Origin of the sequence: Flavobacterium sp. NRK1, assembly GCF_024054175.1 — a bacterium.
Taxonomy (GTDB): Bacteria; Bacteroidota; Bacteroidia; order Flavobacteriales; family Flavobacteriaceae; genus Flavobacterium.
Map to the genome: position 1 here is coordinate 406,108 of NZ_JAMXLA010000001.1, position 211,133 is coordinate 617,240.

198 protein-coding genes, 4 tRNA genes and 3 rRNA genes (1 of these 205 running past the window's edge) are annotated in these 211,133 nt (G+C 35.5%); 57 read left to right on the top strand and 148 right to left on the bottom strand.

Features of this window, described 5'->3' with window-relative positions:
* From NHE85_RS02015 to NHE85_RS02025, 3 genes are all read left to right on the top strand, one after another.
* Positions 1-743 carry the 3' end of a PDZ domain-containing protein gene (locus tag NHE85_RS02015; RefSeq protein ID WP_252809184.1) on the top strand. It extends 1,087 nt beyond the left edge of the window, so the window shows 743 of its 1,830 coding nt (coding positions 1,088-1,830); the start codon falls outside the window, past its left edge; its stop codon occupies positions 741-743.
* Positions 744-783: 40 nt separating this feature from the next.
* Positions 784-1,110 carry a hypothetical protein gene (locus NHE85_RS02020; RefSeq protein WP_252809186.1) on the top strand — a complete coding sequence of 109 codons (327 nt, stop codon included), beginning with the start codon at positions 784-786 and terminating at the stop codon, positions 1,108-1,110.
* 141 nt (positions 1,111-1,251) lie between these two features.
* On the top strand, positions 1,252-1,980 hold the full coding sequence (locus tag NHE85_RS02025) for a DUF4369 domain-containing protein (protein ID WP_252809187.1): 729 nt from the start codon (positions 1,252-1,254) through the stop codon (positions 1,978-1,980).
* Between the two features lie 60 nt (positions 1,981-2,040).
* Here the strand turns inward: NHE85_RS02025 and NHE85_RS02030 are convergent.
* The 5 genes from NHE85_RS02030 to idi form a co-directional block, all read right to left on the bottom strand.
* Positions 2,041-2,114, bottom strand: a tRNA-Thr gene (locus NHE85_RS02030).
* Positions 2,115-2,194: 80 nt separating this feature from the next.
* Complete coding sequence (locus NHE85_RS02035) at positions 2,195-2,461, bottom strand: hypothetical protein (RefSeq protein ID WP_252809189.1); 267 nt, start codon at positions 2,459-2,461, stop codon at positions 2,195-2,197.
* A 56-nt stretch (positions 2,462-2,517) separates the two neighbouring features.
* On the bottom strand, positions 2,518-3,489 hold the full coding sequence (locus NHE85_RS02040; RefSeq protein WP_252809191.1) for a type I phosphomannose isomerase catalytic subunit: 972 nt from the start codon (positions 3,487-3,489) through the stop codon (positions 2,518-2,520).
* A 17-nt stretch (positions 3,490-3,506) separates the two neighbouring features.
* Positions 3,507-3,917: a 6-carboxytetrahydropterin synthase gene (locus NHE85_RS02045; protein ID WP_252809193.1), complete on the bottom strand. Its 411-nt coding sequence runs from the start codon at positions 3,915-3,917 to the stop codon at positions 3,507-3,509.
* A gap of 57 nt (positions 3,918-3,974) precedes the next feature.
* A complete protein-coding gene (idi, locus tag NHE85_RS02050; RefSeq protein WP_252809195.1) occupies positions 3,975-4,502 on the bottom strand; it encodes an isopentenyl-diphosphate Delta-isomerase in 528 nt (175 codons plus the stop codon).
* A 118-nt stretch (positions 4,503-4,620) separates the two neighbouring features.
* Here idi and NHE85_RS02055 point away from each other — a divergent pair, with 118 nt between their 5' ends.
* The 4 genes from NHE85_RS02055 (at position 4,621) to NHE85_RS02070 (ending at position 7,591) form a co-directional block, all read left to right on the top strand.
* Positions 4,621-5,487: an AraC family transcriptional regulator gene (locus tag NHE85_RS02055; protein WP_252809197.1), complete on the top strand. Its 867-nt coding sequence runs from the start codon at positions 4,621-4,623 to the stop codon at positions 5,485-5,487.
* Positions 5,488-5,565: 78 nt separating this feature from the next.
* Positions 5,566-6,285 (top strand): siderophore-interacting protein, encoded by a 720-nt coding sequence (locus NHE85_RS02060; protein WP_252809199.1) that lies wholly within the window; start codon positions 5,566-5,568, stop codon positions 6,283-6,285.
* A gap of 60 nt (positions 6,286-6,345) precedes the next feature.
* Positions 6,346-7,116 carry an AraC family transcriptional regulator gene (locus NHE85_RS02065; RefSeq protein WP_252809201.1) on the top strand — a complete coding sequence of 257 codons (771 nt, stop codon included), beginning with the start codon at positions 6,346-6,348 and terminating at the stop codon, positions 7,114-7,116.
* An 82-nt stretch (positions 7,117-7,198) separates the two neighbouring features.
* Positions 7,199-7,591, top strand: coding sequence for a DUF1398 domain-containing protein (locus tag NHE85_RS02070; protein ID WP_252809203.1), 393 nt, complete (start codon positions 7,199-7,201; stop codon positions 7,589-7,591).
* A gap of 30 nt (positions 7,592-7,621) precedes the next feature.
* Here the strand turns inward: NHE85_RS02070 and NHE85_RS02075 are convergent, their stop codons facing one another.
* Together NHE85_RS02075 and NHE85_RS02080 are read right to left on the bottom strand one after the other, a co-directional pair.
* Complete coding sequence (locus NHE85_RS02075) at positions 7,622-8,929, bottom strand: AarF/ABC1/UbiB kinase family protein (protein ID WP_252809205.1); 1,308 nt, start codon at positions 8,927-8,929, stop codon at positions 7,622-7,624.
* Positions 8,930-8,932: 3 nt separating this feature from the next.
* The gene (locus NHE85_RS02080) at positions 8,933-9,592 is read right to left on the bottom strand and encodes a TetR family transcriptional regulator C-terminal domain-containing protein (RefSeq protein ID WP_252809207.1); all 660 of its coding nucleotides are present in this window, start codon (positions 9,590-9,592) and stop codon (positions 8,933-8,935) included.
* 220 nt (positions 9,593-9,812) lie between these two features.
* On the opposite strand from NHE85_RS02080, the gene NHE85_RS02085 reads away from it, so the two are divergent.
* Together NHE85_RS02085 and NHE85_RS02090 are read left to right on the top strand one after the other, a co-directional pair.
* Entirely contained in the window at positions 9,813-10,241 is a 429-nt protein-coding gene (locus NHE85_RS02085) for an antitoxin Xre-like helix-turn-helix domain-containing protein (protein ID WP_252809209.1), read from the top strand.
* Positions 10,238-10,699 (top strand): RES family NAD+ phosphorylase, encoded by a 462-nt coding sequence (locus tag NHE85_RS02090; protein ID WP_252809211.1) that lies wholly within the window; start codon positions 10,238-10,240, stop codon positions 10,697-10,699. The genes NHE85_RS02085 and NHE85_RS02090 overlap by 4 nt, the downstream gene beginning before the upstream one ends.
* On the opposite strand, the gene NHE85_RS02095 is transcribed toward NHE85_RS02090, so the two are convergent.
* From NHE85_RS02095 to NHE85_RS16825, 5 genes are all read right to left on the bottom strand, one after another.
* Positions 10,700-12,316 (bottom strand): serine hydrolase, encoded by a 1,617-nt coding sequence (locus tag NHE85_RS02095; RefSeq protein ID WP_252809213.1) that lies wholly within the window; start codon positions 12,314-12,316, stop codon positions 10,700-10,702.
* 89 nt (positions 12,317-12,405) lie between these two features.
* Positions 12,406-13,971 (bottom strand): NAD(P)/FAD-dependent oxidoreductase, encoded by a 1,566-nt coding sequence (locus NHE85_RS02100; protein ID WP_252809215.1) that lies wholly within the window; start codon positions 13,969-13,971, stop codon positions 12,406-12,408.
* A 54-nt stretch (positions 13,972-14,025) separates the two neighbouring features.
* Positions 14,026-15,099, bottom strand: a complete 1,074-nt coding sequence (locus NHE85_RS02105; RefSeq protein WP_252809217.1) for a DUF2891 domain-containing protein — start codon at positions 15,097-15,099, stop codon at positions 14,026-14,028.
* A gap of 112 nt (positions 15,100-15,211) precedes the next feature.
* Positions 15,212-17,377 carry a TIM-barrel domain-containing protein gene (locus NHE85_RS02110; RefSeq protein ID WP_252809219.1) on the bottom strand — a complete coding sequence of 722 codons (2,166 nt, stop codon included), beginning with the start codon at positions 17,375-17,377 and terminating at the stop codon, positions 15,212-15,214.
* Between the two features lie 139 nt (positions 17,378-17,516).
* Complete coding sequence (locus NHE85_RS16825; RefSeq protein WP_374676571.1) at positions 17,517-17,888, bottom strand: hypothetical protein; 372 nt, start codon at positions 17,886-17,888, stop codon at positions 17,517-17,519.
* 200 nt (positions 17,889-18,088) lie between these two features.
* On the opposite strand from NHE85_RS16825, the gene NHE85_RS02115 reads away from it, so the two are divergent.
* Positions 18,089-18,328, top strand: a complete 240-nt coding sequence (locus tag NHE85_RS02115; RefSeq protein ID WP_252813267.1) for a hypothetical protein — start codon at positions 18,089-18,091, stop codon at positions 18,326-18,328.
* Positions 18,329-18,550: 222 nt separating this feature from the next.
* Here the strand turns inward: NHE85_RS02115 and recQ are convergent, their stop codons facing one another.
* Positions 18,551-20,746 (bottom strand): DNA helicase RecQ, encoded by a 2,196-nt coding sequence (gene recQ / locus NHE85_RS02120; protein WP_252809221.1) that lies wholly within the window; start codon positions 20,744-20,746, stop codon positions 18,551-18,553.
* 88 nt (positions 20,747-20,834) lie between these two features.
* Here recQ and NHE85_RS02125 point away from each other — a divergent pair, with 88 nt between their 5' ends.
* From NHE85_RS02125 to NHE85_RS02145, 5 genes are read left to right on the top strand one after another with little or no spacing between them, the layout of a single operon-like run.
* On the top strand, positions 20,835-21,800 hold the full coding sequence (locus NHE85_RS02125; RefSeq protein ID WP_252809223.1) for an SIS domain-containing protein: 966 nt from the start codon (positions 20,835-20,837) through the stop codon (positions 21,798-21,800).
* 1 nt (position 21,801) lies between these two features.
* Positions 21,802-22,626 (top strand): twin-arginine translocase subunit TatC, encoded by an 825-nt coding sequence (tatC, locus tag NHE85_RS02130; protein ID WP_252809225.1) that lies wholly within the window; start codon positions 21,802-21,804, stop codon positions 22,624-22,626.
* Between the two features lie 3 nt (positions 22,627-22,629).
* Entirely contained in the window at positions 22,630-22,995 is a 366-nt protein-coding gene (locus NHE85_RS02135; RefSeq protein ID WP_252809227.1) for a carboxymuconolactone decarboxylase family protein, read from the top strand.
* 12 nt (positions 22,996-23,007) lie between these two features.
* Positions 23,008-23,793: an LPS export ABC transporter ATP-binding protein gene (gene lptB / locus NHE85_RS02140; RefSeq protein WP_252809230.1), complete on the top strand. Its 786-nt coding sequence runs from the start codon at positions 23,008-23,010 to the stop codon at positions 23,791-23,793.
* Positions 23,794-23,844: 51 nt separating this feature from the next.
* The gene (locus NHE85_RS02145) at positions 23,845-24,264 is read left to right on the top strand and encodes a GNAT family N-acetyltransferase (RefSeq protein WP_308219343.1); all 420 of its coding nucleotides are present in this window, start codon (positions 23,845-23,847) and stop codon (positions 24,262-24,264) included.
* A 164-nt stretch (positions 24,265-24,428) separates the two neighbouring features.
* Here the strand turns inward: NHE85_RS02145 and NHE85_RS02150 are convergent, their stop codons facing one another.
* Both NHE85_RS02150 and NHE85_RS02155 read right to left on the bottom strand, forming a co-directional pair.
* Positions 24,429-25,292 (bottom strand): glycoside hydrolase family 25 protein, encoded by an 864-nt coding sequence (locus tag NHE85_RS02150; RefSeq protein WP_252809232.1) that lies wholly within the window; start codon positions 25,290-25,292, stop codon positions 24,429-24,431.
* Positions 25,293-25,299: 7 nt separating this feature from the next.
* Positions 25,300-26,049 carry a phosphatidylcholine/phosphatidylserine synthase gene (locus NHE85_RS02155; protein WP_252809234.1) on the bottom strand — a complete coding sequence of 250 codons (750 nt, stop codon included), beginning with the start codon at positions 26,047-26,049 and terminating at the stop codon, positions 25,300-25,302.
* Between the two features lie 187 nt (positions 26,050-26,236).
* Here NHE85_RS02155 and NHE85_RS02160 point away from each other — a divergent pair, with 187 nt between their 5' ends.
* The 3 genes from NHE85_RS02160 to NHE85_RS02170 are packed head-to-tail and all read left to right on the top strand — an operon-like array spanning position 26,237 to position 29,136.
* The gene (locus NHE85_RS02160; protein WP_252813268.1) at positions 26,237-27,226 is read left to right on the top strand and encodes a PorV/PorQ family protein; all 990 of its coding nucleotides are present in this window, start codon (positions 26,237-26,239) and stop codon (positions 27,224-27,226) included.
* Between the two features lie 5 nt (positions 27,227-27,231).
* Positions 27,232-28,359 (top strand): DUF4105 domain-containing protein, encoded by a 1,128-nt coding sequence (locus NHE85_RS02165; RefSeq protein WP_252809236.1) that lies wholly within the window; start codon positions 27,232-27,234, stop codon positions 28,357-28,359.
* 39 nt (positions 28,360-28,398) lie between these two features.
* A complete protein-coding gene (locus NHE85_RS02170) occupies positions 28,399-29,136 on the top strand; it encodes a tyrosine-protein phosphatase (RefSeq protein ID WP_252809238.1) in 738 nt (245 codons plus the stop codon).
* 31 nt (positions 29,137-29,167) lie between these two features.
* Here the strand turns inward: NHE85_RS02170 and NHE85_RS02175 are convergent, their stop codons facing one another.
* The 28 genes from NHE85_RS02175 to recR form a co-directional block, all read right to left on the bottom strand.
* Positions 29,168-31,543: a polysaccharide biosynthesis tyrosine autokinase gene (locus NHE85_RS02175; protein ID WP_252809240.1), complete on the bottom strand. Its 2,376-nt coding sequence runs from the start codon at positions 31,541-31,543 to the stop codon at positions 29,168-29,170.
* Positions 31,544-31,547: 4 nt separating this feature from the next.
* Positions 31,548-32,324, bottom strand: coding sequence for a polysaccharide biosynthesis/export family protein (locus tag NHE85_RS02180; protein ID WP_252809242.1), 777 nt, complete (start codon positions 32,322-32,324; stop codon positions 31,548-31,550).
* A gap of 112 nt (positions 32,325-32,436) precedes the next feature.
* Positions 32,437-34,281: a polysaccharide biosynthesis protein gene (locus NHE85_RS02185; RefSeq protein WP_374676550.1), complete on the bottom strand. Its 1,845-nt coding sequence runs from the start codon at positions 34,279-34,281 to the stop codon at positions 32,437-32,439.
* Between the two features lie 219 nt (positions 34,282-34,500).
* Positions 34,501-35,334, bottom strand: a complete 834-nt coding sequence (locus tag NHE85_RS02190) for a formyltransferase family protein (protein WP_252809246.1) — start codon at positions 35,332-35,334, stop codon at positions 34,501-34,503.
* A 1-nt stretch (position 35,335) separates the two neighbouring features.
* On the bottom strand, positions 35,336-35,902 hold the full coding sequence (locus NHE85_RS02195) for a sugar transferase (protein WP_252809247.1): 567 nt from the start codon (positions 35,900-35,902) through the stop codon (positions 35,336-35,338).
* An 8-nt stretch (positions 35,903-35,910) separates the two neighbouring features.
* Positions 35,911-36,594 (bottom strand): PIG-L deacetylase family protein, encoded by a 684-nt coding sequence (locus NHE85_RS02200; RefSeq protein ID WP_252809250.1) that lies wholly within the window; start codon positions 36,592-36,594, stop codon positions 35,911-35,913.
* A 20-nt stretch (positions 36,595-36,614) separates the two neighbouring features.
* Positions 36,615-37,532: an NAD-dependent epimerase/dehydratase family protein gene (locus NHE85_RS02205; protein ID WP_252809252.1), complete on the bottom strand. Its 918-nt coding sequence runs from the start codon at positions 37,530-37,532 to the stop codon at positions 36,615-36,617.
* Positions 37,529-38,740 carry a glycosyltransferase family 4 protein gene (locus tag NHE85_RS02210; protein WP_252809253.1) on the bottom strand — a complete coding sequence of 404 codons (1,212 nt, stop codon included), beginning with the start codon at positions 38,738-38,740 and terminating at the stop codon, positions 37,529-37,531. The genes NHE85_RS02205 and NHE85_RS02210 overlap by 4 nt, the downstream gene beginning before the upstream one ends.
* A gap of 1 nt (position 38,741) precedes the next feature.
* The gene (wecB, locus tag NHE85_RS02215; protein WP_252809255.1) at positions 38,742-39,878 is read right to left on the bottom strand and encodes a non-hydrolyzing UDP-N-acetylglucosamine 2-epimerase; all 1,137 of its coding nucleotides are present in this window, start codon (positions 39,876-39,878) and stop codon (positions 38,742-38,744) included.
* A 40-nt stretch (positions 39,879-39,918) separates the two neighbouring features.
* Positions 39,919-41,037, bottom strand: coding sequence for an NAD-dependent epimerase/dehydratase family protein (locus tag NHE85_RS02220; protein ID WP_252809257.1), 1,119 nt, complete (start codon positions 41,035-41,037; stop codon positions 39,919-39,921).
* Positions 41,038-41,048: 11 nt separating this feature from the next.
* A complete protein-coding gene (locus NHE85_RS02225) occupies positions 41,049-41,465 on the bottom strand; it encodes a WxcM-like domain-containing protein (RefSeq protein WP_252809259.1) in 417 nt (138 codons plus the stop codon).
* Between the two features lie 6 nt (positions 41,466-41,471).
* Entirely contained in the window at positions 41,472-42,509 is a 1,038-nt protein-coding gene (locus NHE85_RS02230) for a polysaccharide biosynthesis protein (protein WP_252809261.1), read from the bottom strand.
* Between the two features lies 1 nt (position 42,510).
* Positions 42,511-43,371 (bottom strand): glycosyltransferase family 2 protein, encoded by an 861-nt coding sequence (locus NHE85_RS02235; RefSeq protein WP_252809262.1) that lies wholly within the window; start codon positions 43,369-43,371, stop codon positions 42,511-42,513.
* On the bottom strand, positions 43,372-44,631 hold the full coding sequence (locus NHE85_RS02240) for a hypothetical protein (RefSeq protein WP_252809264.1): 1,260 nt from the start codon (positions 44,629-44,631) through the stop codon (positions 43,372-43,374).
* Entirely contained in the window at positions 44,631-45,833 is a 1,203-nt protein-coding gene (locus tag NHE85_RS02245; protein ID WP_252809267.1) for an O-antigen ligase family protein, read from the bottom strand. The genes NHE85_RS02240 and NHE85_RS02245 overlap by 1 nt, the downstream gene beginning before the upstream one ends.
* A 139-nt stretch (positions 45,834-45,972) precedes the next feature.
* Complete coding sequence (locus NHE85_RS02250; RefSeq protein ID WP_252809271.1) at positions 45,973-47,169, bottom strand: glycosyltransferase family 4 protein; 1,197 nt, start codon at positions 47,167-47,169, stop codon at positions 45,973-45,975.
* Positions 47,170-47,177: 8 nt separating this feature from the next.
* Positions 47,178-48,350 (bottom strand): polysaccharide pyruvyl transferase family protein, encoded by a 1,173-nt coding sequence (locus NHE85_RS02255; RefSeq protein ID WP_252809273.1) that lies wholly within the window; start codon positions 48,348-48,350, stop codon positions 47,178-47,180.
* Between the two features lie 2 nt (positions 48,351-48,352).
* Complete coding sequence (locus NHE85_RS02260; protein WP_252809275.1) at positions 48,353-49,747, bottom strand: lipopolysaccharide biosynthesis protein; 1,395 nt, start codon at positions 49,745-49,747, stop codon at positions 48,353-48,355.
* An 85-nt stretch (positions 49,748-49,832) separates the two neighbouring features.
* Positions 49,833-50,339, bottom strand: a complete 507-nt coding sequence (locus tag NHE85_RS02265) for an ArsR family transcriptional regulator (RefSeq protein ID WP_252809277.1) — start codon at positions 50,337-50,339, stop codon at positions 49,833-49,835.
* Between the two features lie 97 nt (positions 50,340-50,436).
* Positions 50,437-51,306, bottom strand: coding sequence for a glucose-1-phosphate thymidylyltransferase RfbA (rfbA, locus tag NHE85_RS02270; RefSeq protein ID WP_252809279.1), 870 nt, complete (start codon positions 51,304-51,306; stop codon positions 50,437-50,439).
* The gene (rfbD, locus tag NHE85_RS02275) at positions 51,303-52,169 is read right to left on the bottom strand and encodes a dTDP-4-dehydrorhamnose reductase (RefSeq protein ID WP_252809281.1); all 867 of its coding nucleotides are present in this window, start codon (positions 52,167-52,169) and stop codon (positions 51,303-51,305) included. The genes rfbA and rfbD overlap by 4 nt, the downstream gene beginning before the upstream one ends.
* Complete coding sequence (gene rfbC / locus NHE85_RS02280; protein WP_252809283.1) at positions 52,170-52,718, bottom strand: dTDP-4-dehydrorhamnose 3,5-epimerase; 549 nt, start codon at positions 52,716-52,718, stop codon at positions 52,170-52,172.
* Complete coding sequence (gene rfbB / locus NHE85_RS02285; RefSeq protein ID WP_252809285.1) at positions 52,718-53,773, bottom strand: dTDP-glucose 4,6-dehydratase; 1,056 nt, start codon at positions 53,771-53,773, stop codon at positions 52,718-52,720. The genes rfbC and rfbB overlap by 1 nt, the downstream gene beginning before the upstream one ends.
* An 18-nt stretch (positions 53,774-53,791) precedes the next feature.
* On the bottom strand, positions 53,792-54,799 hold the full coding sequence (locus tag NHE85_RS02290; RefSeq protein WP_252809287.1) for an NAD-dependent epimerase: 1,008 nt from the start codon (positions 54,797-54,799) through the stop codon (positions 53,792-53,794).
* A gap of 7 nt (positions 54,800-54,806) precedes the next feature.
* Positions 54,807-56,201, bottom strand: a complete 1,395-nt coding sequence (locus NHE85_RS02295; RefSeq protein ID WP_254004408.1) for a UDP-glucose 6-dehydrogenase — start codon at positions 56,199-56,201, stop codon at positions 54,807-54,809.
* Between the two features lie 137 nt (positions 56,202-56,338).
* A complete protein-coding gene (locus NHE85_RS02300) occupies positions 56,339-57,610 on the bottom strand; it encodes a nucleotide sugar dehydrogenase (protein WP_252809289.1) in 1,272 nt (423 codons plus the stop codon).
* Positions 57,611-57,628: 18 nt separating this feature from the next.
* Positions 57,629-58,618, bottom strand: coding sequence for an SDR family oxidoreductase (locus tag NHE85_RS02305; protein ID WP_252809291.1), 990 nt, complete (start codon positions 58,616-58,618; stop codon positions 57,629-57,631).
* A 104-nt stretch (positions 58,619-58,722) separates the two neighbouring features.
* Positions 58,723-59,343 (bottom strand): recombination mediator RecR, encoded by a 621-nt coding sequence (recR, locus tag NHE85_RS02310; protein WP_252809293.1) that lies wholly within the window; start codon positions 59,341-59,343, stop codon positions 58,723-58,725.
* 114 nt (positions 59,344-59,457) lie between these two features.
* Between recR and NHE85_RS02315 the strand changes: the two genes are divergently transcribed.
* The gene (locus tag NHE85_RS02315; RefSeq protein WP_252809295.1) at positions 59,458-60,963 is read left to right on the top strand and encodes a sodium:solute symporter; all 1,506 of its coding nucleotides are present in this window, start codon (positions 59,458-59,460) and stop codon (positions 60,961-60,963) included.
* On the opposite strand, the gene NHE85_RS02320 is transcribed toward NHE85_RS02315, so the two are convergent.
* A complete protein-coding gene (locus NHE85_RS02320; RefSeq protein WP_252809297.1) occupies positions 60,950-61,318 on the bottom strand; it encodes a CoA-binding protein in 369 nt (122 codons plus the stop codon). The genes NHE85_RS02315 and NHE85_RS02320 overlap by 14 nt on opposite strands.
* 187 nt (positions 61,319-61,505) lie before the next feature.
* Positions 61,506-61,964: a gliding motility lipoprotein GldH gene (locus tag NHE85_RS02325; RefSeq protein ID WP_252809299.1), complete on the bottom strand. Its 459-nt coding sequence runs from the start codon at positions 61,962-61,964 to the stop codon at positions 61,506-61,508.
* Positions 61,965-62,177: 213 nt separating this feature from the next.
* On the opposite strand from NHE85_RS02325, the gene NHE85_RS02330 reads away from it, so the two are divergent.
* Positions 62,178-62,810 (top strand): MarC family NAAT transporter, encoded by a 633-nt coding sequence (locus tag NHE85_RS02330; RefSeq protein ID WP_252809301.1) that lies wholly within the window; start codon positions 62,178-62,180, stop codon positions 62,808-62,810.
* Positions 62,811-62,870: 60 nt separating this feature from the next.
* Here the strand turns inward: NHE85_RS02330 and NHE85_RS02335 are convergent, their stop codons facing one another.
* The 46 genes from NHE85_RS02335 to rpsL form a co-directional block, all read right to left on the bottom strand.
* Positions 62,871-64,112: a sulfate adenylyltransferase subunit 1 gene (locus NHE85_RS02335; RefSeq protein WP_252809303.1), complete on the bottom strand. Its 1,242-nt coding sequence runs from the start codon at positions 64,110-64,112 to the stop codon at positions 62,871-62,873.
* A gap of 2 nt (positions 64,113-64,114) precedes the next feature.
* Positions 64,115-65,020: a sulfate adenylyltransferase subunit CysD gene (gene cysD / locus NHE85_RS02340; RefSeq protein ID WP_252809305.1), complete on the bottom strand. Its 906-nt coding sequence runs from the start codon at positions 65,018-65,020 to the stop codon at positions 64,115-64,117.
* Between the two features lie 3 nt (positions 65,021-65,023).
* Positions 65,024-65,743, bottom strand: a complete 720-nt coding sequence (locus NHE85_RS02345; protein ID WP_252809307.1) for a phosphoadenylyl-sulfate reductase — start codon at positions 65,741-65,743, stop codon at positions 65,024-65,026.
* Positions 65,712-65,975 carry a DUF2061 domain-containing protein gene (locus NHE85_RS02350; RefSeq protein WP_252809309.1) on the bottom strand — a complete coding sequence of 88 codons (264 nt, stop codon included), beginning with the start codon at positions 65,973-65,975 and terminating at the stop codon, positions 65,712-65,714. Before NHE85_RS02350 ends, NHE85_RS02345 begins: the two co-directional genes overlap by 32 nt.
* A gap of 78 nt (positions 65,976-66,053) precedes the next feature.
* Positions 66,054-66,467, bottom strand: a complete 414-nt coding sequence (locus NHE85_RS02355; protein WP_252809311.1) for an Rrf2 family transcriptional regulator — start codon at positions 66,465-66,467, stop codon at positions 66,054-66,056.
* 1 nt (position 66,468) lies between these two features.
* Entirely contained in the window at positions 66,469-67,404 is a 936-nt protein-coding gene (ctlX, locus tag NHE85_RS02360) for a citrulline utilization hydrolase CtlX (RefSeq protein ID WP_252809313.1), read from the bottom strand.
* A gap of 13 nt (positions 67,405-67,417) precedes the next feature.
* The gene (locus tag NHE85_RS02365; protein WP_252809315.1) at positions 67,418-68,332 is read right to left on the bottom strand and encodes a dimethylarginine dimethylaminohydrolase family protein; all 915 of its coding nucleotides are present in this window, start codon (positions 68,330-68,332) and stop codon (positions 67,418-67,420) included.
* Positions 68,333-68,486: 154 nt separating this feature from the next.
* A complete protein-coding gene (locus NHE85_RS02370; protein ID WP_252809317.1) occupies positions 68,487-69,770 on the bottom strand; it encodes a citrate synthase in 1,284 nt (427 codons plus the stop codon).
* A gap of 174 nt (positions 69,771-69,944) precedes the next feature.
* A complete protein-coding gene (locus NHE85_RS02375; protein WP_252809319.1) occupies positions 69,945-71,054 on the bottom strand; it encodes a T9SS type A sorting domain-containing protein in 1,110 nt (369 codons plus the stop codon).
* A 143-nt stretch (positions 71,055-71,197) separates the two neighbouring features.
* Positions 71,198-73,387, bottom strand: a complete 2,190-nt coding sequence (locus tag NHE85_RS02380; protein WP_252809321.1) for a T9SS type A sorting domain-containing protein — start codon at positions 73,385-73,387, stop codon at positions 71,198-71,200.
* Positions 73,388-73,488: 101 nt separating this feature from the next.
* Positions 73,489-74,250 (bottom strand): LytTR family DNA-binding domain-containing protein, encoded by a 762-nt coding sequence (locus NHE85_RS02385; RefSeq protein ID WP_252809323.1) that lies wholly within the window; start codon positions 74,248-74,250, stop codon positions 73,489-73,491.
* A 3-nt stretch (positions 74,251-74,253) separates the two neighbouring features.
* Entirely contained in the window at positions 74,254-76,233 is a 1,980-nt protein-coding gene (locus tag NHE85_RS02390) for a tetratricopeptide repeat protein (RefSeq protein ID WP_252809325.1), read from the bottom strand.
* A gap of 191 nt (positions 76,234-76,424) precedes the next feature.
* Positions 76,425-77,720, bottom strand: a complete 1,296-nt coding sequence (gene eno, locus NHE85_RS02395; protein ID WP_252809326.1) for a phosphopyruvate hydratase — start codon at positions 77,718-77,720, stop codon at positions 76,425-76,427.
* 195 nt (positions 77,721-77,915) lie between these two features.
* Complete coding sequence (gene carA / locus NHE85_RS02400; RefSeq protein ID WP_252809328.1) at positions 77,916-79,025, bottom strand: glutamine-hydrolyzing carbamoyl-phosphate synthase small subunit; 1,110 nt, start codon at positions 79,023-79,025, stop codon at positions 77,916-77,918.
* A gap of 169 nt (positions 79,026-79,194) precedes the next feature.
* Complete coding sequence (rplQ, locus tag NHE85_RS02405) at positions 79,195-79,692, bottom strand: 50S ribosomal protein L17 (protein WP_252809330.1); 498 nt, start codon at positions 79,690-79,692, stop codon at positions 79,195-79,197.
* A 33-nt stretch (positions 79,693-79,725) separates the two neighbouring features.
* Positions 79,726-80,718 (bottom strand): DNA-directed RNA polymerase subunit alpha, encoded by a 993-nt coding sequence (locus tag NHE85_RS02410; protein ID WP_057671691.1) that lies wholly within the window; start codon positions 80,716-80,718, stop codon positions 79,726-79,728.
* A gap of 21 nt (positions 80,719-80,739) precedes the next feature.
* Positions 80,740-81,345 (bottom strand): 30S ribosomal protein S4, encoded by a 606-nt coding sequence (gene rpsD, locus NHE85_RS02415; protein ID WP_252809332.1) that lies wholly within the window; start codon positions 81,343-81,345, stop codon positions 80,740-80,742.
* A gap of 89 nt (positions 81,346-81,434) precedes the next feature.
* A complete protein-coding gene (gene rpsK, locus NHE85_RS02420; protein WP_252809334.1) occupies positions 81,435-81,818 on the bottom strand; it encodes a 30S ribosomal protein S11 in 384 nt (127 codons plus the stop codon).
* Positions 81,819-81,826: 8 nt separating this feature from the next.
* Positions 81,827-82,201, bottom strand: a complete 375-nt coding sequence (gene rpsM / locus NHE85_RS02425) for a 30S ribosomal protein S13 (protein WP_252809336.1) — start codon at positions 82,199-82,201, stop codon at positions 81,827-81,829.
* Positions 82,202-82,203: 2 nt separating this feature from the next.
* Complete coding sequence (gene ykgO, locus NHE85_RS02430) at positions 82,204-82,320, bottom strand: type B 50S ribosomal protein L36 (RefSeq protein ID WP_002987490.1); 117 nt, start codon at positions 82,318-82,320, stop codon at positions 82,204-82,206.
* 11 nt (positions 82,321-82,331) lie between these two features.
* Positions 82,332-82,547, bottom strand: coding sequence for a translation initiation factor IF-1 (gene infA / locus NHE85_RS02435; RefSeq protein ID WP_007136545.1), 216 nt, complete (start codon positions 82,545-82,547; stop codon positions 82,332-82,334).
* A gap of 8 nt (positions 82,548-82,555) precedes the next feature.
* Positions 82,556-83,899: a preprotein translocase subunit SecY gene (secY, locus tag NHE85_RS02440; protein ID WP_252809338.1), complete on the bottom strand. Its 1,344-nt coding sequence runs from the start codon at positions 83,897-83,899 to the stop codon at positions 82,556-82,558.
* A 14-nt stretch (positions 83,900-83,913) separates the two neighbouring features.
* Positions 83,914-84,366, bottom strand: coding sequence for a 50S ribosomal protein L15 (gene rplO / locus NHE85_RS02445; protein ID WP_252809341.1), 453 nt, complete (start codon positions 84,364-84,366; stop codon positions 83,914-83,916).
* Positions 84,367-84,378: 12 nt separating this feature from the next.
* Entirely contained in the window at positions 84,379-84,561 is a 183-nt protein-coding gene (rpmD, locus tag NHE85_RS02450; protein WP_252809343.1) for a 50S ribosomal protein L30, read from the bottom strand.
* A 14-nt stretch (positions 84,562-84,575) separates the two neighbouring features.
* Positions 84,576-85,100 carry a 30S ribosomal protein S5 gene (gene rpsE, locus NHE85_RS02455; RefSeq protein WP_128388607.1) on the bottom strand — a complete coding sequence of 175 codons (525 nt, stop codon included), beginning with the start codon at positions 85,098-85,100 and terminating at the stop codon, positions 84,576-84,578.
* Positions 85,101-85,106: 6 nt separating this feature from the next.
* A complete protein-coding gene (gene rplR, locus NHE85_RS02460) occupies positions 85,107-85,457 on the bottom strand; it encodes a 50S ribosomal protein L18 (RefSeq protein WP_252809345.1) in 351 nt (116 codons plus the stop codon).
* 11 nt (positions 85,458-85,468) lie between these two features.
* Positions 85,469-86,011 (bottom strand): 50S ribosomal protein L6, encoded by a 543-nt coding sequence (gene rplF / locus NHE85_RS02465; protein WP_252809347.1) that lies wholly within the window; start codon positions 86,009-86,011, stop codon positions 85,469-85,471.
* Positions 86,012-86,028: 17 nt separating this feature from the next.
* On the bottom strand, positions 86,029-86,427 hold the full coding sequence (rpsH, locus tag NHE85_RS02470) for a 30S ribosomal protein S8 (RefSeq protein ID WP_252809349.1): 399 nt from the start codon (positions 86,425-86,427) through the stop codon (positions 86,029-86,031).
* Between the two features lie 70 nt (positions 86,428-86,497).
* Complete coding sequence (gene rpsN, locus NHE85_RS02475; RefSeq protein ID WP_114757457.1) at positions 86,498-86,767, bottom strand: 30S ribosomal protein S14; 270 nt, start codon at positions 86,765-86,767, stop codon at positions 86,498-86,500.
* Between the two features lie 3 nt (positions 86,768-86,770).
* Positions 86,771-87,322, bottom strand: a complete 552-nt coding sequence (gene rplE / locus NHE85_RS02480) for a 50S ribosomal protein L5 (protein ID WP_252809351.1) — start codon at positions 87,320-87,322, stop codon at positions 86,771-86,773.
* A 2-nt stretch (positions 87,323-87,324) separates the two neighbouring features.
* On the bottom strand, positions 87,325-87,639 hold the full coding sequence (gene rplX / locus NHE85_RS02485; protein ID WP_252809352.1) for a 50S ribosomal protein L24: 315 nt from the start codon (positions 87,637-87,639) through the stop codon (positions 87,325-87,327).
* A gap of 11 nt (positions 87,640-87,650) precedes the next feature.
* A complete protein-coding gene (gene rplN, locus NHE85_RS02490) occupies positions 87,651-88,019 on the bottom strand; it encodes a 50S ribosomal protein L14 (protein WP_007803649.1) in 369 nt (122 codons plus the stop codon).
* 2 nt (positions 88,020-88,021) lie between these two features.
* Positions 88,022-88,279, bottom strand: coding sequence for a 30S ribosomal protein S17 (rpsQ, locus tag NHE85_RS02495; protein ID WP_252809353.1), 258 nt, complete (start codon positions 88,277-88,279; stop codon positions 88,022-88,024).
* A 17-nt stretch (positions 88,280-88,296) separates the two neighbouring features.
* Positions 88,297-88,488, bottom strand: coding sequence for a 50S ribosomal protein L29 (gene rpmC / locus NHE85_RS02500; RefSeq protein ID WP_057671662.1), 192 nt, complete (start codon positions 88,486-88,488; stop codon positions 88,297-88,299).
* Between the two features lie 12 nt (positions 88,489-88,500).
* Entirely contained in the window at positions 88,501-88,920 is a 420-nt protein-coding gene (rplP, locus tag NHE85_RS02505; RefSeq protein WP_128388599.1) for a 50S ribosomal protein L16, read from the bottom strand.
* A gap of 20 nt (positions 88,921-88,940) precedes the next feature.
* The gene (gene rpsC, locus NHE85_RS02510) at positions 88,941-89,696 is read right to left on the bottom strand and encodes a 30S ribosomal protein S3 (RefSeq protein WP_252809355.1); all 756 of its coding nucleotides are present in this window, start codon (positions 89,694-89,696) and stop codon (positions 88,941-88,943) included.
* 5 nt (positions 89,697-89,701) lie between these two features.
* On the bottom strand, positions 89,702-90,115 hold the full coding sequence (gene rplV, locus NHE85_RS02515; RefSeq protein ID WP_252809357.1) for a 50S ribosomal protein L22: 414 nt from the start codon (positions 90,113-90,115) through the stop codon (positions 89,702-89,704).
* A 9-nt stretch (positions 90,116-90,124) separates the two neighbouring features.
* Positions 90,125-90,403, bottom strand: coding sequence for a 30S ribosomal protein S19 (gene rpsS, locus NHE85_RS02520; RefSeq protein ID WP_014085019.1), 279 nt, complete (start codon positions 90,401-90,403; stop codon positions 90,125-90,127).
* Between the two features lie 10 nt (positions 90,404-90,413).
* Entirely contained in the window at positions 90,414-91,238 is an 825-nt protein-coding gene (rplB, locus tag NHE85_RS02525; protein WP_252809359.1) for a 50S ribosomal protein L2, read from the bottom strand.
* A gap of 6 nt (positions 91,239-91,244) precedes the next feature.
* A complete protein-coding gene (gene rplW, locus NHE85_RS02530) occupies positions 91,245-91,535 on the bottom strand; it encodes a 50S ribosomal protein L23 (RefSeq protein ID WP_252809361.1) in 291 nt (96 codons plus the stop codon).
* Between the two features lie 7 nt (positions 91,536-91,542).
* The gene (gene rplD, locus NHE85_RS02535) at positions 91,543-92,172 is read right to left on the bottom strand and encodes a 50S ribosomal protein L4 (RefSeq protein WP_252809362.1); all 630 of its coding nucleotides are present in this window, start codon (positions 92,170-92,172) and stop codon (positions 91,543-91,545) included.
* The gene (gene rplC, locus NHE85_RS02540; protein ID WP_252809363.1) at positions 92,172-92,789 is read right to left on the bottom strand and encodes a 50S ribosomal protein L3; all 618 of its coding nucleotides are present in this window, start codon (positions 92,787-92,789) and stop codon (positions 92,172-92,174) included. Before rplC ends, rplD begins: the two co-directional genes overlap by 1 nt.
* 112 nt (positions 92,790-92,901) lie before the next feature.
* The gene (rpsJ, locus tag NHE85_RS02545) at positions 92,902-93,207 is read right to left on the bottom strand and encodes a 30S ribosomal protein S10 (RefSeq protein WP_020213633.1); all 306 of its coding nucleotides are present in this window, start codon (positions 93,205-93,207) and stop codon (positions 92,902-92,904) included.
* 11 nt (positions 93,208-93,218) lie between these two features.
* Entirely contained in the window at positions 93,219-95,342 is a 2,124-nt protein-coding gene (gene fusA, locus NHE85_RS02550) for an elongation factor G (RefSeq protein WP_252809365.1), read from the bottom strand.
* 20 nt (positions 95,343-95,362) lie between these two features.
* Positions 95,363-95,839, bottom strand: coding sequence for a 30S ribosomal protein S7 (rpsG, locus tag NHE85_RS02555; RefSeq protein ID WP_252809368.1), 477 nt, complete (start codon positions 95,837-95,839; stop codon positions 95,363-95,365).
* 27 nt (positions 95,840-95,866) lie between these two features.
* The gene (rpsL, locus tag NHE85_RS02560) at positions 95,867-96,247 is read right to left on the bottom strand and encodes a 30S ribosomal protein S12 (RefSeq protein WP_057671645.1); all 381 of its coding nucleotides are present in this window, start codon (positions 96,245-96,247) and stop codon (positions 95,867-95,869) included.
* A gap of 179 nt (positions 96,248-96,426) precedes the next feature.
* Between rpsL and NHE85_RS02565 the strand changes: the two genes are divergently transcribed.
* The 4 genes from NHE85_RS02565 to NHE85_RS02580 all read left to right on the top strand — a co-directional run bounded on the left by NHE85_RS02565 (position 96,427) and on the right by NHE85_RS02580 (position 103,970).
* On the top strand, positions 96,427-98,091 hold the full coding sequence (locus NHE85_RS02565; protein ID WP_252809370.1) for a hypothetical protein: 1,665 nt from the start codon (positions 96,427-96,429) through the stop codon (positions 98,089-98,091).
* Between the two features lie 116 nt (positions 98,092-98,207).
* A complete protein-coding gene (locus NHE85_RS02570) occupies positions 98,208-101,357 on the top strand; it encodes a SusC/RagA family TonB-linked outer membrane protein (RefSeq protein WP_252809372.1) in 3,150 nt (1,049 codons plus the stop codon).
* A gap of 11 nt (positions 101,358-101,368) precedes the next feature.
* Positions 101,369-103,057 carry a SusD/RagB family nutrient-binding outer membrane lipoprotein gene (locus NHE85_RS02575; RefSeq protein ID WP_252809374.1) on the top strand — a complete coding sequence of 563 codons (1,689 nt, stop codon included), beginning with the start codon at positions 101,369-101,371 and terminating at the stop codon, positions 103,055-103,057.
* Between the two features lie 10 nt (positions 103,058-103,067).
* Positions 103,068-103,970: a hypothetical protein gene (locus NHE85_RS02580; RefSeq protein ID WP_252809376.1), complete on the top strand. Its 903-nt coding sequence runs from the start codon at positions 103,068-103,070 to the stop codon at positions 103,968-103,970.
* Between the two features lie 115 nt (positions 103,971-104,085).
* Here NHE85_RS02580 and NHE85_RS02585 read toward each other — a convergent pair whose 3' ends face one another.
* Positions 104,086-106,827, bottom strand: a complete 2,742-nt coding sequence (locus NHE85_RS02585; RefSeq protein ID WP_252809378.1) for a fibronectin type III domain-containing protein — start codon at positions 106,825-106,827, stop codon at positions 104,086-104,088.
* A 181-nt stretch (positions 106,828-107,008) separates the two neighbouring features.
* On the opposite strand from NHE85_RS02585, the gene rlmB reads away from it, so the two are divergent.
* Positions 107,009-107,743 (top strand): 23S rRNA (guanosine(2251)-2'-O)-methyltransferase RlmB, encoded by a 735-nt coding sequence (rlmB, locus tag NHE85_RS02590; RefSeq protein WP_252809380.1) that lies wholly within the window; start codon positions 107,009-107,011, stop codon positions 107,741-107,743.
* 23 nt (positions 107,744-107,766) lie between these two features.
* Here the strand turns inward: rlmB and NHE85_RS02595 are convergent, their stop codons facing one another.
* Complete coding sequence (locus NHE85_RS02595) at positions 107,767-108,576, bottom strand: rhomboid family intramembrane serine protease (RefSeq protein ID WP_252809383.1); 810 nt, start codon at positions 108,574-108,576, stop codon at positions 107,767-107,769.
* A 163-nt stretch (positions 108,577-108,739) separates the two neighbouring features.
* Here NHE85_RS02595 and NHE85_RS02600 point away from each other — a divergent pair, with 163 nt between their 5' ends.
* On the top strand, positions 108,740-110,014 hold the full coding sequence (locus tag NHE85_RS02600; protein WP_252809385.1) for a replication-associated recombination protein A: 1,275 nt from the start codon (positions 108,740-108,742) through the stop codon (positions 110,012-110,014).
* Positions 110,015-110,073: 59 nt separating this feature from the next.
* Here the strand turns inward: NHE85_RS02600 and NHE85_RS02605 are convergent, their stop codons facing one another.
* From NHE85_RS02605 to NHE85_RS02630, 6 genes are all read right to left on the bottom strand, one after another.
* A complete protein-coding gene (locus NHE85_RS02605) occupies positions 110,074-110,787 on the bottom strand; it encodes a hypothetical protein (RefSeq protein ID WP_252809387.1) in 714 nt (237 codons plus the stop codon).
* 5 nt (positions 110,788-110,792) lie between these two features.
* The gene (locus NHE85_RS02610) at positions 110,793-111,482 is read right to left on the bottom strand and encodes a YjjG family noncanonical pyrimidine nucleotidase (protein ID WP_252809389.1); all 690 of its coding nucleotides are present in this window, start codon (positions 111,480-111,482) and stop codon (positions 110,793-110,795) included.
* Positions 111,482-111,976, bottom strand: coding sequence for a hypothetical protein (locus NHE85_RS02615; protein ID WP_252809390.1), 495 nt, complete (start codon positions 111,974-111,976; stop codon positions 111,482-111,484). Before NHE85_RS02615 ends, NHE85_RS02610 begins: the two co-directional genes overlap by 1 nt.
* Positions 111,969-113,258: an FtsX-like permease family protein gene (locus tag NHE85_RS02620; protein WP_252809392.1), complete on the bottom strand. Its 1,290-nt coding sequence runs from the start codon at positions 113,256-113,258 to the stop codon at positions 111,969-111,971. The genes NHE85_RS02615 and NHE85_RS02620 overlap by 8 nt, the downstream gene beginning before the upstream one ends.
* Complete coding sequence (locus NHE85_RS02625) at positions 113,255-113,884, bottom strand: ABC transporter ATP-binding protein (protein WP_252809394.1); 630 nt, start codon at positions 113,882-113,884, stop codon at positions 113,255-113,257. Before NHE85_RS02625 ends, NHE85_RS02620 begins: the two co-directional genes overlap by 4 nt.
* A gap of 69 nt (positions 113,885-113,953) precedes the next feature.
* Complete coding sequence (locus tag NHE85_RS02630; RefSeq protein WP_252809396.1) at positions 113,954-114,346, bottom strand: hypothetical protein; 393 nt, start codon at positions 114,344-114,346, stop codon at positions 113,954-113,956.
* 230 nt (positions 114,347-114,576) lie between these two features.
* On the opposite strand from NHE85_RS02630, the gene NHE85_RS02635 reads away from it, so the two are divergent.
* A complete protein-coding gene (locus NHE85_RS02635) occupies positions 114,577-115,221 on the top strand; it encodes an NAD(P)-dependent oxidoreductase (protein ID WP_252809399.1) in 645 nt (214 codons plus the stop codon).
* A gap of 98 nt (positions 115,222-115,319) precedes the next feature.
* Here NHE85_RS02635 and NHE85_RS02640 read toward each other — a convergent pair whose 3' ends face one another.
* Both NHE85_RS02640 and radC read right to left on the bottom strand, forming a co-directional pair.
* Complete coding sequence (locus tag NHE85_RS02640) at positions 115,320-115,694, bottom strand: hypothetical protein (protein ID WP_252809401.1); 375 nt, start codon at positions 115,692-115,694, stop codon at positions 115,320-115,322.
* 83 nt (positions 115,695-115,777) lie between these two features.
* On the bottom strand, positions 115,778-116,476 hold the full coding sequence (gene radC, locus NHE85_RS02645; RefSeq protein ID WP_252809403.1) for a DNA repair protein RadC: 699 nt from the start codon (positions 116,474-116,476) through the stop codon (positions 115,778-115,780).
* A 94-nt stretch (positions 116,477-116,570) separates the two neighbouring features.
* Here radC and NHE85_RS02650 point away from each other — a divergent pair, with 94 nt between their 5' ends.
* Entirely contained in the window at positions 116,571-117,176 is a 606-nt protein-coding gene (locus NHE85_RS02650) for a DUF1287 domain-containing protein (RefSeq protein ID WP_252809405.1), read from the top strand.
* 690 nt (positions 117,177-117,866) lie between these two features.
* On the opposite strand, the gene murC is transcribed toward NHE85_RS02650, so the two are convergent.
* Both murC and NHE85_RS02660 read right to left on the bottom strand, forming a co-directional pair.
* On the bottom strand, positions 117,867-119,225 hold the full coding sequence (gene murC / locus NHE85_RS02655; protein ID WP_252809407.1) for a UDP-N-acetylmuramate--L-alanine ligase: 1,359 nt from the start codon (positions 119,223-119,225) through the stop codon (positions 117,867-117,869).
* Between the two features lie 123 nt (positions 119,226-119,348).
* Positions 119,349-121,493, bottom strand: coding sequence for a S46 family peptidase (locus NHE85_RS02660; RefSeq protein WP_252809410.1), 2,145 nt, complete (start codon positions 121,491-121,493; stop codon positions 119,349-119,351).
* A 211-nt stretch (positions 121,494-121,704) separates the two neighbouring features.
* On the opposite strand from NHE85_RS02660, the gene NHE85_RS02665 reads away from it, so the two are divergent.
* Positions 121,705-122,454, top strand: a complete 750-nt coding sequence (locus tag NHE85_RS02665) for a nucleotidyltransferase domain-containing protein (protein WP_252809412.1) — start codon at positions 121,705-121,707, stop codon at positions 122,452-122,454.
* A 4-nt stretch (positions 122,455-122,458) separates the two neighbouring features.
* Entirely contained in the window at positions 122,459-123,517 is a 1,059-nt protein-coding gene (locus NHE85_RS02670) for a DNA polymerase beta superfamily protein (protein WP_252809414.1), read from the top strand.
* A 21-nt stretch (positions 123,518-123,538) separates the two neighbouring features.
* Here NHE85_RS02670 and NHE85_RS02675 read toward each other — a convergent pair whose 3' ends face one another.
* Positions 123,539-125,545, bottom strand: a complete 2,007-nt coding sequence (locus NHE85_RS02675; RefSeq protein ID WP_252809417.1) for an LTA synthase family protein — start codon at positions 125,543-125,545, stop codon at positions 123,539-123,541.
* Positions 125,546-125,764: 219 nt separating this feature from the next.
* Positions 125,765-126,775 (bottom strand): GTPase ObgE, encoded by a 1,011-nt coding sequence (obgE, locus tag NHE85_RS02680; protein WP_252809419.1) that lies wholly within the window; start codon positions 126,773-126,775, stop codon positions 125,765-125,767.
* Positions 126,776-126,918: 143 nt separating this feature from the next.
* Between obgE and NHE85_RS02685 the strand changes: the two genes are divergently transcribed.
* Positions 126,919-127,653 (top strand): MBL fold metallo-hydrolase, encoded by a 735-nt coding sequence (locus NHE85_RS02685; protein ID WP_252809422.1) that lies wholly within the window; start codon positions 126,919-126,921, stop codon positions 127,651-127,653.
* A gap of 55 nt (positions 127,654-127,708) precedes the next feature.
* Here the strand turns inward: NHE85_RS02685 and NHE85_RS02690 are convergent, their stop codons facing one another.
* The 4 genes from NHE85_RS02690 to hpt all read right to left on the bottom strand — a co-directional run bounded on the left by NHE85_RS02690 (position 127,709) and on the right by hpt (position 130,815).
* On the bottom strand, positions 127,709-128,128 hold the full coding sequence (locus NHE85_RS02690) for a hypothetical protein (RefSeq protein WP_252809424.1): 420 nt from the start codon (positions 128,126-128,128) through the stop codon (positions 127,709-127,711).
* A gap of 268 nt (positions 128,129-128,396) precedes the next feature.
* Positions 128,397-129,674 (bottom strand): hemolysin family protein, encoded by a 1,278-nt coding sequence (locus NHE85_RS02695; protein WP_256474493.1) that lies wholly within the window; start codon positions 129,672-129,674, stop codon positions 128,397-128,399.
* A 15-nt stretch (positions 129,675-129,689) separates the two neighbouring features.
* A complete protein-coding gene (locus tag NHE85_RS02700; protein WP_252809426.1) occupies positions 129,690-130,262 on the bottom strand; it encodes an adenylate kinase in 573 nt (190 codons plus the stop codon).
* Between the two features lie 25 nt (positions 130,263-130,287).
* Positions 130,288-130,815 (bottom strand): hypoxanthine phosphoribosyltransferase, encoded by a 528-nt coding sequence (gene hpt / locus NHE85_RS02705; RefSeq protein WP_252809427.1) that lies wholly within the window; start codon positions 130,813-130,815, stop codon positions 130,288-130,290.
* 188 nt (positions 130,816-131,003) lie between these two features.
* Here hpt and NHE85_RS02710 point away from each other — a divergent pair, with 188 nt between their 5' ends.
* Both NHE85_RS02710 and NHE85_RS02715 read left to right on the top strand, forming a co-directional pair.
* Complete coding sequence (locus NHE85_RS02710; RefSeq protein ID WP_252809429.1) at positions 131,004-132,278, top strand: sorbosone dehydrogenase family protein; 1,275 nt, start codon at positions 131,004-131,006, stop codon at positions 132,276-132,278.
* Between the two features lie 77 nt (positions 132,279-132,355).
* Positions 132,356-134,434 carry a TonB-dependent receptor gene (locus NHE85_RS02715; RefSeq protein ID WP_252809431.1) on the top strand — a complete coding sequence of 693 codons (2,079 nt, stop codon included), beginning with the start codon at positions 132,356-132,358 and terminating at the stop codon, positions 134,432-134,434.
* A 4-nt stretch (positions 134,435-134,438) separates the two neighbouring features.
* On the opposite strand, the gene NHE85_RS02720 is transcribed toward NHE85_RS02715, so the two are convergent.
* Complete coding sequence (locus NHE85_RS02720; RefSeq protein WP_252809433.1) at positions 134,439-135,053, bottom strand: acyloxyacyl hydrolase; 615 nt, start codon at positions 135,051-135,053, stop codon at positions 134,439-134,441.
* 235 nt (positions 135,054-135,288) lie between these two features.
* On the opposite strand from NHE85_RS02720, the gene NHE85_RS02725 reads away from it, so the two are divergent.
* From NHE85_RS02725 to NHE85_RS02735, 3 genes are all read left to right on the top strand, one after another.
* Positions 135,289-136,731, top strand: coding sequence for a T9SS type A sorting domain-containing protein (locus NHE85_RS02725; protein WP_252809435.1), 1,443 nt, complete (start codon positions 135,289-135,291; stop codon positions 136,729-136,731).
* 238 nt (positions 136,732-136,969) lie between these two features.
* A complete protein-coding gene (locus NHE85_RS02730) occupies positions 136,970-137,356 on the top strand; it encodes a hypothetical protein (RefSeq protein WP_252809437.1) in 387 nt (128 codons plus the stop codon).
* A 42-nt stretch (positions 137,357-137,398) separates the two neighbouring features.
* The gene (locus tag NHE85_RS02735; RefSeq protein ID WP_252809439.1) at positions 137,399-138,643 is read left to right on the top strand and encodes a cation:dicarboxylate symporter family transporter; all 1,245 of its coding nucleotides are present in this window, start codon (positions 137,399-137,401) and stop codon (positions 138,641-138,643) included.
* A gap of 2 nt (positions 138,644-138,645) precedes the next feature.
* On the opposite strand, the gene NHE85_RS02740 is transcribed toward NHE85_RS02735, so the two are convergent.
* Entirely contained in the window at positions 138,646-139,929 is a 1,284-nt protein-coding gene (locus NHE85_RS02740) for an MFS transporter (protein ID WP_252809441.1), read from the bottom strand.
* A gap of 83 nt (positions 139,930-140,012) precedes the next feature.
* Positions 140,013-141,476, bottom strand: coding sequence for a glycoside hydrolase family 130 protein (locus NHE85_RS02745; RefSeq protein WP_252809443.1), 1,464 nt, complete (start codon positions 141,474-141,476; stop codon positions 140,013-140,015).
* 189 nt (positions 141,477-141,665) lie between these two features.
* Here NHE85_RS02745 and NHE85_RS02750 point away from each other — a divergent pair, with 189 nt between their 5' ends.
* The 3 genes from NHE85_RS02750 to NHE85_RS02760 all read left to right on the top strand — a co-directional run bounded on the left by NHE85_RS02750 (position 141,666) and on the right by NHE85_RS02760 (position 145,521).
* A complete protein-coding gene (locus NHE85_RS02750; RefSeq protein WP_252809445.1) occupies positions 141,666-142,820 on the top strand; it encodes a 5-(carboxyamino)imidazole ribonucleotide synthase in 1,155 nt (384 codons plus the stop codon).
* A gap of 44 nt (positions 142,821-142,864) precedes the next feature.
* Positions 142,865-143,353 carry a 5-(carboxyamino)imidazole ribonucleotide mutase gene (purE, locus tag NHE85_RS02755; protein ID WP_252809446.1) on the top strand — a complete coding sequence of 163 codons (489 nt, stop codon included), beginning with the start codon at positions 142,865-142,867 and terminating at the stop codon, positions 143,351-143,353.
* A 140-nt stretch (positions 143,354-143,493) separates the two neighbouring features.
* Positions 143,494-145,521 carry a M3 family metallopeptidase gene (locus NHE85_RS02760; protein WP_252809449.1) on the top strand — a complete coding sequence of 676 codons (2,028 nt, stop codon included), beginning with the start codon at positions 143,494-143,496 and terminating at the stop codon, positions 145,519-145,521.
* Positions 145,522-145,582: 61 nt separating this feature from the next.
* Here NHE85_RS02760 and NHE85_RS02765 read toward each other — a convergent pair whose 3' ends face one another.
* From NHE85_RS02765 to NHE85_RS02775, 3 genes are all read right to left on the bottom strand, one after another.
* On the bottom strand, positions 145,583-146,098 hold the full coding sequence (locus NHE85_RS02765; RefSeq protein ID WP_252809451.1) for a hypothetical protein: 516 nt from the start codon (positions 146,096-146,098) through the stop codon (positions 145,583-145,585).
* A gap of 100 nt (positions 146,099-146,198) precedes the next feature.
* Positions 146,199-148,172, bottom strand: coding sequence for a hypothetical protein (locus NHE85_RS02770; protein WP_252809452.1), 1,974 nt, complete (start codon positions 148,170-148,172; stop codon positions 146,199-146,201).
* 242 nt (positions 148,173-148,414) lie between these two features.
* Positions 148,415-149,077 (bottom strand): hypothetical protein, encoded by a 663-nt coding sequence (locus NHE85_RS02775; protein WP_252809454.1) that lies wholly within the window; start codon positions 149,075-149,077, stop codon positions 148,415-148,417.
* 314 nt (positions 149,078-149,391) lie between these two features.
* On the opposite strand from NHE85_RS02775, the gene NHE85_RS02780 reads away from it, so the two are divergent.
* Positions 149,392-150,039, top strand: coding sequence for a hypothetical protein (locus NHE85_RS02780; RefSeq protein ID WP_252809456.1), 648 nt, complete (start codon positions 149,392-149,394; stop codon positions 150,037-150,039).
* Between the two features lie 69 nt (positions 150,040-150,108).
* Positions 150,109-150,993, top strand: coding sequence for a hypothetical protein (locus NHE85_RS02785; protein WP_252809458.1), 885 nt, complete (start codon positions 150,109-150,111; stop codon positions 150,991-150,993).
* Between the two features lies 1 nt (position 150,994).
* Here the strand turns inward: NHE85_RS02785 and NHE85_RS02790 are convergent, their stop codons facing one another.
* Complete coding sequence (locus NHE85_RS02790; RefSeq protein ID WP_252809460.1) at positions 150,995-151,813, bottom strand: hypothetical protein; 819 nt, start codon at positions 151,811-151,813, stop codon at positions 150,995-150,997.
* A gap of 134 nt (positions 151,814-151,947) precedes the next feature.
* On the opposite strand from NHE85_RS02790, the gene gcvP reads away from it, so the two are divergent.
* The 3 genes from gcvP (at position 151,948) to NHE85_RS02805 (ending at position 156,458) form a co-directional block, all read left to right on the top strand.
* Positions 151,948-154,797 (top strand): aminomethyl-transferring glycine dehydrogenase, encoded by a 2,850-nt coding sequence (gene gcvP, locus NHE85_RS02795; protein ID WP_252809461.1) that lies wholly within the window; start codon positions 151,948-151,950, stop codon positions 154,795-154,797.
* A 105-nt stretch (positions 154,798-154,902) separates the two neighbouring features.
* Complete coding sequence (locus NHE85_RS02800) at positions 154,903-155,274, top strand: group III truncated hemoglobin (protein WP_252809463.1); 372 nt, start codon at positions 154,903-154,905, stop codon at positions 155,272-155,274.
* Positions 155,275-155,399: 125 nt separating this feature from the next.
* On the top strand, positions 155,400-156,458 hold the full coding sequence (locus tag NHE85_RS02805) for a 3-oxoacyl-ACP synthase III family protein (protein ID WP_252809465.1): 1,059 nt from the start codon (positions 155,400-155,402) through the stop codon (positions 156,456-156,458).
* Positions 156,459-156,531: 73 nt separating this feature from the next.
* On the opposite strand, the gene NHE85_RS02810 is transcribed toward NHE85_RS02805, so the two are convergent.
* Both NHE85_RS02810 and NHE85_RS02815 read right to left on the bottom strand, forming a co-directional pair.
* Positions 156,532-157,995: a lipopolysaccharide biosynthesis protein gene (locus NHE85_RS02810; protein ID WP_252809467.1), complete on the bottom strand. Its 1,464-nt coding sequence runs from the start codon at positions 157,993-157,995 to the stop codon at positions 156,532-156,534.
* Positions 157,995-158,867, bottom strand: a complete 873-nt coding sequence (locus NHE85_RS02815; protein ID WP_252809468.1) for a glycosyltransferase family 2 protein — start codon at positions 158,865-158,867, stop codon at positions 157,995-157,997. Before NHE85_RS02815 ends, NHE85_RS02810 begins: the two co-directional genes overlap by 1 nt.
* A gap of 60 nt (positions 158,868-158,927) precedes the next feature.
* Here NHE85_RS02815 and NHE85_RS02820 point away from each other — a divergent pair, with 60 nt between their 5' ends.
* The 3 genes from NHE85_RS02820 to NHE85_RS02830 are packed head-to-tail and all read left to right on the top strand — an operon-like array spanning position 158,928 to position 161,412.
* The gene (locus tag NHE85_RS02820; protein ID WP_252809472.1) at positions 158,928-159,803 is read left to right on the top strand and encodes a glycosyltransferase family 2 protein; all 876 of its coding nucleotides are present in this window, start codon (positions 158,928-158,930) and stop codon (positions 159,801-159,803) included.
* 56 nt (positions 159,804-159,859) lie between these two features.
* Positions 159,860-160,600 (top strand): ABC transporter permease, encoded by a 741-nt coding sequence (locus NHE85_RS02825; RefSeq protein ID WP_252809474.1) that lies wholly within the window; start codon positions 159,860-159,862, stop codon positions 160,598-160,600.
* Positions 160,600-161,412: an ABC transporter ATP-binding protein gene (locus tag NHE85_RS02830; RefSeq protein ID WP_252809476.1), complete on the top strand. Its 813-nt coding sequence runs from the start codon at positions 160,600-160,602 to the stop codon at positions 161,410-161,412. The genes NHE85_RS02825 and NHE85_RS02830 overlap by 1 nt, the downstream gene beginning before the upstream one ends.
* Positions 161,413-161,464: 52 nt before the next feature.
* Here the strand turns inward: NHE85_RS02830 and NHE85_RS02835 are convergent, their stop codons facing one another.
* The 9 genes from NHE85_RS02835 to porU all read right to left on the bottom strand — a co-directional run bounded on the left by NHE85_RS02835 (position 161,465) and on the right by porU (position 177,363).
* Entirely contained in the window at positions 161,465-165,697 is a 4,233-nt protein-coding gene (locus NHE85_RS02835) for a gliding motility-associated C-terminal domain-containing protein (RefSeq protein WP_252809479.1), read from the bottom strand.
* An 87-nt stretch (positions 165,698-165,784) separates the two neighbouring features.
* Entirely contained in the window at positions 165,785-166,858 is a 1,074-nt protein-coding gene (locus NHE85_RS02840) for a mannose-1-phosphate guanylyltransferase (RefSeq protein WP_252809480.1), read from the bottom strand.
* A 78-nt stretch (positions 166,859-166,936) separates the two neighbouring features.
* Positions 166,937-167,533: a SprT-like domain-containing protein gene (locus tag NHE85_RS02845; protein WP_252809482.1), complete on the bottom strand. Its 597-nt coding sequence runs from the start codon at positions 167,531-167,533 to the stop codon at positions 166,937-166,939.
* Between the two features lie 11 nt (positions 167,534-167,544).
* Positions 167,545-168,222, bottom strand: coding sequence for an SDR family oxidoreductase (locus tag NHE85_RS02850; RefSeq protein ID WP_252809483.1), 678 nt, complete (start codon positions 168,220-168,222; stop codon positions 167,545-167,547).
* The gene (locus tag NHE85_RS02855) at positions 168,223-169,179 is read right to left on the bottom strand and encodes a M20/M25/M40 family metallo-hydrolase (protein WP_252809486.1); all 957 of its coding nucleotides are present in this window, start codon (positions 169,177-169,179) and stop codon (positions 168,223-168,225) included. It abuts the gene before it with no gap.
* A 189-nt stretch (positions 169,180-169,368) separates the two neighbouring features.
* Positions 169,369-171,012 (bottom strand): pyruvate dehydrogenase complex dihydrolipoamide acetyltransferase, encoded by a 1,644-nt coding sequence (locus NHE85_RS02860; protein ID WP_252809488.1) that lies wholly within the window; start codon positions 171,010-171,012, stop codon positions 169,369-169,371.
* A gap of 3 nt (positions 171,013-171,015) precedes the next feature.
* On the bottom strand, positions 171,016-172,017 hold the full coding sequence (gene pdhA / locus NHE85_RS02865; RefSeq protein ID WP_252809490.1) for a pyruvate dehydrogenase (acetyl-transferring) E1 component subunit alpha: 1,002 nt from the start codon (positions 172,015-172,017) through the stop codon (positions 171,016-171,018).
* Positions 172,018-172,238: 221 nt separating this feature from the next.
* A complete protein-coding gene (gene porV, locus NHE85_RS02870; protein WP_252809491.1) occupies positions 172,239-173,468 on the bottom strand; it encodes a type IX secretion system outer membrane channel protein PorV in 1,230 nt (409 codons plus the stop codon).
* A gap of 40 nt (positions 173,469-173,508) precedes the next feature.
* Entirely contained in the window at positions 173,509-177,363 is a 3,855-nt protein-coding gene (porU, locus tag NHE85_RS02875; RefSeq protein ID WP_308219344.1) for a type IX secretion system sortase PorU, read from the bottom strand.
* A 203-nt stretch (positions 177,364-177,566) separates the two neighbouring features.
* Between porU and gldJ the strand changes: the two genes are divergently transcribed.
* Positions 177,567-179,237: a gliding motility lipoprotein GldJ gene (gene gldJ, locus NHE85_RS02880; protein ID WP_252809493.1), complete on the top strand. Its 1,671-nt coding sequence runs from the start codon at positions 177,567-177,569 to the stop codon at positions 179,235-179,237.
* Positions 179,238-179,303: 66 nt separating this feature from the next.
* The gene (murF, locus tag NHE85_RS02885) at positions 179,304-180,593 is read left to right on the top strand and encodes a UDP-N-acetylmuramoyl-tripeptide--D-alanyl-D-alanine ligase (RefSeq protein ID WP_252809495.1); all 1,290 of its coding nucleotides are present in this window, start codon (positions 179,304-179,306) and stop codon (positions 180,591-180,593) included.
* Between the two features lie 63 nt (positions 180,594-180,656).
* Here the strand turns inward: murF and NHE85_RS02890 are convergent, their stop codons facing one another.
* Together NHE85_RS02890 and NHE85_RS02895 are read right to left on the bottom strand one after the other, a co-directional pair.
* A complete protein-coding gene (locus NHE85_RS02890) occupies positions 180,657-181,031 on the bottom strand; it encodes a YegP family protein (protein ID WP_252809497.1) in 375 nt (124 codons plus the stop codon).
* A 146-nt stretch (positions 181,032-181,177) separates the two neighbouring features.
* The gene (locus NHE85_RS02895) at positions 181,178-181,735 is read right to left on the bottom strand and encodes a DUF6642 family protein (RefSeq protein WP_252809499.1); all 558 of its coding nucleotides are present in this window, start codon (positions 181,733-181,735) and stop codon (positions 181,178-181,180) included.
* A gap of 162 nt (positions 181,736-181,897) precedes the next feature.
* Between NHE85_RS02895 and NHE85_RS02900 the strand changes: the two genes are divergently transcribed.
* From NHE85_RS02900 to NHE85_RS02915, 4 genes are all read left to right on the top strand, one after another.
* Entirely contained in the window at positions 181,898-183,586 is a 1,689-nt protein-coding gene (locus tag NHE85_RS02900) for an RluA family pseudouridine synthase (RefSeq protein WP_252809501.1), read from the top strand.
* 50 nt (positions 183,587-183,636) lie between these two features.
* The gene (locus tag NHE85_RS02905; RefSeq protein ID WP_252809503.1) at positions 183,637-184,215 is read left to right on the top strand and encodes a Crp/Fnr family transcriptional regulator; all 579 of its coding nucleotides are present in this window, start codon (positions 183,637-183,639) and stop codon (positions 184,213-184,215) included.
* Positions 184,216-184,290: 75 nt separating this feature from the next.
* On the top strand, positions 184,291-185,172 hold the full coding sequence (locus NHE85_RS02910; RefSeq protein ID WP_252809505.1) for an SDR family oxidoreductase: 882 nt from the start codon (positions 184,291-184,293) through the stop codon (positions 185,170-185,172).
* 211 nt (positions 185,173-185,383) lie between these two features.
* Positions 185,384-186,583: a low temperature requirement protein A gene (locus tag NHE85_RS02915; protein ID WP_252809507.1), complete on the top strand. Its 1,200-nt coding sequence runs from the start codon at positions 185,384-185,386 to the stop codon at positions 186,581-186,583.
* Between the two features lie 328 nt (positions 186,584-186,911).
* Here NHE85_RS02915 and NHE85_RS02920 read toward each other — a convergent pair whose 3' ends face one another.
* The 9 genes from NHE85_RS02920 to NHE85_RS16790 all read right to left on the bottom strand — a co-directional run bounded on the left by NHE85_RS02920 (position 186,912) and on the right by NHE85_RS16790 (position 196,709).
* Positions 186,912-187,826, bottom strand: a complete 915-nt coding sequence (locus NHE85_RS02920) for an oxidoreductase (protein WP_252809509.1) — start codon at positions 187,824-187,826, stop codon at positions 186,912-186,914.
* Positions 187,827-188,065: 239 nt separating this feature from the next.
* Positions 188,066-188,518, bottom strand: a complete 453-nt coding sequence (locus NHE85_RS02925; protein WP_252809511.1) for a carboxymuconolactone decarboxylase family protein — start codon at positions 188,516-188,518, stop codon at positions 188,066-188,068.
* A 67-nt stretch (positions 188,519-188,585) separates the two neighbouring features.
* Entirely contained in the window at positions 188,586-189,161 is a 576-nt protein-coding gene (locus tag NHE85_RS02930) for a Crp/Fnr family transcriptional regulator (protein ID WP_252809513.1), read from the bottom strand.
* Positions 189,162-189,351: 190 nt separating this feature from the next.
* Positions 189,352-189,426, bottom strand: a tRNA-Val gene (locus NHE85_RS02935).
* A 198-nt stretch (positions 189,427-189,624) separates the two neighbouring features.
* Positions 189,625-190,707: an aldose epimerase family protein gene (locus tag NHE85_RS02940; RefSeq protein ID WP_252809515.1), complete on the bottom strand. Its 1,083-nt coding sequence runs from the start codon at positions 190,705-190,707 to the stop codon at positions 189,625-189,627.
* A 103-nt stretch (positions 190,708-190,810) separates the two neighbouring features.
* Positions 190,811-192,025: a folylpolyglutamate synthase/dihydrofolate synthase family protein gene (locus NHE85_RS02945; RefSeq protein ID WP_252809517.1), complete on the bottom strand. Its 1,215-nt coding sequence runs from the start codon at positions 192,023-192,025 to the stop codon at positions 190,811-190,813.
* A gap of 60 nt (positions 192,026-192,085) precedes the next feature.
* Positions 192,086-193,312, bottom strand: coding sequence for a Glu/Leu/Phe/Val dehydrogenase dimerization domain-containing protein (locus NHE85_RS02950; protein WP_252809518.1), 1,227 nt, complete (start codon positions 193,310-193,312; stop codon positions 192,086-192,088).
* A gap of 73 nt (positions 193,313-193,385) precedes the next feature.
* On the bottom strand, positions 193,386-195,428 hold the full coding sequence (locus NHE85_RS02955) for an ATP-binding protein (protein ID WP_252809519.1): 2,043 nt from the start codon (positions 195,426-195,428) through the stop codon (positions 193,386-193,388).
* A 555-nt stretch (positions 195,429-195,983) separates the two neighbouring features.
* On the bottom strand, positions 195,984-196,709 hold the full coding sequence (locus NHE85_RS16790; RefSeq protein WP_252809520.1) for a LytTR family DNA-binding domain-containing protein: 726 nt from the start codon (positions 196,707-196,709) through the stop codon (positions 195,984-195,986).
* Positions 196,710-196,811: 102 nt separating this feature from the next.
* Between NHE85_RS16790 and NHE85_RS02965 the strand changes: the two genes are divergently transcribed.
* Positions 196,812-197,489, top strand: coding sequence for a response regulator transcription factor (locus NHE85_RS02965; protein WP_252809521.1), 678 nt, complete (start codon positions 196,812-196,814; stop codon positions 197,487-197,489).
* On the opposite strand, the gene NHE85_RS02970 is transcribed toward NHE85_RS02965, so the two are convergent.
* Positions 197,486-198,553 carry an anhydro-N-acetylmuramic acid kinase gene (locus tag NHE85_RS02970; protein WP_252809523.1) on the bottom strand — a complete coding sequence of 356 codons (1,068 nt, stop codon included), beginning with the start codon at positions 198,551-198,553 and terminating at the stop codon, positions 197,486-197,488. The genes NHE85_RS02965 and NHE85_RS02970 overlap by 4 nt on opposite strands.
* Positions 198,554-198,644: 91 nt before the next feature.
* Here NHE85_RS02970 and NHE85_RS02975 point away from each other — a divergent pair, with 91 nt between their 5' ends.
* Positions 198,645-199,787, top strand: coding sequence for an acyl-CoA dehydrogenase (locus tag NHE85_RS02975; RefSeq protein ID WP_252809525.1), 1,143 nt, complete (start codon positions 198,645-198,647; stop codon positions 199,785-199,787).
* Positions 199,788-199,813: 26 nt separating this feature from the next.
* Here the strand turns inward: NHE85_RS02975 and NHE85_RS02980 are convergent, their stop codons facing one another.
* Positions 199,814-200,152: a hypothetical protein gene (locus NHE85_RS02980; protein ID WP_252809527.1), complete on the bottom strand. Its 339-nt coding sequence runs from the start codon at positions 200,150-200,152 to the stop codon at positions 199,814-199,816.
* 378 nt (positions 200,153-200,530) lie between these two features.
* Between NHE85_RS02980 and NHE85_RS02985 the strand changes: the two genes are divergently transcribed.
* On the top strand, positions 200,531-200,872 hold the full coding sequence (locus tag NHE85_RS02985) for a helix-turn-helix domain-containing protein (protein WP_252809529.1): 342 nt from the start codon (positions 200,531-200,533) through the stop codon (positions 200,870-200,872).
* Between the two features lie 70 nt (positions 200,873-200,942).
* Positions 200,943-203,375: an ATP-binding protein gene (locus NHE85_RS02990; RefSeq protein WP_252809531.1), complete on the top strand. Its 2,433-nt coding sequence runs from the start codon at positions 200,943-200,945 to the stop codon at positions 203,373-203,375.
* Here the strand turns inward: NHE85_RS02990 and NHE85_RS02995 are convergent.
* The 8 genes from NHE85_RS02995 to NHE85_RS03030 form a co-directional block, all read right to left on the bottom strand.
* A complete protein-coding gene (locus NHE85_RS02995) occupies positions 203,372-204,709 on the bottom strand; it encodes a sigma-54 dependent transcriptional regulator (protein ID WP_252809533.1) in 1,338 nt (445 codons plus the stop codon). The genes NHE85_RS02990 and NHE85_RS02995 overlap by 4 nt on opposite strands.
* Positions 204,710-204,839: 130 nt before the next feature.
* The gene (locus tag NHE85_RS03000) at positions 204,840-205,154 is read right to left on the bottom strand and encodes a hypothetical protein (protein ID WP_252809535.1); all 315 of its coding nucleotides are present in this window, start codon (positions 205,152-205,154) and stop codon (positions 204,840-204,842) included.
* A gap of 325 nt (positions 205,155-205,479) precedes the next feature.
* A 5S ribosomal RNA gene (rrf, locus tag NHE85_RS03005) occupies positions 205,480-205,588 on the bottom strand.
* Between the two features lie 164 nt (positions 205,589-205,752).
* A 23S ribosomal RNA gene (locus NHE85_RS03010) occupies positions 205,753-208,631 on the bottom strand.
* A 171-nt stretch (positions 208,632-208,802) separates the two neighbouring features.
* Positions 208,803-208,876 (bottom strand) — tRNA-Ala (locus tag NHE85_RS03015).
* Between the two features lie 114 nt (positions 208,877-208,990).
* Positions 208,991-209,064: transfer RNA gene (locus NHE85_RS03020), tRNA-Ile, on the bottom strand.
* A gap of 96 nt (positions 209,065-209,160) precedes the next feature.
* Positions 209,161-210,676 (bottom strand): 16S ribosomal RNA (locus tag NHE85_RS03025).
* Together the 16S, 23S and 5S rRNA genes with 2 tRNA genes alongside form the textbook arrangement of a ribosomal RNA operon.
* Positions 210,677-210,926: 250 nt before the next feature.
* Positions 210,927-211,133 (bottom strand): hypothetical protein (locus NHE85_RS03030; RefSeq protein WP_252809537.1); only part of this gene is annotated, 207 nt, incomplete at its 5' end.

The following is a 211,133-nucleotide window of genomic DNA, read 5'->3' on the forward strand; positions in this document are numbered from 1 at the left end:
AAAGAATTGCCGATAAAATAAGGCAGTCTAAAGGTTTTGACGATACTATGGATTTTACCAATATGAGTAAAAACATATTGAAGCAGCCTTACAAAGATGCTTATTATAATGTATATCTTAAAGGAGCGCTTATAGCAATGTGCATTGATATACAAATGCGTGAAAGCAGTAACGGACAAAGAGGTATTCTAAGCCTTATGCAGGATCTATCTAAAGAATACGGCAGTAATAAACCTTTTAATGACGAAGACCTGTTTGCTACAATAACCAGGCTTACATATCCTGAAATTGGCGAATTCCTTAAAAAATATGTTTCCGGCACAACACCAATACCTTATGACACTTATTTTGCTAAAATGGGCGTAACCAAAGCTACTGTTAAAATTCCGGGTAACCCATTCCTTAAAAATAATCAGGTACCATTAATTACGGTAAATCCTTCTAAAGAAATTGTTATCCTGCCTAATATTACGCCTAATGAGTTTATGACTAATCTGGGTATAAAAAATGGTGATGTTATACTGGCTATAAACGGTACTGCTTATAATCTTGATAATATTTATGATCTTATAGGCGCTACCGAAACATGGAAGGAAGGCGATACTATTACTGTTACCATCAAACGTGACGGCAAAGAAGAAACTATTAAAGGCACTGTTAAACTGCCTATGGAAGATAGCGAAGGCTATCATGCAACAGATAATTCTAAAACTAAATTAAGAGAGGCATGGCTTAAGGGATAATCTATACCAACAATCTATTACGCAACAAAAACCACCAACTATGAAACAATTATTAACCTTATTATTACTTGTATTTGGCACAGCTGCTTTTGCAAATACAGATGAACCTGTAAGCCCGCCATCAGCTGAAGGACACGAAACTACCGTTACTTCGTGCCATAAAACAGCTGCCAAAACTGTAAAAACACAGGAAACCGCAACATCATCATCGGTTAAGGATGCAAATATTGAAAAAGAAAAACCAAGAAGAGCCGGAACGACTAAAACATGTACTACAGTAGAAAGGACTTCATTAGGCATAAGCGGTTTATTTGTAAACTTTGTACACAAAACCAATGTAAAACTTGTAAATCTTTTACTGGAATAACATCTGCGTATTATAACCAAAGGCTTCCTTATTACAGGAAGCTTTTTTTTTGGAATGCTGATAATTTCTTAAAATTGCCTCAGCATTAAGTGTAATATTTTCATTACTTTGCGGGAAATTTTTAAAAAGCTTTCTACATATATGAAAAGAACTATTCTTGCCCTTATAGCAGTGGCAATGCTGGTTTCCTGCAACAAAGAAGATCATGGCGATGCCAATCTTCACCTTACTGGAAATATTAAAGGACTAAAAAAGGGAACCCTATATATACAAAAGGTTGTAGATACTTCGCTTGTGGCTATAGATACTATTGTAATAAACGGAAAATCAACTTTTGAGAGCTACCTAAAAATAGATTCTCCTGAAATGCTTTATCTTTTCCTGGATCGCGGACAAACCAATTCGGTAGATAAAAGTCTTCCATTTTTTGCCGAACCTGGCGAAATGAGAATAGAAACTTCTAATGAAGAGTTTTTTCACAGGGCTAAAATAACAGGTTCTGAAAATCAAAAACTATATGAAGAGTTCGAAAAAATAAAGGCAAAGTTTACAAGCGACAACCTTGATCTTGTAGCTAAAAATCTTGAAGCGACTAAAAACAGTAATGTAAAACAACTTGACAGTATAGCAGCAAAATCTGAGCAGCTTATTAAAAGGAGATATCTTTATACCGCCAATTTTGCACTTAACCATGCTAAAAATGAGATAGGCCCGTATTTGGCCCTTTCTGAAATTGCAGACATTAACATCAAGTACCTTGATACTATTCAAAAAAGTATGTCACCAAAAGTAGCTAAATCGCTTTATGGAAAAATGCTTACGAAGTACTTAGCTGAAAGAAAGAGTGCTGAAACTGCTGAAGTAAAGTAGGTTTCTAGACGCCAACATAAACACAAAAACCGCTTAGGAAACTAAGCGGTTTTTTTATTGAGCCGATAGAGGGACTCGAACCCACGACCTGCTGATTACAAATCAGCTGCTCTAGCCAGCTGAGCTACACCGGCGTTCTCAATACGGGTGCAAATATATATTGCGTTTTTTACTTTTGCAACTATTTACAGGCACTTTTATTGATTTTTTTTGCTTACAGCGCGTTGATTTTTTCAACTAATTGTGTAGCAGATTCTTCCAATTGCTTGTTAATAGCTCTGAAGTGTTCTTTTTTATTTTCTACGTTTTTAGCATTTAATTTAGCTATAAGGCTGTCAAAAGTAACAATTGCCTCATCTATAAGCGCTTCTGATTTTTCAGTTGGCTTGCCTCCTGAAGTTATTTCCCACATGTAAACTGCTTCAATAATGTCTCCTAATACGAAATTGATGTCTTTCTTTAAGTTTCTAACGCTTGCCATCCCTATTTTGATTTTTAAATTCTTTGCAAAATTACAATTATTCTTTCACTCTTTTGTTAAGAAATACCTATTTCTAAAAGTGTAGCCTCTCCTGAAAGTATATAAACCTTAAGTGAAGCCGGTATTAGTACTGTATCACCTTTCTTAAAACTATATGCTTCTCCATTTGCATTTATTTCAAATTCTCCTTCTGTGCAAATGTAAACCGTAAAACTGCTCCCTTCTTTATTTATAGCACAACTGCCTTTAAGTGGTAAATAACTGGTGGTAAAATATGGGCAGTCTACCATTACATTACTTGTATTTTCTACAGTAGTATAATGCTTCTGGGTATCTGTAGTATTATAGTTCATAGCATCAAGAGCAAGATCTATATGCAACTCTCTTGAATTGCCATTGGCATCTACCCTGTCCCAGTCATATATTCTATATGTTATATCAGACGTTTGCTGTATTTCTGCAATTACTATACCTGCACCAATAGCATGAATAGTACCTGTTTCAAGAAAAAATACATCTCCTTTTTTTACAGGAACCTCATTAAGTATCTTGATCAGGTTTTTATTTTCTAAATGTTCCAGATACTCTTCCGGACTCGATTTTTCCTTAAACCCAACAATAATTCGTGCTCCTTCATCAGCCTGCATAACATACCACATTTCTGTTTTACCGAAAGAATTATGACGTTTTTTTGCCAGCTCATCATTAGGATGCACCTGTATTGAAAGATCATCCTTAGCATCAAGAAATTTAAACAATAAAGGAAATTCTTTACCATACTTTTCATGCACTTTATATCCAAGTACTTCTGCCGGATATTCCTCAAGCAGATCAGTCAAAGTTTTACCTTTATACTCACCATTAGCTACAACGCTAACGTTGCCTTTAACATCGCTAAGTTCCCAGCTTTCACCTGTAGTTTCGGTTGGCAGATTAGTTTTACCTAAGTCGGTTTTTAGTTTAGTGCCCCCCCAGATTCTATCCTGCAGTATTGGTTCAAAAACCAATGGGTATAATTTCATGCTCATATTGTTTTTTGGTTGAATTAATTTCCTTTGTAGGTTACAAAATTTCGTGGTGTTTCATAAAGTACTACTTCAATATCCATAGTGCTTTCAATACGTCTTCTTATCCTGTTCCATATCACAACCACTATGTTTTCGGCTGTGGGATTAAGATCTGCAAATTCAGGCACATCCAGGTTCAGGTTTTTATGATCAAAAGGTACTTCTACCTCATCGGCAATAATATCTTTCAGTATTTTAATATCTATAACATAGCCTGTTTGCGGATCTATATCCCCCGTAACACTTACTATGAGTTCATAATTATGCCCATGAAAATTAGGGTTATTGCATTTGCCGAAAACAGTATTGTTCTGCTCATCGGTCCAATCTTTACGATACAGTCGGTGGGCAGCATTAAAATGGGCGCTTCTGCTTACGGTTACTCTCATTGCTTTAATTGTTTGTTACCGGCTTACTGTATATTAAAATAAGTACCAGTTATTAAACTATAATTTATGGTCTTCTAAAAAATGATAAAACTCATCAAAAATTATCCTGAACCATACAGTATATGATTCCGGATGATTCTGCATATCTTCTTTCACAGCATCTATACTCATCCACTTCCAGCTCTCGGCTTCTTCTGTATTTATATTAGGTTCTTCATTATAATAACCAATCATAACATGATCAAGCTCATGCTCTGTAAGTCCGTTATCAAATGGTGCTTTATAAATAAACGAGAAAAGTTCTTTAAGCTCTGTTTCAAAACCCATTTCTTCTCTAAGCCTACGGGTACCGGCCTGGATATTACTTTCGCCTTCACGCTGATGGCTGCATGTAGTATTCGTCCATAAAAGGGGCGAATGATATTTTTGAGCTGCACGCTGCTGCAGCATGATCTCGTTTTTGGAATTAAGAATAAAAACGGAGAAAGCGCGATGCAATAAAGCTTTTTCGTGTGCTTCCATTTTGGGCATAAGCCCTATCTGCTCATCCTTCTCGTTTACAAGTATTACTTTTTCTTCTGTCATAACATCCTAATAGCTTCCAAAAATAATAAAAACTTCGCGGATTAAAGAGCGTTTAACGTTTTGATAGCGGTATAGCGATTTAAAAAAAGTAATACATTTATACTTTGACTTATAAATAATGAAAACACTTAAAAATATACCAATAAACAAACAGGATGCACGAGCTGTAGGCGGAATTGATATGCATTATATTTCGTTAAATTCACAAAAGAAAAAAGAAAAACCAGAGGACCACATGCAGGAACATATGGATGATCATTATGTCTTTTTTATAGCACAAAAGGGGTCGGCTATTTTTCATTGTGACATGGAAGAAATGAATCTTTCGGCAAAGGGATTTATGACTGTAAAGCCATATCAGGTACATGCTCCTAAAAAAGTAAGTGATGATTTTAAAGGCTATTTTATGGCTGTAGAGTCTTTTCTGATACCCAATCATTGTAGTGAAATGCTTAAAAACCTTTCGGCACAGCAGCAATATTTACAGTTGGAAAGCGATGAAGATTACGATCTGGAAGAAACTGCCGCATTGCTGTATCGTACATTTACAACCGAAAACCCTTATAAATCATTTATTCTTAATGGCCTCCTAACCGCTTTCATTAATCAGGCCTGTTCTTTATACCTTAAAAAAGGGAACGTAAAACCTCAGCCAAAAAGTCAGGCCGCTATTATTACATCTAAATTTAAAAATCTGTTAGACCAATATTCGTTTTTACATCTGCCTTCGTTTTACGCTAAAAAACTAAACATAACAACTTCTCATCTTAATCATTGTTTAAATATGGCTACAGGGTTATCTGTAACACACTGGCTGCAGGATACCATGATTACTGAAGCCAAAAAGCAAATTTATTATACTAACAACGATATAAAAGAGATAGCTTTTACACTTGGCTACGAAGATCACGCCTATTTTTCAAGGCTTTTTAAAAAAATAACAGGAGAAACCCCTCTTTCATTCAGAAAACGATTCCGCGAATAGTCCAATTATTTAATTGTTTTGTAAAATTAAAATAAAGGAGTTTTAAAAGTACTTTGCATCAGTAAAAATAACTGAACAATGAGTATTATAAAAACTATCATCAATAAGACATGTCATAGCGCGGTGGTGATACATAAAGAACAAATCACACCTTCAACATATCATGTGCGCATAAAAATTAACGGTAACAGCTTCAAAAACTATATTCCGGGACAACAATTACGCATTTTTGTAGGCATTGAAAATATTATATCATTAAATGATCTTGTACGCACATATTCTATATGGAACTACGATGAATTTAGAAATGAGGCAGATCTTGCCATCTGTACTTTTTCTAACGGGCAGGGGGCTAAATGGGTAAAAAACCTTGAACCCGGCAATATAATTTACTTTAGGGGACCGGAAGGAAAGTTCACTATAAACCCAGATGCAGACAACCATCTTTTTTTTGGAGATATTTCTTCTCTGGCACATCTTTACGAGCTTAACCGACATACAGGATTAAGCAAAACAGCATCCGGTATTGTGTATTCTTCTTCAAAAACGCATTATTTTGATGATATTTACCCTAAACGTAATTTTGGTTTTATAACAGCATCAGACAATATTACTGATGATATTATTGCTGAAATTACATGGAATGGCATCCCTAAAGGAAATACTACCGTTTATATTGCCGGAGAAACAGCTTTTTGTGTAACGCTGCATAACTATTTTAAAAAAGAACATAACTTTTCTGCTAAACAAATTAAAACAAAACCTTTTTGGCATCCTGATAAAAAAGGTCTCGAATAAAACAAATACATCTTTTAAACAGTAAAATGATTTTGTTTTTACTTTTAAGTACCTTTGGTTATGCGGTTTGAAAAACACATACCATGTCAGGCTTTACAGCCCTATATAAAGTACTTCGTAATTTCTGAAATTACCGAAGCCGATGAATATAAGGTATTACCGGGCACATCAGTAGTCATAGGATTTCAATATCGTGGCTCGCTGCAAAAAACAAAAGGCGCCGGTGAAGGCAGACTGGCTTCTGCCGGTATAACAGGACTCCAGGATTCTTATCAGGTATTTAAAAATTCAGCTGACATTGGAACTGTTTTAGTGTTCTTTACGGAAACAGGCGCTTCCCATTTTTTTAAAATTCCGCTTAATGAAATTTTTACCCAAAGTCTTTCGCTGGACATATTTATTCCTCGATCTATTATTGAAATTATTGAAGAGCAGATGTCCGAAGCCAAAACTGATAACCGTAGAATTCATATTATTGAAACTTTCCTGCTTTCACAACTACAACAACGTGAAACCGATAATCTGGTTTCGCATGCCATAGACCTCATCATAAATTCAAATGGTACCCTGAGAATTGGTGAACTCTCACAACGCCTGTATATCAGTCAGAGTCCATTAGAAAAACGCTTCAGAAAAATAGTAGGTGCAACACCTAAAAAGTATTCTTCTATTATCCGCATTAACTCTGTCATAAATAATCCTGTGGCAGACAAAAGCCTTACCGAATTAGGGTATGCTTCAGGTTATTTTGATCAGTCGCATTTTATAAAAGACTTTAAAACATTTACCGGGCAAACACCCGAACAATTCTTTTCTTCCAAAAATCAATAAAAACGATTTTTTACAATTTCAGGTTTAATATGTTTTGAATATTTGCAGAGTTAAAATTTATCAACTTTAAATACTTTAAAATATGTTTACTATTGAAGAAATTAAATCTGCGCATTCTAAAGTTAAATCAGGATCCGATTTTCCCCAGTATATTCAGGACATTGCAAAATTGGGAGTGCATTCTTATAGCACTTTTGTGACCGACGGACACAGTATATATTGTGGAGGCGATAATTATATGACCCAGACTCCGGCAAAATACCCGTTAATGGCAATTGAAAAAAACAGTAATAAAGAATCTCTTGCAGATGCACTTAAAATTCATCAGGCCGGAGAAACAGACTACATGACATTTTGCAGACAATCGGCAAAAGCCGGCGTAGAAAAATGGGTAGTAGATATAGAGCGCATGACCTGTACTTATTATAATCTGGTTGGCGACCCTCTTATTGTAGAACAAATACCGCAGCCCTAAAAATAAAAAAATCCCCTATTGGGGATTTTTTTATTTTACATACCTGTCATAAGTAAAAATATCTATCTGGGCTTTTAGGTCAAATAGTAAACTATACAATCCGAAAAAGGTTCTGTTTACATAAATAAAATGTTTAGAACCTCTGTTACCATCCATTTTACGAAGGGTTTTGTCATTGGCAAACTTTTCGCTTAACTGCGCAATGGCATCACTGAATGAAGTGTCTGAAAAATCAAATCGTTCCTGCTGATAAGGTCTTGTAAATACAGTAAGCAGATCATGGAACAGTGTAGAGAAAAATTCAATCTCTTTTTGCGAATCATTTTCCTTTAGGATTTCAAGCTCATAAAGCTTTTGGTTAAAGAAAACGCTATCATCCAGGTTCTCTTTTTTTGCAAGGTCAAAATACGGAAAATAAAAATCGTCCGGTATGCTTTTCATACAGCCAAAATCAATCGCCATAAGGTTAGCATCTTCATCGACCAAAAAGTTACCCGGATGTGGATCGGCATGGAATTTCTTTAAAACATGTATCTGGTACATGTAAAAGTCCCATAGTGCCTGACCTACTTTATTGCGTTTTTCCTGAGAAGGTTCAGTTTTACAAAACTCAGACAGGTGAATACCCTTCATCCAGTCCATAGTGATTATTTTTTCACAGGACAGTTCAGGATAATATGTTGGAAATTTTATATTCTGAAGGTGTGCACAAGCCTTACGTATGGTTTCGCTCTGCTGCAATTCCAGCACATAATCTGTTTCTTCGATCAGCTTATTTTCTACTTCTTTAAAATACTCATCAGATGCTCCCTGTAAATTAAACATTCGTACAGCTATAGGCTTTACCAAAGCTATATCGGTACCAATGCTCTCTCTTACGCCCGGATACTGAATTTTAACCGCAAGGTCTTTACCATCTTTTTTAGCACGGTGCACCTGCCCTATACTTGCTGCATTTATAGACTCTGCACTAAACATATCAAAAAGCATATGCGGCTCTTTACCAAAATAGCTTTTAAAGGTTTTCATAACCAAAGGAGCTGAAAGTGGCGGTACCGAAAACTGGCTCAAAGAAAACTTTTCTACATACGACTGTGGCAGCAGATTTTTCTCCATACTGAGCATTTGGGCAACCTTAAGCGCGCTTCCTTTAAGCTCTTTAAGGCTGTCATAAATATCTTCAGCGTTATCTTTATGCAGGGCATCTTTAGTCAGATCAGGATTTACCATTTTCTGTCCATAATATTTCAGGTAATTCCCTCCTATTTTTACACCTGTAGTTACCAGTTTGGTAACCCTGTCAATCTTATTTGTGGGAATTGAATCTAATCTGTTCATAGCTTATGCGGTAAATTTTTCTTTCCACACAAACTTGCCCAGATCTAATAGACTGCTTAGCGGGCTGTTATACACAAGATCTGTAGAAGCCTTAACCGATTTTTCTATAAACACATCTGTCTTTTCAAATCCCGGTGAAGTATCCTGCATCCAGAATTTAAATATAGAAAGAAACTGAAGCCATGCTCCTTCACGCAATGCTTCGCCCTGTAATTTATCGGCACGTGCATTTTCTATATGTACAGGTTTTTCAAGTACTGTTTCTGCAAACTGAATAAATTCAGTTCTAAGCGCTTTAAGCTTCATAAGGTTTTTAAGTCCGCGCCCTCCTTCTTCCATAGTGTATATAATGTAGCTTCTGTTGGCTGTTGCCATTTCGAAGAAAGTAAAATAGAAGGCTGAAAGCTTCTCTATCCCATTATATTCTGCATACGCAGGAGATTTTTGTAATGCTTCAAGTGTATAAGTAAACATTTCTACAAAGTAAAAATGCTCTAGTGAATCAAATGATGTAAAGAATTTATAAAATTCGGCTTCTTCAAAACCATTGTCTTTAGAAAATTTATAAACCGATGCAGGTTTATGACCGTTCATAAGGCAATAATCTGCATATTTATCTATAATCTCAGATTTAGAAAGCTGTATTGTTTTTTTAACTGCCATGACAAATAATTTAGTACAACAAATTTACTCACTAATCAATTATAAACCTGCTGAACAATTGTTAATACTTTTATATACAGCTATGTTATCAAATACTGTGCTACAGGTTCAAATTAAAAAATGAATATTATTTTTTTTCTTAGAAAGAAAAAATTAACGACATTTGTCGTAAAATTAAAGACAAGTTTCGTAAATTTGTATTATCAAAACACGATGATGTATGGAAGCGATTGATTTGTTTAGTTCAAACCTAAGTTATGGTGCCATAGACGACCAAAATATCATGTCACTAATATCATTGGTCAGGCAGGGAATAAAATTTCCTGTGTTTGTAAACTTTATGGAAAAAAGCCCTTTTGACCTTACCGAATGGTCAGGGTTTCTTCATGTGTCCGAACGTACCATGCAACGCTATAAAAAAGAAGAGCGTACTTTTGACGCGCTTCAGTCTGAAAAAATACTTGAAATAGCATTGCTTTATAAAAAAGGAATTGAGGTTTTTGGCAACACTCAAAACTTTAATACCTGGCTAAACACCCAAAACCTTGCCCTTGGAAAAATAAAACCTAAAGAACTTTTTGACAGTTCTTTTGGGATAAGCCTTTTAAAAGATGAGCTTACAAGGATAGAACATGGTATATTGGCATGATAGTTTTTCGTTTAAGCAAATCACTATATGCTAACGATCTTTCAGGTCGTGGTGCCGAAAAAGCAGGAGGAAGATGGAATAGCAAAGGCATACCTATGGTATATACCAGTGAGTCGAGGGCACTATGCACTACAGAAATTGCTGTACATACACCCTTAGGGATATTACCCTTAGACTATGTTATTATTGCTATAGAAATACCAAATTCGGTAGCGATACAATATATAAAACCTGAAGCAATACCTAATGACTGGAAGCTATTGCCCCATTCGCATTCTACACAGGAAATGGGTGATGCTTTTATAAATGATAACGCTTTTGCAGTTATGAAGGTACCTTCTGCCGTTGTGCAGGGCGAATATAATTACCTGCTTAACCCTGCACATAAAGACTTTAAAAAAATAAAAGTAAAGCTTATAGAACCTTTTGAATTTGATGAAAGGCTGTTTATTAAATAGCTATATTTTCACAAATTCCAGATTTTTTACTCTTTCATGGTTTAATGTAAAACCGCTTAAGGTACCATCAGGATTACGATGAAAAGTTACCTCTCCTCTATCAATAACAAGAATATCTTTATCGAGAGGACCAATTGATAAATCTTTTCCCCCATTTATATTATAAAACATTTTTCCATCTTTAACAAAAAAGGTATATTCTGCATTGAGGGATTCACAACTGAAACGTCCGGTATATTTACTATAATCCGGTAAGTTATATTTTTCAATCCTTTTAAAGCTTATTTTCTGTCCTGACTGTGTAATCTGCATAACCTGAGCCTTGCCATTAGTTATTTCATCAAATAAAAAACTGGCTCCTGCTTCTGAAAAAGTAAACAGGTTATCCTTTACAGGCTGAAGACTATATACTGAATTATCCCACACCTGCAATATATTTAAAGTATTATCTTTTGCTGTAATCTCAAATACCATTTGCTCAGCTTCATATAAGCCTGTATATTTATAAAGTACTTCTTCAGATAATTTTGCCGATTGTGAACTTCCAGCTCCCGCAGGCCATTTGAATTTATAACCTAAAAATTCGCTTGCTATGGCACTGTGCATACGATGAACATTAAAATCTCCCCTATTTGTAAAAACAATAATATCAAGATCTTCTTCAGGGAAATAACTCATTATAGAATGGTAGCCATCCAGGTCTCCCCCATGAGATATCCTGTTTTTGCCTGAATAAGTGCTAAATTCCAAGCCATTTGAATAAAATAAATTTTCCTGAATTTCATATCGTTTGCCGTTAAACATACCATTCCAAAAAGCAGTACCCAGTACCTTTTTAGTATTCATTTCACTAAGCCATTTCAACATATCATCAGCTGCAGATAAAATACCACTCCCACCAAAAACACCATTATCGGTATCACAAACTTCATATTTGCCATCCTCTAAATTATAACCAATAGCAACATTTTTCAACTTGGTTATATCACGCACAAAGTGTGTATTATTCATTTTTAAAGGTTTAAATATTTCCTTTTCTGCAAATTCTGCAAGTGGCATTTTTGAAACCTGTTCTACTATTTGCCCTAAAAACCAATAATTAGAATTACTATAGCTGAATTCTGTTCCAGGCTCAAAGTTAACATCATTCATAGCCAGATATTTTCTTATATCTTTATCTAAAAGATATTCTTCATCCCTGCCTGCTATCCATACAAGCGTCCGATAATCTTTTAAACCAGTAGTGTGGTAAAGTAAATCCTGAATAGTAATTTTATTAGCATATTCGGGAAAATCAGGAAAGTATTTTGATAACTTATCGTCAAATTTCAGTTTTCCTTTTTGCTCAAGCATAACTATACAGGCAGCAGTAAATTGTTTGGTGTCGGATGCAATATTAAACAGCGTTTTTTCATTTATAGTTTCCCCAGCAGCTATATTGGCATAACCACCTTTATTATTATAAACAACCTTTCCGTTTTTGCATGCTAATACATATACTCCCGGAGAACCCGGTTTGTTGAATGTTGCAAGTACAGAATCTGCTACTTTGAAATTGTACTGTGGATAAACCACTAATGATATGGTGAGGAGGAAAAAGACAAATAATCTCTTCATTTTAAGATATTATAAGAAAAATAAACAGGTCACGAATATAGAAAATTATATCTCAGACATAAAATTAAACTAATCTAAAGTATGCTCGGTTATGCCAAACTTTCTGCACATTTAATGGCACATTTTTCTCCATCAATTGCCGCAGAAATAATTCCTCCCGCATAGCCCGCACCTTCACCACAAGGGTATAATCCTTTTATCTGCAAATGCTCCAGTGAATAATTATCTCTGGGTATGCGTACCGGCGATGATGTTCTTGATTCCGGAGCATGCAATATAGCTTCATTGGTTAAATATCCGCGCATTGATTTACCAAAATCAACAAATCCCTGACGCAAAACCTGAGTTATGAATCCCGGAAATACCTGCCCTAACTCTACAGGCGTTGTACCCGGAACATAAGAGGTTTTAGGAATATCTGCAGATACTTTACTTTGCGTAAAATCTATCATTCGCTGTGCCGGAACACGCTGTGTTTCGCCCGCAAGATGCCATGCTTTTTGCTCTATAGCTTTTTGAAATTCCATACCTGCCAATGCACCATGTTTCGCGAACGGTTTAAAATCTTCTAATTTTAATTCTACTACTATACCTGAATTCGCCGTTTCCTGATCACGTTTTGATGGCGACCATCCATTAGTTACCACCTCTCCCGGACTGGTAGCACAGGGAGCTATTACACCGCCCGGACACATACAGAATGAATACATTCCCCTGCCGTTTACTTGTTTAACAATGGAGTACGGAGCAGGTGGAAGGTATTCACCTCTTCCTGTATTATAATCACAACTGTATTGTATGCTGTCTATAAGACTTTGCGGATGTTCTGCCCTTACACCAAGTGCGAAAGGTTTGGCTTCAATAAATATTTTTTTACGATCTAAAAGTTCAAAAATATCTCTTGCCGAATGCCCCGTTGCTAATATTATTTTAGATGCTTTTATAACATCATCATTTTGGGTTACTACACCCTCAACTTCGTCGTTTTTTACCAGAATATCAGTAACACGGGTATTGAAAAGTACCTGTCCGCCAAACTCAATAATCTTGTCTCTCATGGCTTTGATTATCTTAGGAAGTTTATTTGTACCAATATGCGGATGAGCTTCTACTAATATTTCTTCACTTGCACCAAAACCAACAAATAATTCAAGAATACGATCTACATCTCCCCTTTTCTTTGAACGAGTGTAAAGTTTACCATCAGAATAAGTTCCTGCACCACCCTCGCCATAACAATAATTAGAATCTTCATTGACAACATGGTCGCGATTAATAGCTTTAAGGTCACGACGGCGTTCCTGCACATCTTTACCTCTTTCTAAAACTATTGGTTTTAATCCCAGTTCAATTAACTGAAGTGCAGCAAAAAGTCCTGCCGGGCCTGCACCTATAATAATAACTTCCTGCTTACCTGAAACATCTTTATAATTAGGCAGTTGGGTTTTAGGTTCGTTATAGTCTTCATTCCAGTACACCACCACTTTAAGGTTAATCTTAACTGCTTTCTGGCGAGCATCTATAGAACGCTTAATAATAGCAATATGCCTAATCTCAGCAGGGTTTACCTGCATAAGTTTAGCAATATGGTTAATTAGTAATGGTTGCTGTGCTGCCACTTCGGGCGCTACCTGTAATTGAAGTTCTCTTGGCATGGCGCAAAATTAATGAATATTTTCTATTCATTATTCTATTATGTATAAAGCCTGTTATCTCTTTTCCAGCATATCCTGCCTTTGTTCAAAAGCATATAACGCAAAAGATGCCAGCCAATGTTCGCCTTCATAATTACCATCGGTAATGGCAGGCAGCGAATGTTTAAAATGAGTATCTGCTAATGGTTTTAAATGCCCCAGTTCTTTAGGATATTGCTTCACCAATGCATATAGATTCCATGTACGACTAAAATTAAGCCCATCAAGATGCACAAGGTGCCCATCGGTACGGTCTGATACCATTCCCGGTTCCCAGGTAAATTTTTTATCAAATAAATCAGGGGCAAAATCTTTAAGCCATTTTAAAAATTCAGGTTTAGGCATAACGCGCTGTATAATACCTATTTCTTCCATACAAGGCGAAAGAAAATCGGTCCCGCTTGGTTCCCATGCAAACGGACAGTCTATGTCATTTTTAAATAATCGTAATGCATTATCTTTAATACTTTTTTGCAATGGTAAGTTTTTAGCATAAACAGCATAATCCCAGGCAAGATTAAGTCCGAATGCAGTACTTGTATGCGTACCTACACGCGCCGGATAATTAAGTTTAGGTAAAAATTCAATATAGCGTTCTACAAGAACATTAGTTAAAGGTTGTAAATTAACCGCCAGTTCTTTTGCAAATGGCTCATTAAAACTGTCCAGTTCATGTTGCAGCTTTAGCAGCCATGCCCAGCCATAAGTACGCTCATACGATTTTTCGTGTTTTTTATTAAGATAAGCTACCTCTTGCGCTATATTTTCTTTTGAAAGATTAATTTTCAGTTTATTGATAATTTCATCCCTGCCTTCAATATCCGGAAATCTTTTAAGCAGATATACCAAACTCCAGTGCCCATGTACCGATGAATGCCAGTCGAAACAACCATAAAACGCAGGGTGTAGCTGTTTAGGCGATTGTATTTCAGAAGCATCTGCCAATAACTGGCTCAATTTATTAGGGTACTCCTGCTGAAGACACTTTATCGGCAATTTTGCAAGAGCATTTGCCTGTTGGAGGTTAAGTTCCTGTGCCGATGATAATGTAATAGTAAATAGTAAAGTGACTGCGTATAGGTATTTCATTAGATTGGTGTTTTCTGTAGGTTATCTGTAAAGGATAAATATATAAAGTTTACAACAAACAATACCCAACAGCTTTTAAAAACCTTCACATTGAAAACATATACCATTATATTTATTTTATCCTTACCTTAATTACACCTTTTGAAGTACCGTTACCTTTATATTTTTTACCGTTAATAATCACTTCCGCAGTTATCTTGTTTAAATCTTTTTCAAAATTCCTCTTTCCTTTTTTATCCGATATTTTTATAAGAACGTCATTACCCTGTTTCTCGGCAACAAACGTAAGAAGACTATAATCATCTTTTTTATAATCCCATCCGTCACCATCATCTAAATATAGTTTTCCTTCTGCTTTGCCTTTTTCGTCAAGACATATAATCAATGTTAACGGATCAAATGAATTTTCTCCTGTATTCTGAATTATTTTTCCAACCGGAATAATACTTCCCCCTTTTATTTTTAGTTTGGCCTGATAAGCATCATTAGTATCGCCATCTACTAAACTAATATCTTCCCAGATACCTGAAGGTAATGTAGGCTTATTGGCAAATGCAGGAATAACCAAAAGGTTTTCACCTACCAGAAAAATCTGTTCTTCATTTCTTAAATCAGGGTCTTTAGTATCAGCAAAAAAAGCAGGACACATTACAGGCAAACCTGTAACAGATGTATTATGAAAAACCGTGTATAAGTAAGGCAGTAATCGATATCTGCGTTCTAATGCGATTTTTGACGTTTTTTCTATTGCCTCGCCATATGCCCAGGGTTCTTTGTTATTAGTCCCATTACAGGCATGTCCACGGGCAAAAGGCATAAATGCACCAAAGCCTAACCAGTTTGCCCATAAATCGCCACTTGTGTTGCCTAAAAACCCTCCAATGTCAGGGCCGTTAAATGGCTGCCCGGAAAGGCCAAGTGTAATTGACATAGGAACAGAAAGTTTTAAATGTTCCATGCTGGCATAGTTATCCCCTGTCCACGTAGCCGCGTATCGCTGACCTCCTAAAATATTAGCCCTTGTAAGCAGAAATGGTCTTTTATCAGGATTAGCGTTTAAGATTCCTTTATAAGATGCTTCAACCATCAGCCTTCCATAAGCATTATGGTACAGCAAATGAGGCCCTTCCGGCAAATTATCTCCACCTCTGTGAGGCGTGTCATACGGCATTGTACCTAAACGTTGGTTTTCCGGCAGGTCACCATCAAAAATTGCAGGTTCATTCATGTCATTCCAAACACCATCTATGCCTGTAGCAAGGAAATCCTTGTAAAGTCCTGCCCACCAATTCCTTGTTCTCGGCATCGTAAAATCGGGAAAAGTACAGTAGCCCGGCCATACTTTACCATGATAATCCGTCCCATCAGGATTTTTTACCCAAATATCATTTTTACTACCCGATTGATAAACACTGTAATTTTCATCAAATTTCACTCCCGGATCAACCATATATACAGCCCGAAAACCTTTATCATGAAGATCTTTATTCAGTTTTTTAGGATTAGGGAACTGATTCTTATCAAATGTAAATATCCTGTATTCATCCATGTAATCAATATCCATCCATATCACATCACAAGGAATATTTTTAGTCCTGAATGTATCAGCTATTTCACGAACGCGCTGTTCTGTGGCATAGGAAAATCGGCATTGGTGATACCCTAATGTCCATCGGGCCGGTAATTTAATTGTTCCTGTTAACTCAGCTAGTCCCATCAGTACTTCCTGCGGAGACTGCCTGTCTATTATATAGATTCTGAAAAGTGCACCTTCCGTATTAAAAACAATTTCATCTGAGTTTGTATGAAGTTCTGCCTTCCAGGAACTGTCAAACAGAATACCAAAAGCAGTACCGTTGTCTCTTACTCCCATTACCCACGGGTGGCTTTGATATAATCTTTTACCACCCTCAACGCTGTAAGCCCCGGTATCGGTATTCCATAATTTTATCGACTGCCCGTTACGAAGTAATGGCCCTGTTACCTCACCACCGCCGTATAAACTAATATTACCTGTTAATTTTAAAGAAGCACCTGCCTTGCCTTCTTTCACTATAAATTCAGGTATTAGCTTCCAGCTTCCGGGTAGCTCACCTATTTGAACAGGTTCTTGTGCTAAGATTAATGAGGGTGTTAGATTTTTATCAAACCCTGTAGGGATAAACTCGGCTATTCCGTTGCCTACCAAAGATTTTTTTTGCACCGAAACTTTCTGTGCATTTATACCTGAAGTAAAAAATAATATCAAAAAAGAGAAAAAGATGTTTTTTAAGGTCATTTTATTGAATTTTAGCTTTACTAAATCGTATTAGTAAAGCTAAAATAGTTCAAAAATTGAAATAATATTAAATTATTTTGAAGATTTATTTTTTTTAAGATTATAAGACTTCATCGCACAATTTAATCTGTATTACATCCTAATAATTTTTATATGAATAACAAACTAAATACCAATTACCGCTGATGATATTAAACTTATAATTAATATTATATCCCGAATCTTCTATATATCGTCTATAGAAAACCAATGAGTCAGATTTTGTTATATGCTCTTTTATATTGATAGATATCTGTTTTTTAAAGTCCTCTTCCGCATAAAAATTAAAATCTTCCTTAGACCATACATATAATGTATCTCTGGAATCGATCTCTTTTTCGTCGGAGTTATAGCCATCTAAGGGGAATTTAGTTCTGGACAATCTAAATGAAGAATCAGAACGAAACTTACTAAAAAAATTATCAAAATTCTCCCGCTCCTCTTTGTGTTTTGTAATTTCCTGATGTGAAATTTCATCATTTACTGTTTTTTTTCTCTACATTATTACAACTCAGGTGCAGTAATAATAAAACTACAACTTTTTTACAATTCATTTATTTAAATGTATTTATCAAAAATGCACTTAATACATTATTGTTCTTGCCATTACTTAATCTCCAACTATAATCAAAAATAGTACAAACTTTGTAACTTTGCTACTTTGCATTTTACATTATGAGAAAAATCAAATTAATATGGGATTTTCGTGGGGAAGCGGGCGCTAAAACAGCCGAACATCACGAAAAACACCTTAAAGAATATATTGCAATAGAAAAATTACCACTTAACATTACAGGCTTTCAGGTTATTAATAACATGCATGCTATTGCCTGGATGGTAGTTACGGATGAACACATGATACAGGTACGCGATGCCTTAAAGCCACACAGAGGAGAACTGTATGAAGGCTAGTGTTTAGTGTTTAGTGTTCAGTGTCAGTGTTCAGTGTTCAGTGTTCAGTGTTCAGTGTTCAGTGTTCAGTGTTCAGTGTTCAGTGTTCAGTGTTCAGTGTTCAGTGGAAAACATGATTATAAAACCTATATTGCGTAAAAACAGAAAAATCCTGAATTGCTTCAGGATTTTTTTTATTTTTTTCAGCTCGCGAAAACTGTCAACTAACAAAACAACCAGAAACTAATTCGCTACTTCGCTGATAAATTTAATTCTCATTAGCCTTAGCTCTTCGGTATCATAATCGCCATCAAATTCTTTCAGGGCATCTTTAATGCTGTCTGATTCTGATTCCATGTAGTAATCATGAATCTCTTCCTGTTGGTCTTCATCCAGTATTTCATCTATCCAGTACTTAATATTCAATTTAGTTCCGGAATAAACGATCTGCTCCATTTCTTTAAGCAGCGCTTCCATATCAAGGCCTTTTGCTTTAGCAATATCATTGAGCGAAAGTTTCCTGTCTATATTCTGGATGATATATAGCTTAAGAGCTGAATTAGCTCCGGTAGATTTTACAACAAGGTCATCAGGCCTCATAATATCATTATCTTCTACATAACGGGCTATAAGCTCAACAAAATCTTTACCGTACTTTTTTGCCTTCCCTTCACCTACCCCATGTACATTGCCAAGCTCTTCAAGGCTTATAGGGTATTTAAGCGCCATATCTTCAAGCGATGGATCCTGGAATACTACAAAAGGCGGAACTCCAAGCTTTTTGGCTACTTTTTTACGAAGGTCACGCAGCATACCCATAAGCACTTCATCAGAAGTACCTGAAGATTTAGATGCTGTAACGGTAGTCTCATCATCACTCTCATTGTAGTCATGATCTTCGCTCATCATAAACGATTTAGGATTCTTAATAAACTCAGCTCCTTTTTCGGTAAGCCTAAGCACCCCGTACGTTTCAATATCCTTAGCAAGATAGCCCTCAACCAAAACCTGTCTTATAAGTGCCATCCAATGTTTTTCATCAAAGCCTGCTCCAATGCCAAAAAATTTCTGTGCATCAGTTTTATGTGCTTTTATCACTGCATTTATTTTACCTATAAGCGTAAATATGATTTCTTTAGACTTATACAGTTGTTTAGTATCTCTTACAACTTCCAGTAAAGTTACCACCTGGTCTTTGGCTTCGGTTTTCTTTTTAGGATTACGTACATTATCATCCATATCTGCACCTTCTCCATTCACATCGTCAAATTCCTCACCAAAGTAATGCAGCAGGAACTTTCTTCGCGACATAGATGTTTCAGCATAAGCAACAACCTCCTGAAGCAGTGCATACCCTATTTCCTGTTCTGCTACAGGCTTGCCTGACATAAATTTCTCAAGCTTTTCAATATCCTTATAAGAGTAGTAGGCAAGACAGTACCCTTCGCCTCCATCACGCCCGGCTCGCCCGGTTTCCTGATAGTAACTCTCTAATGATTTTGGAATGTCGTGATGAATAACAAAACGAACATCGGGCTTATCTATACCCATACCAAAGGCTATAGTAGCAACAACCACATCTACATCTTCCATAAGGAACATATCCTGGTGTTTGGCCCTGGTTTTGGCATCAAGTCCTGCATGATACGGAACGGCACTAATGCCGTTTACCTGCAGCACCTGTGCAATTTCTTCAACTTTTTTACGGCTCAGGCAGTAAATAACACCTGATTTACCTTTATGCTGACGTATAAAACGGATAATATCCGATTCTACATTTTTAGTTTTTGTACGAACCTCATAATACAGGTTTGGCCTGTTAAAAGATGCCTTAAAAGTATTGGCATCTACCATATCAAGGTTTTTAAGTATATCCTCCTGTACCTTAGGTGTAGCAGTAGCAGTAAGCCCTATTACTGGCACATCTCCTAACTGTTTAATAATATTTCTCAGGTTACGGTATTCCGGCCTGAAATCGTGTCCCCATTCTGATATACAGTGAGCCTCATCTATCGCTACAAATGAAAGCGGAACACTTTTAAGGAAATTCACATATTCTTCTTTAGTAAGCGATTCTGGTGCCACATACAGCAACTTAGTCAAACCGGATGTTATATCCTTTTTAACCTGATTAATTTCTGTTTTTGTAAGTGAGGAATTTAAAACGTGAGCTATACCGGACTCTGAAGACAGGCTGCGAATAGCATCCACCTGATTTTTCATAAGCGCGATTAGGGGTGAAACTACAATTGCAGTTCCGTCGAGTGCCAGCGCAGGCAATTGGTAACAAAGAGATTTACCGCCACCTGTAGGCATAATAACAAATGTGTTGTGGCCGGAAATTATACTCTTTACAACATCTTCCTGAAGGCCTTTGAATTTGTTAAAACCAAAATATTTTTTTAACTCTTTGTGTAAGTCAATTTCGGTCGATTTCATTATTTATTAATAGTAATTTACATAAATTTGCAGAACATAAAGATACAAAAATCTTTAATACGCACAACTTTTTAAACATTTCACAAAATTGATAAATAGAGACGCAATACTGGCATCTGCCAAAAAAACTATACTTTCTGAAAGTGAGAGCATTGCTAATCTGGTGCAATACCTTGATAACGATTTTGCCGAGGCAGCAGAAATAATTTATAAAAGCCAGGGCCGCCTGGTAGTTACCGGAATAGGCAAAAGCGCCATTATTGCTCAGAAAATTGTTGCTACACTTAATTCTACAGGAACACCTTCACTTTTTCTTCATGCCGCCGAAGCCATTCATGGCGATTTAGGCATGGTACAGCCTGGTGATGTAATTATCTGTATATCAAAAAGCGGCAACAGCCCCGAAATAAAAGTGCTTGCACCCTTACTGAAACGTTATGGCAATATTCTTATTGCTATGACTGCAAATAAATCTTCTTTTTTAGGAAAGGAATCTGATTACGTACTTAATGCGTATGTAGAGTCTGAAGCCTGCCCAAACAACCTGGCGCCTACCAACAGTACAACGGCACAGCTTGCTTTAGGTGATGCACTTGCGGTATGCCTTATGGAAATGCGTGACTTTAAAAGCGAAGATTTCGCTAAATATCATCCCGGCGGAGCCTTAGGTAAAAAACTGCTGCTGCGCGTAGGAGATATGCTTGACGGAACACATAAACCACAAGTTAGCCCGGATTGCAGCATTAAAAAAGCTATTGTTGAGATTTCTGAAAAGAGGCTCGGTGTTACAGCGGTTATAGAAAACAATAAAATTATAGGCATAATTACTGATGGAGACATCAGGCGAATGCTTAATGACAGGGACAATATTGCAGGCGTAACTGCTGCTGATATAATGACCCGAAACCCAAAAACAATTAAAAGCACCGAAATGGCTGCAGATGCCCTTAATACTATGGAAAACTTTGCTATAACACAACTTGTTGTAGCCGATGAAGGTGAGTATAAAGGTATATTACATTTACATGACATCTTAAAAGAAGGAATAGTATAACATGGCAAGAAAAAAAACTCCCGGAGGCGAAATGTCTTTTCTGGATCACCTGGAAGAACTACGATGGTTATTAGTAAGAAGCTGTATAGCTATTTTGGTTGGCGCATGCGTAGCCTTTGCTTTTAGCGGATTTATTTTTGATGAGATCATCTTTGCTCCGCAAAGCGGTGATTTTATTACCTATCGCTTTTTTTGCGACCTTGCAAATAAGTATGATCTCGACAAAAGCTTCTGTATCAAAGAGCTTCCTTTTGAAATTCAGAGCCGCTCTATGGACGGGCAGTTTTCTACCGATATATGGACCTCCATAACTGCCGGTTTTATAATTGCATTTCCTTTTATACTATGGGAGTTCTGGAAATTTATAAGCCCTGCACTATATGACAAAGAGAAAAAATATGCTGCAGCATTTATTGTTTTCACTTCATTATTATTTTTCGCCGGCGTATTCTTTGGGCATTACCTTATAACACCGCTGTCATTAAACTTTTTAGCAAACTACAGAATAAGTGACGTGGTGAAAAATGATATTGACCTCGACTCTTACCTAAGTCTTGTAAAAACAACGGCTATATCGTGCGGACTGGTTTTTGAGCTGCCGATAGTAATGTACTTTCTTTCTAAGGTTGGGTTAGTTTCGGCGAAATTCCTTAGAAACTATAGAAGGTATGCCTATGTAATAATACTTATTATTGCAGCTATAGTTACACCTCCGGATGTAGTGAGCCAGACCATTGTAACCATACCACTTGCAATATTATATGAAACCAGTATATTTATAGCAGCAAGAATGGATAAAAAAAGGGCTAAACAACAAAACGCATAACCAATGGCTGATATAGTAAACGAATTTAACGGGTACCGCCAAAAGATGAATGAGAAGCTTTTGGCTGATAACAACAAGGTTATAAAACGTATTTTTAACCTTGACACCAATGCCTATATGGAAGGTGCCCTGGATGTAAAAACTAAAGAGCTTTTAGGATTAGTAGCATCTGTAGTATTGCGTTGTGATGATTGTGTAAAGTACCATCTTGAAACCTGCTACAAAGAAGGCCTCACTAAAGAACAGGTAATGGAAGCTTTAAGTATAGGAACGCTGGTTGGCGGAACTATTGTTATTCCTCATCTTCGCCGGGCTTATGAGTTCTGGGAAGCCCTGGAAGAAAACACCAACAACACTACAACTGTTTAAAACAGATATCTTATGAAATTAAGAGCAGAAAATTTAATTAAAACATACAAAGGCCGTAGTGTTGTAAAAGGGATATCGGTAGAAGTTAATCAGGGTGAAATTGTAGGATTATTAGGGCCGAACGGTGCCGGTAAAACCACATCTTTCTATATGATAGTAGGATTGGTAAAACCAAACAGCGGAAAGATTTTTCTTGACAAGACTGAAATTACCAATTTTCCAATGTACAAAAGGGCACAGCATGGTATTGGCTATCTGGCGCAGGAAGCTTCTGTTTTTAGAAAATTAAGTATAGAAGATAATATTTTAAGTGTATTACAGCTTACTAATCTTTCTAAAAAAGAACAGGAAGCAAAAATGGAAGCCCTGATTGATGAGTTTTCCTTACAACATATCCGTACTAACCGTGGCGACCTTTTATCGGGTGGTGAGCGACGTCGTACTGAAATTGCACGTGCACTGGCTACTGACCCTAAATTTATCCTTCTTGATGAACCCTTTGCAGGGGTTGACCCTGTAGCGGTTGAAGATATACAGCGAATTGTAGCCCAATTAAAAAATAAAAATATCGGAATTCTTATTACCGACCACAATGTGCAGGAAACTCTTGCAATTACAGACAAGACATACCTTATGTTTGAAGGAGGAATACTTAAAGCCGGTGTACCCGAAGAGCTGGTACAGGATGAAATTGTACGTAAGGTGTATCTTGGGCAGAACTTTGAGCTCCGCAAAAAGAAAATTGATTTTCACTCACCAAAGGGTGGCCACGAAGTACCGGAACAGGAAAACTTTTAAATTATAGAAGCGCGGAAATATTTCCGCGCTTTTTTATTCTAATTAAATGAAATGATGATACACTTATTACGAACAGATTCTAATAATAAAGATTTTCAGTATCTGGTAAATTTATTAGATAAACATCTACACATTTTAAATGGTAATAAAAATGTTTTTTTTGCACAGTATAACAAAATTGATGCTCTTAAACATACTATAGTTGCATATCAGAATAATATACCTGTTGGCTGCGGCGCTATTAAAGAATATGAATATGGAATTGCCGAGATAAAAAGAATGTATGTCCTGGAAGATAAAAGAGGGCTGGGTATTGCCACCAAAGTATTAATGGAACTTGAAAAATGGGCTGCAGAACTTAGTTATACTAAATGTATTTTAGAAACCAGTATTCATTTAGCAGTGCTGTTGCTTTATATAAAAGCAATAATTACAGATCTATACCAAATTACGGACAATATAAAGGAATAAAAAACAGCATATGTTTTGAAAAGGTTTTAAAGCAATGATGCCGGATTTTTTAAAAATACCCATTATTAGGTATTTTTTCAGGACAGGTTGTGCCCTATTTTTGAACCACAAACCAACAACCAATCTTAACTAAAAGCATCCTTATTTCCATTGGGGGTGCTTTTTTATTTTGCAAGCATTTTTAGTTCTTCAAAACTGCCATTATAAATATCTACATCAACGCTGGTATCTATTCCTTCCAGTATTGCCTTATCAGTAAATTGCCAGAAAAGCCATTCTTTTCTTATCCTGTCTTCAAAAAAACTGTAATTAGCTATCCAAAGATCGTAACCCTCAAATTCTTTTTTAAGAAAATCAGTATAAAAGCTCTCTCCACTATAAACAACAGGCTTTACGCCGTAATACTTTTCAACTTTTGTAAGCCAGCGCTTTAAACCCATTTTAAGGCTGTCAAGGTTTTGTCTGTTTGGTATTTTTTCTATATCCAGTACAGGGGGAAGATCACCTTTCTTAAGTTTTACATTCTTAATAAAATTATCAGCTTGTTTCAGCGAATTTTCATCCGGTCTGTAATAATGGTAGGCCCCTCTTAAATAACCGCTAACTTTAGCGCCTTTCCAGTTATTTTTAAATTCACTGTCAAGACCGTCTCTTCCGGCAGTTGCACGTACAAACACAAATCCTAACGGAAAATCTATATTATCATTTTTTACAGCTTCCCAGTCAATCTTACCCTGATAGTGCGATACATCAATACCAAAAACTTTATCTTTATGCCTTGCTATAATTTCATAAGTCCGCAGATCGGCAATTTTTCGCTCTTCTTTATATAAAGCTTCAATACGTTTATTTGTTTTAAAACCCAGCCAATACAGAACGCCATGCCTGTACTGATAAACCATGGCTATCATAAAAGCCAGCAACAGCAAAAGGAGAGAATATTTTAATATTTTCCCCTGAGTAATTGATTTATTATTTTTTTTTGATCTTGCTCTTCTTGCAGCTGGTTTAGGCGGCTGGCGTTTCATAGATTATTTAAACAGCAGCAGTTTTATTAAACTTATTGTTTATAGCCGAAAGCAGTACATATAAAAATATAATAAGCGGTATGCCTAAGTATTGAAAGAAAAATAATAATAGTACTGAAAGTATTAAAAATACAACCTGTATTTTATTTGTTTCCCAGTTAAAATATTTAACCTTAAGCGAAAACAAAGGAATTTCGGCATTAAGCATATAAGCACTTACAATGCTTATCCCTACCAATACGAAAGGATTGCTTAACATATCAAACACAAAACCTGTACCGTCAGAATGTGCCTGTATAACCGGAAGGCTTAATATAAATAAGGCATTTGCTGGTGTTGGCAAACCAATAAATGAGTCGGTCTGGCGGGTATCTACATTAAACTTAGCAAGCCTGTAACATGAAGCCAATGTAATAATAAATCCTGCAAAAGGCAGCATACCTAAATAGAAATTGTCTGCGCTAAGATTGTATTCTTCCTGATTATCGGCAATACCAGAAAGCATCTGAAACATGATAAGCCCCGGCACAACACCACTTGTTACCATATCCGCTAATGAATCCAATTGTAGCCCTATCGGACTCTGCGCTTTAAGGATACGGGCAAAGAAGCCATCCCAAAAATCAAAAAATATACCTATACAAACCCAAACAAAAGCCATTTGGTAATGTGTATTAAACGCATACATAAGGGCAATAAGCCCCGATGAAAGATTACATAATGTAATTAGGTTTGGAATATGTTTCTTAAATGGCATAGGTCGTTTAATTTTTTATATGCACAAAGTTAACACAATAAGTTAATAGAATTGGAGTTTAGTAATTGAGAATTTTATATCATATTTGCACAAAATAACAGCATTGAGAAAGATATTTTTTATTTTATCCTTTTTATCCACCTTTTTAACTTATAGCCAGTCAGTTAGAAAATACTCCAATGAATTTATGAATATTGGGGTAGATGCTGCCGCACTGGGTATGAGCAATGCTGTTACCGGCCATACAGCAGATGTAAATTCAGGATACTGGAATCCCGCAGGGCTTATTAATGTTCAGGACAAACAACTTGCCCTTATGCATGCCAGTTACTTTGCTAATATTGCACAATATGACTATGCCGCTTTTGCAATGCCGATAGACGACAGGAGTGCTTTTGGAATTTCGGTAATCCGTTTTGGGGTCGATGACATATTAAACACAACACAACTAATAGATAGTCAGGGTAATATTGACTACAATAGGATAAGTCTTTTTTCTGCCGCAGATTACGGAGTAACTGTTTCCTATGCCCGAAAACTTCCTCTTGACGGTTTTAACTATGGTATTAATGCGAAAGTCATTCGCAGAAATATAGGTAAATTTGCCAACTCATGGGGCTTCGGTTTTGATTTTGGAATTCAGTATGAAACCAAAAACGAATGGAAAGTTGGCTTAATGCTCCGCGATATTACTACCACTTATAATGTTTGGCAGATAGATGAAGACGAGTATAACACTATTAAAGACGCTGTACCCGGACAAAATCAGGAACTACCTGAAACAACAGAAATCACACTTCCAAAAGCTCAATTAGGTATAGCAAAAAAATTTATAATACACTACGACTATAGTATATTAGCAGCAGCCAATTTAAATATGCAGTTTGCCCAGACTAATGATATTATTTCTACCGAAGTTGTAAGTATAGATCCCGCTATAGGCTTTGAGTTTGGATATATAGATTTAGTATATCTTAGAGGTGGTGTGGGAAACTTTCAGAATGTAAAAGAAATAGATAATTCTACATCCTTAAGTTTTCAGCCTAATATAGGATTAGGTTTTAAATATAAGGGAATACAGGTAGATTATGCCTTAACAGATATTGGAGATCAAAGTGCAGCACTATATTCAAATATCTTTTCTTTAAAAGTAGATTTAGGAATTTTCAGAAACTAATAACCATGCAAAAAATTAAAATTTTTACTGCATTACTCTTAGTACTATTTTCAGTTCCCACTAAAACCTTTGCACAGATTCCATTATCAGATGAATCAAAAATCAGCCTGTTAACCTGTGGTCCGGGAAAAGAACTATATTCCGTTTTTGGCCATACAGCTATAAGGGTTTATGATCCTGCTACCCGGTTTGATGTTGTTTACAATTTTGGCACATTCGATTTTGATACACCTAATTTTTATGCAAAATTTGTAAAAGGCGATCTTCAGTATTTTGTATCTGCAAGCTCTTATAACGATTTCGTTTTCACCTACCAATACTATAACAGAGATGTTTTTGAACAGGTATTAAATCTTACCCAACAACAAAAGCAGGGCATTGCCAATGAACTGGCAACAACTCTGATTAGTGATAAACGTTTTTATACCTATAAATTTATTCACCGCAACTGTACCACTATGGTAGCAGATATATTAAACAGATACATACCGGGAAAAATTTCACTTAAGAATGAAGATTTGGGTATGACATACAGAGAAATCATACACAGTAAGCTTAACGGTCATTTTTTTGAAGATTTAGGAATAAACCTGACTTTTGGAATGCCTACTGATAAAACATCTGAAAAATTATTCCTCCCTGAAGAATTAATGCAGGGAGTAGCCAATACAACTACACCATTAGGTCCGCTTACCAATGGTACTATAGAAGTTTATAAGGCAACTCCGGAAAAAACAGGTTTTTCTTTAAATAACTTTTATGTTTTTGCTTTGTTCATATTACTATTAGCAGCATTAAGCGGTAAAAAATTAATGCAGAGATCATTTTTGGCTATCGCAGGATTATTAGGTGTATTCTTTTGTTTTGTAGGCTTATATTCTTCTCACACTGAATTAATATGGAATTATAACATTCTTATGCTAAATCCTTTCTATTTACTACTACTCTATTTTAGCTTTAAGAATAACTTCAAAGGCATTTTAATAACCAGCTATATCTGTATAGGCTTTCTTGCACTATATTCAATTATAATGCTTAATAAGCCACATTTAGCAATAACATCTCCATTATTATTACTAACTATTATTGTAGTACTGCGCAATAGCTTCACTGCTAAGAAAAAATTAGCCTGAATTGGTTATTTTTGTATTTCTAACTTAAAATAAAATATTTTGTTTTTATTTAATAAACCCAAACCCAGCCTGGCAGATTTAATTCCGGAGGGATATATTGATATTCATTCTCATTTACTGCCAGATATAGATGATGGTGCTAAAAATGAGGAGCATTCCTTAAAATTAATAAATAGCTTAAGGGAATACGGTTTCAGCGAATTTATAACTACTCCACACGTCCTTACCGGCGTTTGGAACAATACAAAAGAAGGAATAATATCTACAGAAACGAGAGCTAAAAAATTTTTAAAAGAGCAAAGCATACAAAATCCATTTAAGGCAGCTGCCGAATACATAATGGACGAAACGTTTTCTAATCTTTTTAAATCAGAACCATTACTTACTTTAAAAGATAATTTTGTATTGGTGGAAATGTCATACATCAACGCACCAATTCAGCTTTATGATATTATTTATGACCTTCAGGTGGCAGGATACAAACCTGTATTAGCTCATCCAGAACGTTATTTATTCTATCATAAACGATTTGAAGAATATGCTAAACTAAAAAAATCGGGATGCAAATTTCAAATTAATCTGCTATCGGTAGTTGGATATTACGGTAAAGAAGTATTAGAAACTGCTCAAAAACTGTTAGATGATGATATGATAGATTTTGCCGGATCTGACACACATCATGAACGCCATACAGACGCTTATAAAAATAAAGTTCAAATAAAGAAAACAGATAAACTGTTAACAGCACTAAAAAACAATTCCCTTTTTAAAAATTAAAAAGGGAATTGTTTTTATAATCATTTTGCTTTTATCTTTTTCCAAATATTTTTTCTTTCCAAGATGACTCTTTTTGAATGTCGGCACCATAACCATAACCGTAGCCATAGCCATAGCCATAGCCTTTTTCACTAGTAGTATCATTAAGAAGCATTGCCATATTAGGAAGTTTACCTTCAGTATATAAAGTATGAGGAACAGCAAGCATACGCTTATCTAAGTATCCTGCACGGCTTACATAAACAAAGGCATCAGCCATATTAGCAACAATAAGAGTATCTGTAACAAGACTCACAGGAGCAGTATCCACTAATATATAATCATACTCAGACTTTAACTTTTCGAAAAGATCTACAAGTTTAGGTCCCATAAGAAGTTCGGCAGGATTTGGAGGTATTATACCCGGAGGCATAATATAAAATTGTTCAAATCCCTCATATTTAACTATGTAATTATCATAATCAGAGCCCGGAGAAGACAAATAGTTTGTCAATCCTTTGGAAGGAACATTTAAATATTCATCCAGCTTTGGATTACGAATATCCATACCAATCAATAAAATCTTTTTACCAGTAAGCGCAATAGTTGTAGCCAGATTTACTGATATGAAAGTCTTACCTTCTTTTGGTACAGTAGAAGTTACAAATATTGTTTTGGCATGGCCCGGCTGAACCTGAGACAGCATAAACTCAATATTAGTACGAACAATTCTTAATGCTTCAGCAGTTCCTGAACGGCTATGAAGATTAACAAGCTCATTATTAGTTTCAGATCGTGGAACATCGCCTAAATAAGGCAGAGCCAGTTTTTCAATATCTTTATAATTATGAATTTTAGTATCCAGTAAATCTAAAATATAAATAATAACTACCGGTATAATAATACCTAAAATAAGCGCTGCTAATAAAATAAGACTTCTTTTAGGAGAAACAGGTATGTCATCGCCATAGGCGCGATCAATTATATTAGCATTAGGTGCCGTTACTGCAAGAGAAATCGCATTCTCTTCTCTCTTCTGCAATAAATAAAGATAAAGAGCCTCTTTAACCTTTTGCTGACGGTCTATTTCACGGAATTGTCTTTCCTGCCTTGGCACCTCACCAATTTTTCCACTAAGAAAGGATTCCTGCCTTTGTAGATTTTTTTGAGTTATAACCAAAGATGACTTAAGTGTATTAAGGCTTTTCGTAATGCTTGATTTTAAACCTTCGATCTGTACATCATATACTTCAACCCTGGGATTAATATCTGTTCCACCCCTTAACATTCTGTCTCTTCCAAGAATTAATTTATTATACTCTTCAATAAGTGACGCTGCATCAGCATTATCAGGGATTAAGTTAGAAGGAATAATGTCATTTGCTGATGATTTTTTTAAAAAATCCAACATATAATTAACAACATTCAATTGATTGTTTGTTGTAATTACCTCTTTTTCATATTCACTTGCAGTTTTTATAAATAATTGTGCGTCAGAGATAATATCAGTAAGTCCGTTTTTCTTTTTAAAAGATTCGGCACTGGATTCAACTACTGACAATTCTTTTGTTAAAGAGTCAATACGCTGATTTATAAATAGGTCAGTATTTTTTGCGACAAGGTTTTTATCTTCAATTGCATCATCATTATATCTTCTAATAAGAGTATTTAAAAAGTCAATACCTTTTTGTTCAACTTCGTCAGTTATAGATAAAGCTATAACACTTGTCTGTTTATTAGTAGTAGCAGCCTGAAATTTCAATCTGTAAGATTCTGCTACTTTATGCAATGGAATAATTTTTACAATAACATCTTCAATAGTATTCTTTTTAGAAACTGGAACGCTATCAACAGTATGAGTTATAACCATGTTTCCCCAAGGATTTTTCACAGTCTGCCCAAAAGAAAATTTACCCTGGCTTACTTCATCTGCATCCAGCAATTCATATTTTGTTGATGAAATGCATTTAACATGAAAAACAGTGTCTGTTTTATAAAACTTTTTATCCTTATTTAAAAATGAAACATGGACAGGAGATTTTTTATAAATTTCACCTGTTTTGACATTCCCTTTATTAAAATAGCGAACATTAAATTCAAGCTCCTTAACAGTATTGTATGTTGCAGTTCTAGATTTTAAAACTTCAATTTCGTTATCAACGTTACTTTTTACACCAGCCATAAAACCTAAGTCGGAAAAAGCAGATAACTCATTTGCCAATCCACCTTTTTTATCATCTTTAATTAAAATAGCGGCCGAAATTTTATATATAGGTGTAGAATATCTTAAATATAAAAGCGCAGCAGATAAGCAAAAGACAATAGCTAAGACAAACCATTTCCAGTGAGTAAGGTAGACTTCTATTTTTTCTTTAATATTAAAAGTTACTTCGTTTTCGTTATTTTGAATAGGAAAATTATTCTGCATGTTTTTAACGTATTGCTAATGCTATGATAGTAATAACTAATGATAAAGCGGAAATTGCTACAGTTACATTAGGGCCTATAACCGAAGAATTTACTTTAGTTTTATTTGGTTCAATATAAATTACATCATTTTGAGTAAGATAATAAAATGGGGAATTTATAAAATCTGAACTGGTTAAATCAACATAATTATGAGTCTTTTTCCCTTCTATCTCCCTTATTATTAAAACTTTTTTTCTATTCCCATAAATAGTCATATCTCCAGCCATAGCAAGAGCCTCCGGCAGGGTTATTCTTTCCGAATTTATGGTAAATGTACCTGGACGGGTCAATTCTCCTAATAAAGAAACCTTAAAATTTAAAATTCTTAAATTCACAATAGGCTCCTTAACGTAAGCTTTTAGTTCTTTTAATAATTTTTCAATAGCTTCAGCACGTGTGAGCCCACCGAGTTTCACAGTTCCTAATACAGGAAAGTTAATATTTCCTGAATGATCAATAAGATAGGTTTGATATTGTAATTGAGAACTAGCAATATTCATATTACTAACTGATGGATTCATAAGTGGTATTGCTGCAAGATTAAAATCTTTCACTACCTCAGGATCCGGAGCAGAAACTATTATCATTAATTGATCATCAGCCTTTAATCTAGGCTCATAATTTACAGAACCCCCATCTGGAAGATTAGAGATATTCTGAAAATAAATGATGTTTTTTTTAGAAACACAAGAACTGAATACTAAAGCTATAGCTATAAAAAATAATAGTCTGTTTATCATATACTTTTTAAAATTACAAACATAATCCCTAATATTTTATAGGTATTAAATTTCCGCAAAGATAATTTTTTATCTTAAAGAACATGATAAATTTACTATAAATACTACAATATTATTTCTTGTCCAGTAAAGCAAAATCTGAATTCATACTTTTAAATTCAGGCACAATTTCTTTCATTTTTGCTACAACATCATCACCAGAATGCTTGTTAGCTGATGCTATTAATTCTTCAAGCAACCCATAGAGAGGAATAGCCTCATTATAAATTTCCTGGGCAATCATAATTTTCTCATGATGTGTAGGCAACGTCTTAGAACTATCATTTAATAATTCTTCATAAAGTTTTTCACCCGGCCTTAAACCTACAATTTTAATTTCTATGTCTTTATCGGGCACAAATCCGGCCAACATAATCATTTTTCTTGCCAGATCAATAATTTTCACAGGCTTACCCATGTCAAAAATATAAATCTCTCCACCCTGTCCCATAGCTCCTGCCTCCAGTACTAATTGACAAGCTTCTGGTATAGTCATAAAGTACCTTATAATATCAGGGTGTGTAAGAGTTATAGGACCGCCATTTTCAATTTGTTTAGAAAAAAGAGGAACAACAGAACCATTAGATCCTAATACATTTCCGAAACGGGTAGTAATAAACTTTGTTTTACAAAACCCATTTTGTATTAGCATGTTATTATGAAGAGACTGTACAAATTTTTCAGCTATACGCTTACTTGCTCCCATAACATTGCTCGGATTTACAGCTTTATCTGTTGAAACCATAACAAAACTATCAACACCATATTCCAAAGCGAGTTCAGCTATATTTTTGGTTCCCTGCACATTAACAAAAATAGCCTGAGATGGATTTTCTTCCATTAAAGGAACATGTTTATAGGCAGCAGCATGGTATACTACCTCAGGTCTGTATTTATTAAAAACATTATTTACTGCAACTCTGTCTCTTACATCAGCTATGATACTGCAAACTTTAGAGTTAATCTCCATTTTACTAATTTCAAGTCCTAAATGGTGTAAAGGAGTTTCTGCCTGATCAAGCATAACGATGTTTTTAGGATCAAACTGAATAACCTGTCTTACAATTTCGCTGCCTATCGAACCTGCCGCACCTGTTATTAAAACAGTTTTACCTTTCAACTGATTCGATATAGATTTATTATCTAAAACAATAGGCTTTCTTTCAAGTAAATCCTGAATCTGGAAGTTTTTAATTTTTTTAGAAATTTCCTTCTGATCTTCCCAATCCGAAATAAGAGGAACGGTATAAACTTTATAATTGAACTCCAGGCATTCATCAACAATACTTAGTTTCTCTTCTTTTGACAGACTTTTATCCGCAATTACTAATGCTTCAGCATTAAATATTCTCATCAACACTGATACTTTTTTCTTATGTTGAAGAATAGGAAGCCCTAAGATCATTTTTGAACGGTTATGACTCGATTTATCGATAAAGCCTACTATTTTAAACCTAGCAGGCATTTCAGATTTTAAAGCATTTGCAACCGCAATAGCATTCGCATCTGAACCGTAAATAATTGATCTTGATAATTTATGTCCCTGATTATTACTAAAATAAATCTCAAAAACCTGTTTAACAAGCACTCTGTATAAAAACAAACAGCTAAAAGAAAAAACAGCATTAATTAATATAACTATATTGAGATACAGAAGATTACCTGTAATATTCCAATAAAGGCTGTTGATAGCTAATAAAGAAAATGCAGTGGTAAATTGTGCGAAAAAAATCTTTACTGCATCTATATAAGATGAATGCCTTATTATGCCTGCATAAGTTCTGAATATCCTAAAAGAAAATAGACTGACAAATATATATATAGGTATTTTTAAGCCGTATATTTCTTCCTCAAGAAAAACGCCTGTGCGTCTTATAAGCAAATAGGATAATACTCCTGTAAACAGAATTACCGACAAATCAATTAAAACGATAATCCACCTAGGCAGATAACTGAGCCTGTGCAAAAAACCCCAAATTCGTAATGCCTTTATTTTCTCATCATTAGCCATGTCAAAAAGTATTTAAACTCCTCCTAAGGTCTCAAATTATATAGTTGTAAAGTAAAAAACTATATTTAAATCGGGATTATAAAATCGTATTAGGGTTAGTATAAATTAAAAATAGTGTTGGGATTATTAATAATTAATTTCAAACTCATCAGCATAAAAATAACCATCTTTTAATTTTATTTCATAAAGTCTATCAGAATTTAACTTATCAAAAGATTTCATTCCTTTCCAAATAATAACTTTTTTTTCTCCTTCCATTACAAAAGCTCCGGGATAGGGTCTGGTTGTAGCCCTCACAAGACGATCGACTTCCTGAATGGTCATCTCATTAAATATCTGACCATCCTTCGGAGTTCTTCCCTCCCATACAGTTGCTTTTGACTCGTCCTGTACTTGCCCTGTTACTTTATTATCTTTAAGCTTAAAATACATTTTTTTTATTAAGGTTTCATGAGCTTTATTAACCTTTTCATATAGTTGAGTAGCCGTTTCTTCTTCATTTAGAGGAATTTCTTCCTGACCTAATATTAAACCAGTATCAACACCTTCATCCATTTTAAAGAAAGTAACTCCTGTCTTATCAAGCCCCTTTATAATTGCCCATGGAATTGCAGCTCTGCCTCTCCCATCCGGAAGTAAAGTTGGATGTGCACCAATGACTCCGGATTTTGGAGTATCCAACAGTTCTTTCGAAGCTATTTGCGACCAGCCAATTATAAAAAGCCAGTCTATCTCATAGTCTTTTATGGCATCTATAGCCACTTGATCATTAATATGATTTACCTTTACTACTGGTATATTATTGATTTCGGCAAATTTATCTACATAGATCCTCCCCGACTTTGATTTTGCTTTATCGTCAGAAAGGGTAATTATTAAATCCAGTTTACCATTTACTGAATAAATGGCTTCCATACAACTTAATCCGATTTGTACACAGGTTACGAATGCAAATTTCATACTAATATGTTGGTGGTTTTTTTGTTAAATATACAAAAGTACGCAGAACTATCTTCACATCCTGTAAAAAAGTAAGATTGCCTGCATAAATCCCATCCCATTTGGCTTTTTCCGTTTCAGGCATGTTATCATATGAATTTACCTGAGCAAGTCCCGTTAAACCCGGTCTGCATGAATAAGCATTTTTTTCGCGCCTCATTAATACAAGTTCTGTTTGTGATGGTAAAGCCGGACGTGGCCCAACAATACTCATCTCACCCAAAAAAATATTGAACAATTGAGGCAGCTCATCAAGATTAGATCTTCTTATAAACTTTCCAAATGGTGTAATTTTTATTTTAGCAACTTCATTTGACGGTACATTTGCTGTATTAACAGGCATACTTCTAAACTTCATAAGAACAAATTGCTTTTCATATAACCCTACCCTGCTTTGCCTAAAAAACGGATTACCTCTATCCTGTAAATAAATAATTAGCCCTACAATAAAAAACAAAGGGGCAAATATAATTATACAAATTAATGATGCTGTAATATCTATTAACCTCTTAAAAAAAGTTCTGTACATATTAGTATTTATAATATTTGAAATATTGCCTGGAAAGCTTCTGCATATATTTTACCAGACTGTCCACCTCTTAAAGCAGCAAGGCCGGTTATTGCTTCATCGGACCTTGGATGCGGATACGGGCGCATAACACCCTCATAAGCATATAATGCTTCAATCTTTTTATCGACACCTTCTTTTCCAACTTCTATAAACGTATTAGGAAGAAAAGGAGAAACATTAGTCGGAAATGCCCAGTCAGTAGACGAAGGAATCTCCATAAAATATAATCCTTTTATAGGTTTTACATCTTTTCTTCTCTGAAAAAGCCTGGCAGCAGCCTGGCAAGCGCGGGAAGTACATAAATGATCATCATTAAGATCAGACGGATGATGAGTAAATATAAAATCCGGCTGAATTTTTTCAATAATTCTTTCTATATATTGAACCAGTTCTAAATGAGGTACTGTATTAAAACGGATATTAGGAAAATCTCCCATAATTGGCGGCTCGGCACCTACAATTTTTTGTGCATTATCGCAATGCAGGTATAATTTCTCTAATTCAGGCCTGTGCTGTCTTGCCTCAACATTCCCAGATAAAATACAATTATATACTTTATGTCCTTTTTGTGTTAATATGTGTGTACTGGCACCAAAACCAAGTATTTCGTCATCTGGATGCGCTGTTACTGTTAAATATATATCACTCATAGTCAACTTATCTATTATAATTATTTAAAAAAAGCTATTGTCCTTTCAATGCCACTTTTTGCACTCATTGGCAATTCTTTACCCATAGCCTTTTTAATTTTGGCATTTGAAACACAATAATTCTGAGTAAGCTTGCTTATCCTTTCAGTATTAACAGGAAGGGGTAAAATGTCGCCAATCTTTCCAATAATATTAATTATAGATTTATTAATTGAAAGTATTTTTATAGGTTTATTTATCACTTTACCTATTATCTTCACAAGTTCTACTGAGGACAAAGCCTCATCATCAGCAACATTATAAATACCTGAATGAATATCTTTATTTGACAAAAGTTCACTTATAATAAAACAAAGATTATCAATTGAAACAAAAGATCTTTTATTATCATACTTTCCAAAAGGATAAGGAACACCTTTAGACACAAAATTATAAAGTACATTAAGATTACCTTTATTCATTGGCCCGTGTATCATACATGGACGAAGTATATAAACTCTTTTACCTGTAGGTATCTTTGCTTTTTGTATATATTCTTCTGCTGCCAGTTTTGATTTACCATAAGCAGTCACAGGTGATGGCAAAATATTTTCATCTAAATATCCTTCAACTTCATCTGCAGCAGCCTTTACAGAACTTAAATAAATAAATACAGTACATTGTGAATCAAGAAAATCATCAAATAACTTTTTTGTTAACTCGGTATTTATTTCAAAATATTCACTTTCGTTAGTTATATTTTTTAAGTCATGAGCCTTTCCTGCACAATGTATAAAAGCATAATAATCATTTAAAACATCTGCATTAATATCAGAATATGAAATTTCATCTTCGTTAGGCGTGCGGGAAACTCCGGTTATACTAAAATCACTGTTTTTAAAATATAATCCCAGGTTGGCACCAACAAATCCCGAAATCCCTGTAACTATTACATTCATATTTTTTTGTTTAAAATGTCCTCTAAATTATCCATGCATTTCTCAAGTTTAAAATATTGTTGATAATAATTAAATCCACGCTGCCCCATTACCCTTCTCTCAGTTTCACTCATATTGTACAAAATAAGTATATTTTCAACCAGTTGCATATAATTACTTGCGGAAGCAGCTAAACCACAACCAGCCTCTTTTACTAACTCCGCACCTTCACCGTTAAGCATTGCTAAAATAGGCTTACCGGAACTCATATATGCCTGCATTTTGGCAGGAACTGTCAAATTAAAATTTAGCTCATTACGTAATGAAACCAGTAATCCATCAGCTTCTGAAAAAAAAGAAGCCATAGCTTCGACAGGATATTTACCCAATAAAAAAACTGTCTTTTCAAGTCCATTTTGGGCAACAAATTCTTCAACATAAGGCCTGCTTCGTCCATCTCCCAGAAAAATAAATTTAATGTCAATTTTGCTTTTTAGCTCAAGAGCAGCCCCAAGAATACTTTCCATATCCTGTGACATGCCTATATTGCCTGCAAAAATAATTTTAAATCCAGGAGGCAAAGATGGAATAGGGTAATTTTCATTTCCACCTGAAATTACATCTTCAGCCCAATTTGGGAAATAAACAATCTTATCGTGATAATCTCCTTTTTCCTCTATAGATTTTCTAAACCCTTTTGAACTGATTAGAATTTTATCAGAATTATTATAAATATACTGTACAACAGCCTTAAAAAAATTTAATATGTATTTATTATTTATTCCTCCTGCGGAAGAAAGGCTTTCAGGCCATAAATCTAAAACCCAAAAATATATCGGAATTTTTTTTAATTTTTTTACAACAATAGCCGGAAAACCCTGAGTAATTGGAGATGGCTCATGAACAATGATTGCGTCAAATTTTTCTGTTAAAGCCAATTTAAGCGCTGAGAAAGATGCAAAAAATGCCCAGCTAAAATAATTAAGAAATAATCTTATTCCGCCCCCTTTGCCTCTTGGAATCAATAAAGAACGTATTACTTTTACACCATTAATATTTTGTTTCCTGTTTTTAAAAAATCCATAGCCGGTATATACCCTGCCTTCAGGATAATTAGGCAAGCCTGTTAAAACAGTGACCTCATGCCCTCTCTTTGATAATTCAAAAGCTATATCATTACTTTTAAAGTTTTCCGGAAAAAAATACTGTGTAATTAATAATATTTTCATTCTATTCTTTCCAAACAGTTTTCTTTATATAATCTACATAGCTTAAAATTATTCTAACAACCTTATCAGAAACATTTGGCATAGAATAGTCTGCAACTCGTCTGAAATTACGTTCAGAATCTACCTTTTGATATTGCAACTGGGTTAATCCCTGCATAATTCTTTCAGGATTAAGTCCTACCATCATTACCGAAGCTTCTTCCATAGCTTCAGGCCTTTCATGTGCTTCACGTATATTAAGTGCTCTAAAGTTTAATATTGAAGATTCTTCTGAAATAGTACCACTATCAGACAGCACCGCAAAAGATTTCATTTGTAATGCATTATAATCATTAAAACCCAACGGTTTCAAAAATCTTACATTAGAATGCATTGTTATATTTTTCTTTTCAATCATATTACGGGTACGGGGATGTGTACTTACAATTACTGGATACTGATACTTTTCTGCAATCAGATTAAGACTTTCCATTAAACCTGCAAAATTTTTATCACTATTAATGTTTTCCTCACGGTGTGAAGAAACAACAAAAAACTTACCTTCTTCAAGTTCCAGTCTTTGCAGCACATCTGATGATTTTATATCAGACAGATAATGATTAAGGACTTCAAACATTGGTGAACCGGTTTTAATAATCCTATCTGCAGGAAGTCCTTCTCTTAAAAGATATTCTCTTGCAATATCACTGTAAGTGAGGTTAATATCAGAAACATGGTCCACAATCTTACGATTAGTTTCTTCAGGAACCCTTTGGTCAAAACAACGGTTCCCCGCTTCCATATGGAAAATAGGAATATGTCTTTTTTTAGCTGGTATAGCACATAAACAGCTATTAGTATCTCCTAAAACCAAAAAAGCATCAGGTTTTTCAGATTCAAGAACCGGATCAATTTTTATAAGAATCTGGCCTACTGTTTCAGTTGCTGTCGCCCCGGCTGCATTAAGAAAATGATCGGGCTTGCGGATACCTAAGTCTTCGAAAAATATCTGATTGAGCTCATAATCATAATTTTGACCTGTATGCACAATTATATGTTCAATAGCATCAGAAGAATCTAGGGCTGACATTACTCTTGATAATCTGATAATTTCAGGACGGGTACCAACCACCGTCATTACTTTTAATTTTTGTTTCATATTTATTAGGCAAATAATGCCATTTTTAGATTATGATTTTTTAAACATTTTCAAAATAGGTATCGGGGTCATCAGGATTATAAAATTCATTAATCCAAAAATTAGTATATAATACATCCTCGCCTATATTTTTTATATTGTGTGTATACCAAACAGGCATATCAACATACGAAGGCTCATTACCATCGAGATAAAAATCTAAAACTTCATCTGTACCTATCCTTCGTAACTGAATCAAAGCAGTTCCTTTAATAACCGCGAATCTTTCTATTTTACGCGTATGGTAGTGGTTACCCCTCGTAACACCAGGAACAGTTGTGGAAAACGAAACCTGTCCACTTACTCCAAGTCTTATAATCTCTACAAATGCACCTCTATTATCTGTATGTTGTGTGAATTTTACAGGAAAATAATTTTTAATATCCATATAACAACGATACGTATTGAAAAGATTAAGTTCAAAAGTATTATCTATTACCGGTATTTCACCTTTATCCTGATAGATTTCTTTGTAAAACTGAATTTTTGCAAGAATTTCAGAAACTTTTGCTTCAGAAGTATGAGGTACCTGATAGATAGGAATATTTTCGCTATTTACTATCCTAGTAATAATTTCTTCAACTAATTCCCCTACATATATTAATTTTAAATCGCCGTCAATTTGTATTTGTGGCGTTTCACCGTTAGCCACCTGATGGCAAAATGTAGCAATTACAGAATTGTAATAAGGATGACCAAATGGACCGAATACATTAGGAATTATCATTCCTGTGAAAACAGTATTATTTTTTGCAGCCCATTGCACTAATAACTCTCTTCCTTCTTTTTTAGATTTGCCATACAAATTATCTCTTTCCTCCTGAGAAGACGAAGACATAATTACATGTGCTTTACTAGAAGTTCGTTCAAGAGAAGCTATTAATTTTTTTACCAGCCCAATATTTACTTCATAAATAACTTCCGGATCATTATGTCTGTTCATCGCCGCTAAATGTACAATCACATCACATTGCGAAACAAAAGCATCCATAGCTGCCTCATTGTCGAAGTAGTTCTTTTCAAAGTGTATACACTTAAATTTCTCAGGATCTGTCATAAGGGTATTGTACAAATGCGTACCCACAAACCCTGCCTGTCCTGTAATTCCTACTTTAAACATTTATAAGTTTTTTAATTTTTAAAATGATTTATATCATATCTGTATTCATCCTGTATTTCTCCAATTTTATAATCTGCCATTACAAGTAATTTAGAGTTATCATCCAGCGCTTTTATACTACTCACATAGCCCGCAGGTATATGGAGCACTTTTAAATTATTCGAATCAAGCAAAAAAACATATGGTTTTAATTCTTGTGAAGGATTTTGCCAGTCATCGATTTTAATCAGCTTAATCTCAAAATTTCCTGCTAATGCAGAAAACCATCGTTGCTCGATTTTATGTCCCTGCCATCCGCGTATAAGAGAAGTATCTTTATTTTCTATAATATATATTCTTTTTACTTCAGTAGCATCAAAGGCATTATTATAACGTAAATCGCCTCTCTGATCTGAATGAATATTTCCTTCAATAATTTGGGGCTTCATATCAAATTATCCAGGATATTGCATTATATCTTCACCTAAAACTTCTTTACGTATAAGCGGCAGTTTTAGTAGTAGTTTTTTCATACCTTCAACCCCTTGCTGTTCTGTATTATGAGAATGGTAATCTTCAATAAGAGAAATATCTTTCTCTCCTTCTGAAAAATATTGAGCATAATTTAAGTCACGATTATCAGCAGGAATACGATAAAAATCTCCCATATCCTCTGCTTTGATCATTTCTTCCCTTGTACAAAGCGTTTCATAAAGTTTTTCTCCATGTCTGGTTCCTATTACTTTAACAGGATTATCTGCATTACAAAGCTCTTTTAGGGCTTGCGCTAAATCGCCAATTGTTCCGGCCGGTGCTTTATTAACAAATAAATCGCCCTGATTGCCATTTTCAAATGCGAAAAGAACAAGTTCAACAGCTTCATCCAGAGACATTAAAAATCTTGTCATATTAGGATCTGTAATGGTTAATTCATTACCTTCTTTTATTTGTTTTAAAAACAAAGGAATGACTGATCCTCTGGAAGCCATAACATTACCATATCTGGTAAGGCAAACAGTAGTCTTATCATTTGAGATTGCACGGGATGCTGCAACTGCAACTTTTTCCATTAATGCTTTAGATATACCCATTGCATTTATAGGATAAGCTGCCTTATCAGTACTTAGACATATAACTTTAGTTACATTATTTACAACAGCAGCATCAATAACATTCTGTGTTCCAAAAACATTCGTTTTAGTTGCCTCTAAAGGAAAAAATTCACATGATGGCACTTGTTTAAGCGCTGCAGCGTGAAAAACATAATCAACCCCATGCATAGCTTTTTCAACACTGTGAAAATCGCGGACATCTCCAATATAAAATTTTAATTTATCGCTTTTAAGCTGATTACGCATATCATCCTGCTTTTTCTCGTCACGTGAAAAAATACGTATTTCCTTAAAGTGATCCGTATTAAGGAAACGATGCAGAACCGCATGACCAAAAGAGCCTGTTCCCCCTGTTATGAGTAATGTTTTATTTTTCAACATGTTAATATAAGTTATATTTATTTTTATAATTTTCTAAAAATTTTAAATCTGATTCTGAAATTTTGACTGTATTATTTATATCTCTGTATGCTACACTTTTTAAATATATAGAAGGAAAGATAAGAAGAATTCTCAGTGCTATCTTCTTTAGAATAAGCCCTATATTAATGATAAATTTTTCTTTTAATGATAGGTTTATAATCTTTTGTTTAAATATTCTCTTTATGCTTATCATATGACTATCATGCATAAATATTGATTTTCTTAAATTAATCTCCCTATCTTCGAAATACAGCATCAATATTTTATCTGAATAAAATCCTTTAAAATTATTAGAAAGAGTTACCATAGGCAATAGATCTTCGCCAGCCCTCATAGTTTCATCATATCCAACATTGGTAGACTTTTTAAAAGCTAAGGTGGGATGTACGAATGATTTATAAAGTTTATTCTTGTAAAAGCTTCTTACTCCTTTTATTTCAAAATTATTGCGTACGACTAGCGCACATGATGCAAAAAAATCATAATTCTCAACTACCAAAGAGTTATAAATTAAATACAATCTTTCCGGAAGATATAAATCATCTATATCCCAAATAACAACAATATCAGTATTACAGTTTTTTAAACCTAAATTTCTTGCATATCCTCTGCCCATATTTATTTCATAAGAAATAATTTTAATTCGTGGGTCATCTATTGCGTTTAAAATCTCTAAAGAATTATCAGAAGAGCCATCATCTACAACTATCCATTCCCAATCAGTAAATAACTGATTAGAAAGACAATCATAACTTCTTGTAATATAATCACTACAATTATATGTAGGTGAAAGTACTGATAGGATGGGCTTTCTATTCATCTATTTTAACATATTATAATATCTTGTAGATACGTTTTTTATATTGTATTGTTCTAAAATTTCAATAATGCAATTTTGTAATGCATTGTCATCGACTATATTTTCATTTCTTATAAACTCAATTAATTTATCATAAATATAATCTTTATCAATATCATCTCTGAACACATTAAAATTTAGAGGATATTGCTGAAGAATATTTAATGAACTATCATTATTTATACTACATATATTAATAATCTTATGTTTTGACTGAATATAATCCAGTAATTTGCTAGGTTCTTGATAAGGATTATTATTACCTATATTTATCAAAACATCTGCATTAAATATCTCTTCCATCGCAACTTTTTTTGATACCAAACCATGTAGAAATAACTTATTTTTAAGTTCAGTATATTCTTCAAAAATATTTTGACATGAAATCATATTTCCATAAAAATGGAATTCAAAATTATTGTCAGGATATTTTTTATTTAATCTTGAAAAAAAAGACAATGCTAAATCTGGTCTTCTAACATTAAGATTAAGAGTACCAATAAAAACAAATTTAAAATTATATTTGATAGTATTTTCAACAACTAAAGGTACTGGCACATAAATATTAGGATTAATAACAATCTTAGAATCAAAATCGTCAAAACACTTAATATATTTATTTTTAACATTACTAGTCAAAACTGAAATGCTATTTGCCTTTTTAAAAACTTTTCTTTCTATATAGCGATTTAATAAGCCATAAATTTTATAATTATTAACTGCTTTGGAATAACAGAAAGGATCAATTGTATCAGCTATCCAGTTAAAATCATTTTTCATCCTTAAAGAATATGCTATTAAATGATCTGTAAAAGGCCAAGACACAGAGATGACATTTGAAATTTTATATTTATCTATTATTTTCTGAGCTAAGTGTCTCCCTGAAAAAAACCATAAAAAAGCAAAATCTGGCCAATATAATTTTGATAAAATATACTTATTTATAAAATGTAATAATTTTAATTTAGTTTTTTTTATATCGGTTACACTATTAGTAGAATTCTGATTTTTAACCTTTAAGCTCGCACTCATTGGTGTTCTGTGAATATGAATATCATCTATCACTTCATATTCAGATTCAAAATTTCTTGAAGGTGTAACCACATGAATTTCGCAATTATACTCTTTTTGCCAATAATCTAAAACGTTTTGCCACCGGTAAGTATTAGGACTTATATATGGAACAAAATCATAAGTTATAATTAAAATTTTTTTTTTCATTACTGAATTTCATTATATGAATTACGAAATCTATTATTAATATTAAGTCCATAAAATAAAAGTATGGAAAACAAAATTGAGTACCGCAAATCTTCATTACTAAACATTAACAAGAAAACTAATAAAGTACCTAACCGAACTACAATATTGGAAGAAAATATTTTAGTAAGTCTTAAAAAACCAGTTACCACTGCTGTAAACATAAAAATACCATATGTTGCTAAAATATTGAAAAGAGTATTTGTAGAAAGGCCGTCGGCTCTCATAGAGTACCCATATAGCATTCTGGAATGATTTAAATAGTTTTCATTATAAGAGGATAAGCCAACGCCGAAAAAAGGCGATTGCAAAAAAATTGACCATGGAACTTGAACTGAAGCATATCTGGCCATAGCACTCTCATGATTTTCTGAAGCAGAATCAAATTTGTTTAAGGTAGCTTGAAATAATTCATAATTAAAAGATACATATAAACCTATTACAACAAATAATAGAGTAATATAAAAAAAGGATTTAAAATTTCTGTTTTTTAGAGTATATAATAACATTATAATAGAACATATGAGAAATCCAGCAGTAGATAAAGTTGTAAGTAAAGTTATTACATATATAAAAAGATATTTTTTATTTGGTATATTTTTATATAAAAGTTCTACCAAAATACCAATATTTATAAAAATCATAAAAACACCTGGTTCTCGAAATATTCCCGTATTCCTACCCGTATTTAAATAATGACTGTAAAAAATTAAGTTAATGTACTCTGTTCCTTCACTATTTGATAATACCGGAAAGTAATAAAGTAAACCTGGATTGATTACAAACAGTAAAAACAAACAAACACATGATATACATAAGTAGTACAAAAACTCATTATATATCTTCATAAGTAATGCTAAATCTACCCTGCTTGCTACAACATATCCAAACATTAAAGCTAGAAGTTGTACAACATATCCTAGCGAAAAATCAAAATTATATATTATTGTTAATAAAATAAATATAGTCAAAGTTACTATCCATACTTTCCACTTAAGAGGAGAAAATAAAGGTTTATATTTTAAAGAAAAATATATCATAAAAAAGATATAGATTGCCTGAATGATTCCCAATAAAAAATTATTAGCAGCGGCAAATGTAATTGCATCAATGTTTATATAGAAAATTAAAAACACTATAATATAAACTATCTTATGCCTCATCCAATTATATCTTATTTTTTAAACATTTATACATATTATGCTTATTATGACGCTATTTGTTATAATTAACCCTAGCCAATCGTTGATAAATCCTCATCATTTGTTCTAAATTCAAAATCTTATTATGTCTTTAACATAATTAATAAAATTCATGTAACAATTCATTAATGATAAATGTAATGCTTCTTTGTTTTTTTCTTAAAACAGAATAAGTTTCATAACTTCCAAACACTAAATTATCGTACAACTCTCTAGGCATTTTTGCCATTTGATTTATCTGGTATGCCAATGACTGAGAATTTCCATTGAGAAAAGTAAGACCATTATTCTCATTAACAAATTCTGCCATTCCCACAACATCAGATGCTATGACTGGAACTTTTAATGAAAATGCTTCTAAAATAGGTAAGGCCGCATGAGGTTTTGAAAAAGGGCAAATTAAAGCAATACTTTTTTTATAAAAATAAAATACATTATCTGTCATTCCTATATCTATAATTTTATCAGAGGCATTAAGTTTTATTTTCAAGTCTTTAATTCTATTAAAGTATGGATCAAATATTCTTCTTAAGAGTTGCTTAATAAAATTAGAGCTATAAATTACTTTACCGCCAAGAAAAAAAATTTTAATATTTTCATCAATAAAAGGTAATGAATTAACTAATTGTTCAAATCCTTTAATTCTATATTCACCACCTAAATAGATAAAGTATTTAGTATTATTATCAATTAAAATGTCCAATTTTTCATCCCTTCTATTTAAAACAACCGGATCATAAATTATTTCTGTTTTATAAAACAAGTTAACTCTATTAGCATTATCTTTTGTTATTGCTACTATTTGATCACAATTTTTTTTTATTGTATTTCTTATAATATTATATCTAATTTTAGTTTTACCATAAGAAAGTGGCTCCCTTACATGAATAAGAGTTTTAATATTAAGTTTTTTTGCTGCATATGCCCAATCAGATAAAAAAGTAGAATTTAAGTAAATTAAATCTTTATTTTTACTGAATAATCTCAACTCCTTCACAGAGAAATAATATTTACTTAGTAAAAATGTTATTAATGATTTTAAATTTAATAATCCTTCAATAACATTAAAATAACTTGCATCACTATGCACAAACAGCGAATAGTGCTTTTTATAAAATTTACTTTTTGAAACAATTACTTTTATGCCTTTATCTTTTAAATAATCAACAGCTACACTATCAAAAACTGCAAATACTTCAACTTCAAATTTTTCTTTAAGTTCATCAATGATACCTAATAACGCAATTAAACCCCCTCCTAAACCTGTTCCATGATGTATTATTAAAATTTTTTTCATGCCTAAGCTTATAATAAATTACCTTTAAATACGGTATATTTTAATTCTAGATTTTTCTTTTGCATATTGCTTAACATATGTAAATCAGTAGATTCATTAAAAATAATTTCACAAACTTTTTCAGTATTTTTAGAAAATTCTTTCATAGAAAACATTTTATATTCAGAATTAGTGACCTTTCCAAAACCTAAAATTTTATTTTGCCACTGAATACCTAAAAATGGCAACAATCTATTTTGTGCTAATATCATTGAATGCATTCTACCTCCAACAAGAAAATTAATTCTATCATACAACATTACTAATTCATCTATGGAGGATATATGTTCTACCTTAACATTATCAGACTTAATATTATCATTAACAATACTAATTGATTCATAATCCATTAATTCAGTCGAAAATAAAATTATATTTGTGTTTTTTTTCTTAATAAGTAATTTAATAAGTCTTTCCACACCTTTCAAGTAGACATTGAAATCTTGCTTGTTATTAAAGCACATAGATCCTAAAACACAAATACCAATTTGTAAAGGAATGATGCTCTTAATTCTACTTATTTTTTCAATACCATTTAAAAAAACTGGATCTACAGTCAATTTTATCTTTTCTTCATCAACAAATTTCGACGCAATTTGCTTTGAAATTTCATCTCTTACAGATATCCCTTTGACATTTTTAAAACTTTTTTTTAAAATTTTTATACTTTCTCTATATTTTAAAGGTCCTACTCCCACATACATAAAATAAAAGCTTTTATCATAATGACTAATTAAGTCGATATACTTCTTAATAATATAAGGCCATGTAATTGATAAATCCATTATCATATTACCTCCGGCAAAAATAACAACATCTGAATTGCTTAAATCAGATTTAAATTCTTCATTGTTTGACCAATTTTTTTCAATTTTAAATTTCCAAATCAATAATTCATAATACTTATCCCCTATCAACTTTCTAAATATATTCTTAAACAACGATATTTTCTTTTTTCCTACAGCATTTAGCAGCGTTATTTGTTTTGGATCTTTTGTTTTAACGATCCTTTTGCAAGTTGTAAAATTGTATTTAAGTATATTATATCCTTTTGCTTCAACTAACTTATCTATACAAGAACTTAATTCAATATCTCCTAAATTACCACTTTCGTAAAAACTTATAACAATAGCTTTTTTCATAATTAACTGGTTAACGATTTCAAATACATTATAGACTTTAAAAGTAAATCTTTATTAATTATAAGAAGTAAAGTTATAACGAAAAAAAGATTGGCAGTCACAATAGTGAAATTAAAATAATTGAGTATAGACGTAAAAACGAATAATATTAAATATCTTAAAAAAGATTTCATCGGAAATTTAAATGTAAAAATGTTTTTTGTATGATATAATCTTATCATCATTACAGTAAAATATCCTATGCAAATTGCCAGACCGGAACCATGTAATCCAAATTGTGGAATTAATATAAATGAGGATCCAACAGTCACGACTCCTCCAAAAACACTACTGAAAAAAGCTCCTGAAGTTTTTTTTGAAGTAAGATAACCTGCTCCATAGAAGCTTGCTAATGAGCTAAAAATAACACTTAAAAGTAAAACCGGTGTATATTCCCAAGCTGAAAAAAATTCTTCACTTACAATTCGGGATAATAAAATTTTATTTAAGGAAACAATAAGTATTGATATAGAAAATAATATTCGGATGTACTTATCTAAAACAACTTTATAATAAGTATTTCTATCATCGTCTTGATGAGTTGTTATAGCTCTTTCCTGCCATGCCAAAAAAAATATATTAACAAATATAATTAAGATTGAAGGCAGCTTATAGGCAATGGCAAAAACACCATTTGCCGCAGCTCCTAAGTACAACAATATTATATATCTATTAGCTGAAGAAATAGCCCACCAATTTAATGAGTTAGGAACAAGAGGTAAAGAATAACGAAGCAAATCTTTCGCAAAAACCAAACTTATTTTCTCGTTATCATAATACTTATAAAGTCCATTCCCAAAAAGCAATATCAAAGTTGAAATGAATAGTGCAATTATATTTGCATAAATCAGCCCTACTATCTTTAATTTGATAACCGTTAAAAAAAATATACCTAAACCTATATAAAGGCCCGTATTTATTACTCCATTTAATACATAAGATTTATTATCACCTTTACCTCTTATACATTGTAAAAAAAACAGATTAAAGGATTGAAGAAAAACCAGTATATAGATATATAAAATATTATTAGTCGGTATGAAATAATTATATAAGAATATAATTATTGAAAAACATAAAAGCGATATTAGTATAATTACAGATATTGTAGAAAAAATTTTTGAAATATTTTCTACAGACTGATCATTAAGCAACCATCGCAATGCAGAATCTGACAACTGAAATGAAACAAATGGGGTAAGTAAGTTTATCGCTATTAAAAGTAAATCAAACTCTCCTAATTCTTGCGTTGTAAGATAAAATGTCACAAAGAATACCAATACAAAACTCATTACCTTTGATGATAAATTACCTACGGCATATAACAAAGTGAGGCTTGCTAAACTTTTCTTTTTCAATTTCTCTTATTATTAAACATTATCTTAAATATAAAAAGCAGTTTTATATTTAATTATGAATTTTCGTCTTTAGTTTTATTTATTTTTAAGTTCTTCCAAAAACTATTAAACCTTGTTCTATTTCTTTATTAGATGAGGCAAATAATACTTCCCTATTAATTATCTTTTCTATTTTTATAGCTAAATTTTCCAAATAACTATTATCCAAATTATCCCCTACTACTACAACTTCAATTTTGCCTGTATCAATTCCGTTAGCATAGTCGCCTATAAGTACTATTTGTCTTACATTCCCCATACGCCCCAAAACTTCTTCCACAATCGTATCTAAACCTAAATACTTTCTAACAATATTTTGTAGTGGTAAAAATAACGGATGGCTTTTATTTGCTCTATACCTAATTTTATTACTTACATTTTCTTTTTCAAGATAACCGGCATCACTAAGATTATTAAGCTCTTTTCTAATAGCATTGGTGGACTCATTAAATTCATTTGCCAACCCTCTTAAATGCCCTTCATTGGCGGCATTTATAAAAAATTTCACCAAGAGTCTTAATCTGGTTTTAGAAGTAATAATTGAATCAAGCATTAATAAACTTTTCAAATCGCGCCACAAAAGTACTCATTAATTTCAATCCTGCAACCAGATTTTGTAGGGAAGTACGCTAAATTTAAGTTAATATATTTTAAGAAATATTATTTTCTAAATCCTGTAAATTAATGCCATAACCACTTTTTATTAATGGTTGTGTTATTTTTATCAATTTTTCCTTAGTTATAAATCCCATTTCATAAGCAACACCTTCAATAGCGCCTATTTTTAATCCCTGTCTTTCTTCAATAGCTTCAACAAACTGTGATGCCTGCATTAAAGACTGGAATGTTCCTGTGTCAAGCCATGCAGTTCCTTTATCCAAAATGCTGACACTCAATTTTCCCTGCTCCAGATATTTTTTATTTATATCTGTAATTTCCAATTCACCCCTACTGCTTGGAACAATATTTTTAGCTATTTCAATCACATCATTGTTATAAAAATAGATTCCCGGAACCGCATAGTTAGATTTGGGTGAGACTGGCTTTTCTTCAATGGAAACAGCTAACTTTTTTTCATTAAATTCAACAACGCCATATCTTTCAGGATCCTTAACGTGGTAAGCAAAGATCACCCCTCCGTCCGGATTATTATTCGACTGCAATAAAGCTGCTAAACCCGTACCATAAAAAATGTTATCACCTAATATAAGAGCAACCTTATCCTTTCCAATAAAATTCTCTCCAATAATAAATGCTTCTGCTAAACCTTTAGGTTCTTCCTGTATAGCATATTCAAAACTACATCCTAAACGGCTACCATCACCTAAAAGTCTCTTAAAGGCGGGCTGATCATGAGGGGTTGTAATTATAAGTATTTCTCTTATACCCGCAAGCATCAGAACTGATAACGGATAATAAATCATCGGTTTATCATATACCGGAAGTAATTGTTTACTTACTGATATAGTCAAAGGATATAATCTTGTTCCAGATCCTCCTGCGAGTATAATTCCTTTCATAAGTTTATTTTTTTAATACATTTTTCAAGACTAGTTGTCCAATGTGGTATCTCTATTCCAAAAGTATTTTTAATTTTTGCCTTACTCATTACCGAATATGCCGGCCGTTTAACAGGGGTAGGATAATAGTCAGAAGTTATAGGTCTTAAATCTATTTTAATATTACTTAATCTAAATATTTCAAACGCAAAATCATACCATGAAGATACACCTTCGTTACTGTAATGATAAATACCATATTTATCAGAATCAGATTTTATAATACAAAAAATTGTTTCAGCAAGATCTCCGGCATAAGTTGGAGTACCAACCTGATCGTAAACTACAGATAACTCATCTCTTTCAGCTCCTAACCTAAGCATTGTTTTAAGAAAATTATTCTGGTATTCAGAATAAAGCCAACTGGTTCGCAGAATAAAATAATTTTGCATTTTTTGCTTTACCAATTTTTCGCCTTCTAATTTAGATTTTCCATAAACACCTGTTGGTACCGTTTCTTCTTCTTCAGTTAAAGGAACGGGAATTATACCTTCAAAAACAAAATCAGTAGAAATATGTATTAAAGTTATATTTCTTTCGCTACACATAGCTGCGATATTTCCAACAGCCCTGGCATTGACTGCAAATGTATTTTCGCTATCAGTTTCTGCCTTATCAACTGCAGTGTAAGCTGCACAATTTACGATATAATGTGGTTGATAATGATCACATACTTTTTTGAGATTTGACTCATTCGTTATATCGAGATCTGTCGAACTTAAATATGTATATATGTGGCCGCCGCCATAGTGATGTTCAAGAGCTTTTATACAATTACTTAACTGCCCATTCCCCCCTGTAACTAATATCTTTTTTACCATCATCTATTTATTGTATGCCTCTGCTAAAGTAGGTAAGAGTATATCCTTATCTGAAAGATTCAGCTTTTCATCAGCTAGTAACCAGTCGATACCTAAAGCCGGATCATTGTAAATAACACCTTTTTCAGATTCCTTATTGTAATAATTATCACACTTATAAAAAAACTCAGCAGTTTCAGAAAGAACAACAAAACCATGCAAAAATCCACGGGGAATAAATAATTGTAAATTATTTTCGGCACTTAATTTAACCGCAACATGTTTCCCGAATGTTGGTGAATTCAATCTAACATCAACGGCAACATCAAGAACTTCTCCTTTTAACACTCTCACAAGTTTAGCCTGTGCGTGATTACCGGTCTGCGCATGTAAACCTCTTAAAACTCCATAAGAAGAATAAGACTGATTATCCTGTACAAACCTTGTTTTTGTCCCTGTCAGTTCCTGAAATCCTGCCTCATTAAAACTTTCAAAAAAGTAGCCCCTTTCATCATGAAATTTACGGGGCTTAATAATAAAACATCCCTCAATATCTGTCTTTTCAATTTCCATTATTTAGTAACATCGTATTGATTATTATAATACTTTTGATACTCTCCTGTGGTTACACTATTTAACCATTCCTGATTAGATAAAAACCAGTCAATAGTTCTTTCAAGTCCTTGCTCAAAAGTAACTGATGGTTTCCACCCTAATTCTTTATTAATTTTAGCAGCATCTATGGCATACCTTAAATCATGACCGGGACGATCTTTAACATAAGTAATTAGTTTTTCAGAAGTACCTGCTTCCCTGCCTAATTTCTTATCCATAATACTGCAAAGCAATTTTACTAGGTCTATATTTTGCCATTCATTAAAACCACCAATATTGTAAGTCTCATGGTTCTTTCCTTTGTGAAAAACTAAGTCTATTGCTACAGCATGGTCTTCAACAAACAGCCAGTCGCGGGTGTATTTACCATCCCCATAAACAGGAAGTGGCTTATTATTAATAATATTATTAATAAATAACGGAATTAATTTTTCAGGAAAATGATAAGGACCATAATTGTTTGAGCAATTAGTTAAAACATAAGGTAAACCATATGTTTCACCGTAAGCCCTTACAAAATGATCAGATGCTGCCTTCGATGCAGAATATGGAGAGTTAGGATTATAGGGTGTAGTTTCCGTAAATAAACCTTCAGCCCCCAGTGTTCCATAGACCTCATCCGTGCTAATGTGATAAAAACGCCTGTCAGTAAAATTATCTTTCCATAAAGAGATAAATGCATTCAATAAATTCATTGTACCCATTACATTTGTTTTCACAAAGGCAAGAGGATCTTTAATTGAACGGTCTACATGTGATTCTGCTGCTAAATGAAGTACACCTTCAAATCTATGCTCTTCAAACAAACTATTAATATGCTCTGCATCTGTAATATCTGCTTTTATAAAAGTATAATTAGGCTCATTTTCAATATCTTTAATATTTTCTAAATTACCTGCATAAGTAAGTGCATCCAAATTATAGATATGTTTATCAGGATAATTTTTTACAAATCGTCTTACAACATGAGAACCTATAAATCCGGCACCGCCGGTAATAAGAATTTTTTTCATTTTCTTTTTTTACAAGAATTATACTTTATAATATCCTCTATACCAATCTATAAAATTATGAACTCCGGTTGTTATATCTGTAAGTGATCTATAACCGAAATCTTTTTCAAGAGCGGAAACATCAGCCCATGTTTTTTCAACATCGCCAGGCTGCATAGGCAGCATATTTTTTATAGCAGTTTTATCTGTATATTTTTCTATTTCGGTAATAAAATCAAGTAATCTCACAGGTTTACTGTTTCCTATATTATAAATTTTAAATAATGATTCTTTATCTTCTTTATTATTTAATAAAGTTGCAGTTACTCCTGTAATTATATCGTCGATATAAGTGAAATCTCTGGATAAATTACCTTCATTAAACACTTTAATAGGCTTATCGTGTAAAATTGCATCAGTAAAAAGAAACATAGCCATATCTGGCCTTCCCCATGGACCGTAAACCGTAAAAAATCGTAATCCTGTAGTTTGTATTCCAAACAGATGGCTATAAGTGTGAGCCATCAGTTCATTGCTCTTTTTTGTAGCAGCATAGATACTTATAGGGCTATCTACATTATCTTCCACTGAAAAAGGTATCTTCTCATTTAACCCATATACACTTGAGCTGCTGGCATAAACCAGTTTTTTCACATTATATGTACGGCAATTTTCAAGAACATTTAAAAATCCTACTATATTACTCTCTACATATGCAAAAGGATTTTCAATGCTGTATCTTACACCTGCCTGAGCAGCAAGATTACATACAGCATCAAGGTTATTTTCTTTAAATACTTCAGAAAGTGCTTCGCGGTTTTCTAAATTAATTTTTATGAATTTAAAATTCTCATTAATTTGACTTTTAACAAGAACTCCTTCTTTTACATCAAAAACCCCTAACTGTTTAAGCCGGTCAAGCTTAAGATTAATATCGTAATAATTATTGATATTATCAAGCCCTATCACTGTGTGCCCTAAAGCCAAAAGCTTTTCACATAAATGATAACCAATAAAGCCTGCCGCGCCAGTTACTAATATATTCATAAGCCTATTATTTCCCTATTTGCTGAAAAATAAATCCAATATTTTTTAATTTATCAGCATCCAGAATATTCCTGCCATCAAATACAAAAGCAGGTTTTTTCATATTATTATAAATTTTTTGCCAGTCATACGTTTTAAACTCGTCCCATTCTGTTAAAACAGCTATGGCATGAGCATCTTTACAAGCATTATAAGGATCATTTAAAACTTCAATCCCTTGCTTGTTTTCTTCAGCAGCTCTTGTACCAAGATAATTTATATCTCTATAAATTATCGACTCTTCTACTTTAGGATCGTAAACCGCAATATTTGCCTGTTCATTCAATAAATCATCAGCAACATAAATTGCCGCAGATTCTCTTGTATCATTGGTGTCCTTTTTAAATGCCCAGCCTAAAAATGCTATTTTTTTACCTGAAACTGTATTATATAATGTTTTTACAATATTTGTTGCAAAACGCTTTTTTTGATGATCGTTCATTATTACTACCTGCTCCCAATAATCTGCCACCTCTTTTAAACCATAAGACTTGGCAATATAAACAAGATTTAAAATATCTTTCTGAAAACAAGAGCCTCCAAACCCTACTGAAGATTTAAGGAATTTAGAGCCGATACGACTATCCATGCCTATAGCGCGTGCCACTTCATTTACATCTGCACCCGTTTTTTCACAAAGCTCAGACATAGCATTAATTGAAGATACTCTCTGGGCTAAAAAAGCGTTAGCTGTTAGTTTAGAAAGTTCGGAAGACCATACATTAGTTGTAAGTATTTTTTCTTTAGGCACCCAGTTAGAATAAACATTAACAAGCGCCTCTATCGCTTTCTGTCCTTCTTCATCTGTATCACCACCTATAAGTACTCTGTCAGGATTTATCAAATCGTCTATGGCAGTACCTTCAGCAAGAAATTCCGGATTGGACAGTATTTGAAATCTTGCTCCGTTACCCGTGTTATCAAGTATATTTTTTATTGCCTCTGCAGTTCTTACTGGCAATGTAGATTTTTCTACAACAATTTTATTGCTTTTTGCAACTGTTGCAATCTGGCGGGCACAAAGTTCAATATATTTAAGATCTGCAGCCATACCTTTACCAACACCATAAGTTTTGGTTGGAGTATTTACAGATATAAAAATCATTTCGGCCTCATCAATTGCTTTTTCTACTTCTGTAGAAAAAAATAAATTTTTGCCTCTTGCAGATTTCACAATTTCAGCGAGCCCCGGTTCATAAATAGGAATATTATTTACATCCTCATCATTCCACGCAGCTATCCTCTCTGCATTTAAATCTACAATAGTAACCTTTATATCCGGACATTTATGAGCAATAACAGCCATTGTAGGTCCCCCCACATATCCTGCCCCAATACAACATATATTTTTAACGCTAATCATTGATTTCCAATTTCACTATATTAGAATTACCTTTAATAATTAAAAAAGATATTTTCTTTCAATTATTAAATCTACAAACTTACAATCTTTTTAACCTTACTTATTTAAGAATACAATTTTATTTTGTTTCGCAGAAACTATAATTTCCCATCGGCTAAATCTCCTAACACGCCTTTAACATCATACAAAACACTATTTCTGCTTCTTAGTTTATTATAATCCAGTGATGTAAATTCTTTATGCGCAACCGCAAGTACAACCCCGTCATATTCTGTATTAGGTAAAGTATTTACTGTTACTAAGCCATATTCATGCATAACCTCTTCCGGGTTTGCCCAGGGATCAAAGATTGTTACAATAATGCCATAATCTGCTAAGGCATTTATTACATCTACAATCCTCGTGTTACGTACGTCAGGGCAATTTTCTTTGAAAGTTATTCCTAAAACAAGTACTTCGGCCCCTTTTATTTCAACACCTTTCTTTATCATGAGCTTAATAAACTGAGAGGCTATATATTCTCCCATGCTATCATTCAGGCGTCTCCCTGCAAGTATGATTTCAGGATGATATCCAACCTGTTGGGCTTTTTGTGCCAGGTAATAAGGATCTACCCCAATACAATGTCCACCAACCAGCCCAGGTTTAAACGGAAGAAAATTCCATTTTGTAGCAGCGGCCTCTAAAACTGCATAAGTATCAATTCCTAAACAATTAAATATCTTTGACAGCTCATTTACAAATGCAATGTTAATATCGCGCTGCGAATTTTCAATAACCTTAGCCGCTTCTGCCACTTTTATTGAAGGTGCTAAATAAGTACCCGCAACAATTACAGATTTATAAAGGTTATTTACTTTTATTGCTGTTTCGGGTGTTGAACCGGATGTAACTTTAAGTATTTTTTCAACTGTATGCTCCTTATCTCCGGGATTTATTCTTTCAGGGGAATATCCTGCAAAAAAGTCCTCATTAAATTTAAGTCCGCTAACACGTTCTAAAACGGGAACACATTCTTCTTCCGTAGCCCCGGGAAATACGGTAGATTCATAAATAACAATGTCGCCTTTTTTAAGCACTTTGCCCACTGTTTCACTGGCTTTGTAAAGCGCTGTTAAGTCAGGTTTATTATTTTTATCTACAGGTGTAGGTACTGTTACAATATAATATACAGAGTCTTTTATATTCTCTATTTCATTTGTACAATATAAACCTTTATCTATAGGCATTTCAGTTACAGCAACATCCTTCAAAGCTTCCTTAGAGATTTCAAGAGTTACATCTCTATGCTCTTTAAGTTCCTCTATCCGGGCCTGATTTATATCAAAACCAATTACAGGATGCTTTTTAGCCATGGCTACTGCAAGGGGTAAGCCTACATAGCCTAAACCAATAATTGTTATCTTCATTTTCTTAGTATAGTTTATTTAGGCTTCTTTTAAATTATCCCAATACCAAACCACAGCTTCTTTTAATCCTTCTTTAATAGAAAATTGCGGATTATAATTCAACAAATCTTTGGCTTTACTTATACTCGCTAAAGAGTGAGGTATATCTCCCATTCTTTCAGTTCCATATAGTACCTCAACGCCTTTAATTGCTTTATCATACTCTGTCAAATATTGCTTTAGGTATCCTATAAGCTCTTTTAAGGTCGTCCTTTCCCCAAAAGCGGTATTATAAACTGTGTTTACTGCGCTATTATTCTCAGTCAGCATTGCCAGCTCGTTCATATGTACAACATTATCAATATAGGTGAAATCACGTGAGTAACTACCATCGCCATTTATAACAGGGCTTTCATATTTCATAAACTGCATTACAAATTTAGGTATTACAGCAGCATAAGCACCTTCAGGGTTCTGTCTTCTGCCAAAAACATTAAAATAGCGTAAACCAACAGTTTCTATACCATATGTTTTACTAAAAACATCAGCATAAAGCTCATTTACATATTTTGTAACGGCATAAGGGGAAAGAGGTTTCCCGATTTTATCCTCCACTTTTGGCAAAGCTTCAGAATCTCCGTAAGTAGAGGAACTGGCGGCATAAACAAATCTCTTAACACCTGCATCCCTGCTGGCAGTAAGCATATTTAAAAACCCGCCTACATTTACATCATTACTCGTTATGGGATCTTTAATTGAACGGGGAACAGAACCTAATGCAGCCTGGTGCAATACATAAGTAACTCCTTCAACTGCTTTTCTGCAATCCTCAAAATTTCTTATATCGCCTTCTATAAGTGTAAAATCGGGATTTGATAAATGATGCTCAATATTTTTTCTGAAACCAGTTGCAAAGTTATCAAGACATATCACTTCGTATCCTTTAGAAAGAAAATAATCGCATAAGTTTGAACCTATAAACCCTGCTCCTCCTGTGATAAGAATCTTTACTTTTGAACTGATACTCATTAAATTATAATTAATTCTTAAAATTTATGGTGCAAATATAGATACTATATTTATTTAATCTATACTTAACAGGGGGTATATTAACAGGAATTTCACACTGTACTCTAAGTGTTTTTTAAAGAATTTTCAAACGGAACACGATGAAGTATGCTTCTGCCTAAAGTTACCTCATCAGCAAACTCAAGCTCATCTCCTACTGCAATTCCTCTTGCAATGGCCGATGTAATAATACTGTAGTCTTTTATCTGTTTATAAATATAAAAATTAGTGGTATCACCCTCCATTGTAGAACTCAATGCAAATATGAGCTCTTTTACAGCACCGGTTTTTACTTTTTCTACAAGGGTAACAATATTAAGCTGTCCTGGGCCAATACCATCTATAGGCGATATTTTTCCTCCGAGTACATGGTACACACCCCTAAAAAGATTTGTGTTCTCTATAGCCATAACATCCCTGATATCCTCCACAACACAAATAACAGAATGATCTCTGGAGGTATTGGCACATATCTGGCAAACCTCAACATCACTTATATTATGGCATTGCCTGCAAAATTGTATTTCATCACGCATTTTTTGCAGTGCCGAAGCCAGCAACTGTGTTTGTTCTGACGGCTGCTTTAATAAATGAAGAGCCAGCCGAAGAGCCGTTCTTTTTCCTATACCCGGTAATTGGGATATTTCGGCCACAGCCCTTTCTAATAGTTTTGAAGACATTTCCATAGTACAGCAAAGGTAATAAACAAGCAGGAAATTGCATTTTATAACTATACAAATTTAGGTGACTATAGCTTTTTGTAATATTTTTTAGTTGCTTTGTAATTCAATCCTTTTATTATGCAACCAATAACCATTCTATCTATAATAATAGTCTATTTCGGAATACTTATTCTTATTTCAAGAATGGTAAGTAAAAAAGACAGCAGTAACGATACGTTTTTTAAGGCAAACAAAAACTCCAAATGGTACCTGGTTGCATTTGGCATGATAGGCACCGCACTTTCGGGAGTAACATTTATTTCAGTTCCGGGAGAAGTAGGCTCACCAAATGGAGAGCAATTTAAATATTTCCAGTTTATTCTGGGTAATGCTATAGGTTTCATAATTATTGCTAAAGTATTACTGCCCCTTTACTACAGACTCAATTTAACTTCTATTTACGGTTATATTGAAGAAAGGCTTGGCTATTACAGCTATAAAACATCTGCTATGATATTCCTTATTAGCCGAACTATAGGTTCTGCATTCAGGCTATATCTTGTTGTAATTGTTTTGCAGCGTTATGTATTCGATTCTTTTGGAATACCTTTCTGGGTTACTGTACTAATTTCTTTATTGCTAATTTTTGCTTATACCTATAAAGGAGGATTAAAAACCATTATAATTACCGACACTCTACAAACCTTCTTCTTAGTATCTTCAGTATTTTTCACCATTTACTTTATTTGTGATAGTCTCGGTCTTAGTTTACCGCAGGCATTTGAAACTGTTAAAGAAAGCGGTTACTCTAAAATATTTTTCTTTGAAGATTTTATTGGCAGCAGATTTCATTTTGTAAAACAAATACTAGGGGGAATTTTTGTTACAATAGCCATGGTTGGGCTCGATCAGGACTTAATGCAAAAAAACCTAAGCTGTAAAAATATAGGCGAAGCCCAAAAAAACATGTTTACGTTTACAGGCATATTTGTTATAATAAACCTTTTCTTCCTGGGTGTTGGGGCTTTACTGTACATTTATGCTAACAAAAATGGAATAAGTGTGCCTACAGATCCGCCGGGTAATCCGAGAACAGACCTGCTGTTTCCTGAAATAGCTTTTAATTATCTCACCCTTATACCATCGGTTATATTTTTATTAGGGTTAACCGCAGCTACCTTTGCAACTACCGATTCTGCACTAACAGCTCTTACTACATCATTTTGCGTAGATTTTTTAGGAATGGATAAAGAAGTAAATTCCGGAAAAACCAATATGGTAAGAACAAGGCACATGGTACACGTAGCTTTTTCTATATTAATGTTTTTGGTAATTATAGTTTTTAATGCTTTAAATGATGCTTCTGTGGTTAGTATGATATTTAGAATTGCATCTTATACCTACGGTCCTTTATTAGGCTTATACAGCTTTGGATTATTTATGAAAAGCTATAGCATAAAAGATAAGTTCGTGCCTTTTATATGCATAGCATCTCCATTAATAACGCTATTCATTAGCCTGAATTCGTCTAAATTTTTAGGCAATTATGTTTTCGATAATGAGTTGATTATCGTAAATGGGTTAATCACTTTTGTATTGTTACTATGTGTAAGCAGTAAAAAGCAATTAATTAAAATTGATTAGTAGAAAGCATAACTAGTGTACACGCTACTTCTATTTCAATATCATTCTTTTTTAGAAGATCATATAATTCAGGATTTTCAGTTCCCGGATTAAAAATAACACGATCAGGCTTAATGTTTACAATATAATCATAGTATTCCTTTTGATTCATAGGATTAAGGTATAGCGTAACCGTATCAACATTTTCAGAAGCAGGCTTTTCCTTTGTTATGACAACGCCATCAAGTTCTTCTTCTTTCCTGCCAACGGCTACAACCGGATGCCCGAATCGCTGCAGCATTTTTATTGCTTTATAAGAATATCTTGCCGGATTAGTAGATGCGCCCAGCACCAATGTTTTTTTCTGACTGCTCATAACTTAGTTTTTTATCAAATTTATTCAAAAAAGAATAATTATACCCGTTCTTTATATTTACCCTAACATTTAAACAACTATTTGTTTAATTGGCAAAAGTCCGTTACAATAAACACAGTACGAAAAATCGTTTAAATATGAAAAATCCCGCTCTACGCGGGATATATTATTATTATTTCATGTTTTTTTAATCTTCATGCTCTACACTTATCCCAACACCTAAAACATTAGCCAGGTAAGCGTATGCAAATTTATTTTCTACCGAAACTTTATAAGTCCCTTTTGGCAGCCTCACTCCTTGCTTAAGGTCTGTATACAAGTCACAAATATCTCCTGAACATTCTGAAAGATCATTACCATCTTCATCCTTAAGCTGTAAATTCATATATATATTTTCTTTTTCCCCGGAAGGATTTTCTATAGTTACAGAAACAGGAACAGTGCTATACTGAGGTTCATACACATGAGAAAACAAGAGTTTAATATCTCCCGATTCTATATCCTTTTTTAGTGTAAATTCAAATTTCTTAATATCAGTTGCCTGCCATTGCTTTTCCATAAAATCCTGATTGACTTCTTTAAAAACTACTGTTTTTTGGCAGGAAAGAACGATAAACATTAAAAATAAGAGTAATACTTTTTTCATAATTAATGATTTTAAATTAATTGTTGTTTATCCAGTATAAATAACTAATACTGATTATATTACTAATTTAATTAAAATTTTAACATAAATATATATACTACTTAACAAAATTATTTTTTAATTCCTATTTCGCTAATAACAGCTGAATTTAATGATTTAGAAAAACCAGCAAGATATTAAAACTATACCTTTGCCCTATATACCAGACAGTTTATGGAATTATTTATTTACATTTTTGCAGCACTATTTTCAGTTATAAACCCATTAGGAGCCGTTCCTATTTTTGTTGGTCTAACTATGGATGACAGTATGGGCGAACGCTCGCGCATATCATTTTGGGCCGCTATAAATGTTTTTATAATACTTATAATATCTTTTTTTATAGGTCAGTATGTACTAGCATTTTTTGGCATTAGCATAGATGCCTTAAGAATAGCAGGAGGGTTTATTATTGTAAATTCAGGTTTTTCACTTTTAAGTGGTAAGTTTAAAAAAACCAGGGGTGTAAACAAAAAAGTAGAAAACGATGCCCAAAACAGGAATGATATTGCCCTTACCCCACTGGCAATACCTATGCTTGCCGGGCCAGGCTCAATATCTTTACTTATTGCAATGTATCAGGACTATAAAGCGCTGGATCAACAAATTATTGCCTGCCTGGCTATGTTTGCCGTAGCTCTTGTAATATTTTTAATGCTTCGCAGTGCTCATTACCTTTCAAGAATATTAGGAGCTTCAGGTATTGTAGCAATCTCAAGAATTATAGGATTTATTGTTATTGCTATTGGCGTGCAATACATAAGCAGTTCTGTTGTAAATATTCTTAAAACTATACCTTTTAATTAAAAAAGGCTGCACTATGGGTAGTACTGCCTTACAACAAACTATATAAATATCTAATGAAATTTATTCTGTAAATCCTACGGCTACAGTATTATTAGACTGCGCGTCGATCAGGATAAAAACACCATTTAACCTGTTTTTACTAAAAGCATCTAAAAAAGCCGGGACTGCAGTTTTTAATTGTACTCTGGCAATATCATTAAGTCGTAAATTATCAGTATCAATAATTTCTTTCGGATTTTCAGGCGGAATAATGCCTTCTATTTGCTGAAGTTTACAAGGTACTGTTCTTGTGCCAGCCTGTAATATATACCTGCCTGATGGTATGGCTGCTTTTTCATCCATCCATACAAGTGTGGCTGTAATATCTTTGGAAAGAAGTTTTTTATCTTCTTCTTTTACAAGCATCACACCCCGGCTTATATCAACATCATCTTTCAGTCTTAATTGTATGGAAGCTCCTGTTTGTGCTGAAACTAGTGTCTCTGTAAATTTCCTGATTTCTGTAACAATGCTTTTTTGTCCCGACGGCAATACAGTTAGTTCATCTCCTACGGCAACAGCTCCGCTTATTATCCTACCGGCATATGCACGATAATCTGTAAACTCTGTGTTTTGCACATGCAATACCTGTTGAATGTCTATTCTGAAATCTTTAGTTTCTGTACCGGACGGTATAATTTTATGAAGTATACCAGATAGCGTATCTCCTTTATACCATTCGGTATTTTTAGAAGCCTCAACTACATTATCGCCCTTAAGGGAACTTATAGGCAAAACATGCACATCGGGTTTATACGTAAATTGCTCCGTCATTTTATTGATACCCGAAGCAATAGAAAGAAATACATCCTCACTGTAACCCACAAGATCCATTTTATTAATACAGAACACCACCGTTTTTAAGCGTAACAGGCTGCTAATAAAGTAGTGTCTGAAAGTTTGTTCCAGTAAGCCTTTACGGGCATCTATAAGTATTATAGATACTTCCGAATTTGAAGCTCCTGTAACCATATTTCGTGTATATTCCACATGGCCGGGGCTATCGGCAATAATAAATTTTCTTTCGGCAGTAGAAAAATAAATATGAGCAACATCTATAGTTATCCCCTGTTCTCTTTCTGCTATGAGTCCATCTGTAATTACCGAAAAATCAAGATCCTCAAGTCCTTTTTCTTTTGTCTTTCTAACTATCAGTTCTTCCTGCTCTATGGTAAGTGCATGACTATCGTTAAGAAATCGTCCTATCAGCGTGCTTTTGCCGTCGTCAACACTACCGGCAGTATTAATTCGTAGTAAATCCATAATTAGAAGTATCCTCCTTTCTTTCTTTGTTCCAGTGCCGCTTCCGATCGTTTATCATCAATTCGTGCCCCGCGTTCAGAAGATTTAGAAGATTTATTTTCATATATAATATCATTAATTGTTGATGCTTCCGAAATAAAAGCTGCTGTACAGGTCATATCTCCCACAGTTCTGAAACGCACGGTAGTTTCAAAAAATTCATCGGTATCAACCAGGTTAAGGTATTCTGAATGAGCCAGAAAAGCCCCATCCCTTTTTACCAGTTTACGCTGATGCGCAAAATAAATTGTTGGCAGGCCAATGCCTTCCTGAGCTATATAATTCCACACATCTTCTTCTGTCCAGTTACTTATCGGAAAAGCCCTTACATTTTCGCCAAAGTGTATTTTACCATTTAAAATATTAAACAGTTCAGGCCTTTGTTTTTTTGCATCCCACTGGCCAAAATCATCGCGTACAGAAAATATACGCTCCTTTGCCCTCGATTTCTCTTCATCACGTCTGGCACCTCCCATGCAGGCATCAAAACCAAACTCTTCAATAGCATCTAAAAGTGTAACTGTTTGCAAAGCATTACGACTTGCATGTTTACCGGTTTCTTCCTGAACCTTTTTTTGGTCTATACTGTCCTGAACATAACGTACTATAAGCTCAACATCCAACTCTTCAACCAACTGATCTCTAAATGCTATAGTTTCCGGAAAGTTATGCCCAGTATCTATATGCAGAAACGGAAAAGGTATCTTTGCCGGATAAAATGCTTTTTGCGCCAGACGTGCCAGTGTAATAGAGTCTTTTCCTCCTGAAAATAACAGTACCGGTTTTTGAAACTGAGCTACCACTTCGCGTATTATATATATGCTTTCATCTTCCAGCATTTGCAAATGTGTTTGTATGTGCTGTGTCATTTATTAATAATTTTTATCAGAATGTATATGTAAGCCGCACTCTTTTTTTCCGTTTTCCCACCACCAGCGTCCGGCTCTGAAATTTTCACCTTCGGCAAGCGCCCTTGTACACGGTGCACAGCCTATGCTTAAATACCCTTTTTTATACAGGCTGTTAATGGGAATATTATGGATATGTGTAATATGTTCTATTTCTTTAAGTGTATAATTAAGTAAGGGGTTAAACTTTACCAATTGGTTAGTTTTATCCCATTCCAGAAACTGCATTCCTTCACGATTTTGCGACTGTTCTGCCCTAAGTCCGGTAATCCATAACGATGCCCCTTCAATCGCTTTCTGAAGTGGCTTAACTTTACGTATGTGGCAACATTCCTTACGATTTTCAATGCTGCTATAAAATCCATTAATCCCGCGGTTGCTCACATAAGCAGCTATGTCTTGTTCATCAGGAAAAAAAGTATTAATTTTTAATAAAGGATATTTATTCTGCGTACGTTGAAAAACCTCATAGGTTTCATTAAACTGCCTGCCCGTATCGAGGGTAAATACCTCAACATTGTTTGCATGCGGAGCAATAAAATGTGTTATAACCTGGTCTTCTATGCCAAAAGATGTAGAAAATACTTTTTTGCCTTCAATAGCAGTTATTACTAACGCCAAAGCTTCGGCAATTGGCAGATCAAGCAATATTTTATTTAGATACTCTAACTTCTGTTTCTCCATCTTTTCTTGTTATTCTGGCCCACGCCCTTTCATGTAAAAAATACAGGAACATCTTAGAGAATACCTCAAAACCGCCAATTGATACAGCAATTTTTACATTGCCAGTCAGTAAAAATGATATTATCATTGTATCTATAGTTCCCACCATACGCCATGTAACTGCTTTAATGGCAGATATCTTAGGGCTATCTTTAAGTGAGAAACCTTTTTTGGGCTTTAGTAAATCAATCATGATACTGTATTGATATTAAATTTTTCAAATATACTATTAGTCTATAGAAATAATAGACTAATAAGGTAAAAAAAATCGCTACAATAATGTTAAATCATGTAAAGTCTTTTGTTGCAATATATTAAGAGTAGTATCCCGGACATCCGCCATAAATCTATTAAGCGAACATTTATCTTCGTGCGGACAGTCTTCGCATTTTTCATAATAATTAAGGCTTACACAAGGCAGCATAGCAATAGGCCCGTCCAGTACACGAATAAGTGTAGCAGCAGTTACTGTTTTAGGATCTTTCATCAGATAGTATCCTCCGCCTTTCCCTTTCTTAGAACCCAGTATACCAAATTTTTTAAGGTCAAGTAAAATAGCCTCCAAGAACTTTTTAGGTATCTGTTCTTTTTCAGATATATCAGATATAAGCACAGGCGCCGATCCTTCCTGCTTTGCAATGAAGATCAGCGCCTTTAAGCCATATTTAGTTTTTTTTGAAAGCATATTATTGTTTAAGCAAAAATACTTCAGCCATCATACAGCGGGCGCTTCCGCCACCGCAAGCTTCTATAGTATCCAGATTTGCACTCAGTATTTCCGTATGTTTTTCAATTTTTGTAATTTGGTCTTTAGTCAGTATTTGTTTGGCAGACTCACTCATTACAAGGTAGCTTTTATCGTCTCCTCCTTTTACCTGCAGCATATTGCCTGCAAAGTTATTAAGCTGTGCCTCTGTAAGCAGAATCACTTCTTTGCCATCTTCCTTCAGATTTTCCAGAACCATTTTACGTTCTTTTTTATCATCTATACAATCGGCACAGATAACAGCAAATGTTTCACCTATACACATCATAACATTAGTATGGTATATGTGTTTGCGCTCACCATTTACAGTCTGATACGCTTCAAATATTACCGGAGTATATTCAAAATCTTCACAGTACTCAATAAAAAGCTCTTCATCAGCACGTGGAGACAATGCACAGTATGCCTTGCGGTTTACCCTGTCTAAAACAATACTTCCTGTTCCCTCAAGAAAAATATCGTCTTCTTCTGCAGAAGTATAATCAACAATATTTTCAATAGTAAATCCTTTATCTTCCAAAAGGTCAAATATATCTTCTCTGCGCTCATTACGCCTGTTTTCAGCAAACATAGGATATAGTGCTATATCGCCGTTTTCATGAAAAGATACCCAGTTGTTTGGAAAAACAGAATCTGGTGTATCAGTATCGGTAGTATCATCCACTACAACCACATTTACACCTGCTGCTCTAAGCTTTTCTACAAATGCATCAAATTCCTGCTGCGCCTTTGCATTAACAGTTTCCGGCAAAAGGCTGTCTATTACTTTTTGATAATAGTTGTTCACAGCAGTTTGCTCATTCATTCGGAAAGCAACCGGGCGAATCATTAATATTGTATCGGTAATTTGTTTCATATCAAAATATAAATTAATCTCTAATTAAAGGCAGAGTTGAGCATCTTAACAAGCCTTCCTGTTTTGCAATTTCAGCATAAGGCACTTCTTCCACAATAAAATCATGGCTTAAAAGCCAGTTTTTTAGCCTGTGGAAATTTTTCTCTATCACTACAACATTCGTATCTATAGAAAAGAAATTTGATGTCATGTTATACATTTCTTCTCTTTCAATATGAAACAGGTTATCCATACCAAATATGTCTACAAGATACAAATAATCTGCCTCTTCCCTAAATCCGCTTTTATAAATTACGCCTTTATCTTTTCCCACCGGCTGAAAACAGCAGTCAAGATGCAAAGCATTATCGCGTGGTTCTATTCTCGATTTTACAAGGTCAAACTCCTTAACAATTTTATTCGGAAATAATTCTTTAATATAATTTACACCCTGCATATTTGTTCGGGCAGTAATAAAATCTTTATAATCGCTTCCTTTATAAGTTCCAATAAATATATGATCATTCCAGGGCATCACATCACCCCCCTCTATATGCACTTCTTCAGGCGGGCGTACCACTTTTAAAGGATCTATCTGATCTATTACATACTGAATCGCATCCAGCTCGCGCTCACGATCCGGTAATATATTGGCTTTAATAAATACATCGTCTATTACAAAACCAATATCACGACTAAAAATCTGATTGTAGTTCTCTATAATTTCGGGCCTGAAAACCTTTACATCATATTTTTCAAAAACTTTAGCCAGGGCATCCATTTCTTTAACCATATCTGCTTCTACAGGATAAGTTCCGGCTTTTATATGTTCTAATGATTTCGGATCATAGGCTTCATGCTCCAGCGGAGTGGGCCCGTTACTTGTGGCTGTACCTAATATTACGGCGCGAAGCCGCGAGGTTTCGTTTTTTACGTTGAGTTGCAACATGTTTTTTAGCTTTTGCGCAAATATAGAAAATGAACTGCTGATTGTAAACATTTATAATGATATTGATAATTTTTTCATGTTTTAATTATAACATCATCAGGTATAGAATAAAAAAAGCCACCGTAAAGGTGGCTTACTATATAACAGTAAAAAATTACCTGTTTTCTTTATCTACAAAATCTCTTAGTGGAGACCCTGTATAAACTTGTCTTGGACGACCTATCGGCTCTTTATTTACACGCATTTCTTTCCACTGAGCAATCCAGCCCGGTAAACGACCTATTGCAAATAAGACTGTAAACATTTCTGTTGGTATACCTAAAGCCCTGTAAATGATTCCTGAATAGAAATCTACGTTAGGATAAAGGTTTCTTGATTTAAAGTATTCATCCTGCAATGCAGCTTCCTCAAGCTTTTTGGCAATGGTAAGAACAGGATCATCTACACCAAGAGTTGATAATACTTCATCAGCTGCTTTTTTAATGATCTTAGCTCTCGGATCAAAGTTTTTATATACTCTGTGACCAAAGCCCATTAAACGGAAAGGATCATCTTTATCTTTTGCTTTTGCAAGATATTTATCTGCATCTCCACCATTTTTTTGTATTTCTTCAAGCATTTCAAGCACAGCCTGGTTAGCACCACCGTGAAGCGGGCCCCAAAGTGCAGAAACACCGGCAGATATTGATGCAAATAGACCTGCATGAGATGAGCCTACCATTCTTACTGTAGATGTAGAACAGTTTTGCTCATGGTCGGCATGAAGGATAAATAATTTATCCAATGCTGCAACTACTGTAGGATTCATTTTGTATGGGCCAGTAGGTAATTCAAACATTAAACGTAAAAAATTCTCCACATACCCTTTAGTATTGTCATAATAATTTAAAGGGTAGCCCATATTTTTTCTGTATGTCCATGTAGCAATAACCAAAAATTTAGCCATGGTTTTGCAAACAGCTTCATACATTTCCTTATCATTGGTAACATCAACCGATTTTGGGTTGAATGCCGTAAGCGCACTTGTAAGAGAAGCAAGCACTCCCATAGGGTGTGCATTTTTAGGAAACCCATCAATGATGTTTTTCATTTCTTCATTAACAAGCGTATATTTCCTTATGTCGTTTTCAAATTTTTCCAGCTCGGCAGCCTTAGGAAGCTCGCCAAAAATAAGAAGGTAAGAAACTTCCAGAAAGTTAGATTTTCCTGCAAGGTCTTCTATAGAATATCCTCTGTAGCGAAGAATACCCTTTTCACCATCTAAGAAAGTAATTTCACTTTTGCATGATCCTGAGTTTTTATATCCCGGATCTATTGTGATAGCGCCTGTTAAACCGCGCAGTTTATCAATATCAATGGCCGTCTCATTTTCAGTTCCTGTAATTACGGGAAACTCATACTTTTGACCATCAATTTCTAATATTGCAGTATTTGACATGATTTGTAGTGTGAATTATGGTTTTGAAAAATATATTCCTGCGAATTTAATAAATTACAATTTATTTATAAAGAAAATTACTTATTAAAATCGTTAAATATGCATGTAAAAAACAAAAGTCAATACTTTGAAGCATTGACTTTTGATAATTATGTAAAATTTAAAGCTTTGAAACTATTTCTTCATAAGTTTCTCAACTTTAATTCCATCCTCAGTATTAATTTTAAGCAAATACATACCTGCTGCTCTGTTGGTAAGTTCTAATTCAGCAGAAAAATCATTCGCAAATGCAGTTTGTATAAGCCTGCCTGATAAATCATACAGTTCAATCTTAGAGATAACAAATTCGGAATCAACTTTGACTTTATCATTAGCAGGATTAGGATACATCCTAACGGAGCTATTTACTATCAATGTATCAGATGTGCCCAGACTACAGGTAGAACTCATTGGGGGCGGACCTAATTCACCCCAGTTAGAATCCGTTACCAAATCCTGCTCCCCTTCATCTACACAGATAAAATTCAGGTTCGGGTTATTTTCAAAACTACATTCAAAAGGATCTAACATTAAGCCTCCGTTATGAAGATTAATTGTTTCTAATAAAAGATTATCAGTACACGAAATATAGGTAATAAGCGGGTTATTACTCAGATCAAGATTAGTTAATGAAGATCCATTAACAGCCAGCGTTTTTAGATTAATATTATCCTGAAAATTAAGTGATGTAAATGGAGTACCTTCAATACTTATAAATTCTTCCAAAGCGGAAAGTCCTGAAAGATCAAGCGTAGTTAAAGAGTTTCCTGAACACCTTATGTTCTTAAGAGCATTTAAACCTGACACATTTAAAGATGTAAGATTGGAATATTCACATTCCAGACTCTCCAGATGTGTAAACCCCGTTACATCAAGTGTTGCCAACGGATTATTACTACACATTAAATTTTTCAGATTAGGAAAGAATGAAGCATCAAATGAAGCAATCTGGTTATTGCCAAACTGTATCCATTCTACATTTACAAAAGCTTCAAGTCCTGTGAGATCAGCTATATTTGCTCCGGAAATATTAAGCCCATACACTGCTTCGGCTTCTGCAATTTCAATTTCACCATTGTTATTAGAATCTATCTGTAAAGCCTGACCATTCTGATCCCAGCAAGAAGCCGGCACTACCATTGTTTCTAACAGCTTTGATTTCAGGTTTACATCAGTAAAATTAATTACCTGAGCGCTTGCTATGCCTCCAAAGAGCAATACTGCAAAGAGTAAAGATTTTTTCATAGGTTTAAAAATTAGTATTTATGATTAGTTTAAGTTTACATATATAATATCTCCCCCGACTCTCTTCTGCATCTTCTTTTCAGCTTGCCGATAAAAAAAGGCCAACACCTTGGTGCTGACCTTTATATAACAGTTAATTAATTTTATTCCCTAATTAGTTTTTCAACTTTTATTCCTTTTTCAGTATTTATTTTAAGAAAATATATTCCTGATGCCCTGTTTGTTATATCAAATAAAACTGATGTTTCATTTACAACTCCTATTTGCAGCAGCCTTCCCTGAATATCATACAATTGTACAGACTTAATTACGCTGTCTGCCTCAATTTTTACAACATCTTTGGAAGGATTTGGATATACAATAACAGAATTGTCCTTTTCAAAATCTTCTGTACTTAGTACATCAAAAGTTGTTGTTGCCGAATTTGTAGCCACAGGGAAATTATAATCGAAATAAATATTGGCTTTGCCTGAAACCATATCTCCTGATGTAAGATTGTGTTTACTTTTTATTTTGTAAAGTATGTTACCGTGGTCAGCAACTCCAAGATTAATATTATCAAACCTGAATTCAATTCTGTTTTCAATAGTCCTGGTAGTTACGCCGTGTGAGTTATTAATCAATCTAAGAGAAGCAATATCAAACTCATCAGGATTTATATCCTGCTGTACCACTATAAAACTTGCTTCAGATGTACCTGTATTTTCAAAATTCACAATATAATGCAGGTAATCACCTATTGCATCAGGAGATATATTGCTTCCTTCTATACATATTATATTATTAGGATCATATGAGCCGGTAACAATCTGGTTAAATTCAAAAGAATTATCCTGAGGCTCATCATCCGTTTCCGGATTAATTTCTACACCAAAATGCAGTTCGTCGCCAATATTTACAGAAGGTGTATCAGTAGGAGTGTTCACATTTAGTGTCATACTAATCTCCCTGCTTTCAAAAGGTTTCAGACTGGTGTAATTCCATGTATAAATATCAGTTCCAATAATATCAGCTACCGGCTGCATATTAACATATTCAAGTCTTGAGCTATCCCAATAACATGTAATATCTCCTGCATCTATAACCTGATTCCCTTTATTTTTATATACCATTTTATAAACAGCATCAAACCCAGGCTGAGCATTTGTTACAGGTGCAATTAGTACTTCAACGTCATTATGCACACCATTTGCCATTATACAGAAGTTTCTAGTTTCTGTTGCTCCATTAACTGTTTCAAAAGAGGTATAACCTGTAGATGGTGAAGCATAAAAATAAGTGTTTTCAAATTCAGGTGTTACCGTATAACTACCAGCTCCTACATAAAAAGTATAAGTACCATCTGGTTTGGTAAAAACTGAATCCTCATACCCACCTGACGTTATAGTAAGTTTAAATGATGGAATTGCATAGTCGGCAGCATCACAACCATTATTTTCCGAATCAAACCTTACAGTACCTGTTATACGGTTATAAATACCTCCCGGCTCATAGGAACAATAGGAATTGACCTGAACATTATCCGGAAAAGATTCACTCGCCAAAATAGATGCTATCTGAGACTCGTCTGCACATATATACTCCAGATCTGGATTTTCCATCCAGTTGGCTGGATCAAAACTTTCATTTTTCCCATTTTTAATAAACAACGTAACCAAATTATTAGAAAAACAAGTTAATGACTCAAGATTTATATTACTGCTAAGATCAAGAGTAGTTAATTGGTTATTGGAACAATTAAGTGAAGTAAGATTAACTAATGAAGAAACATTAAGTTCAGAAAGATTATTGCTATCACAATTCAAATCCTCTAAATATTCAAGGTCTGACAGATCTAATGCATTAAGAGCATTAATATAAGTATTAAGGTTTTTAAGACTATCCAGGCCGTCTAAATTTAAAGACGCAATATTATTAACACTACAATCTAATAATTCAAGATGGGTAAGCCCTGCTGCATTAAGTGTTATCATGGTGTTATTAGTACATCTCAGTTCTCTAAGATCTTCAAGCGATGTTACATCCAGATTAACTATTGTGTTATGGCTGCAATCCAATACCCTTAGGTTTGAAAAATAGGCAATGCCTGTTAAAGAATAAATTTCAGAAGAAGCAACATTAAGCTCCCTTACATCTTCCGCTTCTTCCTCTGTTATAACCCCATTTCCATTAGCATCAACCGCTATTGCATCTCCACTGCTGTTTTTAGCAATGTTATTAATAGCTGAGGCTTCAAGCAGTTTTGCTTTGAAAGCAGCATCAGGCACTACTATTTCCTGGGCAAGAAGTCCACCCGAAAAAAGAAGCAGCAAATAAAGTAAAGTATTTCTCATAACACCTTGTTTAGTTCTTGTTTAGTTTTTCAAATATAATTTTTTAAAACAACCATCATCCTTGTCATTTAGAATTCGGTATGATTCATTTAGAATTCGTATTATAAAGACTTCAGCAATTCCTGCAAGCGTTCTTTTTTACGTTGAGAAATTGGCAAATGACTGTTATCGGCCATTACGGCATATCCCCCGTCTTTTTTAATATAAGACTTTAAATAGGCTAAATTTATCAGGTGCGACTGATGAATCCTCTCAAACCCATGTTCAAAAAGCATATCCTCATATTCTTTAAGAGTTTTTGCTATAAGAACCGGCTTATTATCTTTTATATAAAACTTTGTATAATTATCCTGCGATTCAAGCCTAATAATATCACTAACTTCAAACAAATGGATACCGTCAGATGTAGAGAGTGCTATACGCTTAAACTTATCTACTTTCTTTCGTATATTTTCAAGCAATAAATCTATATGGGCATAATTATCATTCGTAGTAAGCACTTTTTTAATCTTTTCTATAACATTCTGTAAATCTTCCGGATCTACAGGTTTAAGTAAATAGTCAAGAGCACTAAATCTAAATGCTTTTAAAGCATACTCTTCATGAGCCGTAATAAATACTACATGCGATTTAAGCCGGCCGCTTTTTTGCTGAAATTGCTCCAGAATGTCAAAACCGGTACCATCACCTAATTGTATATCAAGAAAAATCACATCCGGCTGATGATTTTCAATTGCAGCTATTCCGGATTTAACACTATCCGCCTCACCAAGTATTTGTATATCGGTAGCATACATGGCTAAAAGCCCCTTCATCCCGTTCCTTAAATTGCTGTCGTCGTCTATTAATAATGCCGTAATCATATGTTAATCAGATGAATATTGTATAGGTAAATTTAATATAATTTTTGTTCCTGCCGGTTCGCCATTGGCATCAGTAAGTTCTTTTATTTCAACCTGAGACGTTTTAGATGTGAAAGCCTGAATTACTTCCAGTCGTTTTTTAGTAATCTCCAGCGCCATAGATTTATGTACTGTAACCGAATTTTCTTTTAGCTTTTTCGATCTGTTATATCCGATCCCATCATCAGTTATAGTACATACCAGTTTATCTTTTTCAAGCACAAAATCTACACTTATAAAGCCTTTTTTCTTTTTAGGCACAAGGCCGTGAATTATAGCATTTTCAACAAAAGGCTGTAACAATAAAGGCGGTATTGCCATATCATCTTCTATTGAAGGGTCTTTAGATATTGAAAAGTCAAACACTTTATTAAAACGGAGCTGTTCCAGTTCCAGGTAATTTTGTAGCCCTTCTATCTCTTTATCAATTGGTATAAGCGATTCTTTAGAATATTCAAGCGTGAGACGCATTAATTTTGAAAACTTAGACAGGTATTTAATAGCCGAATCAGTGCCGTTTTGCACAATAAAACTGGATATAGAACCCAGACAGTTAAATACAAAATGCGGGTTCATTTGTAAATGAAGGGCCTTTTGCTCATATTCTGCAAGATCGCGCTGTAATGTGAGCGTTTTTTTTAGCTGCAGCCTGTTGTATATTAAAAAAGCCAAACCAAACAATAGTACTGTAAACAATGCAGCAAACAACATTTGCTGCCTGTGCCTTTTTGCCTGCTCATCAAACATTAGCTGGCGTTTTTCATTTTCAAGCTTCTGCAATGCTTCCTTACGCTCAAATTCATAATTCATCTCTTCACGAACCATGCTTTTAATACTTTCAGCAGTATTTATATTTTCTTTGGCAGCAATATATTTTTTATAATGGTTTAAAGCTTCGGCAGTTTTACCTGATTTTTCATAGAGATCGCTTAATGCTTTTTCCGATTCCCTAACCTGCTCCATAACGCCAATCTCATCAGCCATTGAAGATGAACGCATCAGATAATTTAAAGCTTCTTTATTTTTATGCTGCGTTGCATATACAGTCCCCAGATAACCTAATGACGCCGATGCACCATATTTTTCCCCGGTTTCTTCAAATATTTTAAGTGCTTCCAGATAGCTTTTTTCAGCTTTAGCATAATCTCCGGTTTTTACATAGTAATTACCAAAATTATTATATAGCTCAGCCAATCCCCTTTTGTTCTTAAAAGAAGTCAGTATTTTTTCAGCTTCTTTAAAAGATGCATAAGCCTTATCGGACTCATTATTCAGCAGGTAAACAGCACCGATATTAGTAATAGTAATTGCAGCGGTATCATCACCCAATTTCTTCTGCAGCCAAAGTGCTTTATTATAATACTCTAATGCTTTATTGTATTCTTTTTGCGATTTATAAACTATACCAATATTATTATAGGTATGGGCCATATAAACTTCCTCTTTCGTTTCATCATGAAGCTTTAAAGCTTTAAAATAATACTCCAGAGCCTTCGCGTAGTTATTTTGTTCAGAACAAACAACCCCTATGCTTCCATAGGTAATTGCTAACCGGTCTTTAATATCATTAATCTCTTTTTCAGGAACAGTTTTAAGTAGTTCTTCAAATACAGTCTGAGAGTTGCTGTAACTCTTAAGTGCTTCTGTGTAATGGCTAAGCATTATATTAGCATTACCAATATTAAACCAGGAGTTTGCTTCCTGTTTTTTCAGTTTTTTCTGTTGCGAAAGTACAAGTGCTTTTTTAGCATATTGCATCATCTTTGCAGGATCATTCTCAATATACTCACTGGAAATATCATTAAGAATCTGTATTTTCTCAGTATCAGAAACCGGATTCTTTAATTTATTTAAAAGACTGTCCAATACTCTGGTTTGAGACGAAGCACATATAGAATATAAAAGTGTAAGGCTGGTTATCAGGAGAATTCTAAAAATTTTCATAAGCCATATTTAGTAAAACAAATTTATCATTTCAATTTGATAAAAAACCATCCGTTTAGAATTTGAAGCCTTCCATTTAGAATTTGCATAAATATATCCTTAAGTAATAGGAATTTTATAATTATCACGCACAAATCTAACTAAAAAAGGCTACCATAACGGTAGCCTTTTATATAGTACAAATAATTTATTTATTGCTTTACTTTAAATGCTTTTTCACCGGGAAAATAAGCTACATCAGCAAGTTCTTCCTCAATTCTAAGCAATTGGTTATATTTTGCCATACGGTCACTTCTTGAAGCTGAACCTGTCTTAATTTGGCCACAGTTTAATGCTACTGCAAGATCAGCAATAGTATTATCTTCAGTTTCACCTGAACGGTGAGACATTACTGAAGTATAACCTGCATTGTGTGCCATGTTAACAGCAGCAATAGTTTCAGTTAGCGTACCGATCTGGTTTACTTTAACAAGAATAGAGTTAGCAGTATCGCTGGCAATACCTTTTGCAAGACGCTCAACGTTGGTAACAAATAAGTCGTCTCCTACTAATTGTACTTTATCACCTATCTTTTCAGTAAGGTATTTCCATCCGTCCCAGTCATTTTCCTGCATACCATCTTCAATAGAGATAATTGGGTATTTTGTAGCCAGTTCAGCAAGATAATCTGCCTGCTCCTGAGAAGTTCTTATTTTACCTGTTTCGCCTTCAAATTTAGTATAGTCATATTTACCGTTTACATAAAACTCAGATGCAGCACAGTCAAGGGCAAGCTTAACATCACCCCCAAAAGTATAACCAGCATTTTCAACAGCTTTTTTTATTGTTTCAATAGCATCTTCAGTACCACCTTCAAAGTTAGGGGCAAATCCGCCTTCATCACCTACAGCAGTACTAAGACCTCTGTCGTGAAGTACTTTTTTAAGATTATGAAAAACCTCAGTACCTATTTGCATTGCCTGAGTAAAATTGGCAGCTTTAACCGGCATAATCATAAATTCCTGAAATGCGATAGGCGCGTCAGAGTGAGAACCACCATTAATAATATTCATCATAGGTACAGGAAGCGTATTAGCAGAAACACCACCAATATAACGGTATAATGGTAAGCCAAGCTCATTAGCTGCCGCCTTAGCTACTGCTAAAGAAACACCAAGGATAGCATTAGCTCCAAGGTTAGATTTATTATCAGTACCGTCAAGGGCAATCATCGCTTTATCTACTGCATTTTGTTCAAAAACAGACATACCTACTATTTCGCTGGCAATAGTTGTGTTTACATTCTCAACTGCTTTAGATACGCCTTTACCCATGTAGGCTTTACCACCGTCACGCAATTCAACTGCTTCATGTTCTCCTGTAGATGCTCCCGAAGGCACTGCTGCCCTTCCAAGAATACCATTTTCTGTTATAACATCTACTTCTACAGTAGGATTACCGCGAGAGTCCAATATTTGTCTTGCGTGTACTTTAATAATAATGCTCATTATATAGTTTTTTGTTGTTATATACTTATTTGTGAAACCTAACAAATTTAAACATTTTGAAAAATGAAATTGTCTAATTTATAAAAACTTATAAACGCAAACGTTTTAGCTTCATCACTTTAAAAAAAAACACATTTACAATTTGCCAAAAAATAAATTTGGGCTAATTATTCATTAGCCCAAATTGCGGTTTTATTAGTTTTTACTTTTCTCTATATTAGCTATAAACTGATCGAAAAGATATGAAGCATCATGCGGTCCAGGACTTGCCTCCGGGTGGTATTGCACAGAGAAGCAATTTTTGCTTTTCATTCTCATACCCGCAACGGTACCATCGTTTATGTGTTCATGGGTAATTTCAAAATCAGGATGTTTTTCCAATTCTTCCCTTACAACAGCAAAACCATGGTTTTGAGAAGTAATTTCTCCTTCACCAGTCAGCAGATTCTTAACCGGATGATTAATTCCTCTGTGGCCATTAAACATCTTATATGTTGAAATGCCATTTGCAAGAGCCAGAACCTGGTGACCTAAACAAATACCAAATACCGGTTCATTTTTGTCTAAAATATTTTTTGCTGTTTCCTGAGCTGTGTATAATGGATCCGGATCGCCAGGGCCATTAGAAAGGAAATAACCGTCCGGATTAAAGCTCTTCATGTCCTCATAACTTGCATCATAAGGAAATACTTTAATGTAACAATCCCTCTTTGCAAGATTTCTAAGTATGTTTTTCTTTATACCAAGATCCAGCGCTGATATTTTATATTTGGCATCAGGATTACCTATAAAATAAGGTTCTTTGGTTGAAACCTTAGACGAAAGTTCCAAACCTTCCATATTAGGCACATCAGCAAGTTGTTTTTTCAGTTCTTCTATAGATGTCCCGTCTGTAGATATAGCAGCATTCATGGCACCGTTGTCGCGAATATAACTTACAAGTGCTCTGGTATCAACATCTGATATAGCTACAAGGTTTTGTTCTGTAAAATAATCCATCAGGCTCTTATCAGAATTTACCCTTGAAGGATTAAAACTAAAGTTTTTACATACAAGGCCCGAAATCATAATTTTATCAGCCTCTATTTCCTCTGCATTTGTACCATAATTACCTATATGGGCATTAGATGCCACCATGATCTGTCCAAAATAAGACGGATCGGTAAAAATTTCCTGGTATCCGGTCATTCCGGTATTAAAGCATACTTCTCCAAAAGTTGTTCCTTCGATACCGATTGATTTACCATAAAACACAGTACCGTCAGCTAGAAGGAGAATTGCCTGATTACGATTTGAATATTTCATTTACTAATTTTATTTTCGTCTCGGTTGCAAATTTACTTCAAAAAATTGGCTTTCTAAAACGTTCATTACACTTGGTTTATATAAAAACGATTAAGTGGGGTAAAAAAAAAGGACAAACTATAAAGTTTATCCTTTTTTTAATATTATTGAACAATCAGTTGTTTCATGATTATTCAGTAGCTTCTTTGTTTTCTTCTGTATCAACAGCAGGAGCTTCAGCAACAGGAGCAGCAGCAACGTCAGCTTTTTTAGCAGTACGGCTTCTACGTGTAGTTTTCTTAGCTTCTTTTTTAGTAGCGTTATACAGTTCGTTAAAGTCTACAAGCTCAATCATAGCCATATCAGCGTTGTCGCCAAGACGGTTACCAAGCTTAATGATACGGGTATATCCACCTGGACGATCGCCAACTTTAGCAGCTACTTCCCTGAAAAGTTCAGTAACAGCATATTTATTACGTAAGTAAGCGAAAACGATACGTCTGTTGTGAGTTGTATCTTCTTTTGATTTAGTAACTAGAGGCTCAACAAATTGTTTAAGCGCTTTAGCTTTGGCAACAGTCGTATTAATACGCTTGTGCTCTATAAGTGAGCAAGCCATGTTAGCAAGCATAGATTTCCTATGCCCTGCCTGCCTGCCTAAATGATTTACTTTTTTTCCGTGTCTCATTGCTGTTGTAATTTAAACCCTATAGGGTTCAGATTATTCTTTATCTAATTTATATTTCGTTAAGTCCATTCCGAAGTGTAAATTTTTAGAAGCAACAAGTTCGTCAAGCTCTGTTAACGATTTCTTACCAAAATTACGGAATTTCATTAAGTCATTTTTGTTGAACGATACTAAGTCTCCTAATGTATCAACTTCAGCCGCTTTTAAACAATTTAATGCCCTTACAGAAAGATCCATATCAACAAGCTTGGTTTTAAGAAGCTGTCTCATATGTAATGATTCTTCATCATAAGATTCTGTTTGTGCTATTTCATCGGCCTCAAGTGTTATTCTTTCATCAGAGAACAGCATAAAGTGGTGAATCAGAGTTTTTGCTGCCTCTGTAAGCGCTTCTTTAGGATGAATAGAACCATCAGTTATGATTTCAAAAACCAATTTTTCGTAGTCGGTTTTTTGCTCAACACGAAAGTTTTCTATCGCATATTTTACATTCTTTACAGGAGTAAAGATTGAATCTGTAAAAATTGTTCCTATAGCAGCGTTTTGCTTTTTGTTCTCTTCTGCAGGTACATAACCTCTACCTTTTTCAATGGTAAGTTCAAGATTAATGTTTATTTTGCTGTCCATGTTAAAGATAACAAAGTCAGGGTTTAACACCTGGAATCCTGAAATGAACTTTTGGAAATCACCAGCTGTAAGCTGATCTTTTCCTGTAAAAGATACAGAAACCGATTCATTATCGATGTCTTCTATCTGACGTTTAAAACGTACTTGTTTTAAGTTCAGGATTATTTCAGTAACATCTTCAACTACCCCTGCTATTGTAGAGAACTCATGGTCAACTCCTTCAATTCGAACTGAAGTAATTGCATAACCTTCCAATGAAGAAAGTAAAACTCTTCTAAGTGCGTTACCAACAGTCAGTCCATATCCCGGTTCCAAAGGTCTAAATTCAAATTTACCTTGGAAATCGGTAGAATCGATCATGATAACTTTATCGGGCTTTTGAAAATTAAATATTGCCATATTTTCGACTAATGTCAATTATTATTTGTTATACAACTCTACGATTAGTTGTTCTTTAATGTTTTCCGGGATTTGGATCCTGGCAGGTACTGAAACAAAAGTACCTTCTTTTGTATCGTTGTTCCAAGTTATCCACTCATATACCTGAGAAGAATTAGATAAAGAACGGTCTATAGCTTCAAGAGATTTAGATTTCTCACGAACAGCTACTTTATCGCCGGCTTTAAGGTGGTAAGATGGAATGTTTACCAATTCACCGTTAACGGTAATATGCCTGTGAGATACAATTTGTCTTGCTGCCCTTCTTGAAGGTGCAATACCCATTCTGTATACCACGTTGTCTAATCTTGCTTCACAAAGTTGTAAAAGGATCTCACCAGTTACACCTTTAGAGGCAGCAGCTTTTTCATACAGGTTCCTGAATTGTTTTTCAAGGATACCGTAAGTGTACTTAGCTTTTTGCTTTTCCATTAGCTGAACAGCATATTCAGATTTTTTACCTCTTCTTTTAGCTAAACCATGTTGCCCAGGAGGGTAATTTCTTTTTTCGAAAGATTTATCATCTCCGAAGATCGCCTCACCAAATTTACGGGCGATTTTTGTTTGTGGACCAGTATATCTTGCCATTTCAAAAAATTAATAAACAGGGGATTATGAATTCAGGTCGTATCCTCCGATAATCCGTATTCCTGTTTTGTTTATACTATAAAATAAAATTAAACTCTTCTTCTTTTAGGAGGACGACATCCGTTATGCGGTAGTGGAGTTACATCAATGATTTCTGTAACTTCTATTCCTCCATTGTGAAGTGACCTGATAGCAGATTCTCTACCATTTCCAGGACCTTTAACGTAAACTTTCACTTTCTTAAGACCTGCCTCAAGAGCTACTTTACTACAATCTTCTGCTGCCATCTGAGCTGCATACGGAGTATTCTTTTTAGAACCTCTGAAGCCCATCTTACCTGCAGATGACCAAGAAATAACCTCACCTTTTTTGTTAGTCAAAGAAATGATGATGTTATTGAAAGTAGCACTGATATGAGCTTCACCTGTAGATTCTACAATAACTTTACGTTTTTTTGTATTCGCTTTAGCCATACTACTTATTATTTAGTTGCTTTTTTCTTGTTAGCAACAGTTTTTCTCTTACCTTTTCTAGTTCTTGAGTTATTCTTAGTGCGTTGTCCTCTAAGTGGAAGACCAGCTCTGTGACGGATACCTCTGTAACAACCGATATCCATTAAACGTTTAATGTTTAATTGGATCTCAGAACGAAGCTCTCCTTCAATTTTGAAATAAGAAACAGCTTCACGAATTCCGCTGATCTCATCATCATTCCAGTCCTGAACTTTTTTATCTTCGCTAACGTTCGCTTTTTCAAGTATCTCTTTAGCCCTGCTTCTACCAATTCCGAAGATATAAGTTAAAGCAATAACTCCTCTTTTGTTTTTAGGTATGTCTACCCCTGCAATTCTTGCCATAATTATCCTTGTCTTTGTTTAAATCTAGGATTCTTTTTGTTAATAACATATAATCTGCCTTTTCTACGCACAATAATGCACTCGGCACTTCTTTTCTTAACTGATGCTCTTACTTTCATTATTAATAGCTTTAGTATCTATAAGTAATTCTTGCTTTGGACAAATCGTAAGGGCTCATTTCCAGTTTCACTTTGTCACCAGGTAACAATTTGATATAGTGCATACGCATTTTTCCTGAAATGTGAGCAATTACTATGTGCCCGTTTTCTAATTCAACACGGAACATAGCATTTGATAATGCTTCAATTATAGATCCGTCCTGTTCTATTGCTGATTGTTTTGCCATAAAAATTTTTAAGCTACTGCTTTTCTATTCTTACCACTTTTCATCAAACCGTCGTAATGCTTATTCAATAAATAAGAATTTATTTGCTGAATAGTATCGATCGCAACCCCGACCATAATTAACAGTGATGTACCTCCGTAAAACAACGCCCACTGCTGCTGAACTCCAAAGTTAAACACTACAGCCGGGAACACGGCAATAAGCGCTAAGAACAATGAGCCAGGGAAAGTGATTAACGACATGATCTTATCAAGATAGTCTCCGGTTTCAACACCCGGCCTGATACCAGGTATAAATCCTCCACTTCTTTTAAGGTCGTCAGCCATCTTATTAGTAGGCACCGTAATCGCGGTGTAAAAGTACGTAAAAATTATAATTAATAAAGCAAAAACTACATTGTAGGCTAAACCAAACACATTCTGGAATTGAGAAGTGATAGTTTGCGCCATGTCAGACTTGGAAAGCCCTGCTAATGCGGCAGGTATGAACATAATAGCCTGGGCAAAGATTATAGGCATAACTCCCGAAGCGTTTAGCTTTAACGGTATCCACTGCCTGTTTCCGTCCAACATATCTTGTTCAAAATCGCCAGAAGCAGTTCTTCTTGCATATTGTACAGGTATTTTTCTAACCGCCATAACCATAAGGATACAAGCAATAATGACAACTAACCATACAACAACTTCAAGAAGTAATTTTAAAGGACCTCCGTTATTCTCAGTAACCACCGAAGTAAATTCCTGAATGAAAGCCTGTGGCATTCTTGCTATGATACCCACTAATATTAGTAACGATATACCATTTCCTATACCTTTATCTGTTATTTTTTCACCAAGCCACATCGCAAAGATGGTTCCGGTAGCAAGTATAACAACAGATGAGAAAAGGAATGCAAAAGATGATGAAGGTAATAAGAAAGCTTCCTGAGGAAGGGTTCTGTAAAGGTTATAGATATAACCAGGACCCTGAACAAGAGTAATAAGGATAGTTAACCAACGCGTAATCTGGTTGATTTTTTTCCTTCCGCTTTCACCTTCTTTTTGCAATTTCTGAAGGTAAGGTACAGCGATACCCATTAGCTGTACAACAATCGAAGCAGAAATGTAAGGCATGATACCTAATGCAAATACAGATGCCTGCGAAAACGCACCACCTGTAAATACATCGATAAGCCAGCCAATACCTCCCTGGGTTTGATCTGTTAATTTGTTTAATTGTGTAGCATCAATACCGGGTAAGGTTACATGTGCACCAAAACGGTACACTAGTAACAATCCCAAAGTAACTAAAATTCTGTTTTTTAGTTCTTCTATTTTCCAGACATTGGCAAACGCTTCGAAAAATTTCTTCATTTGAATTATAAAGATTATAAAGTTACAGCTTCTCCACCAGCAGCCTCAATAGCAGCTTTTGCAGTCGCAGTAAATTTGTGAGCAGTTACTTTTAGTTTTGCTTTAAGCTCTCCTCTTCCTAATATCTTTACCATTTCATTTTTAGTAGCTAAACGGTTTTCTACAAACACTGTAAAATCTACAGTATCGGTAACAATTCCATTATCCACTAGAGCTTGAAGCGTGTCAAGGTTTACACCTTCGTATTCTTTTCTGTTTATGTTTTTAAAACCAAACTTAGGAACACGTCTTTGTAATGGCATCTGACCACCCTCAAAACCAATTTTCTTAGAGTAACCAGAACGAGATTTAGCTCCTTTATGACCACGTGCGGCAGTACCGCCTTTGCCAGAACCTTCTCCTCTACCAACTCTTTTGTTTTTATTGTGAACTGAACCTTCAGCAGGTTGTAAGTTACTTAAATCCATGAGTGTATTTTGTTAGTTAGCTTCTTCTACAGAAACTAAGTGTTTAACTTTGTTTACCATTCCAAGGATAGCAGGAGTTGCATCGTGTTCAACAACTTGTCCTAATTTACGAAGACCTAAAGACTCAAGTGTTCTCTTTTGTGTAAGAGGACAGTTGATTTTGCTCTTTACTTGTTTTACTTTTATTTTTCCCATGATTTCCTTGTGAATTAACCTTTGAATACTTTTTCTAATGAAACACCTCTTTGTTTTGCAACAGTAACAGCGCTTCTCATTTGAAGTAAAGCATCAAAAGTAGCTTTAACAACATTGTGAGGGTTAGATGAACCCTGAGATTTTGATAATACATCGTGAATACCAACTGACTCAAGAACTGAACGAACAGCACCACCGGCAATAACTCCGGTACCATGAGAAGCAGGCATTAATAGTACACGTGCACCACCAAATTTACCTTTTTGCTCGTGTGGAACAGACTGTCCTGAAAGTGGAATTCTCACAAGGTTTTTCTTAGCATCTTCCACTGCTTTAGCAATAGCTTCAGATACATCTTTAGATTTACCAAGACCGTGACCAACCACTCCATTCTCGTCACCTACAACTACAATTGCAGAAAAGCCGAAAGCTCTACCACCTTTTGTAACTTTAGTAACACGATTTACACTTACCAAACGATCTTTAAGTTCAAGACCGCTTGGTTTTACAAGTTCTACGTTTTTATAATTATGATACATAATTTCTTAGAATTTAAGTCCGGCTTCTCTTGCGCCTTCAGCTAATGATTTAACACGTCCGTGGTAAAGGTAACCACCTCTATCAAAAGAGATTGTTTCAATACCAGCTTTTAAAGCTTTCTCTGCAATTGCTTTACCAACAGCTGCAGCAGTTTCAATGTTAGTACCTTTAGTGATGCCCGCTTCTCTTGAAGAAGCAGCCGCAAGGGTTACACCGTTTACATCATCTATGATTTGTGCATAGATCTCTTTATTGCTCCTGAATACAGAAAGTCTAGGTTGAGCAGCAGTTCCGCTTACAATCTTTCTGATTCTGAACTTAATTCTTTGTCTTCTTTCAGATTTGTTTAATGACATAGTCTTAGTTTTTAAGCTGATTTACCTGCTTTTCTTCTTAATACTTCACCCACAAATTTAACTCCTTTTCCTTTGTAAGGTTCAGGTTTACGGAAAGATCTGATCTTTGCCGCCACCTGGCCTAAAAGTTGCTTATCATGAGAAGCTAATTTAATAATTGGGTTTTTACCTTTTTCTGATACAGTCTCAACAGTAACTTCCGGCACAACTTCAAGAACGATGTTGTGAGAGAAACCAAGAGCAATATCTAATTTCTGTCCCTGGTTAGAAGCTCTGTAACCTACTCCTACCAGTTCCAGCTCTTTAGTAAAGCCTTCAGCCACACCAACAATCATATTATTGATAAGTGACCTGTATAAACCGTGCTTAGATCTTTCATCTTTATGATCAGAAGATCTTTCAACTAAAACCTGACCATCTTCAACTTTAACAGAAACATCTGAAAAGTCCTGCGTAAGCTGGCCTTTTTTACCTTTAACTGATACAACGTTGCCGTTAACTTCTACAGTTACACCAGCAGGTATTGTAATTGGATTTTTACCTATTCTTGACATCGTATAAGTCTTTTAAATTAGTATACGTAACAGATTACCTCACCACCTACATTTAGCTGTTTCGCCTGCTTGCCAGTCATAAGACCTTTAGAAGTAGAAACGATAGCTATACCTAATCCGTTAAGGATTCTTGGAAGGTTAGTTGCTCCTGCATATTTACGTAAACCTGGTTTACTAATTCTTTGGATATCTTTAATTACAGGCTCTTTAGTTTCTTTATCATACTTAAGAGCTATTTTGATGGTGCCTTGTACAGCGTTATCATCAAATTTGTAGCTAAGGATATACCCCTGATCGAATAAAATCTTAGTGATTTCTTTTTTCAAGTTAGATGCAGGAATCTCAACCACTTTGTGATTAGCTCTAACTGCATTTCTGATTCTTGTTAAGAAATCAGCAATTGGATCTGTATACATATTTAGTAATTTGCGGTAACGGTTTTCGGCCAGTTAAGGCCGAACCTGAAACCAATTTATAATTCTGATTTTACCAGCTTGCTTTTTTAACTCCTGGTATTAAGCCATTGTTAGCCATTTCACGGAAAGTTACACGTGAAATACCGAACTGACGCATATAACCTCTAGGCCTTCCTGTAAGTTTGCAACGATTGTGCATACGTACCGGAGAAGCATTTTTAGGTAGTTTTTGTAGGCCTTCATAATCTCCAGCTTCTAATAAAGCTTTCCTTTTTTCAGCATACTTTGCTACTAACGCCGCTCTTTTTACCTCACGGGCTTTCATTGATTCTTTAGCCATAATTTAATTCTTTTTAAAAGGTAAACCTAATTCTGCTAATAATGACTTCGCTTCTTTATCGGTTTGTGCAGAAGTTACAAATGTAATATCTAAACCTGATATTTTGTTAACTTTATCAATATCAATTTCAGGGAAAATGATTTGTTCAGTTACACCCAGGTTATAGTTACCTCTACCGTCAAAACCTGTAGCCTTAATTCCACCAAAATCCCTTACACGTGGTAGTGCAGAAGTAATAAGTCTGTCTAAAAACTCATACATTCTTTCACCGCGTAAAGTTACTTTAGCACCAATTGGCATACCTTTTCTAAGTTTGAAAGACGCAACGTCTTTCTTAGAAATAGTAGATACAGCTTTCTGGCCGGTAATTTTTGTTAATTCATCTACTGCATAGTCGATAAGTTTTTTATCAGACACAGCTGCACCAACTCCACGGCTTAAAACGATTTTTTCAAGTTTAGGAACCATCATTACGTTTTTATAACCGAACTCTTCTGTAAGAGCAGAGACAACTCTACTCTTATATTCTTCTTTTAATCTTGGTATGTAAGCCATCACTATAATACTTGATTAGATTTTTTTGAAAATCTCACGTTCTTATCTCCTTCTTTTCTAACACCAGTTTTTGTAGTCTCTTTAGTTTTAGAATCTACAAGGGCAATGTTAGAGATATGGATAGGAGCTTCTTTCTTCACGATACCTCCCTGAGGGTTTTTAGCGCTTGGCTTAGTGTGTTTAGACACCATGTTTACACCCTCAACTACCGCTTTGTTTTTCTCACGAAGAACACGTAGTACTTTACCTTCAGAACCTTTATGGTCTCCGGCAATTACTCTTACTGTGTCTCCAGATTTTATCTTTAGCTTTATCATCTTTAAAACAATTAAAGCACTTCTGGTGCTAATGATACAATTTTCATGAATTGTTTTTCACGAAGTTCTCTTGCAACCGGACCAAAAACACGAGTTCCCCTCATTTCACCAGCAGCATTTAACAAAACACAAGCGTTATCGTCAAATCTGATGTATGAACCATCGGCTCTTCTCACTTCTTTTTTGGTACGTACAACAACTGCAGTTGAAACAGCACCTTTTTTAACGTTACCGTTAGGCGTTGCATCTTTAATAGAAACTACAATTTTATCTCCAACAGAGGCATAACGTCTTTTCGTTCCTCCTAGAACACGGATAGTTAAAACTTCTTTAGCTCCCGTGTTATCTGCTACTTTTAGTCTAGATTCCTGTTGTACCATAATTACTTCGCTCTTTCAATGATTTCAACTAACCTCCAACATTTAGATTTACTCAAAGGACGTGTTTCCATAATCCTTACTGTATCACCTATGTTACAGTCGTTTGTTTCGTCGTGTGCAACAAATTTCTTAGTTTTTAACACGAACTTACCGTATAATGGGTGTTTTACTTTCGTAGTTTGGGAAACCACAATCGATTTCTCCATTTTATTACTGGTAACTACACCAATTCTCTCTTTTCTTAAATTTCTTTTTTCCATCTTTCAGCAGACTACAATTATTGTAACTCTCTTTTGCTTAGCTCTGTTGCTACTCTAGCGATAGATCTTCTTACAGTTCTGATCTGTAAAGGATTCTCTATAGGAGATATAGCGTGAGCTGTTTTTAGGTCGGCATATGTTTTCTTCAATTCACCAAGTTTACCTTGTAACTCAGCTGCAGATAGATCTTTTATTTCAGATTGTTTCATAATAAATTTTGATTACGCTTCGAAATCTCTGGCAACAATAAACTTAGTTTTTACAGGAAGCTTTTGGGCAGCAAGGCGTAATGCCTCTTTTGCTACTGATAAAGGAACTCCTCCTACTTCAAACATGATTCTTCCTGGTTTAACAACTGCAGCCCAAAATTCAACTGCACCTTTACCTTTACCCATACGTACCTCTAGAGGTTTTTTGGTTATCGGTTTGTCCGGGAAAATTTTTATCCACAATTGACCTTCCCTTTTCATGAAACGTGTTGCCGCAATACGGGCAGCTTCAATTTGACGGGAAGTAATAAAAGACGAATCTAAAGATTTGATACCAAACATTCCATTAGAAAGCTCGTGACCTCTTTGAGACACGCCCTTCATCTTACCTTTCTGTACCTTACGGTATTTTGTTCTTTTAGGCTGTAACATTTTTACTTCTTTAGTTTAAATTACTTTCTTTTGCGTTGGTTAGGTTTACCACCATCCGGACGACCACCTGGTCTTCCTTGTGATCTGTCCTGAGATCCTGAAGATTTAGACTGTTTTTTGTCCATACCTACTAACGGAGAAAGATCTCTTTTACCGTAAACCTCACCTTTCATGATCCACACTTTGATACCCATTCTACCATAAGTAGTGTGAGCTTCAGCTAGTGAATAATCAATGTCTGCTCTGAAAGTTGATAGAGGAATCCTTCCTTCTTTGAACATTTCTGAACGTGCCATCTCAGCACCGTTTAAACGGCCGGAGATCATCACTTTAATACCTTCTGCGTTCATACGCATAGCAGCAGCGATAGCCATTTTGATAGCCCTTCTATACGAAATACGGCTTTCAATCTGACGGGCAATACTTGTACCTACTAAGTAAGCATCAAGCTCAGGTCTTTTAATTTCAAAGATGTTGATTTGAACCTCTTTGTCAGTAATTTTCTTAAGTTCTTCTTTCAACTTGTCTACTTCCTGACCACCTTTTCCGATAATGATACCAGGACGGGCAGTAGTAATAGTAACGGTTACAAGTTTAAGCGTTCTCTCAATAATTACTTTAGACACACTAGCTTTAGATAAACGGGCATGGATATATTTCCTGATTTTGTGATCTTCGGCAAGTTTATCACCGTAGTCATTTCCACCATACCAGTTAGAATCCCAACCCCTGATAATACCAAGGCGATTTCCTATTGGATTTGTTTTTTGTCCCATTTCTATTAGTTGCTTTGTGTGTTATTGTTAATAGCTCCAAGCACGATAGTAACGTGATTAGAACGTTTTCTTATCCTGTGTGCACGACCCTGTGGAGCCGGTCTTAGCCTTTTAAGCATCATACCGCCATCAACTCTGATCTCTTTTACAAATAAGCCTGCATTCTCCAAACTCTCTTCAGCGTTCTTTTGCTGCCAGTTATTAATAGCAGAAAGTAACAATTTTTCAAGTTTACGAGAAGCCTCTTTTGAACTGAATCTTAATATATTAAGAGCTAATTCTACTTTCTGACCTCTTACCAAATCCGCAACAAGGCGCATTTTTCTGGGTGAAGTAGGGCAGTTATTAAGCTTAGCAAATGCAATTTGCTTATTTGCTTCTTTAGTCTGCTCTGCTCTTTCTCTTTTACGAACTCCCATAGCTTCTTATTATTTTTTACCTTTATTTTTTGCCCCAGCATGACCTCTAAAAGATCTTGTAGGTGAAAATTCTCCTAATTTATGACCTACCATATTCTCTGTAACGTAAACCGGTACGAATTGACGACCGTTGTGTACTGCGATAGTTTGTCCAACAAAATCCGGGGTAATCATAGAAGCTCTAGACCAAGTCTTAACAACTCCTTTGTTTCCTTTTTCGATATTTTCCTGAACTTTCTTATCCAACTTATAGTGAACGAAAGGTCCTTTCTTTAATGAACGTGCCATATCTTACTTATTATTTCTTTCTACGTTCTACGATATACTTATTACTCGGGTTAACTTTAGAACGAGTCCTGTAACCTTTAGCCGGAAGACCTTTTCTAGAACGTGGGTGACCTCCAGAAGAACGTCCTTCACCACCACCCATTGGGTGATCAACAGGGTTCATCGCTACCGGTCTTGTTCTTGGTCTTCTGCCTAACCATCTTGATCTACCTGCTTTACCAGAAACGATCAACTGGTGGTCAGAGTTAGAAACAGCTCCAATTGTTGCAGAACAAGTTAAAAGGATCAACCTTGTTTCACCTGAAGGCATTTTAATTGTAGCATATTTTCCATCTCTTGCCATTAACTGCGCAAAAGTACCGGCACTACGAGCTATAACAGCTCCCTGGCCCGGACGTAGCTCGATGCAAGATATAACAGTTCCAAGAGGAATTTTACTTAAAGGTAAAGAGTTACCGATTTCCGGTGCTGCTTCAGCTCCTGAAACTACGGTTTGACCTACCTGAAGTCCGTTTTGTGCAATGATATACGTTTTTTCTCCGTCAACATACGATAATAGGGAAATGAATGCTGAACGGTTTGGATCATACTCGATAGTTTTAACTGTAGCAGGAATACCTGCTTTAGTTCTTTTAAAATCGATAATACGATACCTTTGTTTGTGACCACCGCCTGTATAACGCATGGTCATCTTTCCTTGACTATTTCTACCTCCAGAGTTTTTTTTCGGTGCGATCAAAGAACGCTCCGGCTTATCAGTTGTAATAGTGTCAAAGCTATTAACAACTCTAAAACGCTGACCCGGGGTAATAGGTTTTAATTTTCTAACTGACATTTTCTATTAGATATTATTGTAAAAATCTATTGTTTCTCCTTCTTGTACTTGTACAATTGCTTTTTTGTAAGCATTTGTCTTTCCACTGATTAAACCACTCTTAGTGTATTTAACCGATCTATCAGCCCTGTAATTCATAGTGTTAACTTCAACAACAGAAACTCCATAAGCAGCCTCAACCGCTTTTTTGATCTGAATCTTGTTTGCTTTCTTGTCAACAACAAAACCAAAACGGTTAAAAATTTCACCGTCTTTAGTTATTTTTTCAGTAATGATAGGTTTAATTATGATACTCATAGCCCTATTATTTGCTTAAATTTTCTTCAATTCCTTCTAACGAACCCTCTAAAAGAACTAAACTATTTGAATGTAAAACATTATAAGTGTTTAATTCTGAAGCAGTTACAACATTAGAAGCTTTTAAATTGCGTGACGACAAATATACATTTTTATTTGTATCACCCAACACAAATAGAGATTTTTTATTTTCTAACCCTAAAGCTTTCAAAACGTTAATGAAATTTTTAGTGTTTGGCGCTTCAAATTCGAAGTTCTCTACCACTATTAAATTTGATTCTTTCGCTTTAAGAGCAAGAGCAGATTTTCTTGCTAAACGTTTAAGATTTTTGTTAAGCTTGAAAGAGTAGCTTCTTGGCCTTGGACCGAAAACTCTACCTCCACCTTTAAACAATGGGTTTTTAATACTACCTGCACGGGCTGTACCTGTACCTTTTTGTTTTTTAATTTTGCGTGTACTTCCGGTAACCTCAGCTCTTTCTTTAGCTTTGTGGGTTCCTTGCCTTTGGTTAGCAAGATATTGCTTAACATCTAGGTATACAGCATGCTTATTAGGCTCAATTGCGAATACTGAATCAGAAAGGGTAACCGTTCTGCCAGTTTCTTTTCCGTTGATATCTAATACTTTTACTTCCATTACTTCTGAATGATTACATAAGAGTTTTTGTGTCCAGGAATAGCCCCTTTAACAACAAGCAGGTTCTTTTCAGCCACTACTTTTAAAACTCTAAGGTTTTGAACTGTTACATTATCTCCTCCTGTTCTTCCTGCCATGCGCATTCCCTTGAATACACGTGAAGGATATGATGATGCTCCTACAGAACCCGGCGCCCTTAAACGGTTATGCTGACCGTGAGTAGCTTGTCCAACACCACCAAAACCGTGACGTTTTACAACACCCTGGAAACCTTTACCTTTAGATACACCCTGCACATCAACAAATTCGCCTTCTTCAAAAAGATCTACAGTGATTACATCACCTAATTTGTGCTCGTTAACAAAATCCTGGAATTCAACGACTTTCTTTTTAGCAACTGTACCTGCTTTCTTAAAGTGGCCTTCTGCCGCTTTAGTAGCATGTCTTTCTGCTTTGTCATCGAAACCAAGTTGTAACGCTTCATACCCGTCAACCTCGTTGGTTCTGACTTGGGTAACAACGCATGGACCTGCTTCAATTACTGTACACGGAATGTTTTTTCCGTTTTCATCGAAAATACTGGTCATGCCGATTTTTTTACCAATTAACCCAGACATATTAAACTAATTATTAATTACTATTTATTAAATTCTTTCTCTTATATAAGAAATAAGCATTAAGTATCAGAACAGAGTTCCGATACTTAACACTTTACTCTTTATACTATTATCACACTTTTATTTCAACCTCTACACCACTTGGAAGCTCTAATTTCATTAGCGCATCAATAGTTTTAGAAGAAGAACTGTAAATATCAAGAAGTCTTTTGTAAGAGCTTACCTCAAACTGCTCCCTTGATTTTTTGTTAACGTGTGGAGAACGTAGTACAGTAAATATTTTTTTGTGAGTAGGTAACGGAATAGGACCAGTTACAACCGCACCTGTACTTTTTACAGTTTTTACGATTTTTTCAGCAGACTTGTCTACAAGGCTGTGATCGTAAGATTTTAATTTTATTCTGATTTTTTGACTCATTTTCTTTAGAATTAAGCGTTGCCTTTAGCTTTTTTAATAACCTCTTCTGATATGTTAGAAGGTGTCTCAGCATAGTGAGAAAACTCCATTGTTGATGTAGCTCTACCTGAAGATAATGTTCTTAAAGTAGTAACATAACCAAACATTTCTGATAAAGGAACATTTGCTTTGATAGTTTTAGCACCTGCCCTGTCACCCATGTCATTAACCTGACCTCTACGACGGTTGATATCACCTACGATATCACCCATGTTTTCTTCAGGAGTAATAACTTCCATTTTCATTATCGGCTCAAGGATAACAGCACCGGCAGCACGGCCAGACTCTTTGTAACCCATTTTAGCAGCTAACTCAAAAGAAAGCGCATCAGAATCCACAGGGTGGAAAGATCCGTCAAGAAGAGTTACTTTTAAGCTATCAACTTCATATCCTGCAAGAGGACCTTGTTTCATAGCCATTTTGAAACCTTTCTCTACAGACGGGATATATTCTTTAGGAACGTTACCACCTTTTACTTCGTTTATAAACTGAAGACCTACAAAACCTTCGTCAGCCGGCTCAATTCTGAAAACGATATCAGCAAATTTACCACGCCCACCAGATTGTTTCTTATAAACCTCTCTGTGTTGTGCAGCTTTAGTAAATGCCTCTTTATATTCAACCTGAGGTTCACCCTGGTTAACTTCTACTTTAAACTCCCTTTTCATACGATCTACAAGGATATCAAGGTGAAGCTCACCCATACCAGAGATAATCGTTTGACCAGAAGCCTCATCAGTTTTAACCTGGAAAGTCGGATCTTCTTCAGCAAGTTTTGCCAAAGCCATACCCATCTTATCAACATCAGCTTTTGTTTTAGGCTCAATAGCAATACCAATTACCGGAGCAGGGAAATCCATAGACTCAAGTACAATTGGGTTTTTCTCATCACAAAGTGTATCACCTGTTTTGATATCTTTAAATCCTACAGCAGCTCCAATATCACCAGCCTCGATATATTCGATTGGGTTTTGCTTGTTAGCATGCATCTGGTAGATACGGGAGATACGCTCTTTGTTTCCTGAGCGCGTATTAAGAACGTAAGAACCTGCATCAAGACGACCTGAATAAGCTCTGAAGAATGCAAGACGACCTACGTAAGGGTCAGTAGCAATTTTAAATGCAAGAGCAGCAAATGGCTCTTTTACATCCGGCTTACGAAGAATTTCTTCTTCCGTATCAGGATTTGTACCTGTAATACCTTCTTTATCCATTGGAGACGGAAGATATTTACATACAGCATCAAGCATGAACTGAACACCTTTATTTTTGAATGAAGATCCACAAATCATCGGTATGATAGCCATATCGATAGTTGCTTTTCTTAATGCATTATTGATTTCATCCTCAGTGATTGAGTTTTCATCTTCCATATATTTTTCAAGAAGATTCTCATCATAAGCAGCAACTTCTTCAATAAGCTTACTCCTTAATTCTTTAGCTTCTTCAACTAAGTCTTCAGGAATAGGAATAATATCAAAAGTAGCTCCCTGAGTAGCATCATGCCACAGGATAGCCTGGTTTTTTACTAAATCCACAACACCTTTAAAATCTTCTTCTTCACCAATTGGCAAAGTGATTGCAACTGCGTTAGATTTTAGCATATCTCTTACCTGCTGACAAACAGCAAGGAAGTTAGATCCCTGACGGTCCATTTTATTAACAAAGCCCATACGAGGAACTCTGTAGTTATCAGCAAGCCTCCAGTTAGTTTCAGACTGAGGCTCAACACCATCAACTGCACTAAAAAGGAAAACAAGACCATCAAGTACCCTAAGAGATCGGTTTACCTCTACAGTAAAGTCAACGTGTCCCGGAGTATCGATGATATTAAAGTGATAACCTTGTGATTCAGGTAAAATTTTACCTTGATCAGTAGGGAAATTCCATGTACATGTAGTCGCTGCAGAAGTAATGGTAATACCTCTTTCCTGCTCTTGCGCCATCCAGTCCATAGTAGCTGCACCATCGTGAACCTCACCTATTTTGTGTGATTTACCTGTGTAAAATAAAATACGCTCAGTAGTTGTCGTTTTACCAGCATCAATGTGAGCAGCAATTCCTATATTTCTTGTAAATTTTAAATCTCTAGCCATTTCTAATTTTTCTTTATCAATTAAAATCTAAAGTGAGAGAATGCTTTATTAGCTTCTGCCATTTTATGAGTATCCATTCTCTTTTTAACAGCAGCACCTTCTTCTTTAGCCGCAGCTAAGATTTCAGAAGCCAGTCTCTGAGCCATAGATTTCTCATTTCTTCTTCTTGCATAAAGAATCATCCATTTCATTGCCATGGATATTTTTCTGTCCGGACGAATCTGCATTGGTATCTGGAATGTAGCACCACCTACCCTACGGCTTCTCACTTCAACGTGAGGCATAACGTTAGTTAGAGCATCTTTCCAAGTTTCCAGTGCTGATTTTTCAGCATCTTGCTTTTTAGACTCAACGATATCAATAGCATCGTAGAATACTTTAAAAGCAGTTGATTTTTTACCATCCCACATTAAGTTATTTACAAAACGCGTTACTAATTGGTCATTAAACCTTGGATCTGGTAAAAGAGGTCTTTTTTTGGCCTGTCTTTTTCTCATGTCTTTACTTTAAAAGTTTTTTTAAAATTACTTTTTGTCTTTAGGGCGTTTAGCACCGTATTTAGATCTCCTTTGTGTTCTTCCGCTAACACCTGCAGTGTCAAGCGCTCCGCGCACAATGTGATACCTAACTCCCGGTAAATCTTTTACCCTTCCGCCTCTAACTAATACTATCGAGTGCTCTTGCAGATTATGTCCCTCTCCGGGAATGTAAGCATTCACCTCATTACCGTTTGTTAAACGAACCCTAGCAACTTTACGCATTGCAGAATTCGGTTTCTTAGGTGTAGTAGTGTAAACACGTGTACAAACCCCTCTTCTTTGAGGGCAAGAATCTAAAGCAGCCGATTTACTCTTCTTAGTTATCTGGGCTCTCCCTGTTCTTACTAATTGCTGAATTGTTGGCATAATTAATATAAAAAATTCTAATTATTAAAAAACCCGCTTTTTACGGGGTTGCAAATGTAGAAATTAAAATTAATAAAACAAATCATAAATCATTAATTTTCAAACGAATTGTGAACCAAAAACCCTCTGCATATTTTTTCTGCATTTTTTGCGTTATTTTTACGGCTAACAATTTTCCGTTGAAAAGATTTCTCTTCATATTCATTTTATTTCTTGCCCCTTTTACTTTAAAAGCACAAACTCTTTACTTAAAGATAGAAGGACGTATTGATGCTGAAACAAAAATAATAGACTCCATATCCTATAATAAGATTCATGAAAATGTAAAATCAATTAATGAAGAAACTGCCCTTTTATCAAATAAGCTTTTAAAAGTAGGTTATCTTGAAAATACGATACTAACAAATATCAAAACGAACGACAGTACTTTTATTTATAAGTTTTCCGTTGGCCCCAAAACAAAAAGCATACATATATATACAGCCCAAATTTCTCCGGAAACAAAAGATTTGCTATCAATATCCAAAGACACTCTTATAATGTCTTTAGCTGATGTTGAGAATTTCATGAATACAGGCGTAGCATCTCTTGAACAAAAAGGTTATTCTTTAAATTCGCTGCAGCTGACAGATTATTACCCTAGTGGAAATGTGCTGAATGCTACCCTAAATGTAAAAACCGAAAAGAAACGCACTCTTGACGATATAGTTCTAGAAGGGTATAAAAAATTTCCGGAAGGAATAAGAAGAAATATAGTAAGACAATATAGAGGCAAAATCTTCAACCAGGATAATCTGCAAAGAATATACAAGGATTTTAATGCTTTACGCTTTGTCAGCCAGGTGCGCTATCCCGAAATACTGTTCAAACAAGACACAACTAAAGTATATGTATATATAGAGAAGGCAAAACCAAACAGCTTTGATGGTTTTATAGGATTTTCTAATAATGATCAAAACAAAATAATGTTTAACGGCTATGTAGACCTTATATTAAATAACGTATTAAATACAGGAGAAAAGTTTAATTTATTCTGGAAGAATGACGGAAATAAACAAACTACATTCAACACTTCCTTAGAACTTCCTTATATTTTTAAGTCACCTATCGGACTAAAGGGCAGCCTTAGAATTTTTAAACAGGACAGTACTTTTCAAAACACAATAACTGATATTAATATTGGATATTATTTTAGCTACAATTCTAAATTATTCATTGGAAGACAGCAATCGCAATCTATAGATATTCAAAATCTAAACAATAGCACACTAAGCGATTTTTCCAATTCTTTCTGGACATCAACTTACGAATTCACACGTTACAATCCTGATGATTTTCTCTTTCCAGAAAAAACATACTTATTTATTAAAGGCGGCACAGGTAAGCGTGAAGCCAAAACAGGCAATTCAAGCCAGTATTTTGCCCAAATTAATTTTTCTCATAACCTCTATTTAAACAAAAGGAATATAATAAATATTAAAAGCCAGAATTATTATTTAAACAGTAACTCATATATAATAAATGAACTATACCGTTTTGGAGGCATTAATTCAATCAGGGGATTTAATGAGAATAGCCTTCAGGCAAACCTTGTTACTTCAATAATGGCAGAGTACAGATATGTGCTTTCCTCCAATTTATACATACATTCAATTACTGATTATGGCTATTTTCAGGATAAATCATCAAATATTAACAATAATTTATTAGGAATAGGGTTTGGATTCGGCTTATTTACAAAAAACGGATTATTCAATATAATCTACGCTAACGGAAGTACTAAAGACCAGCAAATAAAGCTATCCAACTCCATTATTCACCTTAGCTTCAAAACAGAATTTTAACATTTATACTTACGGAAAACCATAAAATATTACAAAAAATCAAAATTTTATCATAAAAAACTTGCATATGACGATGCTACGTCAGAAATTTGGGATACTAACTCAAATCTATTTCAATGAAGACAAGGCTACGCGTTTTGTTAACGCTCCTCATGGCGTTAATGATGCAAATTACGTTTGCACAGCAAAGAGCTGTATCTGGAACAGTTACAGACGAAGGTGGTTTCCCTATTCCGGGAGTAAATGTCCTTATTAAAGGAACAACCACAGGAACCCAAACCGACATCGACGGTAAATTTACAATTCAGGCCGCGCCTACTGACGTGCTGGTATTTAGTTACATTGGTATGAAAACGCGCGAAACTCTGGCTGCTACAACATCGATGAATATTACAATGGCCGATGACGCTATTGAACTTGAAGGTGTTGTTGTAACGGCTTTTGGTATTAAAAGAAATCCTAAAGATTTAGGATATTCAGTAAGCACCGTAAAAAATACAGACCTTACTGAAAACTCTGAGCCAGATCTTATCCGTTCCTTAAACGGTAAAGTTCCAGGAGTAAACGTTAACGTATCTACAGGTGTTGCCGGGGCAGCAAATCAGATTACAATAAGGGGTACAAGCAGCCTTACAGGTAATACTCAACCACTTATTATTGTAGATGGGGTTGCCTATAACAATACTGAGGTACAAACATCAAGTCAGGTAACAGGTGGTGGTGGCTATGAAAATGGTTTATCATCTTTAGATCCTAACGACATCGCATCAATGAACGTATTAAAAGGAGCCGCAGCTTCAGCTCTTTACGGTTCTAGGGCTATGAATGGTGTAATTGTAATAACAACTAAATCCGGTTCACCGGGCAATAATACCAACAAAAAACTTGGTGTTACTTTTAGTAATGGAACTTATTTTGAAAATATTGCAAACCTGCCGGATTATCAAAACACCTATGGTGCAGGAGCTAATTTTTTATATAGTAATGCAAACGGTTCATGGGGGCCTCGCTTTGACTCCTTAGAAACTATACCAACATGGCCAAATCTTGCTAATGCATTTCCTGGTCAATTCGGTCCAACTGTACCTTATGTTGCTAAACCTAATAACGTAAAAGATCTATTCCGTACCGGTACTGTACTTGAGAACTCTCTAAACCTGAATTATTCTGGTGAGGATGGCAATTTTAACCTTACCTTATCAGACTTAAATCAGGATGGATATATACCCTATAATACGTATGACAGGACATCTATTTCAACAGGAGGAAGTTTTAAATTAAAAAACGGAATTACATTAGGCTCTAATTTAAGTTATGCCCAAACTAAACAAGTAGGTGGTTTCTTTGGAGAAAATCAGTATGATGGTGCATCATCCTCATTTGCAAGAACGTTATTCTTAGCAAGGAACTGGGATTTTAATTTACCGTATGAAGATCCTGTTACAGGAGCAAGTGTAGTGCCAAATGCAGGATACGATCATCCTTTATGGTCTTGGAAACATGATAAAATTACCACTCAGACACAAAGAACAGTTGCCAGCTTTAATGTTGGATATAGTTTTAATGATCACATTTCAACCAGCTATCGTTTGGGTATCAACAAATACGACCTTGCCAGGAGACAAATTCGTGACCTGAATTCCCGTGCCGATACAGGTGTAGGATCTATAACAATTGACAATTTTACCAATGAAGATATAGAATCGACCTTATTATTTAATTTCGATTATAAAATTTCAGATAAAATAGGTTTTACAGGAATTTTAGGTAATAATATTTTCCAGAACTCACAAACACGTGAAGCATACTATGGAAGAGATTTTGCTGTGCCGGATGTGTATAGTTTAAAAAATACTAAAGAAGTATCCAATTTAGCTGACAATACTAACAGAAAAAGAACATTGGGCTTTTTTGCTGATGCCACTTTCTCTTACAACAATTTCCTTTTCCTTAATGGTACGGCGAGAAATGACATTACTTCATCATTAAATCCCGGACACAGGTCTTATTTCTATCCATCAGGAAGTTTATCTTTCATCCTTACGGAAGCATTAAAAATGGATAGCAAAGTATTAACATTTGCCAAATTAAGAACCAGCTATGCTAAAGTTGGACGTGATACTTCGGCTGAACAATTAAGCCTTACTTATGTACTAAATAATACATTTAATGGCCAGCCCACAATTGGTAATCCTACAACTTTCCCAAACCAAAATATGGAACCTGAGTTTGCAAGAGAGTTTGAAATAGGTACAGATCTCGAATTTTTCAACAGAAGAATAACACTGGATTTCACCTATTACAATAAAGATGCTTACAATCTTATATTCCCAGTACAAGTACCTTCAAGTAGCGGGTATGGATTCTACGCAACCAATGGAGGAGCTATGACAAATAAAGGTCTTGAAATCGGACTTACTTTAGTTCCTGTTCAAACAGAAAACTTTAAATGGACATGGACTACCAATTTCACAAAAAACAAAAATAATGTTTATGAGCTAAGTAATGGTTTGGAAAGAACACAACTCGACCCTAATGAAGTTGCTTATGCAATACCAGGCCAGCCATTTGGCGTATTTTACGGAACTAAGTTTGCTAGAGATGATCAGGGTAATTATTTAATAAATCCCGCCGGTGGTGGTATCATTCAGGATCCTGAACTAGGAATAATAGGTGATCCTAATCCTGATTTTAAAATGAACTTTATCAATAGTTTTAGCTATAAAGGCATAACTCTAAGAGCGCAAATTGACTGGAGACAGGGTGGTGATGTTTCATCATCAACTATAGAATCATTATTAGGCCGTGGTGTGACTAAAGATACAGAAGACAGAGAGCATACGTTTATTATACCAGGTTACTATGGTAATAATGATGGTACTCCTATTCTGGATGCCAGTGGAAATAAAATACCTAATACTACTCAGTTAAGTATGAATGAACTTTATTTCTCACCTGCAGGAGGTAATACTTTTGCGATTAACAGTGTAGATGAAGCAAGAATATATGACGGAACTGTATATAGACTGCGAGAATTAAGCCTTATATATGACTTGCCTCAGAAATTTATTGAGAAAACACCGTTTGGCAGGGTAAGTTTTGGTTTTATAGCAAACAACCTTTGGTATTGGGCACCTAATGTACCGAAGTACACTAATTTTGATCCGGAAACTACCAGTTATGGTTCTTCAAACCTTCAGGGTATTGAAGTATCAGCTGCCCCAACTGCAAAACGTTACGGTTTCAGGCTTAATGTATCATTCTAAAAAAAATAAAGATGAAAATATTTAAAAATACAAAATACGGAATTGCTGTATTGTTTACCGCAATGCTCTTTACCGGATGTGATGATTATCTTGATGTAAATCAGGATAAGGATGCACCAACTGTAGCTCCGCTAAATGCCCTATTAACCAATACACAAGTAGCAGTAGGTGCCACCGGAGACTTTCAGTTTTATACCGGCGAAATACTTCAGGTATACACACACCAAATGGTGGTAAGAGAAGAAATGGATCAATACGGTACTAAAGTTGATAATATTAACCTTAACAATGAATGGGATAATACTTATTTAACATTAACCGATATTGAAACCCTAATTGCCCAGGGTACTGATGAAGGGTCAATGGCCTATGTAGGTATAGCCCAAATGGAAAAGGCTTTTTTAATGGCTTGTGCAGTAGATATATGGGGTGATGTGCCTTATACAGAGGCAACAAGTCTTATTGATAATATAATTTCTCCAAAATTTGATGATCAGGTTGAGATATATGCATCTGTTCTGGAACTTATAGAAACTGCTAAAACCAATATGGCAAGTACTGGTGGTTTAATGCCTGGCAGTGATGATTTATTTTATGGTGGTGATATGGATAAATGGATTCGTTTTGCTAATACCTTTAAATTAAAATTATACAATCAGATACGTAGTACTTCATTATTTAATGCTGCAGATTTCGCTGCTCTAGTAGCTGAAGATAATTTCTTTCAGTCAAGCGATGATGATTTTGAATTCAAGCATACTACCAATACTTCACCATCAGATGAAAGAAACAGGTTTTATGTAGAATCTTATGGAAGCACACAGTTTTCTACCTACATGAGTCCTTGGTTCTATGAAATTCTTAAAGGCATGAATCCTGATATTCATACAGGTAATGCAGACCCACGTATTCCTTATTATTTCTTTAACCAGCTTACAGCAGGGCAATTTCCTCCTGATCAGGGAGATCCTGAGACAGGAAATCCTAAAGCCGATTATTGGGATGCTTCAACTGGTTTCTTTAGTATACGCTTTGGTAGTACAGGCCCGTGGAGGGATTCCAGCGCTGAAAATTCATATACATATCCCGGAATATTCCCTTGTGGCGGACGTTATGATGATGGTGAAGGCGGAATTATGGACATTAACGGAGGTACGGGACTTGCTCCTAAGAGGATACTTACCTATGACGAATTTTTATATATTAAAGCTGAATTAATGCTTGCAGGCACAATGGGCGGAGACGCTGGTGCCCAACTTGAAGAGGCTATGAATGCAAGTTTTGCTAAAGTTGATGATGTTGTTGCAAAAAGTGAAACATCACAGGATGTACCTGCTCTTTCAGGCACAGCGGAAGTAGCTGATTTTATTGCAAATATAATGGCTGAATACAATGCAGGAGATGGTACTAAAAAACTTGAAGTTATTATGACTCAAAAATGGGTAGCTACCTTTGGGGATCCAATGGATCAGTATACAGACTATAGAAGAACAGGTTTCCCTGTACTTGCAAATCCACTTGGACCATCTCCTGAATATCAGCTTAATAATAATGATGGATTCCCTCTTATTGATTCACAGACAGTACAAAATAATCCATTCCAGGTATCCTTATACTGGCCTCAGACTGAACTTAACGTAAATGTTAATGCACCAGCTCAGAAAAATGCTGCTACTTATAAAATATTCTGGGATAATTAAAAAAAAAGTTATGAAGAAAATAAAACTAATATTTGCATCATTTATTGCTTTAGCAATGACGCTAGCATGCAATGATGACGGAGGAGACTCTGTACGTAAATTACAAGAAGGCGCAGTACCTGACATACAAAAAACGGATGGCACCGACTCTTTTATTAATCTTAATGAACTGGAAGCCGGTAATGATATTGCACTATCTTTTAGTGTAGATAAAGCTTTTGGAGATCCGGCATCAATGGACGTAGTAGCATTTTATATAAAAGCAGATGGAACTGCCGAAAAAGCAATTTTAGCAGATGATGTAACAAATTTTCCTGTTACAATAAATGTTACAAAAGAAACATTAATAAATGCTTTTGAAGTATTAACTTCTGCTGATGATTTTGAATTGGGAGACCAATTAAAAATATCAACTGATCTTACTTTAAAAGATGGAACTATTGTTAAGCTTTTAAAAGATGATACTGGTGCGCAAAATTATGGCCAGGATATTGCTAACTCAACAGTATTTAGTGTAGTTCAGATATATAATGTATCCTGTCCTTCCGACCTTGGAGGTACATATAGTGTGGTAAGTAGTGGTTCTTCTACTGATCCAGGTCCTACGCCTGACGAAAACCCTATTACTGATTATCCTTACACCACTACAATAACAGATAATGGCGGTGGTAGTTACACTATGTCTGATGCTTTTGGAGGCCTTTATATCCTATGGTACGACATCTACGGGTTAGATTTTGAAGTTGAAGGAAATTTTACCGATGTATGTGGTAATTTAAACGGATCGTTTACAGACCCATTTGGTGGCGCAGTAACTATAACAGGAACAGTAAATCCTGATGGTACTTTATCGATACATTGGGATAATGAATTTGGTGATACAGGAGATTCTGTTTACACTAAAGTCGAATAAGATAAGTTAGTTAAAAATTGATTTTCAGAGGATGGTATTTGCCATCCTCTTTTTTTGTAAAAAACAATAATAGCTGCCCATAACTGGACAGCTATTTTTTTTAAACTAAAACTATTTACTCTACTATTACTTTTACTGTATATACTTTATTAGAGTGTACTTTTAAAACATATACACCTGTTGGAAGGCTCTGATTAATTAATGAGAAATTATAATCATTAATATTTTTTGATGAATAGAACAGGTTACCTGTCATATCAAACATATCGATCTGATCGATGGGATATTTAGATTTTATATAAGTTCTTTCTCCGCTTTTTGCCGGATTAGGATAAACCATGACCCCGTTTTGAGAAGAATTTTCATTCAATCCTGCTGTGGGTCCTTCCACAACAAATGATACTCTGTTGGAAACTTCATTATAAGAATCATTTGTAAACATTACAATAAAGTAATCTCCCGGTTCTGCCGGTAATTTATCATCAGGAATTGTAGATGTGCCTTCCGGCTGACCGTCAAAATAAGTATAACTTACCAGCTCATCCACATTAGGGTCATCGCCCTCATGGTAAATACCTAACCAGTCTTTTATAATACCCGGAGCATCTGTCCACGTTGCAATGATATTTTCATTAAGGTTATAAATCGTTTTGTTTATACCTAATTGCGTAATATGGTCTCCCACCTGAAAGAATACTTTATTGCCAATGCTTTGGTAACCATCCAATAAAAAATATTGCGCATAATAGTATCCTTTCTGAAGTCCTTCAAAAGTAAAACTACCTTCTGTAGTAGTTACATAATTCCATTGTGTAGAGCCTATATTACCCGGAGTCTGTCCTACTTTATAAATACCTATCCAGTCATTGGTCATTTGCGGACCATTTTCAAAGCTGATTGTTACAGGATCTCCTTCTTCATATATTTCTGCATCTGCTGCTAATGCGACAAAAGAACCAACATAAAAAGGAACTCTGTCAACAATTTCAGTATAACCGTCATTTTCTAAAAGAGTAGCATAATACATTCCCTGTTCAGCTACCCCATTTAAAGTAATACTGCCGCTTATCTGACCGTTAGTATATCCCCAAACCTGAGATGGGGTTGCACTGCCCGGTGTCTGACCTTCTTTATAAATACCTATCCAGTCTGTTGCATTACCCGGAGTATCCGTAAATGAAACAGTAATTGGCGCATTTACCGCGTAAGCAAGTGTATCCAGCTGAATAAGCGTATTAGCATAACTACTGTTAATAATATTAAATGACTTTACTTCACTCCATTCAGACCAGCTTAAGTTACGATCTCTATGACGCACTTTTACAAAATACTGCCCATTTGGTATTTCATTTTCTGCAAGTGTAAGTTTTGTAATATCTACTCCCAGATTAACATTAGCCGTTGTATCAACCTGAGTACCAACAGGGCCGAAAAGGTCTTCAAAATCTCTGTAAACATCTTTTTCAATTATATCAAAAGTTGGTGTTTTACCTATCATAAACTGAGTAGAATTCATTTCTTCTTCAGTTGTTGTGTTATAAGCAGTACTCTCAATAGTAAGCGGTAGTTCAACATCATTCCCAGTAAAAGCATTGGTTATTTCAGGTTTTTCCGGAGAAGTAAGTCCTTTATAATGATGAAACTCATCCATTAACTGGTTGTTTTTCCAATTATAAACACTTCCTATAGAATAAGCCTCCACATCAAAAGTTCCATTATTAACATCAATATCAATAATCTGGTAAATCCAGTTTGAAATTGTTTTCTGCACATCTTCAAAATCCTGTTCCACAGCCATACCCCAGTACTGATCCCACGCTACTCCACCGGAGATAATCTGATAAGTAGGCGTGTTTTTAAGCTGACCTCTATGATACAAATGGTGATGAGCTCCTATATGCAATATATGTTTAGGGGATGTAACTAATATAGGCATAGCCGAATTACGTATCCATGTTGAAATATCACCCACATATTGTTCTGCCTGGTAAGGTCTGTGCCCTAAAGATATAATCCATTCTACAGTATCATCATCATTGGCAGCAGCAACAACCTGAGATAACCAACCCAATTGCTGAACACTTGTATGTTCGGTATCCATTGCAATAAACAATGTATTACCTACCTGATTGGCATAATAATTTTCTGTACCGGAAGATATTCCCTGATATGACATCCCGTCAAGAATATAATGTTCATAATACGCCTGCATAGCAAGTGTACCGTAGGTTTCATGATTACCAACCAGTGTTTGTATAGGTAAATAACCTGAAAGTGCTTTATTCTTTTTAAAGTGAACATTTTCATAATGATCTAATGTACCAACATCTACCTGGTCACCAACCATTACAGTTAATGCTATATTATCGGCAGGATCTGCAGTTGCTCCCCATTTCTCTGCAATTTTACGCTTAGCAGCAGATACAAGAGAGTCAAACCTTGGCTCATTCCGCATCTGATTATCTCCTAATACAAGGAAACGCAGATGCCCATCTGCTGTTGCAGCCTGCCCTGCTTCAGGCAGGGTTTTAAAAGAATATACATCAGAAGTTAGTGAACCTGTTTTAATTCTGTAATAATATTTAGTATTAGCTGTAAGTTCCTCAATTTTTACAGTATGATAAAAATAGTTATTGGCATAACCTGTATCTGTAAAAATCTGATTTGTTCCTGTAACAGTATTAGTTAATGAAGATGGCGTATTACCATATTCAACTACAGATTCCGGATTGCTTTCAGTTTTCCAGTTTACATAAATTGAGTTTTGAGAAGGCGCCTGCAGGTACGGATAAAGACTTTGTGCATAATTGCACAGCCCCGTAAATAACAGCAGCAATAACAAGTAATTTTTTTTCATGATGTAGTGCTTAATTTTCTTATTTAATAATGAGGTCAAAATTATAGCTACTATATCTCTGAGAGGTCACAATAAGTTTAAATTAGCTTCAAGAAACCATTATGTGTTATTAGCATATATTACCTTAAGTTTATCTGAATGAGAAAGTTTAAATCTTAAATCAATATCCTATCTTTGCAGCATGGAAAAAGAACACCAGATATTCGGGATAAGGGCTATTATAGAAGCCATACACGCAGGTAAAGAAATTGATAAGGTTTTTATTCAGAAGGATGCACAGGGCGATCTTATGAAAGACCTTATGAAAGCCATGAAGGCAAACAACGTTAATTTTAGCTATGTTCCTGTAGAAAAACTTAATCGTTTAACGCCCAATAACCATCAGGGCGCTGTGGCTACCATTGCCCCTATTTCTTTTTACAATCTTGAAGATCTGGTTGAAAAAGTATCTGAAAGCGGAAAAACACCGCTCTTTCTAATTCTGGACCAACTATCAGATGCCCGTAATTTCGGAGCAATAATCCGTACAGCAGAATGTACAGGTGTTGATGGCATTATTGTTCAGAAACAAGGTTCTGCACCCGTTAACGGAGATACTGTAAAAACATCTGCAGGTGCAGTATTTAATGTACCTATCTGTAAAGTAGAGCATATTAAAGATGCTATTTTCCACCTTCAGGGTTCCGGAATTAAAACTGTTGCTGCTACTGAAAAAACAGACAATACTATATATGACCTTACATTAAATGAGCCGTTAGCCATTATAATGGGGTCTGAAGACAGAGGAATAAACCCATCTGTTTTAAAAATTGTTGATGAAAAAGCTAAACTGCCTATGTTTGGAACCATATCATCGCTAAATGTTTCTGTTGCATGCGGGGCATTTTTATATGAAACAGTTAGGCAAAGAAGCTAAAAACACTCCTTGTTTACAATATATTATTGGGCAGTTTGATCTTCAGACTGTCCATTTTTATTATCATCAGTTCCCGATACATAATTATAAACTATTCTTATTGACGGAAATTGGGCTTGTGGTGATATAATCTCTGGATCTACAACTTCTATATCTTCCGGTTTAGGAGGGTTTACAAAATTACCATGCACATCAAACCGCTTCATAAACGGATCTTTCTTAGGATCGAAATCGGCTCTTTGCCAGTCATATACTATTTCTTTAGTATATTCAGGAGTTTTATATATTCTGGAAAACAAAAATCCGCTTATAAGTCCGCCCAAATGCCCTTCCCACGATATATTCTCTTCCACACCCGGAAAAACATACCATATTATACCTCCATATAGTATTATAATAGTAAGTGACAATGCTACCAGTCTGTAGTATCGTGTCTGAATACCTTTAAAAAAGATAAAACTTACCAACACATATATAAGCCCGCTAGCGCCTATATGATAAGATTCACGACCTATAAGCCATGTAATGAATCCAGACAGCAACACTCCGTAAACAATAACTTTTAACGCCTGATCGCGATAAAAATACCGCAGTGCAGCTATAAGTAACACTAAAGGCAAAGAATTATTATAAAGATGCTCCAAGCTTCCGTGAAGAAACGGGCTTAAAATAATACCACGAAGACCTTTAAACGTTCTCGGCAATATTCCATAGTCATTTAGGTATATATTATATTTCACTTCTACCCAATAAACAAGCCATAGCGTGAGCACAAAGTACAAGGGCCAGGCAAGTACAGAAGGTGAAAATTTAAATTCGTTTGTATCGGTCATAATAAATTAACGAGTCAAAAATGTAACCAAATCGGTTTTATGTTATTTTGTCAGAGCTTTATCTGTCTGCGTAGGTCATACTGACATAATTATTATGAAGATATTAATTTGTTTTAGCATTTTTTGAACTCCTGATTAAAACATAAATATGTAATTTTACACTATGGAAGCACCTTTGGCAGAACGCATACGCCCTCAGCACTTATCAGAATATATAAGCCAGCAGCATCTTGTTGGCCCTAATGGCTCGCTTACCCACCAGATAGCGCGGGGAATAATTCCCTCTTTAATTTTATGGGGCCCTCCCGGTACAGGAAAAACAACGCTGGCGCAAATAATGGCGCAGGAAAGCAACCGCCCTTTTTATGTACTGAGCGCAATTAATGCCGGTGTAAAAGATGTGCGTGAAGTTATAGATAAAGCCAAACAAAGCGGAGGTTTATTTACTTCTAAAAATCCCATATTGTTTATTGATGAGATTCATCGTTTCAGTAAATCACAACAGGATTCGCTACTGGCTGCCGTAGAAAAAGGATGGGTAACACTTATAGGCGCCACAACTGAAAATCCAAGTTTTGAAGTAATACCGGCCCTTCTTTCCCGTTGCCAGGTATATGTTTTGAATGCATTTACAAAAGAAGATCTTGAAGCATTACTGCATCGTGCCATTGCTACTGACAGTATATTAAAAACAAAAAATATTGACCTCAAAGAAACTGAGGCTTTGCTACGCCTTTCCGGTGGGGATGGCAGAAAGCTTCTGAATATTTTTGAGCTTGTGATCAATGCTTCCGAAGGAGATTCTGTTGAGATAACAAATGAAAAGGTTATGCAGTTAGCACAAAAAAACACTGTACTGTATGACAAAACCGGAGAACAGCATTACGATATTATATCTGCTTTTATAAAATCTATGAGAGGCAGTGACCCTAATGGAGCTGTTTATTGGCTGGCACGTATGATTGAAGGCGGCGAAGACCTGAAGTTTATTGCCAGGCGTATGCTTATACTCGCCTCTGAAGATATTGGCAATGCCAATCCTACGGCACTTATAATGGCAAATAATACGTTTCAGGCTGTATCAACTATTGGCTATCCGGAATCAAGAATACTTTTAAGCCAGTGTGCTATTTATCTGGCTACATCGCCAAAAAGCAACGCAAGTTATATGGCTATTGGTAAAGCACAGCAAATAGTAAAACAAACAGGCGATTTACCGGTGCCTCTGCATCTTAGAAATGCCCCTACAAAATTAATGAAAGAGCTGGGCTATGGTGAAGAGTATAAATATGCCCATGACTACGATAATAATTTTGCAGATCAGGAATTCCTGCCTGACGAAATTAAAAACACGGCTTTTTATGAACCGGGCAATAATGCAAGAGAGAATTCTACAAGGGATTTTTTAAAAAACCGATGGAAGAAATACGGTTATTAAAGCAACAAAGTTTCAAAGCCTAAATATAGAACTTTGAAACTTTGTGAAATTTTATAAAATTAAAACTTGATGTTTAATTTTTCTGAAACTAACTGATCGTTTTTATAATATTCAAAAACCCAATCGTTTCCTTTTTTAAATACAACCCCGTTCTTATCTTCAGACACCGCAGTATAAGAATCCTGTTGTGAAGTTTTATAAATTTTTAGAATTACTTTCGGAGTACTGTCTACCAACTGATAGCCATTGGCTATTGGCTGGGCAAAAAGCTGATTATCATTATTTACTGTCACCGGAGTAGCCGCTTTTTGTGCTGTTGGTATTGTAGTGGCTACAGTACTGTTTTTACCCGAATATTTGTAGTTTAACTGATTTACAGACTGAGATGCTTCACGCATAGCCTCATAATAAGCTTTCTGATAACTTTTTTCTTTACTCTTACCTTTCTGTGAGGTAAATACAGTTTTTCCCTGACAATCTTTTAATGTAATTATAAGTGATGTCATTAAAAGGTTGGAGTCATTTTCTACATCGCCGTATAATGCTTTGCATTTATCAAGTGCGAGTTCATCCGGCAATTTTTCATCCGCATAAAACACCTGCCAGCCCTGTTTTTCGAACATCATTTTAGTTAACGAGTTCAGGTTGTATTTATTTTCTTCTTTCAGCCATTCAAACTTTTTAGGCACAATCACATATTTGTAATCGTTAATGCTTTGCGCAAAACCTATTGCGGAAAAAAGCAAAGTGAATAGTAATAACGTCTTTTTCATAGTATTTATAGTATATTTTTTAAATCAAGAAGATGATTAACCTGTTTTATTGAAGTATGAGCCTCCTGCCCGTGTTCATTAAAAAAGATGGCATCCAATCCGCAGTCAAGGGCTCCCTGTACATCAGCTTCAATACAATCTCCAATCATAATGCTGGAAACTTTATCAGTATTTGCGGCTTTTAGTGCATATTCAAAAATTCCGGCATGAGGCTTTTTACATCCCGCAAGATCGGAGTTTGTAATGGTTTCAAAATAGTGCTGTATGTTAGCGTTTTTAAGTTTTCTTTCCTGTACAGCATCAGGGCCATTAGTGATAATATGAAGGTTATATTTGGGTTTTAAATATTCTAAAATCTCTATAGCTCCTTCATGAAGATGGCTATTAACAGGTAATAGGTTTATATACTCTTCAGATATAGCATAAAGCAGATCCTCATCTGCTTCAAAGCCCAGAATATTAAATGTATCTGTTAATCTACCATAGCGCAATTCCTGTTGTGTAATTGAACCGTCCCTGTAAAGTTTCCAGTATTTTGCATTGATAGGAGAATAATACCTGTTAAAGTCAGTATGTGAAACACCTATCCTGTATTTCTCAAGAATAACCTGAAAAGCAAGTGCAGAATTTTTCTCGAAATCCCAAAGTGTATGGTCGAGATCGAAAAAAATATCTTTTTTACCGGTTATTTTCATTAGTTGCCTTTTGTTATCACAGCATTGTCAACATGATATATCCAGTCGTCAACGTCAGTATCATTATACCTGAAATCTCCCTGAATAGTTACATACTGATCTGTTTTCAGTTTCATATTAGGATTCTTGAAATGTAATCCCATTATTGTTTCAGGCCCCGCCTGGCCACAAAAAAAACATGATGCAAAAACATTTTTGCTCAATGCATAATTCTTATTGTCTATAGGTATAATAAAACCACTCATTGTTACCTGTTTCCTGTTTTTAGCCTTTAGCGTAGGATTTATTACAGGATACATAACTCCTTCCGGATAATCTTTACTTGGTTTTTTAAGATATTTAATCTGTGCAAGCAGTTTCCAGGTAAGTGTATCGGAAACCGGAGTATATACAACTTCATGACTTCCCTGGTTTTTAATAGACGCAGGTGAAGCAACAGACATTAAAACAAATCCTGTTAGTAACAGGGTAAAAAATAAATAAGCCTTACGCATTTGCAAGAGTTTTTGAAATATTTAAACTATAAGCTTTTACAGCAGGTATTACAGCTGCCAGAATCCCTACAAAGATAGTGAGCAGGAACAAATATCCTTCCTTTTCCCACACAAACTCAAAAGGATTAAATGACATTTTAAATTCGTCTTCGGAAGAACCGGATATAAACATCAATGCTATCCTACCAACAATCGTTCCAAACACATAACCCGTAATGCATAATAAAAGACTTTCTATAAGCACAAGAGACAATAATTGTAATCGGCTGGCACCATTAACGCGCAATAATGCAAATTCGTATTTTCTCTCTTTTAAAGTATTAAATAAAGCTATAAAGATACTAATTCCGGATATAAGCATTATGCCGTAAGCAAGGTATTTTAAAGCATCAAGCCCAATACCGAAAAGCGAAAACAGCCTGTTTATCTCTATAGCAGGAGATGCAGCCTGCATTTTTGTATTCTGGGCAATAATTCTTGGCCAGGTTACAATACCCATCTTACTTCTAAATTTCACTAATACAGCCGTAATTTCTTTACCTTCTTCAGTAATGTCAGCTTCATCATGTTCGTGATGGCCTTCTTCAGCATGGTCATGTTCATGATCTTCATGAACATTTGCTGTTACTGAATGCTCATGGTCATCTGCTTCAGCGCCTTCTTCATGTTCATGATCATGCATTGCCCAAACGCTTTGTATGTTGCAAAGTATAAGATTATCTATTACTTTTCCTGTTTTTGAAGCTATGCCGGTAACAATATAAGCATGGTTTTCATGTACTTCTCCTTCTTCTGCATCACCGTGAGAACCAAAAAATTTATCCCCTATTTTAAGACTCATTTTTTCAGCTATTTCGCTACCTACAACAACTTCAAAATTATTGGCAAATATTTTACCTTCTTTAACTTCTGCACCATATTTAATAAGATAATCGGGTGTAGTACCCACAATTCGAAATCCTCTGTAATTATCTCCAAATGCTAATGGAATGGCCGTTTGCACAAATGGGTGCTTCATCCACTTTTTTGCCTCTGTATAGTCTATATTTCCTGTTGGGGCATCTACCTGATACACCGAAGATAATATAAGCTGTAAAGGACTCCCCTGCGCACCAAGCACTATATCTATACCGTCGATATTATCACTGAATTTTTTCTCGAATTGTTCCTGCAATAGAATTAGCAGGGTTATTATAGCAACACTTGCCGTTAAAAGAATTATGCTGAGCGCTGTATTTAATGGCTTAAACCAAATATTTTTCCAGGCTATTTTGGTAATCATGATAAAGAAATTTGGTTAGGAAAACGGTCTTTCAGTCGTTGGTCATGCGTTACAATTACTAATGCTGTACCGTATTGTTTTGCCAGATGCAAAAGCATATCTGCAACTTTAAATGCATTTTCATCGTCAAGACTTGATGTGGGTTCATCTGCCAAAAGAAGTTTTGGCTCATTAATAAGTGCGCGGGCAATGGACACCCTTTGCTGCTGACCGATACTTAACTGTGACGGCAGTTTATGCAAATGATCTTTAAGGTCAAGCTGTTCTAAAAGCTGTTTTGCTTTTTCAGCTGCCTGCTTACCCGTTGCCAGCCATGAAGCTAGCACAACATTTTCCAGAACATTAAGCGACGCAACAAAGTAAGACTGCTGTAAAACCAATCCTATATTTTTACCGCGGAAATGATCGAGTTTCTTTTCTGAAAGTGCACCTATGTTTGTGTTCTCTATTAAAACTTCACCACTTTTAGGGCGTTGCAGCCCACCTAAAAGATGCAACAGCGTAGTTTTTCCTTTTCCTGATCCGCCTGTTATTAAAAGGCTTTCACCTGATGAGGCAGTAATGTCCGGGAATCGGAAATCTGTACCTTTACCGTAGGAAAAGTGTATATTTTTAGTTTGTATCATGCCAATTTTAATTGACCTGCAATTTAGGGAAATTAGGCCGAGTATAAAACATAATTAAGGAGATTATACCTATGTGTTATTCCCTTCTTTATTTTCAAAAACAATAATACTTTGCAGCATTCCGTTTTTTTTATCATCATTTTCGAAAGCATATTCAAGTACTACTTCGTTATCCTGCAGAGCCTTTAAACAGCGAGCATATATAGCTTCCCTGTTTTTCATATCCGCTATTGTAAGGTCAAGCTTTATTTCTAAGACCGACCGGTGCAAAAACGGATCATCAATATATACTTTGGCATATTCGCGATCATAATTTTGGGTAAGGTTAAAATCTACAAGTTCAAATTCATGCTTTTCCAATTTTTCCAAAACCATTCCTGACACTTCTTTTTTCCTCGACTCTTCATCATCGGGCAGATCAAACTCCCCGTCATACTTAAAGGTCATTGTATAATTATGCATAGCTTTTTTATTTAAAGGTAGCAGTTATATAATAATAAAAACAACGAATTAACAGATTGATAGGATTAAAAAAAACTTAAAATAAAGATTGTATAAATTAAATATACTTTAATTTTACGCTATCAGAATGTCTTTATAAAATATAATAACAAGTAAAAGCCTTGCTTTTATACCTGCAGTCAAAGTAGAACTTAGCGGGAAATAATTATTATGAATTTTATAAAGAATATATGGAAACTACTATAAAAATAGCCGTAATAGGCGGTACCGGAAAATCAGGGAAATTTTTAATAAAGCAATTAGCCTCACAAAACATTGCTTATAAAGCCCTCGTCAGAAATCCGGAAGATTTCGAAACCTACGGCAGTAAACCCGAAATTATTAAAGGCAGTGTAACAGACTATCAATTGGTATTGATGTTATTAAAAGATTGTGATGCTGTAGTAAGCATGCTTGGTATGGGTATTTATCCTAATCCCACCAACATTTTTAGCGCTTCTACAAAAAACATTATCAGGGCAATGTACGAACTTGGTATTAAAAAATATATAGTAACTACAGGGCTCAGTGTAAATACACCTTTTGACAACAAAGGGGTAAAATCTAAAACGGCTACTGAATATATGTTAACTCATTATCCCGAAACTACACTTGATAAGCAGGAAGAATATGCAATACTTGCCAAAAGTGATATTGACTGGACTATGATTAGATTACCAATGATACAATTAACGGGCGAAGAAATCCCTATTGATATCAGCCTTGAAGATTGTCCCGGTGATAACATTAGCGCAGCTTCACTGGCGTTGTTTGTTATAGAACAGCTACAAGAAGATACTTTTATAAAAAAAACGCCTTTTATAGCTAATATTTAAAACAAAACTGTGAACCTTTTGGTTCACAGTTTCTATTTTGATTGATGATTATTCTAAAACTATAATTTCCTGTTTAGGATTTTTCATTCTTATTTTAACTAGACTATAATGCCATTCACCTCTGATTTTGTCAGCAATAACATCCATTTCCCTTTACCTTTTTTACCATTTACTCTTACAGACAGCTTTACTTTCTGGTTATTATTTCTATAATCAACAGTACTTTCCAGTATAGCCATTTTATCTACATCCGAAAGCCGGCCTAATACTTTTTGTACCTGTTCATTATCATTACATTTTTCTATAGCTTTTTTATAAAGAACCTCATCTTTAAAAGCCGTTGCAAAATTTGAAGCATTACCAGCAGATCCCAATAGTAATACAGCCAATAATACTAGTAAAAAACTAAAAGGAACAAACCATTTCCAGTTACGTTTCAGCCAGCTTTTATCTTCAGATGTTTCGTTACTCATAATATCCCTTTTAAAAATAACGACTGAACGCAGATTTTGTTACAGGAAATAGTAAAACAAATCTTATATAGAAGATTAATCTTTTAAAGCATTCCTTCATCAGCAAAACTTAAGTACCCCGTTTCGGTTACAATAACATGATCCAGTACATTAATACTTAATGCCTGTCCTGCAGATTTTAGCTGTCGGGTTATTTGTTTATCGGGTTCACTTGCCTGTAATGCTCCTGAAGGATGGTTGTGCACTAATATAATTCCTGTTGCATTTTGTTCTAAAGCGGTTTTGAATACAATACGAACATCTACTACAGTGCCTGTAATTCCGCCTTTGCTCAACTGTGCCTTGTAAGTAACCTTATTAGAATTATTAAGGTATAATATCCAGAATTCCTCATGCGGGAGTTCGCCAATTAAAGGCTGCATAATTTCAAATACTGCACGGCTGGAAGTAATACGCTTAAGATCAACTCCTGCCTCATCGCGCCTTCTTCTACCCAATTCCATTGCAGCGGCAATAGTAATAGCCTTAGCTTCTCCTATACCTTTAAAATCCATAAGCTGTTGCAGACTTTGTTTACCTAATGCATTGAGATTGTTATCTACACTGGCCAATATACGCTTACTTAATTCTACTGCACTTTCGTTGCGGCTGCCGGAACCAATAAGTATAGCTATAAGTTCGGCGTCACTAAGCGCTGATTTCCCTTTAAGCATAAGCTTTTCACGTGGCTTATCATCTTCAGCCCAGTATTTAATTGAGAAAGTTCCCTGGTTCCCCTCCATAATAAAGATTGTATGCTACTAATGTAATAAAAAGGCTACTTACAGATATACTATAACTAATAATTATTTCGTTTTCCTATTAAACCACCTCATTATGAAACACTTATTATTACTACTATCTTTAGTTTTTCACCCTCCTCTCCATTATGAGAAAAAAGTGATTACTAAACCATCCGTTCAAAAAGATTTTTATGAAAAACTCTGTGATGCTGCGGTAGCATTAACCAAAGATAATGTAGAATACGATCCGGCTTATTATGCTATCCCTTATCCTAACGGTGATGTACCAAATGACAAAGGTGTTTGTACTGATGTAGTAATAAGAGCATATAGAAAACTTAGAATAGACCTTCAAAAAGAAGTGCACCTTGACATGAAGCAGCATTTTGAAGTATATCCTAAAACCTGGGGTTTAAAAACGACTGATACTAATATAGATCACAGAAGGGTACCTAACCTTGAAGTTTTCTTTAAGCGAAAAGGAGAAGAAAAAGCAATAACCCAAAATGCAGCAGATTATCAGCCCGGTGATATTGTGACATGGCGTCTTAATGGAAAATTACCCCATATAGGTATTGTAATAAATAAAAAATCAATATCAGGCAGATATAAAATAGTACATAACATTGGCTACGGACAGGTAATAGATGATTGCCTGTTTGACTATCCTATTCAAGGGCATTACCGGTATAAAAAATAAAAATCAGGCTGCTTAACCTACAGCCTGATAAAAAAAACGATGATAACCATGTTCCACGATCATAAGGTAAAGTAATAAACTCTTTTACTATGCCCTGACCAGGCATATCATAAAGAAATCATAGCAATTTCTCCCATTCGAAAATAGTATTCATTACAAACCATAACCGGAAAAATCACCGAAAAAAAATGCTTTAAATAAAACAGGGCTATAAAGATATTAATGTAATACCCTAAATTCACCCATAATCTTTATGCACCTGTTTTAAAAATTTTATAATTATAAAAAAGGAAAAGGGCTGCTTAAACTATGCTAAACCTAATATTACAATAATATGCAGACGCACTACTTTCTGCATATCTAAAAGCAGCCCAAATCCTAATTTCTTTCACTAACATGTGGCATCATTAGTTTTAACAGTCATACTTTAAACTATGGTAACTGATCTTAACCTTAGTATTTCCCTCTCGGTTATTTTCCGCAAGATTAGCTAATATTTTATTTAGAATTTATAGCTTCACGCAGAAAACAATTGGAAAAAAAGTGACAAAACACTGGTTTTTAAGCGACATACAGCTAATAAATATTTGATTATCAAAAAAATAAGCCACCAATTATTCATTACCGCAATGCAATAAAAAAAGCCCCGTTACATAATTGCAACAGGGCTTTTTAAAAGTGATTTCCTTATTAAATAAGTGTTTTAACTTCGTCAAAATTGAGTCCTCCATAATTTCCGGAACTCATAAGCAATAAAGCTACGCCTTCTGTCCCATATTTAAGTTCATAGAGATATTCTTTAAACGCTGCCGGGTTGGTATAGATAATTAAATCCTCACGATTAAAAGCTTTCGCTATCTGTTCATAAGTAACTTCTTCAAGCTGTTTTATCTTTACTGCATCGGGCGAATAAAAAACTACAGCAACATCTGCATTATCCAGAGCGCCTTCGTACTCCTTTAAAAACTCTGCATTAAGACTGCTGTAAGTATGCAGTTCAAGGCAGGCAATAAGTGTTTTTTCAGGATACTGTTCTTTCACTGCTTTTGTAGTAGCAACCACTTTGCTTGGTGAGTGCGCAAAATCTTTATAAGCTACATTTTTACCATTTTCAGCAATTTTTTCAAGGCGTTTGCTTGCACCTTTAAAGCTGGCTATAGCTTCATAAAAATCGGCTTCATCTACACCCATATTCTGACAGATCCATTTCGCTCCTGCAAGATTATTAAGGTTATGTGCTCCAAAAACTTCGATAGGCATAGCACCCTCCGGTGTTTCAAGATAGGTAACTCCATTCTGCACAGTATAATCAGGAGTATGATAAGGCAGTTTACGTATAGGATTTGTAGCTGCTTCTGCCACACGTTTTACTTCAGGATCATTTTCGTTATATACTAAAATACCTCCGTTTGTAATTTTTTCAATAAAAATTTCAAACTGTTCAACATAGTTTTCATAAGTCGGGAATACATTGATATGGTCCCAGGCAATACCGCTTATCAAAGCTATATTTGGCTGGTACAGATGAAATTTAGGCCTGCGATCCATAGGTGAAGATAGGTATTCATCACCCTCAAGCACAATAAAGTCGTTATCTTCAGTAAGATGAACCATCGTATCAAAACCTTCAAGCAGGGCACCTACCATATAATCTACATCTATATTATGATAATGCATAACATGCAATATCATACTTGTAATAGTAGTTTTACCATGAGAACCACCTATTACCACCCGGGTTTTATTTTTAGACTGTTCGTAAAGAAATTCAGGATACGAATAAATTTTAAGTCCCAGTTCCTGAGCCTTCAGCAATTCAGGATTATCTGCTTTGGCGTGCATTCCTAATATTACAGCCTCAATATCGGCAGTTATTTTTTCAGGAAACCACCCCATCTCAGCAGGTAATAATCCTTTCTTTTGAAGTCGGGAAAGAGAAGGTTCAAAAATGGCATCATCGCTGCCTGTTACCTGATATCCTTTTGAGTGAAGTGCCAGTGCAAGATTGTGCATGGCAGCACCGCCTATAGCTATAAAATGTGTACGCATTCTTATTATTTCTTAAGATGTCAAATGTAGCCAAAATGATAGAATTAATTACTGCTAAACAAAAAAATCCGCCCCTCAGTGAGGAACGGATCTTTCAATATGAACTTAATTATATAATCGAAATTATTTCACGATTGTCATTTCGTCAACTATGTGTTTTGCATTTGAGTACTTGTCTATAATCCAAAGTACGTAACGAATATCTACATTTATAGTTCTTTGCAGGTCTTTGTCAAAAATAACATCTCCAGCCATAGCTTCAATGTTACCGTCAAAAGCAAGACCTATAAGCTCACCTTTACCGTTAAGTACCGGAGAACCTGAGTTACCACCTGTAATATCATTATCTGTAAGGAAGTTTACAGGCATATAACCTGCTTTATCTGCATACTGACCGAAATCTTTTTGCTCATAAAGATCTAATAATCTTTTTGGCAGGTCAAATTCTTCATCATTTGGTTTGTATTTTGCTACTTCACCTTTCATAGTAGTATAGTAGTTTTTCTTAGCGTCATTTCTCTTATCTTTAGGAAGCGCTCTAACTTTACCATATGTTAAACGAAGCGTACTGTTAGCATCAGGATAGTATTTAGCATCCGGATTTGCCTCTCTCATACCCTCTACAAGTAAACGGAATGCTTTAGAATATTCTGCATCAAGTTTTTGCTGCTCTTCAGACTTAGCCCTGTATTGATTTAAAAGATCTGTTGACAGTAAATATAAAGGGTCGTTTTTCAATACCTCTATATTAGGATTAGCCATATAAGCCTCTAAAGTTTCTTTTGAAGCAAATATACTTTTTGCAAACGCATCGTTGATATATGCTGTATAATCGTAATTATTTTCCTTACCTATTTTTGCAACAAGAGGTGCTATTTCATATCCGGTAGATTTTGTTGCATATAAATGTAATTGTGCAGCAAGAACATCTTTTTCTATTGGCTCATACATTGTACCATATGCCTCATCAATATAAGCTTCAAGGTCTTCTTTCATAGCTGCCCTTCCAGGCTCGTTAGCATTTGTATATTGTTCAAGACCCCGGCCTAAACTATAAGGTGTTACTGCAAAAGCACTTGTTCTAAGCATACCTATAAGATAATTATCCTGACGTGCCTTTTCATTAGTTTTAGCATAATAATTGTTTATTGTCGCAATTACATCACCATATTTAGCTTTATTTTCAGGTTTATTAGCCCATTTATTAAAATCAGCTTCTGCTTTGGCTTTTGTAGCTGCGGTTTTATGTTTAGTAAGCGCATCTATCATTCCCTGACGGTTTTTCCAGTAGTTAGCTACCTGAGCATATTTTGAAGCATAGTTAAGGCGCACTTTGTCGCTCTTATCCATGTACACTTTCATTTTATCCATTCCCAGTTTAGACGACTCAACCCATGCAGGATAAGCAAACTTAACATTTTGCTCTATACCGGCAGCCGGCATCCAGCGGTTAGTACGGCCGGGGTAACCAAGAATCATGGCAAAATCGTTTTCCTGAACACCTTTTAAACTTACCGGAAGGTAATGTTTAGGTTTAAGCGGAACATTGTTTGGGGAATATTCTGCAGGACTACCATCTGGATTTGCATATACGCGAAACATAGAGAAATCACCTGTATGACGAGGCCATTCCCAGTTGTCTGTATCTCCACCAAATTTACCAATACTTTCAGGAGGATTACCTACTAAACGAACATCGTTATAATCCTGATAAACAAAATAATAGTATTCATTACCCTGAAAGAAAGGACGAACAGAAACTACATATTTACCGTTTTCGCTATTTTCTTTTTCAATAACAGCACTTTCCTGTTGTATTGCTTTTTCTCTTTCGGCTTCTGTCATAGAAGGATTTACTTTCCCAAGTATTCTTTTTGACACATCATCCATTCTTACAAAGAAACGGACAGAAAGACTTTTTGGTTTAAGCTCTCCCTCTCGGTTAGCAGCCCAAAATCCATTTTTAAGCCAGTTTGCTTCAGGACTGGAAAGTTCAGCAATAGCTTCATAACCACAGTGGTGATTAGTAAGCACAAGACCATCTTTAGATATGATCTCTGCAGTACAGCCTCCGTCAAACTGAACGATAGCATCTTTTAAACTATGGTTGTTAATGCTGTAAATCTCTTCAGAGGTTAACTGCAGTCCCATTTTTTCCATATCCCTGTGGTTAAGACGCTCAATAAACATCAGGAACCACATTCCCTCGTCCGCTCTTACAGGAAGAACCATAAGCGACATGGTAAGGAATAAAATTAATTTTTTCATTTGTTGTGGATAAAGTTAATAGTTGTAGTTAATAGTCACTACAAGTTCATTATTGTTACAGTGAATGATTAACTATTTTAAGTTTAGTGGTGCGAATATACTTTATTTTGCGAATTTGGTAAAATTATACGCTGATAAATCAAGAATACCATAGTTTATATGCAATGAGTAATCTAAAAAATATTGGTAAATTCGTCAAAATTTAAACTAAATGAGCCAACTTATAACTGATAAATTGAGATTTACTGCAGAGGAAAACAAAATAACTATATTACATGCTGTGGAATCAGGCAGCAGGGCCTGGGGCTTTGCTTCTCCTGATAGTGACTATGATATACGGTTTATTTATAAAAATGAGCCTTCGTGGTATTTATCACTATGGGAGAAAGCAGATGTAATCGAATTCATGACTGATCAGGATCTTGATGGCTCAGGTTGGGATCTTGCCAAAGCATTAAAGCTTCTTGCGAAATCTAATGCCCCACTAATTGAATGGTTATATTCGCCTATAGTTTATTATAGTAATGATTCATTCGTAAAACAGATGCATCTTTTTGCTGCAGACTGCTTCTCTCCTATTGCAACGCTTCATCATTATTTGGGTACTACAAAAAACTTTATGGAAGCATGTAATTTAGAACACGTTAAACTTAAAAATTACTTTTATGCTTTAAGAACAGCACTTGCGGGAAAATGGATTATTGAAAATAATTCTTTTCCTCCTGTAGCATTTGACGATCTATTACCTATTGCTCCTTTAGAAATTCAAGAAAAAACGATTATGTTAAGGGAAATAAAAGCTGAAAAAGAAGAAAAATATTTGCATCCAAAAGATGAGATTATAACTGATTTTCTATTGAAAACCATTAATAACAACCAGGAAAAAGCTTCATCTCTGAATCCTGGAAAAAAAATAAATTCAAAGCTTGAAGATTTTTTCAGAGCAGAAATAAAACAATAACTAAATGACAATTGAGGATATAAAAAATAAAGGACTTATTTTATTGGAAGTAATATCCGGAAGTAAATCATTTGGCCTTAACACTCCAACTTCTGACACCGATATTAAGGGTGTATTTTATATGCCAAAAGAAAAGTTTTTTGGTCTTGAATATATACCTCAAATAAGTAATAAAACTAATGATATAGTATATTATGAAATTGGCCGCTTTGTAGAATTACTAATAAAAAACAATCCTAACATATTAGAAATCCTCGCCACTCCCGATGATTGTATAATATATAGACACCCTATCTGGGAGAAATTAAAAATTGAAGATTTCTTGTCTAAAATGTGTAAAGATAGTTTTGCCGGTTATGCTATTACTCAAATTAAAAAAGCCAGAGGACTTAAAAAGAAAATTGTTAACCCTATTCCTAAAGAAAAGAAAAGTATACTCGATTATTGTTTTATACTTTCAGGTAATAATTCACTTCCATTAAAACAATGGCTTGAAGAAAACAAAATGACACAGGAGCAATGTGGACTTGTGAACATACCCCATGCAAAAGGAGTATATGCTTTATTCTATGATACAAAAAAAATATTAGGCTATAAGGGAATAATGCAAAAAGACATATCCAATGAAGTTTCAGTTTCTTCTATCAATAAAGGTGAAATAGCATTAGCACATATGTATTTCAATCAGGAAGCCTATTCTTCTTATTGTAAAGAATATCGAGAATATTGGCTATGGATTGAAAAGCGTAATGAAGAACGCTATAATACAAATAAGAAGCATGGAAAAGATTACGATTCTAAAAACATGATGCATACTATAAGGTTGCTACAGTCTGCTAACCAAATATTCACGAATGGTAAAATTAATATCCGTGTAAGCAATCGTGAGGAACTTTTAGATATTAAAATGGGAAACAAGGATTATAACTCTTTATTAAAAATGGCAGATGATCTTATTGCCTCCATTGAGAAACACTATATAACTTCTCACCTTCCCGATCATCCTGATAAGGAAAAAGCAGAAAATATACTTATTGATATACGAGAAAAATTATATCGATAGAATATTATCTGCTACTCCTATTTACTTTTTAGTAATCATAGCCAGCTTTTTACTCTTATCAGGTTCCGGTAAATAATCCCGTTGGCTTACATGGGTATAATATTCCTGTACAAAAGCTTTAAACCTTTGTATATTCTCATCATCTTTTTGTGTTTTTCTTTCAATAAGATTGTTATGCCCTAAGGGATCTTTCCTGTAATCAGATTTTACCAAAACGTCTTTTTCATTAAACAAATAATAATATTCATCTGTAATAAAATTAAAAGCACTGTTAGAAAAATTTACAGCAAAGTGGTTTTTAGAATCTTCCCTATTAAAATGATCTTTACCAAAAGCGAAATAAGGTTTGTCATAATCCAGCATACCTAATAATGTAGGCATAATATCAATATGCTGCATTACCTTATCATCTTTAGCTTTCATATTACTACCCGGCTTAAAGAAAAAAATAGGAATTGTATAATCATGAGGAGCTTTACTGAACTTTTTACTATCAGCACCAGATGAATGATCGGCAGTTATAATAAAAAGCGTGTTTTTATACCAAGGTTCTTTTTCTATACTCTTAAAAAATTCGCCAAGGGCATAGTCCGAATATTTTATAGCGCGGTGAATAGGCATTGTACCCTCACTAAATTGCTTGGGCAATCCCGGAGGTATAGCATAAGGATGATGTGACGAAAGTGTAAAAAATGTAGCAAAAAATGGCTTGTTGCTGTTAGCCATCTTATTTATTTTTTTATGTACAAAAGGCATAAATTTATGATCCCATATACCCCATTTACCATCAAAATCTTTTTTTCCGTTCTCTTCTTCATATTCATTTCTCGAGTAGAAATTTTTAATTCCGGTATTCTTACCAAATGACACAAACCCCATTGACTCTTTTACAGCTCCATGAAAAAATGCGGTTTCATATCCCATTTCATTCATACATGCCGGTAAGGCATAATAAGGTGCTACCGAATTAGGCAGCGAAAGAAAATGCTCTTTAAAAGATGGGATAGATGCCCATATTGCTGGCAATGCATCTATAGAGCGGGCTCCGTTCTGATGCCCGTTTGTAAATAAATAACCTTGCTGAAATAAAGAATCTAAAAAAGGTGTATTTGTTTCCTGATCGGGTTTAAACTGGTCTGAAAGGCTTTTAATATGTGCTTTACCAAAACTTTCTAGTATTATTACGAAAACATTTGTTTTCCTGTCAATATCAAATTCTTTAGAGTCAATAATTTTGTGCGTGGTAGGATAAATATTTTCTGCTATGTTATCATCAAAATAATGCAATGACGGTACGTCTTTGGATTTATTTAAAGTTCTGATAAAACAAAACGGATTACTAAGTATTACTGAGGTATGTGTAGGATTATCTGTGTATAAAAAAGCATCATTCATACCTATTGGAAATGATGCTGCCGAAAAAGTTGCCCCTCTCACAAAAAAAATAACAACAATAGTCATTACAGCTAGGTAGGCACTATTAATTGTATAATATTTTTTGTTGTTTTTTGGTTTGAAAATCATATTTTCACTGCCTTCGCACGAACATTTGTAGCCCTGATATAAAATAACCAGTAAAAGGAAGTAGAAAACAAAGCCATACCAATAATCAACCACAAAATCGGCAAGTAAGGGTATAAATGCATCTTCTCCTAATAGAAAAAAATCACCTAATACTATTCTGGCCTGTTTAAAAGGATAATAAAATATATCGGCAACGTTTACCAAAAGTCCAAGACCATTTGTAACCATAAAAATCCAGAATAAAGTTTTTTGATAGCCTTTCTTTTCCCTAAAAAGAAAAGGAATAAGAGAAAGAAATATAAACAGCATATTAAGGTATATTATGGAAACCGTGTCAAACATCAAGCTCCCCCTTAAAAGACTTATAATATCCTTTCTATATATAGGATCTATAAGATTATTATTAAAATAATAAAAGGCTAAGCGGCACAGCATAAATACCACATATACTATAAACAATCTTATAAGTAAAACAGTCAGACTGTTTTTATAATTGAATTTCATATTATTAAAATCACTTAAGTAGCATTATTCTACTTATTTTTCGGCACAAAGATAAATTATTTTGTTAAGCAATTGTTAACATTTTACTGTAATTTTAAATTAGAGTTAACATTAACCTATTGAATATTAGTTTAATATAAATTATAAAATTCAAATATTTTCTATAAAAGAGAAGAGGCGCTGTACAGCGCCTCTTTTCTTTTATAGATATGTTTTTTATTATTCAGTTTCAGCATTAAGCATCTGCCAAAGTTTATCTTTAAGTTCTGTAAGCCCTTGCTGTGCCACGGATGAGATAAACATATACGGTATCCCTTTAAAATCTTTATCAAGCTGCTGCTTCATTTCTGCTTTAAGCTCATCATCAAGCATATCAGCTTTAGAAACTACCACCAGCCTGTCTTTATCAAGCATTTCAGGATTATACCTTCGCAGTTCATCTAATAAAATATCATATTGTGCTTTAATATCTTCCGCATCTGCCGGCACTAAAAACAATAATGTTGAATTACGTTCAATATGCCTTAAAAAGTAATGCCCAAGCCCTTTACCTTCTGCAGCACCTTCAATAATTCCGGGTATATCTGCAATTACGAATGACTGAAAATCCCTGTAGGCAACAATTCCTAAATTGGGTTTTAAAGTTGTAAAAGGATAATCTGCAATTTTAGGTTTAGCAGAAGTAAGCACAGAAAGCAATGTAGATTTGCCCGCATTTGGAAAACCAACAAGGCCGACATCTGCAAGCACTTTGAGTTCTAGTATAATGTCACGCTCTTCTGCCGGCATTCCCGGCTGTGAATAACGGGGCGTCTGGTTTGTAGAACTGCGAAAGTGCCAGTTCCCTAATCCTCCTTTACCCCCTTTGGCTACAATTTGCTTTTCACCATCTTCGGTAATTTCAAAAAGTATTTCGTTTGTTTCCTTATCGCGTACTACTGTTCCCAGCGGTACTTCAATATACTTATCTTCACCATCAGCACCTGTACTGCGCGCACTTCCTCCATCACCACCATGTGTAGCCTTAATATGCCTTGCAAACTTCAAATGATATAATGTCCACAGTCCTTTATTACCTATAAGATAAACATGGCCGCCACGGCCGCCATCACCACCATCAGGACCTCCCTTTTCTATAAACTTTTCCCTGTGTAAGTGTGTAGATCCCTTACCTCCTTTACCGGAAGACACATATATCTTTACATAATCTACAAAATTTCCTTCTGTCATTCTTTCCGATTAAAATGTTTACTGTTTGTGGTTGCGGATGCAAAAGTAAGTTATTTTTATGAATTTGCCTATTTACGCTATTTCGCGCAGCATGTGTTATTAATTAATGTTCATTTATTACCTTGCGGTAAATGAATTAAAACATGAAGATCATACCACTCAATGAGGGCATATTTGCTGTAACTAAAACAAAAATTTTTACAGCTATAAACCGTGAGGAAGTTGAAACAGCCGATCCGGCATTATTAAAAATGGCAATTTGTCCTTTTTTAATTGAATTACCTGATGACCTTATATTATTAGATTCAGGACTTGGAATATTTAAGGATGGAAAACCGATTATTATACAATTGATCGAGGAGGCCGGCTTTACAGCAGAACAGGTAACAAAAGTTTTACTATCGCACCTACATAAGGACCATATTGAAGGGATCGGGCAAATTACAGATAATGGTTTCACATCTAATTTTCCGAATGCAAAAATATATTTTCAGCAAAGGGAACTTGATTACGCACTTACGCAAACTGAAAGCCATTCCTTTAATCAGGATTACATTAAAGCATTGCCATCATTACCCAATCTGGTTATTATGAATAATGATAAAGGTTCTATAGGAGAATATATAACTTATGAAGTTACTGGAGGGCATTCTCCTTTTCATCAGGTGTTCCGGATAAAAGAAGATAACACTACCGCTTTTTTTGGTGCCGATAACCTTCCTCAAAAAAGTTACCTAAAGTTTCATATAGCTTACAAAACCGACTATGAGGGTAAAAAAGCCATGGAGTTACGACAAACATGGGAGCAAAAGGCAAAAGCAGAAAACTGGACCGTATTATTTTATCATGACTTTAGTAAAAATAGCAGAACCCTATAAAATAATAAAACCGGTGACTATTTACCGGTTTTATTATTGCTTATTATTTTATTTACTATTTGTAAGTAATACCAAAATCTGTATTTGTCTGAGAATTTTTAGTTTCTTCAACAGTGATCTTCTTAATTTCCAATTTAGGGCCATAACCTTCTGAAATAGCTAATGAATTTTGAAGGTCTTTTGGCATTCCTTCCAATATAGCTTTAAGTTTTGCGCTACCTTCCTTCATAAGCTTTCCATATTCATCAATATATTTATCTCCTGCATCAAGATATTTCATCGCATCAGAATATGCCTGATCTTTTTTTGTCTCAATATCTTTTAATTCCTCTGTATCTTTACTTAATTTTTCTGTATCAATTTCAAAAACATCTTTGACTTCTTTAGCATTTGCTGTTAATTGACTCAAAACATCAGTCGCTTTAGCAGTAGTTGCTTTAGATTGAATAAATAAAAGATATTCAGCAGGAACCACATTTTCAATTTTATAATTACCCTGAACATCCGTTGTTGACTCATACGTAGCAGGTTCAGCACTTTTATCAATGTTGTAAAGCTTAACTTCACTACCAGCATCAGGCTTATTACCTACATAATCATTGTACTTATAAAATACATTTCCTGAAATTGAACCAGGATCTTTACTACATGCAATAAGTGCAAAAGCAGAAACTGCTAAAGAAAAATTTTTTTCATGTTAATTTGGTTTGTTAATTGTTAATATAATTGGTTAAAAATTTAAACTACTCTTTAATTGACCTCACTTTTACCTTGTCAATTTTAACTCCATCCATTTTTACTACTTCAAGCTCATAAAGATTCCAGGCAAGTTTTTCACCTTCTTTAGGTATATATGACAATTCTGTCATGACAAGGCCGCTTACAGTAGTTACCTCATAATCGTTAGTAAGATCATCAAGGTCAAAATAGGTTAAAAAGTCATGTAACGGATAATGTCCGTCAACAAGCCATGTGCCGTCTTCATTTGCAACAAGCCTGAATTCATCTTCGTAAAAATCAGATGCATCTCCTACAAGAGCCTCCAGAATATCATTTAGTGTAATTATTCCCTGGAATACACCATATTCATCTGTAACAAGCGCATAATGCACCTTTGTTTTTTTGAATATCTCAAGGGCTTTATAAGCCGAAGTATGCTCAATAAGGTAAACGGGTTCTTTTACTATTTCTTTAAGTATAAAGTTTTTTCTGTCGTAATTAGCAAAGATATCTTTTAAAAGCACAATACCTATAACATCGTCAAGGCTTGCACCATCAATTACCGGATATACCGAGTGCAGCTCCTCCAGCATTATTTCACGGATCTTTTCATTATTGGCATCAGTAGATAAATAAGCTACCGACTTTCTGTGTGTCATTAACGAATTTACCTTACGGTCTCCAATATGAAACACGCGCTCCATAATATCATGTTCTATCTCCTGTACCTCTCCCCCTTCAGTTCCTTCTTTAATGATGGCTTTTATTTCCTCTTCTGTTACTTTACCATCTGCCGAAGGGCGGATTCTGAAAACCTTTAATAAAAAATCAGTAGATGAGGTAAGCAGCCAAATGAAAGGAGCTGTAATTATAGAAATGTATTTCATTGGTATTGCTACCATTTTTGCAATGGTTTCAGGAAAATTAAGGCCTATCCTTTTAGGAAGCAGCTCCCCCAGAACCAATGAAAAAAATGTTAGTATTACCACTACTACACCTACTGCAATATTTTCTGCATAAGGTTTTAAAACTTCAAAACCCTCTATAAACAGCTTTACATCGCCCGTGACTTTATCACCAGAATAAATACCCGTTAAAATACCGATAAGTGTAATGCCTATCTGTACCGTAGAAAGAAATTTATTTGGCGCATTTGCCAGATCTAACGCAGCCTGCGCACTGGCATTCCCTTTTTTTGCAGCGGTTTCAAGGCGGTTTTTCCGTGCAGAAATAAGTGCAATCTCAGACATCGAGAAAACACCATTCAAAATAATCAGGAATAATATTATTGCTATTTCCAAGCGGTGTGTTTTTAGTTATAGCGTATCGATTACTGTACTTAACCGATTAGTAATTTCAGATATTTCACCAATTCCGTTTACAGCATGAAATTTACCCTGCGCTTTATAATATTCAATTAACGGAGCCGTTTTTTCGTTATACTCCTGGTAACGGTTTCTTATTAGTGCTTCGTCCTGGTCATCAGCACGGCCGCTGGTTTTACCTCTTTCAAGAAGGCGTTGCACAAGCACCTCATCATCTGCCTCAAGTGCAATAGTAGCCGTAACATTCCATCCTTTTGATTTTAAGAAAGCATCAAGGGCATCAGCCTGTTCTGTAGTACGTGGAAAACCGTCAAAAAGAAATCCTTTAGTGTCCGGATTTTTTTCTATTTCATCCTGAAGCATTTTTATAGTAAGTGCATCCGGAACAAGCTCACCCTTGTTTATATAAGATTTTGCCTCAAGTCCCAGCGGAGTTTCGTTTTTAATGTTATAACGAAAAATATCCCCGGTAGAAATATGTGTAAGGTTGTATTTTGTTTTTAAGAACTCTGCCTGTGTGCCTTTTCCTGCACCCGGCTTTCCAAATAGTACGATATTGATCATTTTATATTTATGGTTGTATGTATTATTATTTTAACTGATAAACTTCTGGCAGATTTCTTCCCAGCCCATCATAATCAAGCCCAAAGCCCACTATAAACTTATCGGGTATTTTAAAACCTATATAATCCAGCTTTATATCCATCTTATAAGCATCAGGCTTAAAGAACAGTGTTGCAATTTTAAGCTGTTTAATATTATGCCCTTCAAATATATTTTTTAATTCTGCTACAGTATTCCCTGTATCCACTATATCTTCTATCACAACAACAGTTCTGCCTTCCAGATTTTGATTAAGGCCTATAAGCTGCTTTACCTTATTAGTTGTAACTGTACCTTCATAAGAAGCGAGTTTTACAAAACTCACCTCACACGGCCGCGTATATTTCTTCACAAAATCAGACATTACCATAAACGATCCGTTAAGCACGCCTATAAAAACAGGTATTTCACCTTTAAGATCTTCTTCTGCCTGTAAGGCCATTTTGGCTATAACCGCATCTATTTCCGCAGCGGTTTTAAAGGGTACAAAATGCTTATCATGAAGCTTTATCACTAGTTTTATGAATATATTTAGATTACAGAATAGTTTGCAAATATACTAATTACCCATTAGCACCTTACATATAAATGTTATTTTCCCATAATTTTAAGAATGTTAAAATACAATTAATAATCAAGGCTTTAGAAACATAAATAAGTAATTTCGGGTATATAACATTTATTATACTTATAGTTATTTCCATGAAAACATCAATACTTACAATATCTCTAATAGGGATATTATTAGCAGGTTCGTGTAAAAATCAACCTTCAAAAGCCGAAAAACAGGAAGCAAAAGCACAGGGGAGTACTACAGTTACGACTGCCATTGGCGATTTAACGCTTCCCCCTCCTTTCGAAACCGAATCGGTTAGTAAACGCAATAGCATGAAAGACTGGCCGGAAGGCCAAATACCAAAAGCCCCTGAAGGTTTTACAGTTACAAAATTTGCAGGCGATCTTAACAACCCACGTAATACTTATATTGCTCCAAATGGCGATATTTTCGTAGCCGAATCAGGTACTTCGGGGAGTGAAGACCAAATCACAGTTTTTAGAGACAAGGATAAGGATGGAAATTTTGAAACCCGTGCTGTTTTTGCCGAAAAACTAAATCAGCCTTATGGCATGCTTATACTTAAAAATTATTTTTATGTTGCCAATACGGATGGTTTATACCGCTATCCGTATAAAGAGAATGATTTAAAACTAAATGGTAAAGGTGAAAAGATTGTAGAATTGCCTGCGGGAGGTTATAATAACCACTGGACAAGAAATCTTATAGCAAATGCTGACGGATCTAAAATATACATCTCTGTAGGCTCCGGAAGCAATGTTGCCGAACATGGTATGGAAAATGAAGTGCGTCGCGCCAATATACTGGAAGTAAATCCGGACGGCACAGGAGAACGCATTTATGCAAGTGGATTGAGAAATCCTGTAGGTATGGACTGGAACCCTGAAAGTAATGAATTATGGACTGCCGTTAACGAACGTGATGAGCTGGGTGACAATCTTGTGCCTGACTATATTACAAGTGTAAAAGAAGGAGGTTTTTATGGCTGGCCATATTCTTACTACGGACAGATTGAAGATCCCAGAATGAAAGGCCAGGGTAAGGATTTAGTTGCCAAAGCCCTCGTGCCTGATGTGCCTGTTGGAAGCCACACTGCATCACTTGGGCTTACATTTTATAACAAGGGTAATTTTCCTGCCAAATATAAAAACGGTGCCTTTGTTGGCCAGCATGGTTCATGGAACCGATCTGTGTTAAGCGGATATAAAGTATTGTTTGTACCTTTTAAAAATGGTAAACCATCCGGCAAACCACAAGATTTTTTAACAGGGTTTATTGCAGATGAAAAGAAAGCACAAGTTTACGGCCGTCCGGTAGATGTTACTGTTATGAACGATGGCTCATTGCTTGTAAATGATGATAGCGGAAATACTTTATGGAAGGTAAGTGCTAACAAATAAAAACCAACAACTTATTTACTAAAATTCCTGTAGTTAAAGCTACAGGAATTTTTAGTTTATCATTTTAAGATCTTCCAATGATAAAAAAACTATTTATCAGTATAATTCTTAGCTACACATCCGTTGTGTTTGCACAACAACAGGATAGTATATCTTCAAACAAGGTATTAAAAGAGGTAATAATAAGCAATTATCATATTAACGACAGCCTTCTTAATGCACCTGCGTCAATAAGTGTATTATCTTCGGCAGAATTGCAGCGTAATAACAACTCAAATATCGCAGCGTCGTTCAATACAATTGCAGGAGTATTTATGCAAAGCGGTGCAATTAATACTAATAGAATTTCTATACGTGGTATTGGTGCAAGAACACCCTACGGGACTAATAAAATCAGAGCTTTTTACGGGAGTATTCCATTAACATCAGGAGATAGCGAAACAACTATTGAAGATATAGATATTGAAATACTCGATCAGGCAGAAATAATTAAAGGACCGCTTTCAAGTATTTACGGCGCTGGTCTTGGCGGAGCAATAGTACTTAAACCAAAGTTAGCTATCGAAAAAGGAAGCCGTGCCGCCATAAGTACTACGCACGGATCATATGGGTTAACAAAGAATACCGTAAGCTACAACATGAACAAAAAGAAAGGAAGCCTGAATTTAAGTTATCATACGCTTGATATTGACGGTTACCGTGAAAACAGTGCTTATAACCGTGAGGGTATTACGCTGGCTGGTGAACTTTTTCGTAAACAAAACAGTAAGATGACATATTTTGGCAATTATACTTACTTAAAAGCATACATACCCAGTTCTATTGACGAGGATACTTTTAACAACAATCCCAAAGCTGCAGCTCCTACCTGGAAGGCTTCAAAAGGCTATGAACAATACGACTCATATATGGGCGGGCTTTCCTATGACTGGCATGCCGCTTCATGGTTAAAAAATTCAACATCGGTATTTATCAATTCGAAAAAAAACTATGAACCAAGACCATTTAATATTCTTACCCAAAATACAACCGCATGGGGTGCAAGAACTCAGTTTTTTGGAAATTTAAAATTAAGCGGTATAAAAACTGAATTTATTACAGGTCTTGAATATTTTAATGATGGCTTTAAAGGAGGCACTTTTGTTAATCAATACGAGGACAATAATGGCAACGGAACATTGCAGGGCGACAGGATTACAGGAACCAGACAAAAGCGTAATTTTATAAATGCTTTTGCGCAATTAAGATTGCAGCTATCAGGAAAATTTGAAATACAGGCGGGAGTTAATTATAACAAAACCAGATTTGAATTAGAAAATACATATCCTTTACAATCTGTTTCATCAGAAAACTACAGCTACAAGGATATTTGGTCTCCGCAATTATCATTACTATTTAAACCTTCAAAACTGCAAACTATTTATGCATCTGTAAGCAGGGGCTTTTCAATGCCTGCTATAGAAGAAACGCTTACAGCAAACGGTAGTATAAACCCGAATATAAAACCTGAAAACGGCTATAATATTGAGGCTGGCAGCAAATTATATCTATTAGACAGAAAGCTATATACTGAAGTGACATTATACCACATGCAGATTAAAGACCTATTGGTTGCTCAACGTGTTGGTGATGACCAGTATATAGGGGTTAATGCAGGTAAAACACTGCATCAGGGTATTGAGGCTGCTATAAATTACCGCCTTACTATTAACCGTTTGGCTATAACACCATATGCATCTGCATCTATAGGCAATTATGAATTTAAAGAATTTTTAAATAATGGTGTTGACTATTCGGGTAATAAACTGACAGGAGTTCCGTCAAAAAAAATCAGCACAGGCTTTACCTTACAAACAAATTTTGGATTTTACCTGTCTTCAGATTATTACTATGTAGACAATATTCCTTTGAATGATGCTAATTCCGCCTATAGCAAAAGTTATAATTTGCTAAATGCAAAAACAGGCTATCGTTTTAATTTATTTAAAGGATTTACATCTCATTTTTCGGCAGGAATAAATAACATAACCAACACACATTATGCGGGTATGATTTTAGTAAATGCCACAGGGGTAAACGGAGCCCAGCCAAGATATTATTATCCGGGACAGCCTGTAAATTATTATATCAATATTTCCTTCAGCTATATATTTTAACGGGTTACAATTGCACTATTATACCAAAAGCAATATTATGTGTATTAAATCCTGCATTTGAAGCCTGAAGTCCCGCGTTTGAAGTATGGCGCACATTTGGACGAACATCCAATGCAACATTTCCTATTTTATAAGTAACACCTAAAGCAAAAACATCGCAAAATGCAAAACCCTTAGTAAGTCTTTCCGTTTCTGTATTAGTTATCATTGGCCCAACATTTCCCATTGCATATATACTGAAGCTTTTTGTAAAATTATGCCTTGCAAAAAAAGCCACATTTAAAATATATTCCCTTATGTCTTTAAGTTTCATGTAAGCCTCCCTTTTTTCTTCCGAATTAGGATCATCGGGTTTTACAAAGTAAAAGTTTTTAAGCCTGTGCGTAGCAAAATTTACTTCGGGCTGCAATGCAACCTGATATTCCCATTTTTTACCGGGATTAAGGCTGTAATATATCTGTGCCTGTATATACCTGTTGGTATAAGTATAATCGATATTTTTAAATTCACTGCCAAAGCCCGTTGCAAGGCCAACGGAAAGTTTAGATGGTTCTTTTTGTTCCTGGGCATACATACCTGCACAGCAAAAAAGCACAAATAGGAAAGATTTGCGAAACATGTTTGTTTTGTTTTGGTTGTTATAAATATACAAATTTTAACATTCCGACAAATACCTCATGATTTAAATAGAAGTCAAGCCACACCTTCCTTATGAAAATGTAAATCAGTAACATATATAAAACAGGTCACACTTTATGTGCAGGCATGTCACACTTTGTCCTGTCTTATTAAAAGGCTTTTAGAATATATAGGCAGTAATTTGTAAATGATTAACAAAAAACAATTGTACTACTATGAAATCAACTTTATTCACAATTCTCTTTCTTGCTTTTGCATGGACTGTAGGCGCCCAGGCTCCTACTATTGAAGGAGACATTATGCTTTGCCCTGATACCAATGGCACCGCATCAATTACAAATGACACACAATATGACTCTTACCAATGGTACTGGAAATACTGGTTTTTAAATGATGACTATGTAGCTATAGACGGCGCAAATGAAGCATCATTTACGTACGACTGGTATACCTACGACCAGGCATTACTAAAAGTTGTGGTTACAAAAGACGGAGAGACATTTGAATCTAACGCTATACAAATTGACAGTTACAATTGGGCGGGCTTACTTATTATGAATGAATTACAAGGAAATGTTCATTTTGAGTTTAATGAAGAAACTTTAGAGCAACGGTATGTAATGTGTAACGGAGCTAAAATTGTGCAGACTGTATTAGAACCTTACGTAACGGCACAATGGTATAAAGATGGCGAGCCAATAGAAGGAGCAACTTCATTAACATATATTATAACTGAGCCAGGGGCTTATTACGTAGTTGCTGGTGTAGAAGTATGCCCTGACGCTACAACTACCTCTCAGGTAGTTAATGTTGTTGCAAGCGAAGATTGCGGACCGGCAACACCTTCACCTCTTGTTATCCAGGGAGATACTATGCTTTGCCCCGACAACAACGGACTGGCTTTTGTAACTAATGCAGTAGGTTATGATACCTACCAGTGGTATGCTAAATTTTCAGAAGAAACAGAATTTGAAGCTATAGACGATGCAACGGTAGCATCTTTTAACTATGACCAGGCAACTTATGGTGATGCTACAATAAAAGTAGAGGTTACTAAAGATGGTGAGACCTATACATCTAACGAATTAGTGATAGCTACTTATGATATTGCAATTTCTTTTGATTCTGTACCTAGCGAGGGCGTTACGGAAGAAGATTCAGTTTATTTTATTTGTGAAGACGACTCTGTTACTTTTACAATACCCGGCAACGAAGAAGACTTTATTAACATACAATGGTATAAAGACGGACTTCCTATTGAAAATGCTTACGGAATGAGCTACACGGCTACCGAGCCCGGAGTATATCACCTTGATGCTGCTATGACAGTTTGTACAAACAACATACTAAGCACTGCTGATAATCCGGTTACGCTTAGTCCTAAAGAAGGTTGTTTCTTAAGCGTTAATGACCCTGAGTTTGCAGCTATGGTTAAACTTTACCCTAACCCGGTAAGTAATATACTTAACGTTACACTTCCGGAAAACACTTTACTGCAAGACTACAGCATTATAGATCTTACCGGTAAAACATTAATGAATGGTAAAGTTGATGCTTCTGTAGCAGCTATAAACGTGGAAAGTCTTTCTGCAGGCACATACATTATAAAATTAAACAGTACGCAGGCTCAAACTGTAAAAATGTTTATTAAAAAATAGTTTTTATGTTTTTAGAGTTTAAAAACGGAGCTTTAGGGCTCCGTTTTTTATTTGTATTTTTCAGAAAAAATAATCTGTGGACACCATTTTTTACAATAAAATAGTAAATAGCACCGCGCACAGACCTATAAGGGATTTACTGTCGAACGAGGTATTGAATAGCAAAATCCTGTTACCAGATTTAATAGCCATTGCTTTTGATACTGAAGATAAAAACCATCATAAAGCCTGCTGGATATTGGAATTAGTGTTTGAAAATAAAATTGAGTGGTTAGAACCTCATCTGGATATATTTTGCGAAACGCTGACTCATTTCAAAAATGAAAGTGCCTTACGTTCAATCGCTAAAATATGTCTTTTTACCTGCGAACATGACCTGAAACACCAGGGATTTTTTAACCAAAAACATTTACAGAAAATTACAGAAGCCTGCTTTGACTGGCTGATAAATAATGAGACTAAGGTTGCAACAAAAGCCTATTCTATGCGAGTACTTTTTATTTTAGGCAAAAAAGAGGAATGGATACACCCTGAATTAAAAAGAATAATAGCAGAAGATTCAGCTAAGCACACAGCCGGATATAAAGCTGCCGCAAAAGATATATTAAAAAGAATTAGTAAGTAAAGCAGCAGTAACTGTTCAATATTAAATTTATATATTCGGCTAATGAAACCCGCTATAACTGAAACTCCTCAAAAAAAGCAGCCCCTGCTTTACAAAATAATAACCAATCTTACATTCTGGGTTTTAATAGCTATTATCTGTGGAATTCTGCTTGGGCATTTTTACCCTGATAATGCTGTAAAAATGAAAATAATTGGAGACAGTTTTATAGACATTATAAAAGTATTTATAGTCCCTATTATCTTTCTAACCATTGTTTTGGGCATTAGCGGCATGGGTAATCTGCGAAAAGTAGGGCGCATAGGAATAAAATCGCTTATTTATTTTGAGATAGTAACCACATTTGCATTAGCAATAGGCGTTGCTGTTGCCTATATTATACAACCGGGTAAAATTGATAAAGCCGGACTTAACATTGAAGATGCCGGCAAATTCACATCAGGAGGCAGCAGCAGCTTTAACTGGCTGCAATTTTTCATGGACAACATTACATTGCAGGTACTGGTGGTTGCAATAATTACAGGTATTGCATTGAGTTTCTATTCTAAAAGAGAAAAAGCTGTTACATTGCTTTATAAAATATCCGATTATGTATTTAAAGCGCTTAAAATTGTAATGTACCTTGCTCCGCTTGGAGCTTTTGGCGGAATGGCATATACGGTTGGCAAATTCGGGCTGCATACCTTATTGCCTTTAGGAAAGCTTATGCTTACTGTGTATGTTACAATGGCAATATTTATATTTGTTATACTCGGCACTATAATGCGCTACTACAAATTAAGCATACTAGAGTTTATTAAATATATTAAGGCCGAATTGCTTATTGTTTTAGGGACCTCATCATCTGAAGCTGCACTGCCAAACATTATGGAAAAGCTTGAAAAAATGGGATGCAGCAAATCGGTAGTAGGATTAGTGGTCCCTACAGGCTATTCCTTTAATCTGGATGGGACTTCTATATACCTTTCCATGTCGGTTATATTTTTAGCGCAACTCTATAATGTTCATCTTACTTTTGAAGAGATACTTACCATTATAGGTTTACTTATGATAACTTCAAAAGGCGCTGCAGGTGTAACCGGAAGTGGCTTTATAGTACTTGCCTCTACTCTTACAGCTATTCATAAAATACCGTTGGAAGGGCTAGCCTTTTTATTAGGTGTAGATAAATTTATGAGCGAAGCACGCGCACTTACTAATTTTATAGGCAATGGAGTTGCTACAATTGTTATATCTAAATCGGAAAATGAATTTGTTGATCCCGCGAATCCAAGAATTGAAGAGTAAAGTTATTCTTTATGCTCTTCATCATCAAAACCAAACCTGCGTAATTGCGGGGCGCTAAAAAATGTAATAGCAATAACACCAAGTGTTAAGCATCCTCCTGTTACCACTGCCCTTACAGTACCCAGCCAGTGTGCCATAACACCACTTTCAAAATCACCGAGTTCATTAGACGAGCTTATAAATATAGTATTTACAGATGCTACACGCCCGCGCATGTGGTCTGGCGTTACAAGCTGTAATATGGTACTGCGCACTACTACACTAACAGCATCAAACATACCCGACAGCAATAAAAACGCAAATGAAAGAATAAAGTTCGTTGAAAGTCCAAAACCTATTATACACAAAGCAAAACCCGTTACGGCTATAAACAGTTTTCTCCCCGGGTAGGTTTTTAACGGCAGAAAAGCCAATATTGCCAGCGTAAGCATAGCCCCTACTCCGGGTGCAGATCGCAGCAGTCCGAAACCAACCTCATCTACATGCAATATTTCTTTTTGATATACAGGCAATAAGGCTACAGCACCACCAAACAATACCGAAAACATATCCAGTAATTGTGCACCTAACAACGCCGGTGTTTTTAAAACAAATAGTATTCCTTGTGACAGGCTTTGTAAAACAGGTTCTTTTTCTTTTTTAAGAATTGGTTTTGTTTTTATAGACAACATGGGTATTAACAACAGCAAGAGAATAACAACAACACTAAACATACCTGCCAGAATTCCGTCTAAAGCAATAGCCAATCCTGCAGCCAAAGGCCCTAACATAGAACCCGTTTGCCATGCCATACTGCTCCAGCTGGTAGCGCCGGGAAAATGCTTTCGGGGAACGATTAATCCAAATAGAGAAAATACCGACGGCCCCATAAATGAACGGATAACACCACCGCAAAAAACAAAAAAATAAATACAATATAAAGTTGTGTTTACTCCAAGTTCATTTAATGAAAAAGGTGTTGTGAGGGTAAAAAGGCTCACTGCTAAAAGAATATATCCGGTAATACAGAAAAGCACCATTTTACGCTTTTCGTTAAGATCTACAAAATGCCCTGCAAACAAGGAACAGCCTACAGCAGGAATCACTTCGGCAAGTCCCACAAAACCCAAAGAAAGCTTATCATTAGTAATATGATAAACCCAATAATAGATAATGGTGATTTGCATATTAAGGGAAAAAATCAGCCCAAAACGTATGCTTAAAAAAGATTGAAATTCTTTTAACTTTAAAACCGGATTTTTACCAAAAAATCCTTTCCCTGATTCCTCAGGCAATTCATTTTCCAATGTACTACATGCTATTGGTTACTAAACACAAATATACCTGATTTGAATATACAAAACATGGGAACGCCTAGTATAAAAAACTATTACCCCCCATTTCTGAGCCTGTCCAGCAAAGTATCGAGACTTACTGTAGCAAAGCCCGAACTATGATCAGACAATCCGTAAGGAATAATAAGTTCACCATTATTTATAATACCCCCGCAGGAATATACCACATTAGGCACATAGCCCTCACGCTCATCGGGATTAGGTACTATTAACGGATCTTTTAGGCGCCCTATTTCTATAGATGGATCATTAATATCGAGCAAAGATGCAGCAATACAGTATTTACGCATAGATCCTACAGCATGGGTTAGCACCAGCCATCCATATTCTGTTTCTATAGGAGAACCGCAATTACCAATCTGAACAAATTCCCACGGATACTCAGGAGACTGGATTTTTACCGGATTATCCCACTCATTAATATTATCACTATACATAAGGTAGTTGTTCCAGCCATCAATACGGGAAAGCATTGCATACCTGCCGTTTATTTTTCTTGGAAATAATGCAAGGTTTTTATTTTTTGCACCTGCACCATTTAAAGGGCTGGTTTTAAACTCATAAAAATCGGTTGTTTTTAAAAGTTTGGGCATAATATGTACACCGTCATAAGCAGTGTAAGTAGCGTAATAATATACACGCCCATTGTCGTCTGTAAATTTTACAAAGCGTGCATCTTCAATACCCTTGCTCTCAAAATCAGAAATAGGAAAAATTACCCTGTCACTTATATCAGTATCTTTAGAAAAGGTTATTCTTCTGTAACTGTCAGAAAGTGCAAGTATGAGGTTGTATTGTCTTAAAATATCTTCATCCCGTGTTCTAGCCTTGGCATCCAACACAAGTCTTTTAAGCTGGTCATAATCAAAACGGTCTTCAAGATTTTCCGTTACCGCACGTATAAACTCATCATTTATATCGGCCTCTTCCGCCTTTTGTAAAAAAAGCCTTTTATGATATACTATATTATGTATCTTCTCAGCTTCATCTATATAATTACTTGCCGGAATTACTGTAATATCATTATTACGGTCTATAATTGCCCTTCTGAAAACTACAGAAGATACATGCCCTTCACCTACCGCCCTAAAGCTGATTATAACGCGCAACTGCCCTTCTTCAAGATTAGTCTGATCAGGGTCGGGAACTACTGATGGGTTAAAAAAAGCAGCGGACTCAATAGAATATTCGTGTGTAAAATAAGATCCTATAAGCAGTTTGCAGTATTCATCGAGATTTTCATAGTCACCTCCTGCTAAATTTATATATTTTTTTACCCGTTCACAATTTCTAAGTAGTTTCCTGGTAATATTACGGTGCCGTTTAGAGAAATCCTGTAATAAAGGAGATGTTAGTCCAAAAACCGTATCTCTGTCGAGAGCCAGTATTTTACGAATTAGTTCAACTGCCCTTTCTTCCCCATTAAAAAAAAAACGGGCTATAACACGGGTTGGGTCGGGCATTACCTTTACCGGTTTCCTTTCAATTGTCAATCTCATAAACTACGTTTTACACCTGTACTATAACAGACAGGTTTAATGAACCTCTAAAATACAAATATAATTTCACATATCGTTTGGCTGAAAATGCTAAAATTAATGTAAAAATACTACAGGTATGTGATTAAATGTAAGTAGTAAATTAGCGATAGATTAAGTATCTTTGCATCTGCAAAACATCAGCTAATAATGAATTATTTTTCTTCCGATTTTAAGTTAGGCATTTTAGGCGGCGGCCAGCTGGGTAAAATGATGCTTACCGATACCCGAAAATTTGATATACAAACTTATGTGCTTGACCCAAGCGATGAAGCACCCTGCAAAATAGGCAGCAATAAATTCTTTAAGGGCGACCTAATGGACTTTGACACTGTTTATAATTTTGGTAAACAGGTTGATGTACTTACTTTCGAGATTGAACATGTAAATGTTGCTGCACTTGAAAAACTGGAAGCGGAAGGAATTAAAGTTTATCCTTCGCCAAAAACATTAAAACAGATACAAAACAAAGGCATACAGAAAGATTTTTATGCTGTTAACAACATACCTACGGCCGATTATAAACGTTTTGAAAATCTGACTTCACTTAAAGAAGCGGTAAATAATAATGAAATAGCCCTGCCTTTTGTATGGAAGAGCACCGAAGGCGGCTATGATGGAAACGGTGTAAAAGTAATACGTACTCCCGAAAGCTTTAATGGCCTGTCAGATGTAGAATGTATTGCCGAAACTATGATTCCGTTTAAGAATGAGCTTGCAGTAATTGTAGCAAGAAACCCTTCAGGAGAAATAAAAACATATCCTGTTGTAGAGATGGAATTTCATCCGGAAGCCAATCAGGTAGAATATGTAATATGTCCTGCACGTATAGATGATGAGGTAGCAAATAACGCCCGTAATATTGCACTAAAAGTATCAGAACATTTTAATCATGTAGGTTTACTTGCCGTAGAAATGTTCCAGACGGAAGATGACCAAATATTAGTGAACGAAGTAGCACCAAGACCACATAACAGCGGCCACTACTCTATTGAAGCCAGTTATACTTCACAGTTTGAACAGCACCTGCGTGCTATACTCAACCTTCCGTTAGGAAATACAGACAGCAAAGTAGCGGGTATAATGGTAAACCTTGTTGGCGCAGAAGGCTATTCGGGAAATGTGGTATATGAAAACATAGAAAAAATATTTGGTAAAGATGGGGTTACACCACATATTTATGGAAAAAAGCAAACGAGGCCATTCCGTAAAATGGGACATGTTACCATAGTAAATGAAGATATAGCGGAAGCACGACGTGTAGCGGAAGAAGTAAAAAATTCTATACGTGTTATCAGTCAGTAATACTGAAACATGGACTGACGTTAATTAACAAATATAACTTGAAAATGAAGGTAGGAATAATAATGGGCTCAATATCGGACATGCCGGTAATGCAGGATGCCATAGATATATTAAAAGAATTTGGCATAGAAACAGAAGTAGATATTGTTTCGGCTCACCGCACACCTGAAAAACTTTTTGAATATAGCACAACAGCACATACCCGTGGTGTAAATGTTATAATAGCCGGTGCCGGTGGTGCTGCACACTTACCTGGTATGGTAGCATCAATGAGTCCCCTGCCGGTTATAGGTGTACCTGTAAAATCAAGCAATTCAATTGATGGGTGGGACAGTGTATTATCTATACTTCAAATGCCGGGCGGCGTACCTGTAGCAACAGTAGCCCTTAACGGAGCAAAAAATGCAGGTATATTGGCAGCACAGATTATAGGCAGCCATGACAAACTTGTGCTTGCCAAGATTATTGCTTATAAACTTAGCCTTAAGGAAGCAGTAAACAATGCTTCGGAAGCATTGAAGAATAACAAATAGTTTTGTAACTTTGGTAAAGCTATGATGCCGAAACCAAATAAATAAAACAATATATTATAAAATGCCTTGACTATGCGGTTAAAAACCAGGCATCGTCAGGGCATTTCTTATAAAGGCCAAGGCTTAAATTATTAGAAAAAATGAACTTACTTACACAGAAATTTACAACCAAACATGATACCGCACCCTTTAGCGGCATAAAAACGGAAGATTTTTTACCTGCTATTAAAGAAGGTATTGAAATAGCTCGCAAAGAGATCGATGAGATCGTTGCAAATCCTGAAACTCCTACTTTTGAAAACACTATAGAAGCTATGTCTTTTGGCGGAAATATTCTTGAGCGCGCTTCGAGCATTTTCTTTAATCTGCATTCTGCAGAGACTAACGATGATATACAAAAAATAGCTATGGAGGTATCTCCGTTATTATCAGAATTTGGTAATGACTTGCGTTTAAACACAGCTCTTTTTGAGCGTGTAAAAGCAGTTTACAATCAAAAAGACACCCTGAATTTAACCGAAGAGCAAAAAACTTTGCTCGATAAACAATATAAAAGTTTCTCCAGGAATGGTGCCAATTTGCCGGAAGATAAAAAAAACAAGCTTCGCGAAATAGACATGGAGCTTTCTAAACTTAGTTTGGAATTTGGTGAAAACGTATTAGCAGAAACAAATGCTTACCAATTGCATATTACCAATGAGGCCGATTTATCTGGCCTGCCTGAAGGCACTATAGAGGCAGCACGCGAACTTGCCATGAGCCTTGAAAAAGAGGGATGGGTATTTACCCTTGATTATCCGAGCTATGTGCCTTTTATGACTTATGCTGATAACCGTGAACTGCGCAAACAATTAGCTATCGCTTTTGGGTCAAAGGGTTTTCAGAATAATGAATTTGACAATCAGGAAATAGTGCTAAAAATTGCCCGACTTCGCCATGAACGCGCTAATCTGCTGGGTTATGCTTCCCATGCTGATTTTGTAATGGAAGAGCGTATGGCCGAGAGCCCGGAAAAAGTAAAATCGTTCCTGAAAGACCTGCTCGCAAAAGCTAAACCTGCAGCCGAAAAAGAATTTGCAGAACTTTCTGCCTTTGCAAAAGAAACTGATGGAATAGACCATTTGGAAAAATGGGACGGAGCTTATTATTCTGAGAAGCTTAAACAAAAACTTTTTAATCTTGATGACGAAAAACTAAAGCCTTACTTTAAACTTGAAAATGTACTTAATGGCGCATTTACTATTGCAGGAAAATTGTATGGCCTTAAATTTAAAGAGGTTCAGGATATTGACAAATACCATAAAGATGTAACTACATACGAAGTAACAGATGAAAATGGCAATTTAACCGCTATTTTTTATGCCGATTTCTTTCCGCGTAAAGGAAAACGTAATGGTGCATGGATGACATCGTTTAAATCTCAATATGTAAAAGATGGTATAAACGAAAGGCCCCATGTTTCTATAGTATGTAACTTTACAAAGCCTACAGAAACAAAACCTTCTTTACTTACCTTTAATGAGGTTACTACCCTATTCCATGAGTTTGGACATGCCTTGCATGGTATGCTGGCAGACACTATTTACCCGAGCCTTAGCGGTACCAGCGTTTACTGGGATTTTGTAGAACTGCCAAGTCAGGTTATGGAAAACTGGTGTTATGAACCTGAAGCGCTTGCCTTGTTTGCACATCATTACCAAACCGGTGAAATGATTCCAATGGAATACATTAACAAGATAAAAGAGAGTGCAAGTTTTCAGGAAGGCATGGCTACTATGCGCCAGCTAAGCTTCGGATTACTTGATATGGGATGGCATGGTGCAGACCCAAGCGGTATTACTAACCTTAAAGAGTTTGAAACAGAACAGTTTGCATCTACACAACTTTATCCTGATGTAAAAGAAAATGCCATGAGTACTGCCTTTTCACATATTTTCCAGGGAGGATATTCTTCAGGCTATTACAGTTATAAATGGGCTGAGGTACTGGATGCAGATGCTTTTGAATACTTTCAGGAAAAAGGCATTTTTGACAGGGAGACAGCTAATAAGTTTAAAGATAATGTACTCTCTAAAGGAGGCACAGAACACCCAATGTTATTATACAAACGTTTCCGTGGACAGGAGCCTAAACCTGAAGCACTGCTTAAAAGGGCAGGACTTTTATAATTTAGCAAATCATCCGGTTACAATAACAAACCCCGAAGCGATAAACTTCGGGGTTTTGTATTTAGGTTGGGTTTGCACCTGTATTTTGCGTATCGTTATCTGCTGGCGGTTGCGGTGTATCTGTAGCAGGTAAAGCTGTTCCGGCAACAACGGTTGTAGTATTTACAGGAGGTTGAGGTACAGCAGGCGGATTATTTGAACTGGCTATTGCAACAGTATTATCTCCGCTGTTTACTGTAGGCATTTTAGCTATATACGTATTAAAGAGGCCTTCAATAAAATCGCTGCCTGCGTAACCTGCCGCCATGACAGTAAAAATAAACTGGCTGCCTACATATGTAGTTGTGTTTTGTGCCGATTGGTTTTCAAAGCCATTAACCAGTACATAAAGTGCACCGGCAACAAAACCTATAAACAAACTGATAAGCAATCGGGCTGCATTTATTCCTTCTATACTTTCTTTAAGGGCATTGGTATCAGATAATTTCTTAAGACCAATTACCATTCTGATTCCCTGCCCGAGGAGACCTAATAAGCCCCCCAGTAAAATTTTTTCAATGATCTGATCCGGTGTCATACTATAATAAATTAAGAGTTGGTTACCACAAATTTGCAGATAAAATCAATTTTAAAAACAGGTGTTTTCACGTGATTTTAAAGACCATTCATAATTTTATTTAACTTTTTGCCTTTCTTTTAAGTCTTCTTTGCTCCCGTTCAGCTTTTTTTGCCTTAATCTTTTCTAATGTTTCAATTTCTTTGGCAGCTTCTTTATCTTCATCTTGTTTTGAACGGGGCGTATAAGATCTCTGTTTAGAATAAAGATTATATAATGGTATATCTATAACGGCTGAAAATCTCCAGTACCATTCTTTTTTTACAAATTCAGGTGTGCCATCAGGATTTACTTTGGTAAGCTCAGGCCCCATTTGTCCTCCAAGATTTAAAGACAATGGGCATTTGCCAAAACCAAATGAAAGGTAAGCTCCCGGCGCAAAAACATTGTCCCAGATAACATCGGCCATTTCTGTATCGCTATCCTGTAGCCTGAATGCTGTAACAGCCCCCACATCTACCATCGAAAGAAATAAACCAAACGATTTTCCATCAACATCTTTTAATGGATTCTCACTATATTTTTTCCAAATATTACCAAATCCCATATAAATCCCCACAGGGGCAGTAAAGCCATAAACAGTAGCATCATGGGTACCAAAATCTGTACCTACAAAACCGCCTGCAAAAGCATTTACAGACACATTAAATGTAGTATTACGTTTTATTCGGTAACTACCCACTGGCTGCGCTGATGTATTAAGAGCATCCATAAGCTGTTCTTTATTTTCAGCAGCAAGGGCGTTAGCAACAAAACCTGTATATTTTTTAAATCGGGAAAATCTTTCTGTATCAGTATTTCCCTGAAGCACTCCTATATATTGTGTAAGCTCAACAAGTGCCAAACCATATTTCTTGTCTTCAATAAATTTTGTAATCTTTATTACAGATTCCGAATACTTATATATCTCATCAAAAACTTTTGTCTCCAATTGCGGATCGATATTTGACTTGTAAGAAAGTATCGATTTATTTACACTTTCCAACACTTTTGAATAAGATTCAATAATTATTTTTGAAGTTAATTTATGCTGGTTATTTTGCTCAGCAATATACTTAGCCTCTTCATTTATTGATGTAAACACAGGAGTTATATCCTGCACAAACGATACTATTTTTTGTGCATTTTCAGGTCCGGACGGAGAAATTACTTTTAGATAATCATCATTTTGTTTTACTAACAAAGTAATATAGTCTGTAACAAATGTAGGTTTGGTAAAATTGCCCAAGTCAGTAGTATTGATGAACATAGACGAACCTGCCCCGTCTTTTTTTACAGAATTAAGAGCAAAAGACATTATGCATAGTGCTTTCTTAATATCTTCATTTCCGGTTGCAGGATAGCTAATAGCCAGATTGTTAAATGCCGGTACAATAGCAGCAGATATATTTTCGCTTGCCAGCAATTGGAGAAAAGAAGCCAGTGCCTGAAATTTAGGATCATTGGGCTTAAGATTATTTATTACACCCGGAAGATTTTTTAAAAGATTAGACGTATCTTCCTGAAAAGCATCTTTAAGGGCATTCATAAATACAGGATAGTTATAAGGATCGCTGGTCATTAGTACATCCTTGCTTTCAGGAAATAATAAACCCAGATAGGGCTCTTTTTCAAGTTCGTCCTTAAATTTTTTAACAAAGGCAATATTAACTTCCTGTTTAAAATGCTCTGCAATAACCGACCCCAAAGCATCTATAGCTGTCGTTGGACTAAAAAGAGCTCCAAGTCCAGTATCTGCCTCTGCAAAAGCGGGAGCCATTGCTGTTTTCAATCGCTTCTGTAAAGGATCATTTTTAAAGCCTTTAAAGTCATTCAGGGCATCATACTTATTCTTTAAATTGCTAACTTCATTATTATCTTTAAAATAATATGCTAATATGCTGTCTCTTTTTTCAGGATTATCCGGATGGTCATTCAGGTATTTTGCATCATTAAATACAGAACGAGACAGTAGTGGGTTTTGGGCAGTTTGACTATAGCTAGTTACCGCAAAGCAAATAATTAATGTGAATAATGTAAGGTAATTTTTCTTCATTTTATGCAAATTAAATTGGTTAATTATAGCAGCAATGTTAACATCAGTAGTAAACATCATACAAATTTCTTTATAAAAATGGCAATAAAACACCGTATATACACCTGATTTAGAATAGGTTTATACCTATAATAAATTTTTCAAAACTTATCAGAGTTGAAAAACAAACCCCAAAGCAAAAGCTTTGGGGTTTTTATTATTTAGGGGTTTTGCCCAACAATTACCACCATAAATAACATGCATTATTTTTTAGCAAGACGGGTAGAAAAATCTGAGATAACATTTTGATATTTTCGCAATACCCTGTCCCATTCATGAAACTGCTCATCAGCTTTTACACTGGTATCACTTTTCCCTGAAGATTCACTAACCAGTTTAACCTTAAATGTTAAAGGTGAAGATTTAGATAGCTTAATTATTAAACGAGTTCTGATCGTGTTTTGTTGAAATGACTGTACGCTCCAGGCAGTTCGTAAATAAGACGTTTCTTTATCGCTTACTTCAATTGCATCAAAATAGTCAGTCACAATTTGTGTAGTAAGTTTCCATGCATCAGAAATACTAAGATCCTTATTTACTTCTATAGAAAAATCTACATTCGCATGGTCTGTTTTAATAGAAGCTTCTTCTGCATCATCTCTTTTCATTTCAAAATAAACACTTTTAGGAGCTTCCGGCCCCGCTTTTTTACCGCAAACGGTAGCTTCATATTTTAAAAATCCGGTTTTTTCAACTTTAACCTTATAACATTCCGCTTTATCAAGTTTTAGTTTATAGGTTCCTACTCCTACCTGTTGCCCATTAACTATAATATTGGCATCAGGTTCAGATGCACTCACTTTTACAGTTTGAGCCTGCAACGCCATAACTATAAAAAAGAAAAAGAAAGTAATTTTTGTTTTCATAATGTGTTGGTTTTATAAATTATTGGTTTTATAAATTATTGGTTTTAATAGCAGGATAGTATTAACTTCCTTATTGCACCAACAAATTTCGACACTCAGCACACTCATTAACAAGGGTTTACTCCTATTATCAAATAGGTTTTAACCTATAGGTTAAAATAACTTTCATTTATTTTTCATAAATATTAATTATTTGTTAAAATATATCATAATTATTAGCAAAACATTAGTTTTAAGTGTTTTTAACAAGTATTTATTTAAATAACGAATAAATATTTAAATATTAATCAAATTAACCAACTAATTAATTTTTTATGAAAAAAACAGTTTTTACAGGAATCTGCTTAATGATTCTTACGGCCACATCAATTATTGGATGCAGTAAAGATGAACAGGATGTTGTTACATCTAATTCTTTAGAATTTAATTTAAAATCTAATGTAAGAGATTTTGAAAGTTTATTAGAACATCTTTACGGAACTTCTTATCGTATTGAAGACGAGATAACAGTAACAGATGAGGATGACACTTATACTTTAAGGCATGTTACTACAGCCGACGGAACTCTTGAGGGATACACTATTACCGGATCAAATGATAATGCATATATAGAGCATAATGCAAGAATGGGCACTATAACAAATTACACTGATGATTCAGCTCAGCCTGAAGGCATTTATGACGTAAGTGACGATTCTTATTACTTAGATCACGGATTTACACCTATATTAGTGCAGGACCCTGGAGAGCCTACACCGGTAATTTATAGAAAAAGATTAAGCTACGGTGCCTGCAGCAGGCCGGATGCAAACGGAAATTCATTTGCCGGCGTATATGTAACCAGAAGGTTTTTAGGAATTTCGGGTCAGGAGAGGCAACTTTTAAACTCTAGCGGAACACAGGTAACAGTACCTTGTTCAGGTAATCCTCTTCAACCGGAACCATACACAGGCGCTTATTAAAAATAAACAATTTAAATGTCCTGTCTTTTGTAAATAATTGCAAAAGACAGGACATTCTTATTCATTCACATGAAAAATTATTTATCTTTTTTGCTTTTATTGTTTTTCAGTTCCCTACATTCTCAAACAATTAAAATCATAAATGAAGTAACCCATGAACCCATACCTTTTACCAGCATTAAATTTTACAGGCAGGGAAAAGTAGTCAACGGAGATTATGCTGATCAAAATGGTGAGTTAACGATTACAACCGTCTTTGACAGCTTTGAATTAACATGTCTTGGCTACAAAAATAAAACAATAGAAAAGGACGAAATAAAAAAAGAAATTGCACTTGAACCTATAAGCTTTTTGCTTAAAGAGATAATTATCAATAAGAATAATGATTTAGTCGAAATTGGCCATGCCAATGAAAAGAAAGGAGGAATTAGTGGTGTAGAACGATTTTATCAGGCTTCTGTTTATATACAAAATCCATACAAAATTCCTGTATTAATACATTCTTTTCTTTTTAACGCATTAAAAGTAAAAGGCCGGAGAACCTACCGTATTCATCTTTATAAAAAATCAGATAAAGGAGAATATCCTGGTATTGACCTCTTACCAGCTGATATTGTACGTGTTATTGAAAAAGGCTCAAAAGGACAAATAGAAATAGATTTATCTGAATATGGAATTGAAATGCCAGCTGAAGGGCTGTATGCAGCAATTGAAGGTTTAGGAGGATACGACAGTAAAGGAAATAGTATACTGGAAACAAATAAGAGTGGATTTAGTTTTGAAGCATTTCAAACTTATGAATACATCTATTTTATTCGTCCATTTTTCTTTCAGGGAAAAGGATGGATTAACGTTAATGAATTTCTTATAAATGACGGTGTTGTAGACCGTTCAAATAAAAAAAACTTCCTGGCTCCGTCATTTGGGTTAAGAGTTATTAAACCTTCTAAATAAACTATAGGCTATTTGCCAGCACTACCAACCCTAACCAGAATATAGGTATGCTTTCTACCCAAAAAAGAGTGTACACTTTTGGGCGCTGCGGATTTGCATATATTGTAAAAAGTGCCGTTGCTACAACCAAAACTACATTCACTAACAGCTGTTTTACATCTACTGTGCTTTTAAAAAATTCAAGAAAATAAAAAGGTATAAGTAAAAACAGGTTTAGCCATTTAGTATATTTTATACCTATTTGCTGCGGAATGGTTTTCAGGTGCGGATCGTCTTCTTTTAAATCAATAATCTCAAAAATTAGTATAAGTATTATTACCAATAAAAAGCGCTGTGTAAATTTAAGATAAACATCTTCTGAAATAGAGACCCCCGCATTAAGCAAAGGAACGACTGTTGTGATACCTGCCCAGCACAGAGCCACAATATAAATTTTTATTCCGCTCCAGTTGCGCAGGTTTTTTGTATTCGGGAAAAATGGCACTGTATAAAGTGCGGTAAGTCCTAAAAACAATATTGCTGCAATTTGCGAAGTTCTTTCAAGAAAAAAGAAGCTAATTCCGGCGGCAACAAGTGCAATTGTACTAAGATAAACTATAAATTTTACTCTTCTTCCGGCTGACTTTTTTACACGAAAAAGTCCGTCGTATTTCATAAAATTGTAACTGAACATAGTCCCGCAATAACCAAAAACAGCTACAGCCCAGTTAAACGGCAGCTGAAACATATGATTGGTCATTAATATCAATGCCAGCACAGATGCACCTACATGCATACTGCCATAAACATAGAGCCAGAAAAGCTTTTTTATAACACTCATCCTACAAAAATAATCAATATCCTAACAGTAATTAAGTTGGGCTGAAAAAATCACAAAATTGCCCTGTAAAAAGACATTAAAAATTGAATATAAATAACTAATTTTGTGCCTCTAAAAACAACGCATACAAATAAATGAGAACAGATGCTTTTGCTTTAAGACACATTGGCCCGAGAGAGAACGATCTGAAACACATGTTTAAGACCATTGGTGTCGAATCTATTGACCAACTAATATACGAAACTTTACCGGACGATATTCGCCTTAAAGCTCCGCTAAACCTGGAGCCGGCAATGACTGAGTATGAGTACCTGAACCACGTGCAGCAGCTAGGAAACAAGAACAAAATATACAGATCGTATATTGGTTTAGGTTATCACCCTGCTATAGTACCACCACCAATTCAAAGAAATATATTTGAAAATCCGGGATGGTATACTGCCTACACGCCATATCAGGCTGAAATTGCACAGGGCAGACTTGAAGCATTACTTAATTACCAGACTACTGTAATAGAACTTACAGGTATGGAAATTGCAAATGCATCACTTCTTGATGAAGGTACTTCTGCTGCTGAGGCAATGGCACTTTTATTTGACGTGCGCACACGTGACAAAAAGAAAAATAATGCAAACAAATTCTTCGTTTCTGAAGAGATTTTACCTCAAACGCTTTCTGTATTGCAAACTCGTTCTACACCAATAGGTGTTGAGCTGGTTGTGGGCAATCATGAAACTTTTGAATTTGGTGATGATTTCTTTGGTGCTATACTTCAATACCCTGGAAAACACGGTCAGGTTTATGATTATGCTTCTTTTATTTCAAGAGCAAAAGAAAACGAAATTAAAACAGCCGTAGCTGCAGATATATTAAGCTTGGTTAAGCTTACTTCTCCGGGAGAAATGGGTGCCGATGTTGTAGTAGGTACTACACAGCGTTTTGGTATTCCGTTAGGATATGGCGGACCTCACGCTGCATATTTTGCAACTAAAGACGAGTACAAAAGAAGTATGCCGGGAAGGATTATAGGAGTAACTGTTGATACTAACGGTAACCGCGCACTTCGTATGGCACTTCAAACACGTGAGCAGCATATTAAACGTGAAAAAGCAACTTCAAACATTTGTACTGCACAGGTATTGCTTGCTGTAATGGCTGGTATGTATGCTGTTTACCATGGACCAAAAGGACTTGAGTATATCGCTGATAAAGTACATGCAAGCGCTGCTACAACCGCCGAAGCTTTAAGCAAGATTGGTATTAGCCAGGTAAACACATCTTTCTTTGATACTATACTTGTTAAAGCAGATGCTGCAAAAGTAAAAGCTGCTGCAGAGAAAAAAGAAATAAACTTCTATTACCCATCTAACGATACTGTTTCTGTTTCATTTAACGAAACTACATCGCTAAATGACATAAACGATATTGTTAGCATATTTGCAGAAGCGGCAGGTAAAACTGCCGAAAAAGTAACTGCTCTTAGCGAAGTTAATGCTATTCCTGCCAGACTTAACAGAACAAGCGAGTTTTTAACTCACGAAGTATTTAATAAATATCATAGTGAAACGGCTATAATGCGCTACATTAAAAAACTGGAGCGCCTTGACCTTGCCCTGAACCACTCTATGATTTCTCTTGGTTCTTGTACCATGAAACTTAACGCCGCATCTGAAATGCTGCCGTTAAGTATGCCGAACTGGAACAACATTCACCCGTTTGCACCCGTTGAACAGGCTCAGGGGTATCAGGAAATGCTTAAAAAACTGGAAGAGCAGCTTAATGTAATTACAGGTTTTGCCGGCACTACATTACAGCCAAACTCCGGAGCTCAGGGAGAATATGCAGGTTTAATGGTTATACGCGCTTACCACGAGTCACGCGGAGACAGCCATAGAAACATTGCACTTATCCCGGCTTCTGCTCACGGAACTAACCCGGCTACTGCTCACATGGCAGGTATGCAGGTTGTAGTTACAAAAACATCTGAAAACGGAAATATAGATGTAGAAGATCTTAAAGCTAAAGCAATACAGTATAAAGACAATCTTGCCTGCTTAATGGTTACTTACCCATCCACACATGGTGTATATGAGGCTTCTATTATTGAAATAACAAACATTATACATGAAAACGGCGGACAGGTTTATATGGATGGCGCTAACATGAATGCACAGGTAGGTTTAACAAACCCTGCTACTATTGGTGCAGATGTTTGTCACCTTAACCTGCACAAAACTTTCGCTATCCCTCACGGAGGCGGAGGACCTGGTGTTGGACCAATCTGCGTTGCGAAACACCTTGTACCATTCCTGCCAACTAACCCTGTAATACCTACAGGCGGCAGTAATGCTATTACAGCTGTTTCTGCTGCACCATGGGGTTCTGCCCTTGTATGTCTTATTTCTTATGGCTACATTACTATGCTTGGTGCAGAAGGTTTAACAAGTTCTACTCACCACGCAATTCTTAATGCTAACTACATTAAAGAAAGACTTGCAGGTCATTACGACACACTATATACAGGAGAAATGGGACGCGCTGCACACGAAATGATTATTGAATGCCGTCCGTTTAAAGCTAACGGTATTGAAGTTACCGATATTGCAAAACGTTTAATGGATTATGGTTTCCATGCTCCTACAGTATCTTTCCCTGTAGCAGGAACATTAATGATCGAGCCGACTGAAAGTGAGAACCTTGAAGAACTTGACCGTTTTTGTGATGCAATGATCGCAATTCGTAAAGAAATTGAAGAAGTTACAGCGGACGATAAAAACAATGTATTAAAAAACTCTCCACATACGTTAGCTATGCTTACAACAGATAACTGGGATTTCCCTTATACAAGAGAAAAGGCGGCATTCCCGCTTGAGTACCTACAGGAAAACAAATTCTGGCCCGGGGTTCGCAGGGTTGATGATGCCTACGGAGACAGGAACCTTGTTTGTTCTTGTGCGCCGATTGAGGCTTATATGGAAAACTAATAGTAAAGGGCTGCAATGCAGCCCTTTTTTTTATTCCTGATGATAATATGTCATAAAAACACAAAGACTAATGTAAGAACTTTGTGATTATCAAAAACTACTGTAATGAAAGACATTGAATCCAGAGCTGATCTGGAAACACTTACCCGAAAATTTTATAACCGCCTTCTGGCAGATGACAGCATAAATTTTATTTTTACAGATATCGCAAAAATAAACCTTGAGGAGCACCTGCCAATAATAACCGATTTTTGGGAACTAAGTATGTTTCACACAGGGAACTATAAAAACAATCCTATGCACATACATATGGAACTGAATGATAAAAAACAACTTACTTCTGCCCAATTTGACACTTGGTTACAGCATTTTAACGCAACTACAGATGAATTATTTGCCGGAATCAATGCCGATAAAATAAAAACACGTGCACTATCTATAGCTACTATTATGAAAATTAAAGTTTCAGCCATTTAAATTATCAAGTACTGAAATTTTGTAACAAAAAATGCGCTTTTATTTAAATAGTATGCCTGCATAGCAATTTAAACTTTTTTATACCGTTTAATTAATTAAATTAGCTATCCACAAACAATTAAACTATGAACATAAGGATCACTGGTTCGGGATGCTATATCCCTAACCGAATTATAGCAAACATAGATTTTGCAAAGCATCAGTTTTTAGATGATAACGGCAATCCGTTATCTTATTCTAACGAAGTTGTAACAGAAAAATTCAGACAAATAACAGGTATTGATGAACGCCGTTATGTAGAAGAAGACCTGCTTACATCAGACATTGCTTTTTATGCAGCGCAAAAAGCTATTGAAGATGCTAAAATTGATCCTGAAACTCTTGACTATATCATTTTTGCACACAATTTTGGAAACGTAAAAGAAGGTGCGATACAAACCGATATATTGCCCAGCCTTGCCTCACGAGTTAAACACAGCCTGCAAATAAAGAACCCAAAATGTGTTGCATATGACATTCTTTTCGGATGCCCCGGATGGGTAGAAGGCGTTATACAGGCAAAAGCGTTTATTAAATCGGGAATGGCTAAAAAATGCCTTGTTATAGGAGCAGAAACATTATCGCGTGTTGTAGATCCGCATGACAGGGATAGTATGATCTACTCTGACGGAGCCGGAGCCAGTATTATTGAAGCTACTGATGAAGAAGGCGGAATATTATCTCATGAAACTGCATCTTATACTTATGAAGAGGCTTATTTCCTTTTCTTTGGTAATTCTTTTAATAAAGACCACGACCCTGATGTTCGCTACATTAAAATGTACGGACGAAAAATATATGAATTCGCGCTTAGCAATGTTCCTAAAGCTATGAAGGAATGCCTTGACAATAGCGGTGTAGGAATAAACGATGTAAAAAAGATACTTATACACCAGGCTAATGAAAAAATGGATGAAGCGATAGTGCAGCGTTTTTATAAATTATACGATATGCCAATGCCTGAAAAAGTAATGCCAATGAGTATTCATAAACTGGGAAATAGCAGTGTTGCCACTATTCCAACTCTTTATGATATGCTAATAAAAGATCAATTAGAAGACCAGCACTTAAATAAAGGTGATGTATTGCTGTTTGCATCCGTAGGTGCCGGTATGAACATTAATGCATTTGTTTATAAAATATAATTATTAAAGCATAAAAACAATTAATCCGCAATAGCATAAAAACTATTGCGGATTTCTTTTTATGTAGGTTTTACTATTTTATAAATCCAATAGCCTTATCAATCCAAACATTTACCTGATAAACAAGTTTTAATTTGTATAATAAGGTAATATTAATTATAAGTGATAGCGCTGTTTTATAAATGAGATCTATAAGGTGGTTATCCGTATCAGGTAAAAAATATATAACAAGAGTTGACACGATAAAAATAAGTGCCATAAAGCCGAAGGCTTTATCAAGAGGTAAAAGCTTAAATTTTTTATAAATAAATATAAGTTTAGATATATTAAACAGCGTCATAGAAATAAAAGATGCATAGGCCACACCTGCTATTCCTAAATTTAAACTGTAGATAAAATACAGATTTAAGGACACATTAAGCAGTATTAATATACAAATAGCAATAAGGTTAAACCTGTAATATTTAGAATAGGTTATAATTTCAGAGTTAAACCCTGTAGCCATATTTATAAGCACACTAAGGCTTAATATAATTATAATAGGAATACTGTCTTTAATATTCTCATAAGTAGGCATTAACCTGAAAAGATTATCTATACCTAAAAAAATACAGCAGTACAATATTGCACCAACACAAAAAAGCAGTTTAGCAACTTCTACATATTTTTTTTGAAGTTCGGTAAAATTCTCAGCTTTAAGATGCCCCGATACTATAGGTGCATATAAGGCAAACATTCCCACAGCCGGAATTTGTAATACAGATGCCAGACTTACTCCTATACTAAAAGTTCCATTGGCTTCTTCAGAGATAAGATTGAATATTACTATACCATCTATTCTGAAAGCCAGTAATGATCCAAGGCTTCCTGCAAATGCATACAGGCTGTAGCGAAAATAATCACGCCTCGATATTTCGCCAAAAAGAGTTTTAAACCTATAATTAAAACCGGGTTTAAAATGCCTGAATAAATAAACCGCCGTAAGTATAAAAATTACTAAATAACAAACAGTATAGTATAATATAGACTCTGTTTCTGAAATATACTGATGCAGAAATAATAAAAATGCCAATGGCAATACAACTTTAGGTATTATTTTTTCATAAAGCGTAGGCACCGCAAGCTTTTGAAGATCCTGCGCCTGTTTACGAAACAACTCTATAAACGCTAATGATACTGCGATAGGAAAAGCGAAATAATAGAGGTAATTATTTTCATCTCTATTTGTGCCAGTATAAATTATTATACCAGCAAATACCAAAAAGCTGATAATTGAAATAGAAAAAATGCTATAATTAAAAAGCTGTTTTTGTTTCTGCTCATTAAGCGCCGGATAAAATTTAATAAGCGCATGCGATGCACCAAGCACCATTATAGGAAATAACAATTGTGATATATTATCTACATAACGCACTGTACCTAATAGTGCTTTGTCTTTAGGATAAATTAGTACCGTAGAAATTATACCAATTGCAGTACCAATATAATTGATAATGGAATACAGAAAAATTTGTTTTGCTGAAGCTTTCTTTTCCATTATTTAGCGTTATTACGTGCTGTTTTAATTTTACCAATCTTACCTATCCATTGCAGGTAATATTTAAGCAGGGTAAAAAACATAGATGCCGATTTACCCGCTCCGTATGATTTGCTAAAATACTTTGGCAGCCCAAATACTTCTTTCAGGCCCTGAATATAGCTTTTTGAAAGTTCGTTATTAATATCTAGGAGTGATGTAAGTATCTTATATTTTGACTGAATACTATCTTTTTTAAAATTTCGGGTAATTACTCTGTCGTGTACAATTCGACTATCAGGATCAATTCCTATTTCAAATTTATGGTATCGTACTCTGTCGCAATAATTACGATCTTCACCATAATGTCCAAACAATGGTTCAAAATAACCTACCTTTTCTATACACTTTCGGTTTAACATCCACGCAGCAGCATTTACAAAAGACACAACGGCAATATCGCCGGAAATCAACCCGGTCTTTCTTTTATAATAGGTTTCAAAACTTTTATCAAGTGTAACCCCGTCTCCAGAATAATGCATCGGACTCATAATACCAAAATTGTCGTGATTGTCCATTCTGGCTATAAGACTATTAATAGTATCTTCAAACACCCATGCATCCTGATTTAAAAGAAAAACATAGTCAGCCCCATGTTCCAAAGCCTTTTTCATCCCTATGTTATTGGCCTTACCAAAACCCAAATTGTCAGGAGATTTAATTAAATCTACTTCAGGATATTTAGCAAGAAGTGGTGCAGAATCATCGGTAGAATTGTTGTCAATAGCAATAATACTAACCGGATATTGCGAATGCAACAGCGACTGTATATTCTTATCTATCCAATGAGCACCATTATAGGTAACTAATACAACAAAAACTTTCTTATTCAAGGGTTATGTTTTTCTAATAGCACAAAAATAGAGATATTTGCATTCATTTTCTGCACAAACATGAAATACTACGCTATTATCCCTGCACACAACGAGGAAGCCTTCATGGCTCTTACACTGCAATCTCTTGCAGAACAAACAGTGCTGCCCTCAAAGGTTGTAGTTGTAAACGATAATTCTACCGACGGAACGGCTGCTGTAGTTACGGCATTTAGCCAAAAACACCCGTGGCTATTTTTAGTGAATAAAAAAAGTGATGCTGTACATATGCCCGGAAGTAAAGTTATACAGGCATTTCAAGCTGGATACGAAACAATAGATGAAGAGTATGACATAATTGTAAAGCTGGATGCCGACCTTATTTTGCCAAATGATTATTTTGAAACTATATTAAATGCTTTTAAAGCTGATGATAAAGTAGGTATGGCAGGCGGATTTGCCTATATAGAAAAAAACGGCGAGTGGATTCTTGAAAACCTTACTGATAAAGACCACATTCGCGGAGCTTTTAAGGCTTACAGAAAAGAGTTGTTTTTACAGATGGGCGGACTAAGACCTGCTATGGGATGGGATACTGCCGATGAGCTTATAGCTAAATTTTATGGCTGGAAAGTAATTACTATTGAAAGACTGAAAGTTAAGCATCTTAAACCTACAGGAGCCAATTACAATAAAGCTGCCCGCTATAAACAGGGAGAAGCTTTTTATACATTAGGGTACGGTTTTTTAATTACTGCAATTGCGGGTGCAAAACTTGCAATGCGTAAAAAAAAGCCGTTGTTATTTATAGATTACATAAATGGTTTCCTTAGAGCGAAAGGCGAAGGTAAGAACCTGCTTGTTAGCAGTGAACAGGCAAAGTTTATAAGGTCGTATCGTTGGAAGAAAATGAAAGAGAAATTATTTTATGACCTATTAGTATTAAAAAACTATTAACTATTAATGATTACTGGCTACAATTCGGTACTTTAGCCATTATTTTTGACTTATAAATGATAAAAGCATTACACCAGATAGGCCGCTATTTCCTTATGCTGAAGGAGGTTTTTAATAAACCTACGAAGTGGAAGGTAATGAAACCCCTAATTTTAAAAGAAGTAGACGATCTTATTATAGGCTCGATGGGTATTGTAGCATTTATTTCGTTCTTTATAGGCGGAGTTGTTGCTATACAAACTGCCCTTAACTTAACAAATCCTATTATTCCTAAATCGCTTATTGCATTTGCAACAAGGCAATCCGTAATATTAGAGTTTGCCCCTACTTTTATATCCATTATTATGGCGGGGCGTGCAGGATCATATATTACATCCAGTATAGGTACAATGCGCGTAACAGAGCAGATAGACGCTCTTGAGGTAATGGGGGTTAACTCCCTTAACTATCTTGTATTCCCTAAAATTACTGCCTTTCTGTTATATCCGTTTGTAATTGCAGTATCCATGTTCCTGGGAATTCTTGGAGGATGGATGGCTGGCGTTTATGGCGGTTTTGTAAGCAGTGACCAGTTTTTACAGGGTTTACAAACTGACTTTAAACCGTTTCACGTGTTTTATGCCTTCTTTAAAACCTTTATTTTCGGATTCCTGCTTGCTACCATTCCATCATTCCATGGCTATTTTATGAAAGGTGGTGCACTAGAAGTAGGTAAAGCCAGTACAACATCATTTGTATGGACTAGCGTTGTTATAATTTTGGTAAACTATATAGTAACCCAATTACTTTTAAGCTAATGATAGAAATTAAAGACATTGAAAAGTCGTTTGGAGAATCAAAAGTTTTAAAAGGAATTTCCACGACGTTTGAAACAGGAAAAACAAATCTTATAATAGGACGAAGCGGATCGGGTAAAACTGTTATGCTTAAAACGCTATTGGGTATACATACACCGGAAGTGGGAACTATTTCATTTGATGGCAGAATATATTCTGAACTTACTCCTGATGAAAAAAGAAAATTGCGTACAGAGATAGGCATGGTTTTTCAGGGAAGCGCATTGTTTGACTCCATGTCTGTAGAAGATAATGTAGCATTTCCGCTAAAAATGTTTACCAGTAAACGATCGAGAGAAATAAAAGAAAGGGTAAACTTTGTATTGGAAAGGGTAAATCTTGTTGATGCCAATAAAAAATTTCCCAACGAAATATCAGGAGGAATGCAAAAAAGGGTTGCTATTGCAAGAGCAATTGTAAACAACCCTAAGTATTTGTTTTGTGATGAGCCTAACTCCGGGCTTGATCCTGAGACATCTATTGTAATTGATGAGTTAATTCAGGAAATTACTAAAGAATATGATATTACAACAGTTATTAATACCCATGACATGAACTCTGTTCTACAAATCGGGGAGAAAATAGTCTTTCTTAAAAACGGTATTAAAGAATGGGAAGGTGATAATGAACAAATACTGGAAACAAGAAATAAATCTATTGTAGAGTTTGTTTACTCATCTGACCTGTTTAAGAAAGTACGCGAAAACCTGTTGGCAGAAGCCGACGATGAGGAAGGCGATCATCACCCTCATTTAGGACATGATAAAAAATAAAACAAAAAGCTCAGAGTTGATCTCTGAGCTTTTTGTTTTATACCTAATCTCCTTACTCCTCCCTTTGCAGGTAAACCCATCCGGTTACCTGTTTGCCGGCAGAAAGTGTTATAACATAATAATATGTACCTGTAGGCAATGTTCCCTTATCAGATTGCCCATGCCATTCGGAAAGATAGTTCTGCGCCTCATATACTTTTAACCCGTACCTGTTGAATATCTTTATTTCTTTTACATCAAGGTTAGAAAGGTCAAAACTATCATTCATACCATCGCCGTTTGGAGAAATACCCCTTGGTATTATACAAGATGTATTAAATATGGTAATGGTTGCGTCAGCGGTACAACCTTCGCTATTTGTAACAGTTGCTGTATAGTCTCCTTCTGCTAAATTGGTAATGGTTGCTTCATTACCTGTAAAGCTAAAACCGCCCGGCCCTGTCCAGGTGACTACTGCTCCTGCTATGTCTTCAATATTTACCACCCATAGCATATATTCATAATTTATACAGCCCGAATTTAAAACCAGATCAAAAGGATTATCATTAAGTGTAACTTCAATCTCCCTTCCTGTTGTACAATTATTATTATCAACTATAACTTCATAATTTCCAAGTTCAGAAATCTGAATGCTTGCAGACGTTTCAGCTAATTCATTACCATCAATATACCAATTATAATCAACCATTGTTCCATCAAAATTTTCAGGCATAACCGAAAGGACAGAAGTTTGCCCTTCACATAAAACAGTATTACCCTGCACAGTAAATTGTGGCAATGCATTTACAGTTACCGGTACAGTAACAGCATCCGAACTACATTCGTTAACTGTAACCTTTAAAGTATATATACCTGACGCATCAGTACTTACATTTGTAAGCAAAGGATTATGTTCGCTAGATTCAAAGCCGTTTGGTCCGGTCCATTCATAAGATGCATTGGCAATTTCGGCGGCGGTGAACTGAATATCGGATCCTTCACAAACCGGATCTAAAGAAGATACTTCAGGTGCCTGGGGAATATCGGTAAGTTGTATTGTAATAATTGCTTCATCTGTTATATCACAAATATTAGAAACTGTATATCTAAAATGATAACTACCTTCGGCAATACCTTCTGTTGCAAAAGAGCTATTTGTTAGGGCTCCTGTCGCATCTATATCTTCCCAGGCCCCTCCTGTATTTGCAAGGTTACTAAGATAGTCTTCAAGATTAACAGTATTCCCTTCATTACAAAGTTGTATAGTATTATCATCGCCTGCCATTGCCGCAGCTTCTACAGTAATGTTTACAGAACCTGCCGGAGATGAGCATTCATTAACAATAACAACAAGCGTGTAAGTTCCTGAAGCAGCCAAAGTAACGTCAGATAAAACAGGATTCACTTCTGTAGATGAAAATCCATTTGGCCCTGTCCATTCATATATAGCTCCCGGAACCTCTACAGCAGAAAGCTGTATCTCGGAATTCTCACATATAGGTGTATTACTGCTTACAATTGGCATTTCAGGTATTGCCTTTACCTGAAGTGTCAGTATTGCATCATCAGTCAGACTGCACAAACCCGTTAAAGTATATTTAAACTGATAAGTACCTTCTGCGAGCCCGGCTGTAGTAAGAGTGCTGTTATTAAGCAGACCGGTATTATCAATATCCCCCCAGTTACCTGTTGTTGCTACTCCTTCATCAAGATAGTTTTTTAAATTTATTGCAATACCATCATTACAAAAAGGTACCGTAATATCTGGCCCTGCATTGGGCAATGTATTTTCCTCTAAAGAAAAACTCAGTTCCTGATTCATACAGGATAGCGGATTATCACTTGTAATACTCACATGATAAGTAGCCGCATCTGCTGCCGAATTATATGCAGGGAAGTTTAGTACTGATGTAGTGCTTAAAACATTTTGCGGAGCTCCTTCTTTATACCATTTATAAGTTAAAAATGTAAATTGTGGAACAGAAAGAGAACTATCCTCCCCTTCACAAAAACCATTTGGCTGTATAGCAATGGGGTCTAATGCATCAATATCCAATTGAATATTTCTTATATTTCCGCATACATCGGTTACATTAAAATTATATATAGCACTTTCCAATTCTGTAAAAAGATTAGATTCCCCATTATCCACAATAAATGGTGCCCCGTCTTTTGTAGTTATGCCATAGGTTAATGGTGGTACTCCCTCAGCTATAACCGCCACTTCTGTCAGCCCTCCTTCACAGGGAAAACTGTAAGCATCTATAATTACAGGGCCATCATCAAAAGTAAAAGTATGAAGAACCTGAAAACAGCGAACATTTGCTATACTACCATTGTCATACACAAAAAATGTTTTTAAAATTCTAAATTCTCCTGTATAAGGATACCCATTATTAATCCCGTTATTTATAAGTGAAATAGAATTTAATGTATTTGCCTGTGTTCCTTCTACATAATCAAGGCCTGTCTGCGGATGCTCCCATACACCTTCGTCGGGATTATATTTCTGCAAATAAAAGCTCTGAATATAGGTACCATTGCTAATATGCTGAAATTGTATATCAAAAGAACCGCAATGCGGAACTATAGTAAAATCATTTGTTGTTACACCATAACCTGATAATGAAACAGTTCTCGTAACTTCTATACCACACGAATTAATAGTAGAAAAAGTATAACTTCCTTCCGGCAGGGAATTGATGTAAGCCCTGCCATCATTTGCTATATATGAAGCAGCATCAAATGGTAAGGGTTCCGTAAATTCAGGCGGCGCAGCTATTATAATAAGGTTTGTAAGATCTTCCCCTGTATTGTTAATTCTTATAGATCCGTATCCGGGTTCACATCCGGGGCGCTGTGATGCAGATAAGGTGGTATTATTATCTACCAATAATACTTCAAAATCTAATTCAATTTCGTAACCACAGCTATCTATAACAAAAAACGTATAAAGTCCCGGGGGAAGATCTGTTATCTGAAATTCTCCATTTGTAATATAACTACTTACATCTTTAGGAAATGGCCCCGGATATTCAGCAGGGGCAGACAACATTTCTACATACACAATTTCTTTTCCATCAACGCTAATCCCAATAGCCCCATCGATTGAACAGCTAGCATTTTGACCATTAATCTCAGGAACCTTAGGACTAGTAACAACTATAAAATCTACTGTGGTAGTTCTGCCACAGGCATCTGTTACCTCAACCGTATAATCTCCCTCGGGCACATAAGAACCTGAAAATCCATAACGGGTAGTATCCGTCACAAAAGTTGGATGTCCCGCATTAGATGCAACAGGATCAAAATCATCCGGTGCATTAATAAAATTTACAGTATAAGGCGCAATAAACAACTTTGGAGCAATTGAGAAGAAATTGTCTTCACAATTCTCTGTTTCCGGCTTTACATCTACGGTAAATTTTTCATTAATTATATTATTATTTCTGGTATATACATTACCACAGGCATCTGTAACTTTCAAATTATAACTATATTCCTGATCATTGTAAAACGGAATCTCCAAAAACAGTCCTCCAGAACCATCAACTGTCTGATTCAAAACTACAGGTGTTCCTCCCCCGGGAGGAAAAACAGTGATCTGAACTGTAAGAGGATTAAAAATTTCACCATCCGGCACAGTTAATAATCCATGCGACACACCTATAGTATTACATGATATTAAAGATTCAGGATTTCCGGAACTAATAGTGATTCCGGTTGAAGCCTGCAAAACAGTCACACTGATAACAACAGCTTCACCACAATTATCAAAAACACGAACAGTATAAAGTCCGGCGGGTAAACCTGTAAAAATATTTGAAGTCTGCAGAGGTTTAGTTACAGGACCCGCAGTAATTTCATACTGAACTGCATTTCCTGAAGTTACGTTTACAGTAATTGTACCATCAAAACCACACTTAACTTTGGTAAAGCTAAGTGTATAACTGAGGGGAACAATTAAATCATTTATAGTTGCAGTCTGCGTATTTGTACTGGTTTGTCCGTTCAGAGACTGTGTAGCAGTTATACTATAATTACCACTTCCAAGCCCCGGAACATTGGGTGTTGGAGTAGTAATTACTGGCGTTGTAGTGTCAGGTAATAAATAAACTGAGTAGCTCATTGTAGCTCCCGGAGTAGTACCGGAAACCGAGAAACTTAATGCCCCGTTATTTAAACATGTCTGGTCAGTTACAGTGACAGCAAAGTTAAAAGGAGGCAACTGTGCAAATAATTGCAATGATAAAAAGAGCGTTATTAAAGTTAATAACCCCCTTCTGTTAGGTAATAATTGGTTCATTACTGTTAGTTTAAGTATCAATAAAGATATTGATTCTTATAACGTACAGGTAAAAACTTACAAAATTTAACATAATTCATTATGGAATTATGCCTTTTTACGAGAAGATGTTACTAATTGAGTAATTTTTTTTATTTCCTGTTCTTTCTCTTTAGGGTAAATAAGTAGTATATCTTCTTTATCTACAACAATATAATTATGTATGCCGTCAATTATAATAGTTTTTCCTTTATCAGCCCTGATTATATTATTTGTGGCATCTTCTAAAAAAACTGTTGCGTTTACAACAGCATTATTATTTTCATCTTTATTAAGCTTGTCATGAAGTGAACCCCATGTACCAAGATCATTCCAGTCAAAAGCTGCAGGAACAACATACACATTCTCTGCTTTTTCCATAACAGCGTAGTCAATAGAAATATTCTCGCTCTTAATATAATTGTCTTCTATAAAGTCCTTTTCGGCATCCGTATTATAACTATCATACCCTTCCATAAATAAATTATACATTTCGGGCTGAAATTTTAAGAAAGCACTGATTACAGATTTTACACTCCATACAAAAATGCCCGCATTCCAAAGGAAGTTACCACTTTCAAGAAATTTCTTTGCTGTGGCATAATCAGGCTTCTCCCTAAACTGAGAAACCTTTTTTATAAGCCTTTCATTTTTATTATCATACTCTATATAGCCATAACCGGTATTAGGAAAAGTAGGCTTTATTCCTAATGTCATTAATACCTCTTCTTTTTGTGCACAATTAAAAGCATGCTGAAGATTATCTATAAAAGCATTTTCATCTTCAATCCAGTGATCTGTTGGTGCAACCACCATTATTGCATCCGGATTTATTTTTTTTATTTTTAATGTTGCATATAAAATACACGGAGCTGTATTGCGCATTGCAGGCTCAAGCACAATTTGACCAGGTGCTACCTGAGGGAGCTGCTCAAGCACAATGTCATTGTATATTTCATTGGTAAGTATGAGTATGTTCTCTTCAGGAATAAGTTTAGTTAGCCTGCCAAATGTTTTTTGGATAAGGGTTTCACCTGTACCCAGCATATCGTGGAATTGTTTAGGAAACTGAGCAGTACTTACCGGCCAAAAGCGTGAGCCTACTCCGCCTGCCATTAATACTGCATAATAATTTTTGTTCATTTTTATGGCTTTAATTTCTAAGTAAAGATTCCACTAAATAAGTAAAATTCAAAACCGTTTAATTTTCATTTAACACAGTTAGGGCAAAAGTTCAACCTCTGCATTAGGATTAAACAAATATACCCTTCCGGTACTTACCTCCAAGCATTCAAAACGCTTAACGCGCTGTGCCCCTTTTTTAAATACCTTACCGTTATGTATCCTGAAATTACTCCCGTAAGGCAATTCAAATATATAATTCTTTTCTGACCTTTCATCATACTGTTTCAGGGCTATAGAAAGGGTAGCATCCGTATCACTGCTGGCTTTTGGATTTCTGAAATGTCTTGCCAGCAAGGGCAGTAATTGCGAAGGAAATATTTCCGGCCTTATAAACGGAATCATAAGCCTTTGAAAGGTACTCTTCCATTCGTCTCCGTGAGGCTTAATATTCCTGCCATATTTTTCAAAAGCTGCTAAATGTGCTATCTCATGAATAAGGGTTATTAAAAAACGATACTTATTTAAATTTGCATTCACTGTAATCTGATGCATACCGTTATTGTCTCTGTGGTAGTCACCGTGACGTGTTACGCGTTCATTTACAATTTTTAAGTTTACCCCATACAGCTTTATCAGTTCAAAAACCGTATCTGTAGCATGTTCGGGCAAATATGGTGCAAGTATATGTTTCACGTTATCTTCTCCTATGGTGTTGTACTGGACACCTGAAGTACCTTTCCATTAAAATACGTATTACCTGTTAAGGCAAAATTAAAAATATAGTCACTCATTTGTTTAGGCGAGAGTGGAGCCTGATATCCTGGAAATGCCTCCTGAAGCATTTCGGTATTTACAGCTCCCAATGCCAACACATTAAATGCAATACCCTGCTCTTTATATTCTTCTGCCAAAAGCTCACTAAGTGTTATTACAGCTCCTTTACTGGAGCTATAGGCTGACAGGCCTGAAAACTTAACTGTTCCCTGAACCCCGCCCATGCTACTTATAGTAACTACATGTGCGCCTTGCTGCATATATGGCAAAACTACTCTGTTAAGAGCCACTACACCAAACACATTTACTTTATATATGTATTCAAATTCATCTGCTGTGATATCAGCAAATGGCTTTAACAGCAAAGCACCGGCATTATGAATAACAATATCAACTTTATGCCACGCAGATTCTATAAAATCTTTAACCTGTTCAAAACCATTACCTGAAGTAAGATCAATGCCTAAACATGAAATATTATGGTTTTCTATAAATGCCTGTGGTATTTTCCGTGATATTGCAAGTACATTATGCCCTGCATCAGCAAACTGCAAAGCAAGCTCATAACCTATGCCCCTGCTGGTGCCTGTTATTATAATATTTTTCATTTATTTCTTTAATACAATTTCCTGTGTTGGCGCATTTACCATTTTTTCAACTACCGGAATCATCTGCTGTATAAACGCAGTCATATGAGTGGTATCCATCTGGTCAAACTCATCGTCCAGCTTATGGTAAAATTTAAAGGTTGACATCTCTGTAGTGCTTAATGTATGAGAAGGAATATTAAATTCTAAAAAAAACGGATAATTATCAGATGCCCTGAATAATTGATACTGCATTTCAAAGGCGTTGGAACCTATGATTCTTTTTCCGGCATATTCATTAAATTTATCAGCCATATTGCTTCTGCCATATCCGGTAATAAATGCCAGCAGATCTCCACCGAGCTGAACCCCCGTCATTTCAAAATTAAGCATACAATAAATATTGAAATTCTGGTCTTTTAATTTTTTAGCCAGGTGTTTAGATCCATAAAGTCCTTCTTCTTCTGCCGAAAAAAAGCAAAATAAGATGCTTCGTTTATTAGATTTCATTTTGCCATAATAATTAACAAGTTCAGCAACTGTTGTTGTACCTGTAGCATTATCATCGGCACCGTTATAAATATAATCACCATCAACAGGCTTATCTGTTGTACCTATATGATCGTAGTGCGCCCCAATAACCACAAATTCTTTTTTAAGCTCAGCATCTGTCCCTTCCAGATATCCTACAACATTATAAGTTGTTGGTGTAAAATTAGTAAGCGTATCATTATAAGAAATGAAATAAGGTTTAATACCATTTTTAACAAAAATATCTTCCAGATATTTGGCCGCTATTTCTGCTTCTTTGGTTCCGGCGTTACGGCCTTTTAGTTCATCGGAAGTTAAAAACTTGAGTGTTGTTATTACTGATTTTTCATGAACTTTATATAAAGCATCTGTTTTTTTCCTTTTCTGCGCAAAAGCAGAATTAATACTTAACAGAGCTAAAAGGAAAACGTAAAGTATTTTTTTCATGTGATGTGATGTATTCCGCTAAAATAAGAAAAAAATACCACTTGATTTTAATGATGCCCTATGGATATACCGGCCAACTCCTCTTAACTTAAAATTAATCTACTATATATAAAACAGTAACTTGCAGAAATAAAATATCCGCCCTGAATTAACTTCAGGACGGATATTTATTAGGACTATAATCCGTAATTATGCAAGCATAGTTACCGGATTTTCAATATATTGTTTAAGTGTTTGCAGGAACTGAGCTCCTGTAGCACCATCAACCGTTCTGTGATCACACGTAAGCGTAACTTTCATTACATTACCTACAACTATCTGGCCATCCTTAACAACAGGTTTTTGTATAATAGCGCCTACCGAAAGAATTGCAGAATTTGGCTGATTAATAATAGAAGTAAACTCCTGAATACCAAACATACCTAAGTTAGAAACCGTAAACGTACTTCCTTCCATTTCGGCAGGAGCAATTTTTTTGTTTTTAGCTTTGCCTGCAAGATCTTTAACAGCAGCACCTATTTGAGACAGACTCATATTGTCGGCAAATTTAAGTACCGGTACAAGAAGTCCGTCTTCAACAGCAACAGCAACGCCTATACTAATATGTTTGTTGTAAATGGTAACATCATCTTTCCACTGTGTGTTAACCTGCGGATGTTTTCTCAATGCCATAGCACATGCCTTAACTACAAGATCGTTAAACGATACTTTAGTATCCGGCACTGCATTAATAACACCGCGCGAAGCAATAGCATTATCCATATCAAGCTCTATAGTAAGACTATATTCCGGAGCTGTGAATTTAGATTCAGCCAGACGACGCGCAATAGTTTTACGCATCTGGTTATTTTTTACTTCTTCAGTACTTACCTCACCTGCAGGAATAAACGGCTTAACTTCAGCTTTTGCAGCACCTTGCGGAGCAGCAGCCTGTTGTGCAGCCTGTGGAGTATAATTTTCTATATCTTTTTTAACGATACGGCCATTTTCGCCCGAACCTTTAACCTGATTTAGGTTTACACCTTTTTCTTCAGCAATCTTACGTGCTAATGGGGAAACAAATAGTCTTCCGCCATCGTTATTTGCAGCAACAGCCTCCTCAGCTTTTGGAGCTTCAGCCTCTTCTTTTTTACTCTCTTTAGGAGTATCGGCTTTTGCTTCAGCAGCAGGAGCGCTTCCTTCTTTACCTGTAATACCCGAAACATCTGTACCGGCAGGACCTATTATTGCAAGAAGACTATCTACCGGAGCAGATTCGCCTTCCTGAACACCTATTTTTAAAAGCGTACCTGATTGGAATGATTCAAACTCCATAGTAGCCTTATCAGTTTCTATTTCAGCAAGAATATCGCCTTCCTTAACTGTATCTCCTACTTTTTTAAGCCATGTAGCAACAGTACCTTCTGTCATAGTATCACTAAGGCGCGGCATTGTAACTACAATAACTCCTTTAGGCAATTCTGAAGACGCAGCAGGCGCAGCTTCAGCAGCAGGTTTTGATTCTTCTTTTTCTTCTTTCTTAGTTTCTTCTTTCTTTTCAGATGATTCAGCAGCAGGAGCCGCTTTACCCTCAAGCAAAGCAGAAATATCCTCACCTTCTTTACCTATTACAGCAAGAACTGAATCTACTGGAGCAGTTTCACCTTCCTTAATGCCTATGTACAGTAATGTACCTGCATCAAAGGCTTCAAACTCCATTGTTGCTTTATCTGTTTCAATCTCAGCAAGTATATCGCCTTCTTTAACGGTATCACCTACTTTTTTAAGCCACGTAGCCACAGTACCTTCGGTCATGGTGTCGCTAAGGCGCGGCATTGTAATAATTTTTGCCATGATTTATTGTAGTTTATGTGGTAAGAATGGATAATCTTTTTGATCGTAAACAACGTCATACATAACGTTTAAATCCGGATATGGAGATTCTTCAGCAAATTTCTCGCATTCTTCCACAAGGTCTTTTACCTTTTGATCAATTGCTTCAATTTCTGCTTCAGAAGCATAGTTATTCTCTTTTATAATATCAAGAACCTGAGTAATAGGATCAATTTTTTTGTACTCCTCTACTTCTTCTTTGGTTCTGTAGTGCTGTGCATCACTCATTGAGTGCCCACGGTAACGATATGTTTTCATTTCAAGGAATGTAGGCCCGTCACCTCTTCTTGCTCTCTCAATGGCTTCATGCATAGCCTCTGCAACTTTAATCGGGTTCATTCCATCAACCGGCCCACATGGCATTTCATAACCAAGTCCCAGTTTCCAAATATCTGTATGGTTAGCCGTACGCTCTACAGATGTACCCATTGCATAACCATTGTTCTCAACAATAAATACTACAGGAAGTTTCCATAGCATAGCCATGTTAAATGCTTCATGAAGCGAACCCTGACGTGCAGCACCATCACCAAAATAAGTAAGAGTTACACCTCCGGTATTAAAATATTTATCGGCAAATGCCATTCCAGCACCTACAGGTATTTGTGCACCAACAATACCATGACCTCCATAAAAACCGTGTTCTTTAGAGAAAATGTGCATAGAACCGCCAAGTCCTTTAGATGTTCCGGTGGCTTTACCTAAAAGCTCTGCCATAACCCTTTTCGGATCTACGCCCATACCTATTGGCTGAACGTGGTTACGGTATGCAGTAATCATTTTATCTTTAGAAAGGTCCATTGCGTGCAATGCTCCGGCAAGAACTGCTTCCTGGCCGTTATATAAGTGAAGGAAACCTCTAACTTTTTGCTGTATGTATAAAGCTGCCAGTTTGTCTTCAAACTTCCTCCAAAACTGCATATCCTCATACCACTTCAGGTAAACCTCTTTTGTTATTTCTTTCATTTGCTAAATTATTGTTGCTGATGTGATTTTTAAAAAATGTTTTTCTTAAAGCGCAAAAAGTTTCCTCACACAAATTTGCGAAATGCAAAAATAAGACTTCCCTTTAATAACAAAAAAAATTAAGCTAAGTATTTTGTTATTTTTTAGCAGGTAGTTATTGCTTTTGTTATTATACCAAAAAATAAGGGATTCCGAAGAATCCCTTTATTGTAAATTATCTACTAATATTCATCGTAATCGTCTCCGAAATTGAAGCTAAGTGAAAAACGAAGTGTATTTTCAAGCGGATTTCTAACCTGTGATGCAGAGAACAGGTAAGATACATCTATTTTTACCACTGTGTACCTGAAACCGGCACCAAGAGAGAAAAATTTACGTGCTCCTTTACTCTTGTCTTCATTAAAGTAACCTAACCTGAACATAAAGGCATCCTGATAAGAATATTCCGCACCAAGTGAATAGGTAATTTCTTTAAGCTCTTCACTAAATCCGCCCGGAGCATCTCCAAAAGATTTGAATATACCGGACACCCAGCCTATATCATTATATTTTTCCCTGTTTTCAGCATTCTGATTAGAAGCCTCATCACTAGCCTGCTGAATTTCACTATTATCTATAGTACCATCTCCATTAAGATCTACAGGATTAGCCTGAACAGTAGCATAAGGTGTTGGCACTAACAGCTTAGCCAGTTCAAGATTTACACCAACTTTATTATACTCATCAAATATAAAATCAAAGCCCCCGCCAAGCCTTAGTGTAGAAGGCAGGAAGTTTGAACTTAAATCAGGATCATTGTCATAACTAATTTTAGGACCGATGTTTTGTATATTAAGACCACCTCTCCAACGGCCGTCAAAATCCGTGTAAGCAATTTCTTCAGACTGATAGAAAGCTGCAATATCAAAAGCAAAAGATTTGGCTGCTCTTGCATCTCCGCCACCCGCAGATTCGGGTATTCTTAAATTAGAACTGATAAAACGTCCTGCAATTGCCATCGAGAACTGCTCATCAAGCTTTAGAGCATACGATAGATCTACAGCCAATTCATTAGGAGATCTTATGATCGCTTCCTGATCAGGATTATCTCGAATCTCAATATCACCTAAACCAAAATAGCGAAGGCTACCTGCAAAAGCACTCCTGTCGTTAATCCTGTTATAATAAGTAACCTGTCCCAACGATATATCATTAGCAATGTTAGTAAGGTAAGGTGTATAGCTAAAGGAAAACCCTTGTTCTTTTAATGCGAAGGCATATTTAGCGGGATTCCATTGCTGTGAGAAAACATCGGTAGATGTAGCAACTCCCTGGTCTGCCATACCCGCCGAACGGGCATCTGCTGCTATTGTTAAAAACGGAACTCCTGTAGTAATTACCCGATTATCGTTTTGGGCTTTCGCCATTTGCACTCCTAAAATAGAAAGTGCTATCAAGATTATCTTTTTCATTCTTGTTTTGAAAATTTAAAGGTCACAAATATAATGTTTTTTACAGCAATACAAGTTTTTCGTATTTTTCTGCAGTTTTATTAGTAGTGGTAGACCTTACAGTAAGCTTGTAAACATACACTCCCTTACCTATACGGTCTCCAAAATCATCTTTACCATCCCATTTAATTTCACGGCACAAAAACCCATCGGTAGTAACCGACTGATTTATCGTCTTTACAACTTTACCGGTTACTGTAAATATCTGCACCTGAACATCCAGTGGCTCAAAAGGCCGGTTATGGGTAAACCAGAATTCTGTGTAACTCACAAACGGATTCGGATAATTAAGCACTTTATCCAATGTTAAACCTTCATCTCCCACAACCACAAACTGAATTTCGGCAGTAACCAGATTATTATATACATCCCATGCTTTAAAGGTTAACGTATGCAACCCTTTTTCCAGATTACTGAACGGAAAACGAAGTGCGCCTTTCTGATAATTATCAACTTCGGTTTCATAATAGTCGTTCATTATATATGGATTATTTTCATCTCCATCCAATATTCCTAATATATCATGGCCAATACCACTTGCTGTATTAATACCATGCTCGTCTTCCAGAAATGCCAGGAATATTGGCGATGCATTTGTAATTCCTCCCGAAACAAAAGATTCATCATTCATATACAGCCTCACTTTTGGCCCTGTATTATCTGCTTCAGCATTTTCATTTACCCCTCCAATTTTCACATCAACACTATAACCCTGCTGGTCTTCGGTAATATTAGCTCTTTTTGCATAAAAACTAACCCTGCCATTTGCTATAGGAACACGAATATCACGAGGCACAACAAAACCAAATTCAAATTGCCCATTAACAACCGACGCATTACCTCTGAATATTGTTTCCCCTAATATTTTAAAAGGAGTTTTAATAATATTTCCCGAACTGTCAGTTACACCATCATTACCCAAGGTTATCCTGTCAATATCCTTATCAAAAACAGTAACCTCAAGTTCACCGTTATAATTTGTTATTGTAGTACCGCTTTCATTAACAACATTTCCTCCCAGTTTTACATAAGCAAGAGAATTAAGCGCCCCTGTAAAATCGGATATAGGAGTATCATTAATAGTAGTAAGTTTTATTTCCGGTTTTGGTATTGCAAGCATCAATGCCGGATCACCAATAAAACATATCATCCTAATATTTTTATTATTCTGCTCAATCTTAGTTCTTCGCAATGCTTCTGCCATAGAAGGAAATTCACTTTCCCCATAAGCATAAAGATGTTTCACTATAAGCGGATTAAATTTATAAGCAGCACTTATAAACAAGGCACGGGTTGTACTCATCATGCCTATAGCACCTCCTTTAGGGTTCCAATAGGTATATTCTCCAACTGTTGGCCTGTATGGATTATCAAATTTTGTAATTTCACAGCTTGCCGTTATAAACAAAGGATACTTACCTTTATTAAATAAGTTATCGGCATCCGTTTTATTATACATACGCTCACTTGCCATGCCGTCTTCACCACCATGGCCAAGATACCCAACCACTAAAGAGCCATAATTTATAGCCCTTATAAACTGTTCTTTGGCATCGGGATAACGCTGACCTCCGGCAGAAGCCTGCTGAACATAAGCATCTGTATAAATTTTTCTGATATTTACAAACGGCCGGGCAGCATTAAGTTGTATAGCCAGACTATCCATTTGAGGAATAAAGTCCTGAGAGCCATCACCATCAAGATCATCAGCCATAACTATAAATTCATTACGCCATCTGCCATACGATTCCGGACTTTTATACTCAATCACCTTATTCACCATTTCATCCGCTAACTTCTTATCTGTAACAAGCATTCTTCCAACAGCAACGTCTAATCCTTCAGGACCTGAAAGAAGCATAGCACCTTCTTCCGGGTCCATCAATCCGTAAAAATCATCTGTAATAAAAGTAGTTACTACACTATAATTATTAAAGGTTGGGGAAGGATCATACCCCTGCATTATAGGCACTATATTGGTATTATTGGGCGTTCTGTTTTTATAATCAAAAGAGGCATCTCCAAACAAATTAACATACTTTATCCGCTTGTCACCGGATGATGCATTATAATAAACATATTTAACCAGATTTCTTATAGCGCCAATATCCTGTTTACCCGAAGAAAATTCCTGATAGATATTTTCAAGGTTTACAACTTTTACATTCATTCCTTCCTGGCGGTGAAGGTTAGCAAGCCTTTCAGCCGAAGAACTTAAATTAGCAGGTGTAACTATTATATAATCTACATCCTGAAATTGGCCTGAAGCATTATTAAAAATCGTACCTTTTATATTCTGATTTGCAACATGCGTGTGACTCTCACGTTCAGGGGTAAAATAATTTGAAGGAACAACAGCCACATATTTTCTAATTTCACCAAGAGCAGCCTTAAATGAGAACTGAGACTGAAGGCCTTCATTTACCATTCTTCCTGCATTATAAATGTCGGTAATATCCCATACTTCACTTATACTGGAAGCATTAGACATATTATACTGTATTATTCCATTATTCGTTGCAGCGTCATTGTACTGAAATCTAAACTGCCTGCCATTTCCTGTCAATTTTCTTTTAGCCTGGACTATAATGTAATCCAGCCATGCATTAGACCCCGGAGCACCATTATTATTATAAGTCAGCTCAACTTTAATTGTTGTACCTGCAGGAGTATAACTTCCAATTAAATTATCCTCCTTAGCAGCCTCAAGCTCCTGTAATTGCCCGAAATTCAAATTACCCAAAACCTGTCCGTTTACCTTAACCGTCATAGATGTATTTGTAACTGATGCTGCCGCAGCACTAACCTTTATTGAAACAGGTGAAAGGTCAATATCAGGAACAACAAATTCAAATTCCTGTTTATTATTAACGTTAAAGGTTTCCCCATGCCATTTTCTGCCAAGCCTTGCTATATTCACTAAATCTTCCTCATGATACTGATATTCATCAAAAACAGAGGTAGTAAGTGTTGCCGCACCGCCGGGCTGCCCCATAACGGAAACCCTTTTACCCGGGCCGCCTTGCGAAGTAACATAGTAATAAGAACGATCTGAATACAAATTATTATGACTGCCATTTTCCTGACTCCAGTTATCAACTCCTTCTGCATAAAACAGAATATAATCACCAGAGCCAAAATCACCGTCTTCCTCTCCTATAAACCTAATAGCATTTTCAGCAAGGTCTGAAGGATAGGGAGTGCTGTTTTTTAGCGGCACCATTCGGCCACCGTTACCGTATATTTTTATATTTCGCGGATCAGTATTAGTATCAAAACCTAATTGCTGTAAAAAACTCTTTGTTATTTTATATATACCTGACTTTTCTACATAAAAACGATACCACTCTCCGGAAGCAAGTACAGAATTAGATAATTCATCAAAATCATTAATACCAAACGTAGTCATTTCAGCTCCTATAGAATAAGAAAAGGAAAAAGACTTTATTCTTTTAAAGCCACTGCCCTCCTTAATAACAGGAGATAAAGACAATGAAGCATAACGCTCATCCCTGGCTTTAGAAACAGAAATATCAGCATTTATTGAAGAAGGAATATTTTTAACCGAAAGATCGCCAAGCTGCTCACGGCTTATACTTTCATAAACAACATTTTGAATTTGTAAAGAATTTTTAGGCACAAACCCGGACACAGGAAAAGCATATCGGAAAAAAAGCTGCTTATGATGAAAATCAAAGTCCAGGTACTCATTCTGAAACTGAGGTATAGTAACTTTAACGTCCGCAATAAAAGACTTCATATTATCAGTCCAATTCAATACAATTTCATTCTTTTGCTGGGCAAAAGAGAAGATAGTATATAGAAGAGCAAAAAAGAGTAATCTGTTTTTCATCATTGAAAGAACGCAGCTATGCGTAATATATTACAGTATATGTAAAAAAAATTATTACAAACCGATTGCAATATTACTTCAAAAACACCGTTATAAAAACAGACATTTAACATAATTTTAGATTTTTGATAAAAATTTCTAAAACGTGTTGCGGTTTAATGGTTAATTATTATATTGCGCCACGAAATTTATTTACCTACTGAAAGATGAAAGTTAACAAAATCACGGCTTTACAGTTGCTGCTTGCATTCGCAGTTGCATTTGGCTTTACTGCGTGCAGTAAAAAAGGGTCTAATGGTAATTCCACGGCTACAGGCTGGAAGATCAATGACAAGAAAGGTGGATTCCAACACAACTCCAAGTACAAAAAGCAGGAAACTGCTCCCGGACTTGTAGAAGTAGAAGGCGGAACGTTTACTATGGGTAGAGTTCAAGACGATGTTATGCACGATTGGAACAACACTCCAACCCAACAGCACGTTCAGTCTTTCTTTATGGATGAAACAGAAGTTACCAATGTAATGTATATGGAGTATCTTGATTGGCTAAAGAGGGTTTTCCCTCCAACAGAAGAGAACTACAAAAACATTTATGTAGGTGCTTTACCCGACACCCTTGTTTGGAGGAGTGCTTTGGGTTACAACGAAACAATGACTAACAACTACCTTAGACATCCGGCTTATTCAAACTTCCCTGTGGTAGGTGTTAACTGGATACAGGCTGTAGAATTCAGCAAGTGGAGAACTGACCGTGTTAATGAGTCGGTACTTGAAAGAGAAGGCTACATTAAAAGAGATGCAAAAATTCTTGATGTAACTGCTGAAACTACTTTTAGCACTGAAGCTTATCTTGAAAGCCCTACTAAAAGCTATGGCGGAAACGAAGAGATCGTATTGAAAGGTCCAAGAAATAAACTTGCTAATAAAGAAAATGCTACAAACGTATATGCTCAGAGAACTTCAGGAATTATCCTTCCTGAGTACAGACTTCCAACTGAAGCTGAATGGGAATATGCTGCTGTTGCCCTTGTAGGAAACCGCGAATATAACCTTTACAGAGGTGATAAAAAATATCCTTGGAAAGGTTCATACACACGTAGTGGTAAAAGAACAAGTAAAGGTGACCAGTTAGCCAACTTTAAACAAGGTAAAGGTGACTACGGAGGAATTGCAGGATGGTCTGATGACAATGCAGATATCACAGCGCCTGCAAAAAGCTACCCACCAAATGACTTTGGTCTGTATGATATGTCTGGTAACGTAGCTGAATGGGTAGCAGATGTTTATCGTCCAATTGTTGATGATGAAGCAAATGACTTCAACTACTATAGAGGTAACGTCTATATGAAAAACAAAATAGGTGAAGATGGCAGAGCTGAAATCGTAACTACTGACAATATAGAATACGATACTTTAAGTAACGGAAAAATACAGTACAGAAATTTACCCGGACAAATTGCTCAGGAGCAGATTACTTCTGATGACACTTACCTTAGACAAAATTATACTAAGGGTGACAACAGAAACTACAGAGATGGCGACAGACAATCTACACGCTATTATAACTTTGGAGATACTGATGAAGAAAGAGGTACTGTGAACGAAGCGGAAAGAATGTACGATTCTCCTAAGCACCTTGTTACAAAAGACAGCCTTGGTAACATGGTAAGAGAATATGACAAGTCTTCTGAAAGAACAACCCTTATTAACGATAATGTAAGAGTTTATAAAGGTGGTTCATGGAGAGACAGAGCTTACTGGTTAGATCCTGCACAGAGAAGATACTTCCCTCAGGATATGGCTACAGACTACATCGGATTCAGATGTGCTATGTCTAAAGTAGGTCCTAAATCAGGAAAAAAGAAAGCCAGAAACTAATTAAGTTTCAATTTACAAAATATAATAAAAGCCCTATCTTAGGGCTTTTATTTTTTTATTTGCCTTATGGAGACAAAAGACCTTTACAACTACTTTTTACAATGCGCAGGTATTATTACCGACACACGTAAAATAACACCTGACTCAATGTTTTTTGCCTTAAAAGGCGAAAACTTTGACGCTAACACTTTTGCATCTGAAGCTTTGCTAAAGGGCGCAAAATATGTTGTTATAGATAACCCGGAATATAAAACCGGAGATACTACCCTGCTTGTTAATAATACACTGGAGGCACTTCAGCAACTTGCGCAACACCATCGCAGGGAATTGGGGCTGCCTATAATAGCACTTACGGGCAGTAATGGTAAAACAACTTCTAAAGAGCTTATTAATGCAGTTCTTTCTAAAAAATATAATACAACGGCAACTATAGGAAATCTTAATAACCATATTGGCGTGCCGCTAACACTACTATCTTTTACTAAAGAAACTGAAATAGGTATTGTAGAAATGGGTGCTAATCATCAGCAGGAGATTTCTTTTTTGTGTACCATAGCAGAACCCAATTTTGGATATATTACAAATTTCGGAAAAGCCCACCTGGAAGGTTTCGGAGGATTTGAAGGTGTTATAAAAGGTAAAAGCGAGCTTTATGACTACCTGTCTGCAAATACAAAAACAGCCTTTGTTAATCTAGATGATACTATCCAGAAAGAAAAAACAGCTCATATATCCCGTTTTACATTTGCATTAGATGATTACAACTGTGATGTAAGGATTGAAGCTGTAAAAGCTGATCCAATGGTAACTGTTAAATATAATGGCCTTGATATTAAATCTCATCTTATAGGTATTTATAATGCAGCTAACATAAGTGCGGCTATAGCTATAGGAAATCATTTTAAGATAAGCGACATAAAAATTAAAGATGCCATTGAAGGTTATATACCTGCCAATAACAGATCGCAGCTGATTGAAAAAAACAACAACAGCATAATTATGGATGCGTACAATGCCAACCCGAGCAGTATGAGCGCAGCCCTGACAAATTTTCTTCAACTCGAAACTGAAGGGAGTTATAAAATCGCTGTATTAGGTGATATGTATGAACTGGGTAATGAAAGCCTTGCCGAACATTTAAAAATAGTACAGTCTTTAGAAAATGCAGAAGATACAGAGGTGTATTTTATAGGAAAGAATTTTTATTTTAATAAAACAGATGCCCCTCACCTGCACTTCTATGAAACATATGATAGTTTTAAAGACTATTTCTCAACTCTGGCACCAAAAGGAAAAACAATTTTAATAAAGGGTTCAAGGGCAATGGCACTTGAAAGAACCTTAGAACTTATATAAAAAGAAGCTTGCCAATGGCAAGCTTCTTTTTATATAAGATTCTTCATTTAAAATACCCGACAATTACTCCACGTCTGTAAAGACAGTCTCTGCCTCCGGAAAAACAAATTCATCTTCTGAAAAGTCAAGGGTTTCTGACAATGGTACATATTTCATAATTTCATCTATACCTTTTTTAAGGCTTAGTTCTGTAAAATATTTCCGGCTGGTTGCCAGCACTAAACCTCCTTTTGATAACCTGAAGAAATATTTGCCTGAAGCTGTAGCATTTTTTGTAAAAGCAAACAGCGCTATATTTTCTCTGATGCCTGATATCATTAATTCGCAATCAGACTTCTGCTTACAGCTAATACTGGTAAATATAGTTTTACCTTTTCTTGACGTAAAAACAAATTTATATTCGCCATTATATCGCTTACTAATAACAAACATTCCCATAGTCAATTCAAAATAAATTCTATTAACGCTTTATACAATCAAACTTAAATATAAGCAAAATTAATAGAATTAAAATGGGATAAAAGAGAAGACTATAATAGTTATCAAGAAAACTGTTGTTTATGTAAAGAGAAAAAAAGAAGCCTTTAATAATACAATCTAAAATCGAGCAGTTTACAAAGTGCATACTGCTTTTGATGCAATTCCTCTACAATTTCAATTACATTATCTTCTTCCTGGCATAAAGTAAAAAAAAGTTTATCAAGGCCGCTACTGGAAACGTGACCTGATGCTACTCCATATCCTGAAATTGCTCTCGCCCCTGTAACATCTAAAAAATATTGAGCTTCCTCTTCAGACAGGTCGAGGACTTTAGCATTTGCAAAATGCAGAATTTTTCCTTTCATCCTGCCTTCAAAAAGCTCAGCAATCTCCTCTATGCTGTAATAATAATCATTAAGGCATATATTGTTCTTTTCACCCTGCATTACTAAATAAATTATTTCATAATTTTTAAAATTATGATCTTCATAAAGTAGTGCATTTAAGCTTTCTTCAAGTCCTTCTATTGTATCACAGGTTTTATAAATACTGTCAATTCCCTGCTCAAAAGCAAGTTGTTCCAGATTTAATAAAACTGCAGTAGAAACTTCAATTTCAGCATCAGGCACAGCTTCAAGGCAGAAAATAAACTTATCATCCATAATTTTAGGTATTTTTTGAATAGATACAAAAATACATTTTATAAAGAAATGATAGGGATTAGCGTAATAAGCTTTAGTTAAAACAAACAACTCTTTATGTTGCAAACTATAAAAACAAAAGAATATCTATTACTTTCGCACAATTAAATGCAACATATAAAAGTGAGCCAAAAAGTCCAAAATAATATTATCTACTTTACTGAAAATTCAATAAAGGATATAACGTTACCCGAGCGTTTTACCTTCCCTTTTTATTATGAACCTCATCCACTAACTATAGTTGCAGCGAACGAGTTACAACATTATCTGGAAACACAGACAGATCTGGATCATAATTTCGGACTTATTAAAAACCAGCAGGGAATTGTTATTGGTAAAATGTTTGGTGTTTTGGTGGTTAAGGATACCGAAGGAAAATTAGGATATTTATCTGCATTTTCAGGGAAACTAGCAGATTCTAACGACCACCCTATGTTTGTTCCGCCAGTATTTGACATGCTCGTTGAAGACAGCTTTTTTCTTAAGGAGCAGGAAATACTCAACGCAATTAATCATAAGGTTAAAGAAATAGAATCGGACGAAAAATATAAAAATTTAAAACGAGATTTTGCAGAATTCTCAACTCAGGCCGCTAAAGAAATTGCAGCGCTGAAACAGCGTTTAAAAAGCAATAAAGCATATAGAAAAGATCTTCGCGCAAGACGTAAAAATAATATTCCTGAGACAGATTACGCACGGTTTGAAGCTTATTTAGTCCGCTTCAGCCATTATGACAATCATCAGTATTCGCTCCTCACAAATAAATGGAAGAAAAATTTAGATGAAATACAATCAGAATTAGCACAATACGAAAATACAATTGAAACTCTAAAAAAAGAACGCAGGGAAAAATCGGCAGCTTTACAGCTTCAGCTTTTCGAACAATATTCCTTTTTAAACAAAGCGGGTAAAAAGAAAAGCCTGCATGCTATTTTCAGTAACACTGTTTTCGGGAAACCTCCGGCCGGTGCCGGTGAGTGTGCTACACCAAAATTACTGCAATACGCCTTTCTTAACGGATATGAACCGATAGCAATGGCAGAGTTCTGGTGGGGTGCCCCGCCAAAATCTGAAGTAAGGAAACACAAGCAGTTTTATCCTGCCTGTACCGGAAAATGCAAACCAATACTTGAGCATATGCTTGAAGGGATTCCGCTAGATCAAAATCCGCTTTTAGTTAATCAGGGGGAAGGCAAAAAACTTGAAATACTATATGAAGACGATAGTTTTGTGGTAGTAAACAAGCCTGCCGAATTACTTTCAGTACCTGGTATTGCCGTTCAGGATTCAGTATATACAAGGCTACAGGCAATATTCGCCACTATTGAACCCCTTATAATACATCGCCTTGACATGTCGACTTCGGGTTTACTGGTTGTGGCGAAAGCAAAAGAAGCGCACAAACATATTCAAAAACAATTTTTAAAACGTACGGTAAAAAAACGTTATTCTGCATTACTTTCAAATGTAATTAACGGAGAAGAAGGTGAGATTACACTTCCGTTGCGAGGAGATCTGGATAACAGGCCTAGGCAGTTAGTTTGTTTTGAATTTGGAAAAAAGGCAATAACCAAATGGAAAGTTACCGAAAGGAAGGATACAACTACTAAAGTGCATTTTTGGCCTCTTACTGGACGAACACATCAATTAAGGATGCACGCGGCTCATGAATCAGGGCTTAATGCGCCTATAGTGGGAGATGATCTATATGGAACTTCATCAAACAGATTACATCTCCATGCCGCATATTTAGAATTTACACACCCGATAACAAACGAAACCATGAAGTTTGAAGTAATCGAGGACTTTTAAAATAAAAACAGTATTCATTTTAGATAAATAATATTTGATATTTTTGTAAAATGCTGTCCGAATTTGAAAACTATTTAAAATCAAAAACCAGCCTGACTGATGATGAAATACATATCATTAGCAGCTCAGCTTTACGTCAAAATCTTAACCGTAATGAACTAGTGCTTAAAGCTGGAAGCGTTTGCCGTCATAAAGTGTTTGTTGTAAAAGGTATGCTCCGTACATTTAGCACAAGTACAAACGGCAATGAACACATCCTGCAATTTTCACCTGAACTAACCTGGACACTTGATGTAGAAAGTTACGATAAAGAAATACCTTCACAAGTAAATATAGAAGCAATAGAACCTACAGAGGTATTGCTGTGGACTAAGAAAGATTTTACCAGGTTTTTAAATGAAATTCCGGAATTCAAAAAATTATCACAGCAGATTATATCTTATAACATTTATTATAACAGGCAGCGGATGCTTACAGCTCTTAGTGCTACACCCGAAGAAAAATATGAGGATTTCACTAAACGTTTCCCTTCACTTTTGTTGCGATTACCGTTACGAATGATCGCATCTTACCTTGGCATATCTATTAAAACGCTTACGAGGATCCGTCATTCCCAATTGCATCGCTAAATAAAATATGGTCAAATGACCACGTTTTTAAGTGCCCTGTAATTTTACTTTGCAGTATCTTAAAACTAAAATATTATGCGTGTATTTGTTACTGGAGCCTCCGGTTTTGTTGGCTCCGCTATTGTAGATGAATTATTAACAGCCGGACATACGGTTCTTGGTCTCGTAAGGTCTGAAAGTTCAGCACAAAAACTAAAAGAATCAGGCGCCGAAGTAGTAATGGGAGACATCAATGATCCTGATGTTATTCGCAAAGGTGCAATTTCCTGCGATGCTGTAATCCACACCGCTTTCAATCATGACTTCTCTAGATATTCTCAAAGCTGCGAAGATGACCGAAAAGTAATCGAATTTTTTAGTGATGCACTTTCCGGAACACAAAAACCATTCGTCATCACTTCTGCCGTGGGAATACTTCGAAGCGAAAAAGCTATTACAGAAGACGATAAACCGGCAAGTTCAGCCAGCGTAGCCAGAGCTGCATCAGAAGAAGCTGCATGGGAGGCATCAGCTAAAGGAGTGAATACCTATATTGTCCGCCTCCCTATTGTACATGGTAAAGACGACCACGGTTTTATTCCTATTGTTATTGAGATGAATAAAGAGAAAGGACAATGCGGTTATATAGGTGAAGGCCTTAACAGGTGGCCAGCAGTACACAGAGAAGATGCCGCCAGTTTATACAGGCTTATTATTGAGAAACAGCCTGAACAAAAAGTTTTTCACCCTGTAGCCGAAGAAGGCGTATCTTTTAAAGAGATCGCTGAAACTATTAGCAAAGGTATTTCTCTTCCTGCAAAAAGCCTGAGCCATGATGAAGCAGAAGCACATTTCGGCTGGTTTACACATTTTGCTGCCATGGATGGCTACGCCTCTAGTGAAAAGACCAGACAAATACTTAACTGGACACCTACACAAATTAATTTTATAAAAGATTTAGAAGATAATTATTTTTAGAAAAGTTATTTAAGATCAATGCAAATTACTGAAGTGCTCAGTAATTCTGAAATTTTCTTCTCCTTATCTTGATTAAAAAAATAAGAATCCTGCTCAGAATCTGAGCAGGATTTTTTTATCAACTTATTTTCATAACACCTGCTATTGTGCTTATTGTCTTTAACAATTATTCCATACATTTATCTTTATCTAAGTCTTATTGCTCTTATATATGGAACTGAAGAAGAAAATATCTATATGGTGGGGTCCTCCAAAAGATTTCAACACTAAACAGGAAAAACGCAGAATTAGCTGGCTCGAATTATTTTATGATTTAGTATATGTTATTGCCATATCAAGGATTACACACAACTTATCTAACGATATGAACACAGAAGGATTCATAAAATACGCCTGCCTGTTTTCATTAATATTCTGGGGATGGCTTAATGGAAGTTTACATCATGATCTGCACGGTAACCAGGGATTAAGAACAAGACTAATGATGCTTTGGCAGATGATGATAATTGCAGCATTGGCAATAACTATTAACAAAACTCATGAAAATTACGCCTTTATAACCATAGTTTTTATGATTATGCAGCTCTATATTACTTATCAATGGTGGAGTGTCGGATTTTATGATAAGTCTCATCGTAAATACAGTTGGCCCTATACAGTATTGTTTCTTTTATCATTTTGTTTAATGGGCTTATCATTATTCATATCACATTCCTGGTTAAAGATTATTTTCCCATTTATCCTTATATGTAATTATGCCCCTCCCTTTATAACACACAAACTTTTGTTGCGTTCTGCACAAGATCTTGATTTATCGTCAAGCATGTTTGAACGATTAGGACTGTTTACAATAATCATTTTTGGAGAGTTGGTATTGGGTGTAGTAAACGGTATTAATGAGATTGAAATATTAAATTTTTCCGACTGGTTAAATTTTGCAATTGGCATTTCGGTAATTTTTTCACTTTGGTGGATATTTTTCACTTTTATATCTTCAAGGGAGGTAAAAAAAGGGCTTGACAAAGCATCGCTTCTTGAGATACTCTATATACCGGGGTTAATATCGTTAGGCATCATTGGTGCTTCATTTACAGTTTTTTTTGGAAAGGATTTTGAAAGCAGTATGCGACAAATAATCGGATTCGGAATCGCTGTATTTTTATTCTGTATTTTTCTGTTAATGAAGCTATTGGAATATCCGGATGTTTTTGACACTTTAAAGCAGCCTATGCGATTTTCCCTTTTAGTGACGGCATTACTGTTTTTTGTTGTTTCTTTAATTAATTTCACATTGCCAGTAACTTACTATCTGGCTATAACTGCATTTATCCTTGCTATAGAAATTACCTATCTTAACTATAAATATTATAAAAAGCTTATTAAAGAAGGAATTGATCCTTCGGAAGTATAATATCAGAAATTAATTATATAAAACAAAAAACTCTTCAGTTTCCTGAAGAGTTTTTAAATCTGTGGCCCTAACAGGACAGTTTCGAACCATTTCAAGAGTGATCTACTTAAATTGAAAAGCTAAAAAAAATGTTGTAAAAGAAAAGCTTTGCAATGAAGTATTTGGTGTGATAGCTGAAATGGACGTTATTATAGTGCTAATTATCATTTTAAATAAAAGTTTCTTAAATATTAAAATATATGGCAGTACTATATTTGTATCGGCTTTAAATGTGGCATATTCTTTAATCTTAATCAGAATGTGCTAGCTCATCACAATTCTTTCTCTGTTATTCAAAATTAAAATTCACTAAAGTTGTATCTTCAGCATACCTCCATAGTTTTTTAGCTAATTCTTTATCATTCATTGCTGATGTGCTGTATTTCGACAACGCTGGATATCCTGAAAATTCCTTTTCTCCATCCGGCCCGAAAAACTCACCTCCTTTTACCGACGCATCTGTTGCTGCAAATAACGATGGCAACGCTCCTTGCCATGGATCCATTACATCACTATACTCGGCAAACATACCTTCCAATTGTTCTTCAGGAATGTGGCGTTGTAAATCGGTTCTTGTAACGCCGGGATGTACGGCTGTAGAAAGCATATCCATTCCTACTGCTTTTAGTTTTCTGTTTAGTTCGTATGTGAATAGAATATCAGCCAGCTTGCTGACCGCGTACGAGTTCCATTCGTTGTAAGGCTTTTCTAACTTTAGGTTCTCAAAATCAATCCCATCCGTTAAGGTGGCAGCACCGCTGGAGAGCATAACAACTCTTGCATTTGGTGACTTTTTTAATATCTGAAATAAATGTCCAGTCAGTGCAAAATGCCCTAAAAAATTTACACCAAACTGTAATTCAAATCCGTCATCGGTTTTGGATGCGGGAGGTATCATCACTCCGGCATTGTTAATTAAAATATCAAGTTGAGTATGCTTGCTTTTAAAATCATCAGTAAAAGATTTAATTTGAGTAAGGTTAGCAAGATTTATGATACCGATTTCCAAAATTCCTGATGATCTGGTTTCTGATTTGATTTTTTCAACCGCTGCTTTTGCCTTCTTTTCATCTCTTGCTGCAAGCGTAACATTTGCTCCTTTTTCATAAAGTGCTATTACGGTTTCGTATCCTATACCGGTATTGCCTCCGGTTACAAGGGCTGTTTTACCTGTTAAGTCAGGTATATTTTCTTTTGTCCACATAGTTATATTATTAAATGTTCTTATTTTTATTAACAATAATCCTCAACAAGCAACTCATTGTATTGACTGTAATATTTTGAGAATCGAAGACCAGGAAATTTAACCTTCCTCCAAGGTATTCCAAAGATAGAATATGAAATCCCGCTTTTGAAAAGCCTTCCGTCAACAGTTGAATAAGAAATTACCGAATACGCAGACACTCTCCAGGAAGTAATAACTGTGATCTTCTTACAATAGTTTTAAGCAAGACTTTGTCCAATCTGTAAGCGGGTGGTTAGCACAATCCTGTTCCAAAGATTGATGGTAATAACGGCAGTTATAATGTCTGCAATTTGGGCTTCGCTAAAAAACTGTAAGGCATTTGAATAGGTTTCATCTGATAATCCATTTTGATGGATTAATGTTACTTCTTCCGTTATTGCCAAAACTACTTTTTCTTCTTCTGTAAAAATACCCTCAGCTTCTCTCCAAGCATTCAGTAAAAATATACGCTGATTTGTTTCACCATTTTTAATTGCATCATTAGTGTGAATATTGATGCAGTATGCACAACCATTAATTTGTGAAGCACGTATTTTTATAAGTTCTTTAGTTGTCTTAGAAATAGAAGCCGTTGAAAGATACATTTCTAAACCAATCATCGCTTTTAGTGCGTTTGGAGCAACTTCCTTAATATTAAGTCGTTTTTGCATTGTTTTGTTCTTTAAAATTGTTCAATGCAAAATTGGAGATTAAGTAAATGAAAAAACTTAAACTGGTTTAAGAAAGAAGCCTTTTGCGGATTTCACTTAAATATTCTGGAGTAAATCCGAGATATGAAGCGATTAAATATTGAGGAACACGTTGCACAAAATCGGGATGATTTTTAACTGCTTGGTAATAAAATTCTTCTTTCGAGAATGAAAAAAGAAATTTAATGCGCTTTTGGGCTGCTGCATAGGCGCGCTGATATACAAAACGGAAATACCGTTCCATTACCGGAAATTTCTCAAGTAGCTTTACTTGGTTCTCTTGAGTGATAGATAGGACAACAGATTTTTCCACAGCTTGAATATAAAATTCTGTAGGAACTTTGTGTTCATATGCAAAGTTATCAGTGAGCCACCACGTTTCAATAGCAAATTCAGTGGTCTGCTCTGTTCCTTTCTCGTTGATATAAAATTTTCTGAGTAAGCCCGTTAATACAAAATAATGATGCTGACAAATTTGCCCTTCTTCTAATATATTTTGCTTCTTAGTTAACACTTTAGTATCAAAGAATTTTCGGATTTCTTCAAATTCCTCATCGGAAATTTGAACGAACTTTTCAATATGTTGCTGAAATATCAAAGACATTAGGTGTTGATAATTTTTCTTATGAATCAAAAATACAAATTAAATCCTTAATAGTAAATCTCTTATGCTAAAGAGAAATTAATTGCGATAAGAAACTCACCTCTACATCTAAGAAATAAAAAAATTCAATTTTTTTTATTTCTTAGATGTAGAATGAAAAAAGCCGAAACTTTCGTTTCGGCTTTTCTTGTGGGCGATGAGGGATTCGAACCCCCGACCCTCTCGGTGTAAACGAGATGCTCTGAACCAACTGAGCTAATCGCCCTTTTATAGTTGCAAACCTCACTGTGATTAGTTCCGTATTGCGAGTGCAAATATAGCTCTCTTTTTGACATCTGCAAATAATAAATTAAAAAAATGCAAAATTTACATTCCTAATATTGTCAGTTTCTATAACCAAAACTTTTAAAGCATTAAAAAATAATATTATACAAAAACCCTGCACCGTTATTTTTTTTAAAAATTATTTTACTGAAAAACTATATAAAGACATACTATGATATATTTCTCCGGGCTTCACTATTATAGTTGGAAATGATGGCTGGTTAGGCGAGTCGGGAAAATGTTGTGTTTCCATTGCAAAAGCTGTTCTGTAATCATCTTTTGCGCCCGACTTAAATGTGTTTTTACCTTGCATAAAGTTTCCGCTATAAAACTGCAATCCCGGTTCTTGTGTATAAATATTCATTACAACACCTGATTTATCTCCGGTAACTGTAGCAGCATGATTTAATCCGTTTACCTTCTTACCACCTAAAACAAAATTATGGTCATACCCTGCCCCATTTGTAAGCTGCTCATTTTTAGCAGAAATGCGCTCACCTATAGTATGAGGTTTCATAAAGTCAAAAGGAGTATCAATAACGCTCTCCAGTTTACCGGAAGGTATAAGCCCACCATCTACGGGCGTGTATTTTTCAGCATAAATTTGTACTTCGTGATTTAATATGGTTCCGCTTCCCTCTCCATTCAGGTTAAAGAATGCATGATTAGTAAGATTTACAGGCGTTGCCTTATCTGTTGTTGCCTCATATTCCATTTTAAGGGATCTGTCATCAGTAAGAGAATAAGTGACTTTAACATTGAGATTACCAGGGAAACCCTGCTCTCCGTCGGGTGACAAATAGGACAGGGCTAAAGTATTTTTATCGGGCATTTCCGCATTCCATACAACATATTGAAATCCTTTAATTCCGCCATGTAAAGTATTCTCTCCATTATTAACAGGTATGCTATATTCTTTACTATCAATTGTAAATTTTCCTTTTGCAATCCTGTTACCTACTCTTCCTATAGTAGCTCCAAAATAAGGTTCGGTAGCATTAGCATATTCTTTTGCACTGTTAAGCCCCACCACAACATCTGTCATCTCCCCATTGCTGTCTTTTACCCAAAGTCCCACAAGACGGCCTCCAAAGTTGGTAAACGCTGCTTTTATATCTTTGTTTTCAAGCCAGTAAAGTTTTACCTGTTTACCATCTATCAGGGTATCAAAATCTTTTGCAGAAATATCTTCAGCCAAAGCCTTATTTTCAGGCCTGGGCATTTCTCTCTCTTTTTTACAAGATATCACTGTTATTAAAGCAAACAAAAACAAAATATTTAATCCTGATATTCTCATTACATATATAATTTAAATTATATTAAAACTATAAAACTTCTGCCACTACAAACGTACTTCCTCCCACATAAATAAAATCATCGTGTGAAGAATCTGATAAAGCTGCCTGGTAAGCTGCCTCAACGGAAGCATACACATAACCATTGAGATTAAATGCGGCAGCAGCTTCATGCAGTAACTCCGCATCAAAACCTCTTGACACATTAGGCTTACAGAAATAATAAATTGCGGTTTTGGGCAACAATGGTAAAATTTCAGATAAATCTTTATCGTTTACTACACCAAAAACAATCCGTAATTTATTAAATTTCTGGCTTTGCAGCTGATTCATAACAATTTTAAGTCCGTGGCTGTTATGTGCAGTATCTGCAATCGCTATAGGGTTGCTGTATATTTGCTGCCATCTGCCTAAAAATCCGGTATTGCTCACCACATTTAGCAGGCCCTTTGCTATTGCTTTTTCCGGTACTGATAAATATTGCTGTAATACCTCTATGGTTTTTACTACCGTTTTCCTGTTGCTAAACTGGTAATCTCCAACTAAATCTGATGGATAATCAGTAGTAACCTCATCTGAAGCAAAAAACAAAGGTGAACTTTCCAGTTTCGCTTTCGCTTCAAACACAGGCTTTGTTTCACTATTATATTCACCAATAACTACAGGAATACCAGGTTTTATAATACCTGCTTTTTCTCCGGCTATAGCAGTAAGTGTATTACCAAGGAACTGGGTATGATCCATACCTATATTGGTAATTACCGAAACTAATGGGGTTATAACATTTGTAGAATCAAGCCTGCCGCCTAAGCCTGTTTCAATAATGGCAATATCTACATTTTCATGTTTAAAATATTCAAAAGCCAAACCTACAGTCATTTCAAAAAAGCTAAGATTGTTTGCTTCAAAAAAAGCTTTATTCTGCTCTATGAAGCTGCACAAAAAATTTTCGGGTATATCTTTACCATTAATTTTAATACGCTCCCTGAAATCTTTAAGGTGTGGCGAAGTATAAAGCCCTGTTTTATAGCCAGCTTCCTGTAATATTGAAGCCAGCATATTAGACACAGAACCTTTACCGTTTGTACCGGCAATGTGTATTGTTTTTATTTCTTTTTCAGGGTTACCCAAATGCGCTGTAAGCAAAAGAGTATTCGTTAAATCTACTTTGTAGGCTGATGCCCCCTGCATTTGATACATTGGTAACTGGGCAAACATCCATTCTACAGTTTCTTTGTATGTCATAATAAAAAATGACAGAGATTAATCTGTCATTAAAAATAATATTTTTATTTATTGTATAACTTAAACAAGCTGTTTTAATGCAATTTCAAAAGCAGTATGGCTAATATTAAGCTTAGATGAATTAAGAGAATGCACATTTGCAATAGCTTTTCTGATAGTTTCAGAGGTGTCATTGAAAACAGCTTCATCCGTCATACCCACTTTTTTCTCCATAAAATAGGCAAATACTCTTGCCATACCACAATTAGAAATAAAGTCTGGTATTAAGCTTACTTTACTATCAGTTGCCTCCATAATAGGACCAAAGAAAATTTCTTTGTCTGCAAACGGAACGTTAGCACCACATGAAATAACTTCAAGGCCCGAAGCTATCATATTATCTATCTGTCCCTGAGTAACAAGTCTTGAAGCAGCGCAAGGCGCAAAAATTTCAGCTCCCACTTTCCAAATCTCTTCATTAATAGTTTCAAACGGAATCATATTGTCAGCAACAAGTTTGTTACCATCTTTATTAAGAAATAATTGTTTGATTTCCTCAAAACTAAAACCATCCTTATTAATAACTCCCCCGTCACGGTCTATAATACCAACTACTTTAGCTCCCATTTCAGCAAGATAAAATGCCGCTGCAGAACCTACATTACCAAACCCCTGAACAATAGCTTTTTTACCTGCTACAGAACCTCCGTAAATACTATAAAAATGACGAACTGCCTCCGCAACACCATAACCTGTAATCATATCAGCTACAGTATATTTTCTGTTTACATCAGGCGAGAATGCTGGGTTTTCGATAACCTTTACTACACCCTGGCGTAATTGTCCTATCCTGTTTATCTTATCTGCCTCACTTGGTTTAAAATGTCCGTTAAATACACCTTCCTGCGGATGCCATACACCACACTCTTCTGTCATAGGTATAACCTCATGTATTTCGTCTACATTAAGATCGCCACCTGTACCATAATAACTTTTAAGCAGCGGAGACACAGCTTTATACCATCTTTGCAGTACACCCTCTTTTCGTGGATCTGCAGGATCAAAATTAATTCCTGATTTTGCACCACCTATAGCAGGACCAGAAACAGAAAACTTTACTTCCATTGTTTTAGCAAGTGAAAGTACCTCGTTCATATCAAGGCCTTTTCTCATTCTTGTTCCACCTCCGGCAGCTCCGCCTCTTAACGAGTTGATCACCGTCCACCCTTCGGCTCCAGTTTCAGAATCTTTCCAGTTAAATACTATTTCAGGTTGTTTATTTTCAAATTTACTTAGTAAATCTTTCATTTGTTTGTATTTTTATAAATCCGCACAAATATATGAAACATATAAATGACAAATCTGCATTTTAGCGATAATCTTAAATTGGGAATAAAAGCTGAATAACTACCCCCGCACCCGGCTGTGAATTGATTTGCAATGTTCCATTAAGTGCGTCCGTCCTTTTCTTAAGATTTTTTAAACCAATTCCTCCTTTGGCCTTTTCAGGATCAAATCCTTTACCATTGTCTGCAATAATGATACTTATATCATCTCCGCTTAAAGCTATTTTTACTTTTGCTAAAGTTGCATGAGAATACTTATTAATGTTCTGTAATGTTTCCTGTATTATCCTGTAAATATTAACCTTATAAATATTAGACATGTTTTCCCAGTTTATTTCAGGGTCAATTTCAGCTTCAAATTCTGTATCAAAATTATTCTTCTGAGATGTTATCATAAATTCGAGCATATTTTCAAAACTTTGCTCTTTATTAAACAATGCATTTTTACTAAGGTCGTGCGAAACTCCCCTTATCTCGGATTCTACACCCTGAAGTTCTTTTATATACTCTTTACGTTTTGCTATAGATTCCTCATCTGTTTTTTTATTTATAAATTCAAGGTTAAGCCGTAGTGCATATATATTATTTAAAATACCGTCATGCAGTTCCATTGCAATGCGTGATTTTTCTTCAGTTTTTGCAGATTCAATTTTATTTTGCTGCTCAAACATCAATTCATAAATCTCTTCATTTGCTTTTTGCTGTTCCTGAATTAATAATAATTCTTTATTACGCGAATTCAGATAATAAATAATAAAAATAGCAGCAATAAAAAGCACAACTACAACCGATACTCCTATTATAAAGCTATTTTTCTTTGCCAGCGCTTCTTTTTCATTTATTATTCTTTCAGTATCATATTCAATCCTGGCAAATTTGTTTTTGGTATTTTCTGCTATCTGCTGAAGACTGTCATTTACAGTCATATACCTTTTAATGTAAAAATCATTATCTTTTTTATCAATAACCAGCAGTATTCTTAAGCTGGTAAGTAAATCATAATTACTCTTTTCGGTTTCAGCTTTAGAATAAGCAGTTCTTAAATAATTAATAGCCTTTACTGTGTCTTTTTTATACAAACTATATTCTCCTAAAGCGACATTGCTGGCAATAACACCCTGTTCATCGCCAAGGCTATCTCTTATTTTTAACGACTTATAAAACAATTCCGGTATCTGAGATTCATCTCCCGATTTATATTTTGCAGCAGCAAGACTATTTAACAATTTTGAATATAAACTAGCCCAGCTTTTAGTTTCCGGAAACTCTAATGCCTTATTATAAATTTCGATGGCTTTTTTATACTTACCCATTTTTGAATAAGCATTACCCATATTATTATAACATATAGCTTTATTAATAATAATATCTTTATCAGTATAACCTTCATCTTTATAATCTTCATCAAGAATATCAAAGGCCATTCCAAAATATTCTATCGCAGCTTCATTCTTGTTTGCCCCATCAAGAGCCGATGCAATAAGATTATAACAATTATAAAGATCTGAAGGATTATTTTCTATTCGCAAAAGCTTCAGTGCCCTGAAAGCTTCATCTTCGCAAAGCACATATTCGCCAACGTGATAATAAATGTAAGCTTTATATAAAACTATTTCTCCAAGTGTCCTTGAATCCGTGTTTTTAAATTTAGTATATAGTTTTTCAGCACCTCCGTAGAAATAATATGCGCTGTCAAGATCAGATTTACCATAATAGGATACTCCTAAAAAATGCAGCCCTTTAGCCATCCCCAATGTATCTTTTGCCTTTACTGACATTTTATACATTTTCCTGCTGGCTTTAATAGCCTTATTATATAGGTTAAGATTATAGTAACTTACTGCCGCCTGCCTAAAATAATAACGTGTAAGTGAGTCATTTTCAGAGGAACTAATTTCTCCGTAGATTGTATCGGTATAGGCTCTCCTTTTAATAGTATCTAAATTGAAATCTCTTGATAGCTCAATAAGAGAATCAATACGGTTTTTAGGCGTATTATTCTGAACTGTAGTTTTTTTACAGGAAATACAGAAAAAAAATACTCCTGTAAGTATATATAATAAGTATTGGCGTATCATCAAAATTTTTGAGGGCAATAGTTTAAATTAACTATTGCCCTCAAAAATAATGTTTTTTATATAAATACTTATGCTCTGATTGGAGGTTTTGGAAGCTGGTTATCACCATTGTCAGTAGGAATAGTAGTACCAGACCCAATACTGCCCGCTTTAGTCTCCTGTTCCATTGCACTATCGTCTGTTGAACAAGATACAAGAGATGAACTAATAAAAGTTGCTAGAACAAGTGTAAGAATAATTTTTTTCATGAGTAAGTAAGGTTTATTAGATGAACTGATTTCTTTTTAAATAATCTCCCGTTTTATCGTTTGATTCTGTAGCAAATCTATATTCAAAAAACCAATTACCATCATGATTTACAGAGGGTTTAGTAGAATACCCTTATACATGAGTAACTCACCCTTTTTGCAGGGTGAATGAATAATAATAAAAACTTAAAGTGTTTTGATTTTCATTTTAAAAGCTTAAATTGATTTAATAGGATGCCAATCCAATGCCTTATAAAAGTCACAGAACAATTTAATAATGAAAAAAAAATAGAATCAGGTATACTAATTATAAGTATTCAGGAGCAATTTTTTTGATAAGTGTATCAACATTGTCCTTAAATGTTTTTGAGAAAGAAATAGAAAGATCACTATTGTTTAAATAGCATAGTGATTTACCTGTGTTTATTCTTGACACAAAGTTGCTGTTAACAATATAACTGTTGTGAATTCTGAAAAAATAAAAAGGCAGATTATTTTCGTAATGCTTAAGAGTCTTATATGCAGTAAGCCTTCTTCCGTTTTGTAAAAAAAAATCGGTAGTATTATTATCAGCCTTAAGATATACTATATCATTAAGCGATATAAACTGATAATCGCCGTAAGACCTTATACAAATTGTATTACTTGCAACTGTTGGATTTGTTTTTTGGAATTTAAGGAGACTCTTCCTTAAATCAAACGGATTAAGAGGTGTGAGGAGATAATCAAACACTCCAGCCTGAATAGCTTCAAAAGCAAATTTAGGCAAGGCTGTCAATGCAATAAAATAAGGAATCCTGTCTATAAACCTATAGAGCTCTGAAATAAGGCTAAGTGATAAATTGCTTTTTTTATTCTTAGGGTTAATTTCAAGAAAAACTATTTGGGGCTGAAGCTCTAAGATTTTATTAATTGCATCTTCTCTGTTTTCAGCAGCACCGACGCAATAGTATTCAGGGAAAGCCTCAAATTTACTTAAGGTTTCCTGAATATTATCTTTGTTATCATCTACTATTAAGTAAGAATACTGCACAAAATGTTAGAGAAAATTTTGCGCAATATAAATATATTTGATTTGTTAATTTTACGGTTTTCCCGTAAAATTTGTTAATTTTGTTTTCAACTATAGTAGTTTATGCAAGAGGACTTAAATATTTTAATCGTCGATGATCATCCAATGACGGTTAATGGTTATATAAATGTTTTATCGGATGAAGAATTTGAAGGTCACAATCTAATCTTCACAAAAGCACTTGATTGTGAGCAGGCATACAACCTGATTACTGCTTCACAATCAGGGGGTACAAAGTTTGATGTAGCTTACCTGGACCTAAGCTTACCTCCTTACGCCGAAAAAAACATCTTTTCAGGGCTTGATCTTGGTGTGCTTATAAGACAAACAATGCCTGATTGCATTATAATCATTCTTACGATGCATAGCGAGGCTACGCTGGTAGACAGACTTATAAAAGAAATTAACCCTCAGGGTATTTTATGCAAAAGCGATATTGATATAGATGAATTCTTAAATGCTTTTAAAATAGTTTTTTCCGGAGACACTTACCTTAGCAACAAAATAGTAAAATCGCTTAAAGACAAAGTATTTGATAATTACAAACTCGATAATTACGATAAGCAAATACTTATGCGGCTGTCTGAAGGAATACTTACCAAAAACATCCCTAATTACGTGCCATTATCACTTAGCGCCATAGAAAAAAGAAAGGCTCAAATGAAAAACATGCTGTTACAGGGTAAAGGCGGTGATGATCATGAACTTATTGAGGCTATAAAAAAAATGGGAATACTTTAAGGCTTGTACACTTTACCGGAGCTGTGATCTCTTTTTGCTCCCGTCACACTAGCCAGTACATTATTTTCTTCTCTTAATTTCAAAACACCCAATAAAGCAAATATTAAGGCTTCTTTAAACTGAATTGTTTTATCATCAGGTATTGTTATAAGTATATTGGGCAATAGTTGATGTATTCGCTCAATCAGAAAGTTATTATAAGCACCTCCTCCGGTTATAAGCAGTTCACCTTTTCCTAAACGTTTTACTATTAAGGAAATTTGTATCGCTATATGTTCTGTAAAGGCAGCAAGCTTATCCTGAAAAGAAATATTATATTTTTCCATTAAAGGCAATACCGTTTCCCTAACAAATTCAAAACCTAATGATTTAGGATAGTCCTGCCTGTAAAACTCAAGGTTATTCAATTCCATGAGCAACTCTTCATTTATTACGCCTGAAGCAGCTATGGCCCCGCCGGAATCGTAATCAAGACCAAGTTTATTAGCATAATAATTAAGAACCGTATTTACAGGACAAATATCAAATGCTATGCGGGTTCCATTTTTTTCAAATGAAATATTAGAAAAACCTCCAAGGTTAAGACAATAAGTATATTCCGGAAAAAGAAGTCTGTCTCCAATAGGAACAAGAGGGGCTCCCTGCCCTCCCAGTTCTACATCCTGTACTCTAAAATCGCATACTACTTTTTGTTTTGTAATAGCTGCAATTTCGGAAAGATTACCAATCTGCAAAGTAACACCATCCTGAGGGCGATGTAAAACAGTATGACCATGAGAACAAACAGCATCTAAATTTTCAATTGCATGCCTTTCAATAAATGATTTTATAATATCTCCCAATAATTGAGTATAATCTTTATTTAACAAGATCAATTGCTCCCTATTAAAAATAATCGCTTTTTTTAAGCGTTCAACCCAAATAGAATCGTAAGAAATTGTTTCCGTTTCAGCAATCAGAAAACTCCACTTACCATCATCAACAGTGAAAAAAATATGCGCCAGATCTACGCCATCAAGCGATGTTCCTGACATTACTCCTATAACGTTATAGTTTTTCCTCATAACGAGGCTAAAATTAAGCATTCATATTGACAAATTCACAATTATTAGCTACATTTGGGCGCAATAAAACAAAAAATATAATTTAAGTCTTATGGATTTTAAACTTACTGAAGAGCATCTGATGATTCAAAAGGCAGCCCGCGATTTTGCCCAGGCTGAACTGCTTCCTGGTGTTATAGAAAGAGACGAGAAACAAATTTTTCCTACTGAGCAAATAAAAAAAATGGGGGAACTTGGGTTTCTTGGCATGATGGTAGACCCTAAATATGGCGGAAGTGGTCTTGACACAATTTCCTACGTGCTGGCTATGGAAGAAATCTCAAAAATTGATGCTTCTGCTTCAGTAGTTATGTCAGTAAATAATTCATTAGTTTGCTGGGGCCTTCAGACTTTTGGCAGCGAAGAGCAGAAGCAAAAATACCTTACACGTCTTGCAACCGGTGAAATTATAGGTGCTTTTTGCCTATCGGAACCAGAGGCAGGCAGTGATGCTACTTCTCAAAAAACAACAGCTATAGATAGAGGTGACCATTATCTTTTAAACGGTACTAAAAACTGGATCACTAATGGCGGTACTGCAGATGTATATCTTGTAATTGCACAAACTGATACAGATAAAAAACATAAAGGCATAAATGCTCTTATAGTTGAAAAAGGAATGCCAGGATTTGAAATTGGCCCTAAAGAACAAAAATTAGGCATCCGTGGATCTGACACTCACTCATTAATGTTTACTGATGTTAAAGTTCCTAAAGAAAACAGAATTGGAGAGGATGGCTTTGGTTTTAAATTTGCAATGAAAACCCTTGCAGGCGGAAGAATTGGCATAGCCTCTCAGGCATTAGGTATAGCATCGGGAGCTTATGAGCTTGCACTTAAATATTCAAAAGAAAGAAAAGCATTCGGTACAGAAATTTGCAACCACCAGGCAATTGCGTTTAAACTGGCAGATATGGCTGTTAGTATTGAAGCTGCCCGTCATTTATGCCTTAAAGCTGCCTGGGACAAAGATCAGCATAACAATTATGACTTAAGTGGTGCTATGGCAAAACTTTATGCATCGCAGGTAGCAATGGATACAACCATAGAAGCAGTACAAATTCATGGTGGCAATGGATATGTAAAAGAGTATCATGTAGAACGATTAATGCGTGATGCAAAAATTACTCAGATTTACGAAGGAACTTCTGAAATACAGAAAATCGTAATTTCAAGATCTATACTATCTCAATAATATAAATACCCGCGAAAGCGGGTTTTTTATTGCCTTAAATATTGCTTTAATAGTTTTCCAACATCCTCAATAATCTCGTTTTTCAGCTTATCAAGATGCAAATAATGAATATTGCCCTGTGCCCTGAAATTACTATATTTATTCATTAGTGACAGCCCTAAAACTATAGGGATATTTTCCTGATAGAGCTTTATAAAGTCCAACAGTTCTAATTCGTCATAAATAAAGAAAATAATCATATTATATTCTTTATCAGCCAATTCAAAACTCAAACCATTAAATAAAGAAAAAACTGCATTCTCAGAAAAACCCGACCGGAGCAATTCATAGTATGCCTGCTGGTTGTCATAAACTAAAATTTTCATATCTACACTGCGGTATTTATTATGTATAATAATCAAATACAATTAAAATATAACTATTAAAAAATAGATATATAATTATTTTTTACTTACCTGTTGGCGGTTAAAAAAAGCATTACATCGAGTTTTTGTCCAATACTTATTACCAGCTGGACAACTTTTCTATTTTTATACAAAATAGTTCAATATATGACTTTTCACCTTTCTCTTTTTTTAAAGGAAGGAAGCAAAAAACAAAAACCGGTGTAAGGTGTGGCAGATGTTTGTTTTTCAATAATATATAAGTCAAATATATAACTAAGTTTGGGAAGAAAAACATTTAAATAATTACTAAAAATATTTTTAAACTCTACAGCATCCAACACTAAAAACAAAACTATTATGAACATTATTGGTCAACGAATCAAAAAACTACGAGAAGAAAAAGGAATTACACAGGAAACAATGGCTCATCAGCTTGATGTAACCCAAAGTAATTACGGGAGACTTGAAAAAGATGACAGAAGGCTTAATGTTGTAAAACTTCTTAAGATAGTTCGAATATTAAACGTAAATATCTCTTATTTATTTAACGAAGTAATGAATGAGATACATGAAGATGAAAATTTACCTTTCAATAATGCGAATAAAGAAGTGTATGATATTCTTGTAGAGAGCCTTAGAGCAGAAATACAGCATTTAAAAGATGAAATTAATTTCCTAAGGGTAATGGTAAGAAGCTAAACCATTAATTTATACTTTAAATACTGTTGTACCGTTTTAATAAGATAACAAATTCTACTACTTTTATCTGATGGTACAAAAGCCTAAAGCCGTAAAATATAAAGTTATTGCCGGATATGTGCTGCTATTTGCAATGGCAGCATTATCGGTATGGCTGGTTTACGATAAAATTTCAAAAATAGATTTGTTAGGGCAAAGCGGTAATGAAAACAAAAAAATCATCCGTATTAGCAACACTATTACAAATCTTTACACCTCAGAGGCTATAGGCCGTAAAGCCATATTAACCTTATCTGAAAATGATTTTAAAAAATACAGTAATCTTATAGACAGTATTTCATTTGAAATTGATGGAATAAAAAACACTGTTGAAGAAAATCAATTACATAAATTTGATTCGATCCAACTATTATTAAATCGTAAGAGAGCAAGCATTACCAGCCTTATTACCTATAGAAAAAGATATGGGTCATTCAATGCATATAAAGAAGGTATTGGAGAGGTTAGCAACACCAAAGATTCTATAGCCAATACCATAAAACCAGTAACACTTTCCAAAAATCATTCCTGGCAAAAAGCTGTAGATGCCATTATAACTCCAAAACTAAAAGATTCATTACGCCGCCAGATGGTATCTATAGATACTTTTGCGATGGCATATGAAAACACCCTTAAAAACATACTTGAAAAAGACTCAAGGGTTAAGTATACCTTATTTTACAAAGAGCAGAAACTACTCGAAGAAAACCGTATAATATCTGAGAAGTTAAGAACTATACTATCATCTTTAGAAAATGAATTTGCTCAAAAATCATATACTGAGATCAAGGATTCAGAATTAGGAATAAAAAAAACAATGGAAAAAATAGCCTGGATTGGTGCTATTGCTTTGTTAATTCTGATAATTTTTGCATGGATTATTATTCGCGACTTAACCATTAATCAAAATTACAGGAAGCAGCTGGAAGCGCTGAATCTGGAAAACGAAGAACTTCTTAGAACTAAATCTATGTTAATGGCAACCGTAACACATGATTTGCAGACTCCCCTTGGAAGTATCATAGGATTTCAGGAGCTTCTAAAAGATTCCGGTGTTACTACCAAACAAAAACAGTATTTAAATAACATAAACGAATCTGCCAGTTATATACTAAAACTTGTAAATGACCTGCTAGACTTTTCAAGATTAGAGAATAATAGAATTTCCATCGAAAAAACAGGATTCAATATAAAAACTCTTATAGAGAACACCTGTATATCTTTAGAACCAATGGCTCTGAAAAAAGGCATTGAGCTTAACTGGGATGTTAGTGAAGAATTAGATGCTAACTTCATATCAGACCCATATCGCATTAAACAGGTGCTTACCAATCTAATTAGTAATGCCATTAAATTTACGCCTGAAGGATCAGTAGAAATTGCCGGGAAAATTGAAGATAACAATATTCATATTTCAGTAATAGACACTGGAATAGGTATTTCTAAAGAAAAACACAGTGATGTCTTTAAAGAATTTACTCAGGCGCATGAAGGTATCGAGAAAAAATTTGGAGGTACTGGCCTTGGGCTAACCATTTCAAAAAAAATACTGGAACTTTTGGGAGGAACTATTGTACTGGAAAGTGAAGAAGGACAAGGCTCTATTTTTACTATTATAATTCCGTGTATTGTATCCTCAAATAATTTTACCAATACTGAAGTTTTAGTTTCACATAATAGGACCGAACAATATCCATCATTAAAAAATAAAAAAATTTTAGTAATTGATGATGATATGATGCAGCTTACTTTAATGAAGGAATTATTCATTAACTATCCTGTTATTGTTACAACTGAAGTCAATGCATCAATGGCTATTTCCTTACTTGAAAATCAAACTTTTGATCTCGTGCTTACAGATATCCAAATGCCTTCACTGGATGGTTTTGAATTGATAAAACGTATTAGAAGCCATCAAAATGAGGACATAGCGAAAATTCCTGTTATAGCTTTGTCCGGCAAAAGAGATCTTAATGATAAGGATTTTACCGACAATGGTTTTAATGGACACCATCATAAACCTTTAGAATTAAGAAAACTAATAAATTTAATTACAGAAACCCTTGAAGGGAGAAGAATAACACATCCAAATACTGAAATTAAGAATAGCCATATAGATTTAACTCCTCAGGAATTATATAATCTGAAGAATCTTTCACAGTTCACAAACAATGACCCTGAATCATTAAAAACTATATTAAAAACATTTATTGAGAGTGCCGTTGAAAATTCCGAAGCACTAAAAAATTCGGTAAAAATCAAAAGCAGGGAAAAGCTTGCCGAAACTGCTCATAAAATGATTCCTATGCTGAAACTTATGGAAGTGAATTCGATAGTTGAAATGTTAATACCTCTTGAAGAAGGCAATTATAATATGGACTGGACAGAGCTGGAAAACTATATAATTGATCTATGCAAGAAAACCGAAGAACTTAATAATGCTTTTAAAGATAAACTGGCTTAAAGATCAATATTATAAAGCTTTAATTTATTGTATAAAGTCTTTCTGTCTATATTGAGTAAAATTGCTGCTTTAGATTTATTAAAATTAGCTTTTTCGAGAGCTTCACGTATAGCCTGTTCTTCATTATCTTTTGAATATCCTGAAAGCGAGCCCACAGAAGCCTCCTGCATTTCGTGAGGCAATACTTCAATATTGATTAGATTAGATTTTGCCAGTAAAACAGAACGTTTAATAATATTTTTCATTTCCCTTAAATTACCGGGCCAGTCATAATTCTTAAAAAGATCTGTTACATCCCCATCAAAACCTTCCACATCTTTTTCAAGATCATCGTTAGCCTGTGCTAAAAAATGATTTGCAAATATCATTATATCCTGTTTCCTGTCAGCAAGCCTTGGAGCCTTCACAGAAAATTCATTAAGCCTGTGATAAAGATCTTCTCTAAAATCTCCTCTTTTTACAGCTTCATTAAGGTCTTCATTAGTAGCAGCAATTACTCTTATATCCACTTTAATTTCATGATTACTGCCTACAGGTTTAATTTTTCTTTCCTGCAAAGCCCTTAGAAGCTGAACCTGTACCTCATAAGATAAATTACCTACTTCATCTAAAAATAACGTACCTCCGTTAGCCGCTTCAAAATGTCCGGTTTTATCATTAACAGCTCCTGTAAAAGATCCTTTAATATGTCCAAAAAATTCACTCGAAGCCAATTCCTTTGGTATAGCGCCACAATCAACAGCGATAAAAGGCTTATCAGCTCTTTTACTTAATAAGTGTATAGACTGGGCGATATATTCTTTACCTGTGCCACTATCACCAATGATAAGCACAGACATGTTTGTTGGGGCTACAAGGCCTATATGTTCGTGTAGTCTCTGAGAGTCACTACTAATACCTTTAACAAAAGAAAGAGGTGATTGTGTTGGTTTTTTAACCTGTGTTTTAATTTCAGGCTTTTCTTTTGATGATTTTTTATTAAGAGCCAATCCTATGGTATGCAATATCTCATCCGGATTTATAGGCTTTCCTACATAATCAAAAGCACCATCTTTAATGGAATTCACAGCTGTTTTAATATCAGTATATCCCGTCATTAAAATTACCTGTGTATCAAATGATGTTTCTTTAACCAGTTTAAGTATTTTAAGGCCATCACTATCAGGAAGCCTTATGTCAGTTAAAACAACATCAAAAGCTTGTTTTTTTATTTCCTCTTCGCCCTCCTGACCTGTAAAAGCATTCGTAACATTAAAACCTTTCTTTTGCAGGAAAGTTTTTAGCATTACACAAAAAGCCGTATCATCGTCAATTACCAGTATTTTAGAACTCATCGGATATAAAAATATTTACAAATGTAATAGTTTTGAGAGTTATAATGTGTTAAGAAAAACAAAAGGAGACGCTCCCGTCTCCTTCTATTCGAAGAATAAATTCTTCAATCACCTTACTATATATTTTAACTCAATTAGTTACTTCTTTAATAAATTCTCCATTACTCTTAAAAACAGCATTTACAAATTTATTTTGTTTTTTAAGCATCAGCTTATATTCTCCTTCGCCAGAAGAATATGCTTTATTTAATGCAAAACCAGTATATTTAAAACTAGCCTGTCTAAGTACATCAATTGGAACCTGAGTATTTTCTATTTTTTTATACTGTTTTTCCTGATAAAATATAGAAAACATATTTTTAGTATTAGTATTTGCGTCAGTAGCCATTTGTGCATTAGCACATATACCAAACAACAAAAATATACCTATACCTATCTTCTTCATAACCATTTAACTACTTAGATATAATTTACAGTGAAATAATCATACCATTATCTATAAGCAATTAAATTACAGTATAAAACACTGTATTACAGTGAATTAAATTATTTGTACAGAAAATATATTTTATAAAAATATGTAGAAGTCCACAAGTAAGTGTGGAATTTCCACAACATTAAGATTTTTAGGAAGAAATGATATAAAACAAAAAACCCTTCATCGTAATGATGAAGGGTTTTCAAAAGAAAGGCGATGACATACTCTCCCACAAATTGCAGTACCATCAAAACAAAAAACCCTTCATCGTAATGATGAAGGGTTTTCAAAAGAAAGGCGATGACATACTCTCCCACAAATTGCAGTACCATCTGCGCAGGCGGGCTTAACTACTCTGTTCGGGATGGGAAGAGGTGAGCCCCGCCGCAATAACCACCTTAAGAGGTTTATTGGTTTCGGGTTATGGGTTTAGGGACAAGCCCTGAACTCCAAATTTAGAACTCCAAACGCTGCTTTGCAGCAATATCTTAACATACTGAGATAAATAATAAGTATTTTTTGATTTAGAAAGTTCTCTCCCGCCCCAAAGGGCGGGAAAAGAGGCGTACATAAGCTTACAGGTTATTAGTACTACTCGACTATGACATTACTGCCTTTACATCTATAGCCTATCAACGTGGTCATCTTCCACGACCTTTAAAAGAAATCTCATCTTGTGGTGGGTTTCGCGCTTATATGCTTTCAGCGCTTATCCCTTCCAAACGTAGCTACTCTGCGGTGCTCCTGGCGGAACAACAGATACACCAGAGGTTTGTCCGACTCGGTCCTCTCGTACTAGAATCAGATCCACTCAAATTTCTAACGCCCACAGTAGATAGAGACCGAACTGTCTCACGACGTTCTGAACCCAGCTCGCGTGCCACTTTAATGGGCGAACAGCCCAACCCTTGGGACCTTCTCCAGCCCCAGGATGTGACGAGCCGACATCGAGGTGCCAAACCCCCCCGTCGATATGAGCTCTTGGGGGAGATCAGCCTGTTATCCCCGGCGTACCTTTTATCCTTTGAGCGATGGCCCTTCCATGCGGAACCACCGGATCACTATGCTCTACTTTCGTACCTGATCGACCTGTATGTCTCTCAGTCAAGCTCCCTTATGCCATTGCACTCTACGCACGGTTACCAAGCGTGCTGAGGGAACCTTTAGAAGCCTCCGTTACTCTTTTGGAGGCGACCACCCCAGTCAAACTACCCACCAAGCAATGTCCCCCGGATACCGGGGTTAGGCCTCAGATAAGCAAAGGGTGGTATTTCAACAATGACTCCACAACGCCTGGCGACGCCGCTTCATAGTCTCCCACCTATCCTACACATCACTTATCCAAGGTCAATACTAAGCTATAGTAAAGGTGCACAGGGTCTTTTCGTCCCACTGCGGGTAATCGGCATCTTCACCGATACTACAATTTCACCGAGCTCATGGCTGAGACAGTGTCCAGATCGTTACACCATTCGTGCAGGTCGGAACTTACCCGACAAGGAATTTCGCTACCTTAGGACCGTTATAGTTACGGCCGCCGTTTACTGGGGCTTCAATTCAATGCTTCTCCGAAGATAACATCTCCTCTTAACCTTCCAGCACCGGGCAGGTGTCAGGCCCTATACTTCATCTTACGATTTTGCAGAGCCCTGTGTTTTTGATAAACAGTCGCCTGGACCTTTTCACTGCGGCCAGCATTGCTGCTGGCGACCTTTCTCCCGAAGTTACAGGTCTATTTTGCCTAATTCCTTAGCCATGAATCTCTCGAGCACCTTAGGATTCTCTCCTCGACTACCTGTGTCGGTTTACGGTACGGGTTCTTATAATCTAAGTTTAGAGGTTTTTCTTGGAAGCCCTTAGGCACACTATCACTTTGTCCGAAGACTCCGTGTACTATCGTATTTCACCAAAACCTACGGATTTGCCTATAGGTTCTATAGCTAGGTACTTTAACGAACTATTCCGTCAGTTCGCGGTGCTTTCATCACTCCGTCGCCCCATCACAATTATAAGAAGTACGGGAATATTAACCCGTTGGCCATCGACTGTCCCTTTCGGGTTCGCCTTAGGTCCCGACTAACCCTCAGCTGATTAGCATAGCTGAGGAAACCTTAGTCTTTCGGTGTGCGGGTTTCTCGCCCGCATTATCGTTACTTATGCCTACATTTTCTTTTCTAAGCGGTCCAGCAATACTCACATATCACCTTCAACCCCCTTAGAATGCTCCCCTACCACTTAACTTACGTTAAATCCATAGCTTCGGTAGTATGCTTATGCCCGATTATTATCCATGCTCGTCCGCTCGACTAGTGAGCTGTTACGCACTCTTTAAATGAATGGCTGCTTCCAAGCCAACATCCTAGCTGTCTGGGCAGACAAACCTCGTTTTTTCAACTTAGCATACATTTGGGGACCTTAGCTGATGGTCTGGGTTCTTTCCCTCTCGGACATGGACCTTAGCACCCATGCCCTCACTGCTGGTAATCATTATATAGCATTCGGAGTTTGTCAGGAATTGGTAGGCGGTGAAGCCCCCGCATCCAATCAGTAGCTCTACCTCTATATAACTATAGCCAGCGCTGCACCTAAATGCATTTCGGGGAGTACGAGCTATTTCCGAGTTTGATTGGCCTTTCACCCCTACCCACAGGTCATCCGAAGACTTTTCAACGTCAACCGGTTCGGACCTCCACTATGTGTTACCACAGCTTCATCCTGCCCATGGGTAGATCACACGGTTTCGCGTCTACCATTACTGACTAAAGCGCCCTATTCAGACTCGCTTTCGCTACGGATCCACAACTTAATTGCTTATCCTTGCCAGCAACGGTAACTCGTAGGCTCATTATGCAAAAGGCACGCCGTCACCCAACGAATGGGCTCCGACCGCTTGTAGGCGTATGGTTTCAGGATCTATTTCACTCCGTTATTCACGGTTCTTTTCACCTTTCCCTCACGGTACTGGTTCACTATCGGTCTCTCAGGAGTATTTAGCCTTAGCGGATGGTCCCGCCAGATTCAGACAGGGTTTCACGTGCCCCGCCCTACTCAGGATACCACTATCTATTACATCCCTTACCAATACGGGACTATCACCCTGTATCGTGCAACTTTCCAGATGCTTCTTGTTCGGTTTGCATAGAATATCGTGGTCCTACAACCCCAAAATTGCCGTAACAACTCTGGTTTGGGCTGTTCCGCTTTCGCTCGCCACTACTTACGGAATCACTTTTGTTTTCTTCTCCTCCGCCTACTTAGATGTTTCAGTTCAGCGGGTTTGCCCCCTATCGGGTACTATGTCTTCAACATAGTGGGTTGCCCCATTCGGATATCTACGGATCAATTCGTGTGTGCCAATCCCCGTAGCTTTTCGCAGCTTATCACGTCCTTCTTCGCCTCTGAGAGCCACAGGCATCCCCCATACGCCCTTATTTTACTTATTGTACTTACGCGTCTTGTATATCGCTATACAAAACATACATGCTTTCTATATTTTTCTACTTTTTGAATTTATCTCAATATGTCAATGAACTTTCTAAATGCAACAATGTATCAATTTAACAATGTACCAATAATTGCTACATTAAATAACTGATCAACTGTTACATTAATCTGTGGAGAATATCGGAGTCGAACCGATGACCTCCTGCGTGCAAGGCAGGCGCTCTAGCCAGCTGAGCTAATCCCCCGTTTTTTTAGTTATCAGTTAACAGTTTTTAGTTAACTTTCCTATACGGCTTGTCACTAAATAGTGCAACTCAACTTCTAAAATTTCCTCTTTGTAAAGCGCTGTAAGCTTATAGTAGTCCCGGGCAGACTCGAACTGCCGACCCCTACATTATCAGTGTAGTACTCTAACCAGCTGAGCTACGAGACTATTTTATTTTCAGCTCTCTTTACTTTAAATTTTTGAACTAACAGCGAGAGTAAGTTATCTTCTTCTCATAATATGACCCAACGATCGTGTCTCTAGAAAGGAGGTGTTCCAGCCGCACCTTCCGGTACGGCTACCTTGTTACGACTTAGCCCCAGTTACCAGTTTTACCCTAGGCAGCTCCTTGCGGTCACCGACTTCAGGTACCCCCAGCTTCCATGGCTTGACGGGCGGTGTGTACAAGGCCCGGGAACGTATTCACCGGATCATGGCTGATATCCGATTACTAGCGATTCCAGCTTCATGGAGTCGGGTTGCAGACTCCAATCCGAACTGTGACCGGTTTTATAGATTCGCTCCTGGTCACCCAGTGGCTGCTCTCTGTACCGGCCATTGTAGCACGTGTGTAGCCCAGGACGTAAGGGCCGTGATGATTTGACGTCATCCCCACCTTCCTCACGGTTTGCACCGGCAGTCTTGTTAGAGTTCCCGACTTGACTCGCTGGCAACTAACAACAGGGGTTGCGCTCGTTATAGGACTTAACCTGACACCTCACGGCACGAGCTGACGACAACCATGCAGCACCTTGTAATGAGTCCGAAGAAGGGCCTGTTTCCAAGCCTGTCCCACTACATTTAAGCCCTGGTAAGGTTCCTCGCGTATCATCGAATTAAACCACATGCTCCACCGCTTGTGCGGGCCCCCGTCAATTCCTTTGAGTTTCAAACTTGCGTTCGTACTCCCCAGGTGGGATACTTATCACTTTCGCTTAGCCACTCAGCATTGCTGCCAAACAGCTAGTATCCATCGTTTACGGCGTGGACTACCAGGGTATCTAATCCTGTTCGCTACCCACGCTTTCGTCCATCAGCGTCAATCGATTGTTAGTAACCTGCCTTCGCAATTGGTATTCCATGTAATCTCTAAGCATTTCACCGCTACACTACATATTCTAGTTACTTCACAATAATTCAAGCTCTACAGTATCAATGGCAGTTCGACAGTTGAGCTGCCGGATTTCACCACTGACTTATAAAGCCGCCTACGGACCCTTTAAACCCAATGATTCCGGATAACGCTTGGATCCTCCGTATTACCGCGGCTGCTGGCACGGAGTTAGCCGATCCTTATTCCTACGGTACCGTCAATCTGGCTCACGAGCCAGGGTTTCTTCCCGTATAAAAGCAGTTTACAATCCATAGGACCGTCATCCTGCACGCGGCATGGCTGGATCAGGCTTGCGCCCATTGTCCAATATTCCTCACTGCTGCCTCCCGTAGGAGTCTGGTCCGTGTCTCAGTACCAGTGTGGGGGATCTCCCTCTCAGGACCCCTACCCATCATTGCCTTGGTATGCCGTTACCATACCAACTAGCTAATGGGACGCATGCTCATCTTGTACCGATAAATCTTTAATATTAATGTGATGCCACATCAGTATACTATAAGGTATTAATCCAAATTTCTCTGGGCTATCCCTTTGTACAAGGCAGATTGCATACGCGTTACGCACCCGTGCGCCGGTCTCAAAGTCCGAAGACTTCTACCCCTCGACTTGCATGTGTTAAGCCTGCCGCTAGCGTTCATCCTGAGCCAGGATCAAACTCTTCATCGTATATTTTAATATTTTTACGATCTTTTTTGCTAGGTCATTTTTTTATGATAAGCGAGTTTCTTACTCTCTCTTATGCTGTCAATCCAATATGTCTATGAACGTGTCTTCTTTGTTTTTCGCTTCTCCCGTTTCTGCCCTTAGGCGTTTGTTTCTTAAAGCGGGTGCAAAAGTACAACTTCTTTTTAAACCTGCAAGCTTTTTCAAAAAAAAATTTTCTTTTTTCCAAGCTGCCCCTTCAAAATTTCAAGTCTTAAATCTTTCCCAATTCCTCGCGGTTTGGGAGGGCAAAGATAAATTCTTTTTCCTTTATAATCCAAGTCTTTTTGAAACTTTTTTTTCGGCCATTTCCAACTCCTTTATATGAGTGAAAACTGCAGTACATTGTATCTAAGAACTTCGCTGTGATTGCGGGTGCAAAAGTAGCAAACTTTTTATTACCTCCAAATCTTTTTTCAAC

Coding starts and splice junctions, on each gene's coding strand:
- NHE85_RS02090 (WP_252809211.1), top strand. CDS start 10,238: ATGATAGTTTTTCGTTTAAGCAAATCACTATATGCTAACGATCTTTCA.
- NHE85_RS02380 (WP_252809321.1), bottom strand. CDS start 73,387: ATGAGAAATACTTTACTTTATTTGCTGCTTCTTTTTTCGGGTGGACTT.
- NHE85_RS02820 (WP_252809472.1), top strand. CDS start 158,928: ATGAAATACTACGCTATTATCCCTGCACACAACGAGGAAGCCTTCATG.
- NHE85_RS02915 (WP_252809507.1), top strand. CDS start 185,384: ATGGAACTGAAGAAGAAAATATCTATATGGTGGGGTCCTCCAAAAGAT.
- rplN (WP_007803649.1), bottom strand. CDS start 88,019: ATGGTACAACAGGAATCTAGACTAAAAGTAGCAGATAACACGGGAGCT.
- NHE85_RS02080 (WP_252809207.1), bottom strand. CDS start 9,592: ATGGCAGTTAAAAAAACAATACAGCTTTCTAAATCTGAGATTATAGAT.
- NHE85_RS02335 (WP_252809303.1), bottom strand. CDS start 64,112: ATGGATTTACTACGAATTAATACTGCCGGTAGTGTTGACGACGGCAAA.
- rpsG (WP_252809368.1), bottom strand. CDS start 95,839: ATGAGAAAAAGACAGGCCAAAAAAAGACCTCTTTTACCAGATCCAAGG.
- NHE85_RS02025 (WP_252809187.1), top strand. CDS start 1,252: ATGAAAAGAACTATTCTTGCCCTTATAGCAGTGGCAATGCTGGTTTCC.
- NHE85_RS02770 (WP_252809452.1), bottom strand. CDS start 148,172: ATGAAGAAAAATTACCTTACATTATTCACATTAATTATTTGCTTTGCG.
- NHE85_RS02975 (WP_252809525.1), top strand. CDS start 198,645: ATGGATTTTAAACTTACTGAAGAGCATCTGATGATTCAAAAGGCAGCC.
- NHE85_RS02805 (WP_252809465.1), top strand. CDS start 155,400: ATGAACATAAGGATCACTGGTTCGGGATGCTATATCCCTAACCGAATT.
- rplV (WP_252809357.1), bottom strand. CDS start 90,115: ATGGGAGTTCGTAAAAGAGAAAGAGCAGAGCAGACTAAAGAAGCAAAT.
- NHE85_RS02650 (WP_252809405.1), top strand. CDS start 116,571: ATGAAACACTTATTATTACTACTATCTTTAGTTTTTCACCCTCCTCTC.
- NHE85_RS02800 (WP_252809463.1), top strand. CDS start 154,903: ATGAAAGACATTGAATCCAGAGCTGATCTGGAAACACTTACCCGAAAA.
- NHE85_RS02175 (WP_252809240.1), bottom strand. CDS start 31,543: ATGCAGAATAATTTTCCTATTCAAAATAACGAAAACGAAGTAACTTTT.
- NHE85_RS02670 (WP_252809414.1), top strand. CDS start 122,459: ATGACAATTGAGGATATAAAAAATAAAGGACTTATTTTATTGGAAGTA.
- rplD (WP_252809362.1), bottom strand. CDS start 92,172: ATGGAAGTAAAAGTATTAGATATCAACGGAAAAGAAACTGGCAGAACG.
- NHE85_RS02160 (WP_252813268.1), top strand. CDS start 26,237: ATGAATATTGGGGTAGATGCTGCCGCACTGGGTATGAGCAATGCTGTT.
- NHE85_RS02580 (WP_252809376.1), top strand. CDS start 103,068: ATGAAGAAAATAAAACTAATATTTGCATCATTTATTGCTTTAGCAATG.
- rplF (WP_252809347.1), bottom strand. CDS start 86,011: ATGTCAAGAATAGGTAAAAATCCAATTACAATACCTGCTGGTGTAACT.
- rfbC (WP_252809283.1), bottom strand. CDS start 52,718: ATGGAAATTGAAAAGACAGATATTGAGGGATGTTTTATTATTAAGCCC.
- NHE85_RS02570 (WP_252809372.1), top strand. CDS start 98,208: ATGAAGACAAGGCTACGCGTTTTGTTAACGCTCCTCATGGCGTTAATG.
- NHE85_RS02630 (WP_252809396.1), bottom strand. CDS start 114,346: ATGCATAATTATACAATGACCTTTAAGTATGACGGGGAGTTTGATCTG.
- NHE85_RS02315 (WP_252809295.1), top strand. CDS start 59,458: ATGCAACCAATAACCATTCTATCTATAATAATAGTCTATTTCGGAATA.
- NHE85_RS02325 (WP_252809299.1), bottom strand. CDS start 61,964: ATGAAAAAAGTATTACTCTTATTTTTAATGTTTATCGTTCTTTCCTGC.
- ykgO (WP_002987490.1), bottom strand. CDS start 82,320: ATGAAAGTAAGAGCATCAGTTAAGAAAAGAAGTGCCGAGTGCATTATT.
- NHE85_RS02265 (WP_252809277.1), bottom strand. CDS start 50,339: ATGCTTGATTCAATTATTACTTCTAAAACCAGATTAAGACTCTTGGTG.
- NHE85_RS02660 (WP_252809410.1), bottom strand. CDS start 121,493: ATGAAAAAATTAATTTTATTCCTTACCATGTCGCTTATGGTTCTTCCT.
- NHE85_RS02735 (WP_252809439.1), top strand. CDS start 137,399: ATGAAACCCGCTATAACTGAAACTCCTCAAAAAAAGCAGCCCCTGCTT.
- NHE85_RS02840 (WP_252809480.1), bottom strand. CDS start 166,858: ATGAACAAAAATTATTATGCAGTATTAATGGCAGGCGGAGTAGGCTCA.
- NHE85_RS02765 (WP_252809451.1), bottom strand. CDS start 146,098: ATGACACCGGATCAGATCATTGAAAAAATTTTACTGGGGGGCTTATTA.
- NHE85_RS02715 (WP_252809431.1), top strand. CDS start 132,356: ATGATAAAAAAACTATTTATCAGTATAATTCTTAGCTACACATCCGTT.
- NHE85_RS02600 (WP_252809385.1), top strand. CDS start 108,740: ATGGAAGCACCTTTGGCAGAACGCATACGCCCTCAGCACTTATCAGAA.
- NHE85_RS02835 (WP_252809479.1), bottom strand. CDS start 165,697: ATGAACCAATTATTACCTAACAGAAGGGGGTTATTAACTTTAATAACG.
- NHE85_RS02240 (WP_252809264.1), bottom strand. CDS start 44,631: ATGAAAAAAAAAATTTTAATTATAACTTATGATTTTGTTCCATATATA.
- NHE85_RS02390 (WP_252809325.1), bottom strand. CDS start 76,233: ATGAAAATTTTTAGAATTCTCCTGATAACCAGCCTTACACTTTTATAT.
- NHE85_RS02605 (WP_252809387.1), bottom strand. CDS start 110,787: ATGAAAAAGACGTTATTACTATTCACTTTGCTTTTTTCCGCAATAGGT.
- gldJ (WP_252809493.1), top strand. CDS start 177,567: ATGAAAGTTAACAAAATCACGGCTTTACAGTTGCTGCTTGCATTCGCA.
- NHE85_RS02330 (WP_252809301.1), top strand. CDS start 62,178: ATGGAATTATTTATTTACATTTTTGCAGCACTATTTTCAGTTATAAAC.
- NHE85_RS02725 (WP_252809435.1), top strand. CDS start 135,289: ATGAAATCAACTTTATTCACAATTCTCTTTCTTGCTTTTGCATGGACT.
- NHE85_RS02585 (WP_252809378.1), bottom strand. CDS start 106,827: ATGAAAAAAAATTACTTGTTATTGCTGCTGTTATTTACGGGGCTGTGC.
- NHE85_RS02825 (WP_252809474.1), top strand. CDS start 159,860: ATGATAAAAGCATTACACCAGATAGGCCGCTATTTCCTTATGCTGAAG.
- rplQ (WP_252809330.1), bottom strand. CDS start 79,692: ATGAGACACGGAAAAAAAGTAAATCATTTAGGCAGGCAGGCAGGGCAT.
- NHE85_RS02720 (WP_252809433.1), bottom strand. CDS start 135,053: ATGTTTCGCAAATCTTTCCTATTTGTGCTTTTTTGCTGTGCAGGTATG.
- rpsC (WP_252809355.1), bottom strand. CDS start 89,696: ATGGGACAAAAAACAAATCCAATAGGAAATCGCCTTGGTATTATCAGG.
- NHE85_RS02245 (WP_252809267.1), bottom strand. CDS start 45,833: ATGAGGCATAAGATAGTTTATATTATAGTGTTTTTAATTTTCTATATA.
- murF (WP_252809495.1), top strand. CDS start 179,304: ATGGAGACAAAAGACCTTTACAACTACTTTTTACAATGCGCAGGTATT.
- NHE85_RS02220 (WP_252809257.1), bottom strand. CDS start 41,037: ATGTTTAAAGTAGGAATTACAGGACAGGCAGGGTTTGTGGGTACGCAT.
- tatC (WP_252809225.1), top strand. CDS start 21,802: ATGGCAAGAAAAAAAACTCCCGGAGGCGAAATGTCTTTTCTGGATCAC.
- porU (WP_308219344.1), bottom strand. CDS start 177,363: ATGATGAAAAACAGATTACTCTTTTTTGCTCTTCTATATACTATCTTC.
- NHE85_RS02610 (WP_252809389.1), bottom strand. CDS start 111,482: ATGAAAATAACCGGTAAAAAAGATATTTTTTTCGATCTCGACCATACA.
- NHE85_RS02135 (WP_252809227.1), top strand. CDS start 22,630: ATGGCTGATATAGTAAACGAATTTAACGGGTACCGCCAAAAGATGAAT.
- NHE85_RS02375 (WP_252809319.1), bottom strand. CDS start 71,054: ATGAAAAAATCTTTACTCTTTGCAGTATTGCTCTTTGGAGGCATAGCA.
- NHE85_RS02905 (WP_252809503.1), top strand. CDS start 183,637: ATGCTGTCCGAATTTGAAAACTATTTAAAATCAAAAACCAGCCTGACT.
- NHE85_RS02060 (WP_252809199.1), top strand. CDS start 5,566: ATGAGTATTATAAAAACTATCATCAATAAGACATGTCATAGCGCGGTG.
- NHE85_RS02855 (WP_252809486.1), bottom strand. CDS start 169,179: ATGAAAAAAATACTTTACGTTTTCCTTTTAGCTCTGTTAAGTATTAAT.
- NHE85_RS02320 (WP_252809297.1), bottom strand. CDS start 61,318: ATGAGCAGTCAGAAAAAAACATTGGTGCTGGGCGCATCTACTAATCCG.
- NHE85_RS02940 (WP_252809515.1), bottom strand. CDS start 190,707: ATGCCCAGGCCTGAAAATAAGGCTTTGGCTGAAGATATTTCTGCAAAA.
- NHE85_RS02020 (WP_252809186.1), top strand. CDS start 784: ATGAAACAATTATTAACCTTATTATTACTTGTATTTGGCACAGCTGCT.
- rplO (WP_252809341.1), bottom strand. CDS start 84,366: ATGGATTTAAGTAACTTACAACCTGCTGAAGGTTCAGTTCACAATAAA.
- NHE85_RS02190 (WP_252809246.1), bottom strand. CDS start 35,334: ATGAAATTTGCATTCGTAACCTGTGTACAAATCGGATTAAGTTGTATG.
- NHE85_RS02180 (WP_252809242.1), bottom strand. CDS start 32,324: ATGATAAACAGACTATTATTTTTTATAGCTATAGCTTTAGTATTCAGT.
- obgE (WP_252809419.1), bottom strand. CDS start 126,775: ATGACAGAAGGAAATTTTGTAGATTATGTAAAGATATATGTGTCTTCC.
- NHE85_RS02110 (WP_252809219.1), bottom strand. CDS start 17,377: ATGACCTTAAAAAACATCTTTTTCTCTTTTTTGATATTATTTTTTACT.
- NHE85_RS02920 (WP_252809509.1), bottom strand. CDS start 187,826: ATGTGGACAAAAGAAAATATACCTGACTTAACAGGTAAAACAGCCCTT.
- NHE85_RS02895 (WP_252809499.1), bottom strand. CDS start 181,735: ATGGATGATAAGTTTATTTTCTGCCTTGAAGCTGTGCCTGATGCTGAA.
- NHE85_RS02995 (WP_252809533.1), bottom strand. CDS start 204,709: ATGAGTTCTAAAATACTGGTAATTGACGATGATACGGCTTTTTGTGTA.
- NHE85_RS02225 (WP_252809259.1), bottom strand. CDS start 41,465: ATGAAGCCCCAAATTATTGAAGGAAATATTCATTCAGATCAGAGAGGC.
- NHE85_RS02810 (WP_252809467.1), bottom strand. CDS start 157,995: ATGGAAAAGAAAGCTTCAGCAAAACAAATTTTTCTGTATTCCATTATC.
- NHE85_RS02365 (WP_252809315.1), bottom strand. CDS start 68,332: ATGTTGCAACTCAACGTAAAAAACGAAACCTCGCGGCTTCGCGCCGTA.
- NHE85_RS02055 (WP_252809197.1), top strand. CDS start 4,621: ATGAAAACACTTAAAAATATACCAATAAACAAACAGGATGCACGAGCT.
- purE (WP_252809446.1), top strand. CDS start 142,865: ATGAAGGTAGGAATAATAATGGGCTCAATATCGGACATGCCGGTAATG.
- NHE85_RS02965 (WP_252809521.1), top strand. CDS start 196,812: ATGCAAGAGGACTTAAATATTTTAATCGTCGATGATCATCCAATGACG.
- NHE85_RS02970 (WP_252809523.1), bottom strand. CDS start 198,553: ATGAGGAAAAACTATAACGTTATAGGAGTAATGTCAGGAACATCGCTT.
- NHE85_RS02345 (WP_252809307.1), bottom strand. CDS start 65,743: ATGGAGAAACAGAAGTTAGAGTATCTAAATAAAATATTGCTTGATCTG.
- NHE85_RS02095 (WP_252809213.1), bottom strand. CDS start 12,316: ATGAAGAGATTATTTGTCTTTTTCCTCCTCACCATATCATTAGTGGTT.
- NHE85_RS03000 (WP_252809535.1), bottom strand. CDS start 205,154: ATGAAGAAGATAGGTATAGGTATATTTTTGTTGTTTGGTATATGTGCT.
- rplC (WP_252809363.1), bottom strand. CDS start 92,789: ATGTCTGGGTTAATTGGTAAAAAAATCGGCATGACCAGTATTTTCGAT.
- fusA (WP_252809365.1), bottom strand. CDS start 95,342: ATGGCTAGAGATTTAAAATTTACAAGAAATATAGGAATTGCTGCTCAC.
- NHE85_RS02830 (WP_252809476.1), top strand. CDS start 160,600: ATGATAGAAATTAAAGACATTGAAAAGTCGTTTGGAGAATCAAAAGTT.
- NHE85_RS02685 (WP_252809422.1), top strand. CDS start 126,919: ATGAAGATCATACCACTCAATGAGGGCATATTTGCTGTAACTAAAACA.
- NHE85_RS02100 (WP_252809215.1), bottom strand. CDS start 13,971: ATGCCAAGAGAACTTCAATTACAGGTAGCGCCCGAAGTGGCAGCACAG.
- rpsH (WP_252809349.1), bottom strand. CDS start 86,427: ATGTATACAGATCCAATTGCTGATTTCTTAACAAGAATCAGAAATGCA.
- NHE85_RS02105 (WP_252809217.1), bottom strand. CDS start 15,099: ATGAAATACCTATACGCAGTCACTTTACTATTTACTATTACATTATCA.
- eno (WP_252809326.1), bottom strand. CDS start 77,720: ATGAGCATTATTATTAAAGTACACGCAAGACAAATATTGGACTCTCGC.
- rfbD (WP_252809281.1), bottom strand. CDS start 52,169: ATGATGGTAAAAAAGATATTAGTTACAGGGGGGAATGGGCAGTTAAGT.
- NHE85_RS02620 (WP_252809392.1), bottom strand. CDS start 113,258: ATGATTACCAAAATAGCCTGGAAAAATATTTGGTTTAAGCCATTAAAT.
- rpsD (WP_252809332.1), bottom strand. CDS start 81,345: ATGGCAAGATATACTGGTCCACAAACAAAAATCGCCCGTAAATTTGGT.
- NHE85_RS02955 (WP_252809519.1), bottom strand. CDS start 195,428: ATGATACGCCAATACTTATTATATATACTTACAGGAGTATTTTTTTTC.
- NHE85_RS02195 (WP_252809247.1), bottom strand. CDS start 35,902: ATGTACAGAACTTTTTTTAAGAGGTTAATAGATATTACAGCATCATTA.
- NHE85_RS02925 (WP_252809511.1), bottom strand. CDS start 188,518: ATGCAAAAACGACTTAATATTAAGGAAGTTGCTCCAAACGCACTAAAA.
- NHE85_RS02210 (WP_252809253.1), bottom strand. CDS start 38,740: ATGAAAATATTATTAATTACACAGTATTTTTTTCCGGAAAACTTTAAA.
- NHE85_RS02045 (WP_252809193.1), bottom strand. CDS start 3,917: ATGAGAGTAACCGTAAGCAGAAGCGCCCATTTTAATGCTGCCCACCGA.
- NHE85_RS02595 (WP_252809383.1), bottom strand. CDS start 108,576: ATGACCGATACAAACGAATTTAAATTTTCACCTTCTGTACTTGCCTGG.
- NHE85_RS02370 (WP_252809317.1), bottom strand. CDS start 69,770: ATGTCAAATACTGCAATATTAGAAATTGATGGTCAAAAGTATGAGTTT.
- NHE85_RS02665 (WP_252809412.1), top strand. CDS start 121,705: ATGAGCCAACTTATAACTGATAAATTGAGATTTACTGCAGAGGAAAAC.
- NHE85_RS02615 (WP_252809390.1), bottom strand. CDS start 111,976: ATGCGTAAGGCTTATTTATTTTTTACCCTGTTACTAACAGGATTTGTT.
- porV (WP_252809491.1), bottom strand. CDS start 173,468: ATGAAAAAGATAATCTTGATAGCACTTTCTATTTTAGGAGTGCAAATG.
- NHE85_RS02040 (WP_252809191.1), bottom strand. CDS start 3,489: ATGAGCATGAAATTATACCCATTGGTTTTTGAACCAATACTGCAGGAT.
- NHE85_RS02295 (WP_254004408.1), bottom strand. CDS start 56,201: ATGATTAGCGTTAAAAATATATGTTGTATTGGGGCAGGATATGTGGGG.
- radC (WP_252809403.1), bottom strand. CDS start 116,476: ATGGAGGGGAACCAGGGAACTTTCTCAATTAAATACTGGGCTGAAGAT.
- NHE85_RS02150 (WP_252809232.1), bottom strand. CDS start 25,292: ATGAAACGCCAGCCGCCTAAACCAGCTGCAAGAAGAGCAAGATCAAAA.
- rpmD (WP_252809343.1), bottom strand. CDS start 84,561: ATGGGAAAAATAAAAGTAAAACAAGTAAAGAGCAAAATCAACTGTCCT.
- NHE85_RS02410 (WP_057671691.1), bottom strand. CDS start 80,718: ATGGCAATATTTAATTTTCAAAAGCCCGATAAAGTTATCATGATCGAT.
- NHE85_RS02085 (WP_252809209.1), top strand. CDS start 9,813: ATGGAAGCGATTGATTTGTTTAGTTCAAACCTAAGTTATGGTGCCATA.
- NHE85_RS02945 (WP_252809517.1), bottom strand. CDS start 192,025: ATGACATACAAAGAAACTGTAGAATGGATGTTTGCCCAGTTACCAATG.
- NHE85_RS02930 (WP_252809513.1), bottom strand. CDS start 189,161: ATGTCTTTGATATTTCAGCAACATATTGAAAAGTTCGTTCAAATTTCC.
- murC (WP_252809407.1), bottom strand. CDS start 119,225: ATGCGTACACATTTTATAGCTATAGGCGGTGCTGCCATGCACAATCTT.
- rpsM (WP_252809336.1), bottom strand. CDS start 82,201: ATGGCAAGAATTGCAGGGGTAGACATACCTAAAAACAAAAGAGGAGTT.
- NHE85_RS02750 (WP_252809445.1), top strand. CDS start 141,666: ATGAATTATTTTTCTTCCGATTTTAAGTTAGGCATTTTAGGCGGCGGC.
- carA (WP_252809328.1), bottom strand. CDS start 79,025: ATGAAATATTCAAATCGTAATCAGGCAATTCTCCTTCTAGCTGACGGT.
- NHE85_RS02850 (WP_252809483.1), bottom strand. CDS start 168,222: ATGAAAAATATTATAATAACAGGCACCAGCAGGGGCATAGGTTATGAG.
- NHE85_RS02990 (WP_252809531.1), top strand. CDS start 200,943: ATGGTACAAAAGCCTAAAGCCGTAAAATATAAAGTTATTGCCGGATAT.
- NHE85_RS02350 (WP_252809309.1), bottom strand. CDS start 65,975: ATGATTGATTTACTAAAGCCCAAAAAAGGTTTCTCACTTAAAGATAGC.
- rplW (WP_252809361.1), bottom strand. CDS start 91,535: ATGAGTATCATAATTAAACCTATCATTACTGAAAAAATAACTAAAGAC.
- rpsQ (WP_252809353.1), bottom strand. CDS start 88,279: ATGGAAAAAAGAAATTTAAGAAAAGAGAGAATTGGTGTAGTTACCAGT.
- rplP (WP_128388599.1), bottom strand. CDS start 88,920: ATGTTACAGCCTAAAAGAACAAAATACCGTAAGGTACAGAAAGGTAAG.
- NHE85_RS02640 (WP_252809401.1), bottom strand. CDS start 115,694: ATGAGTAACGAAACATCTGAAGATAAAAGCTGGCTGAAACGTAACTGG.
- NHE85_RS02700 (WP_252809426.1), bottom strand. CDS start 130,262: ATGATCAATATCGTACTATTTGGAAAGCCGGGTGCAGGAAAAGGCACA.
- pdhA (WP_252809490.1), bottom strand. CDS start 172,017: ATGAAAGAAATAACAAAAGAGGTTTACCTGAAGTGGTATGAGGATATG.
- NHE85_RS02625 (WP_252809394.1), bottom strand. CDS start 113,884: ATGATACAAACTAAAAATATACACTTTTCCTACGGTAAAGGTACAGAT.
- NHE85_RS02035 (WP_252809189.1), bottom strand. CDS start 2,461: ATGGCAAGCGTTAGAAACTTAAAGAAAGACATCAATTTCGTATTAGGA.
- NHE85_RS02200 (WP_252809250.1), bottom strand. CDS start 36,594: ATGAGTGATATATATTTAACAGTAACAGCGCATCCAGATGACGAAATA.
- NHE85_RS02710 (WP_252809429.1), top strand. CDS start 131,004: ATGAAAACATCAATACTTACAATATCTCTAATAGGGATATTATTAGCA.
- rpsS (WP_014085019.1), bottom strand. CDS start 90,403: ATGGCACGTTCATTAAAGAAAGGACCTTTCGTTCACTATAAGTTGGAT.
- NHE85_RS02760 (WP_252809449.1), top strand. CDS start 143,494: ATGAACTTACTTACACAGAAATTTACAACCAAACATGATACCGCACCC.
- NHE85_RS02305 (WP_252809291.1), bottom strand. CDS start 58,618: ATGAGTATCAGTTCAAAAGTAAAGATTCTTATCACAGGAGGAGCAGGG.
- NHE85_RS02300 (WP_252809289.1), bottom strand. CDS start 57,610: ATGAAGATAACAATTATTGGTTTAGGCTATGTAGGCTTACCCCTTGCA.
- NHE85_RS02745 (WP_252809443.1), bottom strand. CDS start 141,476: ATGAGATTGACAATTGAAAGGAAACCGGTAAAGGTAATGCCCGACCCA.
- infA (WP_007136545.1), bottom strand. CDS start 82,547: ATGGCAAAACAATCAGCAATAGAACAGGACGGATCTATAATTGAAGCA.
- NHE85_RS02205 (WP_252809252.1), bottom strand. CDS start 37,532: ATGAATGTAATAGTTACAGGGATTTCGGGATTTGTTGGTGCCAACCTG.
- NHE85_RS02230 (WP_252809261.1), bottom strand. CDS start 42,509: ATGTTGAAAAATAAAACATTACTCATAACAGGGGGAACAGGCTCTTTT.
- rpsN (WP_114757457.1), bottom strand. CDS start 86,767: ATGGCTAAAGAATCAATGAAAGCCCGTGAGGTAAAAAGAGCGGCGTTA.
- rpsE (WP_128388607.1), bottom strand. CDS start 85,100: ATGTATCATAATTATAAAAACGTAGAACTTGTAAAACCAAGCGGTCTT.
- NHE85_RS02985 (WP_252809529.1), top strand. CDS start 200,531: ATGAACATTATTGGTCAACGAATCAAAAAACTACGAGAAGAAAAAGGA.
- rpmC (WP_057671662.1), bottom strand. CDS start 88,488: ATGAAACAATCTGAAATAAAAGATCTATCTGCAGCTGAGTTACAAGGT.
- NHE85_RS02575 (WP_252809374.1), top strand. CDS start 101,369: ATGAAAATATTTAAAAATACAAAATACGGAATTGCTGTATTGTTTACC.
- rplR (WP_252809345.1), bottom strand. CDS start 85,457: ATGTCATTAAACAAATCTGAAAGAAGACAAAGAATTAAGTTCAGAATC.
- recR (WP_252809293.1), bottom strand. CDS start 59,343: ATGGAAATGTCTTCAAAACTATTAGAAAGGGCTGTGGCCGAAATATCC.
- ctlX (WP_252809313.1), bottom strand. CDS start 67,404: ATGAAACAAATTACCGATACAATATTAATGATTCGCCCGGTTGCTTTC.
- NHE85_RS02775 (WP_252809454.1), bottom strand. CDS start 149,077: ATGAAAACAAAAATTACTTTCTTTTTCTTTTTTATAGTTATGGCGTTG.
- rpsL (WP_057671645.1), bottom strand. CDS start 96,247: ATGCCAACAATTCAGCAATTAGTAAGAACAGGGAGAGCCCAGATAACT.
- NHE85_RS02950 (WP_252809518.1), bottom strand. CDS start 193,312: ATGAAAGATTTACTAAGTAAATTTGAAAATAAACAACCTGAAATAGTA.
- NHE85_RS02890 (WP_252809497.1), bottom strand. CDS start 181,031: ATGGGAATGTTTGTTATTAGTAAGCGATATAATGGCGAATATAAATTT.
- rplB (WP_252809359.1), bottom strand. CDS start 91,238: ATGTCAGTTAGAAAATTAAAACCTATTACCCCGGGTCAGCGTTTTAGA.
- NHE85_RS02145 (WP_308219343.1), top strand. CDS start 23,845: ATGATGATACACTTATTACGAACAGATTCTAATAATAAAGATTTTCAG.
- NHE85_RS02255 (WP_252809273.1), bottom strand. CDS start 48,350: ATGAAAAAAGCTATTGTTATAAGTTTTTACGAAAGTGGTAATTTAGGA.
- lptB (WP_252809230.1), top strand. CDS start 23,008: ATGAAATTAAGAGCAGAAAATTTAATTAAAACATACAAAGGCCGTAGT.
- NHE85_RS02250 (WP_252809271.1), bottom strand. CDS start 47,169: ATGAAAAAAATTTTAATAATACATCATGGAACAGGTTTAGGAGGGGGT.
- NHE85_RS02910 (WP_252809505.1), top strand. CDS start 184,291: ATGCGTGTATTTGTTACTGGAGCCTCCGGTTTTGTTGGCTCCGCTATT.
- rlmB (WP_252809380.1), top strand. CDS start 107,009: ATGGAAAAAGAACACCAGATATTCGGGATAAGGGCTATTATAGAAGCC.
- idi (WP_252809195.1), bottom strand. CDS start 4,502: ATGACAGAAGAAAAAGTAATACTTGTAAACGAGAAGGATGAGCAGATA.
- NHE85_RS02790 (WP_252809460.1), bottom strand. CDS start 151,813: ATGAGTGTTATAAAAAAGCTTTTCTGGCTCTATGTTTATGGCAGTATG.
- NHE85_RS02385 (WP_252809323.1), bottom strand. CDS start 74,250: ATGATTACGGCATTATTAATAGACGACGACAGCAATTTAAGGAACGGG.
- rplX (WP_252809352.1), bottom strand. CDS start 87,639: ATGATAAAGCTAAAGATAAAATCTGGAGACACAGTAAGAGTAATTGCC.
- NHE85_RS02355 (WP_252809311.1), bottom strand. CDS start 66,467: ATGCTTTCAAAAAAAACTAAATATGGCTTAAAGGCGCTGATCTTCATT.
- rpsK (WP_252809334.1), bottom strand. CDS start 81,818: ATGGCTAAAGCGAATACAAAAAAACGTAAAGTTATTGTAGAATCTACA.
- gcvP (WP_252809461.1), top strand. CDS start 151,948: ATGAGAACAGATGCTTTTGCTTTAAGACACATTGGCCCGAGAGAGAAC.
- wecB (WP_252809255.1), bottom strand. CDS start 39,878: ATGAAACAAAAATTAAAAGTAATGACGGTGGTTGGTACCCGTCCTGAA.
- rplE (WP_252809351.1), bottom strand. CDS start 87,322: ATGGCTTACATACCAAGATTAAAAGAAGAATATAAGAGTAGAGTTGTC.
- recQ (WP_252809221.1), bottom strand. CDS start 20,746: ATGAAATCGACCGAAATTGACTTACACAAAGAGTTAAAAAAATATTTT.
- NHE85_RS02980 (WP_252809527.1), bottom strand. CDS start 200,152: ATGAAAATTTTAGTTTATGACAACCAGCAGGCATACTATGAATTGCTC.
- cysD (WP_252809305.1), bottom strand. CDS start 65,020: ATGACACAGCACATACAAACACATTTGCAAATGCTGGAAGATGAAAGC.
- rfbA (WP_252809279.1), bottom strand. CDS start 51,306: ATGAAAGGAATTATACTCGCAGGAGGATCTGGAACAAGATTATATCCT.
- rfbB (WP_252809285.1), bottom strand. CDS start 53,773: ATGAAAAAAATTCTTATTACCGGCGGTGCCGGATTTATAGGTTCTCAT.
- NHE85_RS02290 (WP_252809287.1), bottom strand. CDS start 54,799: ATGAATATATTAGTAACTGGCGCGGCAGGCTTTATTGGTTATCATTTA.
- NHE85_RS02075 (WP_252809205.1), bottom strand. CDS start 8,929: ATGAACAGATTAGATTCAATTCCCACAAATAAGATTGACAGGGTTACC.
- NHE85_RS02860 (WP_252809488.1), bottom strand. CDS start 171,012: ATGGCAAAAATTATTACAATGCCGCGCCTTAGCGACACCATGACCGAA.
- NHE85_RS02780 (WP_252809456.1), top strand. CDS start 149,392: ATGAAAAAAACAGTTTTTACAGGAATCTGCTTAATGATTCTTACGGCC.
- NHE85_RS02065 (WP_252809201.1), top strand. CDS start 6,346: ATGCGGTTTGAAAAACACATACCATGTCAGGCTTTACAGCCCTATATA.
- NHE85_RS02070 (WP_252809203.1), top strand. CDS start 7,199: ATGTTTACTATTGAAGAAATTAAATCTGCGCATTCTAAAGTTAAATCA.
- rpsJ (WP_020213633.1), bottom strand. CDS start 93,207: ATGAGTCAAAAAATCAGAATAAAATTAAAATCTTACGATCACAGCCTT.
- NHE85_RS02785 (WP_252809458.1), top strand. CDS start 150,109: ATGAAAAATTATTTATCTTTTTTGCTTTTATTGTTTTTCAGTTCCCTA.
- NHE85_RS02635 (WP_252809399.1), top strand. CDS start 114,577: ATGGAAACTACTATAAAAATAGCCGTAATAGGCGGTACCGGAAAATCA.
- NHE85_RS02675 (WP_252809417.1), bottom strand. CDS start 125,545: ATGAAATTCAATTATAAAAACAGTCTGACTGTTTTACTTATAAGATTG.
- NHE85_RS02165 (WP_252809236.1), top strand. CDS start 27,232: ATGCAAAAAATTAAAATTTTTACTGCATTACTCTTAGTACTATTTTCA.
- NHE85_RS02235 (WP_252809262.1), bottom strand. CDS start 43,371: ATGAATAGAAAGCCCATCCTATCAGTACTTTCACCTACATATAATTGT.
- NHE85_RS02155 (WP_252809234.1), bottom strand. CDS start 26,049: ATGCCATTTAAGAAACATATTCCAAACCTAATTACATTATGTAATCTT.
- secY (WP_252809338.1), bottom strand. CDS start 83,899: ATGAAGAAATTTTTCGAAGCGTTTGCCAATGTCTGGAAAATAGAAGAA.